We start from the raw sequence: 230,686 nt of genomic DNA, 5'->3' as shown, positions 1-230,686 counted from the left end.
CAGGACCGCTACGGCCCCCGCTTCGGCGCGACGCTGGGGGGCCTGTTCCTGGCGTCCGGCTGCATCCTGGCGGGGCTGATGAAGTCTTACCTCGGGCTCTTGCTGGGCTTCGGGGTGCTGGGGGGGATCGGCATGGGCTTCGGCTATGCGGCGGCGACCCCGGCCGCGGTGAAGTGGTTCGGGCCGCATCGCCGGGGGCTCGTGGTGGGCCTGGTCGTCGGCGGCTACGGCGCGGCGGCGATCTACATCGCCCCGCTGGCCAAGAGCCTGATCGCCGGGTACGGGCTCTCCGGCAGCTTCATCGGCCTGGGCCTCCTGTTCGCGCTGGTGGTGGTGGTCGCCTCGCGGTTCCTGGTCTTTCCGCCCGCCGACTACGTCCCCCCCGGCCCCGCCGCGACGACCGCGACGACCTCGGCCAGGCTGACGACCGTGGACTGGACGGCGCCCGAAATGTTGCGGACCTGGCAGTTCTACGGCCTGGTCTTCCTGTTCATCGGCTCGGCGCAGTCCGGGCTTCTGGTGATCGCCAACGCCGCCCCGCTGCTGAACAGGACGGCCGGGTCGATCGCCTTCTTCGTGGCGAACGCCTGGCTCCTGGCCTCGTTCGGCGGGCTGGTGAACGCCTCGGGGAGGGTGGGGACGGGCGTCTATTCCGACCGGATCGGCCGCTCCAATGCGTATCTGGTCAACGGCGTGATCTCGGCGGCCTGCCTGTTCCTGATGCCCTCGATCATCGCCTCGGGGAGCGTGACGCTGCTGTTCCTGGCCGTCGGCGTGGCCTACTGGCAGTACGGCGGCGCCCTCGCCCTGATGCCCGCCTACACCGCCGACTTCTTCGGCCCCAAGAACCTGGGCTTCAACTACGGCTTCGTCTTCCTCGGCTGGGGCGTGGCGTTCTTCGTCCCCCAGGCCGCCGGCTACCTGAAAGACGTCACCGGCAGCCTCGACGCCGCCTTCTTCCTCTCCGGCGGCCTCCTCGTCGCCGCCGTGATCCTCAGCCTCGTCCTCAAACGCCCCGTGCTCCATCACGAGGCAGGCCCTCGGTGACGACGTCGCCGTTGGCGGCCGGAGGCCGATCATGACGGGTCGGGGAGGCATCGCGAGCCTGGCCTCGATCGTCGCCGCTCTCGAGTCCGGCGTGGACCACTTCCAGCGCGGTGCGTGAAATGTTTCGAGATTTCGCTCGGTCGCGCGAAGGTCGTCGCCTGGGGGCGTGGGATCTCGACTACATGGGTGGCCGGCGAGGGTTGGAGGCGGTCCCGGTGTTGGAACGAGAACGCCTCCGCCCTCGTCGGTCATCCGCCTCTCTCCGGCGGCGGAGCGATCGCGCCTGAAGGGTTTTGGCGTTGAAGCCTGGAATGGCCATCAAAATGATCCGCCGCTCCAGATGATCCAACGCGGGGGCTCCGTCCGCGCCCGACTTGCCGGAACCCGCTTTCCGAATATTATAGCCGGACGTCTGGCACATCGTGGGACGATCCGCTCATCGTCCCTCCGCGGGAGAAGGCGTCCTGGAAGGCTGGGAGAGGGGCGCGAGGCCGGAAGCCGTCGTGCAAACCAACCCTCGACCGATCGACCCGGCCGCCTTTTCCCGCGTCGCTTCCGCACCTCCCTCCTTCCTCTCCTCTGCTCCGCCCGCTCTGATGCCTCGGCCGGACGACACATGGTCCGAATTCGCCGATTTTTCGGCTTGGCCGATCTCCAGGTCGCCAAAGATGTCCTAGGGTTTGCTTGGCGGCATGCGGTCAGGGGATTCCGTTCCCCGATCGGGACATCGAGATGACGCCGAAGGGCGAGCGGATCGCCCGCATCATCAAGGAGCGACCCATGAGTTTCACCAGGATTCGGATCATCTTGATCGCGGCGATCGCTTGCCTCACCTCGGCCTCGTCCGCCTCGGCGGGCTTCCTGGGGAGCACGATCACGTCTCAGTATTACGCCTACGGCACGAAGTCCGGGGCCTCTTCGACGTTTACGGCCGACGGGGGGGCGCACGCGAGGTTCGCCAACTATTTCGACGTCACCGTGACCGACTCCCAGATCATCTATGATTTCCACGCTCCCGTCGTGTGGTCGGCGTCGCCCGTCTCGCTGGACCGCGACGGCCTCCAACTTCGCAACGGCAACCTCTTGACCTTCCTCGACGCGCCCTCCATCATCGGGGTCGCGATCAATGCGGCGTCCAACGTGGGCCGATTCTCGGCGGCGAACGTCACGTTCAATTCGAGCGGAATCGCCGTGGACTGGGCGGGCCTGTCGTTCACCTCCGCGTCCCTCATCGTCCTGGACCTGCGGACCGCCGCCCCCCCGGTGGTCGCCGAGCCCCCCGCCTACGCTTTGATGCTGGGCGGCCTGACGTTTGCAGCGGGAATCTTACGGAAGCGTCGCGGCCGCGCGTGAGGGCGACCGCCGGGCCCTTGACCCTTGCGAGGTGGGACCATGCAGGCCGATGCGAGGACCGTCGAGGTCGCGAGGTTTCGGAGAGAGTTGCGGCACGAGTTGGAGGCGATCCGGGGGCGCTGGATCTGGCTGCTGATCCTGGGGATCGTCCTGGTCGCCTTCGGCATGTTCGCGATCGCCGCCCCGTTCATCTCCAGCCTGGCGACGGTCCTGACGATCGGCGTGCTCCTCATCATGGGGGGCGTGGCCCAACTCGTCGGCGCCTTCTGGACCCGCGAATGGAGCGGGTTCTTCCTGGTGCTCTTGATGGGCGTCTTGTACGCGGTGATGGGCGTCCTATTCCTGAACCGGCCGCTGGAGGCGATGGCGGCGGTGACGCTCTTGCTGGCGTGCGTCCTGCTGGTGGGTGGGGCCTTCCGCACGATCGTCTCGGCCTGGCATCAGTTCCCGCAGTGGGGCTGGGTGTTCGTCGGCGGCTTGCTCGAACTGGGCATGGGCCTCCTGATCTGGCAAGGCTGGCCCGAGACCTCGCTCTGGGTCGTGGGCCTGTTCGTCGGCATCGACATGATCTTCACGGGCTGGACCTGGGTCATGCTCTCTCTCCGCCTGAAGCGGCTGGGCCACCGGCTCCCCCCACTCCCGAACCCACCGCCGCCGACCCCGTCGCCCTCGGCCTGAGCCCCCGCCCTCGCCCGGACGCCGCCCCGTCGAAGGACGGCTCCGGGGGCCTTCCACCAGGCAGCCGTTCGCGCGGCCCGGGCCCGTCGCGAGCGAGGAACGAAACGGCCGGTTCTCATGGGCATGAACGCCGATCGTTCCAGAATCCAAGCGATCGCCGGCGACGCCTGGTCGCCACCGCCGGATTGATTCGCCCATCGGATTTCTGCTAGCTTATTCCCACGCCCACCGACCCCGGCACGGCCCTCGTCCTGCGCGAGCCGATCCATCCGCACGGATCGTCGCGCCCCCCCCGGACGCTCGGCCTCGTCGGCGATGAGGCTTCCGAACCCGGAACTCACGCGGCCTCCGGGGCGACGACGGAGTCGCAGGCTCAAGGCTTCGACCGCCGATCTCGGCGTCTCGCCGCCCCTCCCTCCCCCGGCGATCACCGCCCCCGGCCGGCAACGCCGCCGCGTTGCATCTCCTAACTATTTCGTCGTCCAGAAATGGTTCTTCTTCACAAATTCACTCGACATTCCGGTCGGTCGATCGCAACGATTGACGTGACCGTGGGCGTTGCAGGCCCGCTGCACACCCGCGCCGACCGTGGGGTGGAGCACGTCGGGGAAATTCGCGTTTCGGGAAGTCTTCCCCGCCGCACTGGAGCGATTCCGGCGGCGCGAGTCGTCGCCGTCCCGCGCCTCGGTCCAATACCTGTTTCTTTGTATCGATTATTCGACGGAGTCAACCATGATCCGCGTCAAGCGTCGGGGATTCACCCTGATCGAACTGCTGGTGGTGATCGCGATCATCGCCGTCCTGATCGCCTTGCTGCTTCCGGCGGTCCAGTCGGCCCGCGAGGCCGCCCGGCGGATGCAATGCACGAACAACCTGAAGCAAATCGGGCTCGGCGTCCACAACTACCTGTCGACGTTCAACACGACCCCGGTCCACGAGTATCGTCGCGCCGATGAATACGGGGGGACGGGGGGCTCGTCCGGCAACCGGGCCTGGCATTGCATGATCCTCCCCTTCATCGAGATGAAGGCGATGTACGACTCGTTTAATTTTTCGTACTCGGACGGATTTTACGGCAACAACAACATCGTCAACGGCGTGAACGCGACGGTCCAAAGGTCGTCGGTGGCGACGTTCCTGTGCCCCTCGGACGGCACCGTCTGCCTGCCGCAGGACGGCGTGGCCAACAGCGCCGGCGGCAAGCTCGGCAACAACAACTACGCGGGGAACACGGGACGGCCGCGGAACATCATCATGCCGGGAGGGTCGCCGACCGGCGGCAACCTCCCCCCCCACCAGGGGGCGATCTCGACCTCGCGGATGTACACGGCGACCGGCCCTTGCTCGCCGGCGGGACGGGCGACCAACACCAACGTGAACGTCACGATGGCCTCGATCACCGACGGCTCCTCGAACACGGCCGCCGCCAGCGAGTTCCTGATGAACGACGGCTCCGGCCAGTCGCGCGACCCGCGCAGGCGGTTTAATTACACCGATTCGGCCCTGATCGAGCAGATCGACGTCGACATCTGGGCGGTCGTCCGCGACGGTCTCGCCGGGCCCGCGCAGAACTGGCCGGAATGGACGATGTACAAGGGGTCGACCTGGGCCTTCACCGACGGCTGGGAGGGCCATCTGTACTCCCACCTGTTCCCCCCCAACGCCCCGACGATCCACGTCTACTACTCGAACACGCTCCGCTGCTTCGAGGGGGACACCGGAGCCAATCCCAGCAGCAACCACCCCGGCGGCGCCAACGTCGCCTTCATGGACGGCTCGGTCCGGTTCGTCAAGAACTCCGTCGACCTGCCGACCTGGTGGGCGCTGGGGACCCGCAACGGCGGCGAGATCGTCTCGGCCGACGCCTATTGATGACCCCATCCGGCGGACTCGACGCGCCGGCCCGACGTGGGCCCGGCGCACGGCCGCCGGGACCCTCCCGCCGAGATGACGCCATGAATCGAATCACCCTCTCCTCGCCGCGCGCCAACCTGGCGATCGCCGCCCTCTCCTCATTCCTCACCATCCTCGCGACGGTCGCCCTCCAGGGCTGTGGGGGGGAGACCCCGGTCTTCGACCAGTCCTTGCAGCACACCCCCGAGACGCTCGTCCAGGAGTTCCTCGTCCGCTACAAGAACCTCCCCGAGAACCGCAAGGCCCTCAAGGCGTCGCGGTCGGCCAAGTCGGCGACGGCCAAGGGCGAGCAGCCCGACGTCGACGAGGCCGGCAAGTCCTCGCGCAAGGAGGCCGCGGTCAAGGGCCAGATGGTCAAGGAGTCCGAGACCCTGGAGAACGTCGTCGCCACGCTGGAGGATCGCCTCGGCACAGTCCAGGGCGTCCCCCGCGCCGAGGCCGCCAAGAAGGCCGTCGAACTGATCGAGAACCAGTCCGACCTCAAGGCCGAGGACAAGCAGGCCGTCATCGAGCGGCTGAAGAAGCTGGACTGAACCCGCCCGACCGCCGGGCGGCTCGCCCGTCGCGGCCTCGCCTCGTCAGCACTCGATCACGTTGACCGGGATCTGGACGGCGAGGCCCCCTTCGGACGTCTCCTTGTACTTGGAGTTCATGTCGAGGGCGGTCTGCCACATCGTGCGGATCACGGCGTCGAGGCTCACCTTGGCCCGCGCCGGGTCCCCTTCGAGGGCGAGCTGCGCGGCGGTGATGGCCTTGATCGCGCCCATCGTGTTGCGCTCGATGCAGGGGACCTGCACCAGCCCGCCGACCGGGTCGCAGGTGAGGCCCAGGTGGTGCTCCATGGCGATCTCGGCGGCCATGAGGACCTGCTCGGTCGTGCCGCCGAGGGTCTGGGTCAGGCCGGCGGCGGCCATGGCGCTGGAGACGCCGATCTCGGCCTGGCAGCCCCCCAGCGCCGCCGAGATCGTCGCCCGCTTCTTGAACACCGCGCCGATCTCGCCGGCGGTGAGCAGGAACGGCGCGACGGCCGCCTCGCCCCCCTCGTGCGCGACGATCCGGTGGAGCAGGACCGCGGGGATCACCCCGGCCGCGCCGTTGGTGGGGGCGGTCACCACGCGGCCGAACGCCGCGTTCTCCTCGTTGACCGCCAGGGCGAAGCAGGCGACCCACTTGAGCGTCGCGTCGAACCCCGGCGCCGATCTTCGAATGGCCGCGATCCAGGCGTCGACGTCGCGCGAGGCCTCCTCCGCCTCGGCCCCCAGCAGCGATCGGCTCAGCCTCGGCGCGCGGCGGACGACCTGCAAGCCCCCGGGCAGGACCCCCTCGGCGTGGGCTCCCCGGAACGCCGACTCCCGCATCGCACGCCAGATCCGGTCCAGTCCCTCGCGGATCGCCGCGTCGTCGCGCCGGCAGAGTTCGTTGCGCAGGACGACTTCGGGGATCGTCAGCCCGCTCTCGCGGCAGGCCCGCAGCAGGTCGTCGGCCGACTCGATGGGGAAGGGGACCGTCGGCCCGCGATCGGCCCCCGATGCCTCCTCGCCCTCCTGCACGACGAATCCGCCGCCGACCGAGTAGTACGTCTCGGCGCGGGTCGAGCCGTCGTCGAAGGTCGCTGTGAACGTCAGGGCGTTGGGGTGGAACGGCAGGGCCTCGCCCCGGTGGAAGACCAAATCTTCGTGGGGGTCGAACGGGATCGGAGGGCCGCCGGCCAGCGGCAGCCGCCGCAGCGACTCGATCTCGGCGACGGCCGGATGGACGATCGCGGGGTCGCACGTCACCGGGTCCAGGTCGCAGAGGCCCAGGAGCACGGCGAGATCCGTCCCGTGCCCCTTCCCCGTCTTCGCCAGCGACCCGAACAGGTCCACGCGCACGCGGGCGACCCGGTCGAGCCCGCCCCCCCCGGCCTCTCGCAAGACGTTGAGGAACCGCCGCGCGGCGGCCCAGGGGCCCATCGTGTGGGAGCTCGACGGGCCGAGGCCGATCTTGAACATGTCGAACGTGCTGATGAAGTCCATCCCGAAAGCCCTCCGAGACGACGCCCCGCCGATCGACGGTTCAGGGCTTGGGCCGGGCCTTGGGCATGGGCGTGGACGCGCCGCAGGAGCGGCAGACGACGGCGCTCATGTGCAAGGGACGTTTGCATTTGGGGCAGATGCGGAGGCCCGCCTCCACCCGAAGGGCGGGGGGTGGGGAGTAGGGGATTTCGGCCTGCGACGGCGGGGGGACCGGTGCCGACGGCTCGTCGCCGGGCATGACGCCGTGCCGCGCCGCCCAGCGCTGGAGGCGGGCGAGGTCGGCGGCGTCCATCTCCTGGGTGCGGCCCTCGTCGTCCCGGAACGAGGCGTTCGAGACGCCCGCGTTCGAGGTCTTGGGGACGGCCGCCATCGCCGCACCCGCACCGACGCTCGACGCCCTGGCGGCCACGTTCGGAACCGGGACGACCTGGCCGCAGTCCGGGCAGCGGCCGGCTTCCGGGCGGTCCTCGGCGCGGACCTTGAGCCGACGCCCGCACGGGCAATGGAACCGGATCAGGCCGTCCCGGGCGGCCGCCGGGTCGGTTCTCCGGACGCGCATCCGCGCCTGGCAACTCGGGCAGACGACTCGATCAGGGCCGTCGCGGTCCACCTCCAGCTTCTCACCGCAACGGCAGGTCACCCAGGCCATGCTCGCCCCCTCATCGAACCGGTCGGTTCGAGGCGGCGGAATTCCGCCGACGAAAACAGATTTGATCGGACGAACGACGTGATGTGAGCCCAGTCCGGCGCCCTGTCGCGACGGCTCAGCCGCCGGTCGCGCGGGGCTTCAGGAGTTGTTCGAGAGGGATCAGGTCGTTGAGGCTCCCCGAGCGGAAGCCGTCCAGATCCAGGGCCACGAACTTGAAGCCGAAGCCGCGGAAGGCGGCCGTCAGCTCGGATCGGACCGGGTCGGACGTCAACTTCGGGAACTCCTCGGGCGCGACCTCCACCCGGGCCATGTCGCCCTTGTGGTAGCGGACGCGCAGCAGCCGGAGGCCCCGGGCGCGGAGCCAGGACTCGGCCTGGTCGACCATCCGGACCCGCTCCGGGGAGACTTCCTCGCCGTAGGCGATCCGGCTGGAGAGGCAGGGGGCGGCGGGCTTGTCCCAGACGGGGAGCCCCCAGGACTGGGCCAGGGCGCGGACGTCGGCCTTGCCCAGGCCGCATTCCTGGAGCGGATGCCGCACCCCCTTCTCGCCGGCGGCGCGCATGCCCGGCCGGTGGTCCCCCCGGTCGTCCAGGTTCGCGCCCGAGGCGATGGCATCGACCTCGAACTGGTCCATCAGGCTGGAGAGGCGGCCGTACAACTCGCTCTTGCAGAAGTAGCAGCGGTCGGGGTTGTTGCGGAGGTAGTTCGGGTCGGCGAATTCCTTGGTGTGGATCGCCCGATGCCGGATGCCGATCCGCTTCGCCAGCGCCTGGGCCTCTTCCAGCTCGCCGGAGGCCAGGCTCTCGGAGACGGCCGTGACCGCGATCGCCGCGTCGCCCAGGGCCTCGTAGGCCGCGCGGGCGACCACCGCGCTGTCGACGCCGCCGCTGTAGGCGACCGCCACCCGGCCGTAGCTTCGGATCGTGTCGATCAAGGCGTCCCGCCGCGCGATCAGGTCCGCGTCCAGGCCCGATTCGGTCGTCACAGGTCCGTCCTCCGGGCTTGTGCTCGTTTTCAGGCTCATGGCGTACCTCCCCCGCGACCAAGTAACCCCGCCCGACGGAGACGCTCCGCGCCGTCCCCGCCGCCGACTTGAATTGTAAGGCCGACGGCCTCCCGTCTCAAGGCGCGGCGTCGCGTTCCGGAAACCCCCCTTGCCGCCTGGGGACCTTTGGAAACAATGAGGCGTCGTCCCGGAGGACGAATTCCTTCACGCATTCAGGAGGGCGCGGGCGCATGGTCGACGGGCCGAAGACGGACGATCGGATGAGCCGCCGCCGGTTCTGGAAGCGAGTGGCGATCGGGGGGACGGCCGCCACGGTCGCCGTCGGCTCGTACCCGCTGCTGGAGGCCAGGTGGTGCCGGCTCACGCGCCGGACGATCCCCCTGCCGAACCTCCCCGAGTCGTTCCGGGGGCTCTCGGTCGCGTTCCTCAGCGACCTGCACCACGGGCCTTACGTCGGGCTCGACTACCTCCGCGGCGTGATCGACCGGACCAACGCCCTGCGGCCCGACCTGATCCTGCTGGGGGGCGACTACGTCTCCAAGAGCCCGGAGTACATCGCCCCGATCTGCGCCGAGATGGCGAGGCTGCGCGCCCCGCTGGGCCGGTTCGCGGTGCTGGGCAATCACGACAACTGGGAGAGCGCGAGCGAGTCTCGGGCCGGGCTGGACCGCGCGGGCCTGGAACTGGTGGACAACCGGGGCGTCTGGCTGCGGCGTCGCGGCGACCGCCTGCGCCTGGCCGGCGTGGGCGATCTCTGGACCGACGAACAGAGCCTCCCTCGGGCGCTGGAAGACGCCCACGAGGACGACGCGGTCGTCCTGTTGTCGCACAACCCCGACGTCGCCGAGTACCAGCGCGACCCCCGCATCGGCCTGATGATCAGCGGCCACACCCACGGCGGCCAGGTGGTCGTCCCCGGCGTCGGGGCGATGGTGGTCCCTTCCCGGTTCGGCCGGAAGTACACCGGCGGGCTGGTGCGGGGCCCGGCCTACCCCGTCTTCGTCGGCCGAGGCGTCGGCACCAGCGGCCCCCCCGTCCGCTTCTCCTGCCGCCCCGAACTCGTCCTCCTGACGCTGACCTGACGCCCAGCCCTCCCCGGCTACAGCCACGACCTCCCCAGCGCGCCCCAGAGGGCGGCGCGGGTGCGAAGGAGGGCGGGGGTGTCGCCGCCGCCGACGGTCAGGCGGCGGATCGCCAGGGGGTTGAAGTCGGGGGCGTCGGGGCGGGCGATCCCCTCGATCGCGGTGAATCCGGCGCGATAGCCGGCGTCGGCGGCCAGGCGATAGGTCCGATCGTCGACCGCTCCGGGCCAGCCGTAGGGGTAGGCGATCGTCCGCACGGGCCGCTTCAAGGCCGCTTCCAGGATCGTCCGCGAGAGCGCCAGGTCGCGGCGCGACGTCCGGTCGTCGAGCGTGCCGAGGGGGACGTGGCGGTGCGAGTGCGAGCCGATCGCGTGGCCCAGGTCGGCGATCTTCGCCAGGTGCTCCCACGACAGGAACAGCCCCCGGCCCAGCGTCCGCGAGTCGACCTCGACCTCCGCCCGCTCCTCCAAGCGGCCGAGGAACCAGTCCTGGTCGGGGACCTGGCCGTCGAGCACCGCGCGGATCAGCGTCATCAGGGCCTTCGGGCGGTCGACGCCCGGTTCGATCGCGATCGGCGTCGCGTCTTCGGGCGTCCGTTCGACGGCGAACCGGGCGCGGCTCGTCGACTTCACCGCGTACGCGACGTGGTCCCACCACGGCAGCCTGGGTCGTTCGAGGAAGTCGGTCGGGATGAAGAACGCGGCGGGGACGCCGAGTTCCTGGAGGATCGGCAGCGCGACGTCGTGGTTGTCGCGATAGCCGTCGTCGAAGGTCACGACCGCGCGGGGGCGGCGGTCGCTCCCGCCGCTCTCGATCAGGTCTTCCGGCCCGACGACCTGGAACCGCTGCCGGACCATCTCCATCTGGGCGCGGAAGCCCTCGGGGGTGGCCGAGACGACCGGGTCGTAATAGGGGTTCGACGCCCCCGGCTCGGCGATCCGATGGTACGTCAGGACGACGACCGCCCGCCCGCCGGCCTCGCGGGCGGCTTCGAACGCCCGCGTCGCCCCGACCGCCGCCAGCCCTCGCGCCAGGAAGGCCCGCTTGTTCGACACCGAATCCCAGAATCGCCAGGCCAAGGGGATCACGTCCTCATCCAGGAACAGGGCGCGAGGCCCGATGACGAGGCGGCGGCCCGCCGATCGCCCGGCCTCGCGGACGCCCGATCGTCCCATAGCCGTGGCGAATCCGCCACTGGGCTCGTCGGCACGACGACTCGTCATCCGTCCCTCGGCGCTGTACAAGAGGGACGGGGCGCGACGCCCGCGGCCCTTCCCCCGACCCCTTCCTTTCGAGAACCCCGCGCGATGTGCATCAGACGATCCGGGTCCAGGACGCTCCTTTCCCTGGCCCTGCTGCTCGGCCTGGCGTCGGCCGGCCCGGCCCGCGCCCACGACCCCGGCGCGACGATCGACGCCGAGACGCTCGACCGCTGGTCCGCCCCCTACCGGGGCTGGCACTACTGGCCGGAGCACGTCGTCCCGCCCCGGCCGGCGATCGAGGGCTTCCCGGACCTCCTGGGGACCGACGTGCCGACCGTCTATCAGATCCCCGGCGACGACCGCTACTACCTGAGCTTCATCGGCTTCGACGGCAAGGGCTATCAGTCGTTCGTGGCCGAGAGCCGCGACCTCGTCCACTGGGGCGACTACCGCCTGGCGATGGGGTACGGCCCCGAGGGCCAGTTCGACCACGGCGGGCGCTGCCTCGGCGCGTTCCTGTACGAGTCGTACGACGTCAAGTCCCCGCGCGTCCTGAAGAAGCGCGACGGCCTGTTCTGGACGCTCTACGGCGCGTACCCGAGGCAGGGGGGGTATGAGCTGCGACCCGGCTACGAGGGGGTCGCCTCCAGCGCCGACGGCCTGAGCTGGAACCGCGCCCGCGAGGAGCCGATCCTCTCGGTGTTCGACGCCGACCGCGCCGCCTGGGAGCAGAGCTGCATCTATCAACCCTGGCTCGTCGAGCACCAGGGCCGGTTCTTCAACTTCTACAACGCCGCCGACGGGGGCAAGGAGCAGATGGGGGTCGCCTTCTCCACGAACCTGCTCGACTGGATGCGGTATCCCGCCAACCCCATCGTCCGCAACCGCCCCGACGGCTACGACGCCGAGTTCTGCTCCGACGGCAAGGTCTTCCGCGACGGCGACCACTGGGTGATGTTCTACTTCGGCGTCGGCAAGGGGGCGGCGCACATCATGGCGGCCTTCTCCCGCGACCTCGTCCACTGGACCGCCCATCCCGAGCCGCTCTACAAGGCCGGCGGCCACCCCGGCGGGCTCGACCGGCAGCACGCCCACAAGATCTCGCTCGTCTACAACCCGACGAATGAGACGTTCTACATGTTCTACGGCGCCGTCCCGGGGGGCCCGGGCCCCGTCGGCGGCCGCGGCGTCGGCCTCCTCACCAGCAAGCCGATCGCGGCGAAGCCGTGAGCGTCGGCCCGCTCACCAGACCGGCGCGACGCCCAACTCGGCGGCGACGGCGTCGAGGAAGGCGCGCATGACGCCGAGGCGTTCCTCGGCCAGCGCGCGGCCGGCGGCGGTCTTCATCGTGGCCGGGAGCTTCAGCAGCTTGGCGGCGAAGTGGTCGAGGGCGAAGCGGCGATCGTCGAGCGGGCGGTCGGCGGCGAAGGGGTCGTCGGCGTCGAACATCGCCGAGTTCATCAGTCCGGCGGTGTAGAACGTCCGCGCCACGCCGATGGCCCCCAGCGCCTCCAGGCGGTCGGCGTCCTGGAGGATCCTGGCTTCGAGGGTCGTGGTCTCGACCCCGGCCGAGAAGCTGTGGGCGTGGATCGCATGTTGCGTCGCCGCGACCCGATCCTCGTCGAAGCCCAGCCCGCGGAGCACCGGCGCGGCCGCCTCCGCCGAGAGCGCCGAGGCCCGGCTCCGGTCGGGCGAGTCCTTCGGCGGGCTGACCAGGTCGTGGAGATAGGCCGCCGCCAGCAGCACCGCGCGGTCGCCCCCTTCGCGGTCGGCGATCCGGAAGGCGTTGTCGCGCACCCGACGCGCATGGTGCACGTCGTGGCCGGCGTCCCCCTTCGGGGCCAGGCGGGCGAAGTCGGCTTCGAGGGAGCGGGTCAAACTCTCAAGGTCCATCAAGGGGGTGAATCCATAGGGGAAGCTTGGTCGAGGGCTCGGGGTCTTGCCCACCGTTGATAGAATACGATAGCACTCTTCGACCGAGCTGCGGCGACCTCCGATCGGGACACACCCCGGCGCCTCGCTTGCATGGCTTCCTCGAAGCGATCCCCCGAGCGCGCGGGCGGGCCGGTCCGCGAGTTCGTCATCTTGACGGAGAGGAACGAGGCTTGAGCCAGGACCAGCCGAGGCCGGCGGACGGGGATGAAGCGTCCGACTCGGCCCAGACCGCCGTCGAGGACGATCGGGGCGAGGTCTCGGCGTCGGAGGAGGACGCGGGGCCGCCGCACCGATGGCCGTGGCGCCGCGAGCGCGTGTTCTGGCTCGCGGCGGCGCTGCCGGCGCTCGCGGTCGGCGCGTGGTGGGCGTGGCCCCGGGCGGTGGAGTGGGCCACCACCGTGTCGACCGACGACGCCTATGTTGACGGCCACGTCACGCTGGTCGGCCCTCGGGTGCAGGGGCAGGTCGTCCGGGTGCTGGTCGACGACAACGACCGGGTCGGCAAGGGAGACCTCCTGGCCGAGCTGGACCGGGAGCCGTACCAGGCGAGGGTGGACCTGGAGCGGTCTCGGGTGGGGGCGGCCGAGGCCGACCTGCGGGCGGCCGAGAGCGAGGTCCGGGGGGCGATGGCCCTGGCCCGCGCCCAGCGCTGGGAGCTGCAATCGGCGATGGAGGGGGTGGACAACCGGGCCGCCGAGCTGCGTTCGCAGGTGGCGGCCCTCCGAAGCCGGGAGGCGACCCGGGACCTGGCGCGGGTCGAGTTCGGCCGGACCGAGCAGTTGATGATCCGGAACGCGGCCTCGCGATCGGAGTACGACGCCGCCACGGCCCAGATCAAGGTGGCCGAGGCGCAGGTGCTCCAGGCCGCCGAGCAGGTGCGGGAGTTGCGCGTGGGGCTGGGGCTGCCCCCCGACGCGCCCGAGGGCGGGGGCCTCCAGGACGTGCCGGCCGACCTGAACCAGACGTTCTCCGGGGTCCGCCGGGCGCTGGCCGACCTGATCCAGACGATGGCCCGGCTCGGCCTGCCGCTGGCGTCCCACGAGGCCACGCCGGCCGAGTTCCTGGAGGAGTTCCGCAAGCACGACGCCCAGGGGGACGTCGACAAGATCTTCGCCGGGCTGCTGCCGGAGGCCCCGGCCGTCAAGCAGGCCCAGGCCAAGCTGGAAGAGGCCCGCCGCACCCTGGCCCTGGCCGAGCTGGACCTGGGCTACTGCGAGATCCGGGCCGAGATCGACGGCGTGATCGCGCGGCGGAACGTCAACCCGGGCAATCACGTGGTGGTCGGCGAGCGGATGATGGCCGTCCGGTCGCTCGACCAGATCTGGGTCGACTGCCACTTCAAGGAGACCCAGCTCTCCCGGATCCGGATCGGCCACCCGGTCGACCTGTGGGTGGACGCCTACCCGGGCCGGCCGTTCCGCGGCCGGGTGAGCGGGTTCGCCCCCGGGACCGGGGCGGCCCTGGCGGTGCTGCCGCCGGAGAACGCGACCGGGAACTTCGTGAAGGTGGTCCAGCGCCTGACGGTCCGGGTCGAGCTGGTGGACCTGGACCCCCGGCAGGCGCCGCTGGCCGCCGGGCTGTCCGTCGTCCCGGTCGTCCGGGTCCGGGAGGCCCCGACCGGCCCCGACGCCGGGGCGCGGCTCCGGACGGGCGGCGGCCTGTGACCGCACCGGGCCGGCCCCGGCCGCCGCACCGGCGCGACGTGGCGGCCGGGCTCGTCCTGGCGGGGATGACCCTGATCGCGGTCCTCTACGTCAGCGTGCCGGTGGCGGCCACGCGGCACATCGCCGGCGGGGTCGGGGCGGCCCAGCGATACGCGGTGTGGGCGGTGAACGCATACGTGGCGGCCAACATCGTGGGGGCGCCGCTCGCGGCCCGCCTGGCCGGACTGATCGGCCGCCGCCGGGCCTGCCTGGCGTGCATCGGGACGTTCACGTTGGCCACCGCGCTGTGCGGCACGGCCGACTCCCTGGCGCAGCTGGTCGCGTGGCGGGTGCTCCAGGGGGCGTCGGGCGGCATCCTGGTGCCGCTCGCCCAGGCCTCGCTGGCGGACGTCTCCCGGGCGTCGGGCCGGATCGACCCCCTGGCCGCCTTCAGCGTCGCGCTGCTGATCGGCCCCCCGTTCGGCACGCCGATCGGCGGCTGGCTGACCGAGACCTACTCGTGGCGCGCGATGTTCCTCGTCGGCGTCCCGATCGGGACCCTCGCGCTGGCGTTCTGCGTCCGCTGGCTCCCCCCGGACACGTCGGTCCCCGCGAAGCTCGCCCCGTTCGACTGGACCGGGGCGGCCCTCCTCGTCGTCGGCCTGACCTGCCTGGAGATCGTCCTCACCGAGGGCCAGGTGTGGGACTGGTTCGACTCGCCGACGGTGGTCGCGCTGAGCGCGGGGGCGGCCGTCGGCCTGGGGGGGTTCGGGGTCCGCTGCCTGCGGACGCCCGACCCGCTGGTCCGGCTGGACCTCCTGCGCGACCGGCGGTTCCTGGCCTCCACGGCGCTGGCGGCGGGGGCGACCTGCGCCTATCTGGCCTCGCTGAGCACGATTTCGAGGATGGTCACGGGCCTGATGGGATACGCGGCGGGGAACGTGGCCGAGATGGCCGGCCCGGCCGCCCTGTCGCTGCTGGTGCTGGTCCCGGTGCTGGCGGAGACGGCCGGCGGGCGGGGCGGCCGACTCGTCCCGGCGCTCGGGCTGGCGATCCTGGCCGGCGGCGCCCTCTGGCTGTCGTTCGGCAACCTGCTGGTCTCGCCGTCCCAGGTGCTCTGGCCCCGGGCGGTGATCGTCGCGGGGATGTCCCTGACCCTGAGCTCGGTGAATTCCGGCGCCTTCGCCGGGATCTCCAGGGAGCGCTGGAACGACGCCGCCGTCGTGTACAACATGTTCCGCAACCTGGGGGCGAGCCTCGGCCTCTGCCTGGTCGGCGTCTTCCTGGAGCGGGGCCTCCAGGTGCGCCTGAGCCGGCTGACCGAGGCCCACCTCGACGCCCTGAACCCGGTCGTCGGCGAGCGGCTCCGGCAATCGGCCGCCCGGTTCCTGCACGGGGCCGCGGCCGGCGACCCCGCCGCCGCCGAGCTGCTCGCCCTCAAGTCCCTGGACGCCCTGCGCCAGGAGCAGGCCCAGGCCCTGGCGAACCTCGACGCCCTCCTCGCCTGCGGCGTCCTGGCCCTCGCCCTGATCCCGCTCGTCTTCCTGATCGGGAGGCGCTCGGACGCCCGAGCCCCCGAGGGGTGACGGGGATCGAGATCGGGCCGGCCGGCGCGTTTCCCGGCCTTTTCACCAGGGCCTCCGCTCGCCCGCCCCCGTCGGGGGGGGCCGCGCTCAGCCGGCGTCGAACCCGAGGTTTCGGCGCGTGATCTGGGGGTCGCGGAAGTCGCCGCGAAGGGCCCGCAGGTCGTCGCGCTCGTCGTCGATCTCGCGCTGGGTGCGAACTCCCAGGCGGCGGTAGATGGGGAGCGGCGGGCACCAGCCCTGGACGGCGTGCAGGAGCAGGAAGCCGGCGATCGTCGCGGGCAGGACCAGGAATCGCCGGTCGACGAACGCCCCGAGCCCCAGGCCTACCAGCACGGCCGCGGCCGCGTGCGTCTCCAGGGCCCGCTCGAAGTCCCACTCGCGGTCGAGCTGCTCCAGACGGCGGTCGACGGCCTCCGGGCCCGCCGCGATGGCTCGCCGCACATCCTCCCACGACTTGCGCCGGATCGCCTCGTTGACATGGCTCGCCGTATTGACCGGCACGCGTCCCACGGTCGACGAATCATGGCGGCCTCCCTTCACGTGGGCTTCGCCCGATCCACTCTCGAGATTCGGGCGGCCTGGAAGAAGGAGGGGCAATAATGATGCCGAAGCTCCGAATCGGCCGAGGCGTCAACCGGGCTCGCCGATGAGCGAGGCGAGGACGTCGAAGTCGACCGGCTTGACCAGGTGGTGGTCGAAACCCGCGTCGCGAGACCGCCGCCGGTCCTCCTCCTGGCCGTACCCCGTGACGGCGATGAGCACGGCCCGCCTGTGGGCCTCGTCCCGGCGCAGGGCCGAGGCGACCTGATAGCCGTCCATCCCCGGCAGGCCGACGTCCAGCAGCACGACGTCCGGCCGGAAGTCGTGGGCCGACGCGACGGCCGCGTGCCCATCGTGGGCGGCGACGACCTCGTGGCCCAGGATCTGGAGGAACTGCACCATCCCGGAGGCCGTGTCCAGATTGTCGTCGACGACCAGAATCCGCGCCGCGCGCGACGGCGGCGGGGAGGGGGGGGCGCTCGTCGCGCATGGGGAGGCAGCCGCCCGGGCCAGGGGGAGCCGGACGATGAACTCGCTCCCCTCGCCGGGGCCGTCGCTCCGGGCCTCGACGCTCCCGCCGTGCATCTCGGCGAGCCGCATCACGATGGTCAGGCCGATGCCGAGGCCCCCCTCCGAGCGGGCCAGCGAGCGGTCCCCCTGGGCGAACAACCGGAACATCTCCGGGAGCTTGTCCGGGGGGATGCCCATGCCGTCGTCACGCACGGAGATGACCGCGGCCTCCCCCTCGGGCCGGGCCGTGAGCCAGATCCGCCCGCCGGGCTCGCCGTACTTGGAGGCGTTGGAGAGCAAGTTGAGGACGATCTGGGCGACTCGCGGGGCGTCGACGTTCAGCGGCAGCCGGCCCCGCTCGATCGCGACGGTCAACGTCTGCCGCCGCTCGTCCACCTGCGGCCGCACCGACTCGATCGCCTGGTCGAGGATCGGGCCGGCGTCCACCAGGGTGGTTTGCAGGCGGATCTTCCCGCCGTTGATCCGGGCCACGTCGAGCAGGTCGTCGATGAGCCGGACGAGCTGGCGCATCTGGCGCTCGACGATGCCGCTGGCCCAGGCCTGGCTGGCGGGGTCGCCGGACCGCTTCAGGACCGCCACGGCGTTGTTGACGGCGGCCAGAGGGTTCCTCAGCTCGTGGGCGAGCATCGCCAGGAACTCGTCCTTGTGGCGGTCGTTCTCGCGGAGGGCCTGGGCCTGACGCTCGCGCTCGATGAAGTCGGCGCGGCGGTCGTACTGGCGGCGACGGTCGCGGAGGGCGGCCCGCACGGTGCTGACCAGGGACCGGATCTCGATGGGCCGCCGCACGAGCGTCATGGGGCCGAGCTGCTCCAACTCGCGGATCGACGCCGCCGACTGGGTGGGGTGCATCAGGGTGATGAGCGGGAAGTCGGACCAGGGGGGTTGCTCGCCGAGCACCCGGGCCAGGCGCCCTTCCCGATCCGTGAGGACGGCCTCGGCGGGGAGGAGGGCGACGGCCGCTCCCCGCTCGATCTCGGCGCAGAGGTCGGCGACGTCCCCACAGAGGGTCAGGGCCAGGCCCGCCTTCCTGAAGACGACGGCGGCGGCGTCGGCGTCCCTCCTGGTGGGTGGGAGCAGGAGGATCCGATCCTCGATCTCGGCGGCCAGATCGTCAACCATCCCGGCGGCTCCCGGACGGCCCGGAAGCCAAGGCGGCAGGCGTCCCCGTGAGCACGCCCTGGAACTCGCGGAGCGGCGGCCCCACCACGAGCCCGCCGCCGCTGCGGAGCCGCAGTTCGCGGATGGTCCGCTCGTGGCCTCCGCTCCGCTTCTTGACCACCGAAATCGCCTGGCGCACCTCGCCAGCCGCCTCGAAGTAGCGGAAGAGCACGACCGTGTCGGCCAGGTAGGTGGTGTCGATGGGCGTGTTCATGCTCCCGAACAGGCCGTGCTGGGCCACGACCAGGAACGTCACCACGCCGCGGTGGCCCAGGTAGGTCAGCAGTTCGTGGAGCTGGGCGATCAGGAACCGCTCCTCGGGCATGGCGCTGAGGTAGCCGTTGAGGCTGTCGATGATGACGATCCGCGCCCCCGGCGCCCCCTCGACGTCGCCCACGGACGTCCGCACGAGGTGCGCGAACTCGCCCGGCGACAGCTCGGCCGTGTCGACCGGCTGGATGCGGATCCGGCCCGCCGCGACATCCTCCGAGACGTCCATCCCCAGGCCCTCGGTCCGCTCCAGGATGGTCTCCAGCCGCTCGTCGAACGCGAAGATCGCGGCGCGTTCGCCGCGAGCCGCCGCGGCCCGGGCGTACTGCATGGCGAAGGTCGACTTGCCGCTGCCGGCGGGGCCGAGCAAAACCGCGCTGGTGCCGTACTGGAGGCCGCCCCCCATCAGCATGTCCAGCTCCGCGTCGCCGGATTCCAGGAGCCCCCGGCGTCGGCCATGGTCGTGCTCGCCGGCGACCAGCCTGGGGAAGACCGCCAGGCCCCCGACCTCGATGACGAAGTCGTGGTAGCCCCCCCGGTACTTCCGGCCCCGGAGCTTGGTGATCCGCAAGCGGCGCCGCTCCGCGCCATACTCGGGCGAGAGCTGTTCCAGGCTCACGACGCCGTGGGCGAGGCTCTGGAGCTTCAGGTCCTCCTTGTCCGACGATTTGTCGTCGAGCAGGAAGACCGTGCACGACCGACCGATGAAGTACTGTTTCAACGCCAGGATCTGCCGCCGGTAGCGCAGCGGGTTCTGGGCGAGCAGCCGCATCTCCGAGAGCGAATCGATCACGACCCGCCTCGGCTTCATCCGCTCCACTTCCGCGAGGATCGTCCGGGTCGTCTCGGCGAGCTCGACCTCCGACGGCTGGAACATCGAATACTGGTTGTCCGGCTCCAGTTCGGCCTCCGGGGCCACCAGCTCCAGCAGGGTGATCCCGTCGAGCGACCAGCCGTGCGATCGGGCGACGGCCCTCAGCTCGGCCTGGGTCTCCGACAAGGTGACGTACAGGCCGGGCTCCCCGATCCTGACGCCCTCCTGGAGATACTGCAGCGCCAGGGTCGTCTTGCCCGAGCCCGGATTCCCCTCGATCAGGTAGACGCGGTCGGGAGTGACCCCGCCTCCCAGGATGTCGTCCAGGCCCTCGATCCCGGTCGCGACCAGACGTTCGTCGTCTTTCAATTCCTGACTCATGCCCCCCCCGTCCTCAACATCATCGTCGACGCCGAATGCTCTAGCAAGTTCGAGGCCAAACTTCCACGGTCGGCCCCGCGCCCCGCCGCGAGGGGCCGCTCGGTTGACGCGGTGATCGAACCGCCGTTAGCATCGGAGGAGGACGGAGTCCCGGGCTTTCGCGGCGCGTCCCTTCCTCTGGACAGGATCGAAGTCGATACGATGCATATACTTCTGACGAACGACGACGGCGTCTTCGCGCCGGGGCTCCGGGCGTTGCGCAAGGAATTGACGAAGCTGGGCGAGGTCACTGTGGCGGCCCCGGCGCTGGAGCAGAGCGGCGTGGCGCACACGATCACGCTCCTGAACCCGCTGGTGGTCAAGCAGGTCGACGACGACGACGCCACGCCCCTCGGCTGGTCGATCGAGGGCTCGCCGGCCGACAGCGTGAAGCTGGCGATCTGCGAGCTGATGCCCCGGCCCCCGGACCTGATCGTCTCGGGGATCAACAGCGGGGCCAACGCCGGGATCAACGTCCTCTACTCCGGCACCGTGGCCGCGGCGATCGAGGGGGCCTTCTTCAAGATCACCAGCATCGCCGTCTCGCTGGAGCTGTCCGAGCACTTCGACTTCCCCCACGCCGCCAGGCAGGCGCGGCAGGTGATCGAGAAGATCCTCGCCAACAAGCCGGCCAACGGCTCGCTGTTCAACGTCAACCTCCCCTCCCGGTCCCGCGGCGAGCCGAAGGGCGTGAAGGTCGTGCCGATGGGCCTGGGCCGCCACGGCGAAGGCTTCGAGCGCCGGCAGGACCCCCGGGGACGCACCTACTACTGGATGACCTACACCCCGCCCCGCGAGGTCCCCGGACCCGAGACCGACGTCACCGGCCTGGCCGACGGCTACATCACCGTCACCCCGCTCCACTTCGACATGACCCGCCACGAGGAGCTGGAGAAGGTCGCCGCCTGGGACTGGAAGGTCTGACCGACGCCGGGACGGCCGGACGGGCCCCTTGCTCCCGGGCCCGGGCGGGTCGATAATCGCGCCGGGGTCGGGCCCATCGCGGCCCGGCCCCCCCGCCTCATCCTCCACGCCAGCCAGGATCGTCGGCCCCCGGCGGCCCCGCCGTCGCGGCCGACGGGGAGCGCCCCGCCATGAAGACCCCGACGAAGCCACGGACTTCCGCGCGAACCGCCACGGGGGTCGCGGCCCTCGCGATCTCCCTCGCCTTCGCCCTCGCGATCGTCCCGGAGGCCCCCGCCCAGGAGCCCTCGCGGGAGATCCCGCCGGCGATCGGGCCGCACATCGACCTGATGCCGGGCGACTTCGCCTCGGCCCGCCGGTTCGGCCCGGACGACAGGGTCGTGATGACCCATTACTTCTACTGGTACGACGCCCCGACGAAGGCCCACGTCATCGACGGCGACGGCACCGACGCCCTCACGACCCACCCCCCGACCCTCGACGACTTCTCGTACAGGAGCGTCTCCTGGCACAAGGGCCAGCTCCGGGACATGATCGCGGCCGGGATCGACGTCGTCCTGCCGGTCTTCTGGGGCACCCCCGCCGACCACGCGCCGGGCTCGCCGTTCCACTGGAGCTTCGAGGGCCTCCCGCCGTTCGTGAAGGCCCTCGACGAGTTGAAGGCCGAAGGGCTGTCGCCGCCGGCGGTCGGCCTGTTCTACGACACCTCCACCCTCCAGGCGAACGGCTGGGGCTACCACGTCGACCTGACGACCGACCACGGCCGGGAGTGGTTCTTCGCGACGATCCGGGACTTCTTCTCGATGATCCCCCCGCGTCACTGGGCGCTCCTCGACGGCCGCCCGATCGTCGACCTGTATTCGGCGTCCTTCGCGAAGGCCCACGACCAATCCTGCATCGACCGCCTCAAGGCCGACTTCCCGAAGCGGTTCGGCGGGCTCGCGCCGTACGTGATTCGCGAGATCTCCTGGAACGTGAAGGCCGACGACGTCTACGCCTGGGGAGGCGCGGTGCAGCCCAATTTCCTGGGCGTCGCCGAGATCGGCCCCGGCTACGACCACTCGGCCGTGCCGGGACGCGAGCCCCTGGTCGTCGACCGCGAAGACGGCGCGTTCTACGAACGGGCGTGGACCAGGACCCTGAACCGCCGGCCGCGGATCGTGATCGTGGAGACCTGGAACGAATTCCACGAGGGGACCACGATCGCCGAGGCCCGCGAGTACGGCCGGAAGTACATCGACCTGACCCGCAAGTACGTGGACATGCTCAAGGCCGGCGTCGTCCCGCCGAGGCCGAAAACCGCGTACTCCGACGCCCCCTCGGTCGCGATCGTCCTGGACCGCGTCGACCAGTCGAAGGGCCTGGAGCGGATCGACGTCGCCGACGGCCGCTCCGTCCCCGCGGAGGCCGGGGACAGGTCCGCGCGGATCGCCGCCGAGGGGGTCTCCGCCGCCCGTTACCTCTATTTCCGGGCGGACGACGGCTTCAAGTGGGACCGCTCGATGCCCGCCACGGTCGAGGTCGACTATTTCGACGTCCCCGGCGGCTCGTTCGGCCTCCAGTACGATTCCCAGGACCCCTCGGCCGACCATAACGGCGCGTACAAGCCCGCCGCCGGTCGGGTCGGTTTGGCGGGCTCGCTCGCCTGGAAGATCGCCCGGTTCGACCTCCCCGACGCCCGTCTCGACGGGTCCCAGAACGGCGGGGCCGACTTCCGCCTGGCGTTCGAAGGCGCCTTCCCGCCGATCCACGCCGTCCGCGTCCTCCGCCCGGCGCGGTGAAGTCCCCCGGCCCGCCGTCGCGCGGCCGCCATCGCCCGGGGCGAGGCGGCCGCGAGGGGGTTAGACCTCGGCCGCTTGCATGGAGACGTCCGGGGGCTCGGGCTCGGCCGTCGCCAAGTCGGCGGCCGGGCGACCGCCGACGCCGAGGCTGGCGATGATCGTCGCCCCGACCAGCATGAAGCCGGAGAGGATCCAGAGCGACGCGTCGTACGAGTTGGTGTTGTCCTTCAGGACCCCCACCAGGGTCGGCCCGAACCAGCCGCCGAGGTTCGCCAGCGAGTTGATCAGGCCGATGCTCGCCGCCGCCGCCGACTCGCTCAGGATCAGGGTGGGGAGCGTCCAGAACGCGGGGAGGTACGCCTTGAAGCCGACGAGCGCCATGGTGAACGCGGCCACGGTCAGCCAGCGGCCCCCGCCCGCGTAGTTGTTCACGTTCGTGAAGGGGATCACGGCCATGGCCACCGCGCCGACGACGATCGGCAGCGAGGCGTGCCAGCGCCGCTCGTTCGTCCGGTCGGAGTTCCAGCCCACGAAGATCTGCCCCACCAGCGACCCGATCGGCGGGATCATGATCAGGTAGGCCACCGTGTCCACGTCCAGGTTGTACCAGCCCTTGATGATCGAGGGCATCTGCATCTCCACCGCGTAGTTGCCGCAGGTGCAGAGGAAGAAGGCCAGGGCCAAGAGCAGGATCTTGGGGTGCGCCAGGGCCTGGGCGATGGTGAAGTGCCCGGCCGCCGCGTGCCGCCGACGCTCGTCGTCCAGCTCGGCCTGGAGCGCCTCGCGCTCCTCGGCGGTCAGCCAGGTCGCCTGGGCGGGGCGGTCGGTCAGGAACGCCAGGACCACGAAGGCCAGGACCACGGCCGGGATGCCCCAGAGCAGGAAGACCCACTGCCAGCCGACCAACCCCCACGGCCCCGGCCCGCCGCCGCCGATCTTCATCATCTGGTTCGAGATCGGCGGCCCCAGGATCTGCGAGATCGGCGCGGCGATGAAGAACCAGGCCAGCGCCCGCGAGCGGTCCCGGCGCGGGAACCAGTGCGACAGATAGACGATCACCCCCGGGAAGAACCCGGCCTCGGCCAGCCCCAGCAGGAACCGCGCGCCCCAGAACTGGGCCACGAACGCCGCGCCGGGGCCTCGCAGGCTCTCCGCGTACGAGTCCTCGCCGCCGCCGAAGACGGTCTCGAACACCCCCGCCAGCCCCCCCGTGAGGCTCGCCAGCGCGTCCGTCAGGTACGGCACCCGGCAATGCACGAACGCCGTCATCGACGCCACGATCCCCCAGGAGATCATGATCCGAAAGATCCACTTGCGGGCGCTCCAGCGCTCCACCAGGATCGAGCCGGGGATCTCCAGCAGCAGATAGCCGACGAAGAAGACCCCCATGCCGAAGCCGAAGACAGACTCGGTGAATCCCAGGGGGCCCAGGTCCTCCTGCATGTCGAGCTTGGCGAAGCCCACGTTGGTCCGGTCGACGTAGGCCACGACGTAGCAGATGAACAACAACGGCAGCAGCCGCCAGTACGCCTTGCTCCGGGCTCGGTCCAGCGCGCTGGGAGTAGGGGGGGTCTCCGACGGCATGAGGCGCCCTCGATCGATCGGGTGGGAGGGGAGAGGTTCTCGCGGCGAGGCGCGGTACGGCCCGCCAGTTTATAGCATCCGACCCCCGCCCCCCACACCCCAGCGAGAAAAGGCCGGGCGGCGGCCCCCCGGCCCGAGGGTCACTTCGCCGCGTCGGCGGGGGGGGCGAGGCTGCCGAGGAGGAGCTGGAACTGGGCGTGGGCCAGCAGTTCCTTGAACGCGGGGTCGGCCTTCACGTCGGCGTCGAGCTTGGGGTCGGCGTCGAGGGCCTCGCGAAGCATGAGGACGGCGCCGGAGAGCCCCTTGCGCTCAAGCTCGTCGCGGCGGGGCGCGTCGAGCTTGTCGTCGGCCCGGGCCTGGGACGCCATCCTCGCCAGGAGCCGGGCGGCGGCGACGCAGCTCGGGGCGTGGGCGACGGCCTCGCGGGGGATCTCCAGCGCGACCCGCCGCGCCTCCTCGTAGGCGGCCAGCTTCAGGTCGGCGTCGGCGAGCTCCCCGAGCGTCTGGGTGAGCAGTTCGCGATAGGCGGGGTTCCGGCCTGAGGTCAGCTCGACGGCCTGCCGGTCGTGGGCGACGGCCTCTTCGAGCATCGGCCGGGCGTCCTCGGGGCGGGTCGAGGCGGCGGCCCGCCTGGCGAGCATGTAGCCCAGATAGTAGTGGCGGTCGGGGGCGGCGGGGGACTTCTCGACGAGCCCCTTCATCCCCTCGACCGCCTTCGCGAGCAGCGGCGCGGCCTCGGCGGCGGCGTCCCCTCGGCCCTGGAGCGAGTCGGCCAGGGTCGCACGGGCGACGGCCAGCGATTCGACGTCGCCGTCGGCCGGCGGCTCGCGGCGGGCCAGCTCCTCGGAGATCGCCACGGCTCGCCGGATCGGCTCCTCGGCGTCCCCCTTCCCGGCCCCCTGACGGGTGCTCCCCAGGTTGCTCAGGACGATGGACGTCTCGCGGAGGACCTCGACCGGGGGCTTCGCCGGGCCGGCGGCCAGGGCGTCGAGCGCGGCGAGGGCGTCGGCGAACGCCTTCTCGGCCTCGTCGAGCCGGCCCTCGGCGACCTTCCGGTTGCCGAGGCCGGTCAGGCAGCGGGCCAAATCGAGCCGATATCCGGCGTTGTCGGGATGCTCGGCCGTCAGCTTCTCCAGCAGGCCGAGCGCCTCGACGTAGGCGGCTTCGGCCCCGGGGCGGCCGGCGGCGTCGAGGGCCTCGCCCAGTCGGCGGAGGAAAGTGGCCTGGAAATGCCGGTTCCGGGGGACCTCGGGCTGCGCCGCGACGAGCGCCGCGTTCAGGTCGCGGGCCTTCTCGATCTCGGCGACGGCCTCGTCGATCCGCCCCCGCTTCAGGTGGAGATAGCCGAGGTTGAAGTGGCATTTGGCCAGGTCGAATCGGACCGGGCGGTCGTCGGGCGAGCGCCCGGCCAGGGTCGTGTTCAGTTCGACGGCCTGCTTGAGGATCGGCTCGGCCTCGCGGACGCGGGCCAGGTCGACGAGGACGCCGCCGTAGTTGGTCGCGGCGGCGGCCAGGTTGCGGGCGTACTCGGGGCGGTCGGGGTAGTCCTCGGCGAGCCTCGACGCCTCGCGGTAGCCGCGTCCCCAGAGGGTCGCGGCGTCCTCGAACCGGGAGGCGTCGTAGGCGAACCAGCCCAGCTCGGCGCAAGCGTGGGCGAGGGCCTCGCGGTGGCGGGGGATGGTGGGGAGTTCGGCGACCAGGGCGTCGAGCAGGTCGTAGCCGCGCCGGGAGGCGGCCTCGGCTTCCTCCCGATCGCCCGTCTCGCGGCCGTATCGGGCCAGATAGTCCTCGGCGCGGGCCAGTTCGCCACGGACCTCGGGCGAGTCTGGGGCGGCGGCCCTGGCCTTCTCGAGCAATTCGCGGGCCGAGACGTAGGCGGGCCCGGCGGCGGCCAGGTCCCCCTTGCGGCGGAGCAACTGGCCCTTCCCCAGCAGGGCGCGGGCCAGCAGCCGGCGGTCGTCGACCGTCCCGGTCGCGGGGGAGGCGAGGGGCCGCATCAGGTCTTCGGCCCCGTCGAACAGCGGGGCGGCCTCGTCGAAGCGGTCCCGGCGGAAGAGGGCCTCGGCGAACCGGGCCTGGGTCGAGGCCAGGGCGCGTCGGGCGTCGCTATTCCTGCGGCGGTCGGCGGCGAAGAGGGGACGGAGCCGGTCCAGGCTGCGGCGGTAAGCCCGCTCGGCGTCTTCGAACCGGCCGAGCTTGGCGTAGACGTCGGCCATGCGCTGGAGCATCCGGCCGTGTTCCAGGCGCGCCGCCGGGGCGTCGTCGTCCCCCTTCGCGCGGCCTTCGTAGAAGGCGACGGTCTTCTCCAGGAACTCCTTCTGGAGCGGGTCGAGCCGATCTTCCAGCCAGCTTTCGCCGACCCTGGCGTACATGTCGTCGACGGTCTGGCGGGCCACGGCGCCCTGGGCTTCGGCCTCGTCCCGCCAGCCGTTGACCACCACGGCGCCCACGCCCGAGGCGACCGTGGAGACCCCCAGCAAGACCACCGCCGCGGCGACCGCCGTGCGATGCTTGCGCGCCCATCGGGCGATGCGACGGGTTCGGGGCTCGTCGTAGGCGGTCACGGGCTCGTCGGCGAGGTGCCGCTGCACCTCCCTCGCCAGGTCGCCGGCCGTCTGATATCGATCGTCCCGGTCCTTGGCCAGCGCCTTCAGGCAGGCCGCCTGGAGGTCGAGCGGGGCGTCCGGGTTGTGCGACCGGGCCGGCGCGGGGGGCTCGTTGACGACCTTGTGGAGGATCGCGGCCGTCTGCCTGGCGTGGAACGGCGGCTGGCCGGCGAGCACCTCATAAAGGATGGCGCCCAGGCCGTAGACGTCGGTGCGGAAGTCGACCAGGTCGTGCCGCCCCCGGGCCTGCTCGGGCGCCATGTAGCTGGGCGTCCCCAGAAGCTGGCCCTGGATCGTCCCCTCCGGGCCCGCGCCCGACTCCTTCCTGGGCGTCCGGAAGTCTGAGTCGGCGGGCGGCGGCGGGGGGCCCGGCTCGCCCGCGAGCGTCGGGCCGACGCCGGTCGGGGCGTCGCCGTCGCGGCCGGGTTCGAAGGCCAGCGTGGCGAGGTCTTCCTCGCCGCCGGCGAAGGTGGGGGGCTCGGGGGCGGAGGGGGCTTCGACGTCCGTCGCGCCGGGGGCCTCGTGGTCCTCGCCGACCTGCTTGGCGAGGCCCCAGTCGAGCACGATGACCTCGCCGAAATCTCCCAGGACGACGTTCTGCCCCTTGAGGTCGCGGTGGATGATCCCTCGCGAGTGGGCGTAGTCGATCGCGTGGCAGATGGAGACGAAGGCCGTCAGCAGCTTCACCAGGTCCACGTCGGTCGGGGAGCCGGCGGCCCTCGCCTTATGATAGGCGCGGGTCGCCTCGCTGAGCGTCCGCCCCTTGACGAATCGCATCGTGTAATATGGGGACGCGCCGCCCGACATTTCATATACCGGGACGACGCCGGGATGCTCCAGCCGGGCCGTCACCTTCGCCTCGTACAGGAATCGCGACCAGGCCAGCGAGTCGCCCGTCGACTCGGGACGCAGCTCCTTGAGCGCGATCTCCCGGCCGAGCGAGGCGTCGCGCGCCCGCCAAACCTGGCCGACGCCCCCCTTGGCGTGGATCTGGGACAACGCGTAGCGATGATCGCGGGACGCGTGTTCGCCGCCCTCCCCCCCGTCCAGGGTCGAGATCAGGACGTGGCCGGCCGGCCCGCCGATGGTCGCCGCGACCTCCCCCGCCGGGGCGCCCGGCCCTCGAAGCGCGTCGAGCGAGCGGCCGTCGAACGTCGCGGCCAGGGTCGCCGCGACGTCCCCGCCGTGCCGCGCCAGCCTCTCCTCGACCAGCCGGTCGATCGCCCCCTGCTGCTCATCGGTCAGGATCGCCCGCGCGCCGAGGGTCCGGCCCCCGTCCCCCCCCGCGCACGTCTCGGCGAGCTGGTCCGCGTCGAGGGCCCCGGCCTGGAACGCGAGCAGGCCGAACAGCAGGTCCCGATCCGAGTCCATCGTCACCTCGCACGCCAGGAGGCGTCCAGTTCCCTCGGAGATCGACCGCCGAGATCGTCCGACGCCCCAGCTCCATCGCCCCATGAAGGGCGCATTCTACAGTCGGGTTCGACCGGGGCAGAAGCATATTTTCGACCGATTTCGACGCCCCGGCCGCGGCGGCATCGAAGAATGTACCGAGACCGCCGCTTTCCTTTTAAGACCGTCGGCCTCGAAATTGTGGCGTCGCGACGACGCCGCCACCGAGGAATCATCCAATTTCTTATGGGGGGTTGACGATCTGACGGGGTCGTATTACCAATGGATAAAGTCCATTCACGATGATGCCGGCAGCGAGCATTGAATCGGGATTGGATATGCAGCCCGCCCTTTCGATTCTCATTCTTGACAAGCGTTAATCTTGCGCGCGATTGTCGAAGATTTGTTGATCCTCGGTTGCCTTCGGCGCCGGGGGCGGTTTCCGCTGCGCCCTCGACGAGCTTCATGATCGTGTTCGGGCGGCGCGAGTAGCGCCACCTGATCTGGCGGGGGCGGCGCGAAGCGGCGTCGTTCTCCGTCGGATTTCGTCTTTTATTCAGGTTCGTTTATCAACCAGGAGTCGTCCCGCCGCGGCGTATCGCGGTCGGAGCCCCCGGTGGGGAGAGGTCATGCCTGCATCGAAACGTTCCGGGTTCACCCTGATCGAGCTTCTCGTGGTGATCGCGATCATCGCCGTCCTGATCGCGCTTTTGCTCCCGGCCGTGCAGTCGGCCCGCGAGGCGGCCCGCCGCGCCCAGTGCGTCAACAACCTGAAGCAGCTCGGCCTGGCGGTGCACAACTTCGAGTCGACGAACAATCGGTTCCCGGACGGCCAGGGCCCGGTCCCCAAGGGGCCCGGTTCGGTCGGCTTCATCCGCGGTGCCGTGCTGACGATGATCCTGCCTTATATGGAGCAGTCGAGCCTGTTCTCGGCGTTCAATTTCCAGCTCGACGTCCATTCCAACGTCGAGAACAAGACGGCGAGGACCCAGCAGATCTCCGCGTTCCTCTGCCCGTCGGACGCCTCCAGCTCGCGGATGACCGAGGCGGGCCTGTCCTTGGGCACGAACAACTACTACGGGAGCATCGGCGCGACGGCCGCCCAGCTCTTCAGCACCGCCTCGGGGACGGCCGAGACCGAGACCTCCCGGGTGGGGATCTTCAACATCCAGATGAACCTGACCGGCAGCCTGGCCACCAACCCGGACTTCCGCAAGGTGATGAACGTCGTCACGATCGCCTCGATCAGCGACGGGACGACCAACACGGCGATGTTCTCCGAGACCAAGCGGTCCACCATGCCGTCGACCGGGTCGTCCGTCGCGGTCCTCACGGACCGGAACATGGTCCACCGCTCGCAGGGCTGGACGACCACGGCCGGCAACTACATCCCCCCCGCCGACTGCGACGCCAGCACGTATTCCCCGCTGAACTACCGGGGCCTCCAGTACTACCGGGCCACCCAGTTCCTGCACGTCTACAGCCACACCATCCCGCCCAATTACAAGGGCTTCGACTGCACCGACGCGGTCGCCGGGGCGGCGCACATGGCCGCGCGGAGCTTCCACTCCGGCGGGGTGAACGTCGGCCTGGCCGACGGATCGGTCCGCTTCGTCAAGGACTCGGTCAGCATTGATACCTGGAGGGCCCTGGGGACCAAGGGCGCCGGCGAGATCATCAGCGCCGACTCGCTCTAAGAGCCTGTCCCATAAGGGCGAGAGGCGAGCTGGGACGGTCTTCCCCCCCCGGCGGGAAGACAGACGCCGAAGGCGTCAGATGAGGGGGGGACGCCCGCGGCGAGCTTCGGATTTCGGGGCCTCCCGCCCGGGCCGACGGCCTCGGGACGGCCCCTGGAACTCCGAGGGGCGGGTCGCTCGTCCCCCCCTCATCCGGCCCTTCGGGCCACCTTCCCCCGCCAGGGGGGAAGGCCGTTATGGTCCGGAGAAGCAGACTTCCGGGACAGGCTCTGATCGGCCTCGACCGGACCGAATCCACGCCCGACGACCGGGCGGCTCCCCTCGGGGCACGCCGTCCGGTCTCGCGCATTCCATCTCGACCGACAGCAGGGAGATCGCATGTTTCGATCCGTCATCGCGGCGATGGGCCTCGCCGCCTGCCTGGGGACCCTCGGAGGTTGCGGTGGCTCCGGCACGACCGAGAGCATCACGTCGGCCACGTCCGAGAACGGGCCGCTGGCCCAGGTCGGCCAGATCTATCGCGCCCACTGGCAGTTGAAGGACAAGGCCCCGACGGGCCCGAAGGACATCGCGACCTTCGCCGACGGCAACCCCGAAGGGGTCAACGCGGTGAAGAACGGCGAGATCGTGGTGATCTGGGGCGTCAAGCTCGACGACCTCTCGATCGAAGGCGACGGCGACTCGGCCGACGAGGTCCTCGCCTACGAGAAGGCGACGCCCGAGCAGGGGGGCTACGTCCTGATGAAGAACCGCGACATCCGCAAGATGACCGCCGACGAGTTCAAGGCCGCCCCCAAGGCCGCCGGCACGGCCGCGGCGCCGGCCGGCAAGTCGTCCTGAGGTCGAGTTGAAGTGAAGCCGCCCCGGCCGCGACGGCTCACCGATCGGAGCCGTTGCGGCCGTGTTCGCGCTCGCGGCCCAGGCTCTTGCGGTCGAATCGGAAGCGGCCCCGGCGGGGGCCCGGGTCGTTCGGTCCCGATCCCGGTACGGGGAAAGGGGTCAGGCTGGGGTCGATGTCGCGACCGCTCCCATTCCCCCTCCCGATCCCATCACCGCCGCCCGGCAGGCGTCCCGCCGCGCCGGCGAGCATCGCCGGATTGTAGGGGAGCGTGATGGGGGTGATGCGGTTCACCTTCCAGACGCCGGGCTTGGTCTCCTCGAACCCCAACGACCAGGCCGTGTCGGCCGCGCCCGCCCCTCCCATGCCGAACGGCCCCTCGACGTTCCCCCGGACGAAGACCTTGAACTCGGCCTTCCCCCGCCGCGTCTGCTTCCCCGCGCTGGTTTGCAGGCCCCGGATCCGGACCATGTCGAACTTCGAGTTCGCCAGGCTCGCCTGGATCAGGGCCCGGGTGGCCGCCGACGGCATCGACTCGCCGGTCTGGACGTACTGCACGTCGGGCGTCAGGTGCGCCAGCAGCCCCGCCGAATCCGACGCCAGGAGCGAACGCCGCAGGTCGTAGACCACCGCCTCGATCCGCTCCTCATCCGTCACCCAGAGCCACTCCACCCCCACCACCAGCACCGCCAGGCCCAGGGCCGACAGCCCCCAGACCAGGTATTTCCCCTCCTGCCTCGCCTTCAAGGCCACGAAGCAGCACGCCGCGACCAGCAGCAAGATCCCCACCGGCCACGTCGGATCGTCCGAGAACATGCTCATCGCGCTGCCCTCCGCTCCCGTCGTCTTACATCTGTAAGGCCATGGGGTATTGTCGCCTCGCATCGGCCGCGAGGCTAGTCCTTATTCCTTAGGATTTCTTGGAATCGCCATCGGGCTCGGCCTTCTCGGCGGGCTTGGCCTTCTCGTCGGCCTTGGCTTTCTCGGCGGGCTTGGCCTTCTCGGCGGGCTTGGCCTTCTCGGCGGGCTGGGGGCGGGAGGTCTGGATGTCGGAGTAGGTGACGGGGATCTGGTTGTAGCGGGGCTCCCACTCGTTGGGGCGGAGTTTGAGGTGGGAGTCGAGGTATTTCACGAGGGTGTCGGCGGCGCCGGGTTCGAGGCGGAGGAGCTTGTAGCCGTGGAGCGAGGAGGGGAAGAGTTCGATCTTGTTGCCGCGGCTCCGTTCCAGGTCCTTTCGGGCGGCCTCGACGGCGTCCTTCGACGCGGAGTCCTTGCTGCCGGCCATGAGGAGCATGGGGACGCGGGGGGCGAGTTGCGAGGTGATCCGGGAGAGGATGTAGCCGGAGCCTTCGGGCTGGGGGGAGACGAGGACGAGGGCGGACAGGTCGGCGGGGCGGCCCTCGGTGGAGACGGCGGCACCGGGCTGGTAGGCCCAGGCCGCGACCAGGTTCGCCCCCTCGCCGACGCCCACGACGCCGAGCTTGCCGACGTTCAGCTCGCCCCGGTTGTGCCGGTCCAGGAGGAACTGGTAGGCCGCCTGCAGGTCGTCGGCCATGGCCTCCCGGTCGTCGGCGGCGAGGGCGCGCCGCGGGTTCTGGCCCTGGCCGCGAAGGTCCATCGAGAAGACGGCGTAGGTCTGCTCCTGGAGGTGCTCGGCCAGGCCGCGGCCCTTGAACTCCAGGACCTTGTCCTCGAAGTCCTTGCGCGAGCGCTGGCGCTCGTGGATCAGGACCACCACCGGCGCGTTGGCCCCGAGCTTCGACGGATAGTACGAGGCCGCCAGCGGCGTGCCGTCGAAGGAGCGGAGCTTGAACGTATAATGGTAGGTCCCCGGCGCCCCCTTGGCGGCGTCCTGGCGGGCGAGGGGGTCTCCCCCCTGGGGCCGGACCTTCTTCAAAGGCTCTCCCCCCTGGTCGCGAAGGGCGCGTCCGCCCCGCCGCCGCCCCTCCTGGGCCGCGACGCCCAGCGTGGTCGACAGGGTGAGCACGACGGCCCAGAATCTCCGACTCGCCAGCAGTCCGCGCATGGGCGTCCCCGTGATTGGCTCGCTCGTCCGACGAAGCCTGCCTGTTCAAAGGCCGACGGGCCTCGACGTCTTCATCCTAAGACGCCCGCGTGCGATTCACAAGCGGGCGTGGTCGCGACGCGGCCGTCCGCCCAGCTCAAACCGCGGCGATGCGGCGTCGGGCGTCGTCGAGCATGTCGGCGAGGGTCCGCTCGATGGCCAGGGTCGGCTCCCAGCCGACGGCGGCCCGGAGCTTGGAGGCGTCGGCGACGAGGTAGGGCAAGTCGACGGCGCGGAACCGGGACGGGTCGACGCGGACCTCGATCGGCCGGGAAGCCCGCGACCGGAAGCATTCCAGGGCGTCGGTCAGCTTCAGGCCCCGGCCGGAGCCGAGGTTGTAGATCTCGCCCGGCTCCCCGCGGAGGGCCAGCAATCGGTAGGCGCGGACGACGTCGCGGACGTCGGTGTAGTCCCGGACCACGTCCAGGTTGCCGACCTCGACGGCGTCCTTGAGGCCCGCCTCGACCTCGGCCACCTGCTGCGCGAGGGTCGCCAGGACGTAGCGGGGGGACTGCCGGGGGCCGGCGTGGTTGAACGGCCGGACCATGACCACGTCGAGCCGGTCGGCCAGGTGCATCTGGACCCCCAGCAGGTCGGCCGCCGCCTTGCTCGCCGAGTACGGGTTGTTCGGCCGCAGCGGGCACGACTCCGACACCGGGATGAACTCGGGCGCGGGGTCGCCGTAGCAGACCCCGGAGCCGACCAGCACCACGCGGGGCGTGGGGTCCAGGCCCGACGCCTTCACCGCCGAGAGCAGGTTGAGCGTCCCCCCCAGGTTCAGCGCCCAGGTCCCTCGGGGGTCGTCGACGCTCGCCCGGGGGTTGGACTGCGCCGCCAGGTGGTAGATCGCCTCGGGCCGCTTGCGACGGAGCGACTCGGCCAGGTCGGCCGGGTCGACGTTCGTCAGGTCGCACGACTCCAGCCGCACCGAGCGGGCCAGGGCCGCCAGGTCGTCCGGGAACCGTCCCGACGCCGAGACCCCGACCACCTGATCGTCGCTCGCCAGCAGGTGCTCGGCCAGGTGGCCGCCGACGAACCCGGTGATGCCGGTCACGAACGCGCGCACGCGGTGGTCCTTTCCTCTCCTCGCAGGGATCGGCCCCGGCCCGAAGCCGGTCGGCGGCTCAGGCGTCCTGGTTGCGGTACGCGCCGGACTTCACCCGGTCGACCCAGGCGGCGTTGGCCTTGTACCAGGCGACGGTCTCTTCCAGCCCTTGCTCGAAGGTGACGGTCGGCTTCCAGCCCAGCTCGCGCTCCGACTTGGAGCAGTCGACGGCGTAGCGGCGGTCGTGGCCGAGCCGGTCGGTGACGTACTTGATGAGGGCCTCGGTCTTCCCGGTGAGCCGCAAGACGGCGCGGGTGACGTCCATGTTGAACCGCTCGCTCAGGCCGCCGAAGTTGTAGACCTCGCCGGCCTTCCCGTTCCGCAGGGCGGCGTCGACGCCCCGGCAGTGGTCCATCACGTGGATCCAGTCGCGGACCTGCATGCCGTCGCCGTAGACCGGGACGGGGACGTCGGCCAGGGCGTTGGTGATGAACAGCGGGATCAGCTTCTCGGGGAACTGGTAGGGCCCGTAGTTGTTCGAGCACCGGGTCGTCACCACGTCCATCCCGTGGGTGTGGAACGCGGCGCGGACGAGCAGGTCGGAGCCCGCCTTGCTCGCCGAGTACGGGCTGTTGGGCGTGAGCGGGGTCTCCTCGGTGAACGCCGGGTCCTTGGGGCCGAGGGTGCCGTAGACCTCGTCGGTGGAGACGTGGACGAACCGGCCCACCCTGGCCGCGCGGGCGGCGTCCAGGAGGTTCTGGGTGCCGATCACGTTCGTCCGCAGGAACGGCGTGGCGTCGTCGATCGAGCGGTCGACGTGGCTCTCGGCCGCGAAATGGACGACCGCGTCGAAGCCCCCCTCGGCGATCAGCCGGGTCACGAACGGCCGGTCGGCGATGTCGCCGTGGACGAACGTGTACCGCGAGTCGCCCGCCAGATCGGCCAGGTTGTCCGGGTTGCCCGCGTAGGTCAGGGCGTCCAGATTGGTGATCGCAACATCTGGATGCTGCTCAAGTTGCAGCCTGACGAAGTTGGACCCGATGAACCCGCAGCCGCCGGTCGCGAGGATCCGCTTGAACGAAGAGCCCATAGTGAGTCGCCCTTACCCCATCCCTGAGCCGTTTCCCTTCCACCCGGACACGAGAATCGCCAGGGTAATCGGCGCAAGCCTTGCCGACAAGGCGGATCGTCCGCTTCAATCCGGCTCCCGGGCCCGGCGCATCCCGATCGCGTGCATCGTCTTCGAGAAGGCGTACGCCCCCTTGAGGGTGAACCGCCAGGTGGCGCGGGCCGGGTCCAGCGGGACCGCGAAGCCCCGCCCCTCCAGGTCGTCGACCCGCCTCGCCATGATCGCCCGGAGGTCGCCCAGCGGGTCGTTCGAGAACGGCGCGGCCGCCGCCGTCGCCTCGTCGAGACGCCGAAGATGGCACGCCAGCAGGCCGTCGAACGGGATGCCGTCGAGCAGGACCTCGTTCGCCTCGCCCGCCGGGTCGAACTCGGAGGCGATCTGGCCGTTGAGGGTGATGAACCGGCGGCCGTCGGCCAGGCGCGAGAGCAGGCGGATTGCGGCCAAGGGGACCCCCAGCGCCTTCCCGGCCCCGGCCGAGGCCAGCACCAGCCGGTCGGAGGAGAGCCAGAACTCGTGCCGGACCTGTTGCAACGACGGGCTCTGGCCGTCCCGGAACGTCCCGAGCCGTCGGAACCCGGCCGCTCGCGCCGCGACGTCCGCCTCCGCGAGATAGTCCGCCGCCGTCCGCGTGGGCCAGGTCTCGGGATCGTCGATCGGCCTCAGCGACCGGCCCCCGGGGGCCTCCAGCGCGTCCATCGCCACGAAGGGCCAGAAGAGCCGCGTCTCCAGCCGCCCGGCCAGGGTGCCGGCGGCCAGGCCCAGGGCGCGGATCAGGCTCGGCAGCAGCGGGATCAGGACCGCCAGGATGAACGGGCCGAGCATCAGCCAGTAGGCGAGCGATTGCATCGGGTCGGACCTCCTTCGGGACCGGCCCGGCCCCGTCGCGTCGACAGTCTATCCAGGCCGAGGGGCCGGGGCCAGCGACCTCCAGGACCGAAATCGGCGGCCGAACGAAACCCCGACCGAGCGGCCGGGTTCCGGCGTCCCGGGAAACTTCCCGGAGGCGTCACGGGGTCTTCTCGGGGCCTTCATAAATGCGCGTATCGTTATATGTGACCAGGATGATCGCATCTGGCCCCTCGCCGCATCCGGTCGTGAATCCATCAAGGAGTCGAACTTGACCTCGCACGCCATCCCCGCACGCCGTCGCGCGGGCTTCACGCTGATCGAGCTTCTGGTCGTCATCGCCATCATCGCCGTCCTCGTCTCGCTGCTGCTGCCGGCCGTGCAATCGGCCCGCGAGGCCGCCCGCCGCGCCCAGTGCACCAACAACCTGAAGCAGGTCGGCCTGGGCCTGCACAACTTCGAGAGCGGCAACGGGTTCTTCCCGCCGTCGGGCATCCGGGGGTCCGGCGTGTGCCGTCCGATGAACATCAACGTCGGCCCCGGCGGCAACATCCTCCCCTCCGGGGAGCGGGCGTCCAGCTACGTCTTCACGCACATCCTGCCGTACATGGAGCAGCAGCCGCTCTACAGCGCGTACAACATCAAGCTGGACTTCCGCCGGGGCGACAACTCGACGGCCGTCGCCACGCTGATCCCGACCCTGCTCTGCCCGTCGTCGCCCAACGGCAACAAGTTCCACACCTTCGACGACGCGGCCGGCGACTCGGTCTCCACCGGCGGCCCCTACACGAACGTCAGGACGGCGGTCACCGACTACGCGGTCAGCAACGGCGTGGAGGCCAACCTCGCCGCCTCGGGCATGATCGACCTGACCGTCGCCGGCCAGTACTCCATGCTCCAGAACGTCACCGGCGGCGAGCCCGACAACGTCACCCGAATCGCCCAGGTCACCGACGGCCTCTCGAACACCATCATGATGAGCGAGGCCGCCGGCCGGCCCGACTACTACATCGGCGGCTGGCGCAAGCACCCCACGATCCTGACCCCGGGCGAGGGCGCCGGCGGCGGCTGGGCCGACTACGACACCGGCTACACCCTGCACAGCTACACCTACGACGGCAGCCGGTTCCCCGGCCCCTGCTTCACCAGCTGCTACAACGGCAACGAGGACTACTCGTTCCACCCCGGCGGCGGCAACTACCTGATGGGCGACGGCTCCGTCCGCTTCATCAAGGGGACGACCGACATCCGCGTCTACGTCCGCCTCCTCACCCGGGCGGCGGGCGAGATCGTCTCCAGCGACCAGTTCTGACCGAAGGGGCCCGGCCATGTCTCGACGAATCCTCCTCCTCGCGGCCCCGATCGCCGTCGCCCTGGCCGCCTCCGGCTGCGGCGACGACCTGGGCTACCGCTTCCCCGTCCATCCCGCCTCCGGCCGGGTCGTCTGGAACGGCGAGCCGGTGAAGGGGGCCCTGGTGCGGTTCCACCCGGTCGACCCGCAAGCCCTCCAGCCCCCCAGGGGGCAAGAGGGCCCGCCCCTCGCCCTGACCACCGACACCGACGCCGACGGCGCGTTCGTGATGAGCAGCTACTACGCCGACGACGGCGTCCCGGCCGGCGACTACATCGTCACCGTGACGCCGATCGACCAGTTCGCGGCCCCCCCCGCGACAGGGGCGACCGAGGGGTTCGAGGACTCGGGACCCCACCCCGACGACCTCGCGCCTTCGGCGCGCCGGAAGCCCGTCGCGAAGCCCACCTTCGCGAAGCTCTACCGCGACCCCGCGGCCAGCCCGCTCAAGGCGACCGTCAAGCCCGGCGGCGAGAACCGCTTCACCTTCGAACTCGACGCCGACGACGCCAGGGACGGCCGCGCCCTCGCCGCGAGGCCGAGCGAGTAACGCGAGCGCGGCCCGGCTTGCGGCGCCGGAGTCTTCAGGCATCCCGGGACCGTCCTCCCCTCGGTCCCGGGTCGCCGGAACCACTCCGATGCGACGCGCCCGGCCGATCCTCGCCCTCTTCCTGCTGCCATTCCAGGAAGCCGCGCCCTCACCTCTCGAAGCCGCGGGATCGGCTTCGAATTGGGTTCGCTCGCCCGCGCCACGGACGAACCCAATCGGACGCAACCTTTTGCCATTCCCAATTTTGCTTCTCAAAATTCGGCGCGGGAATTGGCTTCGTTCGGCGCTTTTGATCCGTTTCCGCCGGCGACCGGCCGTCTCGGTTCCGGTCATCCCGGAGCCGTGACCATGCCGTGCAGCCTGGTGCGGGTGCTCCCGTTGCGCGTGGTCGCCGACGCCCCGAGCAGGCGGTCGCCGGCCCTGGCCGGCTCGCCCTCGAGGATCCCCCCCGGCGCACCGGAGCCAGGCGGCTCGTCCGCCGACGGCCGGCGCCTCGGGCGTCCAATCGCGACGGTGTCGACCAGGTTGCCGCTGTTCGACAGGGTGCGGACGTCGGAATACCTCAGATGCGGCACCATCGCCCGCAGCTCGGCCATCGCCACCCGCTTCGCGCGTCCGACGTTGATCCCGCGAATGAGCGCGACCTGCCTCTGCATGGCGACCTCCTACTTGACCCGTAACCGCTTCCCGCGACGGTCGGCTCGCGGCGCTCCCAGGAGAGCCGATTCCGCCGCCGGCCTCAAGCCGTCGGTGCTCGTCGCGCCGGTCGACGGCGGCCCTGGATCAAGGACCGGATTGCCAAAGTGCGCAAGGCTCCCAGGATTATGATGCGACCGGATCGACGAAAGGGGAGCCGGCGTCTCCGCATTTCGATCGCCCGGCCGGATCGAAGTCTGGATCCGCCTTGACGGATTTGACCGAAACGGCCATGAAGAATTTCTCATGATATTGTGCTTGCCCGCTTGAGGCCGACCTCCGCCCAGGGAAGGGGAGGTTGCACTCACCGAAGGAGCGACCCCGGATGCGATCCACCTCGACTTTCGCCGCCACGGGATTGGCCTGGGCCGCGCTCGCGCTGTTGCTCTCGGCGAATGGCGGGGTGGACGCCTCGCCGGTCTTCACGGGAGATGGCGCGCAGGCCTGGGTGTCCGGGTTGAACGAGTACAGCGTCCAGGCGGACGGCCGCCCCGCGTCGATCGCGGGCGCGACGTCGATCCAGTACACGCGGTTCCGGCCGTCCGAGCCGGCCTCGGTCCCCGTGACCTACTCGGCGTCCGCCTCCTCGACCCCCACCGCCTCCGGGGCGAGCCTGCTGGAGTTGCGGGCTCGCGCCACCTCGCCCGACCCGGGGGACACGGTCGGCGTCAGGACCCCGTACCCGCTCATCGAACTGGGCGCGACCTGGTCGAACGTCGTCGCGACCGTCCACGCTCCGGCCGACGCGGCGACGCCGGAGGCGGTCCGCCTCGACTTCGAGGTCGCCTACACGCGGCCCGAGGCGATCCGGACGGAGGACTGGGGGTCGCAGTTCTTCCATCGCACCGAGACGCTCGACGTGAACCACAGCAGCTACATCCTGCCGAGCGAGGGGGGCCGCATCCTCGAAGGCCAGACCGCGGTGCGGGAGGGGCCGGACGGACTGCTGCACATGGGCTTCCACCTGGACCTGCCGCTCTCCGCCGACGGCGTGAGCGAGCAGTTCAGCGTCGGCCTCGGGGCTCAGATCCCCGCGCTGGTGGAGATGACGGCCATCGACAACGTCAGCCTCATGTCGCTTTCGCTCAAGGGGATCTCGCTCCCCGACGGCACGGCCCTGGAGGCGGCGGGATATACGATCGAATTCGAATCCGGCCTCCCCGCGCCTCCCACGCCCCCCGAGCCGTCGATCCCCGAGCCCTCGACCTGGATCGCCTGGACGGTCATCGCCGCCGGCTCCGCCCGGCTCATCGGCCGCGCCCGCGCGGCCTGAACTTTCACGATCGATACCCACCGCGCGATGTACCCCCCGCCGGAACTCCAGTACCCTCAGGGCATGCAGCCTTTCAGGAAGGCTTGCAAACCGTCCGAAGCGACCTGGGAAGAGGGGGCGAGCGCCATGAGTTGCATCGCGTGGGTCTGGAGGGGGACACGTTCGGCCGGCATGCCGGCGCGGCTGGTCGCGGCCTCGCTCGCGATGGCGGCTTTCGCCCCGCCGTCGGCCGCTCAGGAGCCTCGAAACCCCGGGGCGGTGACGTCGTGCCCGCCCTGGCTGAAGTCGCGGGCGCCGTTCGACGTGGAGGCGTACTTCGCGTATCCCGCGACGGGAAAGAACGCGGCGACGCTCTACTTCGAGGCGTTCGCCGAGTTCGGGCCCGAGATCGACCAGTGCCTGCCGGCCGACGGCCGGGGACGCGTCGCGGCCGCCGGGGACCGGGCGAGGCGGATCAACGAACTCCACGACGCTCTCGACCAGGCACCCGAGACGTTCGACCGCAAGGCGGCCGACGCGCTGATCGCCGAACTGCATGACGGTTTCCGCAAGCTCGCCGGCGCCCAGCGCCGGACGGAGTGCGTCTTCGCGACGGGCCTTTCGGGCGAAATGCCGCTGCCCCACCTGGGGGCCGCACGCCTGGCCGTTCGGGGGGTGTACCTGCGAATCGTCCGCGACGCCGAGAAGGGGAACCTGGACCGGGCGATCCCGGACTTCGCGATGATCCTCCGACTGAGCCGCGACCTACGGCCCCGAGGCCTGGTGATCGCGCAGTTCGTCAGCGCCGCGATCGACGGGGTCGCTATGCAGAAGGCCCTGTCGGCGATCCTCCGCTCGCCGGCGCTCAAGGTCGAGCACGGCGACCGCCTGCTCGCCCTGATGCGCGAGCACGAGTCCGCCGGCCTCGACCGCGTCACGACGGCCGCGAAGGCCGAGTACGTCGTTCAGCGGACGTTCCTCCGCGCCTGTCAGGACAAGCATCTGACCGAGGGGGGCCCGGACGGTCGGCCCATCGAGAAGCTCCTGTCGATCACCGACGCGGCCGAGGCGGTCGTCGAGCGGATGAAGGCCCAGACGTCGGACCCGGTCGGCTCCGACCTTGGGCCCGACATGGTTCGAATGGTCGAGGCCATGATCCGCGGCCACGGGGCGGCGTGGGCCAGGGAGCGCCTCGCCCTGGACGACTTCCTCAAGACGCTGACGGCGTTCGGGCCGGTCCCTTACCGCGATCGCATCGATCGGATCGAGACCCTGGCGACCAGGCACCTGGGCGGCAAGCTCCCCGACACCCTCTGGGTGACGCGGCTCAGCATCCCGCCGTACACGACCTTCATCCTCGCGATGGCCCGGGCCGACGTCTACAACCATGCCGCGCAGGGACTGGTCGCGATCCGCAGCTGGCAACTGGCGCACGACGGCGCCGACCCGACCGACCTCGCCGCCGCCTGCCGCGAGGCCAGGCTCCCCGCCGTGCCCGTCGATCCGTTCTCGGACGCTCCGATGAAACTGGCCCTCCTCGAAGGCCGCCCCGTCGTCTATTCGATCGGGCCTGACGGCGTCGATGATCAGGCCCTCAAGGACTCCAATCAGGGCCGTCAACCGTTGGGCGACCTGATCTTCCGGCTTCCCGAGCCGTCGAAGTAATCGACGGCCTCCGTCATCCCAACTCGACGATGAACGCGCCGGGGGTTTCGGATTCGATGAGCGCGCGGGCGAGGTTGAGCCAGGGGCCGCAGCGGTCGAGGATGCCCGAGTCGGCGGTGGCGACGGGATCGCCGGGGAGGATCAGGAGCCGGTCGGGGTCGGGGACGACCTCGACCCGGCCGTCGGGGTCGATGTCGCGGAGCAGGGCGGCGAGCCGGCCGCTGTTGGAGACGGGCGCGTCCAGGAGCCAGGTGCGAGGGCCGATCCCCCAGGCGGCCAGCCGACGCGCCGCAAGCTCCAGCGCGGGGCGGGTCTCGTCGACCTTTCGATAGGTCCCATGGACGCTCGCCAGGTCGCGGAAGCAGCCGTCGCGAGCCCCCAGGACGACCCCGCCGCCGAGCGCGGACTCCAGCGTCAAAACGAGGTTGAACCCGTCGATGCGGATCGATCGACCCCGGATCGACCCGACGTCGAGCCGACGCGAACGCCGGCCGGCCAGGGCCGCGTCCGAGCACGCGCAGCGGAGCAGCGCCCCGCGCTGGCGCTCGACCAGCCGGTGCCGATCGCCGACCAGCTTGAGCGCCGAGGGCTGGGCGTAGCCCCGCGACAGGAGCCACGAGAATTCGGCCACGGCCGTCGCCAGCCTCGGGCGGGCCGCCTCGCCGAACAACTCCCCATCCTGCGGCCCCGGCCCTCGATGCGTCCGCGCGTCCGGCAAGACCTCGCCTCCCTGAACCGAGATCCGGCCCCCGGGATTTCCGTCAAGGCGAAGGGCCCCGTCGATCATACACCCGAACGGCCTCGGCGAGTCGAATCCTCGACGAAGCACCACACGGGGAGCACGTGGATCGCGCCAGCACCCCCGACGCCCACGCCGGGGAAGCCGGTCCGGAGGGCCGTCGCAATCCGAGTCCGGCCCCATAAAGTCCTTCCCCCCTCGCGGGGGAAGTCGTGATCGCGACGGTGGCATGAGGGGCCGTCGGCCTCACTCTCCCGACTCTTCCTCGGTCGACCCGTCGTCGGTCGACTCGTCCTCGATTTCCGGGTGGTCCTGGGCTTCGGCCTCGGCGACGCCGTCGTCGAGGATGTGGCCGTTGGTGGGGAGGGGGGCGCCTTCGCCGTGGTCGAGGACGTCGAGGACGGCCTCGTCGCCGCCGAGTTCCTCCTCGGGGAGCTTGGCGAGGCTGCTGACGGCGTCTCCTTCGTCGAGGCGGATCAGGCGGACGCCCTGGGTGTTGCGGCCGATGGGGCGGGTGTCGCCCACGCGGGTCCGGATCAGGATGCCGCCGGTGGTGGTGATCATGACCTCGTCGGCGTCGGTCACCTTGCTGATGGCGACGACCCGGCCGTTGCGGTCGCTGGTCTTGATGTCGATCAGGCCCTTGCCGCCTCGGTTCTGCGAGCGGTACTCGGAGAGGAGGGTCCGCTTGCCGAAGCCGTTCTCGCAGACCGTCAGCAGGCTGGCGGGGTCTTCCTGGCCGTTGGCGACGATCATGCCGACGACCTCGTCGCCCTCTTCCAGATTGATACCCCGGACGCCGTGCGCGGGGCGCCCCATCGAGCGGACGCACGATTCGTCGAACCGGACGGCCATCCCCTCGCGGGTGCTGAGGATCACCTGGTCGCCGACCTTGGTCCGGGCGACGCCGATCAACTGGTCCCCTTCGTCGAGCCCCAGGGCGATGATGCCCCGGCCCAGGGGGCGTCGGAAGGCGGTCAGCTCGGTCTTCTTGACGGTCCCCCGGCGGGTGACCATCATCAGCGACTCGTCGTCGCGGAACTTGCGGACGGGGACGATGCCGGTGATCTTCTCCCCCTCGGAGACCTGCAGCAGGTTGACGATCGCGCGTCCGCCCGAGGTCCTGGTGGCGATCGGCAGGTCGTAGACCTTCAGCCAGAAGACCTTGCCGTGGTCGGTGAAGAAGAGCAGATAGTCGTGCGTGAGGGCGACGAACATATGTTCGAGAAAGTCCCCCTCGCGGGTGTTGGCGGCGGTGATGCCGCGCCCGCCGCGACCCTGGGCGCGATAGGTGCTGGGGGGCTGGCGCTTGATGTAACCGTCGTGGGTGACGGTCACCACCATGTACTCCTCGCGGATCAGGGCTTCCTTGTCGTAGTTGCCCAGCTCCTCGTCGGAGATGGTGCTCCGGCGGGGGTTGGCGTACTTCGACTTCAGCTCCAGCAGGTCGTCGCGGATGAGGCCGAGGATGATCTGCTCGTCGCCGAGGATGGCCTCGTAGCGGTCGATGTCGGCCTTGAGGCCCAGGTACTCGGCCGCCAGCTTGTCGGCCTCCAGGCCGGTGAGCCGCTGGAGCTGCATGGCCAGGATGGCGTCGGCCTGCATTCGGGTGAGGCTGGCGGACTGCTTGGCGTCGGGATCGTCGAGGGCGCGCTGGAGGATCTGGGCGGAGACCTCCATCGTCATCAACCGCACGCGGGCCTCGGCCGGGTTGGCCGACGACCGGATCACGCGGATGATCTCGTCGATGTGGTGCAGCGCGATCAGCAGGCCTTCGACGATGTGCGCCCGCTGCCTCGCCTGGCGGAGCAGGTATCGGGTGCGGCGGCGGATGACGTTGATCCGGTGGTCGACGAAGAGCCGGAGGAACTCCTTGATCGGCAGCGTCTTGGGGCGGCCGTCCACCAGGGCCAGCATGATGACGCTGAAGGTGTCTTGCAGCGGCGAGAACTCGTAGAGCTGGTTCAGGATGACGTTGGGGTCTTCCGCCTTCTTCAGCTTCACGACGATCCGCACCGGCTGCTTGCGGTCGCTCTCGTCGACGATGTCGGAGACGCCGGTGATCCGGCCGTTGTTGATCAGCTCGGCCAGCTTCTTGAAAAGCGGCTCCTTGGTGAGCTGGTAGGGGATGTCGGAGAAGACGATCTGGGAGCGGCCGTCCTTCAGCTCCTCGATGGTCGACGTGGCGCGGAGGATCACCCGGCCCCGGCCGCTGCGATACGCCTCCTTCACCCCCATCCGGCCGCAGATGACCCCCCCGGTCGGGAAGTCGGGCGCGGGGAGGTGCTCCATGATCTCGTCGAGCCCGATGGCCGGGTCGTCGATGTAGGCCAGCACCGCGTCGCAGACCTCGCCCAGGTTGTGCGGCGGGATCGACGTCGCCATGCCGACGGCGATGCCCCCGGAGCCGTTGACCAGCAGGTTCGGGAACTTGCCCGGCAGGACCCGCGGCTCCTGGTACTTCTCGTCGTAGTTGGGCTGGAAGTCGACCGTGTCGTAGTTGATGTCTTCCAGCATCTCGGCGGCGACCGGGCTCAGCTTCGCCTCGGTGTACCGCATGGCGGCCGGCGGCAGGCCGTGGATGCTGCCGAAGTTCCCCTGCCCGGTGATCAGCAGGTGCCGCATGTTCCACCACTGGGCCATGCGGGCCAGGGTGGGATAGATGGAGTTGTCGCCGTGGGGGTGGTACCGCTTCATCGTCTCGCCGACGATGCCCGCGCACTTGCTGGTGGAGCTCCCCGGGGTCAGCCCCAGGTCCCGCATGGCGACCAGGATCCGCCGCTGCGACGGCTTCAACCCGTCGCGGACGTCCGGCAACGCCCGGCTGATGATGACCGACATCGCGTAATTGAGGTAGCTTTCCTTCAGCTCCTCCTCGATGTCCAGCGGCAGGGGAGCGAGCGGCGCGTTCGGCGGCAGTTCGGCGGTACTCACGGCGGTTTCGTTCCCTCGTCGATTCCCGAACGTCGCGCCCACGCGCGCACGTCTTCAGCAACAGCCATTCCAAGTGGCCTCGATTTTATCCGATCCCGCCCCCCGCCGCAACGCCGACGCCCCCTTTCAACGACCGTTAAGTGCAATCCGGGCAAGATGTTTTGAGCGACCGAAGGCCCAGCCCGCGAGGCGCCGTCAACGGGGCGGAAACCGCCCTTCCTCGACGAGCGCCCTGCGGACCTCCACCACGCCGGGATCATTGACCGCCAGGACCCGCGCCGTGGCCCTTCCGACGGGCGTCCGCCCCGTGAGGACCGCCCATTCAGGCACGTTCCGCGCCCCCGTGCTGACGGGCGACGACGTGATCAATCTGATGGCGGAGCCGCGACGCGGCCTGCGGGATGCGGCCGTACTCGCAACGATACCGCGCAGATCGTCGAACGCGACGTTCCAACTCCTCGGTCATGGGGCCTTCGCGACGCCCCGCTTGAGGGAAAGCCGGCTCTTCGATGGGAGGACGCCCAACTCGTCGTTGACGCGGATCTACCCTTCCACCTCGGCTCGGTCGGACTCCGTCAGCGTCCCCTCGCGCGGCTTCTCAGGAGAACTCGTCGACGCGACGACGATCCTCGGGATCGAAGTCGAGCTTGAGTCCGACGAGTCCTGCAAACCCCCGTCCATCCTACCCGGCCCGCCGACCCGGCGGCAGCCGCCGCAATCTTCCCCGGTGATGACATGACATATGCCTTGCCTTGCGGCCCGGATCAGCCATACCGAATCGCCGGCCCGGCCGGTCGTGAGACGTTCCCCGACCCCGACCGCTTCCGAGCGGACGTCAGGAGGGCGAAAACGGTCGCCATCTTGTCGACCCGACGGACGAGCCAGGCCGGGGGGGCGTCCCCCCCCGGCGGGTGCGGCGAAGTTGGGGCAGGCGGGCTCAGACGCCGGGGTTCTGGTCCGCGCCTCCCGGCGGGAGGTAGCCGGCGGCCATCCGGGCGCTCGATCCGGCGGCCTGGCTGACCCGTATCGGGCCGGAGGAGATGTCGAGCGGCTGATTCGCGGAGAGGAGCCGCGCGGCCGCGACGCTCCCGCGTCGGGCGCTCCGCCGGGCGACGGACTCGACGTTCGACGCGCCCTGGTTGACGTTGACCGTGACGTTGCCGGTCGCGGCCTGGCCGCCAGGGCTTCGGATCGCGAACCGGTGGGCGAGGCCGCCGCCTTTGCGGCCGCCGAGCGAGGCGGCCTGGCGGATCGTCTCGAAGCCGCCCTGATGGAACTGCGCGGGAATCCCAGGCACGGCGGAGAAGCCCCCGACCGGCCGGGCATTCGCGGTGACGCTCTGCTCGAGCGTGGAGACGCCGGTCGGCTGGGCGGTCGGGGCGCTCCCGTTCCCGCTCCCGCCGTCCCACGAGCCCTGGAACATGACGCCTCCCTGCGCGGACGCGGGCGCGGACGAGGCGGCGTCGAACGCCGGGAGGATCGAGACCGGCTCCTGGGGCATGGCGTCGAAGAGGGCCTGGAGCGCCTGGCGGTCGTCGGCGAGCGTCTTGAGGTCTTCGGCCGTGACGTGGCCGGCCGCCTCGACGGCGTCCTGCGCGGCGAACAGCTCGGCGATCGCCCCGTCGGAGACCCCGGCGCTGCGGAGGACGGCCGTGTAGTCCTCCTTGAGCCGTCCCCGCTGCTCGACGGTGAACGTGCCCGACTCCTGGACGGACTGGATGCCGTCCTCAAGCGTCTTCCGCAGCGTGGCGTCGGGCTCGCCCGCCTCGCCGGCGACCTTCTCGCCCGCCTTGCGGAGCCTGGCGAGGAGCTTCGGCGTCACCTCGGACTTGTCCTGGATCGCCTGCGTGTCGGCGTCGAGCTTCGCGAAGGCGGCGTCGATCGCCTTGCGGCCGGCCTCGGCCCTGGCTTCCGCGTCGGTCGTCGGCCCGCCCGAATCGTCGGCGGGGCCCCCCGGATCGACCGGGAACGTCACGCCCACGCCGGGGAGTCCGGTGGAGACCAGCGAGGCGATCGGGCCGAACAGGGCGTCCGAACCGGCGGAGAGCCAGGCCCGACCGTCCACCTGGGCGAGCACCGGGCGGATCGCGCCGGAGGAGCTGGCCGCGAGGGTGTAGTCGCCCTCGAACGAGAGGGTGGGATCGGCGGTCGCGACCGTCGTGGTCGTCGGCCCGTGGTCCGTCGCCTGGACCAGCGCGACCGGCGTGGCGTATGGGATCGGCGCCGTGACCGCGCCGAGGTCCGCCGACATGAGCCGACGGTCTTCCAGCGCCGCGAGCGCCGGGGCGCTCGATCGCCGGTTCCGCCGCGACGGCCGTCCTGGGCCGTGCGGGCGGGGGCCTGGGGATCGATCCTTGGACTTCGACATGGATGGAATCCTTTCTCGAAGTGATCGCGCCGACGGGCCGGGCGTCCTGCCACGGACCCCCGACGGCGCGTCCCGCCGTCCTGCGGCGGGCCGGGCGCGGACCTCGAACGCCGGGCGCGGGCGCAAGGCCCGGCCCCTCGATCATCCTGATCGCGGCTCGAGATCCGACCCGATAGGAGAAAATGGACGGCCGTCCGATGGATCAATCGACGTACGCCCTTTCGGGGCGACGCGAAAACGCGAAAAAACGCGATCGTCGAAACGAGGAGGGCCGACGAGGCCGATCGCAGGCCCTCCCCCCGCCTCCCTACCTTGCCTCGCCCGACGCCTCCACGACCATCACGTCGCGCGGGGCGAGGGTCCGCTCGCGGCCCTCGAACGGGAAGCGGACGGTCCGGTACGAGGCGTTGAAAAGCGTGTGGACGACCTTCGGCGCGACGCCGAACCGGTTGATGAAGACCGCCGGGTGGGGCGAATCCACCAGGGGCTCGGCCGGGCCGGCGAACGCCTCGGCGTGCGCCTTGAGCAGGCCGTGCGCGCGTCGGAGCCAGGCCAGCAGGTCGTCGCCGTACCAGGATTCGGCGTGGCCCTTGAGCCACAGGCCGTTGCCGTGCCAGAGCGAGAGCCGGAAGTCCTCCCACGGCAAGACGCGGGGGTCGATCCCGATGGAGACCATGTCCCACAGCCGGACGTCCGGGAAGGCGAACCGCGAGAGGTTCAGCTTGAGGGGGGATCGGTTGATGTCGGCATGATTGAAATTGTAGCAGAAGGCGGCGTCGAAGTACGGGGCCGCGGCGTCGGGCGGGGTCTCCTCGATGTAGATCATCGTCCCCCCCGCACCGGCGTCGTCGAGCGCCTTGCGCACGGCGCGGGCCGTCTCGATCTCGCCGGGGAGCGTCTCGACGCCCGGCCGATGGCCGTGGTCGGCGGCGTAGCAGCGCATCCGGCCGAAGCCGAACTCGTCCAGGTAGACGCCCGCCGCGCCGACGTCCTTCGCCACCTCGGCGACGCGACGGGCGAGGAAGGCCCGCCAGTCGGGGACGTAGGGGCAGGCGAACAGCTCGGTGGCCTCGCCTCCGCTCCACCACGCCCCCTTGCCGTCCTCGTTGATGAGTTGCCAGCGGCCATCCTGCTCACGGCCGACCTTCGACCGCTTGTCGATCAGGTAGCCCTCGAAATAGAGGCCGGTGGGGACCCCCTGGGCGCGGGCCTGGGCGATGTTCCGCGCCAGGTCGTCGACCCCTCCAAGCTCGATCGGATAGTCGCCGACGCGGCCGACGGTTTCGGACATGGCCCAGCTCGAGACGTCGATGAAGTCGACGCCGCCGAACGCCTCGCCGTCGCGGACCAGGGCGTCGAACGTATAACGGCCCCGCTTCACGTCGAACAGCTTCCCGGTGCCGCCGACGGGGTAGTCGCGACGGGCCCAGAAGGCGGAACGGAGCCACGCGGGACGGGGACCGACGGGCCTGTACCACGACGCGACCCAGGCGCGATAGGCCGCGAAGCCCTCGCGCCAGTCGCCGCCGTGGGGGGCGATCGAGACCTCGGGCGCGCGCCACGATTCGCCGGGCTCCAGGCGGACCCGGTAGTCGACCTCGACGGTCACGCCCGCCCCCTGCTTGCGGAGCCGGAACGTCTTGCCCCGCCCCTCCACGTCGCGCACGATCAGGGCCGCGCCGGCGTCGGCCCCGGGCGCGAAGACGTCGACGAACTGGAGCGGGAAGGCCGCGTTGTACGGGGCCTCAAGCGTCCCCTCCTCACGCGCGATCACCGCCCCCTGGCGCGGGAAGACGTACGCCACGTCCCCGGCGTCGGCCGACGGACGGATCGTCGCGCTCGGGAACGTCAGCGTGAACTCGCGGACCTCGGCCCCCACGTTCTTCAACTCCAACGCCAGCCGACGTCCCTCTGCCTCGGCCCGCTCCGTCGGCCTCGCCTCGATCGCGGCCTCCGGCGCGCCGACGATCCGGTGCGTCGCCTCGACCTCCGCCGCCCCGACGGGACGCCCCTCCCGACGCGCGACGGCCGCGGGGAGCGTCTCCACCGAACCCGGCGGCGGGTCGTCCGAGACGCCGGCTGAAGAGACGAAAATTTGAGCATGCGCCGATCGGTCGACGATCTCGGCCGAGGCCAACGGACGGCCCGGCTCCAGCTCCAGGGCGTAGAGCGCGGGCCGGCGATTGGCGAGGACGTGGCGACGCTCCGCGACCGACAGCGGGTATTGCTCCTCCTCGCCGCCATCGGCGTAGGTCAGCCGGACGATCAGGTCGGCCGTCTCGCGGCTCTCCTTCACGCGGACCTCCTCGGGCGATCGGCCCGCGGCGAACGAGCCGACGTTGGCGAAGTTCGGGAACAGGCCGAGATAAAGCGTCCCCCCCGCGCGAGGTTCGCCGACGACCCGGAGCGTCTCCCTGCCGCGCAGGGTCGTCCCCCGCCAGCCGCCGCAGTCCGCGCCCCCCTCGACGCCCCACGCCGCCGCCCCCGCGGGCAAGGTCGGGCCCGCTTCGGGCGGGAGCAGATCCGCGCCGCCGAGGAACGTCAACTCCTCGACGGCCAGCTTCGCCCCCTCGGGGAGTGCGAACCGCAGCTCATGGATCTGGGGCGTGCGCATCCGGCCGCGAAGGTCCACGTCGAGCGTGTGCGGCTCGACGTCGGCCGCGAGGTCGCGCGCCAGGACGGCCGGGACCGGCGACCCGGCGACGAACGGGTTCTCCGGATTCGTCGCCCCCGGCGTCACCGGCCCGACGCTCCCCGGCGAGAGCGTCAGCACGGCCGAGTCGTCGGACGGCAGCCCCGAGGCCCGATACCGCAGCCGAAGCGTCGGATAGGCGTAGACCCAGACCGGCTCGACGGCCTCCCGCCAATCCCCCGGCCCGACGCGCTCGACGGCCTCGCGACGGTATCCGACGCGCAGATCCTCGCACGGCGTCGCCGCCGTCATTCCAAGCAGCAGCAAATAGGCAAGCATCAGTTCACTCGTCCTGCACGTCGATTCTGGAGGCCGACTCGAACGGCGAGGTCCTGACGCTCCGAAGGCGCCTCAACGCTTCTTGAGGGTGACGCCCAGCCCGGCGCCTTCCATGAGGACGAACGAGGTGTCGAGGTCGGGGTTGGTGGTGATCGCCTCGATGTACCGGGGGTTGGGCTCCGGCTGGCGCATGTTGTGGGCGAGGATCAGGCCGCCGGGGCGGACCAGGGGGAGCAGCTCGCGGAGGTAGGCGTCGTAGCCGGGCTTCTCGGCGTCGATGAAGAGGACGTCGATGGGTTCGGTGTTCTTGGGGGCCGTCTCGTGGGCGTCGCCCAGGGTGACGACGATCAGGTCTTCGACGCCGGCCTTCTTGAAGTTCGCCTTGGCGACCTCCACGCGGCCGGGGTCGATGTCGTAGGTGTAGAGCTTGCCCCCCGTCTTGCGCAGGGCGAGCGAGAAGTAGAGGCCCGACTCGCCCGTCGAGGTCCCCAGCTCGACGACCCGCTTGGCGTTCACCGCCTCGACGAGCTGCCGCATGAGCCGGCCGTCGGCGTCGGAGACGTTGGCGTAGCGCTGGCCCTTGCGGGCGTCGGCGATCGCCTCCAGGATCCGCTTCTCCCCTTCGTCTTTCGGCAGGGCGGGCTTCTGGAGGCCCACGCCCTGGGCGAACGTCAACGTCGGTGCGAGGAGCAGGAGGGCGGCGGCCAGGACGGTCGTCGGGATGTTCATCGCCGGGTTCCCCTTCGCGACAGGTCGTCCGGGGGCGGCCGAGGGTCGACCGCGCGTCGCGACGGCGGAGACCCGTCGAAGCCCGCCGTCGTCCCGAGTATGCGCCGATCGCCCGGCCGATGCCAGGGTGCGATCGCGCAAGGGGGGCTCCCTCAGGTATAAGCGTAGTCCGCTTCGATCGGCGTGAGATAGAAGGTCGCGTCGTGGGGGAGGAGCGACTCGCGGTCGCGGAGGTTGAAGTCCAGGGGGTGGCGCGCGACGAACCCGGCGCGTCGGAGAGCCTCGACGATCCAGGGGGGCGAGGCGAACGCCTGGGCGACGTCGGCGCCGAGTTGGCCCATCTCCCGAGAGAGGAGGAGCAGAGCGCCGTGCCAGGCGTCAGGGTCGTCGTCGTCGAGCAGCAGGTCGGCGACGCGCCCGAGGACGAGCCGGCCGCCGTCGCCCGGCGGGAGGGTGGCGAGGGCGAAGCCCCGGACGCGGCCATCCGCATCACGGAACAGGAAGCCCGACGGCTTCCGTCGCGGGTGTCGCAGGGCGTAATTCAGCCGCTCGGGCGTGCGGGCCGTGACCACGGCGGTGCGCGAGGCCCCGCGGACGACCTCGACGACCTCCGTCCCGAACGACGAGACCGGCTCCAGCTCCAGGCGGAGGGCCGGCCGACCGGGGCGATGGACGAGACCTCGGGCGACGTCGCGCGCCGCCCTCGCGGCCGACTTCGGGGCGAGGCCGCCGGCGCGGAGCCGCCGGAGCGGGCTCAGGAGCCGCTCGTAAACAAAGACCGGGGACATCGGTTCATATCCCCCGCGTTTGATGACGGCGCGTCCGGCCCGGCTCCCCCCCAGGCCGAACTGGACCGGGGCCGTCTCGTGCGCCCGGCGCATCAGGCTGGCGCCGACCGAGCGGTGCTCGCGCGAGCCCAGCCAGTCGATCATGTGGAGTGCGGGGACGGCGGCGTCGAGGCCCGGCGCGGCGAAGGCGGTCGGGCAGACGCCGACGTGCCCCACGATCGCGCCGGTCGATTCGTCGACCGCCACGAAGCTCCGGGGGCCGGGGGCGTCGTCGCGGGGGTCCAGGAACTTCCAGCGCAGGAGGTCGACGGCCGCGAACTCGGCGTCGGCCGGGGTCTGGAAGCCCGCCGTCAGGAACCGCGAGAGCGCCTCCAGGTCGGCCTCGGCCAGGGGCCGGATGACGGTGCTCATGCGCGGCCCTCGGTTTTTGTCACGCGTTTGGAGTCTGTCTCGGAAGGAGGGCTGGCGGACCGAACGACGTCCTTCCCCCCTCGCGGGGGAAGGTGGCCCGCAGGGCCGGATGAGGGGGAGACGAGCACGGAAACCGTCGGCTATTCGACTCGACCGCGATGATGGTCCCCCTCATCCGGCCTTCGGCCACCTTCCCCCACCGGGGGGGAAGTCATGGTCGCGACGGCCGGACGGGCGTGAAATCCGACGGCGTCCGGGCTCTTACTTCTTCGCGCCGGTGACGGACTTGATGTAGTCCACCTCGGCCTGGTCGTAGGGCTGGCCGTTGGTGCGGAGGATGTCGTGGAACCAGACGGGGGGCTCGCCGTCGTAGGGCTTCTTCCACGAGTCCCACGGGTAGATGGTCTGGCTCTTGCCGTCGATGAAGCCCCAGTTGTACGCGCCGACCTTCTCGGCCTTGAGGTAGCCGAGGAGCGGGTCGAACCGGCTGCCGTTGGGGCGGGCCATGTACTCGGTGCAGAGGACGGGTCGGCCGTACTTCTTCAGGGCGTCGACGTCGGCCTTCATCTTCGCGGGCGGGTTGTAGTTGTGGAAGGTGATGACGTCGGACTGCTCGATCTGGAACTTGTTGAAGGGCGACAGCTTCGCCGGGTCGGTGAGGTCGCCGGTCCAGAGTCCCATGGTGAGGGGCTGGCTGGGGTCCAGCGGGCGGATCCAGGCGAGCGTCTTCCGGAGGAGGTCCCAGGCGCGGTCGCGCTTGTCCTTCAGCTCGGTGGAGCCGTAGCTGTTGGTGTTGGGGTTGTCGGCCTCGTTGAACAGGTCCCAGGCGTGGACGCGGGGGTCGTCCTTGAAGCGGCCGACGACGCCGACGACGTAATCCTTCAACTCGTCGTGGCGAGCGGGGTCGCCGAGGATCGCGCGGCCGGGGCCCTGGACCCATCCCGAGTTGTGCAGGCCGGGCTTCGGGTCGCGCTGCTTGCCGGGCTTGGGGTCGGTGTCCCAGACGCCGTCGAAGAGGACGATCATGGCGCCGATCTCGTGGCGGGCGGCGATCTCCAGGAACTGGTCGATCCGCTTGAGGAAGCCCTCGGGGTCCTGCTTGTAGGGGATGTCGTGGAGGAACACGCGCATGCTGTTGAAGCCCAGGTCATGGGCCCAGCCCAGCTCGCGGTCGATGGTGGCCGGGTCGAAGGTCTCGGCCTGCCACATCTCCAGTTGATTGATGGCCGTGCTCGGGCAGTAGTTGCAGCCGACGAGCCAGGGGTGGGCCTCGCCCCAGGCGGCGGCCTTCGCGACGGGCCAGGGGCCGTCCTCGGCCCGGGAAGGCGTCCCGAGCGTCGCGCCGGCGAGGGCGATTGCGGCGGTCGCGAGGATTCCCGCGAGCGTGGGGCGTGTTCGTCTCATGGCGATGTCTTCATTCATCCGGGTGACAGGGAGAGGCCTACGGGGAACCCGTCCAGGACGCAGTTTACGCCCGCGCGGACCCCCGGATCAACCTCGCGGCCCGGCCTCGCGCCCGGCTTCGCGACGAATCCCGGCGAATCCCCTCGCGTCGATTTGCGTTCCGTCGCGGGGGAGGCATAATACAGCCGACCGCCGAGGCGGGACGGCCGGAACGCCCCCACAAGTCTTCATCCCAAGAGTCCGCCCGTCCCCCCGCGATCACCCTCTTGAAACACTCCCCGGGCGGGCGGGGCGCCAAGGAATCGGTGCGCCTCGCCCGCTTTTACCCCGACGCCTCCGCAGGCCCGTCAGCCCTCCACGACGCCCTCGACGACGCACATCGGTGAGGCGGTGGGGACGATCCTGGCGAGCCGGATCCCGGCGCCGGCGAGCAGCTCGCGGAACTGGTCGCCGGTCCGCTCGCGGCCTCCGACCATGACGAGCATCTCCAGGTCGAGCAGCTTGGCGGGGTGGGGGCCGTCGCCGGGCGGGACGATCATCTCCGCCAGCAGCACCCGCCCCCCCCGGCCCACGGCCCGGGCGCAGTGCTTGAGGATGATCGTGGCGCGGGCGTCGTCCCAGTCGTGGATGACGCTCTTGAGGATGCAGGCGTCGGCGCCTTCCGGGATCGACTGGAAGAAGTCGCCCGAGACGACCCGGCAACGATCCGAGAGGCCCCGGGCGTCGAGCCGATCCCTGGCCCCCTCGCCCACCTCGGGCGTCTCGAAGAGGACGCCGCGGAGCGCCGGACGTTGCTCCAGGATCGTGGCGAGCAGATAACCGTGGCCGCCGCCGACGTCCATCAACGTCTCGATCCCGGAGAAGTCGTAGGCCGCCGCGACCGCGTGTGCGTTCTGCATCGACCAGCCGGTCATGGCCTCGTCGAAGACGGTCGCCGCGATCGGGTTCCGCGCGAGGTACTCGAACGCGGGCGAGCCGAAGACGCGATCGAAGGCCGGCTCGCCGGTCTTCACGGATCCGTAGAGGTCGCCCCAGGGGCGCCACGTCCAGTCCTCGCCGGCCATCGTCGCCACCGCCCGGAGCGAGCCCGGCACGTCCGACCGCAGGAACTCGGCCGTCGGCGTCAGGACGAACCGGCGGTCGTCCTGCTCGGCGAACACGCCCACGCTCGCCAGGGCGCGGAGCACCCGATAGAGCGCGTCGGCGTCCATCTGGTTCATCCGGGCCAGCTCGTCGCAGCCCTTCGGCCCGTCCCTCAGAGAGTCGGCGATCCCCAACTTCGCCGCGAAACTCACCGCCTGGGCGACCCACTTGCCCGTGATCAGATTCTGCAAGCTCAGCAACGCGGCGGGGGGCTTGGATTCCGGCACGGACAGAACTCCTTGTCAGGTGTACGACGATCGATTTGAGTGGTGGCGAGTCTACCGGGAAACCCAGGGCCGGAAACCCGAAACTCGCCAATCGGTCCATTCCGGCCTGGGCCTCGACTCGACCGCTAGCTTCTCGAAAACGGGTCGGCATTCCCGACATGAATCGCCGCCGGTTTCGGCCGGGGCTTATGGAAAGCGCGGGGCCGGAACGTGCCGGAACCGATGCTCTTCATTTCCCGACCCGCATCGAGGCTCGGGCGAACGGCACCAGGCCAGGTCGGCCTTTTTGGTCCGCGCGCGCGGACCGTGACCTTCGCGCCCGCCTCGCCGGAAGGGTTCAGGTCGACGGCGATTAGGAACGACGCCCCCCCGTTCCTCGCCCGAGAACGTGAGGTGCCGACGCAACGGCCGAGCTATGGATGACGTCAAGATGCATCGAATGGTGATCCTGATAATCGGTGCAATGCTGAATCGAGTCGTTCGTGCAAGGAATCGCCCAGTACGACGGTCCAATATTCGGAGGGGGACGTTATGGGGGAGATGTCGAGCCAGGGTCGAGGGCGAACGCGTCCGTCTTCGCCCAAAGAGATGACGACGCCGGAGATTAGAGGCCCAGAGACCGGTGGAAATCCAAAATAAGCGAGCGATCCCGCTGAGCGAATCCGATGGCGAGCCCACGAGACTCGCCGCGAGTCTCACGGCGACGCCCTCCGCGTCCATCGTCGCGCCGCTCGAAGCGAAGCCGAAGGGGATGCGGATCCACGATCTGGATGGCCTGCGGGGAATCGCCGCCATCGCGGTCGTCTTCTATCATTACACGACGTGTTATCGAGACTTCTTCTCCTACAATGCGCCTCTCCCTTTCTCGTTCCAATATGGGATGTATGGAGTCCAGCTCTTCTTCCTGATCAGCGGATTCGTGGTCTTGATGAGCGTCGAGCGCAAGCGGGATCCCCTTGACTTCGCGAAGTCCCGCTTCATCCGGCTCTACCCGGCCTACTGGGCATCCCTGCTGTTCGTCGTGCTCCTGATCGCGCTGACGCCGGGCCCAAGAGAATTCATCGGCTGGGGCCGCCTCTTCCGCCGGGCCGCGGCCGACGTTTCGATGGTCCAGGGCTGGTTTCATATCGCGTCGCTCAGCGGCACTTACTGGACGCTCGGCCTGGAAATGACGTTTTACGTCGTCGTGCTACTGCTTCTCTTCTACAAGAAGCTCGACTGGATCGTCCCGATGCTCTGCGGCCTCGTGGTGATCGGCGCGATCGACGGGCTCTGCTGCCGCTACCGGCCGAATCCCGTGTCGCCCTGGTTGAGATCCGCCCTGGCGCTCGACTACATCCATTACATGCTGGTCGGTGTGCTCATCTACAAAATGCGAGAGACGCCCCGCCCCGCCTACGTCGTCGTCGCCGTGCTGAGCCTCTTCGCGACCTACACTCAGGATCCGGCTCGCCACGAGGCCGGCAAGGAGCTGGTCGTTGGAGCCGTGTTGGCGCTTATCGTCATGCTGGCCACGAATGGGCGGCTCGGCGTCCTTCGATGGAAGGTTCCGGTGTTCCTGGGGGCCATCTCTTATTCGTTGTATTTGAATCATTCGGTCCTGGGGTTTCATATCATCTACAACGCGCAGAGGTATGGGCTCTCGCCGATCGTTTCCATCGCGCTGGCGATTGCGGCGTCGATCATCCTGGCGACCGCCACCACCTTCTATTTCGAGAAGCCGGTGATGGCGACCCTCCGACGCCGGTTTCATTCGCCCCCTCCCTCCTCCACGGCGCCGACGCCGTGTGGGGCGCCCAGCCTCCTGCCTTCGGTCGGTTAGCGGGCTCTCGGCGGACGCGGCCGGGATCGTCGAGATCATCCCGGCCGCCTGGGGCCTCGTCCTGTCGCTCAGAAGTCTGGACGAGGCCCATCGCTTCTCTCCGCTCTGTCGGAAATACCAGAATGCGAGCACGTGTTCATCCTGCTCCTCTCGCGGGACGAGGCGCCGCGACGGATGAGGGGACGCGCGACCGGAAGCTGGTGGGATTCCCCCGTATCCGGCTTTCGGCCGACTTCCCCCACAAGGGGAGAAGGATGCTTGGCGGTACGACTTTCGGGGATTGCAAGAGCACCAAGAGGCTGAAAGGGAGGGGTGCCAGCACCTTACCCGTGAGTGGCTTTCCGGAGCCGCCCTCAATAATCCCGCGTCTCGGCCTCCCGGAGGATGACGACCACGAACGCCGCGGCCGCGAGCGCCAGGGTCGGCAGGCCGATCAGACGCCAGTTCGGCGCGAGGGCGGCGATCGAGGCGGGGAGGGCGACCGCCGCCAGCGGCAGCAGCCGCGAGCCGAACCAGCGCGCCGGGCGGAGGCCGCTGGCGAACGCGCCGAGGTAGACGAGCGGCAGCACGGCCCAGACCCGGAACGCCTCGCCGGTCATCGACCACGCGAACGGGCCGGGGTGCGTCCTCGGCGTCGCGGCCCACGCGCCGTACAGCAGGATCGGCGCCAGGCCGCACGCCAGCAGCAGGCCGACGCCTGTCAGCAGCTTCGTCAGGACGATCGTCCGGCGCGGCAACGGCAGATGAAGCAGGTAGAGCGCCGTGCCCTGGCTGGGCTCCCAGGCCGACTGCCGGAAGCCCAGGGCGATCGCCAGCAGACCGCCGATGAAGAACAGCATCGAGCCGAAGTTGCCCTGCACGAACGGCACCTCGGGCGTCGGGCCCCCCATCCCGGGAATCAGGTTCGCGGCGGCCCGGAGCACGGGGCCTCCCAGCCCCGTCAGGTTGTTCGCGTACACCAGGAAGAGGGCCAGCGCCAGGGCGACAAACGCCCGCGTCTCGCGCCATTCCTTCCGAACGAGGGCCAGGATCATGGTCGTCTCCCGCAGTGGTCGCCTCAGGCGAAGATTTCGGTTCCGAGCAGGGCCGGGGCCGGGAAGGGCGCCCCGCATTCCAGACAGGCGTCGCGGTCGCGGGGGGATCGCGCCCGGCAACGCGGGCAGGGGACCCGGGCCGGCCAGGAACGATGGAGCAGGAAGCCGACGAAGGCCGGCAGGCCGAAGCTCAAAACGAAGGCCGCCCACGCCGCTCGCTCGCGCCCGGAGAGTCCAAACCCGCGGCCCCGCCGCCAGGCCGCCGCGGCCAGGAGGAACGCGAAGGCCAGGACCGCCGCCAGGGCGGGCAGCAAGCGCCTCATCTGGGCCGCTCGCCCCGGCGCCGCTGCCGGTCCCAAGGTCAGCCAGCCGACCGCGGCCATCGGCGCGGGCGTCGGCAGGGCGAGCGCGATCACGGCGGACTCCTGCCATCCCTCCCGCCGCTCGATTCCGGTTTTCAAGGCGACGTCGAGCGTCTCCTGGATGCCGCCGTCGGGCGACAGCCGGTCGATGCGCTCGTCCCTCTCGGCCACGCCGAATATTCCCTGGTCCGTCGCCGCCCGAACGGCGACGACCGTGGACCGGCCGTCCTTCGTCTCATACCAGGAGAGGAGGGTGCCGGGGGGGACGTCGCCTGGGACGTCGAACGCCCCCAGGTGCTTGTACCGGTGGTCGAGCTTGTGGATCCGGCTCGCCGTCCGCACGAGGACCGGACGTTCCCAGTCGGCCTTGCTCCCCCCGTTATACATGCCGATGGCCGGCACGCCGACCGCGACGATCGGCTCCGAGGCCTCGAAGACCGTCGCGACCTTCCGCGTTCCGAGGTCGACGACGCGCAGGGCGTTCCCGGAAGGGACGTGGACGAGATCCGGGGAGAGGTCGCCGGGGAATGTGCGATAACGATCCAGACTCCTCGGGTAGGCGGCCAGGATCGGCAGGGAACTCCAGTAGGCATACCCCATGACCGCCCGTCCGCTCACCGGGATCCGCTCCTCAGGCGGGGGCGGACCCTCGCGGAAGCCGGCCAGGCCGATGTGGCCGATCCGACGGTTGCTCACACGCTCGTAACCGACGAATACGCCGGAGCCGTCGGGCTCGCCGTCGTGGACGAAGTACCAGAGTTCGGCCGGTTTGGACTCGTTGCGGAAGACCTTCACCCGGTCCGGCCAGGTCGGCCGCGAGGATGTCGTCGGGGGGCCGGCGAAACTCCCTTCGCCGTAGATCGGGGTCGATGGAAGCTGTCTCAGCTCATCCCCGTCGCGGGACACGCCGTTCAGGTCGCGATATGTCGTCTGCGACAGGTCGTCCATTGGCTGGCTCATGATGAGCGGCTCGCCGTCGAGGGCGACGACGAGCATCTCGCGAGGGAGCCGGACCTTCGCCCAGCTCGCCTCGAAGACGCTGGTCCCCAGCCATGCCGCGAGGGCGAACCAGACGGTGCCGAAGCCGGTCGCGAGGACGGCGGCGGTGACGAGGCCACCCGGCAGCGAAGACTTGCGCGTGTTCATGCTCATGCGGCCCCCCGATCGACGACGGCCGCGGGGGCCTCGGGCGGGCCGTCGTCGAAGACGGGGAGCGACCGCCGGGGCCCTCGCGTGTAGGCGACGAACGCGTCTTCCAGGCTCAGCGCCGCCACGTCCCAGGAGAGCGGGGCGAGCGATTCCACCACCCGGCGCTGGTCTTCGCCGAAGTCCACGACCACCAGTTCCAGCCGGCGGCCGACCTCCCACGCCTGGACGAGCCCGGTGCAGCCGGGGAACGCCGGCGGCCTCCCCGCGAACTCCAGGACGACCTTGCTCACCGCCTCCTTGAAGCGATCGGTGGGGCAGTCGACGCGGAGCACGCCGTCGACGAGGATGCCCACGCGGTCGGCCACGCGCTCCACGTCGGCCAGGATGTGCGAGCTGAAGAGGATCGTCCGCCCCTCGCGCTGGACCAGGTGGATCAGCGACAGCAGGAAGTCGTGGCGGGCGACCGTGTCGAGCCCCAGCGTAGGGTCGTCGAGGATCAGCAGGTCGGGGTCCGGGGCGATGGCCAGCGCCAGGGCGAGGTTGCCGCGCTGGCCGTTCGACAGCCGGCGGACCTTCGCCCGCGCGGGGATCTCGAAGTGGTCGAGGATCTGGTCGAGCATCCGCTGGTCCCACCGGTCGGGGTGGAAGGCGCGGGCGAATCGCGAGGCCTCGGCGACGGTCATCCAGCCGTAGAGCGGCTGCCCTTCCGCAAGGTAGGCGATGCGTTCGCGGACCGCCGGGGCGAGCGTCGAGAGCTCATGCCCCAGCAGCTCCACCCGCCCGAAGGTGGGCTGGACCATCCCCAAAAGCATCTTGATCGTCGTCGATTTGCCGGCCCCGTTGCGGCCCAGGAACCCGTAGACGCTCCCGGTCGGGACGCGCAGGGCGAGGCCGTCGACGACCCGCCGGGCGCCGTAATCCTTCGTCAGGCGATCGGTCTCGATCGCGTACGTCATGGCCGGGTCCCTCCGCTCATTTCATTTCGGGGTCGGCTTGGGCGGATTCCAGCGGAACCGCCGGGATCGCGTCGCCACGAGCCGCGCGACCTCGTCCTCCGAGAAGCCCAGGTTCACCGCCTCCGTCAGCAGCCGGTCGAGGGACTCGGTCAGCCGCTTCCGGCGCGCGTCCCTGGTCAGGTCGGCGCGGGGCTCGGCGACGAACACGCCGCGCCCGGGGCGGTTCGTCACCAGGCCTTCGCGCTCCAGCTCGGTATACGCGCGGGCCACGGTGTTCGGGTTGACCACCAGGTCTCGCGACATCTGCCGCACCGAGGGGAGCTGGTCCTGGGGTTTCAGGTCCCCCCGGGCGATCCCCTCGCGCACCTGCCGGGCCAGTTGCTGGTAGATCGGCAGGCGGCTCGCGCCGCTGATCTCGTACTGCATGCCGCCTCCTCTCGGTAACTGTATTAACTATGTTAGTACAGTTGGCCGCGAGGTCAAGGGCGATCCGGGCGGTCGGCGCGCGGAAACGCCCCCTCGCGGCGCCGGGTTCCGGGCGCGGCGAGGGGGCGCGGTGCGGGATCGGGGGAGGGTGGGGGCGGCCTCAGCCGGCGGCGTCGGCGGCGACGAGGGCGGGGGCCTCGTCGTTCGAAGGGCCTCCCGACTCATTGGGATCGATCCGCATTCCGAAGAAGCTGCGGTGGATGAACACCAGGGCGGCGGCGAACATCAGGACCGTCATGATCAGCCGGGGCGCGGGCGGGACGCGCTGGGCGAGTTCGACGGCCAGCAGGCCGAAGAGGGTGGCGAACTTGATGATGGGGTTCATGGCCACGCTGCTGGTGTCCTTGAACGGGTCGCCGACGGTGTCGCCCACCACGCAGGCCGCGTGCAGTTCGGTCCCCTTCTCGCGGAGGTCGGTCTCGACGATCTTCTTGGCGTTGTCCCAGGCTCCGCCGGCGTTGGCCATGTAGATCGCCTGGAAGAGCCCGCTGAGGGCCAGGCCGATCAGGAAGCCGACGAAGAAGAACGGCTCCAGGAACGCCGCCGCCAGGGTGACGAAGAAGACCGTCAGGAAGATGTTGAACATGCCGAGCTGCGCGTATCGCGTGCAGATCGCCACGACCCGCTTGGAGTCCTCGACGCTCGCCTTGGCGGAGCCGTCGAGCTTCATGTGCCGCTTGATGAACGCCACCGCGCGGTAGGCGCCGGTGATCACCGCCTGCATGCTCGCGCCGGTGAACCAGTAGATCACCGCCATGCCGAAGATCATCCCCAGCAGAAACGGCGGATGGAGGATCGACAGCTTGCCGACCTGCTCGGGGAGCAGGGTCAGTCGGCCGGTGGCCGGGTCGACGCCGCCGGCCAGTTGCACGACGATCGAGAAGATCATCGTGGTCGCCCCGACCACGGCGGTGCCGATGAGCACGGGCTTGGCCGTGGCCTTGAACGTGTTGCCCGCGCCGTCGTTCTCCTCGAGCAGGAGCTTGGCGTGTTCGAAGTCGGGCTCGAAGCCGAACTCGCGGCGGATCTCCTCGGCGATGTTCGGCTCCTGCTCGATCAGCGACAGCTCGTAGACGCTCTGCGCGTTGTCGGTGACCGGGCCGTAGCTGTCCACGGCGATGGTGACCGGGCCCATGCCCAGGAAGCCGAAGGCCACCAGGCCGAAGGCGAAGACCGTCGGCGCCAGCATGAGGTCGGACGGGAAGAGCAGGCTGAATCCGTAGGCGACGGCCATCAGGCCGGTGATCACGACGCCGCCGACCCAGAAGGCCGAGAAGTTGCCGGCCGTCAGGCCCGAGAGCACGTTCAGCGACGCCCCCCCCTCGCGGCTGGCGATCACCACCTCCTTGACGTGCAGCGAGCCGGTCGAGGTGAAGACCTTGGTGACCTCCGGGATGACCGCCCCGGCCAGCGTGCCGCAACTGATGATGCTCGCCAGCGCCCACCAGAGGTTGGGGTCGCCGCCGACGTTCGGGATCAGGGCGTAGCTGGCCGCGTAGGTGGCGATGATCGAGAGCACGCTGGCGACCCAGACCAGGCCGGTGAGCGGCACCTCGAAGTCGAAATGGCGGACGTGGTGGAACCGCGACCTGGCGATCGCCTCGTTGACGAAATAGGCCACTCCGCTGACCGCCACCATCAGCACCCGCATCGCGAAGATCCAGACCAGCAGGTCGACCTGGATCTCGGCCCGGGAGACGGCCAGCAGGATGAAGGTGATCAGGGCCACGCCGGTGACGCCGTAGGTCTCGAAGCCGTCGGCCGTCGGGCCGACCGAGTCGCCGGCGTTGTCGCCCGTGCAGTCGGCGATGACGCCGGGGTTGCGGGCGTCGTCTTCCTTCACCCCGAAGACGATCTTCATCAGGTCGGCGCCGATGTCGGCGATCTTGGTGAAGATGCCCCCCGCCACCCGCAGCGCCGCGGCGCTCAGCGACTCGCCGATCGCGAAGCCGATGAAGCAGGGCCCGGCCAGCTCCCTCGGCACGAACAGGAGGATGCACAGCATGATCAGCAGCTCGACGCTGATGAGCACCATGCCGATCGACATCCCGGCCTTCAGCGGGATCGAGTAGCAGAGGAACGGCAGGCCCCTCAGGCTCGCCATGCTCGTGCGGCTGTTGGCGAACGTGTTGATCCGGATGCCGAACCAGGCGACGAGGTAGCTGCCGGCGATGCCGACCAGGCTGAAGGCCAGGATCACCGGCACCTTCACCATCCTCGGGTACTCGCGCAGGCCCTCGGCCGCCGCCGCCTCGCCCCCCTCGGAGAGGAACCCGAAGTAGGCGACGATCACCGCCGCGATGAACGCCCAGAGGATCAGGATGAACTTCGCCTGATGCAGCAGGTACGTCTGGCACGTGGCGTAGATCAGCTCGCTGACCTCGCGCATCGTCCGGTGGACGGGGAGCTTTTCAAGCTGTCGGTAGAAGACCAGGCCGAACGCCAGGCCCATCGCGCAAACCACGAGACCCGCTTGCAGGAGGGTCCGGCCGTTGACCGACCCGCCCAGATACGATCGAGAGGCCAGGTCCGGCAGGACCAGATCGGCCTCGCTCGCCACCACAGGCGTCGGCGCCGCCAACGCCAGCCCGACGACGGTCAGGAGGACCGCCCGGGAAATCCAACGTCCAAAAATCGCCATGATGCTTCTCTGCAGTCCGAAATAGGGAAGCCGGCGACGCCCGGTTGACGGAGAGTCGGGTTCGTCGCGCCGGCGATCGACGGGTCGATTATGCCGAGCGCCCCGGCCCCGCACAAGCAAGCCCAGCCCTCGGATTTCGGGTCGATTCGAGGCCCGACGACGGCCCCTCCCGGCGTCGAGGGCGCGGGGGGCGGCGGGGCCGGTTCACGCCCGGGTCACGCCGGCCTCCTCCATCTGCTCCCAGGCGGCTTCCAGGGACCCGTCGAGGTCGATGCCGCGGCAGGCGGATTCGATGACGGAGACCTCGAAGCCCAGGCGGCGGGCGTCCAGGGCGGAGTAGGCCACGCAGAAATCGGTCGCCAGGCCCACGAGGAAGAGCCGGTTGAGCCCGCGCTCGCGGAGGTAGCCGGCGAGGCCCGTGGGAGTGGAGCGGTCGTTCTCGAAGAACGCGGAGTAGCTGTCGATCTCGCGGTGGTAGCCCTTGCGGATGATCAGCTGGCAGTTCTCCACCTTCAGATCGGGGTGGAACTCGGCCCCGGTCGTGTCGCGGACGCAGTGGTCGGGCCAGAGGACCTGGGGGCCGTAGGGGAGCTCGATCGCCGCGAAGGGCTTCTCGCCGGGGTGGGACGAGGCGAACGAGAGGTGGTCCTCGGGGTGCCAGTCCTGGGTCAGGATGACGTGGGCGAACCGCCGGGAGAGCTTGTTGATGATCGCCGGCAGCTCGTCGCCGCCGGGGACGCCCAGCGCGCCGCCGGGGCAGAAGTCGTTCTGCACGTCCACCACCAGGAGCACCCGGTTCTCGCTCGGCGAGGCCGAGTGGATCGCCCTTCCCGCCGTCCTCGCCGCCGGGATGATCGCCGAGACCCCGCTCCGCGGCGACGGGCGGGGCGTCGGGGTCGGGGTCGGCGGGCTCGCCTCCGCCGGGCGCTGCGCGGCGTGGAGGTCGTCGATCAGCTCGGCGTAGGACTGGTGGCGGTCGCCGGGCTTCTTCGCCATCATTCGGGCCACAAGCTGCTCGACGGCCAGCGGCACGTGCGGGGGGAGCGGCGGCGGGTCCTCGCGCTCGATGAGTCGAAGGAGGGCGAAGAGGCCGTCGGCCTCGAACGGGGGGCGGCCGGCGAGCATGTGGTAGAGCGTCGCCCCCAGGGCGTAGACGTCGGCCCGGAGGTCGACCGAGGCGGCGTCGAGGAACTGCTCCGGCGGCATGTACGCGGGCGTCCCCAGCGACGTGCCGGCCTCGGTCCGGCTGGCGAACGCCATCGTGGCGTCGGTGGAGTCCGCGGCCGTCTCGGCGACCTTCGCCAGCCCCAGGTCGGCCAGCTTCACCTGGCCGCCGGAGGTCAGCAGGATGTTCGCCGGCTTGACGTCGCGGTGGATCACCCCCACCTGCGTCCAGGCCTCGGCGAGCGCCCGCGCCGCCTCCTCGGCGATCTGCAACGAGCGGTCCACCCCCACCGCCTGACGCTCGGCGATGTGGGCGTCGAGCCCCTGGCCGTCCACATACTCCATGACGATGTACGACCGCCCGTCGACCTGGCCGCAGTCGAAGACCCGCACCAGGCCCGGATGGTTCAGCCTCGCCGCGAGCCTCGCCTCGCGGAGGAACCGATCCGCCCCCCGGCCTTCCGCCACCCGATCCGGGTGCAGGAACTTGACCGCGACCGGCAGGTCCAGGTCCTCGTGCCAGCCCCGATAGACGACCCCCATCCCCCCCTCGCCGATCCGGGAGATCAGCCGGCATCGCCCCACGTTGGGGTTCTTCAAGAAGGGGTCGTCGGCCATGGCGGACCTCGGTCGGCGGCGGGGAAGGGCGGGGACGCTCCAAACTCCAAGTCTACCCTACCGCCGGACGGCCCGGGGCGGCAAAACCGCGCGCCGGGGGCCTTCTCGACCCGACCCGACCGATCCGGCCCTCAGGAGGCCGTCCCGTTCGCCGACGCCCTCGGGACGGCCGTGGGGTTGCTCGCCGGGTCGACCCTCGGCTCCAGCTCCGACTCGATCCGACGGATGATGTCGTCGTGGTGGATGTCCTCCTCGAACAGGGACTCGCGGTCGTCGTCCGGGGCGATGCCGTTCTTCTCACAGAAGACTCGCAGGAGGCGGAGGATCTCGGTCGTCTCCTGCTCGGCCAGCATGTTGACCTGCAGGTCCAGGTGGTGCCGGCGCTCGCTGAGCCGGGCCTGGCGATTCTGGCTCATCATCAGGATCGGGGCCGCGTAGGCCGACTGGAACGACAACATCAGGTTCAGCAGGATGAACGGATACGGGTCCCAGTGCCGCGACCAGGCCAGCAGGTTGAGCAGCACCCACACCGACAGCAGCGTCGTCTGGATCAGGATGAACGTCCAGCTTCCGACCAGCGCGGCGATCGCGTCGGCCAGGCGCTCGCCCCGCGTGCGGACGTTCCGCGAATCCTCCTCCATCTTGGCGACAATCGCGATGTTCTGGCTCGTCAACTCATCAATCGAACGAATCGGACCCATCGACGCTCTCCAGGATTTCCCCGCCCACTCGCACCCCTCGACGACCAGGACCTCCCGGTCGAACGAGAGCCGCCTGGATTTAATTTTATTCAGAATCGCCGATCCCGGGAAATCCCGACGCCCCATATTGGCTTCGATCGCGCCGGGCCGGGAATGAAGCCGTCGGACATAAGTTGCGGTTCAGTTTAAGGTTGGGGTCGAAATAGCGGCGCGGAAATTGGGTTCGTTCGGCGACTTTCGATCATGCTCGCGGTGTATCCCGCATGTCTGCGGAGGGCCTTCGAGAGCCCACGGCGCAAGGCTCCCTCCATATCCACAGTGGGACCGAACGACGCGTTGGAGAGGCGGACGAGCCCCGAGGGGAGACCATGCTGTATAAATGGATGGTGGGAGGGGCACGCCCCGAGACCCCCAGCACACCCCGCGATTGACGCGTTGTCCCGATGCGAGGCCCGGCCGTGGCGATCCCCGATTTCCAGACGATCATGCTGCCGGTACTCAAGCTTCTTGCGGACGGGCGGAATTGGAGCAGTCACGAATTGACGATCGCGATCGCCGATCAGTTCGGACTTACGGAAGAGGAACGGGAACATCGCGTCCCAAGCGACGAGCAAACGACGATAGGGAACCGCGTGAGTTGGGCGCGGTCGCACATGAAGTTTGCGGGGTTGGTCGAATATCCCATGAGAGGGCGGGTTCGCATCACGGACTTGGGACGTAGCGTCCTTGCGGAGGGACCGGCACGGATCGACGTCAAGTTCCTAACGCGATTTCCTTCATACATCGCCTTCAAAAGAACGGGCCAAACCCCGACACCTAGACGAGACCACCGAATCGTCGCCCGTCGCCAAGGTCGTCGAGGAGGAACAGACGCCGCACGAGTTGATCGACTCCGCTTATGAGTCGATCGTGCGGGCGACGGCGGAGGAGCTCCTGAGTCGTTTGAGGACCTGCTCGCCGGGCTTCTTCGAAAGCGTGGTCGTCCGCCTGTTGATGGCGATGGGTTACGGCGGGGTGGCGGGGCACGGGAGCGTGACGGGGAAGGCGGGCGACGGCGGGATCGACGGGGTGATCCGGCAGGACAAGCTGGGGCTCGACGTGGTCTGCATCCAGGCCAAGCGCTGGGACGGCCCGGTGGGGCGACCGGTCGTCCAGCAGTTCGTCGGCAGCATGGATTACTACCGGGCGCGAAAGGGGGTCATCCTGACCACCTCCACGTTCACCAGGGACGGCGCGGACTACATCCAGCGCATCGAGGGGAAGAAGGTCGTGCTGGTCGACGGCGACCGGCTCGCGGAGTTGATGATCGAGCACGACCTGGGCGTGACGACCACCAAGACCTACGCCCTCAAGGACGTCTCGAACGACTTCTTCGAGGAAGACGGGGCGTGAGCGGGGCTGACTCGCTCACAGCGACCTGAGGAACGCCGTCAAATCGGCGATCGCGTCGTCGGGCGGGGGGCGCCGTCGGGGTGGTGGGCCTGGCGGAAGAGGTCGGGGAGTGTGGGGATGGAGGCGTCGTGGAGCAGGGCCGGGCGGCGGCCGACCCCGAGCAGGGAGGGTGGGTTGAAGTCGCGATTGCCGACCGCGTCTTCCAGGCCCACGTCGTAGGTCCGGGGCGTGGTGTAGGTCGGGGCGGCGTGGCAGGCGTCGCAGCGCTCGGTTTCGAAGATCGCGCGGCCCCGGGCGACGGCTTTCTCGTCGGTCGGGGTTTCGGGGGCGGGCGGGTCGAACGTGCGGAGGAAAGCGGCGAGGGCCTCGACCTGGCGGGGCCTCGGTTCGTGGCCGCGCATCGTGGTGGTGAGCGAGAGGTGGATCTGGTCTTCCAGCCGTTGCATGTTGCCGAGCCATCCCCAGGGGCCGGTGTCGGCGACGCCCCGGAGCGTGGGCGTGCGCTTGGCCGCGCCGTAGGAGGAGTCGCCGCGGGTGTCGATGAGGACGCTCGCGGTGTGGCCGTCGGTGTGGCAGGTCTGGCAGCTCATCCAGCCGTCTTCGGAGAGCCTGGCGTCGCGGAAGAGGGCCTCGCCTTCCTCCAGGAGTGTCGCCGGCTTGCGGCGGCCGTCCGGGCCGGCGTCGGCCGAGAGTGCGATGGTAGCGACGATCCGCCCCGCCTCCAGGTCGAGGACCGTGATCGCGTCGTCGAAGGCGTCGGCCGTGTAGGCCGTCGCCGCGTCCGGGGACGTCGCCAGGGCCGACGGCCCCCGGCCCGTCTTGAGCCGCTCGTACGCTTCGCCCAGGGCCAGGGCCGACGCCACCTCGTCCACCCCCGTCATCGCGACGACGACCTCGCCGCGGGGGCCGAACGCCAGGGCCGACGGGTCCGCCGACCCCTTGCCCACCCCGCTCAGCGCGACCGTGCGGGAGTTCGCCAGCAGCGACTCGTCGGTGGTCCCCTCCGAGCGCAGGTCGTCGACCCGGAGGAGCCGGATCCAGCTCCGGACGAGCAGGCCCCACTCGACGTCGTCGCGCGAGGTCCGCGCGGTCGGCGTGGCGTTCTGGGCCAGGATCGCCAGGCTTCGGCCGTCGGGGGCGATCGCCAGGCCCCGGAGGTTGTGGTCGGGGAGGGTCCAGACCTTGCGGCAGGCCTTCGCCTCCAGGTCGATCAGCGCGAGCCGGCCGCCGAAGGCGTCGGCGACGACCATCGACGCCGGCCCGTCGCCCGGCAGCGCCGCCGCCTCGCGAGGGCTGAACGGCAGGTCGACCTTCGCGACGACGCGCGGGCCTTCCGCGCCGTCCCAGGCCACGAACGTCGCCGCGCGCGAGCCTCGCGAGAGGATCAGGGCGCGGCGGCCGTCGCCGAAGACCGCGGCGCGGACCGGGTCGGCCGCGACGACGACCGAGCCCGCGCGGCGGACGGCCCCGTCGCGGCGCACCAGCAGCACGACCTCGCCCGCCTCCCGGTCGACCGCCAGCCAGACCCCCTCGTCGGTCGTCGCCCGCAGGTCGACCGGCCCGCGCCCGATCGGGAACTCGCCCTCGACGCGACGCCCCGCCAGGTCCACGACCGAGATCGTGCCGGTCCCCCGATTCGCCGCCAGCAGCCGCGCGCCGCCGTCGACGAGCAAGAGCGCCTCGGGCCGCCTCGGCGGCTCGGCCGTCGCCCCGCAGGGCCAGGCCGCGAGCACCGCCGCGACCAAGGCCCCGATCGATCCCCCGATGCTCGACCGCACGACCCACCTCCCATCCCTCTCACGCCCGCTTCCCACAAGCCGATCGCCATTGTATCCGACGATCCGCGATCCGTGAGCTAGGCTTCCGAACGGGCGCGACTTCGTCGAGATCCCGGTTCAGTCCCTAACGTCCTTCCCCCCTCGCGGGGGAAGGTGGCCCGCAGGGCCGGATGAGGGGGTGACGAGCAGGATGACTTTCGGCCTTTCAAGCGGTCGGGCTGCGAATCCCGATGGCTGTCGCGCTCGTCGCCCCCTCATCTAACCCCTCCGGGGTCCGTCTCCCCCGCGAGGGGGGAAGACCTTTCATACAGGGGGCGACGAGGGATGAACACTGTCGGTATCTTCGATTCGTCCGCGATGAGGGGAAAGGTCGACGGTCGGGGAAGGGCCGGGGGCTGGGGATCGCGAGGGGGGGACGCCGTGGCGAAGATGGGAAGAGGGGGCGATCGGCGGCGGGGGCGTCGGGGGATTGCGCCGGGGTGCGAGGCGCTGGAGGATCGTCGGTTGATGGCGGTCTCGCTGGCGATCGACTATTCGCTCGACGCTTCGGGGTTCTTCACGGCGGATCGGCGGGCGGCGCTGGAGTCCACGCTGGGCGCGATCGCCGCGCGGCTGAATGACACGCTGGCCGCGGTCCCGACCGCGAACTACACCCTGGAGACGGCCTCCGGGGGCCGGACGGTGCGGACGAGCGTCGCGGCCGACACCCTCAAGGTCTACGCCTACGGCGACGCCCTGACCGACAGCATCGCCCAGGGGGGGGCGTTCTACTCGCTCCCCCAGAACAACGCGATGCGAGGCCAGGGGGCGAACGACTACGCGCCCGACGTCACTTATCTGAAGTTCGACGACGACGGCAGCACGAGCTGGTATTTCGGCGCCTCGACCGCCGGGCTGACCGGCTCGCAGGTCGACTTCCCGACCGTCGCCCGCCACGAATTCCTGCACGCGCTGGGCTTCCTGTCGAGCCAGCCGACGTTCGCCCGATTCCTCCAGAACGGCGCGTTCATCGGCCCCGACGCCCGGGCCGCGAACGGCGGCGCGGCCGTGCCGGTCAGCGGGTCGCACGTCGCCGCCCAGGTCCCCTCGATCATGAACGCCGTCACGATGCAGGGCGAGCGGACCGAGCTGACGGACCTGGAATGGGGATTCCTCCGGGACTTCGGCTGGAGCGTCGTCGCGACGCCCCCGGCCGGCGCGAGCTTCGTCCGCGACTTCGACCTCTTCACCGGCGGCCAGGGGGAGGGCCTGGCGCGGGTCAAGGTCGTCCCCTCGCGGGGCGTCCACCTCATGCGGCTCGACGTCCTGGCCGGCGACACCCTCCGGCTCCGCACCCTCGACGGCTCGATCGCCGCCGAGCGTGGGGCGGACAGCTTCCTGAAGATCTTCGACGAATCCGGCCGCGAGATCCTCCGCGACGACGACTCGCCCGGCGCCGCGACGGGCAAGGAAGACCTCACGTACACGTTCCCCGTCGGCGGTCGCTACTGGGTCGGCGCGAGCGCGTTCGATCAACGCGACTACACCTTCACGACCCCCTGGACCGGCTCGGCCTCGTCCCCGGCCTTCTATCTGGAGGCGACCCTGACCGGCCGCGCCGGCGACGAGCCGCACCAGATCGCGGGGGCCTCGCAGGCCGTGCCGTTCGCCGGTGGGACGTACGCCCGCGAGACGACCCTGGCCGGGGCCGCGGCCGACTACTACCGGATCGACGCCGTCGCGGGCGCGAGCTACGCGATCACGACGGCCCTCCCGGCCGCGGGGGGCCTCCCCGGCGCGAGCGTCGCGGCGGTCTACGACGCCCAGGGTCGACGGGTCGCGGCGATGAGCGGCTCGGCCGCTTACGGCGCGTTGAACTTCACCGCCCAGGCGACGGCCGCGTACTACGTCCGCATCGCCCGATCGGTCGGCCCGGCCGCCGTCGCCCCGAACGAGGCGATCGCCGATCCCGGCTTCCGCGTCGCCTTCGGGGACGGCGCGTCGAACGTCGAGGGCGCCCGCAGCCAGGGCCACGACTATTCCCTGACGATCATCGAGACGGCCGCCGTCCCGCCGCCGAACCTCCACCCCCTGTTCCTCGACTACGGCGCGAGCGGCCTCTGGCGATGGTCCGAGGCCGGCGGCTTCCGGCAGATCAACGCGGCCGACCCGCAAGACCTCGTCGTCGCCGCCGACGGCTCCCTGTACGTCGACTACGGCGGGTTCGGCGTCTGGCGATGGACCGAGGCCGGCGGGCTCCGCCAGGTCAACGCGGCCGACCCCGAAGCCCTCGCGACCGGCCCGGACGGCGAGCTGTACGTCGACTACGGCCGCTTCGGCCTCTGGCGCTGGACCGCCGCCGACGGCTTCAAGCTCCTGAGCGGGGCCGACCCCGAGGGCTTCGCGGCGGGGGCGTCGGGCGAGCTGTACGTCGACTACGAGCGCTTCGGCCTCTGGCGCTGGGCCGCCGCCGACGGCTTCCGGCAGATCAACGCGGCCGATCCCGAAGGCTTCGTCGTCGGGGACGCCGGGACGCTCTACGTCGACTTCGGCCCCAGCGGGCTCTGGCTCTGGACCCCGGCCGGCGGCTTCCATCGATTGCACGCGAGCAACCCGGAAGGCTTCGCGCCGGCCCCCTGGGGGACGCTCGCGGTCGATTTCGGCGCCGACGGCCTTTGGTCCTGGAGCCGAAGCCAGGACGCCTTCACCCGGCTCAACCCGGCGAACCCCGAGGGCCTCGTCGGGGCCGCCGACGGCTGGCTCTACGTCGACTTCGGCCCCCACGGCGTCTGGCGATGGTCGGCCGCCGGCGGCCTCCGGAAACTGAACGGCGCCGACCCGCAACGGATCGCCGCCCGCCCCACGTTCGGGAGGACGTGACCGGCGCGGGCCGGGCCGGGGATCGGCTCAGGCGTGGCGATTTTGAAGGTCGCCCGAGGGATCGAAGTGCTTGATGAGAAGCCTCGGACATCCTAGGATGTCCGGTGGGCTTCGGGAGAGGGGATCGACTCGGCGGGGGAGGGCCCTCGGGTGGGATCGGTCCCGCGCTTCGGGAGCGGATCGTCGCGTCCGGGTCTCCCCAGGGCCTGGCGACGAGAGCCAGTCGGTTGCGCAACCCCCCTTCGACGGACGAGTTCCGTTTCGTCGCGGGGGGCCGTCGCTCGAGAACCAAACCGAGGTGGACGTGATCGGTCAGACCCCGAATCGGCTGCAACCACGGAAGCCCCGGCCGTTCGACCTGGGCGTCTCGGCGCGATGGCTGGAGGCGCGGGTGCGGCCCGTCATCCGCCGAGGACCGCTGTCGTCCCGAGAGACGGCGCTGGCCGACCGGATCAAGCAGCTCAAGAAGGAGGCCGGCTCCCACTCCCCCAGCGCGCCGACCATCCTCAAGATGATCCCCGAGCTGCGGATGCGGGTGGACGCCTGCTTCCTCTCCAACCCCTACGCCACCGAGCTGTTCCTGGACAACCTCTATCGCGAGATCATCCGGCCGGGCAAGCTCCGCAAGCTGCTGGAGTTCTACCCGTCGCAGAATCGGGTGATCGCCGACAAGCTGGCGAGCGGGCTGGGGCTCTCGCCCGACCGCTTGTTCATCGGCAACGGCGCCATCGAGATCATCCAGGCGATCCTCCACCGCTTCACCGGGGACAAGATCCTGGTGAACCTCCCCACGTTCTCCCCCTACCACGAGTTCGTCCGGCCCGACACCCAGGTCGTGTACAACGTGGTGCGCAAGCAGGACGACTTCCAGCTGGACATCGGCGAGTACCTCCAGACCGTGCGCCGGGAGAAGCCGGACACCGTCGTCCTGATCAACCCCAACAACCCCGACGGCGGCTACATCCCGTACGCGAAGCTTGTCGCCATGCTCGAAGAGATGCGCGAGGTGCCCAACGTCCTCGTCGACGAGAGCTTCCTCCACTTCGCCTGCGAGGGGGACGGCTTCGCCTACCGCAGCCTGACCCACGAGATCGGCCGGTTCCCGAACCTGATGGTCGTCAAGAGCATGTCCAAGGACTTCGGCGTCGCCGGCATCCGCGCCGGTTACGCCGTGATGGCCCCGGAGCGGGTCAAGTCGCTGCTGGACAACGGCTACCTCTGGAACTCGTCGGGCCTGGCCGAATACTTCTTCGACCTCTACTCCCGTTCCGATTTCCAGGCCGATTACGAGCGGAAGCGGGTCCACTACATCCGCCACACCCGGCGGTTCTTCAAGGCGCTGACGACCCTCCCCGGCGTCCACGTCTACCCCAGCCACGCCAACTTCGCGCTGGTCGAACTCCGTCGCGACGACCTGACCGCCGAGGACCTCATCTGCCGCCTGCTCGTCCGCCGAGGCGTCTACGCCCGCGCCTGCGACGACAAGAAGGGCCTGGAGCCCGGCAAGTTCATCCGGGTCGCCTCCCGCACCCGTTCCGAGAACCGCTACATCCTTCGCGCCTTGAAGGAAGCCCTCCGCTCCTGACCCCCCCCGACGGGGGGCGCCCCTTGATCCGCGCCGCCGCCGGGCGTCCAATGGGCGTTGCGTCGAGGCGAGGAGACCGGGATGGGAGGGCGCGGCGATGAAGCGGATCGGCTGGGCGGCGGGACTGTTCGCGTGCCTGGGGGCCCTGGCGTTCGGGTCGGAGCCCCTTTCGAGGAGCGAGCCCGAGGCGCAGGGGGTGTCGTCGAAGGCCCTCCGCGAGTTCGTGCTCGCGGCCGACGGGATCGATTCGTTCCACAGCGTGATGCTGGTCCGCCACGGCCGGGTGGTGGCCGAGGGCTGGTGGGCGCCCTACGACGCCGAGACTCGCCATGAGCTTTACTCGCTGAGCAAGAGCTTCACCGCCACCGCCGTGGGCCTGGCCGTCGCCGAGGGGAAGCTGAGCGTCGACGACCCGGTCCTGAAGTTCTTCCCCGAGGACGCGCCCGAGAACCCGGACGCCAACCTCAAGGCGATGCGGGTGAGCGACCTGCTGCGGATGTCGACGGGCCATCAGGACGAGCCCAAACGGCCCGAGGGGGAGGTCTGGACGAAGGTCTTCCTCGCCCATCCGGTCCCGCACAAGCCGGGGACGCACTTCCTGTACAACACGTCGGGCACCTACATGGCCTCGGCGATCGTCCAGAAGGCGACCGGCCAAACCGTGCTCGACTACCTCCGCCCCCGCCTGTTCGACCCCCTGGGCATCGACGATCCGTCGTGGGGCGAGAGCCCGCAAGGGGTCTCGCTGGGGGGCTACGGCCTGAGCGTGCAAACCGAGGACGTCGCCAAGTTCGGGCAGCTCTACCTCCAGAAAGGGCGGTGGAACGGCAAGCAGCTCGTCCCCGAGTCGTGGGTGGCCGCGGCGACCTCGCTCCAGACCTCGAACGGGAGCAATCCCCGGAGCGACTGGGAGCAGGGCTACGGCTACCAGTTCTGGCGGGCCCGCCACGGCGCCTACCGGGGCGACGGGGCCTTCGGCCAGTACTGCCTGGTCATGCCCGAGCAAGACGCCGTGCTGGCGATCACCAGCGGCGTGAAGGACATGCAGGCCGTCCTCGACCTCGTCTGGGACCGGCTGCTGCCGGCCTTCGCGGACGCCCCGCTCCCCGCCGACCCGGACGCCCGCGAGGCGCTGACGGCCACGCTCAAGGGCCTGACGCTGCGGGCGCCCGAGGGGGCCGCGACGCCCGGATCGTCGGTGAAGGCGGCCGGCCGGACCTTCAAGTTCGGCGACAACCCCCGGAAGCTGGAATCGCTGAAGTTGGAGCCGGGCGAAGGCGCGGCCACGCTGGTCCTCCGCGTCGACGGCGCCGAGCACCGCATCCCCTGCGGGCGGGGCGAGTGGGTCAAGTCCCGCGCCGCGCTCGGCGGGTTCCCGGAGCAACCCGTCGCCGCCGCCGCCGCGTGGACGGCCGACGACGTGCTGACCGCCCGGGTCGTCCTCATCCAGACCCCGTTCCACGTCACCTACCGCATCAAGTTCGAGGGCGACCGGGCGACCCTCGACCCCGAGGTCAACGTCGGCTTCGGCGCGACCCGAGGCGCGGCGCTCGTCGGCGCGGCGGAGTGAACGTCGTGAATGCGGATCGGCGGGAACCCATGAAGCGAACGACCTCGGAATTCCTCGCGTCCCTGCGATCGTTGGAGATGGTGATCGCGGCGATCGCCGTCGCGGCGATCGCGATCCATCTGGTCCTCCGGTTCGGCTTCGGGGGGGGCGGGACGGTGTTCGGCGCGTCGGCGCAGGACGTGCCGCTGTGGATCGCGCTGGCGTGCGGCTCGCCGCTGGTGCTCGGCCTGGCGAACCGCCTGGTGCGCTGGGATTTCAGCTCCGACCTGCTTGCGGGGATCTCCATCGTCACGTCGGTGATCCTGGGGGAATACCTCGCCGGGACGCTGGTGGTGCTGATGCTTTCCGGCGGGCAGGCGCTGGAGGCTTACGCGGTGCGCCGGGCGTCGTACGCGTTGGAGGCGCTGGCGAAGCGGATGCCGTCGCTGGCGCATCGCAAGGTGGACGGGGCCATGGTCGACGTACCGCTGGCCGAGGTGGCGGTGGGGGACGCCCTGGTCGTCTTCCCGCACGAGACCTGCCCGGTCGACGGCGTGGTGCTCGAAGGCCGGAGCACGATGAACGAGGCGTACCTGACGGGCGAGCCCTACCTGCTCCCCAAGGCCGCCGGGTCGGAAGTGCTCTCCGGGGCGGTCAACGGCGATGGGGCGTTGACGATCCGGGCGGAGAAATCGGCCGTCGATTCGCGGTACGCCAAGATCATGGAGGTCATGCGGGAGTCGGAGCAGCGTCGGCCGCAACTGCGGCGGCTGGGGGACCAGTTGGGCGCGATCTACACGCCGCTGGCCATGGCGATCGCGCTGGCGGCCTGGGCGCTCAGCGGCGACGCCACGCGGTTCCTGGCCGTGCTGGTGGTGGCGACCCCGTGCCCGCTGCTGATCGCGATCCCGACGGCGATCATCGGCGCGGTGTCGCTGGCGGCGCGTCGGGGGATCATCATCAAGGACCCGGCGGTGCTGGAGAAGGTGGGGACCTGCCGGGTCGCCATCTTCGACAAGACGGGGACGCTCACCTACGGACAGCCGAAGCTGACCGAGATCCACCCCGCGCCGGGCTTCACCGGCGACGAGGCCCTGGCGGCGGTGGCGAGCCTGGAGCGCTATTCCCGGCACCCGCTGGCCTCGGCGATGATCGAGGCCGCGGACGTGGCGGGGCTGCCCCACCAGGAGGCCGAGGCGGTGAGCGAGCGGCCGGGCGAAGGGCTGCGCGGCCAGGTCGGCGGCCGGACGATCCGGGTGACCAGCCGGAAGAAGCTCGCCGCGGAGGCGCCGGAGTCGGCCGCGGGGATGCCGCCGCAGGCGGGGGGCCTGGAGTGCGTCGCGCTCGTCGACGGCCGCTACGCGGCGACCTTCCGATTCCGCGACGAGCCCCGCGCGGAGGGCCGGTCGTTCATCAAGCACCTGGGCCCCCGGCACGGCTTCGACCGCGTCCTGATGGTCTCGGGCGACCGCGAGAGCGAGGTCCGCTACCTGGCCGAGAAGGTGGGGATCGACGAGGTTTACGCCGGCCAGAGCCCGGAACAGAAGCTGGCCCTGGTCCGCCAGGAGACCGCGAAGGCCGACACCGTGTTCCTGGGCGACGGGATCAACGACGCCCCGGCCCTGACCGCCGCGACGGTGGGGATCGCCTTCGGCCAGGCCAGCGATGTGACCGCCGAGGCCGCCGGCGCCGTGATCCTGGAAAGCTCGCTGGAGCGGGTCGACGAGCTGCTGCACATCGGCCGCCGGATGCGGACCATCGCGCTGCAAAGCGCCGTCGGCGGCATGGCGCTGAGCCTGATCGGCATGGGCGTCGCGGCGGCCGGCTGGCTGCCGCCGACCGCCGGGGCCATCACCCAGGAGGTCATCGACGTCGTCGCCGTGCTCAACGCCCTGCGGGCCGCCGCCGCCCCCCGCACGCTCACCGACTACGCCTCGAAACCCCGCGACGGATCGCCCTGACCGGACGGACGCGAGGAGCCCGACATGGAACAGCTCGCACGGTGGCTCAACGCGGGGGCGGCGCGGGCCGCATTCATCCCCATCGCCGGATTGCTCGTCGGAGTGGCCCTCGGCGCAGCCTGGGCGGCCCTTCGCGGCGCGACCGACCTCGACGCGGTCTGGATCGTCGTGAAGGGGGGCCTGCTGGGGTCCTTCCTCGGCATGAGCGGGGCCGTCGCCGCGGCGACCGGGGGCCGGTCCAACCTGACGAACGTCCGCGGCCTGGCGTGGCTGATCGGGATCGCGGCGGTCTTCTGCTTCTTCTGGGCCGCGATCCCGTGAGGCGCCCGAACTTCCGAGCGTGGCCCCGGCGCCGAGCCGCTCCAGCCCGCGACGGCCGCGACCGTCAGCGGCTTTGGGCGTGGGCGTCGAGCTCCTTCCAGCTCATCCCCTTAAAGGCGTCGGTGGCCGCCGCGCGGAGGGCCGCGCCGCTGGGGTCGGCGGGGGCCGGGGCGACGGTGCGAGCGGCGACGGCCGCGTCGCGGACGGCGGCGAGGGCCGGGATCAGCCGCGAGTAGATCTCCGCCTGGCGTTCCGTGGTCGCCGGGCCGAACCGCAGGTTGAAGGCGTTCATGAAGGCGATCAGGTCGCCCACGGTCCGCTCCCCGCCGGCGTCGAGTTCCTTGAGCAGGGCCTTCATGCTGGGGTCGTCCAGCAGCCGGGAGAGGCCGTCGAGGGTGGTGAGGAAGTTCTTCGCGTCGAGGTAGCCCGGCTCGAAGTCGGCCGCGTGCTTCTGGAAGCTCGCGCGGAAGCCGGCCACGGCGTCGCGCACCCGCTGGAGCGTCTCCGCCGAGACCGGGCCCTTCACGTCTTCCGCCAGGGCCGCCGTCACCGCCTTGCGCAGGGCGTCGCGATCGGCCTGGTACTCGGAGCCCGCCAGCAGGCCGGGGAGCGAGCCCTCGCCGGTCATCTGGTCCAGGCAGAGGGTGACGGCCTCGCTGTCCCATTCGAACGGGATCTCGCGGATCGCCGCGGCGCTCAGGGGGGTGGCCGTGCGGCCGGCGTGGGCCGCGCCGGGGTCGGAGTCGAGGATCGCCAGCAGCAGCGTGTTGAGCGTGGTGCCGTCGCGCTCCTCGCCCACGTCCACTCGCTCCTGGCGTTCGGCGTCGCGCCGAGCGTCGGCCTTCGCCTTGTCCGCGCGGAGCTGGGCCTGCCGCACCCGGAGGGCCTGGTTCCACTTGATCATGGTCTGGAGGTTGAGGGCGTCGGCCTGGGCCTTCTCGACCGCGTACACGCCCCGGCCGCGCGAATAGGCCCCCAGGCCCGCCATGAAGCCCGCGCCGGGGTCCGCCCCCCAGGCGCTCATGCCGTAGCCGCCGTATCCGCCGGGATACATCATCTGCGCCTCGGCCGGTCCCCCGGCCGCGAGCGACGCCAGCGCCAGCCCCACCATGATCCCTGTTCGACGATTCATGCGACGGCTCCCGATTCGACCTCGATCAACGCGACTCTCCCTCAGAGCGTAGTACAGCGGAGGCCGGAGCACAAAAACCAAAATCGGCCCCGGCCCCGCCGGGATTGGGAACGAACGGGCGCGATTTCGGGCGTCCCGCGACCGAGAGCGGCGGTCGTCGAGGCGGTTGGTCTTGTCGATTCCGACGGCTGCGGGTTTAATGTCGAAGGAAAGGCACCAGATCCCCCGACCTCGATCGACGACCCCGGGCCCGACCAGAAATCACGTCTTGTCCGTCTTGAAATCGTCGATCGTTGAAGATCGCGCCACATCGTGTGGCGCCGTTCGGCCTGCGGGTCGGGCTTGAAGCCGGAGCTTTTCCCGATGCACGACCGCATCGCCTATCAAGGCATCACCTTCGACGACGTTTTGCTCGAACCGGGATACTCCGATCACCTCCCTCGCGAGGTCGAAGTCCGGACCCAGTTGACCTCCTCGATCGCGCTGAACATCCCGATCCTGTCGTCCCCGATGGACACGGTGACCGAGGCCGAGCTGGCGATCGCGCTGGCCCAGGAGGGGGGCCTGGGGGTCATCCACAAGAACATGTCGATCGAGGAGCAGACCCGCGAGGTCGACAAGGTGAAGCGGTCCGAGAACGGGATCATCGTCGACCCGATCACGCTGCCGCCCGACGCCACGGTGGGGGAGGCCCGCCAGATCATGAGCGGGCACAACATCTCGGGCGTGCCGATCACCGTCGGCGGCCGGCTCAAGGGGATCCTCACCCGCCGCGACCTGCGATTCCTGGAGTCGAGCGAGCTCCGGATCGAGGAGGTCATGACGCGGGAGAACCTGGTCACGGCCCCGGCCGACACCAGCCTGGAAGAAGCCGACCGGATTTTGATGAAGAATAAGGTCGAGAAACTTCTGCTGGTTGACGATGACTATCGACTGAAGGGCCTCATCACGATCAAGGACATCGACAAGTTGCACCGGTATCCCAACGCCTGCAAGGATTCTCGCGGGCGGCTGCGGGTCGGGGCGGCGGTCGGGGTCCACGACTATGAGCGGATCGCCTCGCTCCTGGAGGCGGACGTCGACGTTTTGACGGTGGACTCGGCCCACGGGCACAGCAAGAACGTGGTCGAGACCGTGCGGAGGATCAAGCGCGAGTTCGAGATCCAGGTCGTGGCCGGGAACGTCGCCACCGCCGAGGGTGCCAAGGCCCTGGCCGACGCCGGGGCCGACGCGGTGAAGGTGGGGATCGGGCCGGGCTCGATCTGCACCACGCGGGTGGTCTCCGGGGTGGGAGTCCCCCAGATGACGGCGATCGCCGCGGCGGCCAAGGCCATCGGCAGCGGGACGCCGGTCATCGCCGACGGCGGGATCCGCTACTCGGGAGACATCACCAAGGCGATCGCGGCCGGCGCCCATTGCGTCATGATCGGCGGCCTGTTCGCCGGCCTGGCCGAGAGCCCGGGCGAGATGATCATCTACCGGGGTCGGAGCTTCAAGGCCTATCGCGGCATGGGCTCGCTGGGCGCCATGGCCAAGGGCTCGCATGAGCGCTATCGCCAGGAGGCCGCCTGGCCGGTCGACGGCAAGGGCACCGCGTCCCAGAAGCTCGTCCCCGAGGGCGTCGAGGGGCGGGTCCCCTACAAGGGCCCCCTCGCCGAATACGTGTTCCAGCTGGTGGGGGGCCTGCGGGCCGGGATGGGATACTGCGGGACCCGGACGATCGACGACCTGCGGACCCGCAGCCGATTCATCCAGGTGACCGCGGCCTCGGTCCAGGAAGGCCACCCCCACGACATCGCCATCACCCAGGAAGCCCCCAATTATTCGACCTACACCGGCGAATCCGAAGGGGGCCGGCCCTCGGTCTGAATCCAAAACCCGAGGACGGGCCGGCGCCTCCCAGGGAAAGCCGACCCGAACCTCGGGAAGCCGGACGCGATCCGCGTCCGTTTGAAGTCTCACGACCCATCGTGGTCTCGGTCTCAGAAGTCGTAGTCGAAGTCGAGGAAGTCCCCCCGGCCTCCCGATCGGGATCGGGAGCGGGCGGGAGCCCCGCGAACGGAATCGTGGGAAGCAGCATCGACGGTTTCCGACCCGGCCCAGATTGGCGCGATCCTCGCGTCGTCGTCGCCGGGTCCGTTGACGAGCCGGCGCGTCGGGGGCGGGGGGGAGATCCTCCGTCCGGAGGCGTCGCGCGTTCCAGGAAAGCAAGGAGGCGTGGCTTGCGTCGCACTACCTCGGCATTGACCACGACGATCCTCGGGGCCGTCCTCTCGGCCACGACGGTCTCGGCCCAGCAGTCCCTGCCGCCGACGGGGAACGCGCCCGGCCCGGGCTCCGGCACGGCCGGGGACTCCGACGCCGGCTTCGGCATGGCCGCCGCGCGGGGCGCCCGACACCTCCTCCGCAACGGCCTGGACTACATCGAGTACCAGGAGTTCGAACGGGCGCTGAAGTATCTCCGCGAGGCGGAGAAGCGCCAGGCCGAGCTGAACGAGCCCGAGCGGACCAAGCTCAAGCAGGCCCTGGACCGCGCCCAGCGCGGCACCCGCGAGGCCATCGGCTCGGAGCGGCCCTACGCCCTGAGCCGTCGCTCGCTCCGCTCCGGAGGCTTCGCCCCGGCCGCCGCCGCCGAGCCGGCCGTCGCCGACTCGCGGACCAAGGCCCGCCCCGCCGCCTCCCGCGAGGGAGACGACCGCGCCGAGCCGATCCAGCTCGCCGGCGCCGAGGCCCCCGCGCCCTCCCCGGCCGGACGGGCCCCGTCGCGAGTCGCCTCGGCCCCCGCGTCGCTCCCCGAGATCCCCGAAGGCCCCTCGGCCCTCCGATCGGCCCCCGCACCGGCGACGGCGACGGTCGACGAGCCGCCCAGCCTGGACGCCATGCCGACGGCGCCCCCCGTCACCCGGATCGAGCCCGCCGCCACGCAAGCCCCGGCCCCGGCCCTCGCCGCCGCGCCCGCTCCGGTCGCCGCGCCCGAGGAACGCAACGCCGCCGAGGAGGCCCAGGCCGACCTGACCGCGCCGTTCCCGACCCTCGACGCCCCTTCGGCCCTCGACCCGGCCGTCACCCGGTCCGCCAGCCCCAGGGCCGCCGCCCCGGCACCGGCACCGGCACCGGCACCGGCCCCGGCCCCGGCGCCGATCGAGCTGGAACACCCCGACGATCTGGCGCCCCAGGAGCCCGAGCCCGCCGCCGTGGCCGTCCCGGTCGCCCCGGCGCCCCGAAGCGGAACCACGGTCTTCGCCGAGCCCGACGCCGAGGCCGCGGCCCCGGCCCCCGCCCCCGTCGCGGAAGAGCCGCTCGCGCCCAGCCTGGACGCCGCGCCGTCCCAGGTCGCGCCGATGCAGCTCGACGACCCGGCCCTGGACCTCCCCGCCCTCCCGGCCGACCTCGGCGAGATGGTCGAATCCCCGACCGCGACCGCGACGCCGGCGGCGACGTCGGCCGACGCCCAGGCCGACGATGAGCCGGCCGACGTCCAGGCCGACGACGACCTGCCGCTGCTCCCGGAGGAAGACCAGGCCGTCGGCCGGGCCGTCCCCGAAGCCATGACCGAACCCGCGCCGGTCGCCGCGCCCGAACCCGCTCCTCTGGCCGAAACCGCCCCGGCCCCGGCCTCGGCCCCGGTCGAAGCGGAAGCCGAAATCCAGGATAGCCTGCCCGAAGCGGCCGAAAGCCTGCCGACCCTGCCGTCCGAGGACTCGGAACCGCTGTCGCCCACGCCGGCTCCGGCGCCGGAACCCGCGCCCGCTCCCGTGATGGCGCCCGAGTTCACGCCGGCCCCGACCGCGCCGTCCGGCTCGGGCTTCGTCCCCAGTCGGGGGGCGCCCGCGTCGATCCTCACGCCCGACCTGGAACAGCGGGTCGAGGAACTCGCCAGGAGGCAGGAGGAAGAGGCTCGCGGTCGGGACGCCCGCCGCGCCGTGCAGGAGCCGATGGCGACGGACCCCACGATCACGACCGAGCCCGACGCACCGGCCGGGACCTATTCGGACAACCGGGCCCAGACCCAGATCGACATCAGCCGCGCCCCCAGCCCGGCCGAGGCCCGGCCCATCGGCGCGGTGCCCGTCCCCGAGGATTGGGTCCCGCTCGGCGCCCGGGCCTGGAGCCCCCAGCGCAAGTACTGGGCCGCCGCCGCGACCTGCCACCTGCCGCTCTACTTCCAGGACCCCATGCTGGAACGCTACGGCCATAGCGTCGAGAACTACATCGGGCCCATGGGCCGGTTCCTCTCCTACCCGGTCGACAACCACAAGCAGAGCACCCAGCGGAACCAGATCGCCCAGCCGTTCGCCTCGATCGGCCAGTTCGCCTTCCAGATCCTCACCTTGCCCTACGCCGTGGTCATGGATCCCCCGTGGGAGGCCCAGTACGACCTCGGCTACTGGCGTCCCGGCGACAAGATCCCGACCGACATGTACTATCTCCCCCTCCACGGCACCGGCCCGGCGCTCAAGGGCATGAAGTACTGAGCCGACGGATCGAACCGCATCGAACCAGGGCCCCGGGCGCTCGACGAGCCCCGGGGCCCTTCCCGTTTCGAAGCGCGAAACGAGACCGAACGCCACCGGCCGTCCCGCTCCGCCGAGAGGGAATCGACGCGAAGGAGCCCCCTCCCCGATCCCCCAGCCGCCCCCGGTTCCGTGGCCCCCGATCTCAAATGTGAATTCTTGATTCAGGTTTCAGATCGACGGTTGTTCCCACGGCGGTGATCCCGTAACCTTCAATCGGGGGTCGAGTCGGGCGAGCGGTTTCGGCGAGGGCGAGGGCGATGCGAGAGAATCCGAAGACGGCCGTTTCGCCGTCTCCGACATCCTGGGACGAGCCGAGGACCTCGGTCGGGCGGCACTTCCTGCGCGACCTGGAGACGCTCTGGGCCGACGTGCTCCGCCTGGCGGCGATCGTCGAGGAAGACCTGGAGCGGAGCATCCAGGCGCTCTGCGACGGCGAGGTCGCCCTGGCGGAAGAGATCCGCCTGCGCAAGCCCGACGTCGAGCAGTGGGAGGTGACGCTGGAGCGCGAGTGCGTGCGCGTCCTGGCCTTGCACCAGCCCGTGGCCTCCGACCTTCGGCGGGTGGCCGCCGTGCTCAGGATCAACGGCGACCTCGAACGTCTGGGCGACCTGGCCCGGCACATCGCCAAGCGGGTGGGCAAGCTCGCCGACGACCCCCGCGCGTTCCCGATCCCCCAGCCCCTGGAGAACCTCGCGACGGCCGCCCTGGATCAGGTCCGCCGCGGCCTCGACGCGCTGACCCGCGCCGACGTCAACCTCGCCCGCGAGGTCATCCACGCCGATTACGCCGTCGACCGGGTCTATCGCAAGGTGGTCGCCGGCCTGAAGCGCGACATCGTCGACGACCCGGGGCGGGTCGACGCCTGGCTCCGGTTCGTCAGCACCGCCCGCAATCTGGAGCGGATCGCCGACCACGCCGCAAGGATCGCCGAGGTGGTCCTCTACCTCAAGGAAGGCGAGCCGCTGGGCCGCCGTTGACCCTCGACAGGACCGCGAGGTGCACCGCCCGCCGGTCGAACGGGACGAAGCCGGTCTCGCGATAGAGCCGGGCCGCGGGGTGGTTCCGCACGTCGACCGCCAGCTCGACCGCCAAGGCGTGCGGCCGGGCCAGCGCCAGCGCGTGCGTCACGGCCTGCACGCCGAAGCCTCGCCCCCGCGCCCGGGGCGTCAGGCCGAGATAGACGACCTCCCACGCGTCCCGGTCGGGCGCGTCGGCCAGCAAAACCACGGCGCGGGCTTCGGGGTCGTCGGCGTCGCGGCCCAGCCGCCAGCGCGTGGGATCGAAGCCTTCCGCCCCGCGATGCCCCGCCACCACGTCCTCCATCGGCCGCGCGCCCTCCAGCTCGGGCATGTCCAGGCTGCCGGCGTAGGTGGCCGCCAGCGCGTCCAGGAACGCGGCCTCGCCCACGTCGTCCAGCCCCCGCCATTCCAGTTCGGGCGAAGGCCGAAGCGCGACCGGCGCGGGGGTCGCCGCGTCACGTCGCAGATAGACGAGGTCGGTGATCCGGGGCATCCCCCCCCGGGCCAGGTCGCGCCCACCCTTCGAGTCGCCCGACCCGTCGAGGACCGCCTGCGCGACGGCCACGCCCGACTCCCGAAGGCCGTCGAGCGCCCCCCGGACGAGTTCGGCGGCTATCTCGGCCCGCCCCCAGGCCGTCGCGATCCGGGGCGCCCAGACCGCCGCCGCTCGCCCCGGCAGCGTCTGCGACAGCAGCACGCCGACGATCCGGCCCGACCCGGTCCAGCCCCCCCGCCTCGCGATCCAGAGCCCCGACAGGTCGACGCGCCCCGCCAGCCCGTCCTCCATCGCCTGCGCGACCAGCGCGGAGCGGGCCCAGCCTTCCAGGCCCTGATACAACACGTCGAGCGCCTCGGCCCGGTCGTCGGGAGGACATCGAAGGATCTGGAGGTTGGACGAGGCCATCATCGCCGCCGCAAAAGCCGCCCCGACCCCGCCGTCTCGCGCGACGGACCCAAGGTCCCGGGCCGCCACCATTCTAGGCCCCGGCGGCGGCTCTTGCGACTCTGATGATGGTCCCCCTCATCCGGCCTTCGGCCGGCTGCTTCGACCGGAGGGGGCTGGGGTTACTCGCCGAGCCAGGTTTTGCGGTGGGCTTTCTGGGCGTCGGTCGGGTCGGGGATCAGTTCCATCGTCCAGACGCGGGGGGGCTCCTGGCCGAGGACGACGTCGAGGCGCTGGAAGCGGTCGCGGCGGGCGATGAGGATGGAGAGCTTGTCGCCGGGCCGGAAGGCTTCGAGCCGCTTGGACCATTGCGAGGGGGGGATGCGGTCGTCGCCGACGCCGAGGATCTCGTCGCCGACGTTGAAGCCGGCGTCGAAGCCGGGGGTCTCGCGGCGGACGTGGGCGACGATCAGGCGGCCGTCCTCGGTCTTGGTGGTCAGGCCCAGCCAGGCCTTGGCGGGCTTGTCCTTGTCTTTCTCGTTCTCCTTGTCGGCGTCGGATTTCTTCTCGGGCCTGTCCTTGGCGAAGCGGAGGCCGAACCAGTCGCAGGCCCGGGCGTAGTCGAGTTCGTCGGTGGTCCGCAGGGCGCGATGGAAGAACTCGGACAGGTCGGTCCCGGCGACCTCGGCGGCCGTCTTCTGGAACTCCTCGGAGGTGAAGCCCTTGTCGCCGGAGTACCGCGAGTAGGCCAGCCGCATCGCGTCGTCGAGGCTCTTGGCGTCGTTGGTGGCGCGGCGGATCTCGGCGTCGAGCAGGAAGGCGACGACGGCGCCTTTCACGTAGTAGCTGACCTGGGTGTTGGGGGTGTTCTCGTCGCGGCGGTAGAACTTGATCCAGGTGTCGTAGGACGACTCCTCCAGCGACTGCACGAGGCGTCCGGGCGTGGTCTGGAGCCGTTCGACGTCGTTGATCGTCCGGTCTTCCCCGGCCGAGGGGGGGTCGCCCGCCAGGTATTCGGCGAGGCTGCAGAGCCCGGCCCGGCGGACCATCAGGCGGTCGTAATAGCTGGTGGTCCCCTCGGCGACCCAGAGGCTCGGCGTGTGGACCTCGTTCTCGTAGTCGAACGGGCCCAGTTCCACCGGCCGCATCCGCTTGACGTTCCAGGTGTGGAAGAACTCGTGGGCCACGAGGTTCAGCCAGGCGAGGTAGGCGGAACGGGTCCGGGTGGCCCATCGGCTGGCCATCAGGACGGTCGAGTTCTTGTGCTCCAGGCCGCCGCCGGACTCGCCCAGGATGTTGAAGAAGACGTAGCGGTCGTAGGGGAGCGAGCCCCAGAACGCCTTCTCGGCGCGGACGATCGCCTCGACGTCGCGGGCCGATCGCGGGCCGTCCCACAGGCCCCCCTCGCCCTCGTTCAGGAGGACGTGGGGGACGCCGTCGACGGTGAATTCGTAGAGCGCCGGATTGCCCGCGTAGATCGGGCTGTCGACCAGCGCGTCGAAGTCGGCGGCGACGTAGTGGTGGGGCTTGCCCCCCGGCGCGGCGGGGAGGGCCGTCACGCTCTGCTTCCAGCCCGGCGCCGGATCGACGACGACCTCGTGGGGCCGGGCGACGCCGTCGGCGAGGGTGACGAACGTCGCCGCGCCCTGGAGCATGGCGAAGGCGGAGTCGATCCAGTTCGCCTGCACGGCCATCGTCCGGCCGTAGACCCGATACGCCACCACGACCTCGTCGGCCCCGCCGGTCGTGATCTTCCAGCGGTTCTTCCGGCTCTTGACGGCCTCCAGGGCCGAGCCGTCGGGCTTGCGGGCGGCGAAGCCCTCGATCCCCCGGGCGTATTCCCGGACCAGGTACGAACCCGGGGTCCAGACCGGCATCATCAGCTCGACGTCGGCCTTGCCGGCGGCGGGGATGCGGGCCTCGACCTCGACGTAATGGGTCTGGGGGGCGGGGAACCGCACGGAATAACGGATCGGCTCGGTGGCGGACGCGGGGGCGGGGGCGGGCGCGTCCGAGGCCGCGGCGGGGAGCGTCGTCATGAGGCACCAGAGGAACAAGGTGGACGGATGGGGTCGCCGTCGGATCGGATTCATGCCAACCTCGCTGTCGTTGCGGTCGTCTCCCCGAGGCGGTCGCGGGCTCGCGGGTCCCGCGATTCTAAGGCCTGCGAGGCCCGCGGGGAACCCGTCGGACACGGCCTGCTCGCCAGGCCGCACGCGCGCCGACCGGGACGTCCTAATGAACTCGGGCGTGTGGGGTCTTGACTCTCGGCGTGCCCATGGCTCATCCTCATTCATTCCGAATCTAGAGCTTCGGATATGACGATTGAAGCGAGTCGATGCGGACGATCCCGATCGGGACGTCGGCTTGCGAATCGCACCACATCGCATGACGTCCCATCTCGTCCGGTCGGTCACTTCTCCCCGACTCGCATTGCGAGCCTGCGTCTTCGCAGCGGAGGTTCCTTCATGTCTACTCGTGGCGCGCGCGGCTTCACGCTGATCGAACTCCTCGTGGTCATCGCCATCATCGCCGTGTTGATCGCCTTGCTGCTGCCGGCCGTGCAGGCGGCGCGCGAGGCCGCCCGTCGTTCCCAGTGCATCAACAACCTGAAGCAGATCGGGCTGGGGATGCACAACTACCACAGCACCACCAACACCTTCCCCCAGGGGGCGTCGAAGAACGCCAAGGACTGGCCGGGGGACAGCGACCTGATCTGGGCGTCGTGGGGCGCCAACGCGCTCTTGCTCCCCTACCTGGAGCAGACGGCGCTCTACTCGGCGGCCAATTTCTCGTGGGGCATCAACCCCTACGGCGACCCGTGCTACCAGGTCAACAGTACGGTGGCCAATACGCGCCTGAGCGCGTTCATGTGCCCCTCGGACGGCAACGCCGGGCGACCGAACCTCAACAACTATTACGCCTCGGTGGGGACGACGACCGACTTCATGACCAACGACTGCTGGGGAGGCATCAATCCCAACTGCAAGCCGACCGGCAGCACGGGCGTCTTCACCTACTTCATGACCTATGGGATGGCCGACATCCCCGACGGCACGTCCAACACCATCGCCTATTCCGAGTCGCTGACCGGCAAGGACAACGTCGGCAATGGTCATCGCGGCAACAGCACGCGAGGCGTCTCCGATCCCGGCATCGTCATGTATAACGCCGCGACCCGCCCCGACCTGATCGCCAGGGGCTTGCAGAATTGCGCCGACGCCTTCAAGAACAGCCTGAACATCGCCAGCAACAAGGGCCAACTCTGGGGCTTCGGCGCCCGGGCGTACTCGCTCTTCCAGACGATCCAGACGCCGAACGACGGCCAGTACCGGTTCGGCTCCTGCCAGTTCGGCTGCGAAGGCTGCGGGCTCGACCAGTCCTGGACCGTCGGCGCCCAGAGCAACCACTCGGGAGGCGTCAACGTCCTCTTCGCCGACGGCTCGGTGAAGTTCGTCAAGGACTCCGTCTCCCGGCCGACCTGGTACGCCCTGGGGAGTCGCGACGGCGGCGAGACCGTCGGTTCCGACGCCTACTGAGCCGTCGTCGCGCCACCACGCGCCATCACCCCGCGACGGCCCGGCCGCTCCCGAACCGACCCTCGGCGCGGGCCGTCGCACCACCCGAATCGAGGTTGTGCATGCGAGCTTTCCGAATCGTCCCGGCCTCCGCCCTCATCGTCGCGCTTTCCGGCGTCCTGGCCGTGCTCCCCGGCTGCGACGGCGCCGACGGGGAGCAGGGCGCCCCCATCAAGCAGGAAGAGGCCGCCAGCCAGGGCCAGGCGTACCGCGAATTCGCCAAGACCAAGAAACAGGGGAAGATGCCCCCCCAGGCCACCCCGAAGCCGGAAGCCGGGGCCACCCCCTGAGCCCGCCGCCCGAACCCGGCCCCTCTCACCCGCGGCGGCCCTCCTCTCGGGGAGGTCCGCCGTTTTTGATGCGCGGCGAGACTCGCGACGCTCGACTCGGCTCATAAAAGCCGGACGCCCGGTGCATCTGGGAAAATGCGAAGCCTATACTACATGGGCAAGGTGAGCTGTCGGTTTTCTTGATTCGAGCACCTGGAGAGGAAGCACCTATGTTGAAGTCATCGCTGTTCGCGCTGGGGATGCTGGCGGGCCTCGCGGCGGCGTCGGCGCGAGTCTCGGCGCAAGAGCCGGTCGCGGCGTCGACTCCCTGCCCCTGCGGCGCGACGGCCGTCGGCGGCGTCGGCGTCGGCTCGCCCGTCGCGGCCCCATTCCAGGGGACGCTCGACGGGTTGGCGAGCCCCGTCGTCCCGGGCGCGCCGACGAACGCGCAGTCGGGCCCGATCCATCCTTACAGCTACTACATCGACTTCCCCAACCCGGCGCGGACCTACGTCCCGTACGGCCCGAACGACACCTTCACCTACCAGGGCCGGGCGTACGGTCACGCCTACGACCGCTGGACCTGGTCGGCCATGTCGAACGCCTCGCCGGGGCTGGGCCGCTACTATCAGCTCCTGCACTGACGGTTCGCCGCGTCCCGCGGGAACGGCCGAGTCGGGGAGCGTCCTCGACCGCCCCTCCCCGCGGGGCCGCGTCAGTACGAGTCCGCCGAGACCACCTCGCCGCCGGCGACGCTCCCCAGCGCGCGCCAGGTCCAGCCGTTGATCGAGTCCTTGACGAACCGGACGGAGCCGTCGGCCAGGAGGGCGTTGACGCCCCCGGGGTGGTAGCTCCGGGCGGTGACGGCGGCGAACGAGGGCCGCCCGAGCTTCTCGCGGCTGCAATTGATGTCGAGGTCGGCGTAAATCTTGTTCGGGCCGCCGGGGATCTTCTTGTTGGGGGGCCAGGCGGTGGTGAAGCCGTTGTGGTGGACGCCCGACTCGAACCACTGCGTGCGGCCCTCGTCAACCCGGACGGTGCAGCCGCCGAGGTATTCCGGCAGGACGGCGTAGGGGTCGGCGTCGGGCGCGGGGACGTTGTTCGGGTCGTTGACGAGGCTGAACGTCGGGCAGTCGCGATAGTACGTCAGGTAGGCTTTCCCCTCGGACATCAGGAGCGTGTTGCTGGTGCCGTCGGCGAACTCCGCGAGGCTCCGGCTCTGGTTGACGCCGAAGGCGGTCCGGTTCCTCATCGGGCTGGCGATCCCTCCCCAGACGAACCAGTCGCCGCCGCAGTACGCGTAGTTGGCGACCCCGTAGGCCCCGCCCGACGTCGGGCGGACGGTCGGCTTGTTCTCGCTCGGGCAGATCAAGAACGGGATCACGACGGCCGTCGCCGTGGTGTTCATCGGCGTCTGCATGTCGACCGCGAAGTTGCAGTTGGCGTACAGGTTGCCCTGCTCCGAGAACGCCAGGACCCGCGAGTGGGCGCCCCACGAGTTCGTCCAGGTCACGGTCGTCCCCTTCCCGGAGATCGCCAGGGTCATCGGCAAGGCCCCCAGGGCGCTGATGTAATTCTGCAGCGCCAGGCCCATCTGCTTGAGATTGTTCGTGCACTGGATCCGCCTCGCGGCCTCGCGCGCCGCCTGCACGGCCGGCAGCAGCAAGGCGATCAGCACGGCGATGATCGCGATCACGACCAGCAATTCGATCAGCGTGAAACCTCGGCGACGCTTCATGGACGGACCTCGGGAAGGGATGGCGTGCGGCGAACCTTGGGATCGCCAACGCAATCACCGCGCCGAGGCTGCGAGATACCCCAAAACCTTTTCAGGTCGAAGGTTGCGTCTGGGGCCGACAAGGCGGATCGAGGCGGCGGCGGCGGAAAATCATCCGTTCGCGGCGGAAAATCGACCGCCGCCGCCGAATCCAGGGTGCGGGGGGTCGTCGTCAAGGGGTGGGCGTGGTTTCCAGGCCGGCGAACAGGTCGAGGAGCGTGGCGACGATCTTGGGGGCGGCCTCGGGCTCGACGTAATTCACCCCCATCCAGGTCTCGTAGCCGCCCAGCGGGAAGTGTCGGGGCGTGGGGAGATAGCCGTAGCAGCCGTTGGCCAGCTCGATCGTGAACGTCGCCTTGAACGGGCTCCTGGCCTTGATCTCCAGGCCGGTCTCGGTGAAGACCTCGAAGGGAATCGCGGCGATCCCGAGGTCGCCGATGCGGAAGGCCTGGAGCCGCGCCGAGACCTCGTCGGGGGCGTCGACCAGGTCGAGCGTGCGCTGGGCGAAGAAGCGCTCCAGCCCGTGGTGCTTGGGGGCGTCTTCGGGCTTCGCCAGGACCTTGCGGGCGTAGTCGATCTGCTCGGGGGTCGGCCTGCGCGTCTTGAGGGGAAGTTCGCGGGCGGCGGCGGCCAGAAGGGCCCAATCGCGGAACTCGACGCCCTGGTAAGCCTCGGCGACCCGCCCGGCCAGGTCGTCGGCGACGGCGGTCAACTTCTCATAAGCGGCGGGGGGCGTGGCGGGCGGGGGGCCCTGCACGTCGATGTTGTTGACGTCGCCGCTGGTGCCGTTGGAGAGCACGCCCACGAACGGCGGGTCGTGGAGCGGGTCGGCGCCGAGCCGCTCGCCGAGCTTCCGCGCGAAGACCGCGAAGTAGTCGGCCGAGATGTGCCCGGACGGCACGCCGCCGACGTAGTGCAGCGAGTAATTGGCCAGCAGCGCGATCGGCCGGCCGTCGGGGGCCCGCACGGCGAAGAACGCGACCTGCGGGTCGGTCGGCCCGGCCGGTTCGAGGATCTTGGGATTGCCCCCCGGGTTCATCAGGGCGAGCTCCACGCCGCCGAACGGGTCGTTCACGGTCTCGCCCGGCTTCAGGAGCCAGCGACGGTTGAACAGGTGCTCGGGCGCGTCGACGGACCCCCAGCCGATCTTCGCCGGGGCGAGGTTGCCGGCGGCCAGCCGGATCGCGTCGGCCATGCGACGGCTCAGGAACTTCTGGTACTCGGAAAGCTCGAGGTCGGGCTTGAGGAAGTGGTCCGACCGGCCGCTGGTGCCCGAGTGCGTGTGCGTCGCGGACCCCAGGATGTTCGCCTCCGGGATGCCCGTCTTCTCCGAGGCGAGCTTGCGGGCCGCGTCGAAGACCTCGCGCGAGACGCCGACGCTGTCGACGACCACGAAGGCCAGGCGGGTCGCGCCGTCGTCGAGCACCAGGGCCCTGGCATGGAGCGGGTCGTGGACGTAGGCGGCCGGGGGCGTGCCGAAGTTGCCGACGATGGGTTCGTCCAGGAACGGCGTCACATCGATGATCGCCGCTCCGGCGCGGAAGCTCCGTTCCGCGGCCTGGGCCTCACCGCCGGAAGCCGCCGGGGCGAGCGCCGCGATCGCCGCAAAGATCCGAATAAGCCGATGTGTTTTCATGGTCCCGCCAGGATGAAAAGTCGGTGATCCGCCCCGCGACCCCTCGACGGGCCGCGGCCGCCCCCGATGAGACGCCGCGCGAGCCCGCCTGTCAACACGCCAGCCCCGCCGTCGCGGGGGGCCGTCGGGCGCGGAAAGCTCGTCGAGACGTATGAAGTTTTCGAGAGACCCCCCCCGTGTGGGGGCCCGAGGGGTTTATCGGGGGTCGCGGGGGCTGTACCCTTGCGAGAGGGCGGGCGTCTCGCCGCCGCCGAATCGGATCGACGCTGCAAAGCTTGAAAAGGAGAACGTGTTTCCATGTTGCGATTCTTGGGCCTCGCGGCCTTGGCGCTGGCGACGGTCGGCCGGGCTTCGGCCGATTCCGACCGCCACGTCGTGGTCATCTCGCTGGACGGCTTCCCGGCGTGGTACCTGGACGACCCCGAGGTCTCGCTGCCGGTGATCCGCGGTCTCCGCGACGCCGGAGCCTCGACGGCCGAGGGGATGCACGTCTCCAATCCGTCGGTGACCTGGCCCAACCACACGACCCTGATGACGGGCGTCCGGCCTGAGAAGCACGGGGTCCTCTACAACGGCGTCCCCAAGCGGACGGCGGGCGCCCCCACAGTCGTCGATCCCCGGAAGACGCAGCAGGAACTGGTCCGCGTCCCCCTGCTGTTCGACATCATCAAGCCCAACGGGTTGACCTCGGCCGCCGTCAACTGGCCGTGCACCGCGGGTTCGGAGAGCCTCGACTCCAACTGGCCGGACGTGCCCAACGCCCTTGAGCACACCACGCCCCGGCTCAAGGATGAACTGGTGAAGGCCGGCCTGACCGAGAAGTTCGAGCGCGGCGGCGGCGGGGGCCGCGATGAAGCCTGGACCGAAGCCGCCGCCATGCTGATCCGCGAGCGCAAGCCCAACCTCCTGGCCTTGCACCTCCTCGAACTCGATTCGACCCACCACCAGCACGGGCCGAACACGCCCCAGGGCCGCGCCGTGGCAGGCAAGCTCGACGCCCTGGTCGGCAAGGTCGTGCAGGCGATCGACGACGCCGGGCTCCGCGACAAGACCACGGTGTTCGTCCTCGCCGACCACGGCTTCATCGCCAACTCGAAGACCCTCCGCCCCAACGCCATCCTCCGCAAGGAAGGGCTGCTGACCATGGACGGCGACAAGGTCGCCTCGGCTCGGGCCTTCGTCGTCCCCGAGGGGGGCATCGGCATGGTCTACCTGACCGACCCGGCCACCAGGGACGAGGACCGCAAGACCGTCCGCCGGCTGTTCGAAGGCGCCGAGGGCGTCGCGGCCGTGATCGACCCCGAGGACTTCCCCCGCTACGGGCTGCCGAAGCCCGAAGACCATTCGGGGATGGCCGACGTGATCATCGCCGCGAAGGAAGGCTACGGAGTCGGCGGCGCGGTCAATGGCGACGCGTTCGTCCAGGAGCACTCCCAGAAGGGGACCCACGGCTACCTCTCGACCGAGCCCAACATGAACGCCCTGTTCGTCGTCTCGGGCGCGGGGATCAAGCCCGGCGCGAAGCTGCCGACCGTCGAGAACGTCGACGTCGCCCCCACCGTCGCCCACCTGCTGGGCGCCCCGCTGGAGGACGCGACCGGCCGCGTGCTGTCCGAGTTCCTCTCCGAATCGAAGTAAGCCGACGACGCCGCGACGCCCGTCCCCCGGCCGACGAGGAACGGGGCGGGCGATCGATGGGGCCGAGGACGGGGCGGGGGTGTCGCCGTGGACGGCCTCAGGATATCGTCGATGTCGGGGACCGCATCGGGGCGCTGATCGCGCCTGGGCGGACCCTTTCGTGCGCGCGACCGACGCGACCCACGGACGACGAATTCTGATCAAGGAACATCCTCATGGCGAAATTCTGGCCGCGCGCCCTGATCGGTTGCGCGTTGATCGGCCTGGGGGCCGGCTCGTCTCCGGGAGCGGAGCCGCCGCTTGTCAAGCTGAAGGGGGTCCCGTTCACCGACGTGGAGATCCGCGACGGCTTCTGGGGCCCTCGTCGCGAGACGAACCGGACGGCCTCGGTCCCGATGAGCCTCGCACGGCTCAAGGAATACGGCAACTTCGACGACCTCGTCCTGGCCGCGAACCGCGCCAAGGAGGGCTATCGCGGGCCGATCTTCATCGATTCCGACCTCTACAAGGCCCTCGAAGCCGCCTCGTACTCGCTGGCGACCCACCCCGACCCGGCGCTCGACAAGGCGCTCGACGAGGCGATCGCCCTGATCGCCGCGGCGCAGCTTCCGGACGGCTATCTCAGCACCTGGTACATCGTCAACGACCTGGATCGCCGCTGGACCAACCTGCGCGATAATCACGAGCTGTATTGCGCGGGCCATTTGTTCGAAGCGGCCGTCGCCCATCACCGCGCGACCGGCAAGACCACGTTCCTGGACGTCGCGCGCAAGCTGGCCGATCACATCGACGCCACGTTCGGCCCCGGCAAGCGGATGGGATACCCCGGCCATCCCGAGATCGAGCTGGCCCTGATCAAGCTGGGCGACGCCACCGGCGAGGCGCGGTATCACGACCTCGCCCGCTTCTTCGTGGCGAATCGCGGCAGCCGCTTCTTCGCCGTCGAGCACGGCCAGGACCCGGCGAAGTACGACGGGGCCTACTTCCAGGACGACGTCCCGATCCGCGACCACAAGAACATCAAGGGCCACGCCGTCCGCGCGTGCTATCTGATGAGCGGCGCCACCGACGTCGCCGCCCGCACGGGAGACGCCGCCCTGCTGAAGATGCTGGACCACGTCTGGCGCAATACCACTGAGAAGAATATGTACGTCACCGGCGGCATCGGGTCGAGCGCCGCCAACGAGGGATTCACGGAGAACTACGACCTCCCCAATCGCACCGCGTATCAGGAGACCTGCGCGTCGATCGCGCTGGCGCAATGGGCGCATCGGCTCGGGCTCCTCTACGGCGACTCGCGGTATGCGGACGTGTACGAGCGATCGCTCTACAACGGCGTGCTGGCGGGCGTCTCGCTCGACGGCAAGAAATTCTTCTATGTGAATCCGCTGGAGAGCGACGGCGGCCACCACCGTTCCGACTGGTTCGGCTGCGCCTGCTGCCCGCCGAACGTGACTCGCACGCTGGCCTCGCTGGGGGGGTACGCCTATGCGATCGACGCCGACGCCCTCTGGATCAACCTCTACATCCAGGGGTCGGTCAAGGCGGCGTTCAACGGCCATGACGTGAAGGTGGACGTGGAGACCGACTACCCCTGGGACGGCAAGGTCACGATCCGGCCCCAGGTCGACGCGGCGACGACCTTCGCGTTCCGGCTCCGCGTCCCCGGCTGGTGTCGGGGGGCGGCGGTGGCCGTCAACGGCGAGCCGGTCTCGTCGCCGCCGATCGAGCGCGGCTACTTCGTGGTGAGTCGGACGTGGAAGGACGGCGACGTCGTCACGCTCGACCTCCCCATGCCCGTCCGCCGCGTCGCCGCGAATCCGAACGTCAAGAACGACGAGGGCCTGCTGGCGATCCAGCGCGGGCCGGTCGTCTACTGCCTGGAAGGGGTCGACCACGAGGCCGACCTGGCGACGCTGTATCTTCCGCGCGACGCCGAGCTGGCGCCCGAAAAGGCCCCCGACCTCCTGGGGGGCGTGGTCGTCCTGAAGGGGACCGCGAAGAGCGTGCCCGAGACGAACTGGGATCGCACGCTCTATCAGGCCGCCCCCGACGCCGCGCCGGTCCCGATCCGGGCCGTCCCGTACTACGCCTGGGACAACCGCAAGCCCGGCCCCATGAAGGTCTGGCTCCCCACCGAGCCCAGGCCGACGATCGCCGGCCCCGGCGAACGCGGGGCGCGGGTGTCGATGTCGTTCGTCAGCTCCAACTGCCAGCCCGAGGCCGTCCGCGACGGAATCGAGCCCAAAAGCAGCGGCGAGCAGCCCCAGGCCAACTGCCACTGGTGGCCGCGCAAGGGGACCGAGGAATGGGTCCAGTACGACTGGCCCGGCCCCCGGACGATCCAGGGCGTGCGGGTTTACTGGTTCGACGACGAGGGCCGGGGCGAGTGCCGCGTCCCCGCCTCGTGGCGGATCGAGTATCGCGACGGCGAGACCTGGAAGCCCGTCGCCGCCGAGTCCCCCTACGGCGTCGCCAGGGACGGCTGGAACGCCGTCGCCTTCGCCCCCGTCTCCACCGACGCCCTTCGCATGGTCGTCAAGCTCCAGGACGGCTGGGCCGCCGGCGTCCACGAGTGGAAGGTCGACCAGGCCGAGGACGACTGACGACCTCGCGAAGCCGGCCCGCCCCGGCCCCCCGCTCGGCGAGGGCAGGGGCGGAGGCTCGGCTCGGGTGGATGGTCATCGATCCGGCGGCGCGGTCCCCGTCAGCTTGTAGATGGCTCGCCACTTGGGGGTGTCGAGCTGGTCGACGTCCTCGCTCAGTCCCCAGCAGCCGTAGCGGCTGGCGGCGCTGATGTGGGCGAAGTACATATAAAGATCGCCGCCGCGGTCGAACCAGTTGTCGACGGCGTCGTGGAGCAGCAGCGACTCCATGGCGGGGAGGCGGTTGGCGAGGATCCGATTGCCGACGTTGGTCGGGTCGCCGCCGCCGACGTCGGGGCCGATCTCGTACTGGAAGTGCTTCACGCCGTAGCGATCGGCGATCTCGCGGATCTTCATGCGATGGGCGAGGTTGGCGTCGGAGCTGGCGCGCATCGCCGCGACGAGCTGCTCGGGGCTGGCGTCCTTGGCGGCCTTGCCCACGTTGTAGTAAGAGGCGTCGGCGAGGGCGTGGAAGTGCTCGCGGGGCTCGCCGTAGGTCGCCTTCACCCAGTCGAGGACGTCGGCGTAGTGGGCCTTCGGGGAGATCGCCCACGAGGCGTAGACCGGGAGGATGCGGTCGGCCTGGTCCGCGCCGAAGGTCTCGCGGAAGGTCCGGCCGATCTCGACGAGACGTTTGGCGTGCCGCCGGTGGGCCCACGCCTCCTGGTCCTTCGAGCCGTCGGCGTTCAGGGGCGAGCCTCCTCGCTCGACCTCGTCGATCGCCGCGAGCTTGTTGTAGATGTACTGCGGGAAGCCGAAATTCCAGACCTCGTTCGAGTGCTCGACGTAGAGCTTCAGCCCCGGCTTCAATTCGGCCTTGAGGAACTTCGCCAGCTCGCGGACATAGCCGTCGGTCGCGGCGACGGGGACGTTGATCCAGAGGTCCTTGCCGGTCTCGTTCGCCAGGGCGGCGATGTACTCCCAGGCCACGCCGTACTTGCCGTCGGACGTGCCGGCCTGGGTCGCGTAGTCGGCCGGGCGGCGGTCGGCCCATTCGAGCGCGTGGCGGCCGGCGTCGCCGTAGAAGCCGGGGTTGTGGTTGGTCTCCAGCCAGTCCATGTAGCGAAGCACGGCGAAGGGCCGCAGGCTGCGGAGGAACTCGTTCGTGAAGACCTGCTTCGCATCGGCCGGGTAGCCGGGCCGGATGATGCGGAGGGCCGTGATCCCGGAGCCTTCCGGGGCCTCCGCGTCGCGCCGGGTCTTCGTGAAGGAGACGACCAGGATGCCGCACTCCCTGGGGACGACGATCCGACCCGTGGTGGTGTTGGACGGCTCGTCATACTTGACCATTTCGACGCGGCAGCCGGGGCCTTCGGCGACGGCGACTTCGGCGCGGCCGTGGAAGGCGAACGGATAGGGGCCGCTCCAGTCGGGCTGGTAGGCCTCGGGGTCGTCGATCGGCGGAGCCCAGGCGAAGACCGGGCGGATGTCGAACAGGACGGTTCGCGCGTCGGTCGTCGGCCAGCCTTTCGCGTCGGTCGGCGCGGGGCCTTCGCCCTGGATCTTCGTCCATCCGCGGAGGGTCCGGGCCAGGTCCACGAACGGCCGCGCGCGACCGCCGTCGCCCACCCCGTCCAGTTCCACGCCGACCTTCTTCGCATGCGGCGCCGATTGCGCCCGCGCGTCCACCGCCGCGACCGCCGCGACCGCCAGCCCCGCCGCGATCCAACGCCAAGACTTCGTCATATCCGTCGGTCCTCAGCTTCCCCGGTTTCCCTCGCGTCGATTGATTGAAAGAGTGTTCGGTTCGTCATCCGTCCAGCAGCGCCCGATACTTCGGGTCCTCGTCGACGAAGACGGCCTCGTCTTCGATGGCGAAGGCGAAGCGGAAGTGTTGGGCGGCGGGTTCGAGGTCGCCTAGCTCGAAGTGGCACTGGCCGAGGCGGAGGTGGAGGAAGGCGTTGCCGCCGCCGCCGGGGAGGGTCAGGGCGCGGGCGAGGTCGTCGCGGCCGGCGAGGTAATGGCCCTGGAGGAACTTGGCGTAGCCGATGTTCCCCAGGATCCAGGCGGAGCCTTCTTGCTCGTGGGCCGGATCGGCCAGGAGTTCCCAGGCGGCCTCGTAGGCTTCGAGCGCCTTGACGAGGTTCCCCGCGTCGGCGAGGTCCACGCCCAGGTCGCACAGCTCCTCGATCTCGGCGGCCAGCTCGGCGGGGTCGGTCATGAGGCGGTCCTCAATCATCGGGGCGGTCTTGAAGGGGTGTTCACATCGTTGGATCAGAGTCCGAGCGATTGCGCGAGCCGGCGCATGCCGGCCGTGGGGCCGTCGGCCGCGCCGTAGACGGACGAGCCGGCGACGAAGACGCGGGCACCGGCCTCGACGAGGCGAGGCGCGGTCTCGACGTCGACGCCGCCGTCGACTTCCAGCTCGCAGCCGGGCCGGATCTCGTCGATCATCCGTCGGATCGTGCGGATCTTCTTGAGCGTCCCCGGCAGGAACGACTGGCCGCCGAAGCCGGGGTTCACGGTCATCGCCAGCACGAGGTCCAGGTCGGGGAGGATCTCTTCGAGCATCACGGCCGGGGTGGCGGGGTTGATCGCGACGCCCGCCCGAAGACCCAGGCTCTTGATGCGCTGGACCGTCCGGTTCAGGTGGGGCGCCCCCTCGACGTGGACGATCAGCGAGTCGACCCCGGCCTCGGCGAAGGCTTCGAGGAAGTCGTCGGGCGCGGCGATCATGAGGTGGGCTTCCAGGTGGAGCGTGGTGGCCGGCCGGAGCCACTTCACCAGCACCGGGCCGAACGTGATGTTGGGCACGAACCGGCCGTCCATCACGTCGACGTGGATCCGGTCGGCTCCGGCCGCCTCGACCTCGGCCACCTGTTCGGCCAGCCTGGCCAGGTCGGCCGAGAGGATCGACGGGGCGATCTTGATCCGGTTGTCGTCGTCGGGTCGGGGGTTCATCGGGAGAGGTCTCCGTGCGGACGGATGATCGGGGCGGATCAGAGGGCGAACGACAGCCGACGGCGGAACTCGGAGGCCGTTGCGGAATCGTCGGGGAGGAGCTGGAAGACGGCGAGCATCAGCTTGCGGGCCGCCTCGCCGGTCGTCTTGCGGTCGGTCTCGACGAGGTCCAGGGCGATGGCGAGCGCCTCGTCGTAGCTCCCGGCGGCGGCGAGGGCCTCGGCCAGGCGGAGCTTGAGCGTCTTGTCGGCCGGCGAGGCTTCGGCCCGGGCGCGGGCGGAGTCGACGTCGGACCCGCCTTCGGCCTGGGCTTTCAGGACCAGCTCGGCCTTGAGCTTCTCGGCCTCGGGCTCCAGGAACCCGCGGCGCTCCAGCTCGAGAACGGCGGCCTGCGCCTCGTCGAAACGGCCGGCGGCCATCGCCAGCCGGGCCAGGCCGACCCGCGCCGGGGTGAGGTCGGGGTCGAGGGTCAGGGCCTCGGCGAAGCGGGCCCCGGCGGCTTCGGGGTCGGAGGCCTCCAGCGCGCGGGCCGCGTTCACGAGGCTCTCGGCCTTCGAGGGGAGGAGGCGGTCGAGCCACTGGCGGAGGAACGATTCGGACTGGACGCCGGCGAAGGAGTCGAGGATCTGGCCGTCGCGGACGCCGAAGACCGTGGGGATCGACCGCACGCGAAGGTTGGCGGCGATCTCGGGGGAGCGGTCGGAGTCGACCTTCACGAGCACGAACTTGCCGTCGTACTCCCGCGCCAGCTTCTCCAGGACGGGCCCCAGCAGCTTGCAGGGGCCGCACCAGGTCGCCCAGACGTCGACGACGACCGGGGTGGTCTTGGAGCGTTCCACGACGTCGGCGGCGAACGTCTCGGTCGTCGCGTCGAGGATGTAGGGGGAGTCCGAGGGGGGCGTCGGGACGGCCGTTTCGGGGGTGTCGTTCATGGTCGCGATGCGATGGCTGGGGGTCTGGGGACGGGCCCTGATAGGCGAGACCGGGCGGACGATCGCCCGCGGATTCCATCATACGCGCCGGGACGGGCGTCGGGAACCGCGTCGCCCCCGTCGAGGGCGTCGGGATCCCGAAGCCGGGATGCGGACGGGGGATGCGTCGGCGGTCCGGGACGCGGCGGTTCCCGCCCTCGACGAGCGGGGTAGAATGAGGAACGACCAGCGATCGACACGGCCCGAACGACGCGAAACGAGATCCAACCATGCCATCCACCGAGAGTACGTCCGCCGCGACGGGATCGCTTCCGGTCGAGTCGCCGCCGCCCGCCTGGGGGGGGGACGGTTCGCAGGCCCGACTCGCCGAGGTCGCCGAGATGATGCGGGAGATGAGCACGCATCACGACCCGCAGGAGATGGTGCGGAGCTACGGCCGCCGGGTCCGCCAGATCATGCCCTCGGACCGCTGGGTCTCGCTCAGCCGCCGAGGGCTGGAGTACCCCAAGTATCGGATCACCCGGTCGAGCATCTGGACCGAAGAGGTGAACCCCTGGAAGGAGCCCGAGAAGCTGCCGGTCCTCGAAGGAGGCCTGCTCGCCGAGCTGATCTACGGCGACGAGCCGAGGATCCTCGACGACATCTCGGAAATCCTCGCGCCCGACGAGCCGGCGGCCGAGCACCTGGAAGGACAGCGGTCGCTGATGGCGATCCCGCACTTCGACCAGGGGGTCGGCCTGAACATGGTCGTCGCCCTTCGCAAGGAGCCCGGCGCGTGGGAGCCGGACAAGTTCCCGGAGCGGTTCTGGATCAGCGGCCTGTTCGGCCGCGCCACCCAGAACCTCGTCCTGAACGAGCGGCTCAAGCAGGCGTACGACGTGGTCGACCGCGAGCTTCGCGTCGTGGCCGACATCCAGCGCTCGCTGCTCCCCAAGAAGCTCCCCGCGATCCCCGGCGTGGAACTGGCGACGTTCTATCGGACCTCGCAATGGGCGGGGGGGGACTATTACGACTTCTTCCCGCTCCCCGACGGCCGATGGGGGTTCATGATCGCCGACGTCAGCGGCCACGGCACCCCGGCCGCCGTCATGATGGCGATCCTCCACAGCCTGGTCCACGGCCACCCGGGGAACCCCGACCCGCCGGCCGCCCTGCTGAAGCACGTCAACGACCGCCTGACGGCGAGCTACACCGCCGACAACGAGGTGTTCGTCACCGCCTTCTACGGCATCTACGACCCGGCGACCCGGAAATTCACCTACGCCTGCGCCGGCCACAACCCCCCGCGCATCCGGCGATGCTCCGAGGGGACCGTGCTGTCGCTCGAAGACGTCGGCGGGCCTCCCCTGGGCCTGTTCCCCGACCTCGCCTTCGATGAGTCGTCCGTGACCCTGGTCCCCGGCGACGTCCTGGTCCTCTACACCGACGGCGTGACCGAAGCCATGAACGCGCGCGGCGATCAGTTCACCCTCGAACGCCTCGACGCCATCCTGGGGCGCTGCTCCCTCCCGGCCAAACAGATGGTCGACGCCATCCTCGACGCCGTCGACGCCTTCACCGGCCCCATCGACCCCTACGACGACCAGACCCTGGTGGTGGCCAAGGTGATGTGAAACGAGAGAGCCTGTTGGCGTCCAGCGCCGGCGGGCGACGGCGGCTCCTCGTTTGCTGCTACTCAGCCTTCTGGTAGATCTGGATCTTCCTGAACGCCTTCACGGCTCCGTCCGCCGCCGGCGAATCCTTCACCATCGGGATGACTTCGATGTAGTAGTCTGAGGGGCTCGGTGCAGGATCCGGTGGGATAGGAGGGGCCGGAGGGGTTGTATTCCGCGTGAGGGTGAGCGGAGTGCCGAAGGAGAGAATCCGTTCCTCCGAACCGTCCAGATCCCCCCGCTCCGCCGTCGTCGTGCTAGTGATGGCGCCTTCCTCACTGTATGAGTGAAGGTAGAGTTCAAAAGACGTCACGCTTTTGTCCGTCGCAGCCCATGCCGCATTACCAGTAACGTTGGCGTCGAGGCCTTCCGTCCAGTTGCTGTCGGCGATCGGCACGCCGATGGTAACGGTGTAGCCGCCGATCGCGGGAACGCACAGCGTGATCGACATGGCTACGATGACGGCGGCAGGCTTGCGGAGGATTGTCTACTTCACCATTTGAGCATCCCTTTCAAGTTTGAGAACGATGTGGGGAGCCTCGTCAGGGGCATCCGGCACCGCTCCCGGTCAAAGACGCAACCGAATTCAGAGGCCTAACGAATTCCTCTCCGACCAGCATCGCCCTGAGGCGAGGAGAGACATCCATGAGTCGTAAAAAGACCCGGCGTCCTTTCGCACAAACGAGCCAGCCCACCTCAGAATGACGAGGGGAGGATTTCTCGGCCGTTGCAACTCGCCAGTGCACGCCAGACCTCGCGATGAATATTCTCGTGGATGAACTGCACGTGGCCGTCGGCGAAGCTCACGTTGACTCCGAATGAATGGCCGCTCCCGGCGGTCCAGGCTCCCTTCTGGACGGCGGTCCCGTTGGTGCAGGTGTTGCCGTTCGGGGTGTTCGTGTGGTTGTAAAGCGTCCATCCCATGTCGCCGAACAGCCAGTTGCGCCCCTTGCGAGGCGGGCCCAGCTTCGCGTTCTCCAGATCCAGGCCTCGGCACGACTCGACGAACTCTTCGAGTTCCTCGGGCTCCATCAGCGGCCTCGGCGTGGCGAAGACGGCCCGGAGCCGCTCGCGATTCCTGAGGGAACCTCCCGAGACCTGCCATTCCGCCATCAAGCTCGTGTTCCCCGCCCCGTCGGTGAAGTCCGACGATCGCGGGGGCCGCTCGCCGGCTCCGACGAAGGAACCGTTCCGACCATACTTCTGCACCCCCCCACCGGCGTTCCCGGCGTAGTTGGTGCTGGCCCCGGCGCCTCCCGGATGGGAGTCCGAGGGACACAGGAAGACGCCCACCGTGGTCTCCGCCGCCGTACGATTCTCCGCAGGGGGGTGGACGCCGTTGATACTGAAGTTGATCGACGAATAGAGTGTGGATTGCTCCATATGCGGAAGTATCGCCGCGTGGAGCGAGAAGGTCGTCCCGGAGGTCCCCATGGGGAGGGTCCCGACCGACGATTCATAGGCATGGATCGCGAGAGCGAGTTGGCCCAGATTCTTCGAGCACTGCGCCCGTCGCGCGGCCTCGCGCGCCGATTGCACCGCCGGGACGAGCAGCGCGATCAGGAGTGCGATGACGACCACGACGACGGCGATTTCGATGAGGGTGAATCCAGGCCGTCGCGCCTTCTCCCGTCGTTCCGGGGCCCGGGACGTCACGATTTCCCTTTCTTGCTTACCTGGAACGGCAAGGCGTGCGAGTCGACGACCGTATCCCTGGACTCCCCGGCCGCAGCCCCCTCTCTCACCACTTTCGACCAGAACATCTGGATGCGAATCTTGTATCGGCCCGTCGCAGCGGGCGCGACGATTCGTCCGGACAGATTGTATCGCCCCTGGTCGTCCCGATCGTCCACCGCGACCTTCCCCGTCTGTATGATGACGTCGTCGCCATTCAAGACGAGCAGTTGCATCACGGTCGGCAACCTTTCGCCGGCCGCCAGGGCGAGCAAGGCCCTGAATTCGACGGAGGTCCCGGGGGGAAACACCGATCCCGGAGCCGGCGTGACGAAGTCGAGTTTCGGTTCGACGGTCCGTTGAGACGCCGCCGGCGTGCCCGCCTCGACGACCTCGACCCGCCCCAGGCCCGGCCGGCGATCATCGGTCGCGGGGCCGCAGCCGGCGAGCATCAAAACGACGGGTAGGCGGAACCAACGTCGCATGGTCGGGCACCCCTGGGACGGTCGATTGGCATGACGCCTCAATTTCACGACGCGGCGCGGCGGGGAATTCTCAGGAAGGGGAGAGATTCAACGACGTCCGCTTGCCATTTCACGTCGCGGAGGTGTTGCATGGAATCACAGGAATTACGAATATCTGGTCCGCTGATGGCGTGTCAATATAATTCTGGAAAATAACGAATTGTTAGGCGGGTCCATGGCCCGTGGTCGCTCGCGGTCGGGCCGGTTGCACCTGGGTAGACGATGGAGCCTTCTCACCCCCTGCGGAGCTTGTTCCGGAGCTGGGAGAGGTCGTCGCGGCCGTTGGGGGTGAGGAGGTAGCCGACGAGGTAGGCGAGCGTGCCGACGCCCAGGTGGACGAGCAGGGGGGCGGCGCGGGTGGCGAGGGTCGTCCCCGGGAAGGTGACGGGGAAGGCCAGGCTCAGGAGCCAGCAGGCGGCGACCAGGGCGGCGGCGCCGGCGAGGGGGGGGGCCAGGGTGCGTCGGAAGAACTCTCGGAAGTCGATCGCCAGGACCCGCGAGACGTAGATGCCGGGGATGATCAGGTTCGAGGCGAACGTCGTCAAAACGGTCCCCCAGATCACGCCCGCCACGCCGATCTGCCGGGCCAGGTAATAGCTGACCGGCAGGTTCACGACCGCCCCGCCGAGCGCCGCCAGGGCGATGACCGGGATCTTGTTGAAGCCGATGGCCATCTGCACCGGCACCGACAGGATCAGGGGGATCGCGGCGGTGAGGAAGAGCCGCATCAGGGGGGCGACGTCGGCCGCGGGGCGGCCCAGGCGGTCGCCGACCCAGAGGGTCAGGAACGGCGCGGCGTAGAGGAACCCCAGGAGGCCGATGGGGAGGATGGCGGCGATGTGCATGCGGGTGCCGTCGTACTTCACGCGCTCCAGGCTCCGCTCGTCGCGGGCGGCGATCAGGCTGGCGACGGCGGGCATCACCATGTACGCCAGCATCCAGCCGGTCTGGCGGAGCTGCAAGAACGGCTTGCTCACCACGTCGTACACGGCGTTCGCCTGCCCCGGGTCGGGGATCACGAAGCCGAGGATGGTGGTGTCGACCTTGTCGGCCAGGATCACGCTGACCTGGATGAGCGCCATGTAGAAGCTGACGTGCCCCAGCGCCTTGTAGTCTTCCCAGCGGGCGCCGCGGAAGGTCAGCGACTGGCCCAGCTCACGGGTCATCACCCAGACCGCCGGCCCCAGCCCCAGGCCGACCTGGATCGCGGTCTGCATCACGACGACCCAGAAGAACGGCACGCCGCTCTTGAGCCCGATCAGCAGGGCCAGGAACCGCAGGATGGTGATCCCGAACTCGATGCGGGGGATGAACTCGTATCGCCGGGCCGCCTGGAGGACGCTCGACACCACGACCGAGAACCCGTAGCAAGGGGCGGTGATGATCTGGAGCCAGAGCAGCTTGACGATCAGGTCGTAGGCCGAGTGCCCTTGATACTCCGAGTAGGGGAGCGCCAGGTAGGTGATCGCCAGCAGGGCGACGACCTGGACCAGCGCGGTGGCCGTGTAGAAGGTCAGGCCGCAGGCGACGGTCCGCCGGACCCCCTCCTTGTCCCCGTTCGTCCAGTGCTGCGAGATCTGGCGCTGGAGGGCCGAGCTGACGCCGAACTCGAAGAGCATCTGGAGGAAGCCGAAACCCCAGGCGAAGCTGTAGGCGCCGAGCTGGTCCTTGCCGATCGTCTCCAGGATGAGCCGGGTCGTCCAGAGCGAGAAGACGATCTGGAGCGGGACGCGGATCGCCAGCCAGAGCGTGCCGCTGAAGAGTCGTCCCAGGACGGGAGGCAACGCGCGCGGAGGGGCCGTGGATGTCGTTGGTGCTGTACTCACGGGGTCCTTCCTCGACGGCGGCGAAGACAATCCGGTGCGCTCCGCAAAGATGATCAGAGGGCCGCATCATAACGGCCCCCCCGAAAGGCCGGAACCCCGATCCCGACGGCCCCTCAGGGCTGGGGGGCGTCCGCCGCCGCCCCGGCCGGCCTGGGCGGGGGCTCGGCGCGTTCCAGGCGTTCGAGTCGCCGTTCGAGCAGGTCGAGACGCTCCACGACGGCCCGAGGGAGCGAGCTTTGCAGCTCCTCGGCCCGAGGCGGCGGCACCGGCTCGCCGAGCGGCTTGGGCTGCGGTTGCGAGGGGGGAGAGGGGCCGGGGGCGAAGGGGGCGCGGGGGCCGTGGCGGAAGTCGGCACCACGACCGGAGTGGGGGGAGGCGGGGCGGCGGGGCGGCGGGTGGTCTGAATCCAGACGCTGCGCTGCTGGCGCTGGGGGCCGTCGGCGCGGACCACTTCGAGGCGGACGTACTTCTCGGCCGGGGTGCGGTCGAGCCGTTCGGTGAGGTCGAGGGCCGTGCGGATAGGCTGGCCGTCGAATGAAAGGACTCGGTCGCCGGCCTGGAGCCCCCCCTTCGCGGCGGGCGTGTCGGGGAGGACGTCGCGGAGCGCGGCACCCTCGGCCTCGACCGCGCCGGGGGCGTCGGCTTCCAGGCGGACGCCCAGATAGGCGCGATCGACCCGGCCCTGCTTGCGGAGTTGCGAGGCGACCCAGAGGGCGTCCTCGGCGGGGACGGCGAAGCCCAGATCATTGCCGCGGCCGGGCGTCGCCGTCTGGGTCGCGGTCACTGTCGCCGTCGCCGTCGTCGCGGCTTCGTCTTGCGAGGGAGGGGCCAGGCCGCCGCGGATCAGTCCCAGCCATTGGCCCCGGTAGTTGACGACCGCCGCGCCGCTGTCGCCGGGGAACAGTGGGGTCTGGACCTGGATCAGCCCGTTGAGCTGGAGGTTGTGGAGCTTCAGCGAGCGGTTCAGGCCGGAAATCTGTCCTCGACTGACGGAATGGCCGAGGCCGAACGGGTTGCCCACGACGAAGACCTGGCTTCCCAGGGTGGGCCCCTCATCGGCGATCCGGATGGAGCGGAGGACGCCGGCGGGGATCCCCAGCAAGGTCAGGCCGGTCTCGGGGTCGGCGGCGATCCAGCGGGCGAGGTGCCGACGGCCGAACGCGTCCCGGGCGACGATCGGCGAGGGGTCGTCGTCGAGTTCGTTCGGGGGGGATGAGGGGCGGTCGATCCGCACCGAGAGCACGTCGCCGTGGGGACCGTCGATCACGACTCCCACGGCGGCCCGTCGCGCGTCGACGGGCCCTTCGGCCGCCGTATATTCGAGCGCCACCACCGACTCTCGGGCGCGGCCCATCCCGGCGGCGAGCCGTCGCTCAAGCTGCTCCATCGCCGCGAACAGGACCTCGTCGTCCTCCTGTTCGCGTCCGCGCCGGGCCGGGGATTCGGCCGAGGAAGTCGAGTGCGTCGAGGGTGCGGCGGCGGTCGTCGCGGCGCCGGGCGTCCCCCCGGACTTCGCGGCGATCGGCGGGCCGTCCTCCAGCACCCCGGAGGATTCCAGCCACCGGGCGAACGCCTGGGACGCGTCGGCCGGGGCCGTGGCGTCTCCCCGGGCGGGCCTCGGCGGCGACCACGACAGGGAGGCCGTCAGGAGGAGCGCCGCGAAGAACAGCCCGCTGGCGAGCCAGAGGATCAGGCGGTTCCTGACCGACGCGTCCCGACGATCCATGGTTGCGGGGTCTCGATGGTGGGGCGATCGGCCGCCCCGGACGTTCGGGACGCTTCTCGGTCGGTCGACGTTCGGGCGGGAATGCGGCGGGGGGATGGACCGGGCCTCGCCCTTGCATCCCCCCTCGCGTGGTCGATCAATTAGTACGCCGGCTTGTCGATCCGGGAGTCGGGGGGCATGGGGGTCCCGCGCTCCAGGTCGAAGCGGACGGCGGGGGAGGGCGTCGGCCTTGATCTCGGGGCGTCGACGGTCAGCCCGTCGGGTTGGAGCGGCGGCTCGGTGTTCCGAGCCAGGATCCGGTCGTCGTCGGCGAGATCGACCGGCTCGGCGTCCTGGAGCCCGTCGGGCGGCTCGATCGCGTCGGCCAGGAGGGGGGAGACGTCGAGCGGGGCCGACGGGATGAGGATCGGCAGCGGGGCCGAGGCGGCGTCGATCCGGGCTTCGGCCTGATCGCGGTGGCGGGAGGCCAGGGGGAGGCCGACGGCGAGCGCCAGCAGGGCGGCCGCGGCCAGCGCGCCGGCGGGGCTCGCCAGGGATCGGAGGAGGCGGTCGAGGCCCGCCGAGGCGCGGACGCGGGCGATGGAATCCTCGCGGGCCGTATCGCCGATCCAGGCCAGTTGCAGCGGCAGGTCGTCTCGGGCGCCGTTGAGCCGGGAGGCGGCCCGTTCCAGCGGGGTTTTCGCCGCCGCGCCGGAGCGGCGACGGCCGGCGCGACGGGCGCGGGCCTCGGCTTGCTCCTCGATCCGCGCCTGGAGGGCGGGCCAGAGCGAGGGGACGTGGGACTCGACCGGGGATTCGGCCGCCGCCGCCCCGAGGAGGTCGAGAGCCTGGGCCAGGCGGTCCCGGCGGTCCCGGCAGTCTCCGCAGGCGTCGAGGTGGTCCTCGACGGCGAGCCGCTCGGCGCGGGCCGGGGCCGACTCCGCGTCGGGCGCGGGTTCGTCCTCACCTTCCGCAAGGAGCGGGAGTCGGTGACGGACCCAGTCGCACGCTGTCTCGTCCGGCGTTTTTTTCATGATCGGTCGTCAGCCGTCCGTGGCTGCCTCCTGCGCCTCGTCCTGACGGCGCTCCCAGATTAGGCGGAATTTTTCGCGAGCCTTCGAAAGCCGCCAGCGGATCGTCGCCTCACGCCTTCCCACGATCGCGGCCACTTCCGACGAGGAGAATCCTTCCAGGTCCCGAAGCACCAGGATCGTCCGGTAGGAGACCGGCAGTTGGGCCAGGATGAACTGGACCTCCTGCGCCACCTCGGCACGGATCCGGGGGTCGGGGTCGGGGAGTTCGAAGGGGGCCCCGTCGTCGCCGCGGGCCCGGTCGATGGAGGTCGGCGGCGGTTCTCCCCGACCGCGTCGGAGATGGTCGAGCCCCAGGTTCACCCCGACGCGGAACAGCCAGGGGCCGAACCGCCGGCCGGTGTCGAACCGATCGAGCCGGTTGAAGACCCGCCAAAACGTCTCTTGCGCCAGGTCGCGGGCGATCTCGGGGTCGCGGACCAGGCGCGCCAGCACCCGGATCAGCTTCCGCTCGTATCGTCGCACCAGGACGCCGAAAGCCGCGTGATCGCCTCGCCTCGTGCGCTCGACCAGCCAGGCGTCGTTGAGGTTTCCCTCGTCGTCGACCTGCGGCGTCGCGACCGGCGCGAAGGTCTGCAAGGGTTTCATCGTCGTCGACGCGTCCCTTTCCTCGACCGGGGTTTCGCTCCGGCCGGAGTTCGCACCGCCGGTCGTGGAGTTCGTCGACCCCGGCCCGAAATCGGGACCGTCGGGGGATGGGGGGACGACGTCTTCGATCCGGTTCGGCATCGCGTCCTCTCCCCACAAACCATCGTACGCCCCATGAGCGGGACGCGTTGGAAGATTCGCCGGGCCTTTTTCCGACGATCCCCGCCGATGGACCCTTGGGACCCCTGAATAATCGGCCGAGAGGGGGCCTCTTGTCAACCGAGGTCGCCGGGAGCCCCTTGCGAAACTCGCCCGACCGGGCCACGGGTCGGGCGAGCGGGGCGCCGCGAAGCATTCCTGGAATATCGGCCCGACTCAGCCCGCGGGCCAGCGGTAGCTCCGGGCGCCGTTGGGCTTGATCCGCATCCAGCGGCCGTCGAAGGTTGGCGAGACGCGGGGGGTGGAGCCGTCCTCGGCGCGGACGTCGGTCGGCTTGCCGAAGCGGGTCATGTCGAGTTGCAGCGAGAACGCGCGGTCCCGCGGGTAGACGTGGGCGACCCAGTCGTTCCCCACCTTGCGGATCGAGACGCCGCCGTCGGTCTTGATCGGGCCGAAGTCGACGATCTTGCCCTCCTTGTTCAAGTTGACCAGACTGATCGCCGCGCGGTCGGTGGCGACGTCCTTTTCGGGCTTGAAGCGGAGGGTCTTGCCGCCGTCGGAGACGCGGACGACGCCCAGGAGGTTGCGGCCGGTCTTGTCGGTCGGCCCTTCCAGCGCCACCCGGCCCGCGCTGGGGGTGTGAAGGCCGATCATCCAGGCGTAGTCGCCGTCGGGGAGGACGTCGGGGATTCGGATCGTGTACGGTCCGTCGTCGACGGTCGTCCCGGCCTTCCACTCGGTTGTGGGCCTGGCCAGGCCGTGGTCTTGCTGGAAGAGGATCTTCGTGTCGTCCTCGCCCACCTTGCCGAAGTGGACGAAGGTGTGGAAGTCTTCCTTCAGGGGCTCACGGACTTTCCAGGCGTAGGCGGCGGAGAAGGTTCGAGGGCCGGTCTGGCGAAACGTCGCGGTCGGCTGCACGCGGCGGACGCCCGAGAAATTCCAGTCGCCGGCCGACCGGGCGTTGGCGAAGAACGAATCGGGGGTCTCGACGGAGTCGGTCACGACGCCGTTGCGCAGGGTGGTCCCGGCGGTCAGCCCTTCGGCGCGGGCGAGCCAGCCGAACTGGGGAAGCTCCGCGCCCTCGACCTTCAGGGGGTCGGCCGATTGGTTGGCGACGAGGGTCAGGCCGCCGTCATACCGCACGCGGACGCGGTTCCAGGCGTCGGGCGTCGCGCCGCCGTCGCGGACCACGGCCGAGGCGTCGACCCAGCGGCCGTCGCGCTCATAGTGGATCTGGGTGACCGCCGACGCGGCGTAGCGGGGCATGACCGGCGCCAGCAGGTTGTATTCCAGCCACGCCAGCGGGACCGACGCCCAGGCGTTGCCGCCGAGGAACCCGGCGTGGCCGAAGGCGACCTCCTGCACCCGGTACTGGTCGAGCACGGCGACCGGCGGCAGCGAGCCCTGGGGCACCCGCGCCTTGTCCCACCACCGCTCGTAATAGCCCATGCCGTGATTGAACTGGAGCGGGTGGATCTTCAGGAGGTCGAAGTCCACGAACAGGGGGGCGTCGAGGCCCGCGTCGCCGGGCCATCCCGAGCCGAACTGGGCCTCGGCGCCGTCGAGCAGGCCGCTCCAGTACCAGTGGTGGTTTCCTTCGCCGAAGACCGGCCCGCCGTGGGTCTCGCGGAGGAAATCCCAGACCTCGCGGTGCGCCCGGCGCACCCGCTGGAACGTCCCCGCGCCGTCGAGCCCGGCCTGCTGGTCGACGTGGAACCAGGGTGGGACCGACGAGTTCACGTCGAGGAAGCTCGCCTTCGTGTCGTATCGGCGATGGATCTCCGGGGACTGGGTCTTCGCCAGATCAAGCATAGCCGTCGGCTTGATCGCGAACGACTGGATCTTGTTTCCGGGATGGAACCAGGCGTTCTGCCGCTTCCCCTCGGAGTCCACGGCGATGTGTTTCTCGTCGAAGCCCTCGAAGTTCGGGTAATAGTCGACGTAATTCTCGTGCAGCGCGATCAGGTAGCCCAGTCGCTCGCCCGTCGCCTTGAGGGTCCGCATGCCGGCCTCGCCCCCCTTGTCCTCGGCGGCGGGGAAGTGGGCGGGCAGGGCGTTGTCGTAGCCGCTGCGCTGCCAGTCGTGGATGATCACCGCCAGGCGTTCGAGCCCGGCGTCGTGCAGCGCCTCCAGCTTCCCGGCGATGTCGGCGTAGCGGCCTCCCCAGATGTCCAGGACGACCCGGTCGGACAGCTCCTTGATGTACGCCGAGGGCCGGTGTGGGATGTTCGGCAGCACCTCGTCGATGTTCCAGGCGGCCGAGTAGAGGAACCGCTCGGTCGGCGTGATGCGGGTCTTGTCGGTGAGGGCCAGGTAATCCGCGCGCGTCGTTTCGATGCGTGAGGCGGCGGAGTCGGTCCAGTCGACCTGGCTGGAGACGAACAGGTCCTCGGCCGGGAGGTAAGACACCGTGCCGTCGTAATAAGGCGTCGGCACGTCGCGACGGCTGGCGACGGGCCCCCACGAGCCGGCGTCGATCTGCTCGACGACCGGACGGTCGAGGGCCGCGTCGAGGGCCAGGCTGCGGCCGGCGATCGTTCCCTTGACGCGGAGCGTCGCGAGTTGGCCGTCGACCTCGAACGTACGAACGAGGATCGGCCCGTCGGCCGTTTCCTCCCAGCGGGCCTCGCGCGGCCGCGCCGGGCCGGTCCAGGTGATCCGGGCCGTGGTGGCGAGCGGGACGCGGGCGGTCGGGGCGCCTTTGCGGTCGGCCTCCAGCACGAATCCCCCCAGGACGCCGGTCTCGCTCAGGTTGGAGGCGGGCGCGCCGGCTTCGGGGGCGATCGCGGGGAGCGTCCAGCGGAAGGCGAACGAGCCGTAATCGTCGGTCGAGCGGAGGACGAAGGCGTCCCCCTCGCGCCTCCAGTCGACCTTCGTCGGGGAGGTCGCCGGCGGGGCGAGGCCCCGGTCCGGCTTCGACGCCAGCCCTCGGAAGACGACCGGCGGCGGGGCGGGGTGGGAAACCTGGGGGGGCTGGAAGCCGTCGAGGACGAGCCTGCGGCCGGACCAGAGGCTGAAGTCGAAGCTGGCGTTCCCCTGGGGGCCGCAGTTGGTCTCGAATCTTAGGACGACCACCTGGCCCGCTTTGGCTGTCAGGTCGAATGCGAAAGGTTTCCAGGCGGCGTCGGTGCGCAGCTCGTCCAGCAGCGGTTTGCCGTCGGCCAGGACGCGGAACCCGACGCCGTCGGACTTGCCGACGCCGTCCTCGCGAAGCGCCGTGGCGCCTTCGAGGATGATCCGTTTCGCCGCGGGGAGCTGGACGTGGAATTCCTGGAAGGTGGTCCCGGTCCCGCCTTGCCAGGGGGAGTGCTGGAGCACCGCCGCGCGGCCGTTGCGGAGGCCGTCGGCGGCCAGGGTCACGCCGGAACGCTCGTCGAACCGGCCCGACCAGCCGACCGGGAAGTCGACCTCGGGTTGCCCTCGGTACGCGAAGCCGACCCGGTAGAGGCCCACCTCGTCCAGGTTCCACGCCGTCTTGTCGGGACGGACCAGCAGGGGATCGGCCGGGGGGCCCCCCGCACCGAGAACCGCCAGGCCCATGATGAGAATCCAACCGCGCATCGCGAAATCCTCCCCGGCGGGCTCATGGCTCCGCGAGAGATCCCAGATCGCGGACGTGCACCTTCGCACCTTCGAGATCGACGCCGACGCGACCCTGAATTACGGCCGCCTCGCACTGCGGAAGTCGACCCGCCGTCTACTCTGTTATAGAACATCCCGACGGGCGGCAAAACCACCCGCTCCCGCCGACGGGGCGACCGGGAGCCGAGGGACGGAATTTCGGACCCGTATCGGTTTGGATCGGTTTTTGCTGGAAGAATCGCCGCCGACTTCCCCGACGCGGGACGTGCGAAACGGACCGAGACGAAAACGCGCGACCTTGTTATGAAGGTTCGGTGTTCAAAGAATGGAGACCGAGTGGTCCGGACCTCGGAGCGCGGCGAAGGCGGCCTCGGGCGAGTTCCGGTCTGGTCGAGGGATGTGACGAAACGAAACAGGAGGCGGCGGCCATGCGTCAACTCGGTGATCTGGCAATCTGGGTCGGCCTGATCGTGCTCACGGTGGGCGTCGTGTACTTCACCCCGATCGTGGGCGACTACCTCGCGTCCGAGAACAATCCGGTCGTCGTCATCACCCCTCGCAGCGGCGCCGCGCCCAACCTGCGGCATTCGATGCTGCATTCGGCGCACCCGCTCGGCGAGCAGGGGTCCATGGTGCGCTGAGGCCCGGCCGAGACGAACCGGCCCGACTCGATCCCGACCGTCCGAACCCCTTCCCGGAAGGCGTGGCGCTCCCGAGAGGAGGGCCGGCGGGGGATCTCGGTCGCTCGTCGGCGCGGGATCACCTGAGGGCGAGCCGGCCGCAGACGAAGATCCCGGCGGAGGCCAGCATCGAGCAGGGGAAGGTGAGGAGCCAGGCCAGGGCGATGTTGCGAGCCGTGGCGAACTGGACGCCCGAGTCGTTGGCCCACATCGTCCCGGCCACGCCTGAAGAGAGGACCTGGGTGGTGCTGACCGGGAGTCCGGCGATGTCGGCCACGCCGATCGTCGCCATCGCGACGACCTCGGCGCTGGCGCCCTGGGCGTAGGTGAGGTGGGTCTTGCCGATCTTCTCGGCGACCGTGTGGACGATCCGCTTGTAGCCGAACGTCGTGCCGACCCCCAGGCAGAGGGCCACGCCGACCACCACCCAGCCGGGGACGTACTCGATCGCCGTTCGGAGCCGCCGCCGGGGGCCCTCGATCGCCGCGACGCGGCCGTCCGAGAGGATGTCCTGATCGCGCTCCAGGGCGCGGTCGACCTGGCAGATCAGGTTCCGCAGGGCGATCCGTTCCTCGTGGGGGACCTCTCGGAGCGACGTCCGGCCGTCCAGCCGGGCCAGGACCTCGTCGACCCGCCCGATCTCGACGCCGTGGATCGGCGAGGGCTCGGCGATCAGGCCTGCGCGGAGTTCGGTCGCGGCGGCCCGCGCCCGAGCGGCGCCGTCGTCGCCGTCGAGGTTGAGGGCGAAGCCGGTGGGGAGCAGGCCGATCAGGACGAGCATGATCAGCCCCATCCCCTTCTGGCCGTCGTTCGACCCGTGCGCCAGGCTCACGCCGCCGCACGTCGTCAGCAGCGCGGCGCGGATCCAGCGCGGCGGCCGGGCGGCCGGATCGTCGGGGGGAGGGGCGTAAAGCTCGGGGTCGGGGATGCGCCGTTTGGCCGCCAGCAGCAGCACGGCCGCCGCGAGGAAGCCGATCGCCGGCGAGATCAGGAGCGCCAGGCCGACCTCGCCCGCCGTCTCCCAGTCGACCCCCGCCCCCAGCCCTCGGCCGCTCATCAGGCCGTTGGCCAGGCCCACCCCCAGGATCGCGCCGATGAGCGTGTGCGAACTGGAGACCGGGATCCCGAACCACCAGGTCAGGAGGTTCCACGAGATCCCGGCGATCAGGAGCGCCAGGACCATCACGACGGCCGACCGCGAGGCGGCGTCGATCAGCAGGTCGACCGGCAGCAGGTGCACGATGCTGAACGCGATCGTCGTCCCCCCCAGCAGCACGCCGAGGAAGTTGCAGAAGCCCGAGAACAGCACCGCGGGCGTCGCCTTCAGGGTCCGGGTGTAGATGACGGTGGTCACGGCGTTCGCCGTGTCGTGGAAGCCGTTGACCACCTCGAAACCGAAGGCGATCGCCAGGGCGACGGCGAGGATCAGGGCGGATTGCGCGTCAAGACGTCCGAAAGCGTCGAGGAAATCGGTCATGTTCACCCTTCAACGCGAACTCCCGTCGCCTTGAGGGCCTCCAGTTGTGGGGCGCGGTCCGCCTCGGGCAGCGGGTTGCCGTCGAGGTAGATCCGCAGATAGGGGGCGAACAGCTTGGCGCCGGCGGCGTCGGCCTTCGCCGCGTCGATCAGGGGCGTCAGGTCCTTGATCTGGTTGCGTTCGAGCATCAGGAGCTTGAGGTCCGGCTGCTTCGTGAGCGGCCCGAGGTTCTCGATCAGGTTGTCCCGCAGGTCGAGCGTCGACAGCTTCGTCAACTTCTCCAGCGCGCCCGCGTCCTTGATCCGGTTCCCCCCCAGCGACAGCGAGGCCAACTTGGTCAGCGTCGCCAGCGGGTTGACGTCCTCGATCTTGTTCCCGCCCAGGTAGAGCGCGCTCAACTCGGTCAGGCCGGCCAGGGGGGCGACGTCGACCACCTGATTCTTCGACAATTCAAGATACTGCAAGCCCTTCAGTTCGGCCAGCGGGGTCAGGTCGGCCGCCTGGTTTTCCGCCAGGTCCAGCGATTGCAGGTTCTTCAAATCCTTCAACGGCTTGAGGTCCGCGACCTGATTCTTCGACAGCCGCAGCAGGGCCAGGTTCTTGCACTTCTCCAGCCCGGTCAGGTCCTTGATCTCCTTGCCGACCGCCTCCAGGATGTAGACGTTCTGCAACTTCTCATCGGTCAGTTCGACGTTCGGTTCGTGTTTCAGCACCGCCCGAACCGCCGTCTCCAGGTTCGCGTCCGGAAACGGCCCGTCCGCCCTGGCCGCCGTCGTCATCGCCGACGTCGCCAGCAGCCCGACCGCGATCACCACGCCGTACCGCACGTTTCGCCTCGTCGTCATCGTCGCTCGTCCTCCGCCGGATCGCCTTCTCGGGAGAATCGTCCGGAATCCTCCATCTCGACCGAACACCCGCGAGGATACGCGACGGCCGGGGTCTGCAACAGATGTTGGAGACCACCCCGACCCGGAAATCCGCGATCCGACGATCCCCGGCCACGCCCGGCGCGGCTGGAGATCCGAGCGTCCCGCCCGGTTCCGAAAGGATTGCGTCGGGAGGCCGTCCCGATTGACGCATGGGGGCGGGCTGGCTAGAACAGATAAGCTGACTCTTGAACATTCCCTCCTGGGATCTCGTCCTCATGATGATGCGCATGCGGCGGCGGCACGGCGTGGTCGGTCTGATCGGTTGCGGGCTGCTCGCGGCCTCGGCGGGCGTGGGGGCGAGGGCGGGGGAGGGTGGCGAGCCCTCGGCGGGGCGGAAGCTCGTCGTCCCGGAGGGCTTCCGCGTGGAGCGGGTCGCCGGGGCTCCGCTGGTGGACCGGCCGATCACGGCGGCCTTCGATGAGCAGGGTCGGCTGTACGTCGCCGACTCGTCGGGGTCGAACGAGAAGGTCGAGATCCAGCTTGAGAAGAAGCCCCACCGGATCGTCCGGCTGGAGGACGCGGACGGCGACGGCGTGTACGACAAGCAGGTGGTGTTCGCCGAGGGGATGATGTTCCCCGAGGGGACCATGTGGCTGGACGGCTCGCTCTACGTCGCCGCCCCGCCCAGCATCTGGAAGCTCACCGACGTCGACGGCGACGGCGTGGCCGACGAGCGCGTCGAGTGGTTCCAGGGCAAGACCCTCACCGGCTGCGCCAACGACCTGCACGGCCCCTATCCGGGGCACGACGGCCGGATCTACTGGACCAAGGGGGCGTTCGCCGAGCAGACCTACGGCCGTCCCGGCAAGGAGCCGTTCGTCACCAGCGCGTCGCACATCTTCCGGTCCCGCCCCGACGGCTCGGAGATCGAGCCGGTGCTGACCGGGGGCATGGACAACCCGGTCGACGTCGCGTTCCTCCCCGGCGGCGAACGGGTCCTGTCGTCGACGTTCCTCCAGCAGCCCGGCGGCGGTTTCCGCGACGGCCTCATCCACGCGGTCTACGGCGGCATCTACGGCAAGGTCAATCGGGTCCTCGACGCCCCTTCGCACCAGTGGACGGGACCCGGCGTCATGCCCGCGCTGCTGCACATGGGCCCCGCGGCCCCCTCGGGCCTGATGTGCGTCGAGTCGACCTCGCTGGAGCCGGCGGGCCGGGACGTCCTGTTCGCCTGCTACTTCAACCTGCACAAGGTCGGCCGGCACGTCCTGGAGCCGTCGGGGGCCACGTTCGCCACCAAGGACGAGGACTTCGTGACGAGCCCCGACCTGGACTTCCACCCGACCGACGTGATCGAGGACGCCGACGGCAGCCTGATCGTGATCGACACCGGGGGCTGGTACAAGCTCTGCTGCCCGACCTCGCAGCTCTCCAAGCCGGACGAGTTGGGGGGGATCTACCGGGTCCGTCGCAAGGACGCCCCCCATGTCGCCGACCCCTACGGCCGGCTGGTCGAGTGGGCGAAGCTCCCCCCGGCGGATCTCGCGCCGCTGCTCTGCGACCCGAGGCCGGCCGTGCGGCGGCGGGCCGTCGACGCCCTGGGCAAGCTCGGCGCCGCCGCGACGCCGACGCTGATCGAGGTCGTCGAACACGACCGGATCGACGTCGCCCGGCGCAACGCGGTCTGGGCGTCGGCCCGGATCGACGCCCCCGAGGCCCGCGCCGTCGCCCGCATCGGCCTGGCCGACGGCGACGAGACGGTGCGGCAGGCCGCCGCCAACGTGGTCAGCCTGACCCGCGACCCCCAGGCGGTCGCGCCCCTGGTGGCGCTGCTGGAGGGCCCGTCGCCGCTCAACCGCCGCGTGGCCGCCGAGGCCCTGGGCCGCATCGGCGACAAGGCGGCGATCTCGTCGCTCATCCAGGCGCTCGACGACGTCTCGGCCGAGGACCGCTTCCTCCACCACGCCTTGACCTACGCCCTGATCCAGCTCGACGACCCCGAGGCGACCGCCCCGTCGATCGAGTCCGGCAACCCTCGGGTGCGGCGAGCGGCCCTGATGGCCGTCGATCAGATGGAAGGGGGCGCCCTGGACCCCCGCAAGACCGCCGCGATGCTGGCCGACGCCGACCCCGGCGTGAAGGAGGCCGCCGCCTGGATCATCGGCCGACATCCCGAGTGGGGCCAGGCCCTCGCCGGGTTCTTCGCCGACCGGCTGAAGCGGGAGGACCTGGACCCCGCCGACCGCGCCGGCCTGGAAAGCCAGCTCGCCCGCAACGCGGCCTCGCCGGCCGTGCGCGACCTGCTCGCCGAGACGCTCGTCGGCTCCGCCCCGGCGACGGCCCGCCGCAGCGCCCTGAAGGCCCTGGCGCAGGTGCGCCAGAAGGGCCTCCCCGAAGCCTGGATCGCCGGCCTGGCCGCGATCCTCTCCGGGCCCGACGCCGATCTGGCGCGACAGGCCGTCGCGACGGCCCGCGCCCTGGCCCCGACACCCGACGAGGGGAAGCCCCTGACGGTGCCCCTCATGGCCCTCGCCGGCCGCGAGGACTTCCCGGCCGACGGCCGCCTCGAGGCCCTGGCGGCCGTCCCCGGCGGCCTTTCCCGGGTCGCCCCGGAGACCTTCGCCTTCCTGCTCACCCAGCTCGATCCCGACGGCACGGTCGCCGCTCGCGGCCTGGCCGCCGACGTCCTGGCCCGCGCCGGGCTCGCGCCCGAGCAACTCGCCGAGCTGGTCGCGGCTCTGCGCGACGCCGGCCCCCTGGAGGTCGACCGCCTGCTGACCGCCTTCGACGCCCAGACCGACGATGCGCTCGGCGTCAAGCTCGTCGAGGCCCTGTCCGGCTCGGCGGCCCTGTCGAGCCTCCGGGTCGACGCGCTCAAGCTCCACCTGGCGAAGTTCGGCCCCGACACCCACCGGGCGGCCGAGGCCCTCTACAACCGCCTCAACGCCGACGCCGCCAAGCAGCAGGCGCGGCTCGACGAGCTTCTCGGCAAGATGACCGGCGGCGACGTCCGTCGCGGCCAGCTCGTGTTCCAGGGCGACAAGGCCGCCTGCACCACCTGCCACGCCATCGGCTATCGCGGCGGCGACCTCGGCCCCGACCTGACCCGGATCGGCGGCGTCCGCACCGAGCGCGACCTGCTGGAGGCCATCCTCTACCCCAGCGCCAGCCTGGTCCGCAGCTATGAGCCGGTCATCATCGCCACCGCCGACGGCAAGGTCGTCAACGGCCTCCTCCGCGGCGAGACCGCCGACGAATACGTCCTCCTCACCGGCGCCAACCAGACCGAACGCATCCCCCGCGCGGACGTCGACGAGATCCGCCCCGGCACCGTCTCCGTCATGCCCGCCGGCCTCGACCAGCAACTCTCCCCTCAGGACCTCGCCGACCTCGTCGCGTTCCTGAAGGCGTGCAAGTGACCGAATCGGCGTCCCTGGATCGGCGAGAGGGGCCTCCCCCTCCCTCGCCGATCCCTTGACCTCGCGGACCTGGCGGCTAGGCTGAGGTCGTGGCGTCGGCGGGTCGTGGCCGACGCTCGCCGGTGGCGCACTCGAACGGGGGGCGGGATATGACGCGGGAACGGGGCGATCGGTTGGGGCGTCGGGAGTTCCTGGCCTCGGCGGCGGGGGCCTCGGCGTATTCGCTGTTCGTCTTCGCCGACGGCGGCGCGGCGCGGGCCGAGGCCGCGGGGCTCGACCGGACGCCCGACGCGATCCGGGAGTCGTTCGCGACGATCGCGCCCGTCGACCCGGAGGCCGCCGGGCGGCGGTTCGAAGGCGAGCCGAACATGACGCTCGTCGACCTCTCGTGCGACCTGCTCGTCGCCGGCGGCGGCCCGGCCGGCGTCTGCGCGGCGCTCGCCGCGGCGCGGAACGGGGCGAAGGTCGTCCTCGTGCAGGACCGCTCGCGGCTCGGCGGCAACTCGTCGAGCGAGGTCAAGATGCACATCGTCGGCGCCAACATGCACACGGGACGCCCCGGCTGGCGCGAAGGCGGGATCATCGAGGAACTCCGCCTCGACGACGCCGCCAACAATCCCCAACGCTCGTGGGAACTCTGGGACCTGCTCCTCTACGACAAGCTCGTCTCCGAGCCCAACGTCACCCTCATCCTCGACTGCTCCGTCTGCGCCGCCGACGTGAAGGACGGCCGCATCGAACGCGTCCTGGCGCGGTGCGACAAGTCCGAACATCTTTATCGGATCACCTGCCGATACGCCGCCGACTGCACGGGCGACTCCCGCCTGGCCCTGGAGGCCGGCGCGACGATCCGATGGGGCCACGAGGGCCGCGACGAGTTCAAGGAGTCGCTCGCCCCCCCGGAGCCGAGCCGCGAGACCCTCGGCTCCAGCGTCCTCTTCACCGCCCGCGACTACGGCAAGCCGATGCCTTACAAGGCCCCCGCCTGGGCCCGCAAGATCACCGCCGCGCAGCTCAAGCATCGCGGCGTCGGCGCGAAGGCGTGGGAATACGGCTACTGGTGGATCGAATGGGGAGGCGGCCGCGACACCGTCCGCGACAACGAGCGGATCCGCTTCGAGCTGCTCTCGATCGTCACCGGCGTCTGGGACCACATCAAGAACTCCGGCGAGTACCCCCTGTCGGCGAACTGGGCGATGGACTGGGTGGGCATGATGCCCGGCAAGCGCGAGAGCCGCCGCATCGAGGGGGACCACATGCTCAATCAGAACGACCTGATGGGCTTCAACCCCGAGTTCGACGACGCGGTGGCGATGGGGGGCTGGGGCCTCGACGAGCACCCCGCCAGCGGTTTCGACGACCCCGAAGTCCCGCCGTTCCTGAGCATCAAGCTGGCCGAGGTCTACGACATCCCCCTGCGCTCACTCTACAGCAAGGACCTTTCGAACCTGTTCATGGCCGGCCGCAACGCCGGTTGCAGCCACGTCGCGTTCACGTCCACTCGAGTCATGGCCACCTGCGCCGTGATGGGACAGGCCGCGGGAACCGCCGCCGCCCTCTGCTCGCGATACGACCTGACCCCGCGCGAGCTCTATCGCGACAAGCCCCGCCTCCGGGAGTTGCAGCAGACCCTCCTCCGCGACGACCAGTCCATCAAGAGCCTCAAGAACGTCGATCCCGACGACCTGGCCCCGCTGGCGAAGGTCTCGGCCTCGGCGACGACCGAGCCGGCGAAGCCCGAGAACGTGGTCGACGGCTTCGTCCGCGACATGAGCACGCAGCTCGACCACCGCTGGATGGCTCCGATGTCCCCCGACGGCGCCTGGCTCGAACTCGCCTGGCCCGAGCCGAAGACCGTCAAGCACGTCCAGATCACCTTCGATTCCGGCTTCCACCGCGAGTTGACCCTGACCTCGTCCGACTCCCACAACGCCAGGATCATCCGCGCCCCCCAGCCCGAGACGATCCGCGACTACCGCCTGGTCGTCGAGACCCCCAAGGGGGAACGCGTCGAGGTCGCCCGCGTCGAGGGAAACCATCAGCGGCTCCGCCGCCACGACTTCCCCCCCGTCGAGGCCGCCAAGATCCGCATCGAAGTCGCCGCCACCAACGGATCCGACACCGCCCGGATCTACGAGGTCCGCGCGTACGGCTGAGGCCGCCGGATCGGCCGGCCTCAAAGGAGCGTTTCGGAAACCGAATCGTCTCCCTCGGGGCCGGCGGGGGAGGGGCGGGTCAGCGGGCGGCCTTCTCGCGCGACCGCCACCATTCGAGCAGCTTCTCGAACCGCAGGTGGTTGCGCAACCGGCCGGTACGTCGGTTCGCCGAGACGTCCTCCATGTTCCGCTGGATGCCTCTGAACTCGATCGGGTCGAGATACCAGTTCAGGGTCTCGACGTTCGGGGCGGTCGGGTCGCTCGGGGTCGTATCGCACGTGAAAACGACGGTGCGGAAGAAGTCGTGGTCGTCCCCGGTCAGCCTCCGGAAGGTCTCGTGCAACCCGTTGAGTTGGGCGTCGTTTCGGAAGTACATGGACGAGTCGCGGGCCTGGGCGATGCCTTCGAACGGGATCGCCAGGGCCTGCAACCCCCCGAAGGCCAGTCCGACGACGTTCGGCACGGCGGTGAGCGCCGTCTCGCACATCCGCCAGATCGACATCGATTCCTGGGAGGGGCTGGCCAGCACGTTCCGGTCCAGCTTCTTGAGCCTCGCCTCGTTCGGGAACGCGCGGATCTGAATGAACAGGACTCCCGCCGTCTTGCGGGCGAGCCAGGGGGCGTGGGTGGATATCCAGGCGCCGGCGAGGTTGACTCCGTAGTTGTCGTAGTAGCCGGCGTCGACGACGTGTCGCGGCGGGTAGGTGGGGAGGACGACGGAGGACGTCACGTACGGGAACGTGGCGCTCATCCTCACGGCGCTGGCCAGGCGCAGCCGATCCCGATGGGTCTCGAAGAGCCGGAAGAACTCCACGGCCGAGACGGACGCCCGCGACGGGTACTCCAGGCCGTAATCATCGGGCTCCCGGCGATCGGCCGCCGGCAGCTTCAACTGCGCCTCCCGGAACGCCTCCTCCAGCTTGGCGCGGTCCTCGACAAGCAGGGCGCGGTCGTCGTTGAACGCCAGGTCCGCGAGCGGCAGATTGCTGATCAACAGCCGGCGGCCATCCTCCGACATCATGGGCGAGAAGACGATCGAGGGGATCATGCCGGCCTCTTCTTCGGCCCGGAAATCCTCGAAGGTTCGATCGATGCCGCGGTCGATCTGGGCCCACGCGCGCTCGAGGACGTCGCCCCGGTTGGGCATCGCGAACGGGAGCAGCGCATTGGGGAAGAAGTCGCGGAAGGCGATCTGCCAGGCGATCGGCGTGAGGTAGTCGGGGGGGATCGTGAGGGCGTCCGGATCGCCGTGAGGGCCTCCCGGCATCCCCCGCCCCCGGCCCGGAGACGTGATGAATCGCGCGGCGCCCAGCATCCCCCCCGAGGCACCGGTGATCAGCCTCACATGGTGGCGGAAGTCGTCCATGGCGCCGGCGAGATGCCCGAGCACGCTCTCGGTCCAGGCGGCGGCTCGCGAGGCCCCGCCGCTGGTGGCGACCACGACGAGGATCGGCCTCCGCCCCTCCGTCGGCCCGGTCGGCCCGCCGAACGAGTCCCGCCACCGCTCCAGCAACTCCGTGCGGCGCTCCTGCGCGGCCTGTTCCGCCGCATCCCCCGGCGGCTCGGCGCGCTGGGCCTCCTGGAGATCCTTCACCCCGTGATACCACGGGGGTTTGGACTCGACCGAGGCGAGGCGGCGGCGGTATTGCTGGAACGACGACGGATAGAGGTCTTCGAAGCCGCGCAACCGGACCTCGTAGTCGAGCGCGCCGCCCGCCGCCAGCAACGCGAACAGGGTCAGGCCGACGGCGAGCCGGACGCCCCACGAACGGGTTCCCAGCCAGGTCAAAGCGGTCGCCAGGACGCCGAGGACGATGCACATCGAGAACGCGGCCGGGAAGAGCCAACGCGACGACGCCTCATCATAATACGAAAGCACGAACACGACCGTGAGGACGATGACGAGGTTCTTCATATTGGCGTGCGGATCGAGTCGGTCGCGCTCGACGCGCCAGGCGCTGCCGAACGGGGCGCGTCGCGTGACGACCCGCCAGGCCTCGTGCACCCGAGTGGCGGCGCGGGAGTAGGCGAGGACCGCCGTCACCGCCGCCCCGATCGCGATCCCGCCGAGCCAGGCCCAATCGACGACGGCCGGACCCGCGTTCGCCGCCAGCGCCAGGCCCGCCCCCGGTCGGAGCGCCGGGATGGTCGCGGGGAGCGCCAGGGCCAACAAGGCCGGCAGGCCCGCGACGGCCAGGACCCACTGAAGCCGCCCGATGGGGTCGGCCTGCGAGGCCCTCGCGATGAGCTGCACCGGCAGGCCGGCCGACTTCAACTCCTCGAAGAATCGGGGCCAGCTCTGGTTCTCTGGATCACGACGATGGACCTCGTAATCGCGGAGAAACAGCAGGTAGAGCATCCAGTAGGTGAAGAGGGTCGCCCCGACGGCGGCCCGCAGTCGGACCGACGGATCGAAGTGCCAGAACAGGCCGGGCATGCCGACGCCCGACAACCCGCCGTAGATGATCCAGTAGACCAGGCCGACCTGGGCCGCGATCAGCAGGCCCGAGAGGCTGGATTGGCAGAGCGACCATAACACCGGGACGAATCGCCCGAAGGCCGCGATCGCCAGCGCGACCACGAGGACGACGACCGTCTTCTGATAGCCGTCGGTCATTGCGGACGTGGAATCGCTCTCCCCGCCGGGAGCCTGAATCCCGGTCGCCCACCACCAGACCGACAGGGACGACGGCGTGAGGATCAGGAGGGCGACGATGAGGCCCAACATCCAGGCGCTCCAGATACCGAGGCGGCGAGCATGCGGGGAAGCTGCGATCATGGCGACTCCTCGCCCCGAGTCGGGGCTCCCGTGAGTTCATGATTCGACGAAACAGGCCAAAATGTCCGGCGTTCCGATTAGAAAAGTTTGAATCACGCATGTTATGGGGCGCGGTTCGTGGGGTCAATGGTTATTTTGGGCCGATCGCCGGGAGCCCGCACTCGCTCAGACGGCCCTTCCGACGCTCGACGGTTTGCGAAACGTTAGGCGGAGCCAGGGAGGCCTGGGGCATAATGGTGGGGACGCCCCGGCAAGGCCGATCGACGCCGCCGGGACGGGCCGATACGCCGGGAGCCGCCATGATCCTCGTCCGACGATTGCTCGCAGCCCTCCTGGGGCTGGTCCTCGCAACCTCCGTCGCCGCCGCCTCGGACGGCCCGTTCGCCACGCGCGGGTATTACGTCACGTTCCCGAGGATGCCGACCTACGACCTGGCCGACTGGAAGCGGATCGTGGACGGCGTGCGCGACGACGGCGGGAACACGCTGATGCTCTGGGTCGCGGGCGGATTCCGGTCGGAGAAGCATCCGATCACATGGCGATATAATCAGGATCATGAGAACGTCCGCCGCGACTTCGTCCGCGAGCTGATCGAGCACGCCCACGGCCGAGGGGTGCGGGTGCTGCTGGGGTTCACGCCGTTCGGGTACGACGGGGTGAACCAGTACGCGATCGAGCATCCCGAATTGAAGGCGGTGGGGGCGGACGGGAAGCCCGTCGCGGCGTTCGGGATCGACTGCTGGGGGTGGAACCTCTGCCCGTCGAAGCCCGAGTCGCAGCGATTCATGCTGGAGTATGCACGCGAGATGGCGTTCGGCTTCTATCCGGACGCCGACGGCCTGCTGATCGAGTCGTCCGACTACGCCGCGTGCCATTGCCCGGACTGCGGCGACCGATACTTCGAGCGCGAGTTCGCGTTCGTCAAGGCGATCTCCGAGGAGGTCTGGGCCCGGAAGCCGGACGCCGAGGTCTTCGTCTATCCCCACTATTTCTCAGGGGCCGACGCGCCCGGCCTGGGCGTGAAGGGGGCGACGCTCCCCTTCGACCCGCGCTGGTCGTTGATGTTCACGCCCCATAGCGCCCTCCCGGAGCCGACGCTCATCGAGCGGGCCAGGTCCAGCCTCTGGTGGGACGACTCGCCGTCGCGTCGCGGCCCGATCGAGATCCAGGCCGGCGCCCGCCACGCCCGCGACCTCGGCATGGACGGCTACGTCCCCTCGCTGGAGGCGTTCACGTTCGTCGCCGACGCGGCCGAGGAGGGCCAGGAGTGGCTGAAGGGGCGTCGTCAGATCCCCCTCGGCTTCGGCTGGCTCGCCCCCGGCGACCCCCCCTACAACGAACTGCCGGCACGCATGAATCGGATCGCGTACCGCGAGTTCACGCGCGATCCCGACCTGGATCTCGAAGCCTTCAAGGCGACGCTCGGCCGCGAGGTCTTCGGCGCGGACGCGACCCCCGACGCCGTCGACGACCTGCTGACGCTCCAGGCCCTCTTCAACGCCGAGCGCACCTGGTGCCAGCCCTCGCCCCTCACCAGCCCGGACCGCGCCCGCGCGATGGCCGCGCGAGGCGAGCTCTCCCCGTCGAAACGCGCCGAGTATCGGGCCGAGCTCGACCGACTTCGCGCGATGGAGTCGCGGCGTCGCGGGGCGAAGCCCGACGGCGGGCGCGAGCTTGCCCGCATCGCCCGATGGGTCCTCGACCTCTGGGGCGACGACGCGCGCGAGCTGCTCGAAGCAGGACGCTGACGCTGACGCTGCGGCTCCGGGGCCTGGGCCGGGCCTCGAAGAATGCGAAGCAACGGTGATGTTCTTTCGCGTCAACGAATTCTTTGACGGATGTTGACAGAAGCTTTAACATTCGTCAGGATTCACGAGTTCATCAGTGTTTTCAAGGATGCTTGATACGACGAGGCGGTCCGGCCTCGGTCGAGGCGACTGGTTCGGCACCGGCCCAACGTTCACCCTGGTTCAACCGGGGCGGTTCTCCCACTCCCAGGAGTCGCTTCTCCATGGCGCGCAAGTCCCGTCCCGCCTTCACGTTGATCGAGCTGCTGGTGGTGATCGCCATCATCGCGGTGCTGATCGCCTTGCTCTTGCCCGCCGTCCAGGCGGCGCGGGAGGCGGCCCGCCGCATGCAGTGCACGAACAACCTCAAGCAACTGGGCCTGGCGCTGCACAACTACCACGACGTGCATGGCCAGTTCCCGATGGGCGCGCAGGGGCGCAACCCTGTGACCGGGCTCTATGACCTGGTGCCGACGAACCGCCAGCCGTTCGTCGTGGCGTTGCTCCCCTTCTACGAACAGGGGAGCCTGTACGCCGCCTACAACGCGTCGCTCGGCTTCAACGCGTCGGACAACCTGACGACGCGGCTGGTCCCGATCGCGACCTACCAGTGCCCGTCCGACCAGACGCAGATCTTCCTCCAGACGATCGCCGGGGTGCTCGGCCCGTTCGAGGCGAAGGGGAACTACGGGCTCATCTGGGGCACGAACACCTACTGGGACCAGGGGCTGGGCAACGGCCAGAAGCTCGCGCCGTTCTACATCGCCTACGGCGCCCAGATCGCGGCCGTCACCGACGGGACCTCGAACACGCTGGCGATGACGGAGATGCTCCAGGCCCCGTCCCCCGCCGGCCCGTCGTCGGTCGTCGACCGCCGCGCCCGTCTCTGGAACGACGACAGCGCGGGCTACCAGATCATGACCCGGTTCGGCCCGAACAGCCGACTGCCAGACTTCAGCACCTGCTACAACGACCCCGGCCGCGGCCTCCCCTGCATCAACGACACGGCCTCGAATTCCTTCTACATGGGGGCGCGGAGCCGGCATCCCGGCGGCGTGAGCGGGCTCCTCTGCGACGGCTCGGTCCGGTTCTTCAAGGACTCCGTGGGCATCCCGGTCTGGAAGGCCCTGAGCACCAGCAACGGCGGCGAGGTGATCTCCAGTGATTCCTACTGAGCGGACGCGGCGGGCCGTCGCCCGGCTCGCGGCCCTCGCGGCGACCTCGGCGGCCTTCTGGGGCTGCGGCGGCGGGGACGACGGCTTCCAGCACTTCCCCGTCCGGGGGACGGTCCAGCACGACGGCCAGCCCCTGAAGGTCGGCACGATCACGTTCACCCCCGACGGCTCCGGGGCGTCCGGCTCCGGCGAGATCGTCGACGGCGCGTTCTCGCTCGACGGCGCCGACGGGCTGAGCCCCGGCGCGTATCGGGTGGAGGTCTACAGCAACAAGACGACCGGCCGGAAGATCGAGAGCCCGGACGACCCGGGCGCCCAGATCGACGAGACCGTCAACCTCGTGGACCGTCGCTTCAACATCGACTCGACGCTCAAGGCCGACATCCCGGCGGGAGGCCCTCCGGGGCCGCTTTCCTTCGAGGTCGCCTCGCCGAGCCCGACCTCCGCGAAGAGGAAGCGGCGCTGACGCGGGCCCGGCTCCCGGCGGCCGTCCACCCTCAGTCCCTCGCCTTGTCCTTGCGGCTCGCCCCGGCGACGGCCGCGTTCATCAGCTTCCGCCAGGGCTGGAACAGGGGCGTCATCGCGGCGGCCGTGGCGCGTGCGGGGACGTTGGACGAGTCGAACGACCCATAAATCGACGCGGCGAGCGCCGGGTCGTGGTCGGGGTTGGGCGTGTTGGGCTGGGCGTCCACCGAGGTCCGCCAGGCGGCGAGCCGGGCCTGCATCGCTCGGGCGCGGTCGGGCTGGGCGGCGGCCAGGTCGGTCTGCTCGCCGGGATCGGCGGCGAGGTCGAAGAGTTCGAGGCGGCCGTCCTCATAATGCTCGATCAGCTTCCAGTCCTCCTCGCGGAGCGAGCCGGCGGGGCGGCTCCCCTGGTTGGTGTAGTGGGGGAAGTGGAACGGGAACGATCGCGGCGGAGCGGGAGGGCCTCCCCGCAGGCGCTCGGCGATGCTGGCGCCATCAAGCTCCGGCTCGGTCGGCGCGGGGGCGCCGCAGAGTTCCAGCAGGGTCGGCGTGAAGTCCATGTTCACGGTCGGCTCGTCGATCACGGCGGCGGGAATCCGGCCGGGCCAGGCGACGATCAAGGGGACGCGCAGGCCCCCTTCGTAAAGGTAGCCCTTGCCGGCGCGGAATGGGGTGTTGTGCGTGGCGACCTCGCCCCCTTCCAGGACGTGCAGGCCGCCGTTGTCCGACGTGAAGACCACGATCGTCTTCCGCTCCAGCCCCTCGCGCTCGATCGCCGCCAGGATCAGGCCGACCGTGTCGTCCAGGGTCTCGATCATCGCCGCGTAGACCGGGTTGAACGCGTCCTTGTGCTTGGCGACCAGCTCCGCCTTGGCGGCCAGGCGGATGTGCGGACTGTGATGGGCCACGTACAGGAAGAACGGGGCGTCCTTCTTCCGCTCCAGGAAGTCGATCGCCCGGCGCGTGATCGCGTACTCGTTCTTGCCCCCCTCGGTCGCCGAGGGCTCGGAGTCGCCCGGGGGGAGGAACGCCTCGTCGAATCCCTGGTCGGTCGGCGCGGATTTCGTGCCGGGGCCGCCGTTCAGGTGCCACTTGCCGAAGATCCCCGTCGCGTAGCCCAGCGCCTTGAACCGCTCGGCCAGGGTGGTCTCGGAGTTGGGCAAGAACATGTTGATTTTGGGGTGAAGGAGCTTCTGCGAGGGGGCGTCGGGGCGGCCGGGGAGGTAGGTCGTCAGGTGCAGCCGCGCCGAGGACTTCCCCGTCATCAGCGCCGCGCGCGACGCGGAGCAGATGGAGAGCCCGCAGTACGCCGACGTGAACCGGGCCCCCCGCGCCGCGAGCCGGTCCAGGTTGGGCGTCGCGTGATCATCGCGGCCGTAGCTGTGGAGGTCGTCGATCCCCAGGTCGTCGGCGAGGATGAAGACGACGTTGGGCCGATCGTCGACGGTCGCCCCACGCGCCGGGCTCGGGCCGAGCCAGGCGACGACGAGGGCGACGGACAGGGCGAACAGGGCTCGCGACAGGATCATGGGCGCTCTCCCGGACGTGGCTGGCGGCTTCAAATTCGGCGACGCTCGACGGCCGCCGCATTCTATCAGACGCCGAGCCCCAAGCCGCGCCGGCTTCATCGAGAACCCTCCGAGGCCCGATCACACCGATCGTCGCCTACTTCCCGTCTCCTCTGATGGCGCTTCCACGGAAACCCATCGCTCCGTTCGCGCCACCCGTGGCCCGGCAGGGCTTGCGATGGACCGCGGTGAATCCCAGGGGCTCCGTGCCGGTCCTCCCCCTCATCCCGCCCTGCGGGCCACCTTCCCCCGCGAGTGGGGAAGGAATGATGGTGCAATCACACCTTTATTACTGGTGGGGGATGAGGGAGGCCGGCATCGCGGACGAACCGCAAACCCGACGGGCTCCGTGCTCGTCCCGCTCATCCCGCGAGAGGGAAGAGCGTGACGTCTCGGGTCGGGTCAGACCTCCTCGCGCTCGGCCGCTTCGACGACGTCGTCGGGGTCGGGCGAGAGGGGGAGGCGGCCTTGCTCGGCGGAGCGGACGAGGTCGGCGAAGGCGCCGTCGGCCTGGACGAGTCGGCTGTAGGGGCCGCTTTCGACGACCTTGCCGTCTTCGAAGACGAGGATCCGGTCGGTGTCGAGCAGGGTCGTCAGGCGGTGGGCGACGAGGATGACCGTGCGGTCGGCCCGCGCGGCGTCGACGGCCTGCTGGACCTTCCGCTCGCTGATGTTGTCCAGGGCCGAGGTCCCCTCGTCGAGGATCAGGATCGGCGGGTTCTTGAGGAAGATCCGCGCCAGGGCGATCCGCTGGCGCTGGCCGCCGGAGAGGTTCTGGCCGCGCTCGGCGACGCGGGCCTTGTAACCGCCGGGCATCATCAGGATCTCGTCGTGGATGCAGGCGGCCTCGGCCGCCTTGCGGATCCCCTGGGGGGAGACGTCGCGGCAGCCGTAGGCGATGTTCTCGGCGATGGTCCCGGAGAAGACGAACGGGTTCTGGCCGACGTAGCCGACCAGGTCGCCGATCGATTCGCGGGAGACGCATTCCAGCGGAACGCCGCCGAACCAGACCCGGCCCGCGGTGGGGTGGACCAACCGCATCAGCACGCGGAGCCACGTCGTCTTTCCGCAACCGGATCGGCCCGCCATGCCGATGGTCTCGCCATGGCGGATCGACAGCGAAAGGCCCTGGAGCGCCTGGCGGCCGTTCTCGATCGTCCGTGGATACCGCACGCCGACCTCCTCGGCCACGAACAGGGGCTCGCCCCGGGTCAGGATCGGCGTGCGGGGATCGACCGGCTTGAACGATGGGTCGATCGGCTCGCGGAGCAGGTTGATCAAATCGCCCACGCGGAGGCTGCTCTCGTGGGCCTCGTCGATGAACCGATGCACCTCGTTGAGCGGCGCCATGACGTTGAGATAAAGGATCGAAAACGTGAAGATGTCGCCCAGGTTGATGCGGCCTTGGATGTAGAACGAGACGGCCAGGGCGAGCACGATCAGGTGGAAGAGCCCCTCGTTGAGCGCCTTGCCGCAGCCGAACAGAGACATCTGGAAGTGGTGCCGAAGTTCCATCGAGCGCTTCCGCTCGGCGGCCTTGGCGACCCGGCGGACCTCGCGGCGGTGGGTGTTCGAGGCCCGGACGTAGTCGATTCCACTCAGCTGCTCGACCACGGTGCCGTCCATGCGCTCACGGGTGCGCAGCAGGTCCAGCCGGACTCCCTTCTGGGTGACGATCTGGGCCACCGTCAGGCCGAGCGAGATCGGCACGACGCCGAGCATCGCCAGCGCGACCCACGGCTGCTCCATCAGCGCGTAGGAGATCGCGAAGGCACCCGTGAAGAGCGCCGGGATGAAGTCCAGGAAGCTGATCCGGAGGAACCGCACGAAGCCGTCGGAGCTGCGGGTCACCCGGCCGTACAGGGCGCCGACCTGGTCCTGGGCGATCGAGGCCAGGTCCACCCGCATCAGGTGCGCCACCAGGCGGACGCACATGTCCTTGTCGATCCGCGTGCAGGTCCGCTCGACGAGGAAGCGGCGGAGCACGTTCATCGTCTCGCGGACGAGATACCCCAGGCCGATCAGCGCGAGGTAGCCGGCCGCCGTCCGGGCGATCACCGCCCCCGAGGGGGTCCGACCGTCGGCCGCCGGCCCGATGGCGTTGACCAACTTCCCCAGGAAGATCGCGCTGGACGTGCCGCCGGCGCTGGCAAGTCCCATGACCAGCAGAGCCATCCCCAGGGAGAGGCGGTGCCGCCAGGGGACCAGCCGCCAGACCTGCCGGCCTCGGCGTCGAATCCGCCCCAACTCCCGCCCGACCTCTTGCAACCGCTTCCCCACACTCGCTCTCGCCATCGCTCCCCCATCCCTGCACGCGATCCAAACCGTCCCGTTCCGAGATCCCCCAGAGGTCGCCGCCAGGCCGACGATCGTCCCCCGGATCATGGTACGGATCAGACCGCCCCTCTTGCGAGGCGGCCTGCGGGGCCGCCGCCGGTTTTCCTCTGAAACGTCCCCGAGCCACGATCCTGGCGCGTCCCCGAAGAATTTGGAAATCCTTCCGGAACGTCCCACGCTCCCGCGAGGATTCGCGTACTAGGGTGGAGAGCGCCGGAAGACCACTTCCCACCCCGACGCTCTGAAGGCTTCAAGAGGACGCGCAGGATCGTGTTGAACTTCGGTTGCACCCCGATCCTACCCGCATCCTTCACTTCGCCTTCCCGGCCGGCCTGAAGGATCAACTTCGGCACGCCGCTTGCACGACGATCGGTCAGGAGCGGATAGTCGACAGGCTTTGCAGGAGGTCCAGGTCCCATGGTTCCGAGAGAGGATGACTTGAGTCCCGTGATGATTGCCCCCGACGTGACGTCCGTCGAATACGCCGCCGAGTCGGCTTCCCCAGGTCGCGGCCTCGTCGCCGAACGAAGGTCGCCCGCGCCGCGAGAAGAAGCCCTGGTCGTGGACGAGCGCTCGGGGCTGCGGCCCGCCTGCGTCGTCGAATCCAAGCTGACCCGACTCCTCAAGGAAGCCTCGCTGCCCGCCAGCCGCCTCCAGATGCGCGCCATGTTGAAGGCTCGCTGAGACGCCGCCTTACGACGGCCGGCGAACTTTTATGTTCACATCGCCTTGATGGAAACATCACGGCACCTTCACACGTCTTCCTCCGGTCCGGAGTCGCCGCGGTCCTCTCCCCCGCAGCGCCCGCAAGCGTCGATCCAAGCAACCAGGCCCGCCGTCGCTGGTCGCGTTCGCTCCGCCACTTGAAGCGAAGCGAATCGAGCCGGAAGTCCGCCCCGCCCGCCGTCCCCCCCGAATCGGAGTTCGGGATTCGGGACGTCGGCCGTGGGCGCGCGTCCCCCACGGCCGAGGCTCGGCCTGGCTGCGTCCGCCGCCTCATCCGGCCGGACGCACCCGGATCGTGAAGGCTTCGCGGGGGTTGTCGACGGTCAGGGTGCGGACGTCGGCGTCGGAGAGGCCCGACTTGCGGAGGGCGGGGACGAGGTCGTTCCAGAGGGTGAAGAACGGGCGGAATTCGCCGCCGCCGGGCTCGCCGACGTGATACCAGCCGGCGTCGTGCGAGAGCAGGACGCGATCGAGTCTCCCTCGCTCTTTCATCGCGGCGACCAGCGCGACGTGGCCGTCGACCGAGCCGGGCGAGACGCCGTCGAACTCGACCCAGGCGCCCCGCGCGGCGGCCTCGGCGTGGAGGGCCCGGTCGGCCTCGGCGTTCGCATGGACCCAGATGAAGGCCGAGGCGTCCACGCCCTCCTCGCGAAGAAGCTCCAGCTCCTGGAGCGCCGCGCGGCCGTCCCCGGTGTGAGCCGCGATGGTCAGCCCGCTCGCCAGATGGACGCGGGCTGCCGCGCGAACAAGCTTCACTGCAACCTCGATGAGCGGCCCGCCGTCGACGCCGATCTTCTGGAAGCCGGGCCGGACTCCCGTTCCGCCGATCCCGTCCCGCCACTCCGCCAGCCAGCGCGCCGCCAGGTCGTCGGCCGATTCCGTCCGCGCGTGCGCCGGCAGGAACACTCCTCCCGACGCCGCGTAATACCCCGTGTTCGTCAGGATGTGCAGCCCCGTCGCCTCCGACAGCCGCCGCAGGAGCGCCGGGTCGCGGGCCAGATACGCCGGGGTGCATTCGACGAGCGTCCGCACGCCCTGACTAGCAATCGCGTCGAGGTGCGGCCGCGCCACGGCGAAAACCTCGTCGGCGCGGTAGCGGTCGGGGGTCGCGGCGTCGGCCCCGGCGAAATCGACCAGGATATGCTCATGCGGAAGCGTGACGCCCATCGCGTCGGGGGCGATCGGCCCGCGCACGGTCATGATGCGTCCGGCATCAGCTTCGGCTTCGGCCCACAGCGTCCGCGCCGAGATCTCCAGCGCGAGCCCAGCCGCGCCGGCCCGGAGTACGTCGCGACGATTCATGATGCGGTCCCTCAGGGTTGCTCGTCGGCCTGCGAACTGGGGAGCGAGTCGAGCATCGGCTTGACGACGGACCAGAGCTGCTCCTTGAACTGGATGACCGGCGGATTGTCCAGGGTCGCCGGAGACTCGTCCTTGCGGTCGCCGGCGACGAGGACGCCGATGGTCAGCTCGCCGTCGGTGTAATACGGGTCGCCGCCGCCGTTGCGGCCGAGGAGGGTCGCGCCGACGCCGGTGACCTGGAAGATCTCGCGGAGCTTCCCGCGCTCGCGGAGGCCGGCGATGAGGGCGTCGCGCTCGTCGTCGACGTCGGGGCTGATGTGGTGGGTGATCTGGCCCGTCCGGTGGCTCAGGCCGACGCTCTGGTCGAACGTCACGGCCCCGATCCAGAGCGGCTCGCCCGCCCGGCCCAGGTCGCTCGACTCCCAGAACCGGACGTGGTGCCGACGCTTGGCGCTGGCCCCGGCGGGCTTTTCGTACGCGAGGTCCTGCTTGCGGCCGAACACGAACAGCGGGCTCACCGGCGCGTCGGGATACGGCTTGCCGCGCAGGACGCTGCCGGCGATCTCCAGGCTGGAACGCAGCGTCACCGGATCGGCCGGGTCCCAGCCCGCGTCGACCATCGCGAGAACCAACTCCTCCCGGGTCCCGATCAGCCCGACGTTCAGCGGGTCGCCGGGGATGCCCTGGCCCGTGACCGTCGTCTTCGGCGCCGTCGCCATCGCCGGGGCGTGCTCGTAGTGCGTCCAGAAGAACGGGACGATCAGATACGCCGCGATCAGCCAGAACCCGACCGTCGCCGCGACGATCTTCATCGTCCGCACCGACCACCGCCGCGCCCGGGAGCGCCGGGGCCCGGAGGAAACCTCCGTCGGCGCCTCGGTCTCGGAATCTCGCGGCGACTCGACCTGATCATCCGCCATGTCGTTCACCACCTTGGATCGAGGGCGACGTCGTCCCGGGCGAGCGGCTCGCCGGCCATTCGGCGCCACGTCGGGGAGGGCTCATCGGGTCGCCCGTTTCGTCCTGGGACGCGATTTCACGGCGGGGGGAGGTGGGGATTCGGCGGCGGGCGGTCGCACCGCCGTCTCCAGGGACTTCTCGATCAGGGCGTTCAGGCTCATCCGACTCGCCTCCGCGCGGACGGCGAGTTCGCCGTGCAGCCGGGGGTCGATGCGGACGACGAGACGCCCCGAATAGGCCTTCTGCGGAGGCTCGCCGCGCGAGGCGCAAAAATCCAGGTAATCGTCGACCGATTCGTGGAACGCCCGAACGGCTTCCGCCACGGAGGCACCTTGAAACGTGATCACGTCTCGAAGGCCGGCGACACGACCGAAGAGGACGCCCTGACCCTCGTCCAGCTCGACGACCCCCGTATACCCCTTGTACCTCATGACGCCTCCTACTTCGAACGACTCACGGCGCGACCCCGGCGGCCGTCAAGAAATCGCGCAACGACCGCAACATCCCCTTGCCGATCCCCTCCTCCGGATGGGGCTCATGAAAGACGGCGCGGACGCCGTTCAGGGCGACGCGGACTCGCGAACCCCGCCCCTCCGTCAACTCGGCGCCGAGCGAGGCGAGCAGCGACTCCACGTCTCGCCAGGCGACGTCCGCACGCGCCGGATCGTCGAAGATCGCCAGCAAGGTCCGCGCGTGTCGCGTGCTCATCTCACGTCCTCTTTGGTACCATTTTACGATACTAAAGAGGAGGTCGGCCGTCGAGGGTTCGTCGCCGGGCCGTTCTCGCGATCACGCGTCGCCCGGCGGGGCGGCGGGGGCGGGCCTCAACTGGTCGCAGGCGGCCTTGGCCTGGGCGCGGACGTCGGCGTCGGGGTCTTCGAGGAGGCGTTCGAGGGTCGGCAGGGCGGGGGCGGCGGCGGGGCCGGCGAGGGCGAGGAGCTTGACGGCCAGCAGGCGGACGGCAGGGGCGTCGTGGCTCAGACGAGCGGTCAGGTCGGGGATCGTGCGAGGGTCGGGGCCTCGGCGTTCGAGGCGTTTGACGAAGCGATCGACGGCGGCGCGGTCGTCCTTGTCGACGGCCATGAGCAGGACGTCGGGGGCGAAGTATGAGGCGTTCGGGCCGAACCGCTGGACCGACCGGAGCGCCGCCTTGCGGACGGCCGGCGACTCGTCGCGAAGCGCCCGGGCCAGGCGGGGGCGGACGGATTCGGCGTCCAGGCCGAGCCCGCCGAGCGTCAGGGCGGCGGCCTCGCGGACCTTCGGGTCGGGCGAATCCAAAAGCGCTACGACGCCTTCGAAGGCGGGCTGCGAGGCCCTCCCGAGCTTGTCCAGCGTCTCCGCCGCGATGATCTGGAAGCGCGGCGAGGGATCGGAGAGGAGGGCCGTCAGTGCAGGGACGGCCTCGACGGCCGATGGGCCGTGGCCGGCGAGGAGGTCGGCGGCGGCGGCGCGGACGTCGGCGTCGGGGTCGGAAAGCTTCGCGATCGCGGCCGGGATCGCCCGACGGCCGAGCGTCCCCAGGCCGCGGAGGCGTTCCAGGGCCGGGCGGCGGACTCGGGCGTCGGGGTCGTCGAGCGCTGCCAGGAAGTCGTCGACGAGCTTCGCGTCTCGGGGAGCGGCCTGCGCGAGCACCTCGACGGCCTGCGCCCGCAACTCGGCCGACTCGCCCCGCAGCAGCGAGCGGACCTCGGGGAGCGCCGGGGCGGCCCGAGGGCCGAGCCCGCCCAGCGCCGCGAGGCTCGCGGCGGAGACGCCCGCGTCGGCGTCGCGCAGGCCCTTCGCCAGCGCCTCCACGGCCCCGGGGGCGAGCGGGCGGAGGCTCCCCAGGGCCAGCACCGCCCCCCGTCGGACGCGCGGCGAGGGAGAGGCGGCGGCTTCCTCCAGCAGCGTGGCGGCGGGACGGCCGATGTGGGCGAGGGTGTCGGCGATCGGCTCGATCCGGCCGCGGTCGTCGGCCAGGGCGCGGAGGAGCCTCGGGGCGGCGTCGATCCCCAGGCGGCCGAGCAGCGATGCGGCGTGCCGCGCGGGGCCGTCGCCGGGGGCGGTCAGCAGCGCTTCCAATTCGTCGGCCGCCTTCGCCAGCAGCGCGGGCCGCTCCGTGAAAGCGTCGACGGCGGCGAGCCGGACCGTCTCGTCGTCGTGACGGAGACCGTCCAGGAACGCCGCCGAGGCGTCTACCTCGGCGACGGTCTCTCCCATCCGGGTCAGCGACCGGATCGCGGCGGCGCGGACCTCGGGCGCGTCGTCGCGGGCGCGGTCGAGCGCGACGCGCACGGCGCGGGGGGCGGGCGTCACGACGAAGCCCAGGGCTTCCACGGCCCCGGCCTGGATCTTCGGATTCTCATCCGAGCACGCGGAGATCAGCGGATCGACGGCGGCCGGGCCGATCGAGCCCAGGGCGGGGATCGCCTCGGATCGGATGCGGTCGCTCGGGTCGGCGAGCAGCGGGATCAGGTCGGAGACGGCCGTCGCGGCGGGCGGGCCGACGCGGCCGAGGGCCATGACGACCTCGGCGCGGACGCTCTCCTTGCGCTCCTTCAGCAGCGATCGGAGGGTCTCGACCGAGGGCTCGCCGATCGCCGCCAGCGCCAGCGCGGCGCGATAATCCTGGTGCGATTCCTCGCGACCCTGGCCGCCGTAATTGGTGCGGAGCGTGTGCGCCAGGGCCTCCACGGCCGGCGCGGCGGCCGGGCCCAGGCTCGTCACGGCGTCGAACACCGCCAGCCGGACCTGGCCGTCCTTCTCGTCCCTCAGGCGGTCGATCAGGGCGGGCAGCGCGGCGATCCGGGCCTCGCGGTCGGCCGACCGGATCGCCGAGGCGGCGGCGCGGCGGGCCTCGACGTCCTCCGACTTCAGGTCGTCGACCGGGCCGGCGGACGCCGCCGTCGCGAGGGACAGGCCGAGGAATGCGATCGCCGCCGGCCCGAGATTTCGCTTCGTCATGTCGCTGGGCCTCGGCGGAATTCCGGGAGGGTCGGGCGTCGCGGATCGTCTCGGCTAGACCGCCAGGCCGGGGATCGTTCCGGTGCTGTCGCCGAAGTGGTCGATGGGGACGCCCGCCTGCTGGAGCATGGTGAGGAGGACGTTGGCCATCGGGGTCTCGGCGCGGCAACGGTGGTGGCGGCCGGCGCGGAGGGCGCCGCCCCCCTTGCCGACGAGGAGCACCGGGAGGTTGACGTGGTCGTGGCGGTCGCCGTCGGCGATGCCGCTGCCGTAGAGGATCATGGAGTTGTCGAGCAGGGTGGAGCCGTCGGCCTCCTCGATCGCCGCCATCCTCTCGACCATGTAGGCCAGGATGGAGACGTGGTAGCGGTCGATGGCGCGGAGCTTCCGGTTCTTCTCGGCGTCGTTGCCGTGGTGGGAAAGCTCGTGGTGGCCGTCCGTGAAGCCGAGCCAGGGGTAGTTCCGGTCGGAGGCTTCCTTGGTGAGCATGAAGCTGGAGACGCGGGTGGCGTCGGTCTGGAAGGCCAGGACCATCAGGTCGCACATCAGCCGCAGGTGCTCGTCGAAGTCCTCGGGGACGCCGGCCGGACGGGCGAAGTCGCCGGGAAGGTCGGCGGCGGGGGAGGCGGCCTGCTGGATGCGGCGCTCGACCTCGCGGACGCCGGTCAGGTACTGGTCGAGCTTGCGGCGGTCGTTCGAGGAGACGGCGCGGCGGACGCGGTCGGCGTCGTCGCGGACGTAGTCGATGAGGCTCTTGCGGTAGAAGTCGCGGTCGGCCACGGTCGCCTGGGTGAGGCTGTTGGTCCCCCGGGTGAACAGGCGGTCGAAGACGACCTTGGGGTTCAGCTCGTAGGGGGCGGGCGAGGTCGGCGTGCGCCAGGAGATGTGGGTCTTGTAGGCGCCGCTGTAGCCGAACGCGTTGCCCGAGCGGGGGGACTCGCAGCCCAGCTCCAGGCTGGGGAATCGGGCGGCGGCGCCGACGTGCCGGGCGTAGAGCTGGTCGACGGAGACGTCGACGCGGACGGCGTCCTGCGACTTCGCCGCCTGGGCGCCGGTGAGGAAGCTGGCGGCGCCCTGGCCGTGGCCGCAGCCCTCGGTGTCGCCGTTGGTCAGGGCCGTGTTGTGGATCAGGCCGTGGAAGGTGCTCAGGGAGTCGCGCGCGAACGCCAGCGGTTCGAGGCTCGGCGGCAGGTCGACGAGCGCGCCCGCGTGGTCGGGGAACCACGTCGGCAGGTGGACGCCGTTGGGGACGTACCAGCAGCTCATGCGGACCGGGGGCTTGCCCGCGTCGGCGCCGCGCGCCGCGCCGGCGGCCCGGGCGAAGGGGGCCAGGCTCTCCATCCAGGGCAGGGCCAGGGCGGCGCCCAGGCCCCGGAGCATGTCGCGACGGCTGGGGTTCGTCATCCGTTCCTCTCCTCCTCGTGACGGCGGCCGGCTCAGGGGGCGACGCCCCGATTCTGGAAGGCGCGGCTCTCGACGATCCCGAGGACGACGTTGCGGACCCGCCAGCCGTCGCCGGCCAGCCGCGATCGGACGTCCTCCACGGTGCAGAAGTCGGCCGGCTCCAGGCCTCGGCCCAGGGCATAGGTTAGCATGTTTTTGATCAGGCACTGCGCGAATTTTCGGGTCGCCGTCCCGCGCAGGACGTTCTTCAGCTCGCGGACGTCGCGGAACGACCGGCCCCCGGACAGTTCGCCCGAGGCGTCGATCGGCGCCTCGCCGTCGTTGACGCGCCAGCGGCCGACGGCGTCGTAGTTCTCCAGCGCGAACCCCAGGGCGTCCATCTGCTGGTGGCACGAGGCGCACTGGGGGTCGGCCCGGTGCCGCTCCATCCGTTCGCGGAGCGAGGCGTCGGGGTCGCCGGCGTGGCCGTCGTCGTCGAGCTTGGGGATGTCCGGGGGGGGCGGCGGGGGGGGCGTCCCCAGCAACTGCTGGAGGATGAACTGCCCGCGCTTCACCGGCGAGGTCCGGTTCGGGTTCGAGGTCAGGGTCAGCACGCTCGCCTGCGTCAGCACGCCTCCCCGGCGGCCGTCCGTCAGCGAGACCCGGCGGAAGCCCTCGCCGTCGACCCCGTCGATCCCGTAGTGCTTCGCCAGCGACGGATTCACGAACGTATAATCGGCGTCCAGGAGTTCCAGGATGCTCCGATCTTCATGCAGGACGTAGGCGAAGAACCGTTCCGTCTCCTCGCGCATCGACGCCCGGAGGGCCTCGTCGAAGCCCGGGAATCGGTCGGGGTCCGGGGCGACGCCTTCCAAACGGCGGAGTTGCAGCCACTGGCCGGCGAAGTTGGACGTGAAGGCCGAGGACTTCGGGTCGTCGAGCATCCGGCCCACCTGCTCGCGGAGGTTCGCCCGCAGCGTCCCGGCGCGGGCTTGGGCGAACAGCGGCTCGTCGGGCATGCTGCTCCAGAGGAAGTAGGAGAGCCGGCTGGCCAGCTCGAACTCGTCGAGCGGCCGGTCGACGCTCGGCGTCCCGGCGTCGGGCTCGACGAGATACAGGAATCTCGGCGAGGCCAGGACCGACGTGAGGGCCACCTGCGCCGCACGCTCGAAGCTCTCGCCCCGATCGTCGGCCAGCCGGAAGACCGTCAGGACGCGATCGACGTCCTCGGCGGACGCGGGCCGCCGAAACGCGAGGTCGACGAACCGCGAGACCGTCGCACGGGCGGCGTCGAGCCGGGCCGCGTCGCCGAGCCCGGGGGTCTCGGGGAGGAGCCGCCGGTGGGACTCGGGGAGGCTCGCCGGGTCGACCACGAGCGGCCCCCGGACGACCATCGAGTCGACGTGCAGGCCGCGATCGGACCCGTAGCGTTGATCTCCGCCGGCCGCCGCGCCGACCTGGCTCGGGGCGACGACGTTCTCCCCCTTCTCCTCGCCGGGGGCGAGCGCCACGAAGGCCGAGGCGTCGCCGTCGACGACGGTGAGCCAGTAGCGGTAGACGACCGTCTCGTCCTGCACGGCGACGGCCTCGACGGTGCGCCGGTCTTTCCCCAGGCCGACGATCAGGCGAGGGGGGGCGACCGACTCCGCGACGCCCACGCGCACCAGGCTGAAATCGACCAGATACCGGCCGGGCCTGAGCGTGTGCTCGAACTCGACGGGCTTGTCGGGGGGGAGGCGGTGGGTCTGCAGGCCGATCAGCTCTCGGGGGGCGAACGCGGCGACGTCCGGGGGCCGGATCGCGGCGGCCAGGGCGGCCTCGGCGGCGTCCAGGTACTTCTCCACCAGGATCGGCGAGACGTTGAGGGCCGAGCCCACGTTGTCGAAGCCGAAGCCCACGTCGTCGGCCGGGAAGAGGGTCGCGGCCAGCTTCAAATCCACGCCCAGGAGGTCGCGGATCGTGTTGTCATATTCTTGCCGGTTCAGGCGACGGATCACCACCGGGGCGGGGGGGCGGCCCTCGCCGCACTGGGCGGCCAGGTAGTCGTGCTCGATCCAGCCGGTGACGGTCTCGATCTCGGCGAGCGTGGGCCGGGGCTTGTTCGGCGGCGGCATCGTACCGCCGTCGAGGGCGTCGAGCACCCGGAGCCAGGTCTTGCCGTCCTTCAGCGCCGCCGCCTGGTCGTCGTAGAGGTCGAGCGCCAGGTCGGCCTTGGCGTCCCCCTCCATGTGGCAGTTGATGCAGTATTTCTCCAGCAGCGGCAGCACCCGCGACTGGAAGGCGTCGGTCCCGTCCGGGTCCGGCCCCGGCTCGCGAGAGAACCCCGTCCCGGCCGCCAGCAGGCAGCCGAGGGCGAGGACGGCGCGTCGGATCGTCGATCTGGTCATGGGGGCGTCCCGATTCAGGCGCGGCGCTGCCGTCCAAACTCCCTCGAATCCAGAATAGAAGCGTCATCCCATGCCTTCAAGTCCGGCTAATCTCGAAACCTGAGTCGATCTTCATTTGACGGGGGTGGGGCCGTCCGCGCGGGCGAACCTTGTCGTCCCGGGCGGCGTCGGATTATCCTCGATCATCGAAATCCGGGGGAGGTGGCGCGATGGCGGGAGTGGTCGGCGACCTTGCGGCGATCCAGGTGGGACGGCCGCGAAGGCTGGGGATCGAGGGGGCGGCCGACCCGATGGACCGCCCCTGGGAGAGCGGGATCGTGAAAGAGCCGGCGACCGGCCCGATCATGCTCCGTCGCATCAACCTGGACGGCGACGACCAGGCCGACAGGGTGTATCACGGCGGCCCCGACAAGGCCGTCTGCTGCTATCCCGCGGCGCATTACCCCGGCTGGCGGATGGAGTTGGGCCTTCCCGACCTGGCCTTCGGCGGGTTCGGCGAGAACTTCACCACCGGCGGCCTGGTGGAGTCGGGCGTCTGCATCGGCGACGTCTGGCGGGTGGGCGAGGCGGTCGTCCAGGTCTCGCAGCCCCGGCAGCCCTGCTGGAAGCTCGCCCGCCGCTGGAAGATCAAGACGCTCACGCGGCGAGTCCAGGAGTCCGGCCGCACCGGCTGGTACGTCCGCGTCCTGACCGAAGGACTCGTCACGGCCGGCTCGCCGATCCGGCTCGTCGAACGACCCCATCCGGAATGGACCGTTGCCGAGGCCAACCGGATCATGCACCGCGACAGGGACGACCTCGACGGCGCGGCGGCCCTCGCCGCGCTTCCCGCGCTCTCGGCCAGCTGGAAGGCGACGCTCCAGGGCCGCGTCGAGAGTGGCGTCGAGCCCGATCCGGCGGCCCGGCTGGAAGGCCGGGGGAGCCCCTGATTCCCGGCGACTTCCCGCGCGTCCTCGCCGCATCGGAGTCCCCTTCGCGGGCGTTTCACGATAGACTGGACCGACGGATCGGACGCGCGGAACGGATCCGACGCGAGGCCCTTCCGCCGAAATCGCCGAAACGCCCACACCCATGAGCATCACCACGCCGAACGAGGGCGGCCGGAACGGCCCGCTCCAGCCCGCCACCCCGACTCCCACCCCCGACGCCCCCGCGCGGCCGGTCGAACCGCCACTGAGACGCGGCGGCCCCGGGTTCTCCGGGCGTCGCTTCGTGATCCTGTCGGGCGTGGTCATCGTCCTCCTCTGGGCCTTGCTGTTCCTGGTCTTCCGCCCGGGGCTGGATCGCTACAAGATGCGGACCGATTTCGGCCGCAAGGAGGTCGCCCCGGCGGTCTTCGAGCTTCGGAAGGTGCAGCCCCCCGGCGTCGACTCCCGCGCCTGGGACGAGGCCGTCCGCGACGCCTACGGCCTGGTCGCCACGACCACCGAATCGGGCACGATCGACCTCGACGGCCAGAAGGCGCTCCGCGACCAGATCAAGGCCGTCGCCGCCCGCGCCGTCGAGCACCCCGAGCGGGCCGTCGACGAGCTGGCCGCCCTTTGGGACGATGTGGCCGCCCGCGCACGCAAAGCCCGACGCCCCGGCGAGCCCGAGATCGACCGTCGCCACCCCCGGCCCTCGATTTTCCCCCAGCCCAAGGAGTGATCGCTCAGCGCCCGGGGCTCGGGCCGCCGAGCAGGTCGGCCAGGGCCGCGTCGAGGCCGGGGAAGCGAAACGCGAAGCCCTCTTCCTCCAGCCGCTTCGAGACGACGTAGCGGCCGTAGAGAGCCAGCTCCGGGTCGGTCCGCATGACCAGCGGGGCGCCGATGCGGACGAGCCACGCGGGGGCGGGCAGACCGATCGGCACGCCGACGGCGCGGCGGAGCGCCCGCATGAATTCGCGCTGGGGGACGGGCTCCGGGGAGGAGGCGATGTATGCGCCCCGCATCGCCGGGTCGTCCAGGGCGCGTTCGAACAGCCGGTTCATGTCGGCCTCGTGGATCCAGCTCATTCCCTGGGAGCCCGACCCGACCCGACCCCCCAGGCCCAGCCGGACCAGGGTCCGCAGCCTCGCGAGCGCGCCGCCGCCGGCGCCGCGATCGCGGCCGACGACGAAGCTCGTCCGGAAGGCGACGGGGCGCTGCGCGGGGAGGACGCTTCGGGCGAACTCCTCCTCCCACGCCCGGCCGACCGCCGGCGCCAGGCCGAGGCCGAACGGGGAATCCTCGGAGCAGACGAGACCGGGCGGATCGCCGTAGATGTGCGCCGTGCTCATCTGCGCCCAGACCGGGGGCGGCGCGTCCAAGGCGCGGACGGCGAGCCCCAGGACGCGCGTCGACTCCAGCCGCGACCGGAGGATTTCGTCCCGATGGTCGGGGGTCTTGATGCAGTCGACGCTGCGGCCCGCCAGGTTCACCAGGCCGCTCGCGCCGTCCAGTTCACGAGCCCAATCGCCCAGCGTGCGGCCGTCCCAGGCGACGTGCCGCCACGGGCCGGACGGCCGGGGGGGCTTGCGGGAGAGGATGACCACGGATCGGCCCAGGGCCGCGAGGTGCGTCGCCAGCGAGACCCCCAGGAAGCCGCTCCCCCCGGCGACGACCACCAGCCCGCGTCCTCGATCGTCGGCGGCCCCGGTCATCCGTCGTCGGGCTCTTCGGCGGGCTCGGCCCCTTCCGCTTCGACCGGGAGAACGCCGCCCCAGCTGGCGTGCAGGGCCTGCGCCAGCGCGATCCAGCGGGGGACCTCCAGCGCCTCGGCGCGGAGGCGGCCGTCGATGCCGACGGATTCCAGCACGGCGTCGACGTCGGCCTTGGCGATCCCCTCGGGGGCCAGCTTGGAGAGGACGACGCGGAGGTTCTTGCGGCGGTGCAAAAAGACGTCGCGGACGAACCGATGGAACCACGCCAGGTCGCCGACGGCCTCGCGCTTCTCGGCGACGGGGCGGATCACGACGACCGCCGAATCCACCTTGGGGCGGGGCCAGAAGACCGACGGGGGGAGGATGCGGGCGATCTCCACCTCCGCCAACGCCTGGATCAGGATCGAGAGCGCGCTGTTGTCCGGGGCTCCGGGGGCGGCGATCATCCGCTCGCCCAGCTCCTTCTGGATGGTGACGACCATCGAGGCCGGTCGGTGGGCGTCGTCGACCAGCAGGTTCATGATCAGCGGCGTGGCGATGTTGTACGGCAGGTTGGCGACGAGCCGGTACGGGCGGCCCTCGCGGATCTGGTCCAGGGCTTCGAGGACCTCGGGGGCGATGAGGTGCTTGGAGGCCAGGGCGTCGATGTTGAGCACCCGCGCGTTGGGCGATTCGGCGACGGCCTCGGCCGTCAGCTCGGCCATGCCGGGGTCGACCTCGACGGCCAGAACCCGCGCCCCGCGCTCGGCCATGAGGGCGGTCAACGCCCCTGCGCCGGGGCCGACTTCGAGCACCACGTCGTCGGGGCCGACGCCGGCCTGCTCGACGATCACGTCGTGGATGTTCAGGTCGATGAGGAAGTTCTGGCCCAGGCGATGCCGGGGCGAGAGCCCTCGACGGCGGAACAGGCCCCGGAGGTACGATTGCGTCTGTCGGGTGGGCATGTGCTCAGCGGACCTGTCCCAGGAGTTTCTGGACGTGCTTGGCGAGGACGTCGGTCTCGATGTTGACGCGGTCGCCCGGCTTCAAAAGCCCCAGGGTCGTCACGGACAGCGTGTGCGGGATCAGCATGATCGAGAAATCCGCCGGTCCCACGTCCACCAGGGTCAGGCTGACGCCGTCGACGGCGATCGACCCCTTGGGGACCATCAAGACGGTCCACGCCGGGTCCACGTCGAACGCCAGGAATTCCCACTCCCCCTCGGTCCGGCGTTCGCGGAGGGCGGCGGTGGCGTCGACGTGGCCCTGGACGATGTGGCCGCCGAGGCGGTCGCCGACCCGGACCGAGCGTTCGAGGTTGACCCGGTCGCCTGGCTTCCGGCCGCCGAGGTTGGTGCGGAGCAGGGTCTCCGGTCCGGCCTGGAGCTCGAACCGCTCCGGCCCGGAGGCGACGACCGAGAGGCAGCAGCCGTTGACGGCGACGCTCTCGCCGATCGCCAGGGGGGCGTCGAGCCCCTCCCAGCGGACGGCGAACCGCTTGCCGCCGTCCTCGTCGACCGCCGCCTCGATCCGCCCCATCGCCTCGACCAAACCCGTGAACACGACCGACCTCCAGACTCCGCGACCCGCGCGGGATGTTCCACTTTCACATGGTAGCATCGGACCGGCCGGGATAGAATCGGAGGTCCACGTCGGTCGACGGATTCCGTCGGCTTGTCCGGATCGACACGAACCGATACGGGAGATCCCGATCATGACGCCCGCCCTCAACCGCCGCGACTTCCTCGCCTCCACCGCGACCGCCGCGGCGCTCGCCGCCGCCGGGACCTCGCGCGCCGCCGGGGCCCTCGCCTCGAACGCCCTCCCCGCCGGCCCGCAGGCCCGCGTGATCCTGGGCAAGACGGGCATCGAGACCTCGCTCATCGGCATGGGGAGCGGGACCGTCGGCGGCGGCCAGTCCAGCAACCAGACCAAGCTGGGCGTCAAGGGCTTCACCAAGGTCGTCCGCCACGCGCTCGACCTCGGCGTCACCCTGTTCGACGTCGCCGACCAGTACGGCTCCCACGTCTACCTCCGCGAGGCCCTCAAGGGGGTCCCCCGCGAGAAGTACCAGATCCAGACCAAGACCCACGCCACCGACGCCGTCACCGCCCGCGACCACCTTCAGCGCTACCGCCTGGAACTGGGCGTCGACTACATCGACATCCTCCTGCTCCACTGCATGACCAAGACCGGCTGGGACCACGAGCACACCGGCGCGATGGAAGCCCTGATGCAGGCCAAGGAGGAGAAGCTCATCCGCGCCCACGGCACCAGCTGCCACGGCATGGACCCGCTGCGGACCTCCGCCAAGCTCCCCTTCGTCGAGATCGACCTCGCCCGGATCAACCCCGAAGGGCTGATCATGGACGACAAGAAGCCCGACGAGGTCGCCTCCGTCCTGCAAGAAATGCACGACGCCGGCAAGGGCGTCATCGGCATGAAGATCCTCGGCGAAGGCAAGATCGACGAGCCCGGCCGCATCGACGCCTCCCTCCGCTACGTCCTCGGCCTCGGAACCGTCGACTCCTTCATCATCGGCTTCCAGTCCACCGACCAGGTCGACGACATCCTCAAGCGCACCGAGGCCGCCATCGGCGCCCTCAAGGCCTGATCCGAACCGGCCCACTTCCACCTCCACTTCCACCTTCTCCCCTCGCGGGAGAAGGTGGCTCCCTTCCTTCCCCCACCCATCTGGAATCAAATCCTCGCGCCGGTGAACGTCGATGGGAAGTCGGCGTCGGCGGCGATCATGGGGAACTTGGGTGGGCGTGCGGCGTGATGCACGGCGATCCGGCCGGTGAACAGCCGGCGGAGCCATCGCGAGCCGTTGAAGATCGATCGCGCCAGGCCGAGCTGGCCCAGCACCTGATACATCAGGCGGAACTTCCAGAGGCCGTCGCGCTTCTTGAGCAGGTCGCGGGCGAAGCTCAGTGGATTGTAGAACGCGGCGTAGGCCACGAATAAATTCGCCTGCTTGCGCCACGGCCGCGCGCTGCCGGTGGTGAGGCAGTGGTTGCCGTCGAAGTGGCTGTCGTCCACGACCTCGCCGTCGACCTCGCGCATCATCAGGCCCTCTTCGAAGTAGCGTTCATAGCTCTTCGAGCCCACCATGGGCGTCAGGAAGGTGATCTGCATGCTGACGGCCCCCACCTTGCGGAGGAACCGCACCTGGTTCAAGAGGCCGTAGAGCCCCCGGAACGTGAACAGCGGCTGCTCGTCGTGGTGCATGATCATCGGCATCGGCGCGATGTCGTGGTCGAGGAGCTTGCGGAAGACGATCCGGGTCTTCTCGGGGGTCTGGCCCTTCTTGACCAGCGAGGCCGTCATGTCCTCGATGCCGAACCAGACGGCCCGCACGCCGGCCTCGCGGGCCAGCGGGAGCAGGTCGCTGTTGCGGTCGACGTCGTGCTCGGTGGCCTCGGTGCCGATCCAGACGGCGTCGCGGAACGGCTTCCCCCCCGCCGTCCCCCGGGCCATCTCCGTGAGCAGCGACTCGGTCGCCTCGCGGTTGTTGAAGAAGTTGTCGTCCGCGCCGAAGAACGTCGCCATGCCGCTGCGCTCGACGATCCCCGCCAGCTCCTCGACGATCCTGCGCGGGCTTTTATGTCGATACGTCCCCTGGTTGTAGCCCGGGATCGGGCAGTACGGGCAGTGGAACTTGCAGCCGTGCGTCATGACGACCGTCAGCAGCGCCGCATGGTCCTTGAGCCCGGTCGCGGCCAGCGGCTTCTCGGCCAGTTCGGCGCCCTTGTGGGGCGGCTCGAAGAGGCCCAGGCCGTCGAACGGCAGCGGCAGCTCGTCGAGGTCGCGCACCAGGCGCTGGGGGCCGGTGTCGACGAGGGCCTCGGGCGCCGTCTCCCCCGGCTCGGGGGCGAAGACCAGACCCGCGACGCCGTGCAGCGCCCCGGCGGCCCGGGCGCGGTCGAAACCCTCCCGCCACGACTCGCCTTCCCCCTTGTATTCAAGGATCCGGTCGAGCAGTTCCAGCAGCACGAACTCCTCGCCCGTGACGACCACGTCGGCCCCCGCGCGGCCGTCTTTCCCCAGGCCGAAGAAGTCCCAGGGCTCGTACGACGCCTTGGCCCCGCCGGCGATGATCAGGGGGCGGGCCGCGCCCATGTTCCAGGCGTCCTCGGTCAGCCGATAGGCCGACCGGCTGTGGATCTGCATCCCGGAGACCAGGAACAGGTCCGGCGCCGCGCCGTCGATCCGCGCCCGGCTCGGCAGCACGCCTCCCGACCACGCCTGGAGCACCAGCCGCGTGCTGGTGAGCCCCGCCGCGTGCAGGGCCGATCCCACCGCCCTCGCCGCGCCGGGGATCAGCGACTTGTCGACGAAGACGTAAGGGCCGAGCCGCGTCCGCCTGTCGAACGCGGTCATGAACAGCGTCCGCACCCCCTTGCCAAGCGTCCGCCGGCGCACTCGCGCCTCCAGTTCGCGGTAGGCCCCGGGTGCGGTGTAGACGTCGTGCTTCGGCCTTCTCGTCAATTCCATGACCGTCGTCTCTTCGAAACTTGGGGAGGGAGCCTCCAGGAGGGTGACGTCGGCGGGAGGTCGTGGGAGGCGTGTCGAGAGCCGGCCTCGGCCCTCATCCCTAAACGACGAACACCCGGCCCGATCTCGCCGATCGGCGGAAATCCCCCGCCTCGGGCGCAACCCGGCCCGGCCGTGAGGAGGCGCGGGCCCCACATCCTGGCTCCCTCGCGAAGCATGAGGACGAGCACGGAATCCGTCGGCGCCTCGGTCCGTCCGCGGTGACCGAGGCCGTCGCCGTCATCCCTTCCCCCCTCGCGGGGGAAGGTGGCCCGCAGGGCCGGCCGGATGAGGGGGAAGACGAGCAAGACGGCCGTCGGGGACTCGGTCCGTCCGCGATGACGGAGCACCCTTGAGGGAGAAGGCGCCGCGCAGACGCGGAGGAGGGGGCGACGAGTACGGAAGCCGTCGCGGCTCCGTCTCCTCCGCGATGAGGGTCCCCCTCATCCGGCCTTCGGCCACCTTCCCCCACCAGGGGGGGGGGAGGGAATTGAGCACGAGAGCCGTGGGCGTCTCGGTCCGTCCGCGATGACGGCCCCCTCATCCGGCCCCACGACGGCCGGATGAGGGTCGGGACAGGACGGCATCACTTGGTCGCGGCGGGCGCGACCTGGCTGGGGGAGGCGAGGTAGGCGAAGAGGTCGCGGATCTCTTGCGGGGAGAGGGCTTCGAGCTGGCCTTCGGGCATCATGGAGATGTTGGAGGCCTTGACTTCCTCGACGTCCTCGCGGGGGAGGATGATCCGCTCGTTGGCCGTCTGGATGGTGAGGACGGCGTCGGTCTGGGCGCGGAGGATGCCCGAGACGAGGCGGCCGTCGGCGGTCGCGACGTTGGTCACGGTGTACTCGCGGGCGACGGTCGCGCTGGGGTCCAGGACGTTCTCCAGGATGTAGTCGGCGTTGGCGCGGTCGGAGCCGGTCAGCTCGGGGCCCACGTCGCCGCCGGCGTCGAACAGCTTGTGGCAGGCGTTGCACGTCCGCTCGTACACGGCGCGGCCGTTGGCGAGGTCGGGGGCGCCGGCGGTGAGGACGGCCTTGTACTTGCCGATCAGCGAGGCCTTGTCGGCCGAGGTCGCCCGGACGGTCCCCCAGACCACTTCCAGACGATGGGACAGGCCGGCGTCGCCCAGGGCCTGGATCTGCCGGGCGGTGGTGACGCTGACGTCTCGACGCGGGACCGTTCCCGCTTCCACCGCGTCCAGCAGCGCGAGCGCCCAGGCGGGCCGGGCGGCCAGCGTGGCGACGGCGTCCTCACGCTCGGCGGGGGTGAGCGTCGGGTAGCGATCCAGGACGATCCGGGGGACGTCCGGGTCGGCGAAGGCGGCCATGGCGCGGAGCGCCCGGGCGCGGAGGGCGTCGTCGGCGAGCAGACCGGGCAGGTCACGCTCCAGGCCGGGAATCCGCCGCTCCACCAGGGTGGTCAGGGCGACCTGCCGGCGGCCGGCGTCCGCCTTGGGGTCGAGCAGGGTGGCCCGGAGCGCCTCGACGGCCTTGGGCTCGTCGAGGGTCACCGCCAGGAGCAGGGCCTTCTCCAGCACCTCGGGCGACTTCACGGCCGAGAGCCCCGCGTAGAGGTCCGCCCAACCTTCCGGCCGGGGAACCTGCTTGCGGCCCCGGAAGGCTTCAAGCACGCCGTCGAGAACGTCCGAACGCAGTTCGTCGCGGTCGAGCTTCAGCACCGGGGCGAGCGCGGCCAGGCCCCCGGCCGGGTCGGCCGAGACCATCCGTCGCGCCAGGAAGTTGCGGAGCATCGGCAGCTTCACCTCGGTCACGAGGGCCGCCGCGCGGTCGAGGTCCTCGGCCGCCAGGGGCTCGATCCCGTACCAGGTCATCAGGGGGAGCATGGGGTCGGCCGGGTCGATCTCGGCCGCCGCCAGCGTCTCGGCCAGCGGCCGGCGGTCGGCGACCGGGATCCGCTGGAGGGCCGACGTGAGGGCCAGTCGCGCCCGGGGCGAGGTCTCGGTTTTCGCGGCCTCCGCGAGCTTCGCGACGACCGCCGGAGCGATCGGGAGCCGGTCCACCAGAAGCCGCACGGCCCAGCCCCGCACGGAGTCGTCGCGGTCGGCCAGCAGGCCGAGCAGGGCCGGCTCGTCGAGCGCGCCGACGGCGTTCAACGCCCACAGGGCGCGGAGGCGTCGGGGGGCTTCCGTCTCATCTCGGAACATCGCCTGGAGGGTCGTGCGGGCCGCGGTCATGTCGCCGCCCGCCGCCGCACGCTCTTGCAGGATTCGGCGGGCGGTGCGGACGTACCACTCGTTCTTGTGGCTCTGAAGCCCGGCCAGCTCGGCGTCGGTCTGCTTCGCCAGGTCGACCGTGACGGGCTGGGGCTCGCCGTAGGTCATCTTGTAGATCCGGCCGTTCTCGCGGTGCGAGCCGTCGGCGTCGTTCTCGTGGCACTCGCCGATGTCCGCCCAGTCGGTGAAGTAGACGGCGCCGTCGGGCCCGTACTTCAGCTCCAGGCCGCGGAACCAGACGTCGTCCACCCGCAGCAGGTCGGGCTCGTGATGGGCGACGTAGCTGGACCCCTTGCGCTCCAGGCGGTCGTGGTTGACGCGGTGGCCGTGGATGTTGAACGTGTAGACGCCGTCACGATACGAGTCGGGCCACGAGCCGCCCAGGTAGATCATCGCGCCGACGTGGGCGTGGCCGCCGCCGACCAGGCTGTGCTTGTCGTGCCCGGCCCCCTCGCGCGACTCCGTCCAGTGGCCGCCGGCCCAGTGCAGGTGGTCGGCGCAGGTGGGGATGCGTTGATACGTGTTGGTGTTGAAGTCCTCGCCGAACATCCGGTCGAACCGGGCTCCGGGGACGACGTGGAACAGGTGGGGGATCACGCAGTTGGTGATGAACGCCTCGCCGTGGTCGTCGAAGTCCAGGCCCCAGGGGTTCGTGGTCCCGTGCGCGACGGCCTCGAAGACCTTGCGCGTGGGGTGGTACCGCCAGACGCCCGTGTTGATGGCCGTCCGGTCGGCGTCGGCCGTCCCGGGGGCGCCCACGAGCGAGTTGGAGAGGATGCCGTTGAGGCCCCAGAGCCAGCCGTCCGGGCCCCATTTCAGGCCGTTGAACATATTATGCTGGGCCTTGACGTCCCAGCCGTCCAGGACGACCGCGGGCGAGGCGTCGGGCTGGTCGTCGCCGTCGGCGTCGGGGATGAACAGCAGGTTCGGGGTGTCGCAGACCCAGACGCCGCCGAAGCCCAGCTCGATCCCGGTGAAGCTCTTGCCGCCCTCGTAGAAGACCTTGCGGGAGTCGAACCGGCCGTCGCCGTCGGAGTCCTCGAAGATGACGATCCGGTCCTTGCCCCGGGGCCCTTCCAGCCAGATCGGATAGGAGAAGTTCTCGACGACCCAGAGCCGGCCCCTCGCGTCGATGGTGAAGGCGATCGGCTGGAGGACGTCGGGCTCGGCCGCGAACGGCTTGACCGTGAAGCCCGGCGGGATCGTCATCCGCGAGGGCGCCTGGTCCGCGGGCGTCGGCGCGTGGGTGGGCGCCGGGTCGTCCGCCCCCGCCAGGGCCAGCAGGGCCCCGGCCGCCAGGGCCGATGAGAAGACGAAGGAGAGGCGTCGCGCGGTCATCGTGGGGAGGCTCCGGGCGGGTTGGCTCTGCGGGGAGGTCGCTGCGGCCCGGCCGGCGATCGGCCGGCGACGGAATTGCAGACTAAGGTCAGCGCGACGCGCCGTCAATGGCCGATGAACCCGCCCGCCAACCCATCCGGACCGATCGGTCGGCCGGATCGTTCGCCCCGTTCTATGGTTCATCAAGAGCTTCAACGCACCTGCGAAGGGGGGGAGGGGATGAGCGGCCAGCGAATGGCGAGGAAATACGGCAACGCCGAGGCGGGCCTGTTCGTGGGCGTCTGGCTGGCCCTGATGACCTTCGGGCGGAGTCGGCTGTTCCAGGATCCGGGCACTTTCTGGCATACGGTCATGGGCCGAAAGATGTGGTCCTCCGGGCGTCTCATCGAGGCCGATCCCTTCAGCTACACCTTCGGCGGCACACCCTGGACGCCCTACGAATGGCTGGCGGAATGCGCCATGGCAGCCGTCCACGGGTTCAGCGAGTTTGACGGCCTGCTGCTCGCCACGGCTACCACCCTGGCGGGACTCTACACCTGGACGGCTCACCGCTTGATGCGGAGTGGGTTGCACTGGCTGCCGACCACCCTGTTCCTCACCTTGACGATCGCGGTCAGCTGCTCGCATTTCCTTGTCCGGCCTCATATCGCTTCGATCGTATTCCTGGGACTCACCTTCGCCTTCCTGTGCGATTTCGAGGCGGGCCGGATCGGCCTCGGCCGTCTATTCTGGCTGATCCCCCTTTTCATCATCTGGACGAACTGGCACGGCGCCGTGTTGGGAGGGCTGGCGATACTGGGCCTGGCCGCCCTGGGCTGGTCGCTGGCCTGGGGCTTCCACCTCGAATCGCCCGTCGTCCGGCCTCGCCAGGCAGGCGTCCTGGGGGTTTTGGTCTTTGGCTGCGGGCTGACCATTCTGGTGAATCCTTATGGGCTGGAAGTCCCGCGCACCTGGCTCAAGATCATGCGATCGCCCGTCGTGCCTCGTCTCATCGTGGAGCACGCCCCCCCAAACCCCGGCGAGGTCAGCTTCTGGATGATCTTGGCTCTCGGCCTGGTCTATCTCATCAGTCTGCCGGGCACGCGGCCTCATCGGCCTCGCGTCACCTGGTTGATCCCGATCGTCTGGTTCGTCCTGACTCTTTCGCGAATCCGACACGCCCCGCTCTTCGCCATCGTGACGGCTCTGGCTTTCGCGGACATGCTCCCTTACAGTCGCCTGGCGACTTGGCTGGCGAAGCCAGGGCGGGACCTCTACCAGCCCCCGGAATCGACCTCGAAGCCGACCTGGCCGCGCGACTGGCGACCGGCGCTCTTGCCCGCCCTGATGATCCTCTCGTCCGTCGCGTTCCAGGCGTCCGACGCCCGCGTCCCCATCCTGGGACGCGGCTGGGCCAGGCTCGATCCCGCGTATTGGCCGGTCGAACTGTTGCCGGAACTCCGGCGATGCGAGCGGCGGTATCCCCTGGGTTCGCGGATCTTCAACGACTATACGCTCGGCGGCTTTTTGATCTATTTCACGCCCGGTCTCAAGGTTTTCATGGACGATCGCTGCGAGGTCTACGGCGATACGTGGCTGGAACGTTTCGCCAGGGCCGACTCCGACGAACCAGAGCTGATGGATGAATGGCTCGAAGAATACCGGATCGACGACGTCTTCGTCCTCTCGGGCTCGGGTTTCGACCGTCACATCGCCGGGCGCCCGGGCTGGTCTCTGGTCGGCCGGTCCCCCGCCGCGAACCTCTATCACCGCGACCAGCCCTTATCGTCGGGGCGTTCCGCGTGGGAAGGGGGCCGCGGCCAGGGGGCGACGGCTCAACGCCGGGGCGCGACCTTGCCGCCGCCGAAGTCGCCGGCGGGGGCGGGGGCGAGCTTGAGCCAGTCGACGCCGACGAGGTAGCTGGTGCTCCTGGGGTTCTTGCCGACGACGGTGATGCTCAGGACGTGCGGGCCGGCGTCGAGGTCGACGACGCCCAGCGGCACCCCGCCCGAGTGGACGACCCCCGGCGCGTACAGGTCGATCGCCTTGCCCAGCGGGGCGCCGTCCAGGGCGAGCTGCACGACGGCGTAGTCCGGGGCCCTGGTGAACGCGGCCCACAACGCGTAGGTTCCGGCCTCCTCGACGGGGAGTTCCAGGTCGAGCCGGGCGTCGGGCTCGCGGACGGTCCACCAGAGCTGGCTGTAGCCCGACCAGGCGTCGCCGAAGGGGGTCATGTCCTGGATGGGCGTGTCGCCGGCCGTCTTAGCCCGGACCTTGAGGGCCTCGGCCTCGAGCGCGCCCGGCTCGCGCGTGACGGTCGGCCGGGGGTGGACGACGCGCGACGACAGGTCGGGGAGGCCCGAGGGCTCGACCTTCGCGCCGGGGGCCGCGTAGACGTAGGCGATCGTCGCGAATTGGACCTTCACGGCCTCCCAGTGCCAGAGTTCCAGGTCGAACGCCAGCGACCGATCGAACGGGATGGCGTCGAGCACCTGGACCCGGAGGTTGCTGCTGTTCCCCTTGGTGCCGGGGCCGTCGCATCGGGTCTGGGCGTGGAACGGGTTCCTGTAAGGACGCGGGTCGCTCCAGGCGTAGCCGAAGTAGTCCTCGGTGCCGGTGCCGAAGGTGCTGGGGAACGCCTCGCCGTCGACGTAGACCTTCTCGTCCCCCTCGCCCCACCAGGCCGGGGTGGGGTTGTAAATGTTGCAGAGCAGGCCGACGAACCGCCCCGCGCCCCCCGAGACCCGGAGCGTGGGCCAGTCGAGCGTGCCGTCCCCCTTCACGGTGGGGACGTCGTCGCGCTGCCGCCATCGGGCGTGGAACGCGAGCTTCTCGGCGGCGGCGGGGTCGTCGCGCCAGCTCCAGCGGACGACCAGGTTCGCCGCGCGGCCGGACTGGTTCGCGAGGACGATCCGGGCGTTCCGCTTGAAAGGCATCTCCCAGCAGGAGACCATCGCCGCGTCCTCGCCGACCTCCTGGATCAGCGTCCGGAACGGGTTCAGGCCCGGCCCGGAGCCGAAGAAGTCGCCGAGCGGGACGGCGACCTGGGGCTCGGCCGCGTCGTCGAAGGTGATCGTGAGCAAGGTTCGGGCCAGGACCTCCGCCAGCGCATCGCCCTCCAGGCCGTCGGGGTCCTGGACCTGGCAGACCAGGGCCGTGATCGCGCCGGGACGGCCGGGGTCGTGGACGAACTCCTTCGACTCGCCCGGCTCCAGGAGGAACGGCTGGGAGGCCGCCAATCCGGCGCCATGCCGGGCCAGGGGGGATTCCAGCAGCGCCCGACGCGTCTTGGCGATCGCTCCCCCCGCGCGTTCCAGGACCTGGGGCGAATAGCTCTCGACGGCCGAGCCGGGGGCGAACGTCGTCACGTTCACCTGATAGTACTGGTCACCCTTCGTCGTCGTGATCTTGATCGATTTCGCGAACGGGAAGGGGAAATACAGGTTCCGCCCGCGCGAGGCGTCGTGGCCGAAGGGGGCGGAGAAGGGCTCGATCCCGCCGTTGGTGATCGTTGCGAAGTCGGCCGCGAGGGCCGGTTCGGCCGCGCCGTCGATGTAGATCCGCAACTCGCCGTCCGGGTTGGCGCTCCAGATCCGCGAGACGTAGCCGGGCCCCTCCGCGTCGGCCAGGACCCACTCCCTCCGATCGCCCTCGCCCTCGACGCGAAGATAGTGCCCCCGGTCGGCGTTGGCGAACGGCTCGACGATCTTGCCGTCCACAAGCTTGCTCGCCCGGTCGTAGCTGGAGAACTGGAACGACCGCTCGCCGGCCTCGGGCGGCTCGGCCAGCCTCGAGGGGTCGGCCATCCGGCCCAGGAGCGACTCGACCGTGACCGGCCCCGGCGGCGCGGCGGCTGCGGCGGTCAGGGCGGTCGTCAGGAGGCCCAGCGCGAGCAGGGCGATTCGGGACGGTGAGACGACGGGCGCGGGCATGGGAGAGGCCTCCATCGCGGGAGGAACGGCAGGGGCCGGGCGAGCGGGCGGGCGGGGCGACGGGCTCCGTCCGTCGATCCCCATCGGACCAGACCCCGACGCCCCCCGCAAGGCCCCGCCGCGACCCCCGGCGACCGTCGATTTCGCAATAATAGGAACGCTCGCCCGGCGGCTATCCCGAAAACGGGATTTCGGTGTCACATGAATGGAACATTTCGAACAGGCCGTCGACCGGGGGACGTTTCCAGGCCTGTTTAAATTAAGCGGCCTGCGATCGTCTCCACTCGTCCTTTGCGGCCGGGGCGGGGCTGTGATAACGTCGGGAGCTTCCGAAGATTCCGTTCGAGACGCCGCCGCGGCGGGGGGAGCAAGCGATGACGATGGGGATGGGATCGACCTCGCGACGGGCGTTCGCCTCCGCGTGCGGCTTCCTGGCGCTGACGGCGGGCGGGATTCTGATGCAGACGCAGGCGGTCGCGGCCGAGAAGTCCTGGGTCTACGTCGGCACCTACACGAACTCGAAGGAGTCGCCGAGCGAGGGGATCTATCGCTTCGAATTCGACCCGGCCGACGGCTCGCTGGCGCCGAAGGGGGTTGCGGCCGAATTCGCCGACCCGTCGTTCCTGGCGGTCCACCCGAGCAAGAAGTTCCTCTACGCGGTCGGCGAGCTGGGCGAGTTCCAGGGCGCGAAGGCCGGCGGCGTCGGCGCTTTCAGCCTGGACGCCGCGACCGGCGAGCTGAAGCCGATCAACCAGCAGTCGTCCGGCGGCGCCCACCCCTGCCACCTGACGGTCGACCCGACGGGCAAGGCCGTGCTGGTCGCCAACTACTCGGGGGGGAGCGTCGCCTGCCTGCCGATCGAGGCCGACGGTTCGCTGCGGCCGGCCTCGTCGTTCATCCAGCATCAGGGCAAGAGCGTGGACCCCGGCCGCCAGACCGCGCCCCACGCACACTCGGTGAACCTCGACCCGGCGGGCAAGATCGCCCTGGTGGCCGACCTGGGGCTCGACAAGGTCCTGCTCTACGACCTGGACGCCGCCGCCGGCAAGCTGACGCCCCACGACCCGGCCTTCGCGGAGGTCGCGGCCGGCTCCGGGCCCAGGCACCTGGCCTGGCACCCCTCGGGCCGCTTCGCCTACGTCATCACCGAGCTGAAGAACACGGTCGACGTGTTCGCCTACGACAAGGCCAAGGGCGCGCTCCACGAGGTCCAGACGATCTCCACCCTCCCGGACGACTTCCAGGGGGCGAGCTACTGCGCCGAGGTCGTGGCCCATCCTTCCGGGAAGTTCGTCTACGGCTCGAACCGGGGGCACGACAGCCTGGCGATCTACAAGGTCGACCCGGCGACGGGGAAGCTCGCCTCGGCCGGCTGGGCGCCGACCGGCGGCAAGAACCCGCGCAACTTCGCGATCGACCCGACCGGCGGGTTCCTGCTGGCCGCGAGCCAGGACTCGGACCGGATCGTCGTCTTCCGCATCGACCCGGAGACCGGCGGCCTGACCCCGGTGGGCGAGCCGATCGCGGTCCCCAAACCGGTCTGCATCCGGTTCGTGACGCAGCCGTCCTCGGCGAAGTGAGCCCGTCTCCCGCATGAGCGTCCCCCTCGGCGACGATGCGACGTGGTCCGAATCGCCCGGCCCGGGGCGTTCGCGGCAGGCCCGGCTGGCCTCGCTGCTGTACGCGCCGGCCGATGTTCGGGCGCGGTCGCGTCGGATCTACGAGTCCGTGCTCGACGAGTCGCCCCGGATCCGATCGGCGAACTTCACGACGATCGGGGCGGACGACCTCGAACGCCTCTTCCACCTGTACGACGCGGCCTTCTTCCGGGGCTCCCTGGCGGAGATGCTCCAGGAAGACCGGGCCTATCCGATGGCCTTCCGGCTCTCGCGACGGCTGACGCGGGCCGCCGGCCAGACGATCCGCCTGCTCCGCCAGGTCCGGCGGGGGTCGGCGCTGGTCGACCAGACCGAGTATGAAATCTCGGTCTCGACGACGCTGCTGTTCAACACCTTCCAGGCGATCGACCGCGAGGTGATCGTCGGCGGCCTGGCCTGCGCCGACCGGCTGGAGGCGCTCCAGCGGATCTTCGAGCACGAGCTGTTGCACCTGGCCGAGTTCCTGGGCTGGGGCCGTTCGAGCTGCTCGGCCGAGAACTTCCACGCGCTCTCGCGGCGGATCTTCGCCCATGAGGGGGTGCGGCACGACCTGGTGACCCCCCGCGAGCAGGCCGCGGCGACCTTCGGCGTCCGGGTGGGGGACGCCGTGGAATTCGACATGGAAGGCGCCCGCCTGAGAGGCCGCGTCAACCGGATCACCCGCCGCGCCACCGTGCTGGTCGAGCACCCCTCCGGCACTCTCTTCAACGACGGCCGCCGCTACCAGACGTTCTACGTCCCGCTGTCGCTGCTGAAGAAGGCCCAGGCGTAGGGCCGTTTCGTCCCCTCCTGGCGGATTGCCGTCGCGCTCGCGGTCGACGTACATTTGAATTTATGGAAGAGAGAATCCGGGAGAGGGCCTGGGCCCACGCGCGGGATCGCCTCGGCCAGGTCGCGTTGATGGCCTCGACCCTGGTCTTTTCGTGGCTGGGGATGCAAATGGTCCACGAATTCGGGCACGTCGCGACGGCCTTCGTCTGCGGGGAACGGGTCGCGGGGGTCGTCCTCCACCCGCTCGCCCTCTCGCGAACCGATGTCTCCCACGACCGCCACCCTTTGCTCGTCGTCTGGGGCGGTCCCATCCTCGGCTCGGCGATCCCCGTCGGCCTCCTGGCGGCGGCGAAGCGGCTCGGCTGGGGGCTGTCCTATCTCGTCCAGGCCTTCGCCGGCTTCTGCCTGATCGCCAACGGCGCCTATCTGGGCGTCGGCTTGTTCGACGGCGTCGGCGACGCCGGCGACCTGCTGCGTCACGGCTCTCCCCGCTGGACGTTGATCGGCTTCGGCCTGATCGCCGCGCCGGCGGGCCTCTGGCTCTGGAACGGGAACGGCCGGCGTTTCGGATTCGGCGAGCCGAGCGGCCGGGTGGATTCGAGGGCCGTCCGATGGGCGATCGCGCTGGCCGCGGTGATGGTCGTCGTCGAGATCGCGGCGGCTCCGCACCTGAGCCCCTGAGGCGTCCCGAAGGGCGAGAGGAATCCACGGGCCGCGCGCCCGACGCTTTGATCGATGGGTCCCTGGTTCAGGAGGTCTCGATCATGCTCCGATTCGTCGCTTGTTCTCTGCTCGTCGCGTTCGCCTCGCCGGAGGAACCGCCGGACCGAACGTCCAGGGGCGCCGGCGCGTCCGCGTTCCCGGGCTCGCCGTCGGACGAGGGGTTCTTCCGCCTGGGGCGGGCGGAACTCGATAGCCTGAGGCTTTGGGAGGAGGCCGGCGGCCCGAGCCTCGTGCTGGAGAAGCTCGACGACGGCGCCCGGGGCCAACTCGGCGTGCCCGAGGGCCGCGGGCTGGTGGCGACGGCCGTCCGGGTCGACGGTCCGGCGTGGGAGGCGGGCGTCCGCGAGCAGGACGTCCTGCTGACCCTGGACGACGAGCCGCTGGCCGAGCCCGAAGACCTCGCGCGCCTGCTGAAGAAGGCGGGCGACGAGCCCGCGACGCTGACCGTGCTCCGCAAGCGGAAGCCGACGACGCTCAAGGTCCAGGCCCGGGTGCGCGTCGACCTCGGGCCGCTCGAAGACGAGGCGCCGGAGTTCTGGATCGGCGCGACCGTCGAGCCCGTCGCCCCGATCCTCCGCGAGCAGCTCGACATCCCGGCCGGGCGGGGCCTGACCGTCTCCCGGCTCGTGGACGACGCCCCGGCCGCCAGGGGGGGCCTCCAGGTCCACGACGTCATCCTGACCTTGGACGGCGAGGCGGTCCCGGACGCCGCCGGGCTGGTGGCCCGCGTCGGCAAGGCGGGGACGAAGCCCTTGACGTTCGAAATCCTCCGCGCGGGCGAGAAACGCCCCGTGGCGGTCACGCCGGAGAAGCGCCCGCCTCGCGACGTGCTGAGGCGCTACTACGTCGCCGACCGGCCGGCCCGCTCGGCGCGTCGTCCCGACGTCGTCCGCCCCGGCGTCCTCCTGGGCGCCGACCAGTTGGGTCGCCTCCTCGACCTCGACGCGCCGGACGCCTCGGTTCGGAGGCTCGACGACATGGCCGGCGAGATCAAGGCCCTGCGCCGGGCGATCGAATCGCTCCGCAAGGCCGTCGAGGCGCGAAAGTAACGGGACCGAGGCGATCTCCCGCCGACGAGGAGGCCCGGTCCCGATCCGTCGGTCGTCGCCTCCGACGCTCCTCACGGAACACCGCCACCTCAAGGGGGGCGGCGGACGGCGATCGGGGCGCCGCGGGTTCTCCGACCCCGTGGATCGGCGTGGGGCCGGTCCCGAGCCGTCGTCCCAATCCCCGGCCGGTCCACGGGTTCGGAGAACCCGTGGCACCCGAAGGGATTCCGCCGGAACTCGCTGGAGTTAAGTTTTGGTAAGATCGAGGGGAACGGCCGCACTGCGGCGAGGGGCGGCGCGAAGCCGGCCCGGCGGGCGTCTCCTCTCGGGATGAGAACGACGGCATGAGCGCATCGTACATGGGGGCGCCCGGGTCCGCGACGGACGACGGCGAGGGGGCCTGGATCGCGGCGCTGGACCCCCGGCAGGTGGGGCCGATCCGCGGCGAGCTGCTGGGGGCGGATCGCCTGGATCGGCTGGCCCGGGCGCTGGCCGAGGCCGCCGTGCCGGCGCGGCGGCGGCGGTCCGGCAGCCCCCTCCTGAAGCGGTTCGCCGACAACGGCAAGGTCCTGGGGCGGGTCCACGCCCGGATCACGGCCGGCGAGGAGCACGCGCGCGGGATCGACGTGGAATGGCTGCTGGACAACTTCCACATCGTCGACGAGGTGCTGAAGGAAGTCCGCCGCGACATGCCCCACGGCTACGACGCCGTCCTCCCCAAGCTGGCCGGCACGTCCCTGAAGGGCTACCCCCGCGCCTTCGCGATCGCCGCCGCCCTGGCGGCGCACACCGACAGCGAGTTCGACGAGGCCCGGATCAACCGCTTCCTCGCCGCCTTCCAGGAGAAGGCCGGGCTGACCATCGGCGAGATCTGGGCGCTGCCGACGATGCTCCGCCTGGTCCTGCTGGAGAACCTCCGCCGACTGGCCGAGGAGATGGTCTGGTCGTGGGAGGAGCGGCGGCGGGCCGACGCCTGGCTCGCCGCCCCCGAGGCCGGGCGGCCGGGGCTCGGCGAGCCGTCGGGTCCGTTCGTCGCGCGGCTGATGCAGGCGCCGCGAGCCTCGGGGGAGGCGTCGCCGAAGGAGGCGCGCGACCGGCTCGAAGCCCCGGGCGTGGACGTGGACGGGGTGGTCGAGCGGGAGAACCACCGTCAGGCGGCCAATCAGCTCACGGTCGGCAACTGCGTGGTCGGCCTGCGGCTGCTCGCGGCGGTCGACTGGAACGCGTTCTTCGAGCAGCACAGCCAGGTCCAGGCGATCCTCCTGGACGACCCCTCGGGCGTCTACGCGCAGCAGGATTTCTCGACCTGCGACCGCTATCGGAAGGTCGTCGAGCAGGTGGCGAGGGGCTCGAAGGCCGACGAGCTGGCCGTCGCGCGTCGGGCCGTCGAGCTGGCCGCCGAGGCCGACCCGGCCGACCCCCGCCGCCGACACGTCGGCTACTACCTGATCGACGACGGGTTGAAGGCCCTCCGCGCCGGGTTCCGCTATCGGGGACCCTGGGGCGAGCGGCTGGTGGAGGCGATGCGCGCCCACCCGAGCCTGACGTACTTCGGCTCGATCGTCGCGGTCTGGCTCGCGGTCGCCTCGGCCTGCGCCTGGCTCGCCGGCGGGACGGGGCTCGGCGCGGCCGGGCTGCTCGGGGTGCTGGCGCTGCTGGCGATGCCCGTCGGCGAGGTCGCCGTCGGCTTCATCAACCACGCGCTGACGATCTTCCTCCCCCCCAAGGTGCTCGCCAAGCTGGAGTACCGGAAGGGGATCCCGGACGAGGACCGCACGTTCGTCGTCATCCCGACGATGCTCGTCCGCGCGCACCACGCCGCCGGGCTGCTGGAGCGGCTGGAGATCCACTACCTGTCGAACCCCGACCGCAACCTCCGGTTCGCGCTGCTGACCGACTTCGCCGACGCGCCCAGCGAGCACATGCCCGACGACCAGGGGCTGATCGACGACGCTTTGGAGCGCGTCCGCGCCCTGAACGCGCGATACGCGTCCAGCTCGGGCGGGGAGGACCTGTTCTACCTCTTCCACCGGCGACGGCTCTGGAATCCGTCGCAGGGGGCGTGGATGGGCTGGGAACGCAAGCGCGGCAAGCTCTCGGAGTTCAACAAGCTCCTGCGGGGCGGGGGCCGCGGCAGCTACGACGTGTTCAGCGCCGACCCGGCCTCGCTCCCCCATTTCCGGTTCGTGATCACGCTGGACTCCGACACCCAGATGCCTCGCGACACCGCCGGCCGGCTCGTGGGCTCGATCGCCCACCCGCTGAACCGGCCCCGGTTCGACGCCGCGAGCGGCCGGGTTCTGGAAGGCTACGGCGTGCTCCAGCCCAGGGTGAACTTCCACCTGACGGCGGCCACGCACTCGTACTTCGCCCGGCTTTTGGCGTCGGGAGGGGGGATCGACCCGTACTCCACGGCCGCCTCGGATTCGTACATGGACCTGTACGGGATCGGCAGCTTCACCGGGAAGGGGGTCTACGACGTCGACGCCTTCGAGCACGCCACCGACGGCGTCTTCCCCGAGAACCGGATCCTCAGCCACGACCTGATCGAGGGGAACTACGCCCGCTGCGGGCTTTTGAGCGACACCGAGGTCTTCGACGACTTCCCGGCGCGGTATCACGCCTACGCCCGCCGCGAGCACCGCTGGACCCGGGGCGACTGGCAGCTCTTGCCCTGGCTCGGCGGGGCCGTCCCGCTGCCGGGGGGGGGGACGCGGCCCAACCCGCTGCCGACGCTGGAGCGTTGGAAGCTCCTGGACAACCTCCGTCGGAGCCTCACGCCGCCGTCCGTGGTGCTGATGCTGGCCCTGGGTTGGACGGTCATGCCGGGCTCCCCCTGGCTCTGGACGGCCGTGGCGCTGCTGGTGCTGGCCCAGCCCGTGCTCAAGTGGCTGACGGCCGCGACGGTGGGGGTGCTCCGCACCGGGACGCTCGGCCCGCTGATGGGCTGGCGCGAGAACCTGGCGTCGATGGGGGGCCAGGCGCTGCTGTCGCTGACGTTCCTCGCCGACCAGTCGCGGCAGGCCCTCGACGCGATCGCGCGGACGCTCCACCGCCAGTACGTCAGCCGGAAACGTCTGCTGGAGTGGGAGACCGCCGCGTCGACCGAGCAGCGGCTCGGGGGCGGCCTGCGCGACTTCGTCCGCTCGATGTGGCCGGCGTCGGCGATCGCGCTGGCGATCCTGGCCGGGGTCGTCTGGCTGCGGCCGTCCGCGCTCTGGGCCGCCGCGCCGCTGCTGTCGGCCTGGTTCCTCTCGCCGCTGGTCGCCTACGCGATCAGCCTCCCCCTGCCGTCGACCGAGGTCCCGCTGGCCGCCGAGACCCGCCGGGCGCTGCGGAGGCTGGCGCGGAAGACCTGGCGGTACTTCGAGACGTTCGTCGGCGACGAGCACCACTGGCTGCCGCCGGACAACTTCCAGGAGGTCCCCGACGGCCGGATCGCGCACCGGACCTCGCCCACGAACAAGGGGCTGCTGCTGATCTCCACCCTCTCGGCGCACGACCTGGGCTACCTGTCCCTGGGGACGATGGTCGACCGCCTGGAGCGGACCTTCGACACGCTCGACCGGCTGGAGCGGCACTGGGGGCACTTCTACAACTGGTACGACACGAAGACCCTGGAGCCGCTCCCCCCGCTGTACATCTCGACGGTCGACAGCGGCAACATGCTGGGCTGTCTCGTGGCCCTGCGGCAAGGGCTGATCGAGAAGGCGTCGACGGCCGTCGTCGGCCCGGCCGCGGCCGAGGGGCTCGACGACGCCTTGAACCTGGCGCTGGAGGCCGGCGCGGCCGACGCCTCGCGGCTCAAGGCGCTGCTGGGCTCGCCCCCGGCCGACGCCGACCTCCCCGGCTGGGCGTCCTGGCTGGCCCGCGTCGAGGAGGAGGCCGAGCGGTTCGAAGCCGCGATCGGGGCCGGGCCCGAGCATAGCCAGGGCGACCTCGCCGCGGCCCGCACCTGGGGCCGGAAGCTCCTGGAGCAGGCCCGCGACCACCGCCGCCACCTGGACGCCCTGACCGCCGGCGTCGAACTCGCGGGCGCGACCGATCCCGACGCGACGGTCCCCACGCTCCGGGCGCTGGCGGCGTCGAGCCCGGCCGCGGCCGCGCTGGCGGGAAGGCTCGCGGACCTGGCCGACCGGGCCGACGCGATGGGCCGGGAGATGGACTTCCGCCCGCTCTACAAGAAGGAGCGGCACCTCTACGCGATCGGCTGCGACCTGTCTCAGGGGAGGCTCGACGGCGCCTGCTACGACCTGCTGGCGTCGGAGGCGTGCCTCACCAGCTATCTGATGATCGCCCGCGGCGAGGCCCCGCGCAAGCACTGGTTCCAGCTCGGCCGCCTCTTCGTCCGCGCGGCGGGGCGCATCGGCCTGATCTCCTGGGGCGGGACGATGTTCGAGTACCTCATGCCCCGGCTGCTGCTCAGGAGCCTGGACGAGACCGTGCTCTCCGAGGCCGCCAGGACGGCCGTGGCGCGGCAGATCGAATACGGCCGCCAGCTCGGGCTGCCGTGGGGGATCTCGGAGTCGGCCTTCTCGGCCCAGTACGCCGACGGCGACTACCGCTACCAGGCGTTCGGCGTCCCGGGCCTCGGGCTCAAGCAAGGGCTCGACCAGGACCGGGTGGTCGCCCCGTACGCCACCGCGATGGCCACGATGATCGCGCCCGTCGAGGCGACGGCCAACCTGGAACGGCTGACCGCCGAGGGCGCCGAGGGGGCGTTCGGCTACTACGAGGCGATCGACTACACGCCGTCCCGCCTCCCCGCCGGCCGCCGCGCGACGGTCGTTCGGTCTTACATGAGCCACCACCAGGGGATGAGCCTGGTCGCGGCGGCCAACGTCCTGCTCGGCGACCTCATGCCGAGGCGGTTCCACGCCGAGCCCATGGTCCGCGCCGCCGAGCTGCTCCTTCAGGAGCGCGTCCCCCGCGACACCCCGCTGGTGGACCTCGACGCCGAGGCCGAGGAGGCCGCCGCGGCCGACTCCCAGGCCGGCGAGCCCCCGGCCGAACGCCCCGCCGCGCCGAGCTTCCTCAGCCGACGGCTCACCACCCCGGCGACGATCGCCCCCCGGACGCACCTGCTCTCCAACTCCCGCTATCACGTGATGGTCACCAACGCCGGGTCGGGCGCCAGCTCGGCCCTGGGGGTCGACGTGACGCGATGGCGGGAAGACCCGGCGCGGGAGGCGTACGGCCAGTTCCTCTACATCCGGGACGTCTCCAGCGGCCTGGTCTGGTCGGCCGGGTTCCAGCCGGTCTGCCGCCCGGCCGACGAGGACGAGATCGTCTTCGCCTCCGACAAGGCGACCTTCCGCCGCCGCGACGGCGCGATCGAGAGCCTGCTGGAAGTCGCCGTCTCGCCCGAGCAGCTCGCCGAGGTCCGCCGCCTGACCCTCGTCAACCACGGCCCCGGCTCGCGCGAGCTGGACGTCACGAGCTACGCCGAGGTCGTCCTGACCCAGCACGACGCCGACCTGGCGCACCCCGCCTTCCACAAGCTGTTCGTGGAGACCGAACGGCTCCCCGGCTCGGCGGCCCTGCTCGCCCGGCGACGGCCCCGATCGCCCCATGAGCGGCCGATCTGGGCCGTGCACGTCCTGGCGGTCGACGGCTCCTCGTCGGGCTGCACGTTCCTCGACGAGCCGACCTTCGAGACCGACCGGGCCCGGTTCCTGGGCCGAGGGCGGTCCGTCGCCGACCCGGCGGCGCTGGACCCGGGCGAGCCGCTCTCGGGGACGGTCGGGCCGGTGCTCGACCCGATCTTCAGCCTCCGCCGCCGGCTGTCCCTGGCGCCGGGGGGGACGGCCGTCCTGGCGTTCACCACGGCCGTCGCCGAGGATCGCCGCGGCGCGCTCGCCCTGGCCGACCAGTACCACGGCCCCAGCGCCGCGGCCCGGGCGTTCGAGCTGGCCTGGGCCCATCGCCAGGCCGAGCACGGCCAGCGCGGCTGGTCGGCCGAGGAGGCCCACCTGTTCCAGCGGCTGGCCTCCCACCTGATCTTCGCCGGCCCGGCCCTCCGCGCCCGCCCGGCGGCGGCCGACCCGGCCGAGCCCGCGTCCCGCATCGCCGCCCGGTTCGGGATCGACCTGCATCGCCCGGTCGTGCTGGCGAGGCTCTCCGGCGCGGCCGAACTCTCGCTGGCCCGGCAACTCCTGGCGGCGCAGGCGTACCTCGGGCTCAAGGGGCTGGAGGTCGACCTGGCGCTCCTCGACGATTCCCCGGCTCCCGGCCTGGGCGAGCCCCTCGCCGCGATCGTCCGGGAACTCGGGGCCGCCGACCGCATGGGCCGCCCGGGGGGCGTCCACGTCGTCTCCGGCGCGACGCTCGACCCCTCGGCGCGAGGGGTCCTGTACGCGGCGGCGCGGGTCGCCCTCGACGCCGCCGACGGCCCGCTGGAGACCCAGCTCGAATCGGTCGATGCGGCGCCGCCGCTCCCCGACCCGCTCACCGCCTCCCCCCCGGAAGCCCCCATCGCGACGCGCCCGTCGCCCCTCCCGGCGACCTCGCCTTCTTCAACGGGCTGGGCGGCTTCACGCCCGACGGCCGCGAGTACGTCGTCCTGGTCGACGTCCCCGCCCGCGACGACGCCGCGACCGCGACCGCCTCGCGACGGCCGCTCCCCAGGCCGACGCTCGCCCCGTCCCCGTGGAGCAACGTCGTCGCCAACCCGGCCATCGGTTTCCTCGTCACCGAGGGGGGCGCGCAGGCGACCTGGGCCGTCAACAGCCAGACCAACCGGCTGACCGCCTGGAGCAACGACCCGGTCTCCGACCCCTCCGCCGAGGTCCTCTACCTCCGCGACGAGGAGGCCGGGCAGGTCTGGTGCCCCACGCCGCTCCCCGTCCCCTCGGCCGAGCCCGTCCTGGTCCGCCACGGCCAGGGATATACGACCTTCGAACGCAACAGCCACGGGATCGAGCACCGGCTCAGCGTCTACGTCGACCCCGAGCGGCCGATCAAGTACCTGAGGCTCCGCGCGACCAACCCCGGCCCCACGCGCCGGAGGCTCTCGGCGACGTTCTTCGCCGAGTGGGTCCTGGGGACGACCCGCGACCGCTCGGCGATGCACGTCGTCTCGGCGATCGACCCCGAGACCGGCGCCCTGATCGCCCGCAACCCGTTCCGCGAGGAGTTCGGCGACGGCGTCGCGTTCCTCGACGTCGACCGCCGCCCCCGCACCGTCACGGCCGATCGCGGCGAGTTCCTGGGCCGGCACGGCTCGGTCGCCAACCCCTCGGCGCTCGGCCAGGTGGAGCTGTCCGGCCGCGTCGGCCCCGGGCTCGACCCCTGCGGCGCGGTGCAGACGAAGTTCGAGCTGGGCCCCGGCGAGTCCCAGGAACTGGTCTTCCTGCTGGGCTGGGCCGAGTCCCCCGCGAAGGTCCGCGAGCACCTGGACCACGTCCGATACCTCGGCGCCGCCGCGGCGCTCGACGAGGCGAAGGCCCGCTGGGACCGCCTCCTGGGCGCGGTGACCGTCCGCACCCCGGAGCCGGCGTTCGACCTGCTGCTCAACCGCTGGCTGCTCTACCAGGCGACGAGCTGCCGCCTCTGGGGCCGCACCGCCTTCTCCCAGTCCGGCGGGGCCTTCGGCTTCCGCGACCAGCTTCAGGACGCCCTGGCCCTCCTCCACGCCGCCCCCGAAATGGCCCGCGAGCAGATCCTGCGGCACGCCTCGCGGCAGTTCGTCGCTGGGGACGTCCAGCACTGGTGGCACCCCCCCGAAGGCCGGGGCGTCCGCACCCGCTGCTCCGACGACTTCCTCTGGCTCCCCTTCGCCGCCTCCCGATACGTCGAGACCACCGGCGACCTCGCCGCGCTCGACGCCGAGGTCCCGTTCCTCGAAGCCCCCGCGCTCGCGCCCGGCCAGGAGGACGACTACCGGCTGCCGGGCGTCGTCGCCGATTCCGCCTCCCTGTACGAGCACTGCGCCCGCGCGATCGACCGCTCGGAGCCGACCGGCGCGCACGGGCTCCCGCTGATCGGAAGCGGCGACTGGAACGACGGCATGAACCGCGTGGGGGTCGAGGGGAAGGGGGAGAGCGTCTGGCTCGCCTGGTTCCAGATCGTCGTCCTCCGCCGGTTCGCCCCGATCGCCGAGGGCCGGGGTGACGCCGCGCGGGCCTCCCGATGGCTCGCCCGCGCCGACGCCCTGGCCGAAGCCGTCGAGGCCCACGGCTGGGACGGCGAATGGTATCGTCGCGGCTATTTCGACGACGGCTCGCCGCTGGGCTCGGCCGCCAACGTCGAGTGCCGGATCGACTCGCTCGCCCAGTCCTGGTCCGTCCTCGCCGGGGCCCCCGCCGGCCGTTCGGCCCGGGCCACGGCCGCCGTCGAGGCCCTCCTCGCCCGCGAGGCCGACCGGATCATCCTCCTGCTCGCCCCCCCCTTCGACCGCTCCGTCCCCGACCCCGGATACATCCAGGGCTACGTCCCCGGCACGCGCGAGAACGGCGCCCAGTACACCCACGCCGCCGCCTGGTTCGTCCAGGCCCTCGCCCTCCAGGGACGCCGGGACGAGGCCCTTCGCCGGTTCCAGGACCTCAACCCGATCAACCACACGCTCGATCGAGAGGGCGTTTCCCGATACAAGGGAGAACCCTACGTCCTGGCCGGAGACGTTTTCAGCCAGCCCCCGCACGCCGGCCGCGCCGGCTGGACCTGGTACACCGGCGCGGCGGGATGGCTCTATCAGGTCGGCCTGGAGACCCTCCTCGGCGTCCGTCGCCGGGGCGACCGCCTCGTCGTCGACCCCCGCGTCCCCGCGTCCTGGGAACGGTTCCAGGTCGACTACCGCTTCGGCGAGACCGTCTACGAGATCCACGTCCTCAACCCGGAAGGCCGCGAGCCGGGCCCCGCGCGGGTCGCCGTCGACGGCGAGGCCCAGGCGCTCCCGGAAATCCCCCTGGTGGACGACGGCCGCCGTCGCCGCGTCGAGATCGTCCTGTCGGCGGGCGAGGAGCGGGCCGACGAGGCGTGATCTCCGCCGTGAAAAGCTGACCGTCACGGATTTTGGGGGGGCTCGACGTGGAACGATCTTCCCCCCTCGCGGGCTTGTAGGGGGAGGTATTCTGCAAGATTCTGGGCTGGAACAGGTTGCGTGGACAAATCGCACGGAATCGCGGCCGTTACGGAAGTCGATTAATCATGTGCCAAAACGCCGCCGTGATCTGGCCCCGTAAATCACGGGGTTCTCCACGAACGGTGAACTCGGGCGTCGATCCGAAGCCCCGAAATCACGATCGGCAACCTCTCTCAAAACCAGTAGTTGCGAAAATACCTCCCCTTGTAAGCCCCTCGCGGGGGAAGACGGACGCCGAAGGCGTCAGATGAGGGGGACGCGAAGCATGGGGGCCGTCGGGATTCGCAGCCCGGCCGCACGAAACGCCCGCGGCCTTCGTGCTGGTCTTCCCCTCATCCGGCCCTTCGGGCCACCTTCCCCCGCGAGGGGGGAAGGCCGTTACGATGGCTCCCCAAAACCCGTGGCGGTCAGGTAAAAAGGGAGGGAACGGCCCGCACCCGAGTCCTCGACCGAGCGTCCGAACGAGAGGCCCGACCGCATGACTTCGCCGACGAGCGCCGAATCGATCCCGATCTCGCCGAGGCCGGTCGCCCGGCTTTCGAGGCGCCGCCGGTGGCTGTTCCGGCTCGTCACGCTGCTGGCGATCGCGATCGCCCAGGAGGCGCTGTTCCGCGTGCTCTTCCCGGCGCCCGAGGTCGTCGGGTTCAACCGGATCAACTACCAGCAGATGGCGCAGTCGCACCCGCAGATCGGCCGCGCGATGGAGCGCGGGCTGGTCTACGATCGGCTCCTGGTGGAGAGCCGGCCGGACGGATTCTCGGAAGTTCATAACCTTAACATTTACGGCTTCCGCGGCCCGGACTTCCGCATCGACCCCGAGCCGGGGCGTCGGCGGATCCTGGTGATCGGTGACAGCCTGGTCGAAGGGGAGGGGGTCGACGATTCGGGGACGATCACCGCCGAGTGGTCGCGGATCCTGGCCCGCGAGGGGACCCCGGCCGAGGTGATCAACCTGGGCGCGATCGCCGCCAGCCTGCCGCACCTCTGGATCCTGACCCGCGACGCCGTCCCGCTTTTGAAGCCCACCGACGTCGTCGTCTCGCTCTATTCCAACGACCTGCCGGCCCCCTCCGACCCCAAGCTCCTCGACTCCCCCGCGCCGAAGTTCCCCCGCGTCGAGGACGCCCCCCTGCGGCCGAGGATCGTCGACCTGATCGACCGCGCGATCTTCGAGAAGCCCATCCACCGCCGCTGGCCGCACCTGCCGATCCGCTTCTTCGCCCCCGTCCCGGACGGCACCAACCCCTGGTCGTACGGCCAGCCCCGGCCGACGGCGCTTCGGGAAGAGTTGTATGAAGACATGAAGGCCGGACGACTCAACCCCTGGCTCTACGCGCAGTCGCAGGACGCCCCCCGCCAGCTCTCGCGCGACTACGCGACGGAGGGCTCGCCCGTGCTCTTCCTGGACCGGATGGCCCAGGTCTGCCGGTCGGTCGGCGCGCGGATGATCGTCGCGTACACGCCGTTCTGCGGCGTGGTCCACCCCCGATACGCCGGCGCGCTCGTCGAGCTGGGGATGGACCGCGAGACGGCGGAGGCCCTGGCCGTCGACCCGAAGTATCGCGGCCAGAACCGCGTCATGGCCGCCGCCTGCGCCGAGCTGGGGCTCCCGCTGGCCGACGCGACGGCCGCCCTCGAAGCCGCCGAGGCCGTCGGGCCTCAGTACTGGGCGTACGACACCCACCCCAACGCCCAGGGCTACGCCGTCATCGCCCGCCGCATCCACGAAGTCTGGAAGCAGGCGGTCGCAGGCTCGCCGCCGCGAGCCGAGGCCCCGCCTTCCCCCTGATTCGACAGGAGCCGACATGATCCAGTTCCAGGCCGTCCACCCCATCTCGAACGAGGATACCGACGCCCTCCCGGTCCAGGACCTGGATCCGGCCGTCGCGTTCTACGAGCGGGTGCTCGACTTCAAGGTCGCCTCGCGCGACGCCGCGACCGCGAGGCTGACGCGCGACGGGGTCCAGGTCGGGCTGGTCCGGAAGGAGGGCCACGACCCGAACGAGGCCGGCTCCTGCTGCTTCGACGTCGGCGACCTCGACGCCCTGCACGCCGAGCTGAAGGCCAAGGGGGGCGATCTGGGCGAGATCTCCTTCTCTCAATGGGGCGGCAAGAGCTACCGTGTCTTCTTCCTGCGCGAGGACGTGGACGGCTACTGCTTCTGCTTCTGCCAACCGGCGTAGCCCGAGCCCGACGTGGGCCGATCGGGAGGGAGAGTTCCGCTTCCCGCGGCTCGACCCGAAGGCCCGGAGCCCTGATCTTCCGACTCCCCGCCTCCCCCGGAGCCTACCCATGAACCGAGTCGCGTCCATCTGCCTGCTGATCGCCTCGGCCTGTGTCCCCGCCCTCGGCCAAACGCCCTCGAAGGAGGACGACGCGGCCGTCCGCGACCTCGTCCGGCGTTACGTCGACGCCCGCGAGGCCCGCGACGCCAAGGCCGTCGAGGCCCTGCTCACCGCCGACGCCGACCAGCTCGTCTCCGACGGGACCTGGCGCCGGGGCCGGGACTCCCTCGTGCAAGGGATGCTCGAATCCTCGCGCAAGAATCCGGCGAAGCGGACGATCGAGGTCGAATCCGTCCGCCTGCTCGCCCCCGACGCGGCCCTCGCCGACGGCCGCTACCTCCAGGTCGGCGCGGCGCTCGCCGACGTCCGCGCCATGTGGACGACGATCGTCGCCCGCCGCACGCCCGAAGGCTGGAAGATCGCCGCCATTCGCAACATGCTCCCCGCCCCCGCCGCCCCCGCCGGGAAGTAGGACGGGAGACGCGATCATGACCATGCCGACGCCCCGCCGCCGTTCGTCGATCCTCGGCCTGATGCTCGCCGTGGCCCTGGTCGCCTGGTGCCTCGCCCTCGTCGTCCACCTTCGGAACTGGGAGGCCCGCCGGGTCGAGATGTATCGGCAGCGGGACGAATCGTTGTTGCTCCTTGAGGCGGCGAGAGGGGACCTCGCCGCGGCCGCGCATCCGGCGGCGGATTTCGTCGTCCGCGACGCCGGGACCGGCCGGACGGCCGACTGGCGGCTCGAAGTCGTCGGCCGCGAGGATCGCGACGGTCGACGGCCCGCCGCGCACCGCGCGATCCTGTCGGGCTCCAACGGCCGACTCGCGTCCGCGCTCGCGCCGATCCGCGTCGAGACCTTTGGCTCGCCGTCCGACGTCCCCTGGCTCGACCGCCTACTCCGGGCCTACCGCGAACGCGGCTGGCGCTACGAGGTCGTCCGGCTCCCGGGCGCCGGTCGGCTTCCCCAGACGCCATGAAGTCGGAACAGCCCCACGAATCGAACCTCCCGAAACGAGGCGCGACGATGCGAACGCCCCGCTTCCGCTTCACGGTGCTCGGCCTGACGGGGACGGTGGTGCTCCTCGCATGTCTGGCCGCGACGGCGGTCCACCTGCGACGCTGGCAGGCGCGCCAGGACGCCCTGAGTCTGCAGCGGCTGGTGACCCGGTCGGTCATGGAGCGGGCCCGTGAGGAGATCGCTGCGGCCGGTCGCGCCTCGCCCTGGTTTCGCGTGGTCTACGGCCCTGACGCCGCGAGCCGATGGACGGACCACCTCGAAGCCTGGGAGGACTTCGACCGCCGGGGACGCCCCTTGATCCGGGTGACCGTGTCGGGCGCCAACCACGCGTCCGCCCTCGCGCCGATCCGCGTCGAGACCTATGACTCCGAACTCCTCTTCCCCTGGCTCGACCGCCTGCTCCGGGACTACCGCGATCGCGGCTGGCGATACGAGGTCGTCCGGCTCCCGGGCGCCGGTCTGCTTCCCGACGCGCCCTGAGGTCGAGACGCCCGCCGAGGATTCCGCGCGTTCGCCCGGATTTCGAGTCCCCATCGCGCATTCCTATCCATTGTTACCTGGAGGTCCTTGCCGATTCGGGCGGCGGGGACGGCGCGCGCTCGGGCCGACGGGACGGGCGTCCGACGATCCTGACGGAGAACACGAAAAGCGCCGAACGAAGCCAATCGCGGGGGCGGTCTTCTAGTTGTAGATGTCTTGTGGTTAAGGGTTTGCGGCCGATGGGTTCGATTTCGAGGGAGATCGAGCGAAGCCAAACGCGAATCAGAGGCCGGATCTGGAACCTGAGGGGAGCGAGAGCACGAAAAGCGCCGAACGAAGCCAATCGCGGGGGCAGTTTTCTGGTTGTAGATGTCTTGCGGGTAAGACTTTGCAGCCGATGGGTTCGATTTCGAGGCGGTGCGAGCGAAGCCAAACGCGGATCGGCGGGCCAACCAGGAACATGAGGGGGACGAGAACACGAAAAGGAGACTCCTCACTTCACTCCACCGCTTCAAGCGGGGTCGGGGTGCCACGGGTTCCCTGAACCCGTGGATCGGCGTCGGGCCGGTCCCAAGCCGTCGTCCGAATCCCCGGCCGGTCCACGGGTTCAGGGAACCCGTGGCACCCCAGGGCCTTCCGTCAGGACTCGGTGGAGTTGAGTGAGGAGTCTCATGAAAAGCGCCGAACGAAGCCAATTCGGGGGACGGCGAGGTGTTCGTAACAGTCCTTCTCTAAAAGGGGATCCGACGATTCACGCCCGGCGGCCGGGTGGTCGAACGGAGCCGATCGAAGCCAATTCGGTCTTCGGAACGCGAAGGGCGGCGGGTCGGTATAATGGGCGGCGTGGCGAGGGGTCCGGGGCGTTGGGAGGGGTGAGACTCGTGGACAGGTGGAAGGCCGAGCTTGAGGTCGCCGAGGCCGCCGCGAAGGCGGGGGGCGCGGTGGCGACGGGATATTTCCGGGGCGGGCTGGCGGCGGACGTCAAGAACGCGGAGGGGCAGGGGACCTACAACCTCGTCACCCGGGCCGACGTCGAGGCCGAGCGGGCCGTCGTCGAGGTCATCAAGAAGGCGTTCCCCGGCCACGCGATCTACGGCGAGGAAGGGCAGGGGGACGGCGGCGAGGGCGCGGCGATCCTCGCCAGCGAGGACGTCTGGATCGTCGACCCGATCGACGGGACCAGCAACTTCGTCCACGGCATCCCCCACTTCGGCGTCTCGGTCGCCTACTACCACAAGGGGGACGCGACCGTCGGCGTGGTCGGCAACCCGCTGTACGACGACTGGTACACGGCCGTCCGCGGTGGGGGGGCGTTCCACCGGGGGCGTCGGGCGCGGGTGTCGCCCTGCGCGCGGCTGGACGAGGTCCTCGTCGGCTTCGGCTATTTCTACGACCGGGGGGCCATGATGGAGGCCACGCTCGAAGCCTGCGCCGAGATCCTCCGCCGCCGGAGCCACGGGCTGAGGCGCCTGGGGGCCGCGACGCTCGACCTGGCGTACGTCGGCGTCGGCTCCTTCGGCGCGTTCTTCGAGTACGAGCTGGCCCCCTGGGACTTCGCCGCCGGCCGCCTGTTCGTCGAGGAGGCCGGGGGCCGCGTCACCAACTGCCACGGCGACCCGCTCACCCTCCGCAAGGACGGCGTGCTCGCCTCCAACGGCCTCGTCCACGACGAACTGGTCGCGATCATGAATGAATACTTCCGCAAGCCTTGACGCGTTCCTGGGCGAGATGTGAGTGCGTCGTCATGACGGTATAAGACGATCGATCGCGCGGAGGGCGTCCAGGGCGCCCGAGGCGATCGAGACGGCGCCCGGCGGGGCGTCGGCGTCGCGGGGGTTGATCCGGACGAGGGTCGCGTTCGGGAGGGCGGCGACCCGCTCGCCGAGGCGGCGGACGGTGGGGACGGCGGTCCCCGCGCCGCACTCGACGACCACGAGACGGGCGCGGGGCTCGGACTCGGCCGCGGCCCGGAACCAGGCGCGGAGCCGGGCGTCCTGCTCGTCCGACCGCGAGCCGTCCCAGCCGGAGTCGCCGAACATCAGGATGTTGGGCCGGGCGAGCGCCCCGCAGCGCGGGCAGGCGGGGAGGTCGCCCACGGCCCGCATCGCCTCCAGGTCGATCATGATGCGCCGGCCGCCGAACGGGAAGATCCCCTCGCCGCAGTCGTCCAGGCATTGGAGGAAGTCGATGGCCCCGTGGGCCTCGGCGATCCCGTCGTCCGGGAACCCCGCGCGCTGGAATTGGCCGTCGACGTTCGAGGTGAAGACGAAGCCGCCCCGCGGCGCCCGCCCGGCCCACCGCTTGAGGATCGCGAAGCCCTCGTGCGGCCTGGCCCTCCGGTAGAGCAACAGCCGGTGCCCGTAGAAGCCCCAGGCCAGGTCGGGGTCGGCTCGGAACCATCGCGGCGAGGCCAGCGCGACGAAGTCCAGGCCGAGCGCGGCGTACGGCGGGTAGGCGTTCCAGAACCCCTCGCGGCCCCGGAAATCGGGGAGCCCGCTGTCGACCCCCATCCCGGCCCCGGCGGTGATGAGTATGGCGTCGGCCGTGGCGACGGCCTCGGCGGCCCGCTCGATCTCCCTCGCGGCGTCGTGATCCCGGCTCATCGGCCCGCCTCCTTCCGCTCGACGACGAAGTGGAACGGTCGGGGGGCGACGATCGCGTGCTGGAGGGCTTCGAGCCGGGCGTTGATCTCGGCGGCCTGCTCGTCGAAGGCCGGCAGGACGGGCGATCCGGGGAGGTGGTGGGCCAGCCCGAGCTTGCTCTGGAAGAGCTTGGTCCGGGCCTCGGTCAGCTCGGCGAGCGCCCAGGCGGCGGCCTCCCAGGGGCCGCCGGGCTCCCAACCGTCGGCCGTCGCGGAGGCCAGGTTCACCCCCTCGGCCAGCCGCCTCGCGGGCCAGGTCCCCAGCGCCCGGCCGTCGGCGTGGACGGCGTAGTCGCCGTCGGGGAGGTTCCGAATGGTCAACATATAGCGATTCAACTCGTCGGGGACCGGGATGAAGCGGTATTGCAGGGCTCCGAAGAGGCCTAGATTCAGCGGCAGGCCGGCGTCGAGCCGGTCGAACTCCAGGCGGGAGGCGTCGCCGGCCAGGCCCGAGACGGAGCAGCCGACGGCCTCGACCGCGCGGGGGCCGTCGGCGTCGAGGGTCGCGGAGGAGACGTCGGCGGGGGCGTCGAGCCCCTTGAGGATCGCGAAGGCCATGGCGAGCTGGCCGACGTCGTTGAGGTGGATCCCGTCGGCGGCGTGGAGCGTCGGCCGGTCCTTGGGGTCGGCCGGGGGGCCGACGCGGCCATCCGCCGCTGGACCTCGCGCATCGAGCGCTGGACGTCGATGGACCGCCCGCCGAGCGAGCGGGAGAGGGCCATCCCCTCGTCGCACATGGCCTGGAGGAAGCCCCGCTCGGCGGTCTCGGGGCCTCGGCGGTGGCGGCGGCCGAGCAGACGTAGACGCTGACGCCGCGTCCCTTACCCTTCTCCACGATCCCCCGGATCCCATCCAGGTACGCTTGTTTGTGGGCCTCGTCCGCCTTCGTCCCCCAGCCGATGTCGTTGACGCCGTAGGCGACGATGAGGACGGTGGGGTTCAGGGGGAGGACGTCGCGGTCCATCCTGGCGAGGCCGCCGGCGGCCGTGTCGCCCCCCCAGCCGGCGTTGTGGAAGTGGACCTTCCGGTCGGGGAAGCGGAGCCGGGTGTAGTTCTCCGCGATCCGACCGTAGGTCCTCGCGGCGGTGATGCTGTCGCCCAGGAAGACCACCACGTCGCCGTCGCGCAGGGCGAAGTCGGCCGCGGACGCGGTCGTCGCCGAGAGGCCGGGGGCGAGCGTCAGGACGGTCGTCGCCAGGATCAGGAGCTGCGGTCGCGTCACGGCGGCCTCCCTCTCGATTTTCCGTCCCGCTCGGGCGTCGACGCCTTCCGCTCGGGCGTCGCCCGGTCTATCCTCGTGGGGTGCGAGACGACCCGAAACCCCGAGGAGCGGAACTCCATGCTTGCCACGATGGTCCTGGCCGGGTTGCTGGCCGCCACGACGACGACCGAGGACGCGGCCCGGCCGGACGTCCTGATCGCCGACTTCGAAGGGCCGGACTACGGCGGCTGGAACGCGACCGGGGACGCCTTCGGCGAGGCGCCCGCCCGGGGGACCCTCCCCGGCCAGATGACGGTTGAAGGATACCGGGGCGAGGGCCTCGTGAACAGCTTCCGGGGGGGCGACGACGCGACCGGCGAACTGATCAGCCCCCCCTTCCGCATCGAGCGCAAGGCCCTCAACTTCCTGATCGGCGGCGGCGGCTGGGCCGGCGAGACCTGCCTCGACCTGCTCGTCGACGGCCGGGTCGTCCGCTCCGCCGCCGGCCCCAACCGCGAGTCCGGCGGCTCGGAACGGCTCCGCTGGGACGCCTGGGACGTCTCGGACCTGCAAGGCAAGGAGGCGACGCTCCGCGTGGTGGACCGTCGCAAGGGTGGGTGGGGGCACATCAACGTCGACCACATCGTCCAGACCGACGCCCCCAGGCTCCCGGCCCGCGCCTCGAAGGCGATCGCGCTCACGCATCGGTATCTGAGCATCCCGGTCAAGACCGGGGCGCCCAAGGTCCGCGCCAGGATCCTGGACGACGCCGGCAAGATCCTCCGCGAGTTCGACGTCGAGCTGGCTCCGCCCGGGGTCGAGCCCGACTTCCTCGCCTTCAGCGACCTGGAGGCCCAGAAGGGGAAGACGCTCACCGTCCGCGTCGACGAGCTGGAGGACGCCAAGGCCCTCGACCGGATCGGCCAGTCCGACGCCGATTCGCAGGGGACCGAGCTGTACAAGGAGCCGCTCCGGCCGCAGTTCCACTTCACGTCGCGCCGGGGGTGGCTGAACGACCCCAACGGCCTCGTGTGGCAGGACGGCGAGTATCACCTTTTCTACCAGCACAACCCGTTCGGCTGGGGCTGGGGGAACATGCACTGGGGCCACGCCGTCAGCCCGGACCTCGTCCGCTGGCGGGAGCTTCCCATCGCCCTTTATCCCCACCAGTACGGCGACTGGGCCTTCTCCGGCAGCGCGGTGGTGGATCATCGCAACACCTCCGGGTTCCAGAAGGGGGACGAGCCGCCGATCGTCGCCGCCTACACCAGCACCGGGCGGGGCGAGTGCCTCGTCTTCAGCAACGACCGGGGCCGGACCTGGACCGAGTTCGAGGGGAACCCCGTCGTCAAGCACGAGGGCCGCGACCCCCGGCTGGTCTGGTACGCCCCCGGAAAGCACTGGGTGATGGCGGTGTACGACGAGGGAGCGGAGCCCAAGCGGCAGAGCATCGATTTCTACACCTCGCCCGACCTCAAGGCCTGGACCTTCGCCAGCCGGCTCGACGGCTTCTACGAATGCCCCGACCTGATCGAGCTGGCCGTCGACGGCGACCCGAGCAAGACCCTCTGGGTCGTTTATGCAGCCGACGGCAAGTACAAGCTCGGAACGTTCGACGGCAAGACGTTCACCCCCACCTCCGGCCCGGAGAAGCTGGCCTTCCGCCACGGCAACTTCTACGCGGCGCAGACGTTCAGCGACGAGCCGAAGGGGCGTTGCGTCCAGGTCGGCTGGGCCAACGGCGTCACCTTCCCGGGGGCGCCGTTCAACCAGCAGATGAGCCTGCCGGCCGAGCTGACCCTGCGGACCACCCCGGACGGCCCCCGGCTCTTCGCCGAGCCCGTCCCCGAATTGAAGGAGTTGCGGGCCGGCTCCTGCGAGTTCAGCAGGACCCCGCTGGAGCCCGGCGCGAAAAACCCGCTGGATCGGGCGAGCCACCGCCTCCTGTCCTTCTCCCCGCGGAGCCGGCTGCAGATCCCGATCTCCAGCAAATCGGTGAAGGACATCGGCCGGGCGGAGGACTATGATCGCGAAGCGTGCGAGATCGAGCTGACGTTCCGCCCGGGAGCGGCGAAGTTCCTGGAGCTGGACCTGCTCGGCACGCCTCTGATCTACGACGTCGAGCGCCAGGACGTGGTCTGCAAGCAGGTGCGGACGTTCGTCCCGCAGGTCGACGGCGTGGTGCGCCTGCATGTGTTCGTGGACAAGGGGTCGGTCGAGGCCTTCGCGAACGGGGGCCGGACGACGATCTCGGTCGCCGACCTGCCGGCCGTCGCGGAGCCCTCGCTGGGGATCGCGGCGAAGGGGGGGACGGTGATGCTGGAGAAGCTCACGGTCCACCGGCTGCGGTCGGCCTGGGAAGCCGGACCTTCGCGCTGATCGCCGGGGCCGCGCCTCTGGAAGCGGGGGCGCGGCCGTGCGAGAATCTTGGACCGGGGGCGAACCCGTCGCCCTCGACGTGGCATTGCTGGAAGGGAACGCAGATGACCTCTCCGAACAAGAACGTGGACCAGGCGTTCGCCCTGGCGAAGGAACGCTACGCCGAGCTGGGGGTCGACGTCGAGAAGGCCCTGGAGCGGCTGGCGAGGATCCCGATCTCGCTGCACTGCTGGCAGGGGGACGACGTCGGCGGCTTCGAGAGCGGCGGCGAGGAACTGGGCGCCGGCCTGGCCGTCACGGGCAACTATCCGGGCAAGGCCCGCACGGCCGACGAGCTGCGGAGCGACCTGGACGAGGCCCTCTCCCTGATCCCCGGCACGCACCGGCTGAACCTCCACGCCAGCTACGCCGAGACCGGCGGCAAGAAGGTCGACCGCGACGCGCTGGAACCGGTCCACTTCCGGAACTGGATCGACTGGGCCAAGGCGAAGGGGATGGGGATGGACTTCAACCCCACCTACTTCTCCCACCCCAAGGCGGCCGACGGCTGGACCCTGGCCCACCAGGACAAGGGGGTCCGCCAGTTCTGGATCGACCACGGCGTCGCCTGCCGGAAGATCGGGGCGGCGATGGGGGAGGCCCTGGGCTCGCCCTGCGTCACCAACGTCTGGATCCCGGACGGCATGAAGGACCAGACCGTCGACCGCAAGGGCCCCCGCGAGCGGCTCTTGCAATCGCTCGACGCCATGTTCGCGCCGGAGATCGACCCCCGGTACAACCGCGACGCCGTCGAGGGGAAGCTGTTCGGCATCGGCTCCGAGACCTACGTCGTCGGCATGCATGAGTTCTACCTCGGCTACGCGGTCAGCCGGAAGAAGATCTTCACCATCGACTCGGGCCACTTCCACCCGACCGAGGTCGTCGCCGACAAGCTGTCGTCGGCCCTGACCTACGTCGACGAGGTCCTGATGCACGTCAGCCGGGGCGTCCGCTGGGACAGCGACCACGTCGTCCTCCTGACCGACGACATCGAGCTGATCGCCCAGGAGCTGGTGCGCGGGGACTACCTGGACCGCGTCCACATCGGCCTGGACTTCTTCGACGCCAGCATCAACCGCGTGGCCGCCTGGGTCATCGGCACCCGCTCGATGATCAAGGCGCTCTTGCTCGCCCTGCTGGAGCCGATCGACGCCCTCCGGAAGTACGAGGCCGACGGCGACTACACCTCGCGGCTGGCGGTCCTGGAAGAGCTGAAGACGCTCCCGTTCGGCGCCGTGTGGGACCACTACCTCCAGACCAAGGGCATCCCCGTCGGCCGCGCCTGGGTCGACGAGGTCAAGCGCTACGAGGCCGACGTGCTCGGCGAGCGAAGCCGGGGATGATCCCTTGAGTCCTCCTTGATCCGTCCGGCGGCGACGAGAACCGACACCCCCCCAAGGCCATCCAGAACCTCTCATGATTCCCAACCCTTTCCTCGGCCTCGTCTACCACTGGCTGGGCGGCCTGGCCTCCGGCAGCTTCTACGTCCCGTACCGGTTCGTGCGCAAGTGGTCCTGGGAGACCTACTGGCTGACCGGCGGCGTCTTCAGCTGGATCATCGCCCCCTGGCTGTTCGGCCTGACGATGACCAACGACCTGCCGTCGGTGATCGCCGAGACCCCGGCGGAGACGCTGTTCAAGGTCTACCTGTTCGGCGTCCTGTGGGGGACGGGGGGGCTGACGTTCGGCCTGACCATGCGGTATCTGGGGATGTCGCTGGGGATGGCGGTGGCGCTCGGCTACACGGCGGCCTTCGGCACCATGGTGCCGCCGATCGTCAAGGGGGAGCTGTTCACGAAGATCCTGCCGACCCTCTCGGGCCAGGTCGTGCTGCTCGGCGTCCTGGTCTGCCTGGCCGGCATCGCCGTGGCGGGGCTGGCCGGGATGTCGAAGGAGCGGGAGCTGTCCGAGGAGGCCAAGAAGGCCTCGATCCAGGAGTTCGACTTCAAGAAGGGGCTGCTGGTGGCCACCTTCTCCGGCGTCATGAGCGCCTGCTTCGCGTTCGGCCTGGACGCCAGCGGGCCGATCAAGGCGATCACGAAGGCCCACCAGACGCCCGACCTGTGGAGCGGGCTCCCCTCGCTGGTCGTGATCCTGGCCGGCGGCTTCACCACCAACTTCCTCTGGTGCCTCTTCCTGCACTGGAAGAACGGATCGGCGTATCAGTACCTGAGCCCGGTCGTCCGGCCCGACGCGGCGCTGGGCCGCGACCGGACCGAGGTGCTGGAGACGGCGACCGACGCCCCCGGCGAGGAGGCGGCCCTCCAGGCGCCGGGGCTGGGCGCGTCGGCCGCCGAGGCCGCCTCGGCCCGCGTCCCCCTGTTCTGGAACTACGTCTTCAGCGCCCTGGCCGGGGTGACCTGGTACTTCCAGTTCTTCTTCTACACGATGGGCGAGACCAAGATGGGGGAGGACTACAAGTTCTCCAGCTGGACCCTGCACATGGCCAGCATCATGATCTTCAGCACCCTCTGGGGGATCGCCCTGAAGGAATGGACCGGCACGAGCGCGCGGACCAAGCGGCTCGTCGCCCTGACCCTGGCCGTGCTGATCGCCTCCACGGTGATCATCGGCTACGGCAACTCCCTCGCCCCCAGGTCGACGCCCGAAGGGGAAGCCCCCCCGGCGGCGGCGACCGCGCCGGTCGAGGCCGGGAACTGACCGCCCGACCCCGGCCCCTCTCCCGCAAATGCGAACGCCGATGCAGACGTTGGAAGAAAGGAATCCCATCATGTTGAGTAGACGGCTCCTGACCGCCCTCCTGGCCTCGGCCCTGGCGTGCGCCGCCTCGGCTCGGGCCGGGGCGCAGCAGGTCCCCGCGCAGGGGGACGTGCTCGGCCTCTCGCCGGCGTACCTCCGCGTCGACGCCAAGGTCGACCCGCTGGGGATCGACGCGACCAACCCCCGCCTGAGCTGGATCCTCGCCTCCTCCCGCCGGGGCGAGGTCCAGTCGGCCTACCAGATCGTCGTCGCGACGGACGAGGCCAAGCTCGCCGCCGACGAGGGGGACCTCTGGGACAGCGGCAAGGTCGCCAGCGACGAGACCACGGGCGTCGCCTACGCCGGCGCCCCGCTCAAGAGCGGCGTCCGCTGCGTGTGGAAGGTCCGGGTCTGGGACAAGGCCGACGTCGCCTCCGGCTGGAGCGCCCCGGCCTCCTGGTCGATGGGCCTGCTGGACGAGGCCGACTGGAAGGCCGAGTGGATCGGCTTCGACAAGGCCCGCGAGGAGTCGCCCTCGTCCGTCGAGGCCGACTTCGGCGCCGGCGCCTGGATCTGGCACGCCGCCGACGAAGGGGCCGACAAGCCCAAGGGCCACCGCCTCTTCGTGACCGAAATCGACGTCCCGGCCGACTCCCCGATCGAGGAGGCGAGCCTGCTGACCGTCGCCGACGACTCGCACCGCTATACGATCAACGGCGAGCTGGTCGCCGCCGGCACCAGCTTCAAGGTCCCCCTCCAGGTCGACCCGACGCGGGCCCTGAAGCCCGGCGCGAACTCGATCCGCGTCGAGGTCGAGAACGGCGCGCCGAGCCCCGCGGGCCTGCTCGCCCGCCTGACCGTCAAGCTCAAGGACGGCCGGGTCGTGGAGAAGGTCACCGACGCCTCGTGGAAGTCGATCGCCGACCCCGGCGAGAACTGGCACAATCGCCAGATCGACGCGGTCGGCCTCCCCGCCGCCGCCGTCGTCGCGAACTACGGCGACGGCCCCTGGGGCAAGCTGGCCGTCTCCAAGCTGATCCTCCCCAAGCCGGCCCTCCTCCGCGCCGACTTCCAGGTCGACAAGCCGGTCAAGCGGGCCACGCTCTACACCACGTCGCTGGGCATCCACGACGCCCACGTCAACGGCGTCCGCGTCGCCGAGGACCTCTTCAACCCCGGCTGGACCGACTACACCCGGCGCGTCTACTACCGGACGTACGACGTCACCCCGCTGGTCCGCCCCGGCGCCAACGCCCTGGGGGCGATCGTGGCCGACGGCTGGTACAGCGGCTACGTCGGCTTCGGCAAGGTGCGCGACCACTACGGCAAGAAGACCCGCGTCAAGTCCCAGCTCGTGATCGAGCACGCGGACGGCTCCACCAGCGTCGTCGCCACCGGCCCCGACTGGAAGGCCGCGACCGGCCCGTTCCAGGAGGCCGACTTCCTCATGGGCGAGACCTACGACGCCCGGCTCGAGAAGGCCGGCTGGGACCAGCCCGGCTACGACGCCTCGGCCTGGGGCGCCGTCGACACCGGCGCCGAGCTCTCGCCCGCGGTCCAGGCCCACCCCGGCCCGCCGGTCCTGCCGTTCGCCGAGCTTCGCGCCAAGACCTACAGCGAGGTCAAGCCCGGCGTCTACGTGATCGACTACGGCCGGAACTTCGCCGGCGTCCCCCGCCTCCGGCTCCGCGGCGCGCCCGGCCAGGTGATCACGATGCGGTTCGCCGAGCGGCTCAACCCCGACGGCTCCGTCTACGTCACCAACCTCCGCGAGGCCCGCTGCATCGACACCTACATCTGCAAGGGGACCGGCGAGGAGGAGGTCTGGACCCCCCGGTTCACCTTCCACGGCTACCAGTACATGGAGGTCTCCGGCCTGACCGAGGCGCCGAACTCCGAGACGGTCGTCGGCGTCGCCGTCTCCAGCGCCACGCCGGTCGCGGGCGCGTTCGAGTCGTCGGACCCGATGCTCAACCAGCTCCACGGCAACATCGTCTGGACCCAGCGGGCCAACTTCATCGACATCCCCACCGACTGCCCCCAGCGCGACGAGCGGCTGGGATGGACCGGGGACGCCCAGGTCTACATCAAGACGGCGACCCTCAACACCGACGTCCAGTCGTTCTTCGACAAGTGGCTCGTCGACCTGACCGACGGCCAGCGCGCCGACGGCCAGTTCCCGATGGTCGCCCCGGTCAAGGTCGCCGGCGACGACGGCGGCCCCGCCTGGGCCGAGGCCGGCGTCGTCTGCCCGTGGACCGTCTATCAGGTCTACAACGACAAACCGCTGCTGGAACGGCAGTATCCGTCGATGGTCAGGTACGTCGAGTTCCTGATCGGCCGGAGCACGCCCGACCTGCTGCCGCCCGAGAAGTACCACGCCTTCGGCGACTGGCTGAGCATCGGCGCCGACACCCCCAAGGACATCATCTACACGGCCTACTTCGCCCTCGCCGCCCGGCTGACCTCGCAGGCCGCCGAGGTCCTCGGCAAGCCCGAGGACGCCAAGAAGTACGCCGACGTCTATGAGAAGATCAAGGCCTCGTTCAACAAGGCGTACGTCGCCGACGACGGCCGGATCAAGGGGGACACCCAGGCCTGCTACGTCCTCGCCCTGGCCAACGACCTGGTCGACGGCGAGAAGGCGAAGCTGGCCGCCCAGCACCTGGTCGAGGCCATCGAGGCCAAGAACTGGCACCTCTCGACCGGCTTCATCGGCACCAAGGACCTGATGCTGGTCCTCTCCAAGATCGGCCGCCAGGACGTGGCGTACCGGCTCCTGTTCAACGACACGTTCCCCTCGTGGGGCTTCTCGATCAAGCAGGGCGCGACCAGCATCTGGGAGCGCTGGGACGGCTGGACCCCCGAGAAGGGCTTCCAGGACCCGGGCATGAACTCGTTCGCCCACTACTCCTTCGGCGCGGTCTACGGCTGGATGGTCGAGAACATCGGCGGCATCCACAACGCCGGCTCCGCCTACAAGAAGATCGTGATCGCCCCCCAGTTCACCGACCGCCTCACCTCCGCGACGACCTCGTACCGGAGCGTCCGGGGCGAGGTCGCCGTGGCCTGGACGCGTCAGGGGGGCGTCGTCACGATGGACGTCACGGTCCCGGCCAACGCGACCGCCAAGGTCGTCATCCCCGTCGCCGATCCCGCGCAGGTCGCCGAGAGCGGCCTGCCGCTGGCCCAGGCGGCGGGCGTGACGGCGGGCGTCGAGGATGGCAAGGCCGTCGCCGAGGTCGGCTCCGGCCGCTACGTCTTCACCTTCGCGGCCCCCTGAGCCGCACCCCCCTCTCCGGCGACGGGGCCCACGCCGCGAGGCGTCGGGCCTCGTCGCCCTTGATCCCCCCGCAACTCGAAACCCACCCGTTCGGACCCCCCTGAGGAATCGACGCGATGCAGAAGAAGCTCCCCCTGACGCTGGCCCTGCTGGCGGCCTCGGCGGCCTTCGCCGGAAGGCCCGCCGCCGCCGACGAGCCCGCCTTCCAGAACCTGTTCAACGGCAAGGACCTCTCAGGCTGGCACGGCGAGTCGACCATCGACCCGCGCAAGTTCAGGGCGATGAGCCCCGAGGAGCAGAAGGCCAAGCTCGAGAAGGACGCCGCCGACGCCGCCCAGCACTGGAAGGTCGCCGACGGCGAGATCGTCAACGACGGCCACGGCGTCTTCCTCGCCACCGACAAGGAATACGGCGACGTCGAGTTCTTCATCGACTTCAAGATCGGCCCCATGGGCGACAGCGGCATCTACCTCCGCGGCACCCCCCAGATCCAGATCTGGGACTTCCGCGAGGAGGCCGGCAAGCACGACCTCGGCGCCGGCAAGGGCTCGGGCGGCCTCTGGAACAACTCCCCCGGCGCGCCCGGCAAGGACCCCCTGGTCTTCGCCGACAACCCGATCGGCGAGTGGAACACCCTGCGCGTCGTCCAGGTCGGCGCCCGGACCACGATCCACCTCAACGGCAAGCTCGTCGTCGACGGCGCGATCATGGAGAACTACTGGGACCGCGACCTCCCGCTGGCCGCCGTCGGCCCGATCCAGCTCCAGACCCACGGCAGCGAGACCCGGTTCCGCAACGTCAAGCTCCGCGAGATCCCCGCGGCCGAGGCCAACGCCCTCCTCGCCAAGATCGACGCCGACGGCTTCACCAAGCTCTTCGACGGCAAGGACCTCTCCGGCTGGAAGGGCGCGGTCGACAACTACGAGGTCGTCGACGGCGCCATCCGTTGCAAGCCCGGCCACGGCGGCGTCCTCTACCATGAGAACGAGTTGGGCGACTTCGTCGCCCGCGTCGAGTTCAAGGTCCCTCCCGGCGGCAACAACGGCCTGGCCATCCGCTACCCCGGCTCCGGCGACGCCGCCTACAACGGCATGACCGAGCTCCAGATCCTCGACGACGACGCCGATCAGTACGCCAAGCTCGACCCCCGCCAGTACCACGGCTCGGTCTACGGCATGGTCGCCGCCAAGCGCGGCTACCTCCGCCCCGTCGGCGAGTGGAACTTCGAGGAGGTCACCGTCAAGGGCTCGAAGATCAAGGTCGAGCTCAACGGCAGCGTGATCGTCGACGCCGACCTGAGCACCGTCAAGGAGTTCATGGCCGACTCCCCCCACCCCGGCAAGGACCGCACGAAGGGCTACTTCGGCTTCGCCGGCCACAACGACCCCGTCGAGTTCCGCTCCGTCTCCATCAAGTCGCTCGACTGAGCGAGGCCTTGAGACGATCGCGAAATCCGAAGGCCGCGCGGGACGCCCCGCGCGGCCTTCGTTCGTTCGAAGCTCAGTCGAAGAGGACGCCCTTGAGGTCGAGCGTGAGGCCGGGGAGGACCTCCTCGCCGGAGAGGGCGGCGGGCTTGGCGAGGGTCTCGGGGTCGCGGCCGGGGCGGTAAATCTCGACGGCCTGCGTCTCGGGGTCGATGAGCCAGCCGAGCCGGACGCCGTGGGCGAGGTAGGCGGCCATCTTGGCGCGGAGGAGGTCGATCGAGTCGCTGGGGGAGCGAAGCTCGACGACGAAGTCGGGGACGATGTGCGCGAACCGGCGGCGGTCGTCGGCCGGGACCCGCTCCCAGCGCTCGCGGGCGATCCAGGAGACGTCGGGCGAGCGGACCGAGCCGTCGGGCATCGTGAACCCCGCCGACGAGTCGAAGACCATCCCGAGCCCGGCGGCCTCGTTCCAGAGCCACAGCCGGGCCCCCAGCGTCATATTGCGGCCGCCGCCTTCGGACGATGCGGGGGTCATGGCGAGGAGGGCTCCGTCGGCGTCGCGTTCGAGGCGGAGGTCGCGGTTGGCGGCGCAGAGCGCGGCGAAGCCGTCGGCGTCGACCTTGAGGCGGACGTCGGCCGGGACCGCAAGCAAGGTCGCCGCGTCGGCGGCGGCCCCCGCGCCGGGGGGCCGCCGATCGAGGATCGAGGTCGCCATCGTCGTCGCCCTCCGCCCGCTCCGGGCTCGGCTCAGGCCAGGATGGCCTGGACCGGGTTCTGTTCGAGGACGCCGGTCAGGCGCATGTCGAGGCCCTGGGACTTGAAGGTCAGGCGGCGGTGGTCGATGCCCATGCAGTGGAGGATCGTGGCGTTCATGTCGTGGATGTGGACCGGGTTCTCGACGACGTTGTAGCTGAAGTCGTCGGTCTCGCCGTGGACCACGCCCTTCTTGACGCCGCCGCCGGCCATCCAGACGGGGAAGCACTTGGGATGATGGTCGCGGCCGTAGTTCTCGCGGGAGAGGGGGCCCTGGCAGTAGACCGTCCGGCCGAACTCGCCGCCCCAGATGACCAGGGTGTCGTCGAGCAGGCCGCGGGCCTTGAGGTCGGTGATCAGCGCGTAGGTCGCCTGGTCGACGTCCTTGCACTGGCCGGGGAGGTCGTGGGCGAGGTTGCCGTGCTGGTCCCAGCCCCGGTGGAAGATCTGCACGAATCGGACGTCGCGCTCGGCCAGCCGGCGGGCGAGCAGGGCGCATCGGGCGAAGGTGCCGGGCTTGTGGACCTCGGGGCCGTACATGTCCAGGATGTGCTTGGGCTCGTTGGAGATGTCGGCCATGTCGGGGACGCTGGACTGCATCCGGAAGGCCATCTCGTACTGGGCGATCCGGGCCTGGGTCTCGGGATCGGCGAAGGTCTCGTATTCCTTCTGGTTCAGGCGGTTGATGGCGTCCAGCGAGCGGCGGCGGACGCTCGCGTCGACGCCGCCGGGGTTCGACAGGAAGAGGACCGGGTCCCCCGCCGCCCGCAGGGCGACCCCCTGGTACTTGCTGGGGAGGAACCCCGCGCTCCAGAGGCGGTTGTAGATCGCCTGGGGCGACGCCTTGCTGAACCACGACGGCGTCATCACGACGAACGACGGCAGGTCCTGGTTGAGCGTCCCCAGGCCGTAGCTCAGCCAGGAGCCCAGGCTGGCGCGGCCGGGGAGCTGATTGCCGGTGCAAATGTAGGTGACGGCCGGGTCGTGGTTGATCGCCTCGGTCCAGGTCGTCTTGATCATGGCGATCTCGTCGACGATCTTGGCCGTCCAGGGGAGCAGCTCGCTCACCCACATGCCGGACTGGCCGTGCCGGGCGAACTTGTACCGCGAGGGCGCGATCGGGAACCGCGCCTGGCCGCTGGTCATCGTGGTGAGTCGCTGGCCCTGGCGGATGGATTCGGGCAGGTCCTTGTCGAACTGCTCGTCCATCTTCGGCTTGTAGTCGAAGAGGTCGATCTGCGACGGGCCGCCGTTCATGTGCAGGTAGATCGCCCGCTTGGCCTTGGGGGCGAAGTGGGGGAGGCCGGGGAGGCCGCCGACGGCGACCCCCGGCGCGGCCCGGCCGGGCCGGCGATCCCCTCGCGGGCGAGCAGGTCGGCCAGGGCGGCGGCGCCGAAGCTCAGGGCCCCGGCGCGGCCGAAGAAGCTCCGGCGGGTCTGGACGGCGGCGCGTTCGCGGATCGGGTCCATCGGGGGATTCTCCTCGGGGCCGGGCGTCTCGGGTCGGTCCGGGTCAGCCCCGGGTGATGACTTCGTCCAGGTTCAGGATGATGTTGCCGATCATGGTCCAGGGGGCCAGGTCGACCGGGGCGAGGGCCGGGTCGGGCCGGGTCGCGCCCCCTTCGATCAGGGCCCTGGCGTCGTCGGGCCTGTCGGCGTAGTGGGCCGAGAAGTCCTTCAACGCCGCCGAGAGCTCGGCGAGGTCGGCGGGGTCGGGCGTGCGGGCGGTCGCCACCCGGAACATGAACGCCAGCCGCTCCTCGGTCGTCGAGCCCCCCTCGCGCAGGGCCCGCTCGGCCAGGGCCCGGGAGGCCTCCACGTACTGGGGCTCGTTGAGCAGCAGGAGCGCCTGGAGCGGGGTGTTGGTGCGCTCGCGGCGGACCTGGCACGACTCGCGGGAGGGGGCGTCGAAAGTGGACATCTGCGGTGGCGGGGCGGTCCGCTTCCAGAAGGTGTAGAGGCTCCGGCGGTGGACCTTGTCGACCCCCTCGTCGGCCTTGAAGATCCCGGTGTCGCTGCCCACGTAGGCGACGGCCTCCCACAGCCCCGACGGCTGGGGGGGCTTGACGCTCGGCCCGCCCATCTTCTCGACGAGGACGCCGGCGGTGAAGAACGCCTGGTCGCGGAGGGTCTCCGCGTCCAGTCGGAACCGAGGGCCCCGGGCCAGGAGGCGGTTGTCGGGGTCCCTGGCGAGCCCCTCCGGCGTCGCCTTCGAGGTCTGGCGATAGGCGGCCGTGGTCGCCAGCCGCTTCATCAGCCGCTTGACGTCCCAGCCTTCCTCGCGGAACGTCACCGACAGCCAGTCCAGCAGCTCGGGATGGCTGGGGGGCTCGCCCTGGGCGCCGAAGTCCTCGGACGTCTTCACCAGGCCGGTCCCGAAGAGCTGCTGCCAGAACCGGTTGACCGCCACGCGGGCCGTCAGCGGATGCTCCGGCGCGACGAGCCAGCGGGCCAGGCCCAGGCGGTCGGCCGACGCGTCCGAGGGGAGGGGGGGGAGGAACGCGGGGACGATCCGCCCGACCTGGTCCTTGGGCTGGTCGTACTCGCCCCGGTTGAGGACGAACGCCGGCTTGGGGTCCCCCGGGCGCTCGCGGAAGATCAGGGTCGTGGAGACGGCGTCGTCGATCGCCTTCTTCTCGGCCTCGGCCCTGGCGATCTCGTCGCGGATCGGCTGGACGACCTTCCTCGCCTCGGCCCATCCGTCGGCCAGGAACAGGTCCAGGAGCTGCTTGCGCTCGGCCTCGGTCCGCTGGGCGCGGGGCTTCTTGACGATCGCCTTGACCGGATCGGCCAGGCCGGCGCCGTCGTCGGCCAGCCGGGCGCGGACCCAGGCGGTGAGGTTGTCGTAGCTCTGGCCTTCCTGGGGCGTCGTGGTGCGGAGGCCGGACTCGTCGAAGTAGGCGACGCCGTCGAACAGGGTGAACGCCCAGCCTTCGATCACGGCGCCGGGGGCGATCTCGAGCTTCGCCGCGGGGATCTCCAGGCGGGCCCATTCGCCGTCGGCGGGGAGGTCGCCGAGGCGCAGGCGTTCGGTCGTGGCGTCCTTGCCCCAGTCGATCAGGTTCTCGCCCCAGAAGGCCCGCTTGGCCCACTGGCCGCCGATCTTCCACTGGAGCATGACCTCGCGCGGCGGGTTCTTGGGGTCGAGGAAGACGTGGGCGTAGAACGCGTCCCCCTTGCCGACCTTGAGCTTGGGCCCGGCGGCCTCGACCACCTTCTGGGTCAGGCCCGCGGCCTCGATCCGGAGCGCGGCGCGACCGGCCTTGACGGGGTGGTCGGGCGCGGCGGCGAACTCGCCGGTCCCGGAGGCGGCGGCCCCGGGCGGGAACTCGTCGTCGATCCAGGTGTAGTCGCCCCGGACGACGACCTCGGACAGCCCGTCATCGAGCTTCGGGTCGTACGAGGCGGCGAACCGGGCGGACTCGGCGTCGGCCTTCGCCTTCAGCTCGGCGATCCGCGCGTCGGCCTTCGCCAGAGCCTCGACCTGCTGGGGCGTGGGGGTCTTCAGGAACGGCTCCCAGCGCGACTTGTTGCCGTCCATCGCCGGGCCGTCGATGTTGTTGAAGAAGGCGAAGAACTGGTAGTACTCTTTCTGCGTGATCGGGTCGTACTTGTGGTCGTGGCAGCGGGCGCAGGCGACGGTCAGGCCGAGGAAGACCGAGCCGTTGGTGTCCACCTGGTCGGAGACGTTGCGGGTGTAGACCTCCTGGTCGATCGAGCCCCCCTCGGCCGTCGAGACGTGGCAGCGGTTGAAGCCGGTGGCGACGAGCTGGTCGGGCGTGGGGTTCGGCAGCAGGTCGCCGGCGAGTTGCTCGACGATGAAGGCGTCGAACGGCTTGTCGTCGTTGAACGCCTTCACGACCCAGTCGCGGTAGGGCCACATCTCGCGGAAGTTGTCGAGGTGGAGGCCGTGGGTGTCGCCGTATCGGGCGGCGTCGAGCCAGTATCGGGCCATGTGCTCGCCGTATCGGGGCGATTCCAGCAGGCGGTCGACGGCCTTCTCATAGGCGGCGTCGAGCCCGGTCGCGGCGACCGCGGCGAGGAAGCCGTCGACCTCCCCGGGGGTGGGGGGGAGGCCGGTCAGGTCGAGCGAGGCCCGGCGCAGGAGGGTGGTCGGGTCGGCGGGGGCGGAGGGCTTGAGCCCCGCGGCCTCGATCCGGGCGAGGAGGAAGGAGTCGATCGGGTCCCGCGCCCAGGTCGCGTCGGCCGTTTTGGGGGCCTCGGCCTTGATCGGCGGCTCGAACGCCCAGTGGCCGCTCCAGGAGGCCCCCTCGGCGACCCACCGCTTGAGGACGTCCACCTGCTCGGGCGTCAGCGACTTGCCCGAGTCCTTCGGCGGCATCAGCATGTCTTCGTCGTCGGTCTCGATCCGGAAGACCAGGCCGCTGTTCTCGAGATCCCCCGGCACGACGGCGGCGTCGCCCGATTCGAGCTTGCCGAACGCCCCCTCGTGGGTGTCGAGCCGCAGGCCGGCCTTGCGTTCCTTCTCGTCGAAGCCGTGGCAGGCGAAGCAGGCGTCGGAGAGGATCGGCCGGACCTCGCGGGCGAAGTCCACCCGGGACTTGCCGTCGGCGGGCGAGGCGTCGGACGGGCCTTCGGCGGCTTCGGCCCGGGAGCCGAGCGTCGCCGCCGCGATCAGGGCCGACGCGGCGAGGAGTCGCATACCAACAGCCGACATGGGGGGCGTCCTCCGTGGGGCGCGGGAACGCCCGGCCTCGGGGTCGTCGCCTCGGCCGGGCTTCGCATCGCGATGTTTAACACCCCTCTAACCTACCATCGCGACGCCGGGCCGCGAAAGCCGATTTCCGGTGCGCCCCCCTCAGGCCGAGGCCCGGCGTCGGGCCCGACGCCCCCCAGGGCCAGCGCCGACGCGACCCCGGTCGCGGCCATCACCAGCGACGACGGCTCCGGCACGGCCCCCGTCGACGCGACGACCGAGCCCGAGGACGTGGTCCGGCTCCCCGCGGCGGCCTGCCACTCGTAGCCGCCGGTCGAGAGCGCCGTCGCCCCCGTGGCCGAGAGGGGCGTCGCGAAGATCAGCCGGAGCTGGGCCGCCCCCTGGGTGAGCTGGAAATAGCTCGCCAGGTTGTTGGTGTAGAACGCGGAGTTCGCCAGCGTGTAGGTCGTCGGCGCGTAGGTGAATCCGTTGACGATCGCCCCCGAGGCCGTGACGTCGGCCGCGAGCAGGGTGGCCAGGTCGTCGCTCAGGGTGAACGTCCCCGTCAGCGTCCCGGCCGGCAAGACGTTCCCCACCACCAGGTTCGCATCGGTCAGGGTGTAAACCACGTCCGCCGACGAGCGCGAGGCGGGGGCGGCGGCGAGCAGGCAGGCCAGGGCCGAGATTCGGAGGAAACGACGCATCGATGCTCCTTCGGAGACGGCACGGGGAAGGCGGCCCGGGACCATCCCTCGCCGTTTCCCCCCTCTGCCTCCTTTCTACGTCGATGCAGCCATGCGGGGCCGCGAGCGGATCCGGCAAGCCTCGCCGCGAGGCGGATTGGAGTCGCCGCTCGCTCCGCGTTGCATTCGGGAAACGCCGCGTCGTCGATCCGCCACGACCCGGGACGAGCCGGATTCCGTCGATCCAGGGGGGGCCGAGAGGGCGTCGAGATCGAGGACGAACGGAGGCTGGAGGCGTCTCCCCCTGGTTTCGGGGCTTGAACCCGGGGGATCGGACGTGCCACAATGGCCAAAGTCGGCGGCGGTTTCTCGTGGACCTTCGCGATCCGCCGCGCCCGCCCGACCGCCTGGCCCCTTTCGGTTTGGTCGGCCGCCCCCTCCCCTGAGGGATCGGCCCGAGACGGGAGTCGAATTCCGATGTACCGATTCGCGACGTATTTCGGATCGGCCTGGATCGCGGTCGCGGCGCTCGCGGCGACGGACGCGGCCGGGGCCGGCGACGATCGGGTCGACTACAACCGGGACGTCCGACCCCTCCTCTCGAAGAACTGCTTCGCCTGCCACGGCGCCGACGAGTCCACGCGCGCCGCCGAGCTGCGACTGGACCTCCGCGACGAGGCCGTCAAGGCCACCGAGGAGCGCGACGCGGCGATCGTCCCCGACGACCCCGAGTCGAGCGTCGTCATGGAGCGGATCCTCGACGAGGACGACACCCTCCGCATGCCCCCGCGCAAGGCGGGCCCGAGGCTCTCGGAGGCCGAGGTCGAGACCCTCCGCAAGTGGATCGCCCAGGGGGCCGAATACGCCGAGCACTGGGCGCTCGTCCCCCCCAAGGCCCCGCCGACCCCCGCCGTCTCCGACCCCTCCTGGCCCCGGTCCGCGCTCGACGCGTTCATCCTGGCGAGGCTCGACCGCGAGGGGCTGAAGCCCTCGCCGCAGGCCGATCGGGCCACGCTGCTGCGGCGAGTCAGCCTGGACCTTCGCGGCCTGCCGCCGACGCTCGACGAGGTCCGCGCGTTCGCCGAGGACCCCGCGCCCGACGCCTACGAGCGGGCCGTCGAACGCTACCTCGCCGACCCGGCCTTCGGCGAGCGCTGGGCGCGACCCTGGCTGGACCTGGCCCGCTACGCCGACTCGGCCGGATACGGCTCCGACCCGCTCCGCACGATCTGGGGATACCGCGACTGGCTCATCGACGCCCTCAACCGCAACCTCCCCTACGACCAGTTCACCGTCGACCAGATCGCCGGCGACCTCCTCCCCGGCGCGACCGATCGCCAGCGGGCCGCGACCGCCTTCCACCGCAATACGATGACCAACACCGAGGGGGGGACCGACGACGAGGAGTTCCGCATCGCCGCGATCAAGGACCGCGTGGACGTGACCTTCCAGGCCTGGATGGGCCTGACCATGGGCTGCGCCAAGTGCCATTCGCACAAGTACGATCCGATCTCGCATGAGGAGTACTACGGCGCCTTCGCGATCTTCAACCAGACGGCCGACGCCGACCTCCCGGACGAATCGCCCGTCATGCCCTGGATCACCGCCGACGAGGTCGAGCGGCTCCGCGGCGTCGACGCCCGCCTCGCCGAGCTGAAAGGCCGGCTCGACGCGATCGTCGGCCCCCCCGCCCCGACGCTCCGCGACGAGATCGCCAGGGAGGAGAAGTCCCGCGCCGCCGTGCCGACGCTGCCGATCATGGCCGAACTCCCCCCGGAAAAGCATCGGGTGACGCACGTTCTCCTGAAGGGCAATTTCCTCGACCCCGGTCCCGAGGTTCCCCCGATCTTGCCGAAGGCCCTCCACCCCGCCCCCGAAGGCGCGCCCATCAATCGGCTGACGCTGGCCCGCTGGCTCGTCGACCGCGACAACCCGCTGACGGCTCGCGTGGCGGCGAACCGCGCCTGGGGCCTCCTGTTCGGCGCGGGGATCGTCGAGACCGAGGAGGACTTCGGCACCCAGGGCGAGCTGCCGAGCCACCCCGAGCTGCTCGACCGCCTGGCCGTCGACTTCATGGATTCGGGCTGGGACGTGAAGGGCCTGATCCGCCGCCTGGTGACGTCGGCGACCTACCGCCAGGCGTCGAAGGCGACGCCCGAGATGATCGAGAAGGACCCCAAGAACCGCCTGCTCGCCCGCGCCCCTCGGGTCCGGCTGGACGCCGAGTCGGTGCGCGACCAGGCGCTGGCGTTCGCCGGCCTGCTCGGCCGCAAGGTCGGCGGCCCGAGCGTCTTCCCGGTGCAGCCCGACGGCCTCTGGCAGGCCGCGTTCAACGGCCAGCGGACCTGGACCACGAGCCCGGGCGTCGACCGCTATCGTCGCGGCCTCTACACCTTCTGGCGGCGGACCGTCCCTTACCCCTCGATGGCCGCGTTCGACGCCCCCAGCCGCGAGGTCTGCGCCGTCCGGCGGGTCAGCACCAACACGCCGCTCCAGGCCCTGGTGACGCTCAACGACCCGGTGTACATCGAGGCGGCGCAGGGGCTGGCCCGGCGGATCGTCCGCGAAGGGGGAAGCTCGCCCGAGGAACGGTCGCGGTACGGGCTGGAAGTCTGCCTCGGCCGCCCGGCCCGCGACGACCAGGTGGCGCAGCTCGTCGCCCTGCACGCGGCGCAGCTCGACCGCTACCGCCGCGACCCGGCCGCCGCCGCGGCCCTGGCGACCGACCCCCTCGGCCCCTTGCCGGAAGGGCTCGATCCGGCCGACCTCGCCGCGTGGACGGCCGTCGCCAACGTGTTGCTGAACCTCGACGCCGTGCTGACCAGGGGGTGACGCCGTGGGACTCGACGCGAACCTCGACCTCAACCAGATCCTCCGCATGCGGCTCGCCCGCGCGGAGACCCGGCGCCAGTTCCTCAGGCGGTCCCAGACCGGCCTGGGGGCGATCGCCCTGGCCTCGCTGATGGGCCGCGACGGCTTCGGGGCCGGGCTCTCGGACGCCGACGCCTCCAACGCGGTCCCGAAGCGCCCGGCCAAGGCCAAGAGCGTCATCTATCTGCACATGTCGGGAGGCCCCCCCCAGCAAGACCTCTTCGACTACAAGCCGCTCCTGAACAAGCACCACATGGAGCCCTGCCCGGAGGAGCTGCTCAAGGGCCAGCGGTTCGCCTTCATCAAGGGGCGGCCGAAGATGCTGGGCACCCCCTACAAGTTCGCCAGGCGGGGCGAGAGCGGCCAGTGGATGAGCGAGCTGCTGCCGCACACCGCCGGCGTGATCGACGAGGCGGCCGTCGTCCGCTCCATGGTCACCACCGAGTTCAACCACGCCCCGGCCGAACTCTTCATGTTCACCGGCTCCCCGCGCAACGGCGGCGCGGCGATGGGCTCCTGGATCACCTACGGGCTGGGGACGGAGAACGAGGACCTCCCCGGCTTCGTGGTCATGATCAGCGGCGGGACCGACCCCACCGGCGGCAAGGCCCTCTGGAGCACCGGCTTCCTCCCCAGCGTCTTCCAGGGCGTGCAGTGCCGCACCGTGGGCGACCCGGTCCTGTACGTCGGCGACCCCAACGGGATGACCCGCGAGGACCGCCGCCGCACGCTCGACGCCATCAACCACCTGAACGAGATCGAGGCCCGCGAGCACGGCGATCCCGAGACCCTCACCCGGATCAGCCAGTACGAGCTGGCCTTCCGCATGCAGGCCTCGGTCCCCGACGTGATGGACGTCGGCCGCGAGCCCGATTCGATCCGCGAGGAGTACGGCGCCGAGCCGGGCGCGGCCTCGTTCGCCAACAACTGCCTCCTCGCCCGCCGCCTCGTCGAGCGCGGCGTCCGCTACGTCCAGCTCTTCGACTGGGGCTGGGACTGCCACGGCACCGGCGCCGGCGACGACATCGTCCATCAACTCCCCAAGAAGTGCAAGGACGTCGATAAGCCGATCGCCGCCCTGATCCGCGACCTCAAGCGCCGGGGCATGCTCGACGAGACGATCGTCGTCTGGGGGGGCGAGTTCGGCCGGACCTCGATGAACGAGGCCCGGGGCGGCTCGACGTTCCTGGGCCGCGACCACCACCCCCACTGCTTCACCCTCTGGGCCGCCGGCGGCGGGATCAAGCCCGGCGCGACCGTCGGCGCGACCGACGAGCTGGGCTCCTCGATCGTCGAGGATCCGGTCCCCGTCCACGACCTCCAGGCGACGATCCTCCACCTCCTCGGCCTGGACCCGTTCACCTTCCGCTACCCCTTCCAGGGCCTCCAGCAGCGGCTCATCGGCGTCGAGGAAGGCGTCAGGATCCGCAAGGACCTGCTGGCGTGAAGACCTGAACCGACGACGAAACACCCCGGCGGCCCGCGCTCACCTCGCGGGCTTCCCGGTCGCCTGATCCACGACGACGCGGAACCGCGCCTCGCGCGACGCCGCGCGGCCGGCGGCCACGTCGTCTTCGGTGAAGACGGACATCAGGATCTGTTTATCGCGCGTCCGGTTGTAGTCGTGGATCAGGTGGATCCGTCCGTCCGGGGCCTGCACGCCGTCCGGGTAGGAGACGCCCGGCCGCTCGTCGATCATCAGGCCGCCGGTCCAGGATCGGCCGTCGTCGTCGGAGAGCCGGGCGGTCAGGTGCGATCGGCTCTTGCCGTCGGGCGGTTCGTGGGCGACGAGGAGGAGCCGTCCGGAGCGGAGCCGGCGGATGAAGAACCGGGAGTCGACGTGGCGGAGGCCGGACCGCTTCCCCTCGCTCCAGGTCGCGCCGCCGTCGGTCGACGTGCTCTCGCCGATGCCGAACGCGGTGCGAGCCAGCAGCCAAAGCGAGCCGTCGCGGCGCTCGACGATCGAGTGCTCGTCGAACACGCGCTCCGGGACGATCGCCTTGCCGCGAGCCTGCCAGCTCGCGCCGCGATCGGTGGAGGCGACGACGTGGGCGCCGCTCCCCAAGCTCGACCCGCGCCGATGCGACGGGTCGGCGGTCGGCTCGCGCTCCCAGACCGCGACGGGGAGGAGCCACGCGCCGTCCGAGGCGACGGTCGGCTTGTTCATCATGATCCCGTCGCACAGGCGGCGGGGAGGGGACCAGCGGGGGGACTCGACGTCGGGCTCGTCGGTCGTGATCGCCCAGACGCCGGATCGCCCGTCCCACCACTGGTACGACTGCGCCCAGAAGAGCCAGAGCCGGCCGTCGGGATCGACCCAGAGGCAAGGGTCGTACGCGCGCACCGGCCCCGGGGGATCGACGACCAGTCTCGGCCCGGACCAGGACCGGCCGTCGTCGCCGCTCGTCGTCAGGAGCACGTAATTGGACTCCCCCTCGCCGTCGCCGCCGGCGTACCAGGTGGCCCAGAGCCGCCCGATCGGCGAGCGTTCGATGCCGGGGATGCCCTGGAAGGCGCGGGCGTCGGCCGCATATTCCGGCCCCGGCCGGTGATTCACGACGACCGGCCGCAGCGCCTCGTCGTCGGCCCGCCCGATCCCCGTCGCCGCGACGAGGCAAAGCCACGTCAGGGCCGTCGCCGCCTGGTTCTCAAAGCGTCCCATGCCTTCCCCTTCGCTCGCGCCTTCGCGTCGTCTCGCTCGGGGCCGTCGGTCGCCCCGGGTCCGAGGATAAGGGGACGGCGTCCGCCCGAGCAAGGACTTACCGAGGGATCCAAAAGGCGGCATGAAAGCGAATGCGAGATTCAGGATAGGTTGATGGGGGAATGCGAACGCGGCGCCGGGGGCCTGGGCCGCCCGACGCCGCGTCTTGAGGGTGGAGGATACGATCAGGCTCATCTACTCGAAGGGGACAAGACTCGGAAACCTCCTGCAAACGGAAGTGGGAGGACTCGAACGTGCTTATCTAACCTGAAGCGGACGAGATTCGGAAACCTCCTGAATGTGGACCTGATGTTACTTCTGACCCCACAGGACCGTGCGCAGTCGGATGCTTCCCGCCGAGTCGGCGTCGAACATGCCCTCTTGGAACCACCGCGTCCAGCCCCGTGTCCTTCTCGATTCCCGACGGACCCCGTAAATCTTGCGACGCTTCTTAGGGCTCATGGTCGCCTCCGAGGGGGGAAGATCAGAATTGGCTTGGCAGACAGGAACGATCGACTGATAGAGCAACCGGCGTACCACTCGCGCCCGGACCTCGAAAAACCGGAGCGTCGAGCGAGGTCGCCGAATGGATTGTAGGCCGATGCTCAGGATTACGTCGAGAAATCCGTGGGGAAAGCGACGTCGAGATGCCGAAAGGCCACGGCGCGGGCCCCGGTGGCGATCTCCGTCGGGCTGCGGTACGCTCGATTCCTTGGCAGATTCGCATCCAGACTGAGCAAAAATCGGCCAGCGGTCTCGCCCGTTTTTACAAAGCGCGAAAGGCCACCGAACCATGACGCCGAGGTCCATCCGGAGCGGGTCCCCCGGGGCCCGACCCATTCAAGCGTTCGCGTGGCTGTTGATCCTTCACTCGGCGCATGCGTGGGCCCAGTCGTCCGCCGCAGGGCCGCCGGATCGGTCGCTCCGGCTCTGGTACGACAGGCCCGCCGCCGCCTGGCTCGAGGCGCTGCCGCTGGGCGACGGCTCGCTCGGCGCGATGGTGTACGGCGGCGTCCCGTCGGAGCGCATCCAGCTCAACGACGCCACGCTCTGGTCGGGCGGCCCCAAGGATTGTGACAATCCCGAGGCCCTCAAGGCCCTTCCCGAGATCCGCCAGCTGATCCGCGAGGGTCGGTTCGCCGACGCGCATCAGCTCGGTACGAAGATGATGGGCCCGTACACCCAGACGTACCTGCCGATGGGCGACCTGACGCTGGACTTCGCAGGCCAGGGCGACCCGCGCGACTACCGTCGCTCGCTCGACCTGGATACGGCCGTCGCCTCGACGACCTACACGGCGAACGACGTCCATTTCACGCGTGAGGCGTTCGTGTCGCACGTCGACCGGGCCCTGGTCGTCCGGCTGGCGGCGAGCCGCCCCGGCGCGCTCACGTTCGCGGCGAAGCTCGGCAGTCGACTCCGGTTCCACATCCGCGCCGACGACGGCGCGCTCGTCCTCCGGGGCAAGGCGCCGGCGCACGTCGACCCGAACTACTACGATCGCCCGAATCCCGTGGTCTACGCCGACGACGAGGCGGGCGAGGGGATGAACTTCGAGGTCCGGCTCAAGGCCCTCTCCGACGGCGAGGTCGTCGTCGGCGACGACGGGCTCAAGGTGATCGGCGCGACGACCGCGACGTTAATCCTCACGGCCGGGACCAGCTACAACGGCTTCGACAGGTCTCCGGGCAAGGCGGGCGTCGACCCCGCCCCGATCGCCGCCGGCCGGCTCGCGAAGGCCGCCGCCAGGCCGTACGACGATCTCTTGCGCGATCATATCCAGGATCATCAGAGTCTCTTCCGTCGGGTCGCGATCGACCTGGGCCCGGCGGCGCCGGGGCCGTGGAGGTCCCGACCGACCGGCGGGTCGAGCGGTTCGGCGCGAAGGACCCCGGCCTGGTCGCCCTGCACTTCCAGTACGGCCGCTACCTCTTGATCGCGAGCGCCCGGCCGGGGGGCCAGCCGCCGAACCTGCAAGGGCTCTGGAACGACGAGGTCCGCGCCCCGTGGAGCAGCAACTACACGGTGAACATCAACACCGAGATGAACCACTGGCCGGCCGAGTCGACCAATCTCGCGGAGTGCCACGAGCCGCTGTTCGGCCTGATCCGCGAGCTGGCGGTCAACGGCGCGAGGACGGCGAAGGTCAACTACGGCTGCGGCGGCTGGGTCTCGCATCACAACGTCGACCTCTGGCGGCAGTCGGCCCCCGTGGGCGACTACGGCCACGGCGACGCGAGTTGGGCCCTCTGGCCCATGTCCGGCCCCTGGCTCTGCCAGCACCTCTGGGAGCATTACGCGTTCGGCGGCGACGAGGCGTTCCTGAGGGAATCGGCTTATCCGTTGATGAAAGGCGCGGCGGAGTTCTGCCTCGATTTCCTGGTGGACGACGGCGACGGCCGGCTCGTCACCTCGCCTTCCACGTCGCCCGAGAACTGGTTCCTCGCGCCCGACGGCCGACGATCCGCCGTGAGCGCGGCGGCCACGATGGACCTGATGCTGATCCACGACCTGTTCACGCACTGCATCGCCGCGACGAAGGTCCTGGGCGTCGACGCGCCGTTCCGCGAGCGGCTGGAGACGGCCCTGGCGAAGCTGCTCCCGCTCCAGATCGGACCCGACGGCCGCCTTCAGGAATGGTCGAAGCCCTTCGCCGAGACCGAGCCGCACCATCGCCATCTGTCGCACCTCTGGGGCCTGTATCCCGGAAACCAGATCACCCGCGCGACGCCCGACCTGCTCGAAGCCGCGAGGAAGTCGCTGATCGCGCGGAGCGACGAGGGGACGGGCTGGTCGACCGGCTGGAAGATCAGCCTGTGGGCCCGGCTGGGCGACGGCGACCACGCCTTCGCCCTCATCGAGCGGACCTTGCGGCTCGGCCCCGGGGGCGTCTATGCGAACCTCTTCGGCAGCCATCCGCCGTTCCAGATGGACGGCAACTTCGCCTTCCCCGCCGGCGTGGCCGAGATGCTCCTTCAGAGCCACGAGGCCGACGGCGAGATCCATCTCCTCCCCGCCTTGCCCACCGCCTGGCCGACCGGCTCCGTCGCCGGCCTTCGCGCCCGAGGCGGCTTCGACGTCGACCTCGCCTGGAAGGACGGCCGCCTCAGCTCGACGACGATCCGCTCCCGCCTCGGCCGCAAGGCGACCGTGCGCTACGGCGAGAAGGCGGTGGAGGTCGAGACGAAGCCGGGGGGCGAGACGACGATGAACCAGGACCTGAGCGTCCGATCCGATCCCTGAGGCTGCAACCCAGCGCCGTCTCCACGACTCGACCCTACCGGCCCTCGGGCGATGGTCGCGAATCGGAGCCCGCGAGTCTCACCGCGAGGTCCGCTTCGCGGCCTCATCGAGCTTGTCGGCCAGTTCGGTCCGTCCCCCTTTCATCAGATTCCCGGTCGGGTCGACCAGGACGGGGCCCATCGTCGCGACGCCGAAGTTCTCCATCGAGCGGTAGGAAGCGTCGAGGATGATCGGGAACGGCAGGACCTTGCCTCCCCAGGCGTGCTCGACGATGTTCGTCAACTTGTGATCGACCTCGGCCATGGAGGCTGGATCTCCCTCGCCCGCGACGCATACGGCCACGACCTCGAACCGATCGCGGTCGGCCCTCCGTTCTTCGTAGAACCTCGCGAGCGCGGGGAGATCGGTCCCCAGGCAGGGCGCGCATTCGAATCCCCAGAAGTAGATCAACAACCACTTGCCCCGGAAGTCCTGCACGCGGACTCCCTTCGGGACTCCTCGCGCGTCGGTCGCGCTCCATTCGGGGGCGGGCTTGCCGAACCGCCGTTCGACGTCGATCCAGGCCGAAGACTCCTGGTATCGGCGGAAGTCGGCCTCGGGCCGGGCCCGTTCCCGCGATAAGGCGAGCACGCCGAGATCCACCTCGGTCGCTCCCGGCGGGATGACGACCTCCCGGTCCGGATCGAGCCGCGCGTCGAGAGTCTCGTTGTATCCCTGAAGGACGTAGCGGCCCGGCGGCAATGACATCGCGAACTTCGATTTGAAGGAGCCGCAGCTCACGAGCCGGGTTGACGCCAGGGGACGCACGGGGTCCTCGGGGAAGTTGAGATAGACGTGAGTCCATGCCGCCTCGTCGCCCGCGCCGGGAACGCTCAGCGAGCCGCGGAGCACCGCCGTCGGGCCGATGCGAATCTCGACGGGCGCGGTCTCGCCCCCTTTGGGGAGCACGGCGCAGCCGCCTCGCTTTCGATCGCGGTCCATCGCCATCAAGACGTGACGCCGGCCCCCGGCCCGGATGGCAAATCGGCCGTCTGGGCCACTCTCGGCCTGGTCGGAATCACGGCCGGACGGTTCCATCCGCCCCAGGTTCCCCCAGAACTCCTGGACGTTCTCCGGGACGTTCAGGTCGAGCGGCCGGCCGTCCGGGCCCTTGCCCGAGCCATTGGCCCTCCAGAACCAACCGACCGCCGCCCCCGCCACGGGCTCGCCGCGCTCGTCGACCACCCGCCCTCGCACCATCGCCTCGTCGCCGAACGCGAGGCCCGCGAGCCCACAGATCGCCGACGCCAGCCCAAGGAATCGCATCGACCCATTCTGAATCAAGGACATGGAAACCCCCGATCGCGCCCCGGACCTTCGACCTCGCGTCGCGACGTTCTACAAGTGTAGTGAGGCGGGCCGGGTCCGTCCACGTCGGAGTCGGAGTTCGGCCTCGCGCACGCGTTGCGGAGGGGGGAGGGGTCAGGGCTTCGCGTCGGGCTTCTCGCGTTTGAAGACCATGAGGGTCCAGCGGTCGCCCGCGTCGGCGCGGAAGGCGGTGGGGCGGGGCTCGTCGGGGTCGGCGGTGCAGATAGTCAGCTCGTCGCCTTCGAGCTTGTAGAGGCCGCGCACGGTCTTGTCGCGTCCGGGGCCGCCGTCGGCGAGGACGTCGATCGTCCTGGGGTCGGCGGCCGGGTCGAGGATGATGGTGGAGCCGGAGAAGCTCTTGCCGTCGCGACGCCAGACGACGCGGTCGTCGTCGACCGTCCGGGTGATGGTGCGGACGATCGCCTCGGGCGTCTCCTTGCCGTCGCGACGGAAGGAGACGCCCCGCCAGACGCCCTGGTGCCTCGCCAGCTCGGCCGTGAGCCCGGGGGACGGCTCGGGTGCCTGCACAAGCAGGACGACGAGGCCCAGGGGGATGAGGCGGCTCCACATGGCGATGATCAGGGTCCTGACTCAACCGAAGAGGCGGGTGACGGCCTCGGCCTTGACCAGTTCGCGGGGCTGGTTCAGGTGGTTCATCACCATGGTGGCCGGGTCGATGCCGAAGGTGTGGTAGATGGTCGCCAGCAGCTCGCCGGGGTGGACGGGGTCGGTCAGCGGAGCCGAGCCGGTCTTGTCGGACGAGCCGTGGACGTGGCCGCGACGGATGCCGGCGCCGGCGAGGACGGCGGTGTAGCAGTACGGCCAGTGGTCGCGGCCGTCGGCGCTGTTACCGTTGCCGGAGGTGCTGACCCCCTTGCGCGGGCTGCGGCCGAACTCGCCGACGGCGACGACGAGGGTCTCGTCGAGCATTCCGCGGCGGTCCAGGTCGGTCAGCAGGCCGGAGAGCCCCTGGTCGAGCATCGGGCCCGACTGGTTCTTCATCCGCTCGGTCAGGCCGGTGTGGTGGTCCCACGAGTGGTTGTCGGAGTTGGCGACCTTGGGCCAGATCACCTCGACGACCTTGGCGCCGGCCTCGACCACGCGGCGGGCCAGCAGGCAGCTCTGGCCGAACGTGTTGCGGCCGTAGAGGTCGCGGGTGGCGTCGTCCTCGGCGGCGAGGTTGAACGCTTCGCGGGCGCGGCCCGACACGACCAGGCTCAGCGCGCGGTCGTAATACTCGTCGAGCTTGTAGTCGGCCGTGGCCTCGTCGACGGCCTTCATGCCGGCGGAGAGGGCGTCGCGGAGCTTGGCCCGGCGCTGGAGGCGGAGGGCGAAGACCTCGGGCCGGAGCTGGAGGTCCTCGACCTTGATCCGGTCCATCTTGGTCAGGTCCATGTCGTCGCCGTCGGGGAAGAGCGTGTAGGGGTCGAACGCCCGGCCGAGGAAGCCGGCAGTCCCCCCCTTGCCGACGACGTTGCTCTCCTGGAGCGGGCGGGGGAGCATCACGAACGGCAGCATCGGCACGGTCTGCGGCCGGAGCCGGACGATCTGCGAGCCGAAATTCGGGAAGTCCTTCGCGTTGGGTGGCTCGAGCTGGCCCGACGGGCTGACCTTGTCGGTGGTGTACCCGGTCATCATCTGGTAGATGGCCGCGGTGTGGTTGAACAAACCGTTGGGGGTGTAGCTCATCGACCGGACGAGCGTGAACTTGTCGGTGATCGCGGCCAGCTTGGGGAGGATCTCGGTGACGTCGATCCCCGGGACCTTGGTGGGGATGCGCTTGAACTCGCTGCGGACGTTGTCCGGGACGCCGTCCTTCGGGTCCCAGAGGTCCAGGTGGCTGGGGCCCCCCTGGAGGTAGACCATGATGATGCTCTTGGCGCGGCCCCACCCGGGCGCGGCCTTGCCCCCCGCGACGTCGCCGGCGCGGGCCGACGCGGCCTGGAGCTGGAGCATCGTGCCGAGGCCGACGCCCAGCAGCCCCGAACCCCCCACGCGCAGGATGTCGCGCCGGGTCGTCCCGAGCTGCGGGTCGCACAAGTCCTTGCCGGGCTGTCCGGGGACGATGATCATCGCGAGGGCTCCTGGTTTGGGGGTTCGCGCCGTTACGCCGTCTCGAGGGGCGAGAGCGGAGATCCGGCGGCGTCGGCTTGGCCGAAGGCTCGAATTCGACGCCGCCGGGGATCGATTCCGAATCAGTATCAGTGGTTGAACAGGAATTCCGGGCTGTTGATGAGGGCCCAGGCGACGTCCTGGGCGGCGGTCAGGCGGCGGGAGGCGGCCTGCTGGACGCTCATGTCGAGGTCGCGACGGAGCTGGACGAGGGCCGCCGGCGGGACGGCGGGCTGGCGGGCGGCCTCGACCCTGGCCTGCAGGACGGCCCGCGCCGGGTCGGCGGGGAGGGGCGCCCGGGCGGCGGCGAGGGCGGCCTGGCGGTCCAGATAGCCCTGATCCATCCCCTTGTGGTAGCCCAGGAGCAGGTCGACCTGCGCCGGGGTTCGGACGTCGGGGGCGGTCGCCAGCACGGCGCGGAGCGGCTCGGGGAGGCCCAGGCCGACGTCCGCCTTGCGGGCGATCGAGATCCGGAACCGGCCGAGGGTCCAGACGTCCTGAAAGCGGTGGTGGAGCTTGAACGTCAGGACGGTCCCGCCGGGGCCGCCGACGGGCTCCCTGGTCTGGAAGGTCGCCCAGTGGAGCAGCCCGGTGCGCGGGGCGACGGCCCAGCCGCGCTGGTCGTCGAGGTTGCCGTCGACGGCCTTGGCGACGTCGAACTCGCCCTGGCTGAAGTCGGCGAGCGCGGCGTGGAGGCCGATCGGCTTCGCCTGGTCGGGCGCGGCCTTGGGGGCGGCGGAGAGCTGGAACTCGGTCAGCACGAAGTTGCCGTCCGAGGCGCGGCCGGGGCCGTTCCGGGGCTGGCCGGGGTCGGTCAGGGCTTCGAGCCGGACGGCGGCCACGCCTTCCAGGTCGGTCTCGGCGGTGATCGTCAGCTCGCCGTTCTTGTTGGTCCCGGTGACGACGATCGAGCCGTCGGCCTGCTTCGCCAGGGTCGCCCCGCTGGAGGCGGCCGTCGCCTTGGGGTCGATCGCGACCCAGGGGTCGACGACCGATCCGGCGTTGGCCTTCTCCCACTCGGCGACCTTGGCGACGAGCTGGGCCTCGTACGCCTTCGCGTCGGCCTCGACGGCCGCGAGCTTCTCGGCGCGGGCCTTCTCGCGCTCGGCGAGCTTCGGCGCCTGGTCGGCGTCGAAGGCGGCCAGCTCGGCCTCGGCGGCGGCGAGGGCCGCCAGCCGTTCGCGCTCGATCCGGGGGCGTTCGGCGGCGAACTCCGCCTCCTTCGCGCCGAGGGCTTCGGCGAGCCGCTTGTGGTCCTCGTCGACCTCCTGGAACGCGGAGGCGGCGGCGGCGACCTCGTCGGGCGTCGCCGGGCGGTTCAGGATGCGGAGGAACAGCTCGGCGACGAGCCTGGCGTCGTCGTTCTGGGAGGCCGCGAGCTTCGTCAGGGCGTTGTCGGGGTCGGCGAGGGCGTCGGCCAGGGTCGGCCCGCTGACCAGGGCCATGACGGGCCCGAGCTGCAAGCTGCTGGACCGCTCGCATTCGCAGGCGCTCTCGCGGACGGGGCGGCCGAACGCCGAGAGGAACCCGCTGGGGAGCTCCACGCCCGAATCCGGCAGCGCCGAGGCCCGCGTGCCGGGGGGGACCCCCGGGATCCGCGAGATCGAGCCGGTCGCCAGGTTCACCGCGTCGTAGAGCACCTCGGCCGGCAGCCGACGCGCGACGGCGTGCGAGAAGTTGGTCTTGTCGTCGGCGTTGAACGGGTTCGCCTCGACCGAAAGCTGGTAGGTCCGCGAGGTGCAGATCCGCCGCAGGATGTTGCGGGCCCGGAAGCCCCCCTGCACGAACTCGTCGGTCAGGTGGTCGAGCAGTTCGGGGTTGCTGGGCGGGTTGCCGGCCCGGACGTCGTCGAGCGGCTCGACGAGGCCGACGCCGAACAGGTAGCCCCAGAGCCGGTTGACGTAGCCTCGGGCGAAGTACGGGTTGTCGGACGAGGAGATCCACGAGGCCAGCTCGGCCCGGCGGGAGGAGCCGGCCTCGGCCTTGGGGTGCTCGCAATCGAACGGGAACTTGGGGGCCGTCGGCTCCTTGGTCCGGTCATGGATGACCTCGGTCGTCCCGGAGTCGGACACGACCTCGTAGAGCGGCCGGGGGGTCTCCACGGCGCTGCCGCCGATGGTCTGGCCGCCGGCGGCGGGGTCGGGCTTCAGGTCCACCTGCGCGAAGAAGGCGGCGGTCTCGTAGTACTGGTCCTGGGTCCAGCGCTCGAAGGGGTGGTCGTGGCACTTGTTGCAGTTGAACCGGACGCCCAGGAAGAGCTGGGTGGTGTTCTCCATCGTCGCCTCGGGATCGCGGAGGATCTTGTAGTACGAGGCGGCGGGGTTGTCCTTGTTCGAGCCGGCCGCGGTGAGGATCTGGCGGGCGAACTCGTCGTAGGGGGCGTCGGCGGCGACCTGCGCGCGGATCCAGTCTCGGAAGGCGGCGGCGCCCTCGGCGCCCAGGAACTTGCGATTGACCTGGAGCAGGTCGGCCCACTTGTTCGTCCAGTAGTCGACGAACGCCGGCGAGCCGATCAGGCGGTCGACGAGCGCCTCGCGCTTGGCCTTCGATTCGGTCGGGTCGGCGAGGAACGCCCGGACCTCGTCGGCCGAGGGGGGGAGGCCGGTCAAGTCGAGCGAGGCCCGGCGGAGGAACTCGGCGTCGGTGCAGAGGTCGGAGGGCTGGATCTTGAGCCGTTCCCACTTGGCGGCGACCAGGTCGTCGATCCGGCCGTACGACGGCGGCGGGGTCCAGGCGAAGCCGGTGCGGTCGCCCATGACGGTGAGCGTCGTCGAGGCGTAGGAGCCCTCGTAGCGGACGAGGATCGGGGCCTCGCCGCGGCGGATCGCCGAGACCAGGCCGTGGGCCCGGGTGGCGGCCACTTCGGTGTCGCCGCTCTCCAGGAACGCCTCGCGGGTCACGTCGCGGGAGCCGCCGTCGTGGTACGTGGCGACGACCCGGATCTGCTGGACCGAGCCCGGGAGCTGGACCACGGGGTTGCGCGGGAAGACCTCGATCGCGGCGACCTTGGCCGAACTCCGGTCGAGCCTGGCCCCCTGGGCGATCCAGGATCGGACGACCTCGTAATAGGCGTCGCCGGGCTCCATGAGCACGCCGCCGCCGTGGGGGACGACGCCCGTCGGCTTGTCGAGCATCAGGCTGTCTTCGGGGGAGGCCGGGTTGACGCGGCGGGCGGCGTCGTCGTCGGTGAAGGCGGTCACGTCGTACAGCGGGTCGTAGCCCCGCAGCGACAGCTTGAAGCCGTTCTTGCCCTGCGCCGAGCCGTGGCAGGTCCCCTGGTTGCAGCCCATCCGGGAGAGGACCGGGGCGACGTCGCGGACGAAGTCGGGCCGCATCGGGGCGGCGAAGCCGTGGACCTCGGCCGGGATCTCGACCGTCCGGCCGGCGAGGGCCAGGACGACCTTCGCGGAGCCGTCGGCGCGGGGCTTCGCGAGCCCGCCGCGCGAGACCTCGACGGCGTTCCCTTCCACCTTCAGGTCGACCATCCGGGTCGCGTCGATCGTCTCGCCCGAGGCGAGGACGGCGGTCGCGACGATCTGGGCGTAGGCGGCGGGGGAGTCCAGGACGATCGCGCGGGGCTCGACCTCCAGGGCCGACACGACGGCCCCGGCGGGGAGGGCCTCGGACGCCGTGGGCTCCTCGGGCAAGGCGAGCGCGGCCGGCGCGGCGGCGGCGGCGAGGTTCCCCTCGGCGGAGCCGGAGATGGGGACGGGGACGAACTCCTTGACGAGGGCGCCGGTCTCGGCGTCGATCAGGCGGACGAGGCCGTCGCCGCCGGCCGTCGCCAGGACCTTGCGGTCGGGGCGGAAGTCGGTCGCGTACAGCCCGCCGGCGGTCGTCTTGAACCGGGCGATCTCCTTGACGCCTTCCTTGTGGTAGGCGTCCACGGCGGCGTTCTCCTCGGCCGATCGGGAGGTGACCACCTTCGCCTGGATGGCCTTGATCGCGTCCGGGAAGGCGTCGCTGAATTCGTAGGAATAGACGGCGACCTCGCCCGCGACGCCTTCGAGGCTGCTCGACGCGGCGATGCGGAGGCCGTCGGGCGAGACGCAGACGCTCGTCACGCGGCCGGGGAGCGAGGGGAGCTCGCGCATCAGGTTCGAGTCGTCGCCGATGACGCGGACGGTCTGGCGGAAGATCCGGTAGACCTTGGGCTGGCCGTCGGAGCCGCCGATGACGATCTCGTCGCGACTGGGGTGCCGCGCCAGCGCCTTCAGGCCCCCCCGCAACGCGCCGGGGGTGATCGAGGTGACGTTGTCGACGAACCGCTGCTCGGCGATCTCGGTGAGCTTGGCCGACATGTCGCGGCCGACCGAGACCAGGTGCGAGCCGTCGGCCGAGAAGACGGTGTCCAGCGCCCAGTCGCTGTGCGAGCCCATGAACAGGACCTGCTCGCCCGTCTTGGCGTCGATCGCGCGGGCGGAGTTGTCGGTGCAGCCGAAGGCGATCCTGGTCCCGTCGGGCGACCAGCTCGCGCCGAAGACCACGTCGAACGAGACCGAGGTCGACAGTTCGAGCTTCCGCTCGGCGACGTTCCAGACCTGGACCTCGCCCCGCCGTCCCGGGTCGCCGCCGGTGGCGGCCAGCCTCGAGCCGTCGGGCGAGAAGGCCAGCGAGTCGACGCGCTCGGACAGGCCGACGAGCCGGGCGACCAGCTCGGAGCCGTCGGACTTCCACAGCAGGATCTCATGGAACCCGGCGACGGCCAGGAGCGAGCCGTCGGGCGAGAAGGCCAGGGCGGGGACGACGGGGGCGCGGGCGTACTCGGGGGGATGCTCGGCGTCGACCCGCGAGCCGGCGCCGGCGGGCGTGTCGTCGACGGCGCCCTGGGCGATCCACGTCGTGATGAGCTCGATGTCGGCGGGGGCGAGCGGCGGGGCGTTGCGAGGCATCGCGGCCTTGCCGTCGTGGGGCGTGATCTGCTCGAGGAGCGGGCTCTCGTCGGGCTTGCCCGCCGCGATCGCGGCCCCCTCGACCTCTCCCCCCTTCAGGAGGCGGTCGAACGCCGTCATCACGTAGCCGCCGCCGGCCTTCGCCGGCTGGTGGCAGCCCTGGCATTTCGCCTGGAGGATCGGCCGGACCTGCTTGTCGTAGCTGATCTTCGCCGGCTCCGCCTTCGCGGTCGCCGCCGCCGGCTCCTCGCCGGACGCCGGGCCCGCGATCATGGCGAAGACCGTCGCCGCCGACATCCCCAGCCAGGCCCGACCGCGTCGCGGCCGACCGTCATCGCACGTCGTTCGACCCATCAGCGAATGCTCCCCGAGATCGGGATTCGATCAGATGCATTCGGCAAATGTTAAACCCGCAGCTCCTTCGGACGCAAGCCCCTGCTGGGCCGGCGTCCCCGATCGCCCCTCGAGGACGCCGCCCGGCCGGGGCGGAGACGACGTTGGGGGATGCGCGGATTTTCCTGGACGCTGGGCGGAGGAATGTGCTCAAATCCGACCCGAATCGTGTTCGTGATCCAAAATGTGATGTTGCGGCACAAGGATGGATGCGATTCGGGTTTCAAGGTGAACGGAGAAGACGATGCGTGTTTGGCTGCGGATGCTCGCGGCGGTGCTGGTCGTCGGCTCGGTCGGAAGCCCGGCCCGGGCCGGCGACTTCTCGTTCTCGACGGGGGACCCCGACGGCCTGATGGCCATGGCCTCGCGGCCCGCCGGCGCAGGCGGCGAGGAGATCGAGACGGGAGACGATTTCATCCTGGATCAGGCCACCCGGCTCACGAGCCTTTCGTTCACGGGGCTACTGACCGGGGGGGCGACGACGGCGGACGTCAGCCAGGTCGTCGTGGAGATTTATCGGGTCTTCCCACTGGACTCCACCGACCCGCCGTCCGGGAACGTCCCGACCCGGGTCAATTCGCCCTCCGACGTCGCGTTCACCTCGCGCGACTCCACGTCGGGGGGCCTGACGTTCGGCTCGACGGTGCTGGCCTCGTCGTTCACGGCCGGCAATTCCGTCCTGAACGGCATCCACCCGCTCCCCGGCGTGACGACCGGCGGCGATGGCGCGGTCACCGGCGCGGAAACCCTGTTCGACGTGGCGCTGACGGTCCCGATCACGCTGGACGCCGGCCATTACTTCCTGGTGACGCAGGTGCTCATGAGCGGCGCGGATCAGCAGTTCTACTGGCTCTCGGCCCCGAGGCCGATCGTCGCGCCGGGCACGCCGTTCGCGCCCGACCTTCAGACCTGGATCCGCAACGAGGCCCTCGCGCCCGACTGGCTGCGGGTCGGGACGGACATCGAAGGGCAGGGGAGGACCTTCAACGCGGCCTTCTCCCTGACGGGGACGATCGTCCCCGAGCCGTCCTCCCTCGCCCTCGCCGCGATCGCCGCCGCGGCCGTCGGCGGGGGCCTCATGAAGCCGCGTCGCCCGCTCGCCTGAACCTGGCCGTCCTTCGCCGATCGACGGTCGGGCGTCGGGCGCGCCAGCCGACGGGGAGGTCGGGAATCGCGATCCCGGCCTTCTAGCCGATCCGAGCGGCGAGGAAACCGTCGGGGCGGTCGGAGGCAAGGGACCGGCGCAAGGACGCGGCGCCGCCCGGGCTGGGCGCGGCGCCGCGAGGGAAGGTCTGGGGGCGTTCCGGGGGGTCAGTACGCGTCCGAGCTGAGGACCTCGCCGCCGGCGATGGAGCCCAGCCCGCGCCAGACCGGCAGGCTGATGGAATCCTTCACGAACGCGACGTGGCCGTCCGCGAAGACGCTGTTGACGCCGCCGGGGTGGCGGCTTCGGGAGCCCAGGACGGTGTTCCGCGCCAGCGGCTGGATGATGCAAGGCGGGGACGAGCCGCGATTGTTCGGGTCGCAATAGTTGGACCAGAGGACGTCAGGGAGGCGGCTGTTGGGGGCGAGGGTGGTCTCGAAGGCGGCGGCGTAGCCCCAGTGGACGAAGCCGCGGAGGTCGTTGGGCTGCTGGCCCTGGACGATCTCGGAGATGAGCATCGTGTTGCTGGTGCCGTCGGTGATCGCCGAGAGCCCCACGGTGCCGTATTGCGAGACTGTGTAGCCCTTGGGGCCGCCGTTGACGGCCGTGGGGGGCCACATGTCGGTGAACGGCGCCTTCTGGAAGGTCACGAGGTCCGCGCCCGAGCCGGTCGTCGCCAGCTGGTAGAAGGTCGTGTTGCCGAAGTTCGCGGCGTAGTTGAACGACGGGATCTGCTCGCGGGGCTTCGCCGGCTGGTCGCTGGGGCAGAGGTAGACGCTGAAGAGGGTCCGCGAGATCGTCGTGTTGGCCGCCCCGCCGTAGCGGAGGGCCGTCGCCCCGGCGCCGGTCGCCGCGCCGTTGGCCGAGTTGTCGCCGTTGAAATTCCAGCCGTTGAAGGCCGCGGTCTGCTCCATCGCGGGGAGGACGAACACGATCCAGGTCCCCCAGCAGCAGCCCTTGATGCCGGCCGGGAGGCTGCCGTAGGTGCTCTCGTAGTTCGCCATCCCCAGGCCGATCTGCTTCAGGTTGTTGGCGCACTGCATCCGTCGCGCGGCCTCGCGGGCGGACTGGACGGCCGGGAGCAGCAGGGCGATCAGGACGGCGATGATCGCGATCACCACCAGCAGCTCGATCAGCGTGAAGCCGCGCCGCTTCGTTCTCTCATCCATCGGAAACGGAATCCTCTCGGGTTGCGGTGTTCGTGGGTATGCGGGGCATGTGGGGAGGCGCCCGACGGGGGTCAGGGGCGCCGCCCTTTGCGGGGGGCGGCCTTGCGGGCCAGGTCGAAGTCGGCGGTGTTCGCCTTCCCCGGCTCGACGGTCGCCGTGAGGGTCGTCTTGAGGTTGTAGTCCTCGGGGATCACGTCGCCGGCGACCGCGCCGGAGTCGTCGCCGGGGAGGGCGTCGGCCGCGTCGGACGCCTCCGGGGCGGAGGTGATCGAGACCGCGTATTCGCCGGCGACCGGGCCGTCCGAGGCCGGGATGGCGTACGCCCCGTCCACGATCGAACCCCAGGCCCCGCCGCTTTCGGCGGCCTGTTTCGGCAGGAACTGGATCGAGCCGCGCTCCACCGGCTTGCCGTCGTAGGTCACCTTGCCGGAGACCGCCTCGCGGGGCGGCCCGGCCTCGTCGCCGCAACCGCCCGCCAGGGCGGCGGCGACCAGCCATGCGGGGATCCCTCTCCCGCCGATCTTCGAAAATCTCAAGATGTTCAAATCCTCTTCACGCCCCCCCCCCGACCGGACGACGCACTCGCGACGAACCCTTGCGGACCGGAGGCACGCCCGCCCTGGCCTCGGGCTCCATCCCGGATCGCCTCATCGCCTGGGATTATCGGGGAGGATTGTGAAGTCTGGATTAAGGCCGCCGGAAGATTGCGCAAGAGATGTCGGATCTCGATCCGGGGCCTCGATCGACCCGGCGGTCAGGGCTCCGGCTCGCCCTCGGCGCGCTGCCAGGGGGAGTCGACGGTCGGGCGTCGGGCGTGCCAGCCGATGGGGAGATCGGCCAGTTCCGCCAGGGAGGGATCGAACTGGAGGATCTCGCCGAAGAGGACGACCTCGCCGTCTTCCTCGAAGACGTGCTCGCCGTCCAGGAACTGCCAGCCGTCGTCGTCGCGGGCGGCCAGGAGGATGGGGGACTCGCCGCGGACGATCCGGTCGAGGGTGACGACGTCGTCGTCGGGGGGCTCGGTGAACGGCCAGGCGTCGGCGGGGTCCGGGGGCGTGCTCATGAGCTTCTCCTCCTCTCGATTCGGGGCGTGTCGGTCGACCGCGTCGCGGACTTGAGGGGATTTCGACTAGGCGGAAATCGCGATCCCGCTATTCTAGCCGGTCCGGGCGGCGAGAAATCCGTCTGACCCCTTCAAGGAGGAGACCGGGATGACGTGCCTGTTCCGTACAACCGCGTTGTTGATCGCGCTCGCCCTGGCCTCGGGCTGCACGGGCCCCAGGCGCTTCGACCGCCGGATGGGCGACGTCCGGCTCCCCTCGGCACCCGTGCTGGAGCCCAGCCCCGGCATCGCCGTCGACCCCGACCAGGTCGGCACGGTCGGTTCGCCGGCCCCCGAGCCGGAGCATCCGGTGAACCCCGGCGGGCCCACGCTCTCGCCGTTCGGCGAGTGAGCGGGCCGCAGGCCGGCCGCCGTTCGAGACGGCCTCACCCGGCCTTTCGCTCCTCGATCTTCTTCCGCAACTCGCGAAGCTGACGCTCCAGCTCGTCGACCTGCTTCTGGATCTCGGCCCAGGGCTCCGGGGCGGGCGCAGGGGCGGCTGCGGCAGCGGGCGGGGTCGGGGCCTTGACGGCCTCGGGCCCGGCCTCTTTCAGGGCCTTGAGGGCCGCTTCCAGGATGTTGCGGGCGCCGGCGTTGAAGCCGAAGTCCTCGATCTTGAGGCGGTTCTCCAGGACCGGCAGGGCCTTCTGGATCCGGTGCGTGCGGATCAGGCCCCAGGCGCGGGTGCGGATGCCGCGGTCGGCGTCTTCGGCCAGGGGGACGATCAGGTCCTGGAGCCCGGCGTCGTCCTTGGCGAGCGACTCCATCGCCTGGAGCGCGGCGTAGCGGAGCCGGGGGGGACGGCCGGGCGCGAGATAGGCGGCGGCCAACTCGCGGGCGCGGGCGCCGGGCTGTTCGAGCGCCAGGCCGAGGGCCGTCGCGGCCAGGACGTGCCGGCCGTCCACCAGGTCGAGCGCCGCGTCGGCGAGCTTCTCGGCGTCGGCGACTTTCCACGTCACCAGCCCGCGAAGCGCCGCCCGGCGCGCCCCGTACGGGGCCTCGGGGTCGTTCCAGACCTCCCGCAGCAGGGCTTCGGAGGCGTCGTCGCGGGGGAGCGCGGCCAGACCTCGGACGGCCGCCGCGCGGACGCGGGCCTCGGGGGATTCGGCCGCCGAGACCAGGGTCGCGCGGTTGGCTTCGTCGCCCGCCTTCAGCGTCTCCAGCAGCTTCACCGCCGCGTCCGGCCGCTTCTCCTTCGACCATGCGGCGGCCAGCGCGGTCCTGGCCTCGGGATGATCGGCGACCTTCTTCGCGAGGGCCTCGGCCGCGTCGAGCCGGGCCAGCACGTTGGGGCCATGTTCGAGCAGGAACAGGTTCTCGGCCACCGGCCGCTCGAACATCAGCTCCTTGGGGATCCAGCCCTGGGGGTCGAGCAGGACGGCCTTCGGCTCGGCCCCGGCCGGGATCACGAACTCGTGCGTCGGGCCGTCGACGACGATCGCGACCGACTTCGAGCGGCCGGGGGCCTCGACGATCTCGACGGTCGTCGGCAGGCGGAACAGGGGGGTCTGCTCGTCGAGCTTCTGGACCTGCTCGACCTTGAGCCGGACGGTCGCGTCCTCGGGCTCATATCGCCACGACGCCTTCAGCTCGGGGTGGCCGGCCTTGTAGACCCACTGGTCGAAGAACCAGCCCAGGTCCTTGCCGGTCGCCGCCTCGAAGGCCTTGCGGAGGTCGTCGGACTCGACGTTGCGGAACTTGTTCGCCGCCACGTATCGTTTGATCCCCTTCCACCAGCCCTCGTCGCCCACCGTCCCCCGGAGCGCGTGCAGGACGCTGGCTCCCTTGGCGTACGACATGCCGTCGAAGAGCTGGATCGGGTTCTCGTAGCGGGGCTCGACGATCGGCCGGCGGTACATGCGGTCGGCGCCGAGGTAGCCTTGCTGCGCCGCTCGCATCTGAAGCCGGAACTCGTCGTCGCCCAGCTCGTGCTCGGCGAAGAGGGGGTCGAAGTAGGAGGCGAAGCCCTCGTTGAGCCAGAGGTGGGACCAGTCCTTGCAGGTCATCAGGTCGCCGAACCACTGGTGGGCCAGCTCGTGCGCCACCAGGCCGTCCATGTCGCGTTCCTGGGCTTCCAGGCGGTCCAGCAGGGCGTCGTCGGTCATCGAGGTGGCCGAGGTGTTCTCCATGCCGCCGTTGAACTCGGGGAGGCAGACCTGCGCGTACTTGGGGTAGGGATAGGGCTGGCCGGTCGCCTCGCTGAAGAATTCGATCATGCGGGGCGTCTTGCCCATGAACCGCCTGGCGGTCTCCTCGTCGACGTTCTTGAGGACGTGGTACTCGACGGGGAGGTCGCCGACGTGGTCGCGGAAGGTGTTGAATTCCGAGGCGGCGATGGTGATCAGGTAGCTGGAGTGGGGCTGCTCCATCTTCCAGTGGAACGTGCGGGTGCCGTCGGGGTTCTCCGTCGTCTCGGCGAGGGCGCCGTTGGAGACGACCGAGTAGGGCCTGGCGACGGTGACGACCATCTCGGTGGTCGCCGGGTCGTTGGGGGAGTCGTAGCAGGGGAGCCAGTAGCGGGTCTCCTCGGCCTCGCCCTGGGTCCAGGCGGCGCGGGGGCGGTCGGGGTTGACGGCGTCGGGGGGGATGAAGTGGAGCCCCTGCTCGGTCGCGCCGGAGTACGCGATCGTCGTCACGAACTCCTCGCCCGCCGGCCTCGGGGGCTCGATCGTGATCGCCAGTGTCTCCCCTTTATGCTCGAAGGGGAGCTCGACGCCCGCCGCGCCCAGGGTCGCGCGCTCAACCTTGAGCCTGGGTCCGCAGTCGAGTTCCAGCCTCGCCAGGGGCGCGTGCAGCGGGGCGATGGTGTGCGCGACCGTCCCGGCGATCGTCCCTTTCTCCAGGTCGAGCTTCAGGTCGGCCCGGATGTGCTTGACGTCGTACGACCGGATCCGCTCGGCCTTGCGGGGCGTCCCCGGCTTGGCGAACGGCTTGCGCGCCTGGCCGACGGGCGCCTGCCCGAACGCCAGGGCCGCCGTCGACGCGAGGCACGCCGCGAGGAACGATCGACGCGAAAAGCTCAGCATGAGTCCGTCCCCGAATGGTTCGTCGAAAGCGGCCGACGAGGGCTCGCGCGGCATGACCTGGACTTCGGATCGTCGCGACGGGGGGCCGTGGGGCTCGACGCCGGAGCGGCGAGTCGACCGACTTGCATTGCCGCCCGGGCCGTCCTGTTTTACTCTCGATGCAGAGGCCCGGTCAATCGGCAGTCCGCGACGCGATGGGAAAGACATGAACGTATTCGGTATGGTCCGCGTCGCTTGCGCATCGATCCGGACTTCGGTGGGGGACCCGGCGGCCAACGCCCGCGAGGTCGTCGGCGTCCTGGAGCGGCTGGAAGGCTGCGACGTCGCCGTCTTCCCCGAGCTTTGCCTCACCGGCTACACCTGCGCCGACCTCTTCCACCAGCCGACCCTGCTGAATGCCGCGCTCGACGCGCTGGCGGCGGTCGTCGAGGCCAACGCGGGGAAGCCGCGGGTGGTGGTGGTCGGGCTCCCGCTGGGGGTCGGGCCGCACCTCTACAACGTCGCGGCGGTGGTCGACGGCGGCGGCGTGCGGGGGATCGTCCCCAAGCAGCACATCCCGAATTACAAGGAATTCTACGAGCGCCGCTGGTTCCGTCCCGCGACCGGGGCCGAGCCGGCGGAGGTCGAGGTCCTGGGCCGCCCGACGCCGTTCGGGATCGACCTGCTGTTCCAGGCCGAGGGCGCCGGCGAGGCCGGGCGCGACGCGGTGATCGGGGTCGAGATCTGCGAGGACCTCTGGCTGCCGATCCCCCCCAGCTCCTTCCAGGCGCTGGCGGGGGCGACCTTGCTGCTCAACCTCTCGGCCAGCAACGAGACGATCGGCAAGAGCGCGTACCGGACCGACCTCGTCGTCGGCCAGTCCGGCCGCTGCCTCGCCGCGTACGCCTACGCCGGCTCCGGCCCGACCGAATCGACGACCGACCTGGTCTTCGGCGGCCACTGCCTGATCGCCGAGAACGGCCGGTTGCTGGAGGAGTCCCGCCGGGTGGGGGACGGCCGGACGGTGGAGCGCGGGTCGTACTGGATCGAGCGCGACGTGGACGTCGCCCGGGTGACGTTCCAGCGCCGTTCGGAGGCGACGTTCGAGGCGCCCTTCGGCCTGGCGCGGCCCTTCCGCCGCATCCCGACGGGCCTGAGCCTGAGCGAGCCCGCGGACCTGAAGCGATTCGTGCCCGCCGCGCCGTTCGTCCCCGAGAGCGGCCCCGAGCTGAAGCGCCGATGCGCCGAGATCTTCGAGATCCAGGTCGCCGGCCTGGCCAAGCGGGTGGAGCGGCTGCCGGCCGGGACGACGCTCCACCTGGGGGTCTCCGGCGGGCTCGACTCGACGCTCGCGCTGCTGGTCGCGGTCAAGACGCTGGACCTGCTGGGGCTGGATCGGAAGCTGCTGCGCGGGCTGACGATGCCCGGCTTCGGCACCACCAGCCGGACGCGGACCAACGCGGTCGACCTGATGGAGCACCTGGGGGTCTCGTCCGAGGCCATCGACATCGCCCCGCTGGCCCTGCGGACCTTCCAGGACCTGGGCCACTCGCCGTTCGGGATCGACGTCCGGGGCCTGGACGTGGCCGCCTTCCGCGAGGCCCTGCACGACGTCCCCGAGGACCGGCGGAAGGACCTGGTCTTCGAGAACGTCCAGGCGCGGCTGCGGACGTTCCTCCTGATGTCGCGCGGGTTCGTCGTGGGGACCGGCGACCTCTCGGAGATGGCGCTGGGCTGGTCGACGTACAACGCCGATCACATGAGCATGTACAACCCCAACTGCTCGATCCCCAAGACCCTCGTGCGGTTCCTGGTCATGTACGTCGCCCAGCACGAGTTCCCCGAGGGACCCGCCCGGGACACCCTGACCTCGATCGCCGAGACGACCATCTCCCCCGAGCTGCTCCCCCCTTCCCGGCGCGGGGAGATCTTGCAGTCCACCGAAGACGCCCTGGGCCCCTACGAGCTGCACGACTTCTTCCTCTACCACCTCGTTCGGGTCGGCTGCACCCCCGAGAAGATCCTCTTCCTGAGCCGGTTCGCCCCGTTCTCGAAGGCGTACGCGCCGGAGCTGGTGGCGAAGACGTTGAAGACGTTCCTCTCCCGCTTCTTCGCCCAGCAGTACAAGCGGTCGTGCGTCCCCGACGGGCCCAAGGTCGGCACCGTGAGCCTCTCCCCTCGGGGCGACTGGCGCATGCCCAGCGACGCCGACGCCGACGCCTGGCTCCGCTGGGCGCGGGACTGATCAATCAGCGGGCCGGACGGAACCGGCGACACGTCCCGCCTCGTCCGATTTCAGGACGACGCGCGGGCGGGGAGCCGTGAGCGGATGAGGTCGGCGACCGCGTCGGGCTCGGGGATGTTGGGCAGGGGGTGGAAGACGTGCCGGCGGCGGCCGGACGGGTCCGGGGGGTCCTCGACCACCAGCGTGAGGGTCGCCAGCCCCTGGGGGCGGAGGAGGGGCCCGGCCCACGACTGCACGGCGATCGTGCGGTCGAGCGGGATCACGTCCGACGGCCGGGGCGAGCCGTCGCGCCGGACCTCCACCCGGTCGGGGAAGATCACGTAGGCGGTCTGGGAGCGCCTCCTGATCAGGATCGCATAGTGGAGCGACCAGAGCGCGAGGAAGGCGATCCCGAAGGCCGCCGTCGCCCAGGCGAGGGCGAACGGCAGGTTGGCGTCGCCCGAGCCGCCGTTGGCGAAATCGGCCCCCAGCTTCAGCGCCACGAGGGACAGGAACCCGACGAACAGGGCGATCCCCAGGCTGTGCACGCCCCCCACGATCACGAACTGCTTCGGCAGGGGGACCGCCCGCACGACGCGCAGGGGGGCGTCGGTCTCGGCGCCGGCGTCGATTTCGGGGCGGTCGATCATGGCGTCTCGGGCCTCGGGCCGGGGGGGATCGTCCAGCAGGATTCGTGGGGGGTCATGCCGACGTGCGGGTAGTAGGTCCGCGCCTTGGGGGCGGCCAGCAGGATCAGGGTCGTGTGCCGCCCGGCCGCCTCGTGCGTCAGGCGGATCAGCTCGCGGCCGATCCCCCGGCCCTGGAAGGCGACGTCCACCGCCAGGTCCGAGAGATACGTGCAGAAGTGGAAATCCGTGAGCGCCCGGGAGACGCCGACGAGCCGGCCGTCGTCGCGGGCGGTCAGGATCACGTCAGCATTCGCCAGCATCCCCCGGAGCGCGTCGGGCCGGTCGATCGGCCGGCGCTCGGCCAGCGTCGATCGGACGAGGACGTCGATGAACTCCTCGACGTCGAGCGCGGGGTAGGCTTCGCGCTGGTAGGTCAGGGCCACGTCAGCGGGCTCCCTTCTGATCGATGAACTTCGCGGGGTCCATGTCCCAGGCCGTGATCCCGCCGAAGACGACGGGGCCGCCTTTGGCCGAGACTTTCACCAGGGTCGCCTCCTTGCTCTCGGGGAAGACCTGCTGGGTGAGGCACTGGCGGTCGTTGGCGAAGACTTCCAGCATGGGGCCGTCCAGGAAGATGCGGAGCGTGAGCGGCTCGCCGGGCTTCAATTCCAGCGGGGCCTCGACCACGTTCCGGGGGTTCTTGTAGTCCGAACCACGCAGCAGGCCGCCGGTGTCCAGCGGGCCGTTGGTGTAGACCACGTCCTCGCGCCGGGTCGACTTCGACGAGTCGATCGCCAGCGTCTTGGTCGCGGGCGTGTACCGGATGACGGTCTTCTCGGAGTCGTCGGTGGTGGAGCGCACGGCGACGGCGACCTCCTCGGCGGCGGCCGGATCGACCCACAGGGCCAGCTCCATCGCGTCGCCCCGGATCGCCTCGCCGTCGAAGGTGGAGACGACGAACTCGCCGGCGACGGACATGTCCGCGGAACGGCGGTGGTTGCGACGCAGCCGCTCCAGCTCGGGGACGGGCTTGATGGTCAGGTTCCCGTCGGCGTCCAGGTCGATCACGCGCGGGAGGCTCTGCACGCCGGAGCCGGTCGCCTGCTGGGTCGGCAGGGTGCGCGGGTCGGTCACCCAGGCCCAGATGATCCGCCGCCCTTTGTCGTCCAGCAGGCTCTCGGGCGCGAAGAACTGCCCGCCCGGCCAGCTCATGCGGACGTGCTTCTCCGGGAAGAAGCGCTCATTCTCATAGCGGCCGATGTAGAGCCGTCCGCCGACCTTGTGGCTGATGCAGAGGAGCGCCCGCTTGTCGCCCAGCTTGAAGAAGTCCGGACAGGAGCAGTCCTCCCCCTCGGTGGTCCACGAGAGGTCGGGGTGCTCGAAGAACGGGCCGACGGGCGTCCACGAGACGAGGTCCGGGGACTTCATCGTGTAGAGCGTGTCCTTGCCGTTGGGGAGCTTGTTGCCCCCCAGCAGGCAGATGTAGTCGTCCCCTTCGAGCCAGAGGTACGGGTCCCAGACGGTGTACTCGCCGTGGCCCGGCTCGCCCGGTTTGGGCATGGGGATGATCGGGTTCCTGGGATGCTTCTTCCAGGCGATCAGGTCGTCGTCCTGGGCGGTGGCCACGCAGACGCCGGCCTCGACGCCGAACCAGCAGAGGGTGGGCACGCCGTCCTTGTCGAGGAAGGCGTTGCCGCTGAAGATCCCCACGTCCTTATCCTCGGGCTGGGGGACGAGGGCCGGCGGCAGGAAGGTCCAGTCCACCAGGTCCGTGCTGACGGCGTGGCCCCAGCAGTGGCCCCCCTTGGGGAGCTTCGGGTCCTGGTAGATGTACATCAGGTGATATTTGCCCTTCCAGTAGATGCAGCCGTTGGCGTCGTAGGGACGGGCCAGGCCCTCGCTCGGCAGGGCGGTGACGTGGTACGTCGGCCAGTCCTCGGTGGCTCGGGTCCGCGTCGGGCCAAGCCCCTTGCCGACCATCGCGTAGCCGCCGTCCAGGTGCAGCCGGCCGTCGCGGACGGTCGCCGCGCCCATCAGCCTGGCGGGGGGGAAGGTCCCCATCCGGTCCTCGGCCTCGCCGTCGTCGAACGTCCACCAGGCGAGGGGCTTCGGCTCCGACGGCTCGTCGGCCCTGAGCTTCGCCAGGGCCTCGGCGTTGAGTGCGACGGGGTAGATCCTCGCGTCCTCGATCCGGCCCAGGAACGTCGGCCCGCCCAGCATCTCCAGATGACGCAGGCCCAGCAGGACGACGCTCGACGAGGAGAACGCGGCGGGCTCGGAGGCCATGTCGTACTCGGCGTAAAGTCGGCCGTCGCGATGAATCGAGACGTGCTTGCCCCTGTACGCGACGGCGATCTGGACGAACGTCTCGGGTCCGGCGGTCTCGGCGGGCCAGGCGGCCTGATCGGCGTGAGTGCGATGGAAGAACTCGCTGCCGGCCATCCAGCGCCCGGGCGCCAGTTCGCCGAGGACGACGGAGTCAAACGGCCCGCCCGGCCGCTGGATCGTCAGGACGCCCGTCCCCTGCTGGGTCGTGTTCGCCGGCGCCGCCCAGACGACCAGGGTCTTGTCGCGGATCTCGACCTCGGCCCCCCTCGCGAGGCCGGCGAGGCCCAGGAGGGCGACGAGGAGCGAGATCGATCGGAGTCGACTGAAGCGGATGCTCATCGCGGGACGTTCCTGTTCAGTTGGACGGGGAGAGGTCCAGGAGCGTGCGATGGCGGCGGCCCTTCCCGGCCCGAGGCGGCCCCTCGCCCGCGGCTCCCGCGCCGGCCTCCGGCGCGGGCTCGGCCGGCTTCCCGGCGGGCGAGAGCGAGATCGGGCGGAGCAGCGGGAAGACCTCGCGGCCCAGCTCCACGACGTGCGGGTGGCACGTCAGGAACAGCACCTGCACCTTCCCGGAGATCTCGCCCAGGGCCCGCAGCGTGCGCCGGGAGCGGTCGTCGTCGAAGTTCGCCAGCACGTCGTCCATCACGATAGGCAGCGACTCGGCGCGTCCGCAATAGTGCAGGACGTACGCCAGGCGGACGGCCAGGTAGAGCTGCTCGCGGGTGCCGGCGGAGAGCTGGTGGGGCTCGAGGACCTCGTCGTCGACCCGGCGGACCTGGAGCGGGGCCTCGTCGTCGTCCGGGCGCTCGACGCGGACGTAGCGGCCGCCGGTCATCGTCTCGAAGATCCGCGAGGTCTCCCGGAGCATCTCGGGGCGGGAGCCCTGCTCGAAGCGGGCGATGGCCTGCTTGAGCAGGTGCTGGGCGAAGACCAGGGGGACGTAGCGGTCGACGATCGCGGCCAGCTCGGCGCGACGGGCGGAGACCTTCTCCTGGATCTCGGCCGCGTCGCCTCCCCCCTTCTCGTACTCCGAAAGGAGCTGGCGGCACGAGCCGACCTTCTGGTCGGCCTCGCTCTTCCGGGCCTGGAGCTGCTTGTGGCGGGCGTCGGCCCCGGCGCGATCGGCCTCCAGGCCCGGGGCGTCGGCCGACTCCAGGCGGGCCACGAAGGCGTCGAGCGGCTCGGGCTCGCGGAGCCGGTCGAACTCGCGGCCCCGGTCGCGGGCCTGGTTCTCCAGGTCGACGATCCGAGCGGCCCGTTCGGCCACGGCGCGGAAGGCGTCGGCGGTCTCGGCGCCGGCGGCGGCGAGCAGGGCGTCGCGGTCGGCCTGGAGCCGGGTCAGGCGGTCGTCGCGGAGGGCGGCCTCGGCCAGGGCGTCGGCCCGGTTCTTCTCCAGGTTCGCCCGCCGCTCGCGCGCCTGGACGCTGTCGGTCAGGCGGGCGTGGAGCGCGGCGGCGGCCTGCTCGGGAGCCGCGTCGATCAGGTCGGGCGCCAGCTCCTCGACCAGGGTCCGCACCCGGGGCTCGAACTCGGCGAGCCGGGCTTCGTGGGCGGCGATCCGGGCTTCGCGGTCGTCGGCCTTCTTCAGCTCCAGCGTCGTCTCGGCCAGGCCCTGGAGCACGCGGCCGAGGAGCGAGACGTCCCAGCTTTCGGGGAGATCCAGCTCGCGGAGGAGGTCGATGCGGCGGGCGTCCCATTCGGCCTCGTCGGCGCGTCGGGCGGCGATCTCGGCGTCGGCGTCCTCGGCCTTCTTGCGGAGGCGGACGCAGGCGGCCTGGAGGTCGGCGCGGGACCGCTCGGTCTCGCGGATCGTCCGCTCGCGCTCGCGGGCCTCGGCCAGCAGCCGGGGGCCGGGGCCTTCCCGGCCGGTCAGCTCGGCGAGCCGGCGCTCGTAGGCGTCGATCGCTTCGCGGACGAGGCGGCCCTCCTGCTCGTTCTCGGCCAGCCGCGCCTGGACCCCGCGCAGGGCCTCCAGGCGGTCGAGCCAGCCTTCCATCGCCTCGGGGGCCAGGGGGACGAACCCGCAGTCGGCCCAGAGGTCCCGCCAGCGGCCGAGGGTCGCATCGGCGTCGGCCTGGAGGTCGTCGAGCGCCTCGCGGTCGCGCCGGATGCGGTCGCGGAGGGCGTGGAGCTGCTCCAGCTTGGCGACGGCGCTGGAGTGGCGGAACAGCTCGTCGGCGTAGCGGTCGGTCTCGCGGACCATCGCCGGGAAGGCGTCGATCAGGTCGGGGACCGCCTCGGCGGCGTGGTCGGCGAGCCAGTCGCGGATCTCGGCCTCGACGTCCTGCTGCTCGGCGAACTTGCGGCGCACCAGGTCCCAGCCGGCGTCGCGGCCCCGCCGCATCTCGTCGAGGAGGTCGCGGCTGGGGAGGTCGCCGTCGCGACGGCTGAGGGCGGCGACCTCGCGTTCCAGGGCGGCCAGCTCGGCCTCGTCCTTCCGCAGCCCGGACTCCGCGGCCTCGACCCGCTGGTCGATCTTCTGGAGGTCCAGCTTGAACCGTGCGACGGCCTCGCGCGGCGGCGCCGGGAGCTGGACGGCGCGGAGCGTCGGCGAAGCCAGGGGGGGGGCGAGCCGGGGGAGCAGGTCGTCCGCCTCGCGCTGGAGCTTGCGGTGCTCGGCGCGTCGGCGGTCGCAGTCCTGGACGTTCTTCGTGTACTCGTCCGCCTCGAGGAGCAGGGCGGCCCAGGGGGCGACGTCGGCCGGCTCGCCGAGCGCGGCCAGCTCGGCGGCCTTCTCGTCGAGGTCCCCCCGCAGGTCGTCGCGGCGCGAGGCCAGCTCGCCCAGGGCCTTCTCGCGGCGGTCGCGCTCGGCGACCAGTCGGTCGAAGCGGTCCTTCCGCTCGGCGGTGGGCCGGAAGCCGCGAAGGTCTTCGAGCGTCCACGACGGGGCGAGGCCGGCGAGCCGCGAGGCCGCGTCGCGGAGGGCGGCGTCGCGCGTGCGGCGGTCTTCCGGCAGCTCGCGGCGGGCCTGGCCGACGGCCTCGATGGAGCGATAGAGCCCCTCCACGACGGTGCGACGCTCGATCAGGCGGGGGTCGAACTGGACGTCGGCCAGGGTCCGCTCGGCCTTCGCGGCGGCCTCCCGCTGCTTCTCCCGTTCCTCGGCGAGCCGGGCGGCCTCGACCTCGATCGCGTCGAACCGCGCGAGGCCGTCGGCGGGGAAGCCCTGCGGGGCGGACAGCCCCTCGCGCTCGCGACGGATCAACGACAGCTCGCGCCAGGGGGCGTGGGCCTTGGCCAGCTTCTCCCGGAGCGCCAGGTCGCGGGCGGCTTCCAGCAGGTCGGCGGACAGGGCCTCGGCCTCGGCCTCGGCGTCCCGCAGGTCGTTGCGGCGCTGCTCGTAGGCCTCGCAGCGGATGCTCTTCCCCTTGACCTGCTTCGACAGCTCGGCCAGGTCGGTCAGGAGCTTGTTCACGACGAGGTTGCGCGAGCCGTCGGTGTAGAGCTTGCGGGCGTCGGCGTCCAGCGACTCCAGCACCCGCTTCGGGTCGGCCGCGCCGGAGGCCCCGGCGCTGAAGAGGACCGACTTGACGCTCTGGTCGGCCAGCGACTTCTCGCCGGCGGCCAGCTCCTCCAGCCCGAAGGCGAAGACCGAGCGGAAGAGGTTGAGCGAGGCGCTCCCCAGCAGGGCCTCGAACCCGGCCTCGTCGAGATCGACGGCCCCCTCGCCGCCCCCCTCGATCCGGCCCGAGACGGTGTTCTTGCGCCCCTTGCGGCGGCGAAGCTCCACCAGTCGGCCGTCGTCGAGGGCGAGGTCCGCGGCCCCTTCGATCCGGCCGGAGGCGGTGCCGAAGGCGTAGGGCGTGCGCTCGCCGAAGCCGAACAGGAGCTCGCGGACGAACTCCAGGAGGGTGGTCTTGCCGGCCTCGTTCGGGCCCAGGATCATCTGGACGCCCTGGCCCTCGAAGGTCAGGTCGAGGTCGCGGAAGCGGCCGTAGGCGCCGATCTGGAGCTTGCGGATCTTCATGAGCGGCGCTCCGTCGTCAGGCGGTTGAGCAGCTCGTCCTCGGCCTGGCGGAGCCACCGGGCGAGCTGGTCGGCGCCGGCGAATTCCAGGTCCCCCTCGTCCTTCAGCTCCAGGGCCACCTTGTTGGTGAGCTTGCGGATCTGGAGGCCGAGTTCGCCGAGCGCGGTTTGGTCGGATCGGACGCCGTCGATGGAACGGAGCAGGTCGCCCAGGACGTCGCGGCCCTTGCGGAGCTGGTCGCGGTCGAGGGGGTGGTCGGTCTCCATCTTGATCTTCTCGACCCAGAGGTCCTCGGTGAATTCGCCCGGCAGGGCGCGAAGCTGGGCGACGGTCTCCAGCCGCCGGGTCTCGTCGCCGAGGATTCGGTGGGCGCGGCAGCGGCCCTTGACCTCCAGCCGGACGGCGGCCAGGCGGCCGTCGGCCTCGTCGGCGACGGCCTTGAGCCGGACCCGGGCGGCGTCGATCAGCTCGTCGACGCCGTCCTCGGGCTCGAGCGCGATCGTCTCGCGGCGCCAGCGGAGGACGTCGGTCGACCGGAAGTCCAGCGACGCGACCTCGCCCCCCCGGACGGTCGCGACGACGCAGCCCTTGTCGCCCGTCTCGCGGACGTGGCGGCCCTGGGTGTTGCCCGGATAGACGACGTGGGGGCCTTCGTGGAGGACCTCGCGCTTGTGGATGTGGCCCAGGCCCCAGTAGTCGTAGCCCTTGGCGGCCAGCTCGCCGACCGAGCAGGGGGCGTAGGAGTCGTGGTCGAGCGAGCCGGTGGCGTTGGTGTGCAACAGGCCGATGTTCATCAATCCCTTGATGGGTTTCGGATAGCGCGGGACGAGGTTCTCGGTCAGCTCGCGGCGGGGGAAGCTCATGCCGTGGATGGCCACGCCGAGGTCTTCCAGGACGACGGTCTCGGGCTCGCGGTAGTCGAGCATGTGGAAGTTGTCGGGCCAGGGGACGCGGTAGCTCATCTCGTCGCGGGAGTCGTGGTTGCCCCGGATGACGAAGACGCGGACGCCGTGGTTCCGCAGGGCCCGCATCTGGGCGGCGGCGAAGAGGGCCGTGTTGAAGTCGTTCCAGTCGCCGTCGAAGAGGTCGCCGGCGACGACCAGGAACGACGCCTCCTCCTCGATGCAGACCCGGACGAGGTTCGTCAGGGCGGCCCGCGTGGCCAGCCGCACCCGCTCGACGGGCGCCCCCTCGTAGTGCTCCAGCCCGCGCAGGGGGCTGTCGATGTGCAGGTCGGCGGCGTGGACGAACTTCATGTCGCGACGATCCTTCGCTTCGAGACGGGCGCGGGCCGGCGGTCGATCCCTCGATATTGTACTTTTGTCCCCCGTCTGGGGAGGGCGATCGTGGTGGATTTCGACGCCGTCGCGGCCGTGCGACCGTCAGGACCGGATCAGGGGGCGGGGTCGCGGAGGGGCTTGCCCTGCTTGTAGAGGTCGAGTCGGGCTTGCGCCTTGGTTCGTTCGTCGGGGTCGCGGGAGAGGTTCAGGGCCATCGCCTGCCAGGACACGGCGGTCGGGAACCGGCCGAGTTCGGCGTCGGCGGCGGCGAGGGCGGCGAGGGCGTGGGGCTCGGCCTCCCTGGTCAGCGCCCGGGCGTGCTCCGCGAGTTCCCTGGCGCGGGCGCCGTCGCGGAGCTTGGCGTCGGGGGAGGCGGCGAGGAGCCGGGCGCGGTGGGTCGCGGCGACGGCGTCGTCCGGGTTGTGCTGGAGCGCGGCGTCGAGGTCGGCGGCGGCGTCGGCGTACCGTTTCTGGAGGAGCCGGACGATCCCCCGGCCGGTGCGGGCGGATGGGTGGTCGGGGGCGAGTTCCAGGGCCTTGTCGTAGTCGGCGGCGGCCCTGTCGAAGTCGCCCGTCTGGGCCAGGGCGCGGGCGCGGCCGTAGTAGGCGTCGGCGAGTTCGGGGGCGCTCTCCAGGGCCCGGCCGTAGTCGGCCGCGGCCAGGTCGTACTCCCGCAGCTCGAACAGGGCGGTGGCCCGGCCGAGGTGCGCGAGGGCGTCGTCGGGGTCGATCTTCAGGGCCCGGCCGTAGTCGGCCACGGCGTCCAGGTGCTTCCCCTGGTCGAAGGCGACGGCGGCGCGGGCGTCGTAGGCGTCGGCCAGCTTGGGGTCGAGCCGGATCGCGCGGGTGAAGTCCTCGACGGCCTTGCCGTGCTCCCCCAGCGCCCGGCGGACGTCGCCCCGGCTGAGGTGGAACAGGGCGCTCGACGGGGCGAGTCGGATCGCCGCGTCGTAGTCGGCCAGGGCCTTGGCGTAGCTGCGCCGGGAGGTCTCGGCCTGCGCCCTGGCGAAGAGGGCCAGCGGGTCTTTCGGGTCGATCTCGACGGCGCGGGAGTAGTCGGCGACCGCCTCGTCGATCCGGCCCTGGGCCGCGTAGATGCGGCCCAGGCCGATGTACGCGTCGGCCAGCTTGGGGTCGAGCTTGAGGGCCTCGGCGTAGTCGGCCGTCGCCTTGTCGAGGTCGGGGACCTCGGCCCAGGAGGTCGCACGGTCGAAGTACGCCAGGGCGTCCTTGGGGTCGAGTTCGAGGGCCTCGGTGAACGCCGAGACGGCCCCGGCGTAATCCTTCAGCTGGTGCAGGGCGACGCCCTTCGCCCTCGCCTCGGCGGCCCTGACCGAGGCGTCCTGGGCGTCGGCCGGCGTCGGGGCGGCCAGGGGGAAGGCCAGGGCCGTCGCGACGAGCGCGGCCAGGGCCGCGGGCGGGGTTCCTCGGGATCGGCTGGGCGTGAGCATGATCGGGTTCCGGGGTGTTGATGCGTCCGCGCGGGCCGTGGGAGTCGTCGGGATCAGTCGTCGTAGCCGTCGGGGTGGCTCTTGTGCCACTTCCAGGCCGACTCGACGATCGGGGCGATGCTGGTGAAGCGGGGGGACCAGCCCAGCTCGCGGCGGGCCAGGCCGGCGTCGGCGACGAGGGCGGGGGGTCGCCGGCTCGGGGCGGGGCGACGACGGCGGGGATCGGGTGGCCGGTGACCTGGCGGCAGGCCTCGATCACCTCCTTGACGCTCGTCCCCCGGCCGGTCCCCAGGTTGCAGCGGAACTCGGTCCCCCGGCCCAGCTTCTCCAGGGCCGAGATGTGGGCCGAGGCCAGGTCGTCGACGTGGATGTAGTCCCGGACGCAGGTGCCGTCCGGCGTGGGGAGCCCGTCGCCGAAGATGGTGATGCGCTCGCGACGGCCGAGGGCCACGTCGAGGACCAGGGGGATCAGGTGGGTCTCCGGGTCGTGGTCCTCGCCGAGGTCGCCGTCGGCCGAGGCCCCCGCCGCGTTGAAGTACCGAAGCGCCGCGTAGCCCCAGCCGTAGGCCCTGGCGAAGTCCGCGAGCGCGTGCTCGATCACCAGCTTGGTATATCCATAGGGGTTGATCGGATTCTGGGCCTGGGTCTCGCGGATCGGGACCCCTTCCGGCTCGCCGTAGGTGGCGCAGGTGCTGGAGAAGACGATCCGCCAGACGTCGGCCTCGCGCATCGCGTCCATCAGCGAGAGCGTGCCGACGATGTTGTTGCGGTAGTACTTCGCCGGGTTCGTGACCGACTCGCCGACGTAGGCGAAGGCGGCGAAGTGCATCACCGCCTCGATCCGCTTCTCGCGAAGGGTCGCGACGAGCTTGTCCGTCTCCAGCAGGTCCCCCTCGATCAGCCGCCCGGGCGCGACCGCGCCGCGATGGCCGAAGACCAGGTTGTCGTACACCCACACCTCATGGCCGGCCTTCGACAGCATCCGGGCCGCATGCGACCCGACGTATCCGGCGCCCCCCGACACGAGCACGTTCATCGTCTTCTCCGAATCCATCCCGATCGTCATTCCGAGCCGCCCAGTCTAACCGAAACGCCCGGCGTCCGCAGGATCTCGACGGGCGGAGGCCCGGAGTCCGCCGCGCCTCGGGACGCCTGCTCGACGCTTGACATCCATCATGGTGGATGCGTCGTCGGGCGTTCGACCGAGGCGAGGACCATGGGCCGCACCCCGATCGATCCCGAATCGTCGTCGCTCGCGTCCTGATCCTACGCCCCCGCCTTCTTCGCCGCCGGGGCGGGGCGGAGGGCCGGCGGGGGCCCTGGGGGGGCGGGGGCTTGGCGATGGCGATGCCCAGGCCGATCTCGTTGGCGGCGTCGTAGGCGAGCACGGCGCTGCGGTGGGGGGTGGCGAAGTCGGCCGAGAGGAGCATGGTCCTGCGGTCGGTCTTCTCGCGAGCGACCCGGAGGCGTTCGGCGAGGTCTTCCAGGCGGGCGGCGACCGGCTCGCGGTCGATGCGGACGTTCCCCTCGGGGTCGATCTCGATTAGGATGTAGTCGTCCTGCAACTCGTCGAGCGTCTTGTTGCGGCCCTGGGCGACCGCCTCGGGGGGAGCCTCGCCGGAGGGCTTGGGGATCTCCAGGCTCTTGTACAGGATCGTCGTCGCCGTGACGAGGAAGAACAGGACGAGCTGGAAGGCCACGTCGACCATCGCCGCCAGGTCCAGCTCCTCCACCTTCGGCGGCCCCGACCGGGTCAGCGAGATCAGGCCCCCGTCCTCGTCGTCCTCGTCCTCCAGGTCCTCGGTCCGGTCGTCGTAGTCGCGCGAGCGGGCCGTCGGCAGGGCGACGCGGCTGCCGGACGAGGCCGAGGGACTCGGGCGGTCGAGGTCCAG

159 protein-coding genes and 4 pseudogenes (2 of these 163 cut by a window edge) are annotated in these 230,686 nt (G+C 70.7%); 69 read left to right on the top strand and 94 right to left on the bottom strand.

Annotated features, from left to right (window positions below; translation table 11 throughout):
- From VT85_RS25090 to VT85_RS25070, 5 genes are all read left to right on the top strand, one after another.
- Positions 1–1,047, top strand: partial view of an MFS transporter gene (locus VT85_RS25090; protein ID WP_068421028.1) — the 3' portion only. 258 nt of this gene lie to the left of the window's left edge; the window shows 1,047 of its 1,305 coding nt (coding positions 259–1,305); its start codon lies beyond the left edge, outside the window; its stop codon occupies positions 1,045–1,047.
- A 780-nt stretch (positions 1,048–1,827) separates the two neighbouring features.
- Entirely contained in the window at positions 1,828–2,400 is a 573-nt protein-coding gene (locus tag VT85_RS25085; protein ID WP_156513100.1) for a hypothetical protein, read from the top strand.
- A 39-nt stretch (positions 2,401–2,439) separates the two neighbouring features.
- On the top strand, positions 2,440–3,078 hold the full coding sequence (locus tag VT85_RS25080; RefSeq protein WP_068421025.1) for an HdeD family acid-resistance protein: 639 nt from the start codon (positions 2,440–2,442) through the stop codon (positions 3,076–3,078).
- 732 nt (positions 3,079–3,810) lie between these two features.
- Positions 3,811–4,950, top strand: a complete 1,140-nt coding sequence (locus tag VT85_RS25075; RefSeq protein ID WP_068421024.1) for a DUF1559 domain-containing protein — start codon at positions 3,811–3,813, stop codon at positions 4,948–4,950.
- 83 nt (positions 4,951–5,033) lie between these two features.
- Positions 5,034–5,525, top strand: a complete 492-nt coding sequence (locus VT85_RS25070; protein WP_068421022.1) for a hypothetical protein — start codon at positions 5,034–5,036, stop codon at positions 5,523–5,525.
- Between the two features lie 45 nt (positions 5,526–5,570).
- Here VT85_RS25070 and VT85_RS25065 read toward each other — a convergent pair whose 3' ends face one another.
- The 3 genes from VT85_RS25065 to larE form a co-directional block, all read right to left on the bottom strand.
- Positions 5,571–7,007 carry an L-serine ammonia-lyase gene (locus tag VT85_RS25065; RefSeq protein ID WP_068421021.1) on the bottom strand — a complete coding sequence of 479 codons (1,437 nt, stop codon included), beginning with the start codon at positions 7,005–7,007 and terminating at the stop codon, positions 5,571–5,573.
- A gap of 40 nt (positions 7,008–7,047) precedes the next feature.
- On the bottom strand, positions 7,048–7,656 hold the full coding sequence (locus VT85_RS25060) for a hypothetical protein (protein ID WP_082858889.1): 609 nt from the start codon (positions 7,654–7,656) through the stop codon (positions 7,048–7,050).
- Positions 7,657–7,771: 115 nt separating this feature from the next.
- Positions 7,772–8,680: an ATP-dependent sacrificial sulfur transferase LarE gene (gene larE / locus VT85_RS25055; protein ID WP_068421018.1), complete on the bottom strand. Its 909-nt coding sequence runs from the start codon at positions 8,678–8,680 to the stop codon at positions 7,772–7,774.
- 212 nt (positions 8,681–8,892) lie between these two features.
- Here larE and VT85_RS25050 point away from each other — a divergent pair, with 212 nt between their 5' ends.
- The gene (locus VT85_RS25050; RefSeq protein ID WP_068421016.1) at positions 8,893–9,744 is read left to right on the top strand and encodes a metallophosphoesterase; all 852 of its coding nucleotides are present in this window, start codon (positions 8,893–8,895) and stop codon (positions 9,742–9,744) included.
- Positions 9,745–9,761: 17 nt separating this feature from the next.
- Here the strand turns inward: VT85_RS25050 and VT85_RS25045 are convergent, their stop codons facing one another.
- Complete coding sequence (locus tag VT85_RS25045; RefSeq protein WP_156513099.1) at positions 9,762–10,967, bottom strand: polysaccharide deacetylase family protein; 1,206 nt, start codon at positions 10,965–10,967, stop codon at positions 9,762–9,764.
- An 84-nt stretch (positions 10,968–11,051) separates the two neighbouring features.
- Between VT85_RS25045 and VT85_RS25040 the strand changes: the two genes are divergently transcribed.
- Positions 11,052–12,176, top strand: a complete 1,125-nt coding sequence (locus tag VT85_RS25040; RefSeq protein WP_068421011.1) for a hypothetical protein — start codon at positions 11,052–11,054, stop codon at positions 12,174–12,176.
- Between the two features lie 12 nt (positions 12,177–12,188).
- On the opposite strand, the gene VT85_RS25035 is transcribed toward VT85_RS25040, so the two are convergent.
- Positions 12,189–12,839: an HD domain-containing protein gene (locus VT85_RS25035; RefSeq protein WP_068421009.1), complete on the bottom strand. Its 651-nt coding sequence runs from the start codon at positions 12,837–12,839 to the stop codon at positions 12,189–12,191.
- Positions 12,840–13,051: 212 nt separating this feature from the next.
- On the opposite strand from VT85_RS25035, the gene VT85_RS25030 reads away from it, so the two are divergent.
- Together VT85_RS25030 and VT85_RS25025 are read left to right on the top strand one after the other, a co-directional pair.
- A complete protein-coding gene (locus tag VT85_RS25030; RefSeq protein ID WP_068421002.1) occupies positions 13,052–14,545 on the top strand; it encodes an HlyD family secretion protein in 1,494 nt (497 codons plus the stop codon).
- Positions 14,542–16,110 carry an MFS transporter gene (locus VT85_RS25025; protein WP_156513098.1) on the top strand — a complete coding sequence of 523 codons (1,569 nt, stop codon included), beginning with the start codon at positions 14,542–14,544 and terminating at the stop codon, positions 16,108–16,110. Before VT85_RS25030 ends, VT85_RS25025 begins: the two co-directional genes overlap by 4 nt.
- 87 nt (positions 16,111–16,197) lie before the next feature.
- Here the strand turns inward: VT85_RS25025 and VT85_RS25020 are convergent, their stop codons facing one another.
- From VT85_RS25020 to VT85_RS25010, 3 genes are all read right to left on the bottom strand, one after another.
- Positions 16,198–16,611 carry a DUF2892 domain-containing protein gene (locus VT85_RS25020; RefSeq protein WP_197491001.1) on the bottom strand — a complete coding sequence of 138 codons (414 nt, stop codon included), beginning with the start codon at positions 16,609–16,611 and terminating at the stop codon, positions 16,198–16,200.
- Between the two features lie 129 nt (positions 16,612–16,740).
- Positions 16,741–18,300, bottom strand: a complete 1,560-nt coding sequence (locus VT85_RS25015) for an ATP-binding protein (RefSeq protein WP_068420994.1) — start codon at positions 18,298–18,300, stop codon at positions 16,741–16,743.
- Complete coding sequence (locus tag VT85_RS25010) at positions 18,293–19,804, bottom strand: ATPase domain-containing protein (protein WP_068420992.1); 1,512 nt, start codon at positions 19,802–19,804, stop codon at positions 18,293–18,295. Before VT85_RS25010 ends, VT85_RS25015 begins: the two co-directional genes overlap by 8 nt.
- Positions 19,805–20,005: 201 nt before the next feature.
- Here VT85_RS25010 and surE point away from each other — a divergent pair, with 201 nt between their 5' ends.
- On the top strand, positions 20,006–20,767 hold the full coding sequence (surE, locus tag VT85_RS25005; protein WP_068420990.1) for a 5'/3'-nucleotidase SurE: 762 nt from the start codon (positions 20,006–20,008) through the stop codon (positions 20,765–20,767).
- A gap of 170 nt (positions 20,768–20,937) precedes the next feature.
- Positions 20,938–22,548, top strand: coding sequence for a DUF5010 domain-containing protein (locus VT85_RS25000; RefSeq protein WP_068420988.1), 1,611 nt, complete (start codon positions 20,938–20,940; stop codon positions 22,546–22,548).
- Positions 22,549–22,608: 60 nt separating this feature from the next.
- On the opposite strand, the gene VT85_RS24995 is transcribed toward VT85_RS25000, so the two are convergent.
- Together VT85_RS24995 and VT85_RS24990 are read right to left on the bottom strand one after the other, a co-directional pair.
- Positions 22,609–24,132, bottom strand: a complete 1,524-nt coding sequence (locus VT85_RS24995) for an MFS transporter (protein WP_068420985.1) — start codon at positions 24,130–24,132, stop codon at positions 22,609–22,611.
- Between the two features lie 140 nt (positions 24,133–24,272).
- Positions 24,273–28,109, bottom strand: coding sequence for a serine/threonine-protein kinase (locus VT85_RS24990; protein WP_197491000.1), 3,837 nt, complete (start codon positions 28,107–28,109; stop codon positions 24,273–24,275).
- 647 nt (positions 28,110–28,756) lie between these two features.
- On the opposite strand from VT85_RS24990, the gene VT85_RS24985 reads away from it, so the two are divergent.
- Both VT85_RS24985 and VT85_RS24980 read left to right on the top strand, forming a co-directional pair.
- A complete protein-coding gene (locus VT85_RS24985; protein ID WP_068420977.1) occupies positions 28,757–29,824 on the top strand; it encodes a DUF1559 domain-containing protein in 1,068 nt (355 codons plus the stop codon).
- A gap of 378 nt (positions 29,825–30,202) precedes the next feature.
- Positions 30,203–30,664, top strand: a complete 462-nt coding sequence (locus VT85_RS24980) for a hypothetical protein (protein ID WP_068420976.1) — start codon at positions 30,203–30,205, stop codon at positions 30,662–30,664.
- Between the two features lie 37 nt (positions 30,665–30,701).
- On the opposite strand, the gene VT85_RS24975 is transcribed toward VT85_RS24980, so the two are convergent.
- From VT85_RS24975 to VT85_RS24955, 5 genes are all read right to left on the bottom strand, one after another.
- Positions 30,702–31,484, bottom strand: coding sequence for a hypothetical protein (locus tag VT85_RS24975; RefSeq protein ID WP_068420972.1), 783 nt, complete (start codon positions 31,482–31,484; stop codon positions 30,702–30,704).
- A gap of 88 nt (positions 31,485–31,572) precedes the next feature.
- Positions 31,573–32,688 carry an alpha/beta hydrolase gene (locus VT85_RS24970; protein ID WP_068420969.1) on the bottom strand — a complete coding sequence of 372 codons (1,116 nt, stop codon included), beginning with the start codon at positions 32,686–32,688 and terminating at the stop codon, positions 31,573–31,575.
- Positions 32,689–32,824: 136 nt separating this feature from the next.
- Positions 32,825–33,793 (bottom strand): GDP-mannose 4,6-dehydratase, encoded by a 969-nt coding sequence (locus tag VT85_RS24965; protein ID WP_068420967.1) that lies wholly within the window; start codon positions 33,791–33,793, stop codon positions 32,825–32,827.
- Positions 33,794–33,851: 58 nt separating this feature from the next.
- On the bottom strand, positions 33,852–34,862 hold the full coding sequence (rfbB, locus tag VT85_RS24960) for a dTDP-glucose 4,6-dehydratase (protein WP_068420965.1): 1,011 nt from the start codon (positions 34,860–34,862) through the stop codon (positions 33,852–33,854).
- Positions 34,863–34,967: 105 nt separating this feature from the next.
- Positions 34,968–35,747 carry a hypothetical protein gene (locus tag VT85_RS24955; RefSeq protein WP_068420962.1) on the bottom strand — a complete coding sequence of 260 codons (780 nt, stop codon included), beginning with the start codon at positions 35,745–35,747 and terminating at the stop codon, positions 34,968–34,970.
- Positions 35,748–36,018: 271 nt separating this feature from the next.
- Between VT85_RS24955 and VT85_RS24950 the strand changes: the two genes are divergently transcribed.
- Complete coding sequence (locus VT85_RS24950; RefSeq protein WP_068420960.1) at positions 36,019–37,059, top strand: DUF1559 domain-containing protein; 1,041 nt, start codon at positions 36,019–36,021, stop codon at positions 37,057–37,059.
- Positions 37,060–37,075: 16 nt separating this feature from the next.
- Positions 37,076–37,648: a carboxypeptidase-like regulatory domain-containing protein gene (locus tag VT85_RS24945; protein ID WP_068420959.1), complete on the top strand. Its 573-nt coding sequence runs from the start codon at positions 37,076–37,078 to the stop codon at positions 37,646–37,648.
- Between the two features lie 329 nt (positions 37,649–37,977).
- Here VT85_RS24945 and VT85_RS24940 read toward each other — a convergent pair whose 3' ends face one another.
- Positions 37,978–38,304 (bottom strand): DUF1697 domain-containing protein, encoded by a 327-nt coding sequence (locus VT85_RS24940; protein ID WP_068420958.1) that lies wholly within the window; start codon positions 38,302–38,304, stop codon positions 37,978–37,980.
- A gap of 365 nt (positions 38,305–38,669) precedes the next feature.
- Between VT85_RS24940 and VT85_RS24935 the strand changes: the two genes are divergently transcribed.
- Together VT85_RS24935 and VT85_RS24930 are read left to right on the top strand one after the other, a co-directional pair.
- Positions 38,670–39,617 carry a hypothetical protein gene (locus tag VT85_RS24935; RefSeq protein WP_068420957.1) on the top strand — a complete coding sequence of 316 codons (948 nt, stop codon included), beginning with the start codon at positions 38,670–38,672 and terminating at the stop codon, positions 39,615–39,617.
- A gap of 126 nt (positions 39,618–39,743) precedes the next feature.
- Positions 39,744–41,261: a hypothetical protein gene (locus VT85_RS24930; protein ID WP_156513096.1), complete on the top strand. Its 1,518-nt coding sequence runs from the start codon at positions 39,744–39,746 to the stop codon at positions 41,259–41,261.
- Positions 41,262–41,274: 13 nt separating this feature from the next.
- On the opposite strand, the gene VT85_RS24925 is transcribed toward VT85_RS24930, so the two are convergent.
- From VT85_RS24925 to VT85_RS24885, 8 genes are all read right to left on the bottom strand, one after another.
- Positions 41,275–41,979: a DUF434 domain-containing protein gene (locus tag VT85_RS24925; protein ID WP_068422648.1), complete on the bottom strand. Its 705-nt coding sequence runs from the start codon at positions 41,977–41,979 to the stop codon at positions 41,275–41,277.
- Between the two features lie 267 nt (positions 41,980–42,246).
- Positions 42,247–44,934 (bottom strand): DNA gyrase subunit A, encoded by a 2,688-nt coding sequence (gyrA, locus tag VT85_RS24920; protein WP_082859050.1) that lies wholly within the window; start codon positions 44,932–44,934, stop codon positions 42,247–42,249.
- 937 nt (positions 44,935–45,871) lie between these two features.
- Positions 45,872–47,302, bottom strand: coding sequence for a hypothetical protein (locus VT85_RS24910; protein ID WP_156513095.1), 1,431 nt, complete (start codon positions 47,300–47,302; stop codon positions 45,872–45,874).
- A 307-nt stretch (positions 47,303–47,609) separates the two neighbouring features.
- Entirely contained in the window at positions 47,610–50,273 is a 2,664-nt protein-coding gene (locus VT85_RS24905; RefSeq protein WP_156513094.1) for a DUF6259 domain-containing protein, read from the bottom strand.
- Positions 50,274–50,345: 72 nt separating this feature from the next.
- Entirely contained in the window at positions 50,346–51,002 is a 657-nt protein-coding gene (locus VT85_RS24900) for an O-methyltransferase (RefSeq protein ID WP_156513093.1), read from the bottom strand.
- A gap of 152 nt (positions 51,003–51,154) precedes the next feature.
- The gene (locus VT85_RS24895) at positions 51,155–52,201 is read right to left on the bottom strand and encodes a hypothetical protein (protein ID WP_068420943.1); all 1,047 of its coding nucleotides are present in this window, start codon (positions 52,199–52,201) and stop codon (positions 51,155–51,157) included.
- Positions 52,202–52,462: 261 nt separating this feature from the next.
- On the bottom strand, positions 52,463–53,605 hold the full coding sequence (locus tag VT85_RS24890) for a cellulase family glycosylhydrolase (protein ID WP_068422642.1): 1,143 nt from the start codon (positions 53,603–53,605) through the stop codon (positions 52,463–52,465).
- A gap of 347 nt (positions 53,606–53,952) precedes the next feature.
- A complete protein-coding gene (locus tag VT85_RS24885; protein WP_197490999.1) occupies positions 53,953–54,975 on the bottom strand; it encodes a methyltransferase in 1,023 nt (340 codons plus the stop codon).
- A 751-nt stretch (positions 54,976–55,726) separates the two neighbouring features.
- Between VT85_RS24885 and VT85_RS24880 the strand changes: the two genes are divergently transcribed.
- Entirely contained in the window at positions 55,727–56,797 is a 1,071-nt protein-coding gene (locus VT85_RS24880) for an acyltransferase family protein (RefSeq protein WP_156513092.1), read from the top strand.
- A 353-nt stretch (positions 56,798–57,150) separates the two neighbouring features.
- Here the strand turns inward: VT85_RS24880 and VT85_RS24875 are convergent, their stop codons facing one another.
- From VT85_RS24875 to VT85_RS28820, 8 genes and pseudogenes are all read right to left on the bottom strand, one after another.
- Complete coding sequence (locus tag VT85_RS24875) at positions 57,151–57,831, bottom strand: ABC transporter permease subunit (RefSeq protein WP_068420932.1); 681 nt, start codon at positions 57,829–57,831, stop codon at positions 57,151–57,153.
- A 23-nt stretch (positions 57,832–57,854) separates the two neighbouring features.
- Complete coding sequence (locus VT85_RS24870) at positions 57,855–59,345, bottom strand: hypothetical protein (protein WP_156513091.1); 1,491 nt, start codon at positions 59,343–59,345, stop codon at positions 57,855–57,857.
- A complete protein-coding gene (locus VT85_RS24865; RefSeq protein WP_068420928.1) occupies positions 59,342–60,298 on the bottom strand; it encodes an ABC transporter ATP-binding protein in 957 nt (318 codons plus the stop codon). Before VT85_RS24865 ends, VT85_RS24870 begins: the two co-directional genes overlap by 4 nt.
- 21 nt (positions 60,299–60,319) lie before the next feature.
- Positions 60,320–60,724 (bottom strand): GntR family transcriptional regulator, encoded by a 405-nt coding sequence (locus VT85_RS24860; protein WP_068420927.1) that lies wholly within the window; start codon positions 60,722–60,724, stop codon positions 60,320–60,322.
- 160 nt (positions 60,725–60,884) lie between these two features.
- Positions 60,885–63,425 (bottom strand): sodium-translocating pyrophosphatase, encoded by a 2,541-nt coding sequence (locus VT85_RS24855; protein ID WP_082858885.1) that lies wholly within the window; start codon positions 63,423–63,425, stop codon positions 60,885–60,887.
- 204 nt (positions 63,426–63,629) lie between these two features.
- On the bottom strand, positions 63,630–64,247 hold the full coding sequence (gene pncA / locus VT85_RS30150; protein WP_409999956.1) for a bifunctional nicotinamidase/pyrazinamidase: 618 nt from the start codon (positions 64,245–64,247) through the stop codon (positions 63,630–63,632).
- 156 nt (positions 64,248–64,403) lie between these two features.
- Positions 64,404–65,207 (bottom strand): annotated as a pseudogene (locus tag VT85_RS30145) (serine/threonine-protein kinase); the annotation flags it as partial.
- A 131-nt stretch (positions 65,208–65,338) separates the two neighbouring features.
- Positions 65,339–65,908 (bottom strand): DUF1003 domain-containing protein, encoded by a 570-nt coding sequence (locus VT85_RS28820; protein ID WP_082859049.1) that lies wholly within the window; start codon positions 65,906–65,908, stop codon positions 65,339–65,341.
- 443 nt (positions 65,909–66,351) lie between these two features.
- On the opposite strand from VT85_RS28820, the gene VT85_RS30140 reads away from it, so the two are divergent.
- Together VT85_RS30140 and VT85_RS28810 are read left to right on the top strand one after the other, a co-directional pair.
- Positions 66,352–66,810, top strand: coding sequence for a winged helix-turn-helix domain-containing protein (locus tag VT85_RS30140; protein ID WP_409999936.1), 459 nt, complete (start codon positions 66,352–66,354; stop codon positions 66,808–66,810).
- 40 nt (positions 66,811–66,850) lie between these two features.
- Positions 66,851–67,300, top strand: coding sequence for a restriction endonuclease (locus VT85_RS28810; protein ID WP_197490997.1), 450 nt, complete (start codon positions 66,851–66,853; stop codon positions 67,298–67,300).
- Between the two features lie 38 nt (positions 67,301–67,338).
- Here the strand turns inward: VT85_RS28810 and VT85_RS24835 are convergent, their stop codons facing one another.
- Complete coding sequence (locus tag VT85_RS24835; protein ID WP_068420916.1) at positions 67,339–69,078, bottom strand: cytochrome c peroxidase; 1,740 nt, start codon at positions 69,076–69,078, stop codon at positions 67,339–67,341.
- A 507-nt stretch (positions 69,079–69,585) separates the two neighbouring features.
- Between VT85_RS24835 and VT85_RS24830 the strand changes: the two genes are divergently transcribed.
- From VT85_RS24830 to VT85_RS24810, 5 genes are all read left to right on the top strand, one after another.
- Positions 69,586–71,937 carry a hypothetical protein gene (locus VT85_RS24830; protein WP_068420914.1) on the top strand — a complete coding sequence of 784 codons (2,352 nt, stop codon included), beginning with the start codon at positions 69,586–69,588 and terminating at the stop codon, positions 71,935–71,937.
- A 304-nt stretch (positions 71,938–72,241) separates the two neighbouring features.
- Positions 72,242–73,522 carry a pyridoxal phosphate-dependent aminotransferase gene (locus tag VT85_RS24825; RefSeq protein WP_197490996.1) on the top strand — a complete coding sequence of 427 codons (1,281 nt, stop codon included), beginning with the start codon at positions 72,242–72,244 and terminating at the stop codon, positions 73,520–73,522.
- A 97-nt stretch (positions 73,523–73,619) separates the two neighbouring features.
- The gene (locus VT85_RS24820) at positions 73,620–75,092 is read left to right on the top strand and encodes a serine hydrolase domain-containing protein (RefSeq protein WP_068420909.1); all 1,473 of its coding nucleotides are present in this window, start codon (positions 73,620–73,622) and stop codon (positions 75,090–75,092) included.
- 29 nt (positions 75,093–75,121) lie between these two features.
- Positions 75,122–77,032: a heavy metal translocating P-type ATPase gene (locus VT85_RS24815; protein WP_197490995.1), complete on the top strand. Its 1,911-nt coding sequence runs from the start codon at positions 75,122–75,124 to the stop codon at positions 77,030–77,032.
- A 24-nt stretch (positions 77,033–77,056) separates the two neighbouring features.
- Positions 77,057–77,353, top strand: coding sequence for a hypothetical protein (locus tag VT85_RS24810; protein WP_068420908.1), 297 nt, complete (start codon positions 77,057–77,059; stop codon positions 77,351–77,353).
- A gap of 64 nt (positions 77,354–77,417) precedes the next feature.
- On the opposite strand, the gene VT85_RS24805 is transcribed toward VT85_RS24810, so the two are convergent.
- Entirely contained in the window at positions 77,418–78,485 is a 1,068-nt protein-coding gene (locus tag VT85_RS24805; protein WP_156513090.1) for a hypothetical protein, read from the bottom strand.
- Between the two features lie 363 nt (positions 78,486–78,848).
- Here VT85_RS24805 and guaB point away from each other — a divergent pair, with 363 nt between their 5' ends.
- The 3 genes from guaB (at position 78,849) to phoU (ending at position 83,979) form a co-directional block, all read left to right on the top strand.
- Positions 78,849–80,354 (top strand): IMP dehydrogenase, encoded by a 1,506-nt coding sequence (guaB, locus tag VT85_RS24800; protein ID WP_068422627.1) that lies wholly within the window; start codon positions 78,849–78,851, stop codon positions 80,352–80,354.
- Positions 80,355–80,707: 353 nt separating this feature from the next.
- Positions 80,708–82,960 (top strand): hypothetical protein, encoded by a 2,253-nt coding sequence (locus VT85_RS24795; protein ID WP_156513089.1) that lies wholly within the window; start codon positions 80,708–80,710, stop codon positions 82,958–82,960.
- A gap of 299 nt (positions 82,961–83,259) precedes the next feature.
- On the top strand, positions 83,260–83,979 hold the full coding sequence (gene phoU / locus VT85_RS24790) for a phosphate signaling complex protein PhoU (protein WP_068420901.1): 720 nt from the start codon (positions 83,260–83,262) through the stop codon (positions 83,977–83,979).
- Here phoU and VT85_RS24785 read toward each other — a convergent pair.
- Together VT85_RS24785 and VT85_RS24780 are read right to left on the bottom strand one after the other, a co-directional pair.
- Positions 83,948–84,925 (bottom strand): GNAT family N-acetyltransferase, encoded by a 978-nt coding sequence (locus VT85_RS24785; RefSeq protein WP_156513088.1) that lies wholly within the window; start codon positions 84,923–84,925, stop codon positions 83,948–83,950. The two genes, phoU and VT85_RS24785, sit on opposite strands and share 32 nt — an antisense overlap.
- A gap of 161 nt (positions 84,926–85,086) precedes the next feature.
- Positions 85,087–86,997, bottom strand: coding sequence for a M61 family metallopeptidase (locus tag VT85_RS24780; RefSeq protein WP_082858883.1), 1,911 nt, complete (start codon positions 86,995–86,997; stop codon positions 85,087–85,089).
- 375 nt (positions 86,998–87,372) lie between these two features.
- Here VT85_RS24780 and VT85_RS24775 point away from each other — a divergent pair, with 375 nt between their 5' ends.
- From VT85_RS24775 to VT85_RS24765, 3 genes are all read left to right on the top strand, one after another.
- Positions 87,373–88,443, top strand: a complete 1,071-nt coding sequence (locus VT85_RS24775; protein ID WP_068420897.1) for a DUF1559 domain-containing protein — start codon at positions 87,373–87,375, stop codon at positions 88,441–88,443.
- Positions 88,444–88,544: 101 nt separating this feature from the next.
- The gene (locus VT85_RS24770) at positions 88,545–88,772 is read left to right on the top strand and encodes a hypothetical protein (protein ID WP_068420895.1); all 228 of its coding nucleotides are present in this window, start codon (positions 88,545–88,547) and stop codon (positions 88,770–88,772) included.
- 209 nt (positions 88,773–88,981) lie between these two features.
- The gene (locus tag VT85_RS24765; protein ID WP_068420893.1) at positions 88,982–89,395 is read left to right on the top strand and encodes a hypothetical protein; all 414 of its coding nucleotides are present in this window, start codon (positions 88,982–88,984) and stop codon (positions 89,393–89,395) included.
- Positions 89,396–89,466: 71 nt separating this feature from the next.
- Here VT85_RS24765 and VT85_RS24760 read toward each other — a convergent pair whose 3' ends face one another.
- Together VT85_RS24760 and VT85_RS24755 are read right to left on the bottom strand one after the other, a co-directional pair.
- Entirely contained in the window at positions 89,467–90,489 is a 1,023-nt protein-coding gene (locus tag VT85_RS24760; RefSeq protein WP_068420891.1) for a DUF1559 domain-containing protein, read from the bottom strand.
- 211 nt (positions 90,490–90,700) lie between these two features.
- Positions 90,701–92,164, bottom strand: coding sequence for a hypothetical protein (locus tag VT85_RS24755; protein WP_197490994.1), 1,464 nt, complete (start codon positions 92,162–92,164; stop codon positions 90,701–90,703).
- Positions 92,165–92,461: 297 nt separating this feature from the next.
- On the opposite strand from VT85_RS24755, the gene VT85_RS24750 reads away from it, so the two are divergent.
- Complete coding sequence (locus VT85_RS24750; RefSeq protein WP_068420889.1) at positions 92,462–93,802, top strand: alkaline phosphatase family protein; 1,341 nt, start codon at positions 92,462–92,464, stop codon at positions 93,800–93,802.
- A gap of 215 nt (positions 93,803–94,017) precedes the next feature.
- A complete protein-coding gene (locus tag VT85_RS24745; RefSeq protein WP_068420887.1) occupies positions 94,018–96,408 on the top strand; it encodes a beta-L-arabinofuranosidase domain-containing protein in 2,391 nt (796 codons plus the stop codon).
- Positions 96,409–96,483: 75 nt separating this feature from the next.
- On the opposite strand, the gene VT85_RS24740 is transcribed toward VT85_RS24745, so the two are convergent.
- The 4 genes from VT85_RS24740 to VT85_RS29900 all read right to left on the bottom strand — a co-directional run bounded on the left by VT85_RS24740 (position 96,484) and on the right by VT85_RS29900 (position 100,280).
- Positions 96,484–98,133 (bottom strand): hypothetical protein, encoded by a 1,650-nt coding sequence (locus VT85_RS24740; protein ID WP_068420885.1) that lies wholly within the window; start codon positions 98,131–98,133, stop codon positions 96,484–96,486.
- A gap of 64 nt (positions 98,134–98,197) precedes the next feature.
- Entirely contained in the window at positions 98,198–98,626 is a 429-nt protein-coding gene (locus VT85_RS24735; protein ID WP_082858882.1) for a hypothetical protein, read from the bottom strand.
- Positions 98,627–98,661: 35 nt separating this feature from the next.
- Positions 98,662–99,348, bottom strand: coding sequence for a ribulose-phosphate 3-epimerase (rpe, locus tag VT85_RS24730; RefSeq protein ID WP_068420883.1), 687 nt, complete (start codon positions 99,346–99,348; stop codon positions 98,662–98,664).
- Between the two features lie 38 nt (positions 99,349–99,386).
- Positions 99,387–100,280 carry a tetratricopeptide repeat protein gene (locus VT85_RS29900; protein WP_068420881.1) on the bottom strand — a complete coding sequence of 298 codons (894 nt, stop codon included), beginning with the start codon at positions 100,278–100,280 and terminating at the stop codon, positions 99,387–99,389.
- A gap of 269 nt (positions 100,281–100,549) precedes the next feature.
- Between VT85_RS29900 and VT85_RS24720 the strand changes: the two genes are divergently transcribed.
- The gene (locus tag VT85_RS24720; protein WP_082858881.1) at positions 100,550–101,893 is read left to right on the top strand and encodes a PP2C family protein-serine/threonine phosphatase; all 1,344 of its coding nucleotides are present in this window, start codon (positions 100,550–100,552) and stop codon (positions 101,891–101,893) included.
- Positions 101,894–101,951: 58 nt separating this feature from the next.
- On the opposite strand, the gene VT85_RS24715 is transcribed toward VT85_RS24720, so the two are convergent.
- From VT85_RS24715 to VT85_RS24680, 9 genes and pseudogenes are all read right to left on the bottom strand, one after another.
- The gene (locus VT85_RS24715; protein ID WP_068420875.1) at positions 101,952–102,383 is read right to left on the bottom strand and encodes a hypothetical protein; all 432 of its coding nucleotides are present in this window, start codon (positions 102,381–102,383) and stop codon (positions 101,952–101,954) included.
- Between the two features lie 245 nt (positions 102,384–102,628).
- The gene (locus tag VT85_RS24710; RefSeq protein ID WP_068420873.1) at positions 102,629–103,588 is read right to left on the bottom strand and encodes a DUF1559 domain-containing protein; all 960 of its coding nucleotides are present in this window, start codon (positions 103,586–103,588) and stop codon (positions 102,629–102,631) included.
- A complete protein-coding gene (locus tag VT85_RS24705; RefSeq protein ID WP_156513087.1) occupies positions 103,585–104,061 on the bottom strand; it encodes a hypothetical protein in 477 nt (158 codons plus the stop codon). Before VT85_RS24705 ends, VT85_RS24710 begins: the two co-directional genes overlap by 4 nt.
- 302 nt (positions 104,062–104,363) lie before the next feature.
- A complete protein-coding gene (locus VT85_RS24700; RefSeq protein ID WP_197490993.1) occupies positions 104,364–105,956 on the bottom strand; it encodes a lipopolysaccharide biosynthesis protein in 1,593 nt (530 codons plus the stop codon).
- Between the two features lie 113 nt (positions 105,957–106,069).
- Complete coding sequence (locus tag VT85_RS28040; RefSeq protein WP_156513086.1) at positions 106,070–106,222, bottom strand: hypothetical protein; 153 nt, start codon at positions 106,220–106,222, stop codon at positions 106,070–106,072.
- 182 nt (positions 106,223–106,404) lie between these two features.
- Positions 106,405–107,310, bottom strand: a pseudogene (locus VT85_RS30135) (S1C family serine protease); the annotation flags it as partial.
- A gap of 512 nt (positions 107,311–107,822) precedes the next feature.
- Positions 107,823–108,695: a zf-HC2 domain-containing protein gene (locus tag VT85_RS24690; protein WP_068420864.1), complete on the bottom strand. Its 873-nt coding sequence runs from the start codon at positions 108,693–108,695 to the stop codon at positions 107,823–107,825.
- A gap of 9 nt (positions 108,696–108,704) precedes the next feature.
- Positions 108,705–109,481, bottom strand: a complete 777-nt coding sequence (locus VT85_RS24685) for an RNA polymerase sigma factor (RefSeq protein WP_082858880.1) — start codon at positions 109,479–109,481, stop codon at positions 108,705–108,707.
- Between the two features lie 234 nt (positions 109,482–109,715).
- Positions 109,716–113,060 (bottom strand): DUF5696 domain-containing protein, encoded by a 3,345-nt coding sequence (locus tag VT85_RS24680; protein ID WP_068420862.1) that lies wholly within the window; start codon positions 113,058–113,060, stop codon positions 109,716–109,718.
- A gap of 449 nt (positions 113,061–113,509) precedes the next feature.
- On the opposite strand from VT85_RS24680, the gene VT85_RS24675 reads away from it, so the two are divergent.
- Positions 113,510–113,722, top strand: a complete 213-nt coding sequence (locus VT85_RS24675; protein WP_068420860.1) for a hypothetical protein — start codon at positions 113,510–113,512, stop codon at positions 113,720–113,722.
- 118 nt (positions 113,723–113,840) lie between these two features.
- On the opposite strand, the gene VT85_RS24670 is transcribed toward VT85_RS24675, so the two are convergent.
- Together VT85_RS24670 and VT85_RS24665 are read right to left on the bottom strand one after the other, a co-directional pair.
- On the bottom strand, positions 113,841–115,238 hold the full coding sequence (locus VT85_RS24670) for an inorganic phosphate transporter (protein WP_068420858.1): 1,398 nt from the start codon (positions 115,236–115,238) through the stop codon (positions 113,841–113,843).
- Positions 115,239–115,240: 2 nt separating this feature from the next.
- A complete protein-coding gene (locus VT85_RS24665; protein WP_068420856.1) occupies positions 115,241–116,083 on the bottom strand; it encodes a leucine-rich repeat domain-containing protein in 843 nt (280 codons plus the stop codon).
- 299 nt (positions 116,084–116,382) lie between these two features.
- Between VT85_RS24665 and VT85_RS24660 the strand changes: the two genes are divergently transcribed.
- Positions 116,383–119,526 carry a PVC-type heme-binding CxxCH protein gene (locus VT85_RS24660; RefSeq protein ID WP_068420854.1) on the top strand — a complete coding sequence of 1,048 codons (3,144 nt, stop codon included), beginning with the start codon at positions 116,383–116,385 and terminating at the stop codon, positions 119,524–119,526.
- A 149-nt stretch (positions 119,527–119,675) separates the two neighbouring features.
- Positions 119,676–121,682 carry an FAD-dependent oxidoreductase gene (locus VT85_RS24655; RefSeq protein WP_156513085.1) on the top strand — a complete coding sequence of 669 codons (2,007 nt, stop codon included), beginning with the start codon at positions 119,676–119,678 and terminating at the stop codon, positions 121,680–121,682.
- 79 nt (positions 121,683–121,761) lie between these two features.
- Here VT85_RS24655 and VT85_RS24650 read toward each other — a convergent pair whose 3' ends face one another.
- Positions 121,762–124,410, bottom strand: a complete 2,649-nt coding sequence (locus VT85_RS24650) for a hypothetical protein (RefSeq protein ID WP_068420852.1) — start codon at positions 124,408–124,410, stop codon at positions 121,762–121,764.
- Between the two features lie 350 nt (positions 124,411–124,760).
- Here VT85_RS24650 and VT85_RS24645 point away from each other — a divergent pair, with 350 nt between their 5' ends.
- The 3 genes from VT85_RS24645 to VT85_RS24635 all read left to right on the top strand — a co-directional run bounded on the left by VT85_RS24645 (position 124,761) and on the right by VT85_RS24635 (position 127,889).
- A complete protein-coding gene (locus tag VT85_RS24645) occupies positions 124,761–126,209 on the top strand; it encodes a hypothetical protein (protein ID WP_068420850.1) in 1,449 nt (482 codons plus the stop codon).
- 263 nt (positions 126,210–126,472) lie between these two features.
- Positions 126,473–127,423 carry a DUF1559 domain-containing protein gene (locus VT85_RS24640; RefSeq protein ID WP_068420848.1) on the top strand — a complete coding sequence of 317 codons (951 nt, stop codon included), beginning with the start codon at positions 126,473–126,475 and terminating at the stop codon, positions 127,421–127,423.
- A complete protein-coding gene (locus VT85_RS24635) occupies positions 127,410–127,889 on the top strand; it encodes a hypothetical protein (protein ID WP_068420846.1) in 480 nt (159 codons plus the stop codon). The genes VT85_RS24640 and VT85_RS24635 overlap by 14 nt, the downstream gene beginning before the upstream one ends.
- A 31-nt stretch (positions 127,890–127,920) precedes the next feature.
- On the opposite strand, the gene VT85_RS24630 is transcribed toward VT85_RS24635, so the two are convergent.
- Both VT85_RS24630 and VT85_RS24625 read right to left on the bottom strand, forming a co-directional pair.
- Positions 127,921–129,417, bottom strand: a complete 1,497-nt coding sequence (locus VT85_RS24630; RefSeq protein WP_068420844.1) for a sulfatase — start codon at positions 129,415–129,417, stop codon at positions 127,921–127,923.
- A gap of 441 nt (positions 129,418–129,858) precedes the next feature.
- Positions 129,859–131,751: an ABC transporter ATP-binding protein gene (locus VT85_RS24625; protein WP_068420842.1), complete on the bottom strand. Its 1,893-nt coding sequence runs from the start codon at positions 131,749–131,751 to the stop codon at positions 129,859–129,861.
- 489 nt (positions 131,752–132,240) lie between these two features.
- Here VT85_RS24625 and VT85_RS24620 point away from each other — a divergent pair, with 489 nt between their 5' ends.
- Positions 132,241–132,477 carry a hypothetical protein gene (locus VT85_RS24620; RefSeq protein WP_156513083.1) on the top strand — a complete coding sequence of 79 codons (237 nt, stop codon included), beginning with the start codon at positions 132,241–132,243 and terminating at the stop codon, positions 132,475–132,477.
- Positions 132,478–132,789: 312 nt separating this feature from the next.
- Here the strand turns inward: VT85_RS24620 and VT85_RS24615 are convergent, their stop codons facing one another.
- The 7 genes from VT85_RS24615 to VT85_RS24585 form a co-directional block, all read right to left on the bottom strand.
- Entirely contained in the window at positions 132,790–133,821 is a 1,032-nt protein-coding gene (locus tag VT85_RS24615) for a phosphotriesterase (protein WP_068420839.1), read from the bottom strand.
- An 11-nt stretch (positions 133,822–133,832) separates the two neighbouring features.
- Positions 133,833–134,741, bottom strand: coding sequence for an LssY C-terminal domain-containing protein (locus VT85_RS24610; protein ID WP_068422612.1), 909 nt, complete (start codon positions 134,739–134,741; stop codon positions 133,833–133,835).
- Between the two features lie 81 nt (positions 134,742–134,822).
- Positions 134,823–135,212 carry a type II toxin-antitoxin system HicB family antitoxin gene (locus VT85_RS24605; protein ID WP_082858877.1) on the bottom strand — a complete coding sequence of 130 codons (390 nt, stop codon included), beginning with the start codon at positions 135,210–135,212 and terminating at the stop codon, positions 134,823–134,825.
- A 22-nt stretch (positions 135,213–135,234) separates the two neighbouring features.
- The gene (locus tag VT85_RS24600; RefSeq protein ID WP_068420836.1) at positions 135,235–135,489 is read right to left on the bottom strand and encodes a type II toxin-antitoxin system HicA family toxin; all 255 of its coding nucleotides are present in this window, start codon (positions 135,487–135,489) and stop codon (positions 135,235–135,237) included.
- Between the two features lie 81 nt (positions 135,490–135,570).
- A complete protein-coding gene (locus VT85_RS24595; protein ID WP_068420834.1) occupies positions 135,571–137,724 on the bottom strand; it encodes a HEAT repeat domain-containing protein in 2,154 nt (717 codons plus the stop codon).
- 54 nt (positions 137,725–137,778) lie between these two features.
- Positions 137,779–139,128: a DUF1552 domain-containing protein gene (locus VT85_RS24590; RefSeq protein WP_068420832.1), complete on the bottom strand. Its 1,350-nt coding sequence runs from the start codon at positions 139,126–139,128 to the stop codon at positions 137,779–137,781.
- 32 nt (positions 139,129–139,160) lie between these two features.
- Positions 139,161–141,494, bottom strand: coding sequence for a DUF1592 domain-containing protein (locus VT85_RS24585; protein WP_068420830.1), 2,334 nt, complete (start codon positions 141,492–141,494; stop codon positions 139,161–139,163).
- Between the two features lie 209 nt (positions 141,495–141,703).
- On the opposite strand from VT85_RS24585, the gene VT85_RS24580 reads away from it, so the two are divergent.
- Both VT85_RS24580 and VT85_RS24575 read left to right on the top strand, forming a co-directional pair.
- Positions 141,704–142,423: an MOSC domain-containing protein gene (locus VT85_RS24580; RefSeq protein WP_068420826.1), complete on the top strand. Its 720-nt coding sequence runs from the start codon at positions 141,704–141,706 to the stop codon at positions 142,421–142,423.
- 142 nt (positions 142,424–142,565) lie between these two features.
- Positions 142,566–143,141: a hypothetical protein gene (locus VT85_RS24575; protein WP_068420825.1), complete on the top strand. Its 576-nt coding sequence runs from the start codon at positions 142,566–142,568 to the stop codon at positions 143,139–143,141.
- 4 nt (positions 143,142–143,145) lie between these two features.
- Here VT85_RS24575 and VT85_RS24570 read toward each other — a convergent pair whose 3' ends face one another.
- The 3 genes from VT85_RS24570 to VT85_RS24560 are packed head-to-tail and all read right to left on the bottom strand — an operon-like array spanning position 143,146 to position 145,656.
- The gene (locus tag VT85_RS24570) at positions 143,146–144,114 is read right to left on the bottom strand and encodes an epimerase (protein ID WP_068420824.1); all 969 of its coding nucleotides are present in this window, start codon (positions 144,112–144,114) and stop codon (positions 143,146–143,148) included.
- Complete coding sequence (gene rsmA / locus VT85_RS24565; RefSeq protein ID WP_068420822.1) at positions 144,111–145,058, bottom strand: 16S rRNA (adenine(1518)-N(6)/adenine(1519)-N(6))-dimethyltransferase RsmA; 948 nt, start codon at positions 145,056–145,058, stop codon at positions 144,111–144,113. Before rsmA ends, VT85_RS24570 begins: the two co-directional genes overlap by 4 nt.
- 4 nt (positions 145,059–145,062) lie before the next feature.
- The gene (locus tag VT85_RS24560; RefSeq protein WP_068420821.1) at positions 145,063–145,656 is read right to left on the bottom strand and encodes a riboflavin synthase; all 594 of its coding nucleotides are present in this window, start codon (positions 145,654–145,656) and stop codon (positions 145,063–145,065) included.
- Positions 145,657–145,807: 151 nt separating this feature from the next.
- Here VT85_RS24560 and VT85_RS24555 point away from each other — a divergent pair, with 151 nt between their 5' ends.
- Positions 145,808–146,707 carry an aldo/keto reductase gene (locus tag VT85_RS24555; protein ID WP_068420820.1) on the top strand — a complete coding sequence of 300 codons (900 nt, stop codon included), beginning with the start codon at positions 145,808–145,810 and terminating at the stop codon, positions 146,705–146,707.
- A gap of 86 nt (positions 146,708–146,793) precedes the next feature.
- Here the strand turns inward: VT85_RS24555 and VT85_RS24550 are convergent, their stop codons facing one another.
- A complete protein-coding gene (locus VT85_RS24550; protein ID WP_068420819.1) occupies positions 146,794–148,590 on the bottom strand; it encodes a B12-binding domain-containing radical SAM protein in 1,797 nt (598 codons plus the stop codon).
- Between the two features lie 625 nt (positions 148,591–149,215).
- A complete protein-coding gene (locus VT85_RS24545) occupies positions 149,216–152,200 on the bottom strand; it encodes a PVC-type heme-binding CxxCH protein (protein ID WP_068420818.1) in 2,985 nt (994 codons plus the stop codon).
- A 219-nt stretch (positions 152,201–152,419) separates the two neighbouring features.
- Here VT85_RS24545 and VT85_RS24540 point away from each other — a divergent pair, with 219 nt between their 5' ends.
- The gene (locus tag VT85_RS24540) at positions 152,420–154,099 is read left to right on the top strand and encodes a hypothetical protein (protein ID WP_156513082.1); all 1,680 of its coding nucleotides are present in this window, start codon (positions 152,420–152,422) and stop codon (positions 154,097–154,099) included.
- On the opposite strand, the gene VT85_RS24535 is transcribed toward VT85_RS24540, so the two are convergent.
- Positions 154,015–156,111 carry a glycoside hydrolase family 172 protein gene (locus tag VT85_RS24535; RefSeq protein WP_068420814.1) on the bottom strand — a complete coding sequence of 699 codons (2,097 nt, stop codon included), beginning with the start codon at positions 156,109–156,111 and terminating at the stop codon, positions 154,015–154,017. The two genes, VT85_RS24540 and VT85_RS24535, sit on opposite strands and share 85 nt — an antisense overlap.
- Before the next feature lie 374 nt (positions 156,112–156,485).
- Here VT85_RS24535 and VT85_RS24530 point away from each other — a divergent pair, with 374 nt between their 5' ends.
- From VT85_RS24530 to VT85_RS24470, 12 genes are all read left to right on the top strand, one after another.
- Complete coding sequence (locus tag VT85_RS24530; RefSeq protein WP_156513080.1) at positions 156,486–157,691, top strand: lactonase family protein; 1,206 nt, start codon at positions 156,486–156,488, stop codon at positions 157,689–157,691.
- A gap of 13 nt (positions 157,692–157,704) precedes the next feature.
- Complete coding sequence (locus VT85_RS24525; RefSeq protein ID WP_197490992.1) at positions 157,705–158,541, top strand: hypothetical protein; 837 nt, start codon at positions 157,705–157,707, stop codon at positions 158,539–158,541.
- 128 nt (positions 158,542–158,669) lie between these two features.
- On the top strand, positions 158,670–159,221 hold the full coding sequence (locus VT85_RS24520) for a hypothetical protein (protein ID WP_156513079.1): 552 nt from the start codon (positions 158,670–158,672) through the stop codon (positions 159,219–159,221).
- Positions 159,222–159,304: 83 nt separating this feature from the next.
- Entirely contained in the window at positions 159,305–160,312 is a 1,008-nt protein-coding gene (locus VT85_RS24515; RefSeq protein ID WP_197490991.1) for a PDZ domain-containing protein, read from the top strand.
- 344 nt (positions 160,313–160,656) lie between these two features.
- Positions 160,657–167,058: a glucoamylase family protein gene (locus tag VT85_RS29795; protein WP_197490990.1), complete on the top strand. Its 6,402-nt coding sequence runs from the start codon at positions 160,657–160,659 to the stop codon at positions 167,056–167,058.
- On the top strand, positions 166,989–169,292 hold the full coding sequence (locus tag VT85_RS28800; RefSeq protein ID WP_231871545.1) for a GH36-type glycosyl hydrolase domain-containing protein: 2,304 nt from the start codon (positions 166,989–166,991) through the stop codon (positions 169,290–169,292). Before VT85_RS29795 ends, VT85_RS28800 begins: the two co-directional genes overlap by 70 nt.
- A gap of 580 nt (positions 169,293–169,872) precedes the next feature.
- On the top strand, positions 169,873–171,183 hold the full coding sequence (locus VT85_RS24495) for an SGNH/GDSL hydrolase family protein (protein WP_068420801.1): 1,311 nt from the start codon (positions 169,873–169,875) through the stop codon (positions 171,181–171,183).
- Positions 171,184–171,199: 16 nt separating this feature from the next.
- Complete coding sequence (locus tag VT85_RS24490) at positions 171,200–171,577, top strand: VOC family protein (protein WP_068420799.1); 378 nt, start codon at positions 171,200–171,202, stop codon at positions 171,575–171,577.
- Positions 171,578–171,686: 109 nt separating this feature from the next.
- Positions 171,687–172,151, top strand: a complete 465-nt coding sequence (locus VT85_RS24485) for a YybH family protein (RefSeq protein ID WP_068420797.1) — start codon at positions 171,687–171,689, stop codon at positions 172,149–172,151.
- Positions 172,152–172,167: 16 nt separating this feature from the next.
- Positions 172,168–172,656: a hypothetical protein gene (locus tag VT85_RS24480; RefSeq protein ID WP_156513078.1), complete on the top strand. Its 489-nt coding sequence runs from the start codon at positions 172,168–172,170 to the stop codon at positions 172,654–172,656.
- A gap of 47 nt (positions 172,657–172,703) precedes the next feature.
- A complete protein-coding gene (locus VT85_RS24475; protein ID WP_068420793.1) occupies positions 172,704–173,177 on the top strand; it encodes a hypothetical protein in 474 nt (157 codons plus the stop codon).
- 881 nt (positions 173,178–174,058) lie between these two features.
- On the top strand, positions 174,059–174,889 hold the full coding sequence (locus VT85_RS24470; protein WP_068420790.1) for an inositol monophosphatase family protein: 831 nt from the start codon (positions 174,059–174,061) through the stop codon (positions 174,887–174,889).
- A gap of 30 nt (positions 174,890–174,919) precedes the next feature.
- Here VT85_RS24470 and VT85_RS24465 read toward each other — a convergent pair whose 3' ends face one another.
- From VT85_RS24465 to VT85_RS30130, 3 genes and pseudogenes are all read right to left on the bottom strand, one after another.
- Positions 174,920–175,780 (bottom strand): SIR2 family NAD-dependent protein deacylase, encoded by an 861-nt coding sequence (locus tag VT85_RS24465; RefSeq protein ID WP_068420788.1) that lies wholly within the window; start codon positions 175,778–175,780, stop codon positions 174,920–174,922.
- Entirely contained in the window at positions 175,777–176,376 is a 600-nt protein-coding gene (locus VT85_RS24460; protein WP_156513076.1) for a hypothetical protein, read from the bottom strand. The genes VT85_RS24465 and VT85_RS24460 overlap by 4 nt, the downstream gene beginning before the upstream one ends.
- A 214-nt stretch (positions 176,377–176,590) precedes the next feature.
- Positions 176,591–176,929, bottom strand: a pseudogene (locus tag VT85_RS30130) (GDSL-type esterase/lipase family protein); the annotation flags it as partial.
- Between the two features lie 228 nt (positions 176,930–177,157).
- Here VT85_RS30130 and VT85_RS24455 point away from each other — a divergent pair.
- The 5 genes from VT85_RS24455 to VT85_RS24435 all read left to right on the top strand — a co-directional run bounded on the left by VT85_RS24455 (position 177,158) and on the right by VT85_RS24435 (position 186,847).
- Complete coding sequence (locus tag VT85_RS24455) at positions 177,158–179,398, top strand: glycoside hydrolase family 32 protein (RefSeq protein ID WP_068420783.1); 2,241 nt, start codon at positions 177,158–177,160, stop codon at positions 179,396–179,398.
- A gap of 104 nt (positions 179,399–179,502) precedes the next feature.
- Positions 179,503–180,780 (top strand): L-rhamnose isomerase, encoded by a 1,278-nt coding sequence (locus VT85_RS24450; RefSeq protein WP_068420781.1) that lies wholly within the window; start codon positions 179,503–179,505, stop codon positions 180,778–180,780.
- A 73-nt stretch (positions 180,781–180,853) separates the two neighbouring features.
- Positions 180,854–182,098, top strand: a complete 1,245-nt coding sequence (gene rhaT / locus VT85_RS24445; protein ID WP_082858875.1) for an L-rhamnose/proton symporter RhaT — start codon at positions 180,854–180,856, stop codon at positions 182,096–182,098.
- Positions 182,099–182,168: 70 nt separating this feature from the next.
- Positions 182,169–185,420, top strand: coding sequence for an alpha-L-rhamnosidase (locus VT85_RS24440; RefSeq protein ID WP_068420780.1), 3,252 nt, complete (start codon positions 182,169–182,171; stop codon positions 185,418–185,420).
- 116 nt (positions 185,421–185,536) lie between these two features.
- The gene (locus VT85_RS24435) at positions 185,537–186,847 is read left to right on the top strand and encodes a DUF1080 domain-containing protein (protein ID WP_068420778.1); all 1,311 of its coding nucleotides are present in this window, start codon (positions 185,537–185,539) and stop codon (positions 186,845–186,847) included.
- A gap of 73 nt (positions 186,848–186,920) precedes the next feature.
- Here VT85_RS24435 and VT85_RS24430 read toward each other — a convergent pair whose 3' ends face one another.
- From VT85_RS24430 to VT85_RS24415, 5 genes are all read right to left on the bottom strand, one after another.
- Positions 186,921–187,559 (bottom strand): Uma2 family endonuclease, encoded by a 639-nt coding sequence (locus VT85_RS24430; RefSeq protein ID WP_068420776.1) that lies wholly within the window; start codon positions 187,557–187,559, stop codon positions 186,921–186,923.
- A gap of 32 nt (positions 187,560–187,591) precedes the next feature.
- The gene (locus tag VT85_RS24425) at positions 187,592–188,854 is read right to left on the bottom strand and encodes a DUF1501 domain-containing protein (protein ID WP_315850934.1); all 1,263 of its coding nucleotides are present in this window, start codon (positions 188,852–188,854) and stop codon (positions 187,592–187,594) included.
- Complete coding sequence (locus VT85_RS29895; RefSeq protein WP_156513074.1) at positions 188,851–189,066, bottom strand: hypothetical protein; 216 nt, start codon at positions 189,064–189,066, stop codon at positions 188,851–188,853. Before VT85_RS29895 ends, VT85_RS24425 begins: the two co-directional genes overlap by 4 nt.
- Positions 189,067–189,109: 43 nt before the next feature.
- Complete coding sequence (locus VT85_RS24420; RefSeq protein ID WP_082858873.1) at positions 189,110–192,274, bottom strand: PSD1 and planctomycete cytochrome C domain-containing protein; 3,165 nt, start codon at positions 192,272–192,274, stop codon at positions 189,110–189,112.
- Between the two features lie 92 nt (positions 192,275–192,366).
- Positions 192,367–192,957 (bottom strand): hypothetical protein, encoded by a 591-nt coding sequence (locus VT85_RS24415; protein ID WP_068420772.1) that lies wholly within the window; start codon positions 192,955–192,957, stop codon positions 192,367–192,369.
- A 456-nt stretch (positions 192,958–193,413) separates the two neighbouring features.
- Here VT85_RS24415 and VT85_RS24410 point away from each other — a divergent pair, with 456 nt between their 5' ends.
- Together VT85_RS24410 and VT85_RS24405 are read left to right on the top strand one after the other, a co-directional pair.
- Positions 193,414–195,768, top strand: a complete 2,355-nt coding sequence (locus tag VT85_RS24410) for a PSD1 and planctomycete cytochrome C domain-containing protein (RefSeq protein WP_068420770.1) — start codon at positions 193,414–193,416, stop codon at positions 195,766–195,768.
- Between the two features lie 46 nt (positions 195,769–195,814).
- The gene (locus tag VT85_RS24405) at positions 195,815–197,254 is read left to right on the top strand and encodes a DUF1501 domain-containing protein (protein ID WP_068422599.1); all 1,440 of its coding nucleotides are present in this window, start codon (positions 195,815–195,817) and stop codon (positions 197,252–197,254) included.
- A 39-nt stretch (positions 197,255–197,293) separates the two neighbouring features.
- Here the strand turns inward: VT85_RS24405 and VT85_RS24400 are convergent, their stop codons facing one another.
- Positions 197,294–198,469 (bottom strand): sialidase family protein, encoded by a 1,176-nt coding sequence (locus VT85_RS24400; protein WP_068420767.1) that lies wholly within the window; start codon positions 198,467–198,469, stop codon positions 197,294–197,296.
- An 898-nt stretch (positions 198,470–199,367) separates the two neighbouring features.
- Between VT85_RS24400 and VT85_RS28025 the strand changes: the two genes are divergently transcribed.
- Positions 199,368–200,444 carry a glycoside hydrolase N-terminal domain-containing protein gene (locus VT85_RS28025; protein WP_197490989.1) on the top strand — a complete coding sequence of 359 codons (1,077 nt, stop codon included), beginning with the start codon at positions 199,368–199,370 and terminating at the stop codon, positions 200,442–200,444.
- Positions 200,351–201,751 carry a glycosyl hydrolase family 95 catalytic domain-containing protein gene (locus tag VT85_RS28020; protein WP_068420763.1) on the top strand — a complete coding sequence of 467 codons (1,401 nt, stop codon included), beginning with the start codon at positions 200,351–200,353 and terminating at the stop codon, positions 201,749–201,751. Before VT85_RS28025 ends, VT85_RS28020 begins: the two co-directional genes overlap by 94 nt.
- Positions 201,752–201,829: 78 nt before the next feature.
- On the opposite strand, the gene VT85_RS24385 is transcribed toward VT85_RS28020, so the two are convergent.
- The 4 genes from VT85_RS24385 to VT85_RS24370 all read right to left on the bottom strand — a co-directional run bounded on the left by VT85_RS24385 (position 201,830) and on the right by VT85_RS24370 (position 210,456).
- Positions 201,830–203,056, bottom strand: coding sequence for a TlpA disulfide reductase family protein (locus VT85_RS24385; RefSeq protein ID WP_068420762.1), 1,227 nt, complete (start codon positions 203,054–203,056; stop codon positions 201,830–201,832).
- Positions 203,057–203,212: 156 nt separating this feature from the next.
- Positions 203,213–203,668 carry a TIGR03067 domain-containing protein gene (locus VT85_RS24380; RefSeq protein WP_068420759.1) on the bottom strand — a complete coding sequence of 152 codons (456 nt, stop codon included), beginning with the start codon at positions 203,666–203,668 and terminating at the stop codon, positions 203,213–203,215.
- Positions 203,669–203,689: 21 nt separating this feature from the next.
- Entirely contained in the window at positions 203,690–205,171 is a 1,482-nt protein-coding gene (locus VT85_RS24375; protein ID WP_068420757.1) for a DUF1501 domain-containing protein, read from the bottom strand.
- Between the two features lie 128 nt (positions 205,172–205,299).
- Entirely contained in the window at positions 205,300–210,456 is a 5,157-nt protein-coding gene (locus VT85_RS24370; protein WP_068420755.1) for a DUF1549 domain-containing protein, read from the bottom strand.
- A gap of 283 nt (positions 210,457–210,739) precedes the next feature.
- On the opposite strand from VT85_RS24370, the gene VT85_RS24365 reads away from it, so the two are divergent.
- On the top strand, positions 210,740–211,600 hold the full coding sequence (locus tag VT85_RS24365; protein WP_068420753.1) for a PEP-CTERM sorting domain-containing protein: 861 nt from the start codon (positions 210,740–210,742) through the stop codon (positions 211,598–211,600).
- A 206-nt stretch (positions 211,601–211,806) separates the two neighbouring features.
- Here VT85_RS24365 and VT85_RS24360 read toward each other — a convergent pair whose 3' ends face one another.
- From VT85_RS24360 to VT85_RS24350, 3 genes are all read right to left on the bottom strand, one after another.
- Positions 211,807–212,808, bottom strand: a complete 1,002-nt coding sequence (locus VT85_RS24360; RefSeq protein ID WP_068420751.1) for a DUF1559 domain-containing protein — start codon at positions 212,806–212,808, stop codon at positions 211,807–211,809.
- Between the two features lie 71 nt (positions 212,809–212,879).
- On the bottom strand, positions 212,880–213,344 hold the full coding sequence (locus VT85_RS24355) for a hypothetical protein (protein ID WP_156513073.1): 465 nt from the start codon (positions 213,342–213,344) through the stop codon (positions 212,880–212,882).
- Between the two features lie 218 nt (positions 213,345–213,562).
- The gene (locus tag VT85_RS24350; protein WP_068420747.1) at positions 213,563–213,871 is read right to left on the bottom strand and encodes a hypothetical protein; all 309 of its coding nucleotides are present in this window, start codon (positions 213,869–213,871) and stop codon (positions 213,563–213,565) included.
- 148 nt (positions 213,872–214,019) lie between these two features.
- Here VT85_RS24350 and VT85_RS24345 point away from each other — a divergent pair, with 148 nt between their 5' ends.
- Positions 214,020–214,262: a hypothetical protein gene (locus VT85_RS24345; protein ID WP_156513072.1), complete on the top strand. Its 243-nt coding sequence runs from the start codon at positions 214,020–214,022 to the stop codon at positions 214,260–214,262.
- Positions 214,263–214,296: 34 nt separating this feature from the next.
- Here VT85_RS24345 and VT85_RS29790 read toward each other — a convergent pair whose 3' ends face one another.
- Positions 214,297–216,936 (bottom strand): M1 family aminopeptidase, encoded by a 2,640-nt coding sequence (locus VT85_RS29790; RefSeq protein WP_197490988.1) that lies wholly within the window; start codon positions 216,934–216,936, stop codon positions 214,297–214,299.
- A gap of 205 nt (positions 216,937–217,141) precedes the next feature.
- On the opposite strand from VT85_RS29790, the gene VT85_RS24335 reads away from it, so the two are divergent.
- Positions 217,142–219,160 (top strand): NAD(+) synthase, encoded by a 2,019-nt coding sequence (locus VT85_RS24335; protein WP_068420741.1) that lies wholly within the window; start codon positions 217,142–217,144, stop codon positions 219,158–219,160.
- A 50-nt stretch (positions 219,161–219,210) separates the two neighbouring features.
- Here VT85_RS24335 and VT85_RS24330 read toward each other — a convergent pair whose 3' ends face one another.
- From VT85_RS24330 to VT85_RS24300, 8 genes and pseudogenes are all read right to left on the bottom strand, one after another.
- Positions 219,211–219,789 carry a PH domain-containing protein gene (locus tag VT85_RS24330; RefSeq protein WP_068420739.1) on the bottom strand — a complete coding sequence of 193 codons (579 nt, stop codon included), beginning with the start codon at positions 219,787–219,789 and terminating at the stop codon, positions 219,211–219,213.
- Entirely contained in the window at positions 219,786–220,211 is a 426-nt protein-coding gene (locus VT85_RS24325) for a GNAT family N-acetyltransferase (RefSeq protein WP_068420737.1), read from the bottom strand. Before VT85_RS24325 ends, VT85_RS24330 begins: the two co-directional genes overlap by 4 nt.
- Before the next feature lies 1 nt (position 220,212).
- Positions 220,213–222,435, bottom strand: coding sequence for a GH32 C-terminal domain-containing protein (locus VT85_RS24320; protein WP_068420735.1), 2,223 nt, complete (start codon positions 222,433–222,435; stop codon positions 220,213–220,215).
- A gap of 16 nt (positions 222,436–222,451) precedes the next feature.
- Entirely contained in the window at positions 222,452–226,063 is a 3,612-nt protein-coding gene (locus VT85_RS29785) for an AAA family ATPase (protein WP_068420733.1), read from the bottom strand.
- Complete coding sequence (locus VT85_RS24310; protein ID WP_068420731.1) at positions 226,060–227,319, bottom strand: exonuclease SbcCD subunit D; 1,260 nt, start codon at positions 227,317–227,319, stop codon at positions 226,060–226,062. The genes VT85_RS29785 and VT85_RS24310 overlap by 4 nt, the downstream gene beginning before the upstream one ends.
- A gap of 137 nt (positions 227,320–227,456) precedes the next feature.
- Complete coding sequence (locus tag VT85_RS24305; RefSeq protein ID WP_068420729.1) at positions 227,457–228,794, bottom strand: tetratricopeptide repeat protein; 1,338 nt, start codon at positions 228,792–228,794, stop codon at positions 227,457–227,459.
- A gap of 53 nt (positions 228,795–228,847) precedes the next feature.
- Positions 228,848–229,830, bottom strand: a pseudogene (galE, locus tag VT85_RS30125) (UDP-glucose 4-epimerase GalE).
- Positions 229,754–230,686: the 3' portion of an ExbD/TolR family protein gene (locus tag VT85_RS24300; protein ID WP_068420727.1), read on the bottom strand. Its footprint extends 474 nt past the window's final position; only the last 933 of its 1,407 coding nucleotides appear in the window; its start codon lies beyond the right edge, outside the window; it ends in the stop codon at positions 229,754–229,756. The pseudogene galE and the gene VT85_RS24300 overlap by 77 nt, the downstream one beginning before the upstream one ends.

This window comes from Planctomyces sp. SH-PL62, from assembly GCF_001610895.1.
GTDB lineage: Bacteria > Planctomycetota > Planctomycetia > Isosphaerales > Isosphaeraceae > Paludisphaera.
Note: the sequence above shows the minus strand (reverse complement) of the source record. Positions and strands in the feature narration are given on the sequence as shown.

What these genes read in the sequence shown, in the direction of transcription:
- VT85_RS25085 (WP_156513100.1), top strand. Translation starts at nt 1,828, where the DNA reads ATGAGTTTCACCAGGATTCGGATCATCTTGATCGCGGCGATCGCTTGC.
- VT85_RS25080 (WP_068421025.1), top strand. Translation starts at nt 2,440, where the DNA reads ATGCAGGCCGATGCGAGGACCGTCGAGGTCGCGAGGTTTCGGAGAGAG.
- VT85_RS25075 (WP_068421024.1), top strand. Translation starts at nt 3,811, where the DNA reads ATGATCCGCGTCAAGCGTCGGGGATTCACCCTGATCGAACTGCTGGTG.
- VT85_RS25070 (WP_068421022.1), top strand. Translation starts at nt 5,034, where the DNA reads ATGAATCGAATCACCCTCTCCTCGCCGCGCGCCAACCTGGCGATCGCC.
- VT85_RS25065 (WP_068421021.1), bottom strand. Translation starts at nt 7,007, where the DNA reads ATGGACTTCATCAGCACGTTCGACATGTTCAAGATCGGCCTCGGCCCG.
- VT85_RS25060 (WP_082858889.1), bottom strand. Translation starts at nt 7,656, where the DNA reads ATGGCCTGGGTGACCTGCCGTTGCGGTGAGAAGCTGGAGGTGGACCGC.
- larE (WP_068421018.1), bottom strand. Translation starts at nt 8,680, where the DNA reads ATGAGCCTGAAAACGAGCACAAGCCCGGAGGACGGACCTGTGACGACC.
- VT85_RS25050 (WP_068421016.1), top strand. Translation starts at nt 8,893, where the DNA reads ATGGTCGACGGGCCGAAGACGGACGATCGGATGAGCCGCCGCCGGTTC.
- VT85_RS25045 (WP_156513099.1), bottom strand. Translation starts at nt 10,967, where the DNA reads ATGACGAGTCGTCGTGCCGACGAGCCCAGTGGCGGATTCGCCACGGCT.
- VT85_RS25040 (WP_068421011.1), top strand. Translation starts at nt 11,052, where the DNA reads ATGTGCATCAGACGATCCGGGTCCAGGACGCTCCTTTCCCTGGCCCTG.
- VT85_RS25035 (WP_068421009.1), bottom strand. Translation starts at nt 12,839, where the DNA reads ATGGACCTTGAGAGTTTGACCCGCTCCCTCGAAGCCGACTTCGCCCGC.
- VT85_RS25015 (WP_068420994.1), bottom strand. Translation starts at nt 18,300, where the DNA reads ATGGTTGACGATCTGGCCGCCGAGATCGAGGATCGGATCCTCCTGCTC.
- VT85_RS25010 (WP_068420992.1), bottom strand. Translation starts at nt 19,804, where the DNA reads ATGAGTCAGGAATTGAAAGACGACGAACGTCTGGTCGCGACCGGGATC.
- surE (WP_068420990.1), top strand. Translation starts at nt 20,006, where the DNA reads ATGCATATACTTCTGACGAACGACGACGGCGTCTTCGCGCCGGGGCTC.
- VT85_RS25000 (WP_068420988.1), top strand. Translation starts at nt 20,938, where the DNA reads ATGAAGACCCCGACGAAGCCACGGACTTCCGCGCGAACCGCCACGGGG.
- VT85_RS24995 (WP_068420985.1), bottom strand. Translation starts at nt 24,132, where the DNA reads ATGCCGTCGGAGACCCCCCCTACTCCCAGCGCGCTGGACCGAGCCCGG.
- VT85_RS24990 (WP_197491000.1), bottom strand. Translation starts at nt 28,109, where the DNA reads ATGGACTCGGATCGGGACCTGCTGTTCGGCCTGCTCGCGTTCCAGGCC.
- VT85_RS24985 (WP_068420977.1), top strand. Translation starts at nt 28,757, where the DNA reads ATGCCTGCATCGAAACGTTCCGGGTTCACCCTGATCGAGCTTCTCGTG.
- VT85_RS24980 (WP_068420976.1), top strand. Translation starts at nt 30,203, where the DNA reads ATGTTTCGATCCGTCATCGCGGCGATGGGCCTCGCCGCCTGCCTGGGG.
- VT85_RS24975 (WP_068420972.1), bottom strand. Translation starts at nt 31,484, where the DNA reads ATGAGCATGTTCTCGGACGATCCGACGTGGCCGGTGGGGATCTTGCTG.
- VT85_RS24970 (WP_068420969.1), bottom strand. Translation starts at nt 32,688, where the DNA reads ATGCGCGGACTGCTGGCGAGTCGGAGATTCTGGGCCGTCGTGCTCACC.
- rfbB (WP_068420965.1), bottom strand. Translation starts at nt 34,862, where the DNA reads ATGGGCTCTTCGTTCAAGCGGATCCTCGCGACCGGCGGCTGCGGGTTC.
- VT85_RS24955 (WP_068420962.1), bottom strand. Translation starts at nt 35,747, where the DNA reads ATGCAATCGCTCGCCTACTGGCTGATGCTCGGCCCGTTCATCCTGGCG.
- VT85_RS24945 (WP_068420959.1), top strand. Translation starts at nt 37,076, where the DNA reads ATGTCTCGACGAATCCTCCTCCTCGCGGCCCCGATCGCCGTCGCCCTG.
- VT85_RS24940 (WP_068420958.1), bottom strand. Translation starts at nt 38,304, where the DNA reads ATGCAGAGGCAGGTCGCGCTCATTCGCGGGATCAACGTCGGACGCGCG.
- VT85_RS24935 (WP_068420957.1), top strand. Translation starts at nt 38,670, where the DNA reads ATGCGATCCACCTCGACTTTCGCCGCCACGGGATTGGCCTGGGCCGCG.
- VT85_RS24930 (WP_156513096.1), top strand. Translation starts at nt 39,744, where the DNA reads ATGAGTTGCATCGCGTGGGTCTGGAGGGGGACACGTTCGGCCGGCATG.
- VT85_RS24910 (WP_156513095.1), bottom strand. Translation starts at nt 47,302, where the DNA reads ATGTCGAAGTCCAAGGATCGATCCCCAGGCCCCCGCCCGCACGGCCCA.
- VT85_RS24905 (WP_156513094.1), bottom strand. Translation starts at nt 50,273, where the DNA reads ATGCTTGCCTATTTGCTGCTGCTTGGAATGACGGCGGCGACGCCGTGC.
- VT85_RS24900 (WP_156513093.1), bottom strand. Translation starts at nt 51,002, where the DNA reads ATGAACATCCCGACGACCGTCCTGGCCGCCGCCCTCCTGCTCCTCGCA.
- VT85_RS24895 (WP_068420943.1), bottom strand. Translation starts at nt 52,201, where the DNA reads ATGAGCACCGTCATCCGGCCCCTGGCCGAGGCCGACCTGGAGGCGCTC.
- VT85_RS24890 (WP_068422642.1), bottom strand. Translation starts at nt 53,605, where the DNA reads ATGAGACGAACACGCCCCACGCTCGCGGGAATCCTCGCGACCGCCGCA.
- VT85_RS24880 (WP_156513092.1), top strand. Translation starts at nt 55,727, where the DNA reads ATGCGGATCCACGATCTGGATGGCCTGCGGGGAATCGCCGCCATCGCG.
- VT85_RS24875 (WP_068420932.1), bottom strand. Translation starts at nt 57,831, where the DNA reads ATGATCCTGGCCCTCGTTCGGAAGGAATGGCGCGAGACGCGGGCGTTT.
- VT85_RS24870 (WP_156513091.1), bottom strand. Translation starts at nt 59,345, where the DNA reads ATGAGCATGAACACGCGCAAGTCTTCGCTGCCGGGTGGCCTCGTCACC.
- VT85_RS24865 (WP_068420928.1), bottom strand. Translation starts at nt 60,298, where the DNA reads ATGACGTACGCGATCGAGACCGATCGCCTGACGAAGGATTACGGCGCC.
- VT85_RS24860 (WP_068420927.1), bottom strand. Translation starts at nt 60,724, where the DNA reads ATGCAGTACGAGATCAGCGGCGCGAGCCGCCTGCCGATCTACCAGCAA.
- VT85_RS24855 (WP_082858885.1), bottom strand. Translation starts at nt 63,425, where the DNA reads ATGGCGATTTTTGGACGTTGGATTTCCCGGGCGGTCCTCCTGACCGTC.
- VT85_RS28820 (WP_082859049.1), bottom strand. Translation starts at nt 65,908, where the DNA reads ATGGGTCCGATTCGTTCGATTGATGAGTTGACGAGCCAGAACATCGCG.
- VT85_RS30140 (WP_409999936.1), top strand. Translation starts at nt 66,352, where the DNA reads ATGCGAGGCCCGGCCGTGGCGATCCCCGATTTCCAGACGATCATGCTG.
- VT85_RS24830 (WP_068420914.1), top strand. Translation starts at nt 69,586, where the DNA reads ATGGCGGTCTCGCTGGCGATCGACTATTCGCTCGACGCTTCGGGGTTC.
- VT85_RS24820 (WP_068420909.1), top strand. Translation starts at nt 73,620, where the DNA reads ATGAAGCGGATCGGCTGGGCGGCGGGACTGTTCGCGTGCCTGGGGGCC.
- VT85_RS24815 (WP_197490995.1), top strand. Translation starts at nt 75,122, where the DNA reads ATGAAGCGAACGACCTCGGAATTCCTCGCGTCCCTGCGATCGTTGGAG.
- VT85_RS24810 (WP_068420908.1), top strand. Translation starts at nt 77,057, where the DNA reads ATGGAACAGCTCGCACGGTGGCTCAACGCGGGGGCGGCGCGGGCCGCA.
- VT85_RS24805 (WP_156513090.1), bottom strand. Translation starts at nt 78,485, where the DNA reads ATGAATCGTCGAACAGGGATCATGGTGGGGCTGGCGCTGGCGTCGCTC.
- guaB (WP_068422627.1), top strand. Translation starts at nt 78,849, where the DNA reads ATGCACGACCGCATCGCCTATCAAGGCATCACCTTCGACGACGTTTTG.
- phoU (WP_068420901.1), top strand. Translation starts at nt 83,260, where the DNA reads ATGCGAGAGAATCCGAAGACGGCCGTTTCGCCGTCTCCGACATCCTGG.
- VT85_RS24785 (WP_156513088.1), bottom strand. Translation starts at nt 84,925, where the DNA reads ATGGCCTCGTCCAACCTCCAGATCCTTCGATGTCCTCCCGACGACCGG.
- VT85_RS24780 (WP_082858883.1), bottom strand. Translation starts at nt 86,997, where the DNA reads ATGAATCCGATCCGACGGCGACCCCATCCGTCCACCTTGTTCCTCTGG.
- VT85_RS24775 (WP_068420897.1), top strand. Translation starts at nt 87,373, where the DNA reads ATGTCTACTCGTGGCGCGCGCGGCTTCACGCTGATCGAACTCCTCGTG.
- VT85_RS24770 (WP_068420895.1), top strand. Translation starts at nt 88,545, where the DNA reads ATGCGAGCTTTCCGAATCGTCCCGGCCTCCGCCCTCATCGTCGCGCTT.
- VT85_RS24765 (WP_068420893.1), top strand. Translation starts at nt 88,982, where the DNA reads ATGTTGAAGTCATCGCTGTTCGCGCTGGGGATGCTGGCGGGCCTCGCG.
- VT85_RS24760 (WP_068420891.1), bottom strand. Translation starts at nt 90,489, where the DNA reads ATGAAGCGTCGCCGAGGTTTCACGCTGATCGAATTGCTGGTCGTGATC.
- VT85_RS24755 (WP_197490994.1), bottom strand. Translation starts at nt 92,164, where the DNA reads ATGAAAACACATCGGCTTATTCGGATCTTTGCGGCGATCGCGGCGCTC.
- VT85_RS24750 (WP_068420889.1), top strand. Translation starts at nt 92,462, where the DNA reads ATGTTGCGATTCTTGGGCCTCGCGGCCTTGGCGCTGGCGACGGTCGGC.
- VT85_RS24745 (WP_068420887.1), top strand. Translation starts at nt 94,018, where the DNA reads ATGGCGAAATTCTGGCCGCGCGCCCTGATCGGTTGCGCGTTGATCGGC.
- VT85_RS24740 (WP_068420885.1), bottom strand. Translation starts at nt 98,133, where the DNA reads ATGACGAAGTCTTGGCGTTGGATCGCGGCGGGGCTGGCGGTCGCGGCG.
- VT85_RS24735 (WP_082858882.1), bottom strand. Translation starts at nt 98,626, where the DNA reads ATGATTGAGGACCGCCTCATGACCGACCCCGCCGAGCTGGCCGCCGAG.
- rpe (WP_068420883.1), bottom strand. Translation starts at nt 99,348, where the DNA reads ATGAACCCCCGACCCGACGACGACAACCGGATCAAGATCGCCCCGTCG.
- VT85_RS29900 (WP_068420881.1), bottom strand. Translation starts at nt 100,280, where the DNA reads ATGAACGACACCCCCGAAACGGCCGTCCCGACGCCCCCCTCGGACTCC.
- VT85_RS24720 (WP_082858881.1), top strand. Translation starts at nt 100,550, where the DNA reads ATGCCATCCACCGAGAGTACGTCCGCCGCGACGGGATCGCTTCCGGTC.
- VT85_RS24715 (WP_068420875.1), bottom strand. Translation starts at nt 102,383, where the DNA reads ATGTCGATCACGCTGTGCGTTCCCGCGATCGGCGGCTACACCGTTACC.
- VT85_RS24690 (WP_068420864.1), bottom strand. Translation starts at nt 108,695, where the DNA reads ATGAAAAAAACGCCGGACGAGACAGCGTGCGACTGGGTCCGTCACCGA.
- VT85_RS24685 (WP_082858880.1), bottom strand. Translation starts at nt 109,481, where the DNA reads ATGCCGAACCGGATCGAAGACGTCGTCCCCCCATCCCCCGACGGTCCC.
- VT85_RS24680 (WP_068420862.1), bottom strand. Translation starts at nt 113,060, where the DNA reads ATGCGCGGTTGGATTCTCATCATGGGCCTGGCGGTTCTCGGTGCGGGG.
- VT85_RS24675 (WP_068420860.1), top strand. Translation starts at nt 113,510, where the DNA reads ATGCGTCAACTCGGTGATCTGGCAATCTGGGTCGGCCTGATCGTGCTC.
- VT85_RS24670 (WP_068420858.1), bottom strand. Translation starts at nt 115,238, where the DNA reads ATGACCGATTTCCTCGACGCTTTCGGACGTCTTGACGCGCAATCCGCC.
- VT85_RS24665 (WP_068420856.1), bottom strand. Translation starts at nt 116,083, where the DNA reads ATGACGACGAGGCGAAACGTGCGGTACGGCGTGGTGATCGCGGTCGGG.
- VT85_RS24660 (WP_068420854.1), top strand. Translation starts at nt 116,383, where the DNA reads ATGATGATGCGCATGCGGCGGCGGCACGGCGTGGTCGGTCTGATCGGT.
- VT85_RS24655 (WP_156513085.1), top strand. Translation starts at nt 119,676, where the DNA reads ATGACGCGGGAACGGGGCGATCGGTTGGGGCGTCGGGAGTTCCTGGCC.
- VT85_RS24650 (WP_068420852.1), bottom strand. Translation starts at nt 124,410, where the DNA reads ATGTTGGGCCTCATCGTCGCCCTCCTGATCCTCACGCCGTCGTCCCTG.
- VT85_RS24645 (WP_068420850.1), top strand. Translation starts at nt 124,761, where the DNA reads ATGATCCTCGTCCGACGATTGCTCGCAGCCCTCCTGGGGCTGGTCCTC.
- VT85_RS24640 (WP_068420848.1), top strand. Translation starts at nt 126,473, where the DNA reads ATGGCGCGCAAGTCCCGTCCCGCCTTCACGTTGATCGAGCTGCTGGTG.
- VT85_RS24630 (WP_068420844.1), bottom strand. Translation starts at nt 129,417, where the DNA reads ATGATCCTGTCGCGAGCCCTGTTCGCCCTGTCCGTCGCCCTCGTCGTC.
- VT85_RS24625 (WP_068420842.1), bottom strand. Translation starts at nt 131,751, where the DNA reads ATGGCGAGAGCGAGTGTGGGGAAGCGGTTGCAAGAGGTCGGGCGGGAG.
- VT85_RS24615 (WP_068420839.1), bottom strand. Translation starts at nt 133,821, where the DNA reads ATGAATCGTCGCGACGTACTCCGGGCCGGCGCGGCTGGGCTCGCGCTG.
- VT85_RS24610 (WP_068422612.1), bottom strand. Translation starts at nt 134,741, where the DNA reads ATGGCGGATGATCAGGTCGAGTCGCCGCGAGATTCCGAGACCGAGGCG.
- VT85_RS24605 (WP_082858877.1), bottom strand. Translation starts at nt 135,212, where the DNA reads ATGAGGTACAAGGGGTATACGGGGGTCGTCGAGCTGGACGAGGGTCAG.
- VT85_RS24600 (WP_068420836.1), bottom strand. Translation starts at nt 135,489, where the DNA reads ATGAGCACGCGACACGCGCGGACCTTGCTGGCGATCTTCGACGATCCG.
- VT85_RS24595 (WP_068420834.1), bottom strand. Translation starts at nt 137,724, where the DNA reads ATGACGAAGCGAAATCTCGGGCCGGCGGCGATCGCATTCCTCGGCCTG.
- VT85_RS24590 (WP_068420832.1), bottom strand. Translation starts at nt 139,128, where the DNA reads ATGACGAACCCCAGCCGTCGCGACATGCTCCGGGGCCTGGGCGCCGCC.
- VT85_RS24585 (WP_068420830.1), bottom strand. Translation starts at nt 141,494, where the DNA reads ATGACCAGATCGACGATCCGACGCGCCGTCCTCGCCCTCGGCTGCCTG.
- VT85_RS24580 (WP_068420826.1), top strand. Translation starts at nt 141,704, where the DNA reads ATGGCGGGAGTGGTCGGCGACCTTGCGGCGATCCAGGTGGGACGGCCG.
- VT85_RS24575 (WP_068420825.1), top strand. Translation starts at nt 142,566, where the DNA reads ATGAGCATCACCACGCCGAACGAGGGCGGCCGGAACGGCCCGCTCCAG.
- VT85_RS24570 (WP_068420824.1), bottom strand. Translation starts at nt 144,114, where the DNA reads ATGACCGGGGCCGCCGACGATCGAGGACGCGGGCTGGTGGTCGTCGCC.
- rsmA (WP_068420822.1), bottom strand. Translation starts at nt 145,058, where the DNA reads ATGCCCACCCGACAGACGCAATCGTACCTCCGGGGCCTGTTCCGCCGT.
- VT85_RS24555 (WP_068420820.1), top strand. Translation starts at nt 145,808, where the DNA reads ATGACGCCCGCCCTCAACCGCCGCGACTTCCTCGCCTCCACCGCGACC.
- VT85_RS24550 (WP_068420819.1), bottom strand. Translation starts at nt 148,590, where the DNA reads ATGGAATTGACGAGAAGGCCGAAGCACGACGTCTACACCGCACCCGGG.
- VT85_RS24545 (WP_068420818.1), bottom strand. Translation starts at nt 152,200, where the DNA reads ATGACCGCGCGACGCCTCTCCTTCGTCTTCTCATCGGCCCTGGCGGCC.
- VT85_RS24540 (WP_156513082.1), top strand. Translation starts at nt 152,420, where the DNA reads ATGAGCGGCCAGCGAATGGCGAGGAAATACGGCAACGCCGAGGCGGGC.
- VT85_RS24535 (WP_068420814.1), bottom strand. Translation starts at nt 156,111, where the DNA reads ATGCCCGCGCCCGTCGTCTCACCGTCCCGAATCGCCCTGCTCGCGCTG.
- VT85_RS24530 (WP_156513080.1), top strand. Translation starts at nt 156,486, where the DNA reads ATGACGATGGGGATGGGATCGACCTCGCGACGGGCGTTCGCCTCCGCG.
- VT85_RS24525 (WP_197490992.1), top strand. Translation starts at nt 157,705, where the DNA reads ATGAGCGTCCCCCTCGGCGACGATGCGACGTGGTCCGAATCGCCCGGC.
- VT85_RS24520 (WP_156513079.1), top strand. Translation starts at nt 158,670, where the DNA reads ATGGCCTCGACCCTGGTCTTTTCGTGGCTGGGGATGCAAATGGTCCAC.
- VT85_RS24515 (WP_197490991.1), top strand. Translation starts at nt 159,305, where the DNA reads ATGCTCCGATTCGTCGCTTGTTCTCTGCTCGTCGCGTTCGCCTCGCCG.
- VT85_RS29795 (WP_197490990.1), top strand. Translation starts at nt 160,657, where the DNA reads ATGAGCGCATCGTACATGGGGGCGCCCGGGTCCGCGACGGACGACGGC.
- VT85_RS24495 (WP_068420801.1), top strand. Translation starts at nt 169,873, where the DNA reads ATGACTTCGCCGACGAGCGCCGAATCGATCCCGATCTCGCCGAGGCCG.
- VT85_RS24490 (WP_068420799.1), top strand. Translation starts at nt 171,200, where the DNA reads ATGATCCAGTTCCAGGCCGTCCACCCCATCTCGAACGAGGATACCGAC.
- VT85_RS24485 (WP_068420797.1), top strand. Translation starts at nt 171,687, where the DNA reads ATGAACCGAGTCGCGTCCATCTGCCTGCTGATCGCCTCGGCCTGTGTC.
- VT85_RS24480 (WP_156513078.1), top strand. Translation starts at nt 172,168, where the DNA reads ATGACCATGCCGACGCCCCGCCGCCGTTCGTCGATCCTCGGCCTGATG.
- VT85_RS24475 (WP_068420793.1), top strand. Translation starts at nt 172,704, where the DNA reads ATGCGAACGCCCCGCTTCCGCTTCACGGTGCTCGGCCTGACGGGGACG.
- VT85_RS24465 (WP_068420788.1), bottom strand. Translation starts at nt 175,780, where the DNA reads ATGAGCCGGGATCACGACGCCGCGAGGGAGATCGAGCGGGCCGCCGAG.
- VT85_RS24460 (WP_156513076.1), bottom strand. Translation starts at nt 176,376, where the DNA reads ATGGCCTTCGCGATCCTCAAGGGGCTCGACGCCCCCGCCGACGTCTCC.
- VT85_RS24455 (WP_068420783.1), top strand. Translation starts at nt 177,158, where the DNA reads ATGCTTGCCACGATGGTCCTGGCCGGGTTGCTGGCCGCCACGACGACG.
- VT85_RS24450 (WP_068420781.1), top strand. Translation starts at nt 179,503, where the DNA reads ATGACCTCTCCGAACAAGAACGTGGACCAGGCGTTCGCCCTGGCGAAG.
- rhaT (WP_082858875.1), top strand. Translation starts at nt 180,854, where the DNA reads ATGATTCCCAACCCTTTCCTCGGCCTCGTCTACCACTGGCTGGGCGGC.
- VT85_RS24440 (WP_068420780.1), top strand. Translation starts at nt 182,169, where the DNA reads ATGTTGAGTAGACGGCTCCTGACCGCCCTCCTGGCCTCGGCCCTGGCG.
- VT85_RS24435 (WP_068420778.1), top strand. Translation starts at nt 185,537, where the DNA reads ATGCAGAAGAAGCTCCCCCTGACGCTGGCCCTGCTGGCGGCCTCGGCG.
- VT85_RS24430 (WP_068420776.1), bottom strand. Translation starts at nt 187,559, where the DNA reads ATGGCGACCTCGATCCTCGATCGGCGGCCCCCCGGCGCGGGGGCCGCC.
- VT85_RS24425 (WP_315850934.1), bottom strand. Translation starts at nt 188,854, where the DNA reads ATGAACGGCGGCCCGTCGCAGATCGACCTCTTCGACTACAAGCCGAAG.
- VT85_RS29895 (WP_156513074.1), bottom strand. Translation starts at nt 189,066, where the DNA reads ATGGACCCGATCCGCGAACGCGCCGCCGTCCAGACCCGCCGGAGCTTC.
- VT85_RS24420 (WP_082858873.1), bottom strand. Translation starts at nt 192,274, where the DNA reads ATGTCGGCTGTTGGTATGCGACTCCTCGCCGCGTCGGCCCTGATCGCG.
- VT85_RS24415 (WP_068420772.1), bottom strand. Translation starts at nt 192,957, where the DNA reads ATGCGTCGTTTCCTCCGAATCTCGGCCCTGGCCTGCCTGCTCGCCGCC.
- VT85_RS24410 (WP_068420770.1), top strand. Translation starts at nt 193,414, where the DNA reads ATGTACCGATTCGCGACGTATTTCGGATCGGCCTGGATCGCGGTCGCG.
- VT85_RS24405 (WP_068422599.1), top strand. Translation starts at nt 195,815, where the DNA reads ATGCGGCTCGCCCGCGCGGAGACCCGGCGCCAGTTCCTCAGGCGGTCC.
- VT85_RS24400 (WP_068420767.1), bottom strand. Translation starts at nt 198,469, where the DNA reads ATGGGACGCTTTGAGAACCAGGCGGCGACGGCCCTGACGTGGCTTTGC.
- VT85_RS24385 (WP_068420762.1), bottom strand. Translation starts at nt 203,056, where the DNA reads ATGCGATTCCTTGGGCTGGCGTCGGCGATCTGTGGGCTCGCGGGCCTC.
- VT85_RS24380 (WP_068420759.1), bottom strand. Translation starts at nt 203,668, where the DNA reads ATGTGGAGCCGCCTCATCCCCCTGGGCCTCGTCGTCCTGCTTGTGCAG.
- VT85_RS24375 (WP_068420757.1), bottom strand. Translation starts at nt 205,171, where the DNA reads ATGATCATCGTCCCCGGACAGCCCGGCAAGGACTTGTGCGACCCGCAG.
- VT85_RS24370 (WP_068420755.1), bottom strand. Translation starts at nt 210,456, where the DNA reads ATGGGTCGAACGACGTGCGATGACGGTCGGCCGCGACGCGGTCGGGCC.
- VT85_RS24365 (WP_068420753.1), top strand. Translation starts at nt 210,740, where the DNA reads ATGCGTGTTTGGCTGCGGATGCTCGCGGCGGTGCTGGTCGTCGGCTCG.
- VT85_RS24360 (WP_068420751.1), bottom strand. Translation starts at nt 212,808, where the DNA reads ATGGATGAGAGAACGAAGCGGCGCGGCTTCACGCTGATCGAGCTGCTG.
- VT85_RS24350 (WP_068420747.1), bottom strand. Translation starts at nt 213,871, where the DNA reads ATGAGCACGCCCCCGGACCCCGCCGACGCCTGGCCGTTCACCGAGCCC.
- VT85_RS24345 (WP_156513072.1), top strand. Translation starts at nt 214,020, where the DNA reads ATGACGTGCCTGTTCCGTACAACCGCGTTGTTGATCGCGCTCGCCCTG.
- VT85_RS29790 (WP_197490988.1), bottom strand. Translation starts at nt 216,936, where the DNA reads ATGCTGAGCTTTTCGCGTCGATCGTTCCTCGCGGCGTGCCTCGCGTCG.
- VT85_RS24335 (WP_068420741.1), top strand. Translation starts at nt 217,142, where the DNA reads ATGAACGTATTCGGTATGGTCCGCGTCGCTTGCGCATCGATCCGGACT.
- VT85_RS24330 (WP_068420739.1), bottom strand. Translation starts at nt 219,789, where the DNA reads ATGATCGACCGCCCCGAAATCGACGCCGGCGCCGAGACCGACGCCCCC.
- VT85_RS24320 (WP_068420735.1), bottom strand. Translation starts at nt 222,435, where the DNA reads ATGAGCATCCGCTTCAGTCGACTCCGATCGATCTCGCTCCTCGTCGCC.
- VT85_RS29785 (WP_068420733.1), bottom strand. Translation starts at nt 226,063, where the DNA reads ATGAAGATCCGCAAGCTCCAGATCGGCGCCTACGGCCGCTTCCGCGAC.
- VT85_RS24310 (WP_068420731.1), bottom strand. Translation starts at nt 227,319, where the DNA reads ATGAAGTTCGTCCACGCCGCCGACCTGCACATCGACAGCCCCCTGCGC.
- VT85_RS24305 (WP_068420729.1), bottom strand. Translation starts at nt 228,794, where the DNA reads ATGCTCACGCCCAGCCGATCCCGAGGAACCCCGCCCGCGGCCCTGGCC.